At 70.5% G+C, this 226,159-nt stretch carries 216 protein-coding genes, 1 tRNA gene and 4 pseudogenes (2 of these 221 running past the window's edge); 127 read left to right on the top strand and 94 right to left on the bottom strand.

Annotated elements, in window-relative coordinates; genetic code table 11:
- On the bottom strand, window positions 1-872 hold the 5' end (the start) of the coding sequence (locus ND450_RS15290; RefSeq protein ID WP_253326790.1) for an AAA family ATPase. Its footprint begins 1,684 nt before the window's first position; only the first 872 of its 2,556 coding nucleotides appear in the window; it begins with the start codon at window positions 870-872; the stop codon falls past the left edge of the window.
- A gap of 162 nt (window positions 873-1,034) precedes the next feature.
- Between ND450_RS15290 and ND450_RS15285 the strand changes: the two genes are divergently transcribed.
- The 4 genes from ND450_RS15285 (at window position 1,035) to ND450_RS15270 (ending at window position 8,532) form a co-directional block, all read left to right on the top strand.
- Window positions 1,035-1,116, top strand: a tRNA-Tyr gene (locus tag ND450_RS15285).
- 76 nt (window positions 1,117-1,192) lie between these two features.
- On the top strand, window positions 1,193-1,684 hold the full coding sequence (locus ND450_RS15280) for a LysM peptidoglycan-binding domain-containing protein (protein ID WP_253326789.1): 492 nt from the start codon (window positions 1,193-1,195) through the stop codon (window positions 1,682-1,684).
- A 1-nt stretch (window position 1,685) separates the two neighbouring features.
- Window positions 1,686-2,906 (top strand): MFS transporter, encoded by a 1,221-nt coding sequence (locus tag ND450_RS15275; protein WP_253326788.1) that lies wholly within the window; start codon window positions 1,686-1,688, stop codon window positions 2,904-2,906.
- A gap of 160 nt (window positions 2,907-3,066) precedes the next feature.
- On the top strand, window positions 3,067-8,532 hold the full coding sequence (locus tag ND450_RS15270) for a carboxyl transferase domain-containing protein (protein ID WP_253326787.1): 5,466 nt from the start codon (window positions 3,067-3,069) through the stop codon (window positions 8,530-8,532).
- Between the two features lie 110 nt (window positions 8,533-8,642).
- Here ND450_RS15270 and ND450_RS15265 read toward each other — a convergent pair whose 3' ends face one another.
- On the bottom strand, window positions 8,643-9,206 hold the full coding sequence (locus tag ND450_RS15265; RefSeq protein WP_253326786.1) for a GNAT family N-acetyltransferase: 564 nt from the start codon (window positions 9,204-9,206) through the stop codon (window positions 8,643-8,645).
- A gap of 17 nt (window positions 9,207-9,223) precedes the next feature.
- Complete coding sequence (locus ND450_RS15260; protein WP_253326785.1) at window positions 9,224-10,096, bottom strand: 5'-nucleotidase; 873 nt, start codon at window positions 10,094-10,096, stop codon at window positions 9,224-9,226.
- A 40-nt stretch (window positions 10,097-10,136) separates the two neighbouring features.
- On the opposite strand from ND450_RS15260, the gene ND450_RS15255 reads away from it, so the two are divergent.
- The gene (locus tag ND450_RS15255) at window positions 10,137-10,451 is read left to right on the top strand and encodes a multidrug efflux SMR transporter (protein ID WP_253326784.1); all 315 of its coding nucleotides are present in this window, start codon (window positions 10,137-10,139) and stop codon (window positions 10,449-10,451) included.
- Entirely contained in the window at window positions 10,451-10,849 is a 399-nt protein-coding gene (locus tag ND450_RS15250; protein WP_371927709.1) for a multidrug efflux SMR transporter, read from the top strand. Before ND450_RS15255 ends, ND450_RS15250 begins: the two co-directional genes overlap by 1 nt.
- On the opposite strand, the gene ND450_RS15245 is transcribed toward ND450_RS15250, so the two are convergent.
- The 3 genes from ND450_RS15245 to ND450_RS15235 all read right to left on the bottom strand — a co-directional run bounded on the left by ND450_RS15245 (window position 10,742) and on the right by ND450_RS15235 (window position 14,728).
- On the bottom strand, window positions 10,742-12,007 hold the full coding sequence (locus tag ND450_RS15245; RefSeq protein ID WP_253326783.1) for a glycosyl hydrolase family 18 protein: 1,266 nt from the start codon (window positions 12,005-12,007) through the stop codon (window positions 10,742-10,744). The two genes, ND450_RS15250 and ND450_RS15245, sit on opposite strands and share 108 nt — an antisense overlap.
- A 185-nt stretch (window positions 12,008-12,192) precedes the next feature.
- Window positions 12,193-12,930, bottom strand: coding sequence for an SDR family NAD(P)-dependent oxidoreductase (locus ND450_RS15240; protein WP_253326782.1), 738 nt, complete (start codon window positions 12,928-12,930; stop codon window positions 12,193-12,195).
- 7 nt (window positions 12,931-12,937) lie between these two features.
- The gene (locus ND450_RS15235; RefSeq protein ID WP_253326781.1) at window positions 12,938-14,728 is read right to left on the bottom strand and encodes a serine/threonine-protein kinase; all 1,791 of its coding nucleotides are present in this window, start codon (window positions 14,726-14,728) and stop codon (window positions 12,938-12,940) included.
- A gap of 147 nt (window positions 14,729-14,875) precedes the next feature.
- On the opposite strand from ND450_RS15235, the gene ND450_RS15230 reads away from it, so the two are divergent.
- Window positions 14,876-15,481, top strand: coding sequence for a Clp protease N-terminal domain-containing protein (locus ND450_RS15230; protein WP_253326780.1), 606 nt, complete (start codon window positions 14,876-14,878; stop codon window positions 15,479-15,481).
- Here the strand turns inward: ND450_RS15230 and ND450_RS15225 are convergent.
- A complete protein-coding gene (locus ND450_RS15225) occupies window positions 15,435-16,400 on the bottom strand; it encodes a YafY family protein (RefSeq protein ID WP_253326779.1) in 966 nt (321 codons plus the stop codon). The two genes, ND450_RS15230 and ND450_RS15225, sit on opposite strands and share 47 nt — an antisense overlap.
- Window positions 16,401-16,503: 103 nt before the next feature.
- On the opposite strand from ND450_RS15225, the gene ND450_RS15220 reads away from it, so the two are divergent.
- A complete protein-coding gene (locus ND450_RS15220; RefSeq protein WP_253326778.1) occupies window positions 16,504-16,917 on the top strand; it encodes a VOC family protein in 414 nt (137 codons plus the stop codon).
- Between the two features lie 145 nt (window positions 16,918-17,062).
- On the opposite strand, the gene ND450_RS15215 is transcribed toward ND450_RS15220, so the two are convergent.
- Window positions 17,063-18,052 (bottom strand): helix-turn-helix transcriptional regulator, encoded by a 990-nt coding sequence (locus tag ND450_RS15215; protein ID WP_253326777.1) that lies wholly within the window; start codon window positions 18,050-18,052, stop codon window positions 17,063-17,065.
- A gap of 88 nt (window positions 18,053-18,140) precedes the next feature.
- Between ND450_RS15215 and ND450_RS15210 the strand changes: the two genes are divergently transcribed.
- Genes ND450_RS15210 through ND450_RS15200 form a run of 3 tightly spaced genes read left to right on the top strand, consistent with a single transcriptional unit; the run spans window position 18,141 to window position 19,336 of the window.
- On the top strand, window positions 18,141-18,530 hold the full coding sequence (locus ND450_RS15210) for a cupin domain-containing protein (protein WP_253326776.1): 390 nt from the start codon (window positions 18,141-18,143) through the stop codon (window positions 18,528-18,530).
- Window positions 18,527-18,916 carry a DUF1304 family protein gene (locus ND450_RS15205; RefSeq protein ID WP_253326775.1) on the top strand — a complete coding sequence of 130 codons (390 nt, stop codon included), beginning with the start codon at window positions 18,527-18,529 and terminating at the stop codon, window positions 18,914-18,916. The genes ND450_RS15210 and ND450_RS15205 overlap by 4 nt, the downstream gene beginning before the upstream one ends.
- A gap of 15 nt (window positions 18,917-18,931) precedes the next feature.
- Complete coding sequence (locus ND450_RS15200; protein WP_253326774.1) at window positions 18,932-19,336, top strand: protein-tyrosine phosphatase family protein; 405 nt, start codon at window positions 18,932-18,934, stop codon at window positions 19,334-19,336.
- On the opposite strand, the gene ND450_RS15195 is transcribed toward ND450_RS15200, so the two are convergent.
- Window positions 19,333-20,001 (bottom strand): MOSC domain-containing protein, encoded by a 669-nt coding sequence (locus ND450_RS15195; protein WP_253326773.1) that lies wholly within the window; start codon window positions 19,999-20,001, stop codon window positions 19,333-19,335. The genes ND450_RS15200 and ND450_RS15195 overlap by 4 nt on opposite strands.
- Before the next feature lie 10 nt (window positions 20,002-20,011).
- Window positions 20,012-20,401: a MerR family transcriptional regulator gene (locus ND450_RS15190; protein WP_218159544.1), complete on the bottom strand. Its 390-nt coding sequence runs from the start codon at window positions 20,399-20,401 to the stop codon at window positions 20,012-20,014.
- 60 nt (window positions 20,402-20,461) lie between these two features.
- Here ND450_RS15190 and ND450_RS15185 point away from each other — a divergent pair, with 60 nt between their 5' ends.
- A complete protein-coding gene (locus ND450_RS15185) occupies window positions 20,462-21,496 on the top strand; it encodes an aldo/keto reductase (RefSeq protein WP_253327925.1) in 1,035 nt (344 codons plus the stop codon).
- A gap of 15 nt (window positions 21,497-21,511) precedes the next feature.
- Here the strand turns inward: ND450_RS15185 and ND450_RS15180 are convergent, their stop codons facing one another.
- The 3 genes from ND450_RS15180 to ND450_RS15170 are packed head-to-tail and all read right to left on the bottom strand — an operon-like array spanning window position 21,512 to window position 24,674.
- The gene (locus ND450_RS15180; protein WP_253326772.1) at window positions 21,512-22,633 is read right to left on the bottom strand and encodes a hypothetical protein; all 1,122 of its coding nucleotides are present in this window, start codon (window positions 22,631-22,633) and stop codon (window positions 21,512-21,514) included.
- Entirely contained in the window at window positions 22,630-24,144 is a 1,515-nt protein-coding gene (locus ND450_RS15175; protein WP_253326771.1) for an alkaline phosphatase, read from the bottom strand. The genes ND450_RS15180 and ND450_RS15175 overlap by 4 nt, the downstream gene beginning before the upstream one ends.
- Window positions 24,145-24,155: 11 nt before the next feature.
- Complete coding sequence (locus tag ND450_RS15170) at window positions 24,156-24,674, bottom strand: FAD-dependent oxidoreductase (protein WP_253326770.1); 519 nt, start codon at window positions 24,672-24,674, stop codon at window positions 24,156-24,158.
- 65 nt (window positions 24,675-24,739) lie between these two features.
- Here ND450_RS15170 and ND450_RS15165 point away from each other — a divergent pair, with 65 nt between their 5' ends.
- Window positions 24,740-25,207, top strand: coding sequence for a GbsR/MarR family transcriptional regulator (locus ND450_RS15165; RefSeq protein ID WP_253326769.1), 468 nt, complete (start codon window positions 24,740-24,742; stop codon window positions 25,205-25,207).
- Here ND450_RS15165 and ND450_RS15160 read toward each other — a convergent pair.
- Window positions 25,164-25,694 (bottom strand): TetR/AcrR family transcriptional regulator, encoded by a 531-nt coding sequence (locus tag ND450_RS15160; RefSeq protein ID WP_253326768.1) that lies wholly within the window; start codon window positions 25,692-25,694, stop codon window positions 25,164-25,166. The two genes, ND450_RS15165 and ND450_RS15160, sit on opposite strands and share 44 nt — an antisense overlap.
- Window positions 25,695-25,807: 113 nt before the next feature.
- On the opposite strand from ND450_RS15160, the gene ND450_RS15155 reads away from it, so the two are divergent.
- The 3 genes from ND450_RS15155 to ND450_RS15145 all read left to right on the top strand — a co-directional run bounded on the left by ND450_RS15155 (window position 25,808) and on the right by ND450_RS15145 (window position 29,322).
- Window positions 25,808-26,752: an SDR family NAD(P)-dependent oxidoreductase gene (locus ND450_RS15155; protein ID WP_253326767.1), complete on the top strand. Its 945-nt coding sequence runs from the start codon at window positions 25,808-25,810 to the stop codon at window positions 26,750-26,752.
- Entirely contained in the window at window positions 26,749-27,690 is a 942-nt protein-coding gene (locus ND450_RS15150; RefSeq protein ID WP_253326766.1) for an SDR family NAD(P)-dependent oxidoreductase, read from the top strand. The genes ND450_RS15155 and ND450_RS15150 overlap by 4 nt, the downstream gene beginning before the upstream one ends.
- A gap of 618 nt (window positions 27,691-28,308) precedes the next feature.
- Complete coding sequence (locus ND450_RS15145) at window positions 28,309-29,322, top strand: chitinase (RefSeq protein ID WP_253326765.1); 1,014 nt, start codon at window positions 28,309-28,311, stop codon at window positions 29,320-29,322.
- Here the strand turns inward: ND450_RS15145 and ND450_RS15140 are convergent.
- From ND450_RS15140 to ND450_RS15115, 6 genes are all read right to left on the bottom strand, one after another.
- Window positions 29,319-29,705, bottom strand: coding sequence for an SgcJ/EcaC family oxidoreductase (locus ND450_RS15140; protein ID WP_253326764.1), 387 nt, complete (start codon window positions 29,703-29,705; stop codon window positions 29,319-29,321). The genes ND450_RS15145 and ND450_RS15140 overlap by 4 nt on opposite strands.
- Before the next feature lie 69 nt (window positions 29,706-29,774).
- The gene (locus ND450_RS15135) at window positions 29,775-31,046 is read right to left on the bottom strand and encodes a S9 family peptidase (RefSeq protein ID WP_253326763.1); all 1,272 of its coding nucleotides are present in this window, start codon (window positions 31,044-31,046) and stop codon (window positions 29,775-29,777) included.
- Between the two features lie 69 nt (window positions 31,047-31,115).
- Window positions 31,116-31,967: a DUF2199 domain-containing protein gene (locus ND450_RS15130; RefSeq protein WP_253326762.1), complete on the bottom strand. Its 852-nt coding sequence runs from the start codon at window positions 31,965-31,967 to the stop codon at window positions 31,116-31,118.
- The gene (locus ND450_RS15125) at window positions 31,964-32,818 is read right to left on the bottom strand and encodes a hypothetical protein (RefSeq protein ID WP_253326761.1); all 855 of its coding nucleotides are present in this window, start codon (window positions 32,816-32,818) and stop codon (window positions 31,964-31,966) included. The genes ND450_RS15130 and ND450_RS15125 overlap by 4 nt, the downstream gene beginning before the upstream one ends.
- A 9-nt stretch (window positions 32,819-32,827) precedes the next feature.
- Window positions 32,828-33,178, bottom strand: coding sequence for a DUF779 domain-containing protein (locus ND450_RS15120; protein ID WP_177229609.1), 351 nt, complete (start codon window positions 33,176-33,178; stop codon window positions 32,828-32,830).
- Window positions 33,178-34,701 (bottom strand): aldehyde dehydrogenase family protein, encoded by a 1,524-nt coding sequence (locus ND450_RS15115; RefSeq protein ID WP_253326760.1) that lies wholly within the window; start codon window positions 34,699-34,701, stop codon window positions 33,178-33,180. Before ND450_RS15115 ends, ND450_RS15120 begins: the two co-directional genes overlap by 1 nt.
- A gap of 127 nt (window positions 34,702-34,828) precedes the next feature.
- On the opposite strand from ND450_RS15115, the gene ND450_RS15110 reads away from it, so the two are divergent.
- The 5 genes from ND450_RS15110 to ND450_RS15090 are packed head-to-tail and all read left to right on the top strand — an operon-like array spanning window position 34,829 to window position 38,923.
- Entirely contained in the window at window positions 34,829-35,953 is a 1,125-nt protein-coding gene (locus ND450_RS15110; RefSeq protein WP_253326759.1) for a GAF domain-containing protein, read from the top strand.
- Window positions 35,954-35,978: 25 nt separating this feature from the next.
- Entirely contained in the window at window positions 35,979-36,728 is a 750-nt protein-coding gene (locus ND450_RS15105) for a hypothetical protein (RefSeq protein ID WP_253326758.1), read from the top strand.
- Window positions 36,729-36,756: 28 nt separating this feature from the next.
- On the top strand, window positions 36,757-37,614 hold the full coding sequence (locus tag ND450_RS15100; RefSeq protein WP_253326757.1) for a PfkB family carbohydrate kinase: 858 nt from the start codon (window positions 36,757-36,759) through the stop codon (window positions 37,612-37,614).
- Window positions 37,615-37,661: 47 nt separating this feature from the next.
- A complete protein-coding gene (locus ND450_RS15095) occupies window positions 37,662-38,399 on the top strand; it encodes a DUF4397 domain-containing protein (RefSeq protein WP_253326756.1) in 738 nt (245 codons plus the stop codon).
- On the top strand, window positions 38,399-38,923 hold the full coding sequence (locus tag ND450_RS15090) for a class F sortase (protein WP_245785946.1): 525 nt from the start codon (window positions 38,399-38,401) through the stop codon (window positions 38,921-38,923). Before ND450_RS15095 ends, ND450_RS15090 begins: the two co-directional genes overlap by 1 nt.
- On the opposite strand, the gene ND450_RS15085 is transcribed toward ND450_RS15090, so the two are convergent.
- The 6 genes from ND450_RS15085 to ND450_RS15060 form a co-directional block, all read right to left on the bottom strand.
- Window positions 38,913-39,521, bottom strand: coding sequence for an ABC transporter ATP-binding protein (locus ND450_RS15085; RefSeq protein WP_253326755.1), 609 nt, complete (start codon window positions 39,519-39,521; stop codon window positions 38,913-38,915). The two genes, ND450_RS15090 and ND450_RS15085, sit on opposite strands and share 11 nt — an antisense overlap.
- Window positions 39,515-40,417, bottom strand: coding sequence for an ABC transporter ATP-binding protein (locus tag ND450_RS15080; RefSeq protein WP_253326754.1), 903 nt, complete (start codon window positions 40,415-40,417; stop codon window positions 39,515-39,517). Before ND450_RS15080 ends, ND450_RS15085 begins: the two co-directional genes overlap by 7 nt.
- Window positions 40,411-41,295, bottom strand: a complete 885-nt coding sequence (locus tag ND450_RS15075) for an ABC transporter permease (protein WP_253326753.1) — start codon at window positions 41,293-41,295, stop codon at window positions 40,411-40,413. The genes ND450_RS15080 and ND450_RS15075 overlap by 7 nt, the downstream gene beginning before the upstream one ends.
- Window positions 41,288-42,268 carry an ABC transporter permease gene (locus ND450_RS15070; protein WP_253326752.1) on the bottom strand — a complete coding sequence of 327 codons (981 nt, stop codon included), beginning with the start codon at window positions 42,266-42,268 and terminating at the stop codon, window positions 41,288-41,290. The genes ND450_RS15075 and ND450_RS15070 overlap by 8 nt, the downstream gene beginning before the upstream one ends.
- Window positions 42,265-43,830, bottom strand: coding sequence for an ABC transporter substrate-binding protein (locus tag ND450_RS15065; RefSeq protein WP_253326751.1), 1,566 nt, complete (start codon window positions 43,828-43,830; stop codon window positions 42,265-42,267). Before ND450_RS15065 ends, ND450_RS15070 begins: the two co-directional genes overlap by 4 nt.
- Window positions 43,831-44,121: 291 nt before the next feature.
- Window positions 44,122-45,855, bottom strand: a complete 1,734-nt coding sequence (locus ND450_RS15060; RefSeq protein WP_371927708.1) for a dihydroxy-acid dehydratase — start codon at window positions 45,853-45,855, stop codon at window positions 44,122-44,124.
- 157 nt (window positions 45,856-46,012) lie between these two features.
- On the opposite strand from ND450_RS15060, the gene ND450_RS15055 reads away from it, so the two are divergent.
- Entirely contained in the window at window positions 46,013-46,759 is a 747-nt protein-coding gene (locus ND450_RS15055) for a TerC family protein (RefSeq protein ID WP_089911265.1), read from the top strand.
- On the opposite strand, the gene ND450_RS15050 is transcribed toward ND450_RS15055, so the two are convergent.
- Genes ND450_RS15050 through ND450_RS15040 form a run of 3 tightly spaced genes read right to left on the bottom strand, consistent with a single transcriptional unit; the run spans window position 46,756 to window position 50,176 of the window.
- Complete coding sequence (locus ND450_RS15050) at window positions 46,756-47,418, bottom strand: hypothetical protein (RefSeq protein WP_253326749.1); 663 nt, start codon at window positions 47,416-47,418, stop codon at window positions 46,756-46,758. The genes ND450_RS15055 and ND450_RS15050 overlap by 4 nt on opposite strands.
- A gap of 44 nt (window positions 47,419-47,462) precedes the next feature.
- Window positions 47,463-49,619, bottom strand: a complete 2,157-nt coding sequence (locus ND450_RS15045) for an MMPL family transporter (RefSeq protein ID WP_253326748.1) — start codon at window positions 49,617-49,619, stop codon at window positions 47,463-47,465.
- A gap of 5 nt (window positions 49,620-49,624) precedes the next feature.
- Window positions 49,625-50,176, bottom strand: coding sequence for a TetR/AcrR family transcriptional regulator (locus ND450_RS15040; RefSeq protein WP_253326747.1), 552 nt, complete (start codon window positions 50,174-50,176; stop codon window positions 49,625-49,627).
- A gap of 357 nt (window positions 50,177-50,533) precedes the next feature.
- On the opposite strand from ND450_RS15040, the gene ND450_RS15035 reads away from it, so the two are divergent.
- Window positions 50,534-50,824, top strand: a complete 291-nt coding sequence (locus ND450_RS15035; RefSeq protein ID WP_253326746.1) for a DUF1905 domain-containing protein — start codon at window positions 50,534-50,536, stop codon at window positions 50,822-50,824.
- Here ND450_RS15035 and ND450_RS15030 read toward each other — a convergent pair.
- Window positions 50,821-51,954 carry an endonuclease/exonuclease/phosphatase family protein gene (locus ND450_RS15030; RefSeq protein ID WP_253326745.1) on the bottom strand — a complete coding sequence of 378 codons (1,134 nt, stop codon included), beginning with the start codon at window positions 51,952-51,954 and terminating at the stop codon, window positions 50,821-50,823. The two genes, ND450_RS15035 and ND450_RS15030, sit on opposite strands and share 4 nt — an antisense overlap.
- 188 nt (window positions 51,955-52,142) lie before the next feature.
- On the opposite strand from ND450_RS15030, the gene ND450_RS15025 reads away from it, so the two are divergent.
- From ND450_RS15025 to ND450_RS15010, 4 genes are all read left to right on the top strand, one after another.
- Window positions 52,143-54,755: a BTAD domain-containing putative transcriptional regulator gene (locus ND450_RS15025; protein ID WP_371927707.1), complete on the top strand. Its 2,613-nt coding sequence runs from the start codon at window positions 52,143-52,145 to the stop codon at window positions 54,753-54,755.
- 518 nt (window positions 54,756-55,273) lie between these two features.
- Window positions 55,274-55,612: a hypothetical protein gene (locus ND450_RS15020; RefSeq protein WP_253326743.1), complete on the top strand. Its 339-nt coding sequence runs from the start codon at window positions 55,274-55,276 to the stop codon at window positions 55,610-55,612.
- A complete protein-coding gene (locus ND450_RS15015; protein WP_253326742.1) occupies window positions 55,609-55,875 on the top strand; it encodes a hypothetical protein in 267 nt (88 codons plus the stop codon). The genes ND450_RS15020 and ND450_RS15015 overlap by 4 nt, the downstream gene beginning before the upstream one ends.
- The gene (locus ND450_RS15010) at window positions 55,836-58,802 is read left to right on the top strand and encodes a tetratricopeptide repeat protein (protein WP_253326741.1); all 2,967 of its coding nucleotides are present in this window, start codon (window positions 55,836-55,838) and stop codon (window positions 58,800-58,802) included. Before ND450_RS15015 ends, ND450_RS15010 begins: the two co-directional genes overlap by 40 nt.
- A gap of 331 nt (window positions 58,803-59,133) precedes the next feature.
- On the opposite strand, the gene ND450_RS15005 is transcribed toward ND450_RS15010, so the two are convergent.
- The gene (locus tag ND450_RS15005) at window positions 59,134-61,098 is read right to left on the bottom strand and encodes an MDR family MFS transporter (protein WP_253327924.1); all 1,965 of its coding nucleotides are present in this window, start codon (window positions 61,096-61,098) and stop codon (window positions 59,134-59,136) included.
- A 184-nt stretch (window positions 61,099-61,282) separates the two neighbouring features.
- Between ND450_RS15005 and ND450_RS15000 the strand changes: the two genes are divergently transcribed.
- The 4 genes from ND450_RS15000 (at window position 61,283) to ND450_RS14985 (ending at window position 64,055) form a co-directional block, all read left to right on the top strand.
- A complete protein-coding gene (locus ND450_RS15000) occupies window positions 61,283-61,615 on the top strand; it encodes a putative quinol monooxygenase (protein WP_089911242.1) in 333 nt (110 codons plus the stop codon).
- Between the two features lie 52 nt (window positions 61,616-61,667).
- Window positions 61,668-61,946, top strand: a complete 279-nt coding sequence (locus ND450_RS14995; protein WP_253326740.1) for a hypothetical protein — start codon at window positions 61,668-61,670, stop codon at window positions 61,944-61,946.
- Entirely contained in the window at window positions 61,943-63,586 is a 1,644-nt protein-coding gene (locus ND450_RS14990) for a GMC family oxidoreductase (RefSeq protein ID WP_253326739.1), read from the top strand. Before ND450_RS14995 ends, ND450_RS14990 begins: the two co-directional genes overlap by 4 nt.
- Window positions 63,587-63,677: 91 nt before the next feature.
- A complete protein-coding gene (locus tag ND450_RS14985) occupies window positions 63,678-64,055 on the top strand; it encodes a YciI family protein (RefSeq protein WP_253326738.1) in 378 nt (125 codons plus the stop codon).
- Here the strand turns inward: ND450_RS14985 and ND450_RS14980 are convergent.
- Together ND450_RS14980 and ND450_RS14975 are read right to left on the bottom strand one after the other, a co-directional pair.
- Window positions 64,040-64,570 (bottom strand): hypothetical protein, encoded by a 531-nt coding sequence (locus tag ND450_RS14980; protein ID WP_253326737.1) that lies wholly within the window; start codon window positions 64,568-64,570, stop codon window positions 64,040-64,042. The two genes, ND450_RS14985 and ND450_RS14980, sit on opposite strands and share 16 nt — an antisense overlap.
- Entirely contained in the window at window positions 64,560-66,071 is a 1,512-nt protein-coding gene (locus ND450_RS14975; protein WP_253326736.1) for an FAD-dependent monooxygenase, read from the bottom strand. The genes ND450_RS14980 and ND450_RS14975 overlap by 11 nt, the downstream gene beginning before the upstream one ends.
- A gap of 54 nt (window positions 66,072-66,125) precedes the next feature.
- Between ND450_RS14975 and ND450_RS14970 the strand changes: the two genes are divergently transcribed.
- The 3 genes from ND450_RS14970 to ND450_RS14960 are packed head-to-tail and all read left to right on the top strand — an operon-like array spanning window position 66,126 to window position 68,574.
- The gene (locus ND450_RS14970; protein WP_253326735.1) at window positions 66,126-67,109 is read left to right on the top strand and encodes an ABC transporter substrate-binding protein; all 984 of its coding nucleotides are present in this window, start codon (window positions 66,126-66,128) and stop codon (window positions 67,107-67,109) included.
- Window positions 67,106-67,828 (top strand): ABC transporter ATP-binding protein, encoded by a 723-nt coding sequence (locus ND450_RS14965; RefSeq protein WP_253326734.1) that lies wholly within the window; start codon window positions 67,106-67,108, stop codon window positions 67,826-67,828. The genes ND450_RS14970 and ND450_RS14965 overlap by 4 nt, the downstream gene beginning before the upstream one ends.
- A complete protein-coding gene (locus tag ND450_RS14960) occupies window positions 67,825-68,574 on the top strand; it encodes an ABC transporter permease (RefSeq protein WP_253326733.1) in 750 nt (249 codons plus the stop codon). Before ND450_RS14965 ends, ND450_RS14960 begins: the two co-directional genes overlap by 4 nt.
- Here ND450_RS14960 and ND450_RS14955 read toward each other — a convergent pair.
- Window positions 68,571-69,227 carry a TetR/AcrR family transcriptional regulator gene (locus ND450_RS14955; protein WP_253326732.1) on the bottom strand — a complete coding sequence of 219 codons (657 nt, stop codon included), beginning with the start codon at window positions 69,225-69,227 and terminating at the stop codon, window positions 68,571-68,573. The two genes, ND450_RS14960 and ND450_RS14955, sit on opposite strands and share 4 nt — an antisense overlap.
- Before the next feature lie 79 nt (window positions 69,228-69,306).
- Here ND450_RS14955 and ND450_RS14950 point away from each other — a divergent pair, with 79 nt between their 5' ends.
- On the top strand, window positions 69,307-70,137 hold the full coding sequence (locus tag ND450_RS14950) for an SDR family NAD(P)-dependent oxidoreductase (RefSeq protein ID WP_253326731.1): 831 nt from the start codon (window positions 69,307-69,309) through the stop codon (window positions 70,135-70,137).
- On the opposite strand, the gene ND450_RS14945 is transcribed toward ND450_RS14950, so the two are convergent.
- Genes ND450_RS14945 through ND450_RS14935 form a run of 3 tightly spaced genes read right to left on the bottom strand, consistent with a single transcriptional unit; the run spans window position 70,134 to window position 72,378 of the window.
- Window positions 70,134-70,802: a CE1759 family FMN reductase gene (locus ND450_RS14945; protein WP_253326730.1), complete on the bottom strand. Its 669-nt coding sequence runs from the start codon at window positions 70,800-70,802 to the stop codon at window positions 70,134-70,136. The two genes, ND450_RS14950 and ND450_RS14945, sit on opposite strands and share 4 nt — an antisense overlap.
- A complete protein-coding gene (locus ND450_RS14940) occupies window positions 70,799-71,224 on the bottom strand; it encodes a MarR family winged helix-turn-helix transcriptional regulator (protein WP_253326729.1) in 426 nt (141 codons plus the stop codon). The genes ND450_RS14945 and ND450_RS14940 overlap by 4 nt, the downstream gene beginning before the upstream one ends.
- Window positions 71,221-72,378 (bottom strand): LLM class flavin-dependent oxidoreductase, encoded by a 1,158-nt coding sequence (locus ND450_RS14935; RefSeq protein WP_253326728.1) that lies wholly within the window; start codon window positions 72,376-72,378, stop codon window positions 71,221-71,223. Before ND450_RS14935 ends, ND450_RS14940 begins: the two co-directional genes overlap by 4 nt.
- Before the next feature lie 89 nt (window positions 72,379-72,467).
- On the opposite strand from ND450_RS14935, the pseudogene ND450_RS46035 reads away from it, so the two are divergent.
- From ND450_RS46035 to ND450_RS14920, 4 genes and pseudogenes are all read left to right on the top strand, one after another.
- Window positions 72,468-72,761: pseudogene (locus ND450_RS46035) on the top strand (ATP-binding cassette domain-containing protein); the annotation flags it as partial.
- 22 nt (window positions 72,762-72,783) lie between these two features.
- A complete protein-coding gene (locus ND450_RS14930) occupies window positions 72,784-73,074 on the top strand; it encodes an ATP-binding cassette domain-containing protein (RefSeq protein WP_253326727.1) in 291 nt (96 codons plus the stop codon).
- A gap of 200 nt (window positions 73,075-73,274) precedes the next feature.
- Window positions 73,275-74,051 (top strand): annotated as a pseudogene (locus ND450_RS46030) (DUF6297 family protein); the annotation flags it as partial.
- Between the two features lie 61 nt (window positions 74,052-74,112).
- A complete protein-coding gene (locus tag ND450_RS14920) occupies window positions 74,113-74,424 on the top strand; it encodes a DUF6297 family protein (protein WP_253326725.1) in 312 nt (103 codons plus the stop codon).
- Here the strand turns inward: ND450_RS14920 and ND450_RS14915 are convergent.
- On the bottom strand, window positions 74,421-75,080 hold the full coding sequence (locus ND450_RS14915) for a type 1 glutamine amidotransferase domain-containing protein (protein ID WP_253326724.1): 660 nt from the start codon (window positions 75,078-75,080) through the stop codon (window positions 74,421-74,423). The two genes, ND450_RS14920 and ND450_RS14915, sit on opposite strands and share 4 nt — an antisense overlap.
- A gap of 56 nt (window positions 75,081-75,136) precedes the next feature.
- Between ND450_RS14915 and ND450_RS14910 the strand changes: the two genes are divergently transcribed.
- On the top strand, window positions 75,137-76,030 hold the full coding sequence (locus tag ND450_RS14910) for a LysR family transcriptional regulator (protein WP_253326723.1): 894 nt from the start codon (window positions 75,137-75,139) through the stop codon (window positions 76,028-76,030).
- Here ND450_RS14910 and lexA read toward each other — a convergent pair.
- Window positions 76,027-76,686 carry a transcriptional repressor LexA gene (lexA, locus tag ND450_RS14905; protein WP_253326722.1) on the bottom strand — a complete coding sequence of 220 codons (660 nt, stop codon included), beginning with the start codon at window positions 76,684-76,686 and terminating at the stop codon, window positions 76,027-76,029. The genes ND450_RS14910 and lexA overlap by 4 nt on opposite strands.
- Before the next feature lie 127 nt (window positions 76,687-76,813).
- Between lexA and ND450_RS14900 the strand changes: the two are divergent.
- From ND450_RS14900 to ND450_RS14885, 4 genes and pseudogenes are all read left to right on the top strand, one after another.
- Window positions 76,814-77,077: pseudogene (locus ND450_RS14900) on the top strand (GNAT family N-acetyltransferase); the annotation flags it as partial.
- Window positions 77,078-77,147: 70 nt separating this feature from the next.
- Window positions 77,148-77,738 carry an RNA polymerase sigma factor gene (locus ND450_RS14895; protein WP_177229606.1) on the top strand — a complete coding sequence of 197 codons (591 nt, stop codon included), beginning with the start codon at window positions 77,148-77,150 and terminating at the stop codon, window positions 77,736-77,738.
- Window positions 77,731-78,768 carry a CU044_5270 family protein gene (locus ND450_RS14890; protein ID WP_253326720.1) on the top strand — a complete coding sequence of 346 codons (1,038 nt, stop codon included), beginning with the start codon at window positions 77,731-77,733 and terminating at the stop codon, window positions 78,766-78,768. The genes ND450_RS14895 and ND450_RS14890 overlap by 8 nt, the downstream gene beginning before the upstream one ends.
- A 43-nt stretch (window positions 78,769-78,811) precedes the next feature.
- The gene (locus tag ND450_RS14885; protein ID WP_253326719.1) at window positions 78,812-79,369 is read left to right on the top strand and encodes a TetR/AcrR family transcriptional regulator; all 558 of its coding nucleotides are present in this window, start codon (window positions 78,812-78,814) and stop codon (window positions 79,367-79,369) included.
- Here the strand turns inward: ND450_RS14885 and ND450_RS14880 are convergent.
- Window positions 79,316-79,804, bottom strand: a complete 489-nt coding sequence (locus tag ND450_RS14880; RefSeq protein ID WP_253326718.1) for a MarR family winged helix-turn-helix transcriptional regulator — start codon at window positions 79,802-79,804, stop codon at window positions 79,316-79,318. The genes ND450_RS14885 and ND450_RS14880 overlap by 54 nt on opposite strands.
- 96 nt (window positions 79,805-79,900) lie before the next feature.
- Here ND450_RS14880 and ND450_RS14875 point away from each other — a divergent pair, with 96 nt between their 5' ends.
- Together ND450_RS14875 and ND450_RS14870 are read left to right on the top strand one after the other, a co-directional pair.
- A complete protein-coding gene (locus ND450_RS14875) occupies window positions 79,901-80,671 on the top strand; it encodes a DUF4142 domain-containing protein (protein WP_253326717.1) in 771 nt (256 codons plus the stop codon).
- 15 nt (window positions 80,672-80,686) lie between these two features.
- Window positions 80,687-81,838 (top strand): FAD-dependent oxidoreductase, encoded by a 1,152-nt coding sequence (locus ND450_RS14870; protein WP_253326716.1) that lies wholly within the window; start codon window positions 80,687-80,689, stop codon window positions 81,836-81,838.
- A gap of 40 nt (window positions 81,839-81,878) precedes the next feature.
- Here the strand turns inward: ND450_RS14870 and ND450_RS14865 are convergent, their stop codons facing one another.
- Window positions 81,879-82,247: a helix-turn-helix domain-containing protein gene (locus ND450_RS14865; RefSeq protein ID WP_253326715.1), complete on the bottom strand. Its 369-nt coding sequence runs from the start codon at window positions 82,245-82,247 to the stop codon at window positions 81,879-81,881.
- An 84-nt stretch (window positions 82,248-82,331) separates the two neighbouring features.
- Here ND450_RS14865 and ND450_RS14860 point away from each other — a divergent pair, with 84 nt between their 5' ends.
- The 5 genes from ND450_RS14860 to ND450_RS14840 are packed head-to-tail and all read left to right on the top strand — an operon-like array spanning window position 82,332 to window position 85,635.
- Window positions 82,332-82,727, top strand: a complete 396-nt coding sequence (locus tag ND450_RS14860) for a nuclear transport factor 2 family protein (RefSeq protein WP_253326714.1) — start codon at window positions 82,332-82,334, stop codon at window positions 82,725-82,727.
- A 52-nt stretch (window positions 82,728-82,779) separates the two neighbouring features.
- Window positions 82,780-83,919, top strand: a complete 1,140-nt coding sequence (locus tag ND450_RS14855) for an AI-2E family transporter (RefSeq protein ID WP_253326713.1) — start codon at window positions 82,780-82,782, stop codon at window positions 83,917-83,919.
- A 23-nt stretch (window positions 83,920-83,942) separates the two neighbouring features.
- Entirely contained in the window at window positions 83,943-84,440 is a 498-nt protein-coding gene (gene msrA / locus ND450_RS14850) for a peptide-methionine (S)-S-oxide reductase MsrA (RefSeq protein ID WP_089912529.1), read from the top strand.
- Entirely contained in the window at window positions 84,419-84,919 is a 501-nt protein-coding gene (locus ND450_RS14845) for an MOSC domain-containing protein (RefSeq protein WP_253326712.1), read from the top strand. Before msrA ends, ND450_RS14845 begins: the two co-directional genes overlap by 22 nt.
- The gene (locus ND450_RS14840) at window positions 84,916-85,635 is read left to right on the top strand and encodes a polysaccharide deacetylase family protein (protein ID WP_253326711.1); all 720 of its coding nucleotides are present in this window, start codon (window positions 84,916-84,918) and stop codon (window positions 85,633-85,635) included. Before ND450_RS14845 ends, ND450_RS14840 begins: the two co-directional genes overlap by 4 nt.
- On the opposite strand, the gene ND450_RS14835 is transcribed toward ND450_RS14840, so the two are convergent.
- Window positions 85,632-86,504: an SDR family NAD(P)-dependent oxidoreductase gene (locus tag ND450_RS14835; protein WP_253326710.1), complete on the bottom strand. Its 873-nt coding sequence runs from the start codon at window positions 86,502-86,504 to the stop codon at window positions 85,632-85,634. The genes ND450_RS14840 and ND450_RS14835 overlap by 4 nt on opposite strands.
- Window positions 86,504-87,229 carry an SDR family oxidoreductase gene (locus ND450_RS14830; RefSeq protein WP_253326709.1) on the bottom strand — a complete coding sequence of 242 codons (726 nt, stop codon included), beginning with the start codon at window positions 87,227-87,229 and terminating at the stop codon, window positions 86,504-86,506. The genes ND450_RS14835 and ND450_RS14830 overlap by 1 nt, the downstream gene beginning before the upstream one ends.
- Before the next feature lie 93 nt (window positions 87,230-87,322).
- Between ND450_RS14830 and ND450_RS14825 the strand changes: the two genes are divergently transcribed.
- Window positions 87,323-87,994: a TetR/AcrR family transcriptional regulator gene (locus tag ND450_RS14825; RefSeq protein ID WP_253326708.1), complete on the top strand. Its 672-nt coding sequence runs from the start codon at window positions 87,323-87,325 to the stop codon at window positions 87,992-87,994.
- Here the strand turns inward: ND450_RS14825 and ND450_RS14820 are convergent, their stop codons facing one another.
- Together ND450_RS14820 and ND450_RS14815 are read right to left on the bottom strand one after the other, a co-directional pair.
- The gene (locus tag ND450_RS14820; protein WP_253326707.1) at window positions 87,995-88,744 is read right to left on the bottom strand and encodes an NPP1 family protein; all 750 of its coding nucleotides are present in this window, start codon (window positions 88,742-88,744) and stop codon (window positions 87,995-87,997) included.
- 130 nt (window positions 88,745-88,874) lie between these two features.
- Window positions 88,875-89,567 (bottom strand): siderophore-interacting protein, encoded by a 693-nt coding sequence (locus tag ND450_RS14815; RefSeq protein WP_253326706.1) that lies wholly within the window; start codon window positions 89,565-89,567, stop codon window positions 88,875-88,877.
- A gap of 76 nt (window positions 89,568-89,643) precedes the next feature.
- Here ND450_RS14815 and ND450_RS14810 point away from each other — a divergent pair, with 76 nt between their 5' ends.
- Window positions 89,644-90,123 carry a hypothetical protein gene (locus ND450_RS14810; protein WP_089911171.1) on the top strand — a complete coding sequence of 160 codons (480 nt, stop codon included), beginning with the start codon at window positions 89,644-89,646 and terminating at the stop codon, window positions 90,121-90,123.
- A gap of 83 nt (window positions 90,124-90,206) precedes the next feature.
- On the top strand, window positions 90,207-91,652 hold the full coding sequence (argG, locus tag ND450_RS14805) for an argininosuccinate synthase (RefSeq protein WP_253326705.1): 1,446 nt from the start codon (window positions 90,207-90,209) through the stop codon (window positions 91,650-91,652).
- 54 nt (window positions 91,653-91,706) lie between these two features.
- Here argG and ND450_RS14800 read toward each other — a convergent pair whose 3' ends face one another.
- On the bottom strand, window positions 91,707-92,177 hold the full coding sequence (locus ND450_RS14800; protein ID WP_253326704.1) for a hypothetical protein: 471 nt from the start codon (window positions 92,175-92,177) through the stop codon (window positions 91,707-91,709).
- A 31-nt stretch (window positions 92,178-92,208) separates the two neighbouring features.
- Window positions 92,209-93,423 carry an MFS transporter gene (locus ND450_RS14795; protein WP_253326703.1) on the bottom strand — a complete coding sequence of 405 codons (1,215 nt, stop codon included), beginning with the start codon at window positions 93,421-93,423 and terminating at the stop codon, window positions 92,209-92,211.
- Window positions 93,424-93,505: 82 nt separating this feature from the next.
- Here ND450_RS14795 and ND450_RS14790 point away from each other — a divergent pair, with 82 nt between their 5' ends.
- Complete coding sequence (locus tag ND450_RS14790) at window positions 93,506-94,393, top strand: LysR family transcriptional regulator (RefSeq protein WP_253326702.1); 888 nt, start codon at window positions 93,506-93,508, stop codon at window positions 94,391-94,393.
- Here the strand turns inward: ND450_RS14790 and ND450_RS14785 are convergent.
- Window positions 94,383-95,999, bottom strand: coding sequence for a tannase/feruloyl esterase family alpha/beta hydrolase (locus ND450_RS14785; protein WP_253326701.1), 1,617 nt, complete (start codon window positions 95,997-95,999; stop codon window positions 94,383-94,385). The genes ND450_RS14790 and ND450_RS14785 overlap by 11 nt on opposite strands.
- 12 nt (window positions 96,000-96,011) lie before the next feature.
- Complete coding sequence (locus tag ND450_RS14780) at window positions 96,012-97,388, bottom strand: MFS transporter (RefSeq protein ID WP_253326700.1); 1,377 nt, start codon at window positions 97,386-97,388, stop codon at window positions 96,012-96,014.
- Window positions 97,389-97,532: 144 nt separating this feature from the next.
- Here ND450_RS14780 and ND450_RS14775 point away from each other — a divergent pair, with 144 nt between their 5' ends.
- The gene (locus ND450_RS14775) at window positions 97,533-99,203 is read left to right on the top strand and encodes a GAF domain-containing protein (RefSeq protein WP_253326699.1); all 1,671 of its coding nucleotides are present in this window, start codon (window positions 97,533-97,535) and stop codon (window positions 99,201-99,203) included.
- Here the strand turns inward: ND450_RS14775 and ND450_RS14770 are convergent.
- Together ND450_RS14770 and ND450_RS14765 are read right to left on the bottom strand one after the other, a co-directional pair.
- Window positions 99,165-100,796 carry a long-chain fatty acid--CoA ligase gene (locus ND450_RS14770; RefSeq protein ID WP_253326698.1) on the bottom strand — a complete coding sequence of 544 codons (1,632 nt, stop codon included), beginning with the start codon at window positions 100,794-100,796 and terminating at the stop codon, window positions 99,165-99,167. The genes ND450_RS14775 and ND450_RS14770 overlap by 39 nt on opposite strands.
- 80 nt (window positions 100,797-100,876) lie before the next feature.
- The gene (locus tag ND450_RS14765; protein WP_089911147.1) at window positions 100,877-101,728 is read right to left on the bottom strand and encodes a LysR family transcriptional regulator; all 852 of its coding nucleotides are present in this window, start codon (window positions 101,726-101,728) and stop codon (window positions 100,877-100,879) included.
- Between the two features lie 83 nt (window positions 101,729-101,811).
- Between ND450_RS14765 and ND450_RS14760 the strand changes: the two genes are divergently transcribed.
- Complete coding sequence (locus tag ND450_RS14760) at window positions 101,812-102,672, top strand: DMT family transporter (protein ID WP_253326697.1); 861 nt, start codon at window positions 101,812-101,814, stop codon at window positions 102,670-102,672.
- Window positions 102,673-102,697: 25 nt separating this feature from the next.
- Window positions 102,698-104,698, top strand: coding sequence for a neutral/alkaline ceramidase (locus tag ND450_RS14755; protein ID WP_253326696.1), 2,001 nt, complete (start codon window positions 102,698-102,700; stop codon window positions 104,696-104,698).
- A gap of 28 nt (window positions 104,699-104,726) precedes the next feature.
- Here ND450_RS14755 and ND450_RS14750 read toward each other — a convergent pair whose 3' ends face one another.
- Window positions 104,727-105,779 carry an NAD(P)H-binding protein gene (locus tag ND450_RS14750; RefSeq protein WP_253326695.1) on the bottom strand — a complete coding sequence of 351 codons (1,053 nt, stop codon included), beginning with the start codon at window positions 105,777-105,779 and terminating at the stop codon, window positions 104,727-104,729.
- 86 nt (window positions 105,780-105,865) lie between these two features.
- Here ND450_RS14750 and ND450_RS14745 point away from each other — a divergent pair, with 86 nt between their 5' ends.
- Window positions 105,866-106,435, top strand: a complete 570-nt coding sequence (locus tag ND450_RS14745) for a TetR/AcrR family transcriptional regulator (protein WP_253326694.1) — start codon at window positions 105,866-105,868, stop codon at window positions 106,433-106,435.
- 63 nt (window positions 106,436-106,498) lie between these two features.
- Window positions 106,499-107,434 carry an alpha/beta hydrolase gene (locus ND450_RS14740; protein WP_253326693.1) on the top strand — a complete coding sequence of 312 codons (936 nt, stop codon included), beginning with the start codon at window positions 106,499-106,501 and terminating at the stop codon, window positions 107,432-107,434.
- Here ND450_RS14740 and ND450_RS14735 read toward each other — a convergent pair.
- The 6 genes from ND450_RS14735 to ND450_RS14710 all read right to left on the bottom strand — a co-directional run bounded on the left by ND450_RS14735 (window position 107,431) and on the right by ND450_RS14710 (window position 120,620).
- A complete protein-coding gene (locus tag ND450_RS14735; RefSeq protein WP_253326692.1) occupies window positions 107,431-107,859 on the bottom strand; it encodes a hypothetical protein in 429 nt (142 codons plus the stop codon). The genes ND450_RS14740 and ND450_RS14735 overlap by 4 nt on opposite strands.
- A gap of 6 nt (window positions 107,860-107,865) precedes the next feature.
- Window positions 107,866-108,717: a universal stress protein gene (locus ND450_RS14730; protein ID WP_253326691.1), complete on the bottom strand. Its 852-nt coding sequence runs from the start codon at window positions 108,715-108,717 to the stop codon at window positions 107,866-107,868.
- Between the two features lie 64 nt (window positions 108,718-108,781).
- The gene (locus ND450_RS14725; RefSeq protein WP_253326690.1) at window positions 108,782-112,111 is read right to left on the bottom strand and encodes a CARDB domain-containing protein; all 3,330 of its coding nucleotides are present in this window, start codon (window positions 112,109-112,111) and stop codon (window positions 108,782-108,784) included.
- A gap of 25 nt (window positions 112,112-112,136) precedes the next feature.
- Window positions 112,137-115,943, bottom strand: coding sequence for a discoidin domain-containing protein (locus ND450_RS14720; protein ID WP_253326689.1), 3,807 nt, complete (start codon window positions 115,941-115,943; stop codon window positions 112,137-112,139).
- Window positions 115,944-116,260: 317 nt separating this feature from the next.
- Window positions 116,261-117,529, bottom strand: a complete 1,269-nt coding sequence (locus ND450_RS14715) for a S9 family peptidase (RefSeq protein WP_253326688.1) — start codon at window positions 117,527-117,529, stop codon at window positions 116,261-116,263.
- A 10-nt stretch (window positions 117,530-117,539) separates the two neighbouring features.
- Entirely contained in the window at window positions 117,540-120,620 is a 3,081-nt protein-coding gene (locus tag ND450_RS14710; RefSeq protein ID WP_253326687.1) for a S8 family peptidase, read from the bottom strand.
- 104 nt (window positions 120,621-120,724) lie between these two features.
- Between ND450_RS14710 and ND450_RS14705 the strand changes: the two genes are divergently transcribed.
- Window positions 120,725-121,315, top strand: coding sequence for a TetR/AcrR family transcriptional regulator (locus ND450_RS14705; protein ID WP_253326686.1), 591 nt, complete (start codon window positions 120,725-120,727; stop codon window positions 121,313-121,315).
- Here the strand turns inward: ND450_RS14705 and ND450_RS14700 are convergent.
- Both ND450_RS14700 and ND450_RS14695 read right to left on the bottom strand, forming a co-directional pair.
- A complete protein-coding gene (locus tag ND450_RS14700; protein ID WP_253326685.1) occupies window positions 121,305-122,549 on the bottom strand; it encodes a cytochrome P450 in 1,245 nt (414 codons plus the stop codon). The two genes, ND450_RS14705 and ND450_RS14700, sit on opposite strands and share 11 nt — an antisense overlap.
- A gap of 504 nt (window positions 122,550-123,053) precedes the next feature.
- Window positions 123,054-123,473 (bottom strand): VOC family protein, encoded by a 420-nt coding sequence (locus tag ND450_RS14695; RefSeq protein ID WP_253326684.1) that lies wholly within the window; start codon window positions 123,471-123,473, stop codon window positions 123,054-123,056.
- A gap of 49 nt (window positions 123,474-123,522) precedes the next feature.
- Here ND450_RS14695 and ND450_RS14690 point away from each other — a divergent pair, with 49 nt between their 5' ends.
- Window positions 123,523-124,194 (top strand): GntR family transcriptional regulator, encoded by a 672-nt coding sequence (locus tag ND450_RS14690; RefSeq protein ID WP_253326683.1) that lies wholly within the window; start codon window positions 123,523-123,525, stop codon window positions 124,192-124,194.
- Between the two features lie 43 nt (window positions 124,195-124,237).
- On the opposite strand, the gene ND450_RS14685 is transcribed toward ND450_RS14690, so the two are convergent.
- The 4 genes from ND450_RS14685 to ND450_RS14670 form a co-directional block, all read right to left on the bottom strand.
- Window positions 124,238-124,843 carry a DNA-binding response regulator gene (locus ND450_RS14685; protein WP_253326682.1) on the bottom strand — a complete coding sequence of 202 codons (606 nt, stop codon included), beginning with the start codon at window positions 124,841-124,843 and terminating at the stop codon, window positions 124,238-124,240.
- Window positions 124,840-125,901, bottom strand: a complete 1,062-nt coding sequence (locus ND450_RS14680) for a sensor histidine kinase (RefSeq protein ID WP_253326681.1) — start codon at window positions 125,899-125,901, stop codon at window positions 124,840-124,842. The genes ND450_RS14685 and ND450_RS14680 overlap by 4 nt, the downstream gene beginning before the upstream one ends.
- Before the next feature lie 10 nt (window positions 125,902-125,911).
- Window positions 125,912-126,652 (bottom strand): hypothetical protein, encoded by a 741-nt coding sequence (locus tag ND450_RS14675; RefSeq protein ID WP_253326680.1) that lies wholly within the window; start codon window positions 126,650-126,652, stop codon window positions 125,912-125,914.
- A gap of 79 nt (window positions 126,653-126,731) precedes the next feature.
- Window positions 126,732-127,127, bottom strand: coding sequence for an ATP-binding protein (locus tag ND450_RS14670; protein ID WP_253326679.1), 396 nt, complete (start codon window positions 127,125-127,127; stop codon window positions 126,732-126,734).
- A 92-nt stretch (window positions 127,128-127,219) separates the two neighbouring features.
- Between ND450_RS14670 and ND450_RS14665 the strand changes: the two genes are divergently transcribed.
- The 3 genes from ND450_RS14665 to ND450_RS14655 all read left to right on the top strand — a co-directional run bounded on the left by ND450_RS14665 (window position 127,220) and on the right by ND450_RS14655 (window position 131,510).
- Window positions 127,220-128,515 (top strand): hemolysin family protein, encoded by a 1,296-nt coding sequence (locus ND450_RS14665; protein ID WP_253326678.1) that lies wholly within the window; start codon window positions 127,220-127,222, stop codon window positions 128,513-128,515.
- 78 nt (window positions 128,516-128,593) lie between these two features.
- Window positions 128,594-129,532, top strand: a complete 939-nt coding sequence (locus tag ND450_RS14660) for an RNA polymerase sigma factor RpoD/SigA (protein ID WP_253326677.1) — start codon at window positions 128,594-128,596, stop codon at window positions 129,530-129,532.
- A 163-nt stretch (window positions 129,533-129,695) separates the two neighbouring features.
- Window positions 129,696-131,510: a S8 family serine peptidase gene (locus ND450_RS14655; protein ID WP_253326676.1), complete on the top strand. Its 1,815-nt coding sequence runs from the start codon at window positions 129,696-129,698 to the stop codon at window positions 131,508-131,510.
- Here the strand turns inward: ND450_RS14655 and ND450_RS14650 are convergent.
- Window positions 131,399-132,340: a phosphotransferase gene (locus ND450_RS14650; RefSeq protein WP_253326675.1), complete on the bottom strand. Its 942-nt coding sequence runs from the start codon at window positions 132,338-132,340 to the stop codon at window positions 131,399-131,401. The two genes, ND450_RS14655 and ND450_RS14650, sit on opposite strands and share 112 nt — an antisense overlap.
- 40 nt (window positions 132,341-132,380) lie before the next feature.
- Between ND450_RS14650 and ND450_RS14645 the strand changes: the two genes are divergently transcribed.
- Window positions 132,381-135,164 (top strand): AAA domain-containing protein, encoded by a 2,784-nt coding sequence (locus ND450_RS14645; protein WP_253326674.1) that lies wholly within the window; start codon window positions 132,381-132,383, stop codon window positions 135,162-135,164.
- 10 nt (window positions 135,165-135,174) lie between these two features.
- On the opposite strand, the gene ND450_RS14640 is transcribed toward ND450_RS14645, so the two are convergent.
- Entirely contained in the window at window positions 135,175-136,665 is a 1,491-nt protein-coding gene (locus ND450_RS14640) for an alpha/beta hydrolase (RefSeq protein ID WP_253326673.1), read from the bottom strand.
- Between the two features lie 550 nt (window positions 136,666-137,215).
- Between ND450_RS14640 and ND450_RS14635 the strand changes: the two genes are divergently transcribed.
- The 7 genes from ND450_RS14635 (at window position 137,216) to ND450_RS14605 (ending at window position 144,001) form a co-directional block, all read left to right on the top strand.
- Complete coding sequence (locus ND450_RS14635; RefSeq protein ID WP_253327923.1) at window positions 137,216-138,199, top strand: ribose-phosphate diphosphokinase; 984 nt, start codon at window positions 137,216-137,218, stop codon at window positions 138,197-138,199.
- 43 nt (window positions 138,200-138,242) lie between these two features.
- A complete protein-coding gene (locus ND450_RS14630) occupies window positions 138,243-138,959 on the top strand; it encodes a DUF427 domain-containing protein (RefSeq protein ID WP_253326672.1) in 717 nt (238 codons plus the stop codon).
- Window positions 138,960-139,031: 72 nt separating this feature from the next.
- Window positions 139,032-139,655, top strand: coding sequence for a TetR/AcrR family transcriptional regulator (locus tag ND450_RS14625; protein ID WP_253326671.1), 624 nt, complete (start codon window positions 139,032-139,034; stop codon window positions 139,653-139,655).
- Window positions 139,652-141,208: an MDR family MFS transporter gene (locus tag ND450_RS14620; protein WP_253326670.1), complete on the top strand. Its 1,557-nt coding sequence runs from the start codon at window positions 139,652-139,654 to the stop codon at window positions 141,206-141,208. The genes ND450_RS14625 and ND450_RS14620 overlap by 4 nt, the downstream gene beginning before the upstream one ends.
- 98 nt (window positions 141,209-141,306) lie before the next feature.
- Entirely contained in the window at window positions 141,307-142,515 is a 1,209-nt protein-coding gene (locus ND450_RS14615) for a serine hydrolase (RefSeq protein ID WP_253326669.1), read from the top strand.
- A 29-nt stretch (window positions 142,516-142,544) separates the two neighbouring features.
- Entirely contained in the window at window positions 142,545-143,375 is an 831-nt protein-coding gene (locus ND450_RS14610; protein WP_253326668.1) for a sensor histidine kinase, read from the top strand.
- A complete protein-coding gene (locus ND450_RS14605; RefSeq protein WP_253326667.1) occupies window positions 143,372-144,001 on the top strand; it encodes a response regulator transcription factor in 630 nt (209 codons plus the stop codon). Before ND450_RS14610 ends, ND450_RS14605 begins: the two co-directional genes overlap by 4 nt.
- On the opposite strand, the gene ND450_RS14600 is transcribed toward ND450_RS14605, so the two are convergent.
- Together ND450_RS14600 and ND450_RS14595 are read right to left on the bottom strand one after the other, a co-directional pair.
- Window positions 143,998-145,443, bottom strand: coding sequence for an aldehyde dehydrogenase family protein (locus ND450_RS14600; protein WP_253326666.1), 1,446 nt, complete (start codon window positions 145,441-145,443; stop codon window positions 143,998-144,000). The two genes, ND450_RS14605 and ND450_RS14600, sit on opposite strands and share 4 nt — an antisense overlap.
- A gap of 28 nt (window positions 145,444-145,471) precedes the next feature.
- Complete coding sequence (locus ND450_RS14595; protein ID WP_371927768.1) at window positions 145,472-146,242, bottom strand: IclR family transcriptional regulator; 771 nt, start codon at window positions 146,240-146,242, stop codon at window positions 145,472-145,474.
- A 23-nt stretch (window positions 146,243-146,265) separates the two neighbouring features.
- On the opposite strand from ND450_RS14595, the gene ND450_RS14590 reads away from it, so the two are divergent.
- From ND450_RS14590 to ND450_RS14575, 4 genes are read left to right on the top strand one after another with little or no spacing between them, the layout of a single operon-like run.
- Window positions 146,266-147,003 (top strand): aminoglycoside phosphotransferase family protein, encoded by a 738-nt coding sequence (locus tag ND450_RS14590; protein ID WP_253326665.1) that lies wholly within the window; start codon window positions 146,266-146,268, stop codon window positions 147,001-147,003.
- A 23-nt stretch (window positions 147,004-147,026) separates the two neighbouring features.
- Entirely contained in the window at window positions 147,027-147,179 is a 153-nt protein-coding gene (locus ND450_RS14585) for a hypothetical protein (RefSeq protein WP_177229603.1), read from the top strand.
- Between the two features lie 16 nt (window positions 147,180-147,195).
- Window positions 147,196-147,387, top strand: a complete 192-nt coding sequence (locus ND450_RS14580) for a hypothetical protein (RefSeq protein WP_253326664.1) — start codon at window positions 147,196-147,198, stop codon at window positions 147,385-147,387.
- Between the two features lie 22 nt (window positions 147,388-147,409).
- Window positions 147,410-148,405 carry a YdcF family protein gene (locus ND450_RS14575; protein ID WP_253326663.1) on the top strand — a complete coding sequence of 332 codons (996 nt, stop codon included), beginning with the start codon at window positions 147,410-147,412 and terminating at the stop codon, window positions 148,403-148,405.
- Here the strand turns inward: ND450_RS14575 and ND450_RS14570 are convergent.
- Window positions 148,402-148,914: a DUF305 domain-containing protein gene (locus ND450_RS14570; RefSeq protein ID WP_371927706.1), complete on the bottom strand. Its 513-nt coding sequence runs from the start codon at window positions 148,912-148,914 to the stop codon at window positions 148,402-148,404. The genes ND450_RS14575 and ND450_RS14570 overlap by 4 nt on opposite strands.
- 52 nt (window positions 148,915-148,966) lie before the next feature.
- A complete protein-coding gene (locus ND450_RS14565; RefSeq protein WP_253326662.1) occupies window positions 148,967-149,293 on the bottom strand; it encodes a hypothetical protein in 327 nt (108 codons plus the stop codon).
- Window positions 149,294-149,372: 79 nt separating this feature from the next.
- Between ND450_RS14565 and ND450_RS14560 the strand changes: the two genes are divergently transcribed.
- Complete coding sequence (locus tag ND450_RS14560; protein ID WP_253326661.1) at window positions 149,373-149,828, top strand: DUF4396 domain-containing protein; 456 nt, start codon at window positions 149,373-149,375, stop codon at window positions 149,826-149,828.
- Between the two features lie 11 nt (window positions 149,829-149,839).
- Here ND450_RS14560 and ND450_RS14555 read toward each other — a convergent pair whose 3' ends face one another.
- On the bottom strand, window positions 149,840-150,286 hold the full coding sequence (locus ND450_RS14555; RefSeq protein WP_253326660.1) for a hypothetical protein: 447 nt from the start codon (window positions 150,284-150,286) through the stop codon (window positions 149,840-149,842).
- 175 nt (window positions 150,287-150,461) lie between these two features.
- Between ND450_RS14555 and ND450_RS14550 the strand changes: the two genes are divergently transcribed.
- The 3 genes from ND450_RS14550 to ND450_RS14540 are packed head-to-tail and all read left to right on the top strand — an operon-like array spanning window position 150,462 to window position 153,674.
- Window positions 150,462-152,762 (top strand): glycosyl hydrolase family 18 protein, encoded by a 2,301-nt coding sequence (locus ND450_RS14550; RefSeq protein WP_371927767.1) that lies wholly within the window; start codon window positions 150,462-150,464, stop codon window positions 152,760-152,762.
- Window positions 152,763-152,806: 44 nt separating this feature from the next.
- A complete protein-coding gene (locus tag ND450_RS14545; protein ID WP_371927705.1) occupies window positions 152,807-153,241 on the top strand; it encodes a helix-turn-helix transcriptional regulator in 435 nt (144 codons plus the stop codon).
- 10 nt (window positions 153,242-153,251) lie between these two features.
- Entirely contained in the window at window positions 153,252-153,674 is a 423-nt protein-coding gene (locus ND450_RS14540) for a VOC family protein (RefSeq protein ID WP_089912485.1), read from the top strand.
- On the opposite strand, the gene ND450_RS14535 is transcribed toward ND450_RS14540, so the two are convergent.
- Window positions 153,661-154,407, bottom strand: coding sequence for an MBL fold metallo-hydrolase (locus tag ND450_RS14535; RefSeq protein ID WP_253326658.1), 747 nt, complete (start codon window positions 154,405-154,407; stop codon window positions 153,661-153,663). The two genes, ND450_RS14540 and ND450_RS14535, sit on opposite strands and share 14 nt — an antisense overlap.
- Before the next feature lie 180 nt (window positions 154,408-154,587).
- On the opposite strand from ND450_RS14535, the gene ND450_RS14530 reads away from it, so the two are divergent.
- From ND450_RS14530 to ND450_RS14520, 3 genes are all read left to right on the top strand, one after another.
- Window positions 154,588-155,850: a sensor histidine kinase gene (locus tag ND450_RS14530; RefSeq protein WP_253326657.1), complete on the top strand. Its 1,263-nt coding sequence runs from the start codon at window positions 154,588-154,590 to the stop codon at window positions 155,848-155,850.
- Window positions 155,847-156,494, top strand: coding sequence for a response regulator transcription factor (locus tag ND450_RS14525; protein WP_253326656.1), 648 nt, complete (start codon window positions 155,847-155,849; stop codon window positions 156,492-156,494). Before ND450_RS14530 ends, ND450_RS14525 begins: the two co-directional genes overlap by 4 nt.
- A 264-nt stretch (window positions 156,495-156,758) precedes the next feature.
- Complete coding sequence (locus ND450_RS14520; RefSeq protein WP_253326655.1) at window positions 156,759-157,325, top strand: hypothetical protein; 567 nt, start codon at window positions 156,759-156,761, stop codon at window positions 157,323-157,325.
- Here ND450_RS14520 and ND450_RS14515 read toward each other — a convergent pair.
- The 4 genes from ND450_RS14515 to ND450_RS14500 form a co-directional block, all read right to left on the bottom strand.
- Window positions 157,269-158,117, bottom strand: a complete 849-nt coding sequence (locus ND450_RS14515) for an alpha/beta fold hydrolase (protein ID WP_253326654.1) — start codon at window positions 158,115-158,117, stop codon at window positions 157,269-157,271. The two genes, ND450_RS14520 and ND450_RS14515, sit on opposite strands and share 57 nt — an antisense overlap.
- The gene (locus ND450_RS14510; RefSeq protein ID WP_253326653.1) at window positions 158,117-158,683 is read right to left on the bottom strand and encodes a GNAT family N-acetyltransferase; all 567 of its coding nucleotides are present in this window, start codon (window positions 158,681-158,683) and stop codon (window positions 158,117-158,119) included. The genes ND450_RS14515 and ND450_RS14510 overlap by 1 nt, the downstream gene beginning before the upstream one ends.
- Window positions 158,684-158,855: 172 nt before the next feature.
- Window positions 158,856-159,209 (bottom strand): VOC family protein, encoded by a 354-nt coding sequence (locus tag ND450_RS14505; protein ID WP_253326652.1) that lies wholly within the window; start codon window positions 159,207-159,209, stop codon window positions 158,856-158,858.
- Window positions 159,210-159,224: 15 nt separating this feature from the next.
- A complete protein-coding gene (locus tag ND450_RS14500; protein ID WP_253326651.1) occupies window positions 159,225-160,163 on the bottom strand; it encodes an RNA polymerase subunit sigma-70 in 939 nt (312 codons plus the stop codon).
- A gap of 56 nt (window positions 160,164-160,219) precedes the next feature.
- On the opposite strand from ND450_RS14500, the gene ND450_RS14495 reads away from it, so the two are divergent.
- The gene (locus ND450_RS14495; RefSeq protein WP_253326650.1) at window positions 160,220-160,810 is read left to right on the top strand and encodes a maleylpyruvate isomerase family mycothiol-dependent enzyme; all 591 of its coding nucleotides are present in this window, start codon (window positions 160,220-160,222) and stop codon (window positions 160,808-160,810) included.
- On the opposite strand, the gene ND450_RS14490 is transcribed toward ND450_RS14495, so the two are convergent.
- The gene (locus tag ND450_RS14490; protein WP_245785932.1) at window positions 160,803-161,246 is read right to left on the bottom strand and encodes a MarR family winged helix-turn-helix transcriptional regulator; all 444 of its coding nucleotides are present in this window, start codon (window positions 161,244-161,246) and stop codon (window positions 160,803-160,805) included. The two genes, ND450_RS14495 and ND450_RS14490, sit on opposite strands and share 8 nt — an antisense overlap.
- A 55-nt stretch (window positions 161,247-161,301) precedes the next feature.
- Here ND450_RS14490 and ND450_RS14485 point away from each other — a divergent pair, with 55 nt between their 5' ends.
- Both ND450_RS14485 and ND450_RS14480 read left to right on the top strand, forming a co-directional pair.
- Window positions 161,302-163,275 (top strand): MMPL family transporter, encoded by a 1,974-nt coding sequence (locus tag ND450_RS14485; RefSeq protein WP_253326649.1) that lies wholly within the window; start codon window positions 161,302-161,304, stop codon window positions 163,273-163,275.
- A gap of 15 nt (window positions 163,276-163,290) precedes the next feature.
- Complete coding sequence (locus ND450_RS14480) at window positions 163,291-164,394, top strand: winged helix DNA-binding domain-containing protein (protein ID WP_253326648.1); 1,104 nt, start codon at window positions 163,291-163,293, stop codon at window positions 164,392-164,394.
- 13 nt (window positions 164,395-164,407) lie between these two features.
- Here the strand turns inward: ND450_RS14480 and ND450_RS14475 are convergent, their stop codons facing one another.
- Window positions 164,408-165,250 (bottom strand): helix-turn-helix transcriptional regulator, encoded by an 843-nt coding sequence (locus ND450_RS14475; RefSeq protein WP_253326647.1) that lies wholly within the window; start codon window positions 165,248-165,250, stop codon window positions 164,408-164,410.
- A gap of 101 nt (window positions 165,251-165,351) precedes the next feature.
- Here ND450_RS14475 and ND450_RS14470 point away from each other — a divergent pair, with 101 nt between their 5' ends.
- A complete protein-coding gene (locus ND450_RS14470) occupies window positions 165,352-166,200 on the top strand; it encodes an alpha/beta hydrolase (protein WP_253326646.1) in 849 nt (282 codons plus the stop codon).
- Here ND450_RS14470 and ND450_RS14465 read toward each other — a convergent pair.
- The gene (locus ND450_RS14465; protein WP_253326645.1) at window positions 166,187-166,801 is read right to left on the bottom strand and encodes a uridine kinase; all 615 of its coding nucleotides are present in this window, start codon (window positions 166,799-166,801) and stop codon (window positions 166,187-166,189) included. The two genes, ND450_RS14470 and ND450_RS14465, sit on opposite strands and share 14 nt — an antisense overlap.
- Before the next feature lie 273 nt (window positions 166,802-167,074).
- On the opposite strand from ND450_RS14465, the gene kdpF reads away from it, so the two are divergent.
- The 10 genes from kdpF to ND450_RS14415 all read left to right on the top strand — a co-directional run bounded on the left by kdpF (window position 167,075) and on the right by ND450_RS14415 (window position 182,240).
- Window positions 167,075-167,173: a K(+)-transporting ATPase subunit F gene (gene kdpF, locus ND450_RS14460; protein WP_089911006.1), complete on the top strand. Its 99-nt coding sequence runs from the start codon at window positions 167,075-167,077 to the stop codon at window positions 167,171-167,173.
- Window positions 167,173-168,795: a potassium-transporting ATPase subunit KdpA gene (kdpA, locus tag ND450_RS14455; protein WP_253326644.1), complete on the top strand. Its 1,623-nt coding sequence runs from the start codon at window positions 167,173-167,175 to the stop codon at window positions 168,793-168,795. Before kdpF ends, kdpA begins: the two co-directional genes overlap by 1 nt.
- Window positions 168,796-168,851: 56 nt before the next feature.
- Window positions 168,852-170,783 carry a potassium-transporting ATPase subunit KdpB gene (gene kdpB / locus ND450_RS14450; RefSeq protein ID WP_371927766.1) on the top strand — a complete coding sequence of 644 codons (1,932 nt, stop codon included), beginning with the start codon at window positions 168,852-168,854 and terminating at the stop codon, window positions 170,781-170,783.
- Window positions 170,784-170,786: 3 nt separating this feature from the next.
- Window positions 170,787-171,314, top strand: a complete 528-nt coding sequence (locus ND450_RS14445) for a potassium-transporting ATPase subunit C (RefSeq protein WP_253326643.1) — start codon at window positions 170,787-170,789, stop codon at window positions 171,312-171,314.
- A complete protein-coding gene (locus tag ND450_RS14440; protein ID WP_253326642.1) occupies window positions 171,292-173,784 on the top strand; it encodes a sensor histidine kinase KdpD in 2,493 nt (830 codons plus the stop codon). The genes ND450_RS14445 and ND450_RS14440 overlap by 23 nt, the downstream gene beginning before the upstream one ends.
- Window positions 173,781-174,458: a response regulator gene (locus ND450_RS14435; protein ID WP_089910991.1), complete on the top strand. Its 678-nt coding sequence runs from the start codon at window positions 173,781-173,783 to the stop codon at window positions 174,456-174,458. Before ND450_RS14440 ends, ND450_RS14435 begins: the two co-directional genes overlap by 4 nt.
- A gap of 201 nt (window positions 174,459-174,659) precedes the next feature.
- Window positions 174,660-175,973, top strand: a complete 1,314-nt coding sequence (gene lysA, locus ND450_RS14430) for a diaminopimelate decarboxylase (protein WP_253326641.1) — start codon at window positions 174,660-174,662, stop codon at window positions 175,971-175,973.
- A gap of 44 nt (window positions 175,974-176,017) precedes the next feature.
- Window positions 176,018-177,298: an SWIM zinc finger family protein gene (locus tag ND450_RS14425; RefSeq protein ID WP_253326640.1), complete on the top strand. Its 1,281-nt coding sequence runs from the start codon at window positions 176,018-176,020 to the stop codon at window positions 177,296-177,298.
- The gene (locus ND450_RS14420) at window positions 177,295-179,775 is read left to right on the top strand and encodes a DUF6493 family protein (protein ID WP_253326639.1); all 2,481 of its coding nucleotides are present in this window, start codon (window positions 177,295-177,297) and stop codon (window positions 179,773-179,775) included. Before ND450_RS14425 ends, ND450_RS14420 begins: the two co-directional genes overlap by 4 nt.
- A complete protein-coding gene (locus ND450_RS14415; RefSeq protein WP_253326638.1) occupies window positions 179,772-182,240 on the top strand; it encodes a hypothetical protein in 2,469 nt (822 codons plus the stop codon). Before ND450_RS14420 ends, ND450_RS14415 begins: the two co-directional genes overlap by 4 nt.
- Here ND450_RS14415 and sph read toward each other — a convergent pair.
- Together sph and ND450_RS14405 are read right to left on the bottom strand one after the other, a co-directional pair.
- A complete protein-coding gene (gene sph / locus ND450_RS14410; RefSeq protein ID WP_253326637.1) occupies window positions 182,233-183,159 on the bottom strand; it encodes a sphingomyelin phosphodiesterase in 927 nt (308 codons plus the stop codon). The two genes, ND450_RS14415 and sph, sit on opposite strands and share 8 nt — an antisense overlap.
- Window positions 183,160-183,236: 77 nt before the next feature.
- Entirely contained in the window at window positions 183,237-183,923 is a 687-nt protein-coding gene (locus ND450_RS14405) for a FadR/GntR family transcriptional regulator (RefSeq protein ID WP_253326636.1), read from the bottom strand.
- Window positions 183,924-184,001: 78 nt separating this feature from the next.
- On the opposite strand from ND450_RS14405, the gene ND450_RS14400 reads away from it, so the two are divergent.
- The 5 genes from ND450_RS14400 to ND450_RS14380 are packed head-to-tail and all read left to right on the top strand — an operon-like array spanning window position 184,002 to window position 189,395.
- Window positions 184,002-185,264, top strand: coding sequence for an ABC transporter substrate-binding protein (locus tag ND450_RS14400; RefSeq protein ID WP_253326635.1), 1,263 nt, complete (start codon window positions 184,002-184,004; stop codon window positions 185,262-185,264).
- A 1-nt stretch (window position 185,265) separates the two neighbouring features.
- Window positions 185,266-186,102, top strand: a complete 837-nt coding sequence (locus ND450_RS14395) for a carbohydrate ABC transporter permease (protein ID WP_253326634.1) — start codon at window positions 185,266-185,268, stop codon at window positions 186,100-186,102.
- Window position 186,103: 1 nt separating this feature from the next.
- Window positions 186,104-186,925: a carbohydrate ABC transporter permease gene (locus ND450_RS14390; RefSeq protein WP_253326633.1), complete on the top strand. Its 822-nt coding sequence runs from the start codon at window positions 186,104-186,106 to the stop codon at window positions 186,923-186,925.
- Window positions 186,922-188,871, top strand: a complete 1,950-nt coding sequence (locus ND450_RS14385; RefSeq protein ID WP_253326632.1) for an alpha-galactosidase — start codon at window positions 186,922-186,924, stop codon at window positions 188,869-188,871. Before ND450_RS14390 ends, ND450_RS14385 begins: the two co-directional genes overlap by 4 nt.
- A complete protein-coding gene (locus ND450_RS14380; RefSeq protein ID WP_253326631.1) occupies window positions 188,868-189,395 on the top strand; it encodes a hypothetical protein in 528 nt (175 codons plus the stop codon). The genes ND450_RS14385 and ND450_RS14380 overlap by 4 nt, the downstream gene beginning before the upstream one ends.
- On the opposite strand, the gene ND450_RS14375 is transcribed toward ND450_RS14380, so the two are convergent.
- Complete coding sequence (locus ND450_RS14375; RefSeq protein WP_253326630.1) at window positions 189,378-189,968, bottom strand: bifunctional 4-hydroxy-2-oxoglutarate aldolase/2-dehydro-3-deoxy-phosphogluconate aldolase; 591 nt, start codon at window positions 189,966-189,968, stop codon at window positions 189,378-189,380. The two genes, ND450_RS14380 and ND450_RS14375, sit on opposite strands and share 18 nt — an antisense overlap.
- A 72-nt stretch (window positions 189,969-190,040) precedes the next feature.
- Here ND450_RS14375 and ND450_RS14370 point away from each other — a divergent pair, with 72 nt between their 5' ends.
- The 7 genes from ND450_RS14370 (at window position 190,041) to ND450_RS14340 (ending at window position 197,815) form a co-directional block, all read left to right on the top strand.
- Complete coding sequence (locus ND450_RS14370; RefSeq protein ID WP_253326629.1) at window positions 190,041-192,053, top strand: glycoside hydrolase family 27 protein; 2,013 nt, start codon at window positions 190,041-190,043, stop codon at window positions 192,051-192,053.
- A gap of 10 nt (window positions 192,054-192,063) precedes the next feature.
- Entirely contained in the window at window positions 192,064-192,744 is a 681-nt protein-coding gene (locus tag ND450_RS14365; protein WP_253326628.1) for an SDR family NAD(P)-dependent oxidoreductase, read from the top strand.
- Window positions 192,741-193,883, top strand: a complete 1,143-nt coding sequence (gene dgoD, locus ND450_RS14360) for a galactonate dehydratase (protein ID WP_253326627.1) — start codon at window positions 192,741-192,743, stop codon at window positions 193,881-193,883. The genes ND450_RS14365 and dgoD overlap by 4 nt, the downstream gene beginning before the upstream one ends.
- Before the next feature lie 106 nt (window positions 193,884-193,989).
- Complete coding sequence (locus ND450_RS14355; protein WP_253326626.1) at window positions 193,990-195,060, top strand: NAD(P)/FAD-dependent oxidoreductase; 1,071 nt, start codon at window positions 193,990-193,992, stop codon at window positions 195,058-195,060.
- Between the two features lie 136 nt (window positions 195,061-195,196).
- On the top strand, window positions 195,197-195,766 hold the full coding sequence (locus ND450_RS14350; RefSeq protein WP_253326625.1) for a helix-turn-helix transcriptional regulator: 570 nt from the start codon (window positions 195,197-195,199) through the stop codon (window positions 195,764-195,766).
- A gap of 91 nt (window positions 195,767-195,857) precedes the next feature.
- A complete protein-coding gene (locus ND450_RS14345; protein WP_253326624.1) occupies window positions 195,858-196,778 on the top strand; it encodes a trans-aconitate 2-methyltransferase in 921 nt (306 codons plus the stop codon).
- Window positions 196,775-197,815, top strand: a complete 1,041-nt coding sequence (locus ND450_RS14340; RefSeq protein ID WP_253326623.1) for a DUF1684 domain-containing protein — start codon at window positions 196,775-196,777, stop codon at window positions 197,813-197,815. Before ND450_RS14345 ends, ND450_RS14340 begins: the two co-directional genes overlap by 4 nt.
- Here ND450_RS14340 and ND450_RS14335 read toward each other — a convergent pair.
- Window positions 197,778-198,866 (bottom strand): ROK family transcriptional regulator, encoded by a 1,089-nt coding sequence (locus ND450_RS14335; protein WP_253326622.1) that lies wholly within the window; start codon window positions 198,864-198,866, stop codon window positions 197,778-197,780. The genes ND450_RS14340 and ND450_RS14335 overlap by 38 nt on opposite strands.
- 88 nt (window positions 198,867-198,954) lie before the next feature.
- Between ND450_RS14335 and ND450_RS14330 the strand changes: the two genes are divergently transcribed.
- Complete coding sequence (locus tag ND450_RS14330) at window positions 198,955-200,271, top strand: YbiU family protein (protein ID WP_253326621.1); 1,317 nt, start codon at window positions 198,955-198,957, stop codon at window positions 200,269-200,271.
- Here ND450_RS14330 and ND450_RS14325 read toward each other — a convergent pair.
- The 6 genes and pseudogenes from ND450_RS14325 to ND450_RS14300 all read right to left on the bottom strand — a co-directional run.
- A pseudogene (locus ND450_RS14325) lies at window positions 200,196-200,951 on the bottom strand (sensor histidine kinase); the annotation flags it as partial. The gene ND450_RS14330 and the pseudogene ND450_RS14325 overlap by 76 nt on opposite strands.
- Before the next feature lie 404 nt (window positions 200,952-201,355).
- On the bottom strand, window positions 201,356-202,027 hold the full coding sequence (locus ND450_RS14320; protein WP_253326620.1) for a response regulator transcription factor: 672 nt from the start codon (window positions 202,025-202,027) through the stop codon (window positions 201,356-201,358).
- Window positions 202,024-202,512, bottom strand: coding sequence for a hypothetical protein (locus ND450_RS14315; protein WP_253326619.1), 489 nt, complete (start codon window positions 202,510-202,512; stop codon window positions 202,024-202,026). The genes ND450_RS14320 and ND450_RS14315 overlap by 4 nt, the downstream gene beginning before the upstream one ends.
- 12 nt (window positions 202,513-202,524) lie before the next feature.
- Window positions 202,525-203,715 (bottom strand): ABC transporter permease, encoded by a 1,191-nt coding sequence (locus ND450_RS14310; RefSeq protein ID WP_253326618.1) that lies wholly within the window; start codon window positions 203,713-203,715, stop codon window positions 202,525-202,527.
- On the bottom strand, window positions 203,712-204,392 hold the full coding sequence (locus ND450_RS14305) for an ABC transporter ATP-binding protein (RefSeq protein WP_253326617.1): 681 nt from the start codon (window positions 204,390-204,392) through the stop codon (window positions 203,712-203,714). The genes ND450_RS14310 and ND450_RS14305 overlap by 4 nt, the downstream gene beginning before the upstream one ends.
- Window positions 204,389-205,498 (bottom strand): efflux RND transporter periplasmic adaptor subunit, encoded by a 1,110-nt coding sequence (locus tag ND450_RS14300; RefSeq protein ID WP_253326616.1) that lies wholly within the window; start codon window positions 205,496-205,498, stop codon window positions 204,389-204,391. Before ND450_RS14300 ends, ND450_RS14305 begins: the two co-directional genes overlap by 4 nt.
- Before the next feature lie 130 nt (window positions 205,499-205,628).
- On the opposite strand from ND450_RS14300, the gene ND450_RS14295 reads away from it, so the two are divergent.
- The 3 genes from ND450_RS14295 to ND450_RS14285 are packed head-to-tail and all read left to right on the top strand — an operon-like array spanning window position 205,629 to window position 208,234.
- Window positions 205,629-206,477, top strand: a complete 849-nt coding sequence (locus ND450_RS14295) for a helix-turn-helix transcriptional regulator (RefSeq protein WP_253326615.1) — start codon at window positions 205,629-205,631, stop codon at window positions 206,475-206,477.
- On the top strand, window positions 206,392-206,625 hold the full coding sequence (locus tag ND450_RS14290; RefSeq protein ID WP_371927704.1) for a DUF397 domain-containing protein: 234 nt from the start codon (window positions 206,392-206,394) through the stop codon (window positions 206,623-206,625). Before ND450_RS14295 ends, ND450_RS14290 begins: the two co-directional genes overlap by 86 nt.
- 31 nt (window positions 206,626-206,656) lie before the next feature.
- Window positions 206,657-208,234 (top strand): hypothetical protein, encoded by a 1,578-nt coding sequence (locus ND450_RS14285; protein WP_253326613.1) that lies wholly within the window; start codon window positions 206,657-206,659, stop codon window positions 208,232-208,234.
- 24 nt (window positions 208,235-208,258) lie between these two features.
- Here the strand turns inward: ND450_RS14285 and ND450_RS14280 are convergent, their stop codons facing one another.
- From ND450_RS14280 to ND450_RS14265, 4 genes are read right to left on the bottom strand one after another with little or no spacing between them, the layout of a single operon-like run.
- Window positions 208,259-209,227: a gamma-glutamylcyclotransferase gene (locus ND450_RS14280; RefSeq protein WP_253326612.1), complete on the bottom strand. Its 969-nt coding sequence runs from the start codon at window positions 209,225-209,227 to the stop codon at window positions 208,259-208,261.
- Window positions 209,228-209,237: 10 nt separating this feature from the next.
- Window positions 209,238-210,821, bottom strand: coding sequence for a Na+/H+ antiporter (locus ND450_RS14275; RefSeq protein ID WP_253326611.1), 1,584 nt, complete (start codon window positions 210,819-210,821; stop codon window positions 209,238-209,240).
- A 19-nt stretch (window positions 210,822-210,840) separates the two neighbouring features.
- Entirely contained in the window at window positions 210,841-211,152 is a 312-nt protein-coding gene (trxA, locus tag ND450_RS14270) for a thioredoxin (protein ID WP_253326610.1), read from the bottom strand.
- Entirely contained in the window at window positions 211,140-211,523 is a 384-nt protein-coding gene (locus ND450_RS14265; protein ID WP_089910892.1) for a MerR family transcriptional regulator, read from the bottom strand. Before ND450_RS14265 ends, trxA begins: the two co-directional genes overlap by 13 nt.
- Window positions 211,524-211,669: 146 nt before the next feature.
- On the opposite strand from ND450_RS14265, the gene ND450_RS14260 reads away from it, so the two are divergent.
- From ND450_RS14260 to ND450_RS14220, 9 genes are all read left to right on the top strand, one after another.
- Window positions 211,670-212,515: an LLM class flavin-dependent oxidoreductase gene (locus tag ND450_RS14260; protein WP_253326609.1), complete on the top strand. Its 846-nt coding sequence runs from the start codon at window positions 211,670-211,672 to the stop codon at window positions 212,513-212,515.
- A gap of 11 nt (window positions 212,516-212,526) precedes the next feature.
- Complete coding sequence (locus tag ND450_RS14255) at window positions 212,527-213,798, top strand: LLM class flavin-dependent oxidoreductase (RefSeq protein ID WP_253326608.1); 1,272 nt, start codon at window positions 212,527-212,529, stop codon at window positions 213,796-213,798.
- A gap of 205 nt (window positions 213,799-214,003) precedes the next feature.
- Window positions 214,004-214,876: an amino acid ABC transporter permease gene (locus ND450_RS14250; protein ID WP_253326607.1), complete on the top strand. Its 873-nt coding sequence runs from the start codon at window positions 214,004-214,006 to the stop codon at window positions 214,874-214,876.
- Complete coding sequence (locus ND450_RS14245) at window positions 214,873-215,595, top strand: amino acid ABC transporter ATP-binding protein (protein WP_253326606.1); 723 nt, start codon at window positions 214,873-214,875, stop codon at window positions 215,593-215,595. The genes ND450_RS14250 and ND450_RS14245 overlap by 4 nt, the downstream gene beginning before the upstream one ends.
- A 12-nt stretch (window positions 215,596-215,607) precedes the next feature.
- Window positions 215,608-216,540 (top strand): ABC transporter substrate-binding protein, encoded by a 933-nt coding sequence (locus ND450_RS14240; RefSeq protein WP_253326605.1) that lies wholly within the window; start codon window positions 215,608-215,610, stop codon window positions 216,538-216,540.
- A gap of 12 nt (window positions 216,541-216,552) precedes the next feature.
- The gene (locus ND450_RS14235) at window positions 216,553-217,008 is read left to right on the top strand and encodes a winged helix-turn-helix domain-containing protein (protein ID WP_253326604.1); all 456 of its coding nucleotides are present in this window, start codon (window positions 216,553-216,555) and stop codon (window positions 217,006-217,008) included.
- Window positions 217,005-217,493 carry a GNAT family N-acetyltransferase gene (locus ND450_RS14230; protein WP_253326603.1) on the top strand — a complete coding sequence of 163 codons (489 nt, stop codon included), beginning with the start codon at window positions 217,005-217,007 and terminating at the stop codon, window positions 217,491-217,493. The genes ND450_RS14235 and ND450_RS14230 overlap by 4 nt, the downstream gene beginning before the upstream one ends.
- A 21-nt stretch (window positions 217,494-217,514) precedes the next feature.
- A complete protein-coding gene (locus ND450_RS14225) occupies window positions 217,515-218,381 on the top strand; it encodes an aminoglycoside phosphotransferase family protein (protein WP_253326602.1) in 867 nt (288 codons plus the stop codon).
- Window positions 218,381-219,238 carry an aminoglycoside phosphotransferase family protein gene (locus tag ND450_RS14220; protein WP_253326601.1) on the top strand — a complete coding sequence of 286 codons (858 nt, stop codon included), beginning with the start codon at window positions 218,381-218,383 and terminating at the stop codon, window positions 219,236-219,238. Before ND450_RS14225 ends, ND450_RS14220 begins: the two co-directional genes overlap by 1 nt.
- Here ND450_RS14220 and ND450_RS14215 read toward each other — a convergent pair.
- Complete coding sequence (locus tag ND450_RS14215; RefSeq protein ID WP_253326600.1) at window positions 219,215-220,024, bottom strand: AraC family transcriptional regulator; 810 nt, start codon at window positions 220,022-220,024, stop codon at window positions 219,215-219,217. The genes ND450_RS14220 and ND450_RS14215 overlap by 24 nt on opposite strands.
- A 55-nt stretch (window positions 220,025-220,079) precedes the next feature.
- Here ND450_RS14215 and ND450_RS14210 point away from each other — a divergent pair, with 55 nt between their 5' ends.
- The 4 genes from ND450_RS14210 to ND450_RS14195 form a co-directional block, all read left to right on the top strand.
- A complete protein-coding gene (locus ND450_RS14210; RefSeq protein ID WP_253326599.1) occupies window positions 220,080-220,832 on the top strand; it encodes a nuclear transport factor 2 family protein in 753 nt (250 codons plus the stop codon).
- 1 nt (window position 220,833) lies between these two features.
- Window positions 220,834-221,622, top strand: coding sequence for a macro domain-containing protein (locus ND450_RS14205; RefSeq protein ID WP_253326598.1), 789 nt, complete (start codon window positions 220,834-220,836; stop codon window positions 221,620-221,622).
- Window positions 221,619-222,413 carry a hypothetical protein gene (locus ND450_RS14200; RefSeq protein WP_253326597.1) on the top strand — a complete coding sequence of 265 codons (795 nt, stop codon included), beginning with the start codon at window positions 221,619-221,621 and terminating at the stop codon, window positions 222,411-222,413. Before ND450_RS14205 ends, ND450_RS14200 begins: the two co-directional genes overlap by 4 nt.
- A 195-nt stretch (window positions 222,414-222,608) precedes the next feature.
- Window positions 222,609-226,159, top strand: the 5' portion of a protein-coding gene (locus ND450_RS14195; RefSeq protein ID WP_253326596.1) for a type I polyketide synthase. The gene runs 2,959 nt beyond the window's last position; only the first 3,551 of its 6,510 coding nucleotides appear in the window; it begins with the start codon at window positions 222,609-222,611; its stop codon lies beyond the right edge, outside the window.

Raw genomic sequence — 226,159 nt, 5'->3', positions numbered from 1 at the left:
CGGCGTTCGGCGGGGGAGAGCGAGGCCTCGACGGCGTCCCTGGTCAGCGCGTGCGTGAACCGGTGCCCGGTCGCGTCGATCAGCGTCGCCGCCTCGTCCAGGGCACTGATCGGCAGGTCCGACGCCCTCGCGGCGAGGTCGAGGTCGAAGTCGCGGCCGATCAGCGCGGCGGTCTTGACCAGCTCGCGGGCGTCGGGGGAGAGCTTCGCGAGACGGGCGGCGACGATGTCGCGCACGCTGCGCGGTGGCCGGTCCGCACGCCAGGAGCCGTCCTCGAGCGCGCGGGCGATCTCCGTGACGAACAAGGGGTTGCCGCCGGTCAGCTCGGTGATCGTGGCCGCGTGCTCCGCTCCGGCGAGCTCCGCGACCTCGTCGGCGGACAGCCCGTGCAGGTCGATTCGGTCGGCCGAGCGCATGAGGTCCGCGACCGCCGGGCACGGATCGCGGAACGTCGCGAACAGCAGCACGGTCCGCAGGTGCGTGGCCAGGTGGGCGAGCACGAGCAACGACGCCTCGTCCGCCCAGTGGACGTCCTCCACGACGACCACCAGCCCGTCGCGGTCCAGCGCCGTCGTGACCGCGTCGAACACCCGGAACCGGTCCTGCGGCACCTCGGCGTCGTGCGCGAGCACGGCGTCGGGATCCGCGCCGGCCGCCTTCAGCACCTGCCGCCACGGCCAGAACGCGGGCGCCCCGGCGGTCTCGACGCAGTGCCCCCACACCACCTCCCGGCCGAGCGCGAGGGCGTGCCCGGCCAGCTCCTGGGCCAGCCGCGTCTTGCCGATGCCCGGCTCACCGCCGCAGAGCACCAGCCGTCCGGTCCCCGCCGCGAGCCACGACCGCGCCGCGGCGAGCTCACGGCCGCGCCCCACGACCCTCACCTCCTGGATGTCGCTCCGGCGTGAAAAGACGTTTCCCGCGATGCCGCAAACAAATGGTTGGCGAGGAGGGCGAAGATCGGGGAAAGTGGTGCATGCCGCTGTAAGGCCAGGTCAGAGCGTTCATTCGCGGGTGAAGAAATGTGTTCGAACAAGGGTGGAGAGGGGGCTGTGGAGCCCCGCCCGTCTGTAAAACGGGAGCTTTTGTGCAGAGTCGGTTCGACTCCGACCTCCACCACCGTTGCGCCACCGGGGTGAACCCCGGCAACGCACCCCCCGCCCCTCACGACTTACGGGTGGAGGAAGGGGGAGACATGACCATCGACGTACAACAGCCCCGCCCGCTCGGCCTCGTCGGCGGCCAGGTGCACATCGCCGGCACCGCGGGCGGAGCGTTCGAGGCGCGGTTCCGGTACCGCGTGCACGAGGGGCACGATGAGGTGACCGGCGGGTTCAGCGCCGGGGACGGCGTCGGCGGCCACGGCCAGTTCCAGGTGCGCGTCGACGTGTCGGGGGCGTCGTTCGCGCTCGACCGGCTCTTCGTCGAGGTCTTCTGGGTGTCACCGAAGGACGGCGCCGAGCTCGACAAGGTGATCGTGCCGGTGGTGTACGGGCCGCGGATCGTGCCCGGCTACCGGGTGTACCAGGAGTACGTGGTCAAGGCCGGCGACACGCTGTGGTCGATCGCCACGCACTTCTACGGCTCCGGCAACCTCTACACGCGGCTGGTGCGGGCCAACCCGCACGTCATCACGGATCCCAACGTGATCAGCCCGGGGACCGTGATCAGGGTTCCGCAGTCCTGATGTGACCCTCTGGCAGGACCGGGAGTTCAGGAGGTTCTGGCTCGCCAGGGCGATCTCGAACGCCGGGTCCGCGCTGTCGGGCGTCGCGCTGCCCGTCCTGATGTACTCGCTCACCGGCAGCGCCGCGCACACGGCGGCGCTCGCGGCGCTGACCGCCGCGCCTTACCTGGTGTTCGGGCTGGTCGCGGGCGCGCTCGCCGACCGGGTGCACCGGCGCGCGGTCATGGTCGTCACGGACCTGGTCAGCGCCGGTCTGCTGGCCAGCGTGCCCGTCGCGTCCGCCTTCGGCGCGCTGACGCCGGTGCACCTGATGCTGGTGGCGGGCGGGGTGGCGAGCGTCGGTGTCTGGTTCGACGCGGCCGCGTTCGGGGCCCTGCCCGCGCTCGTCGGGAGCGAGAACCTCGTGCGCGCCAACAGCGCGGTCTGGAGCACGGCCACCGCTGTGCACATCGCGGCCCCGTCGGTCGCCGGGGTGCTGTTCGCGGTCCACGGGCCCGCCGGGACGTTGGCGCTCGACGCGGTGAGCTTCGCCGTGTCCGCGGCGCTCGTGCGGACGATCCTGCGGCCGATGACCACCTCGCGGCCGCCGCGCGCGGTCCTCGGGGCGGACATCCGCGAAGGACTCGAGTTCCTGTGGAGGGAACCCACAGTCCGGCTCTTCCTCGGCCTGGGTCTCGGTCAGGCGGTCGCGGGCGGCGCCGTGTCCGGGCTCCTCGTCGTCTACGCCTTCCGCGGGTTCGGCGTCCCGCAGGACGACCCGCGCGTCGGTGTGCTGTTCAGCGCGCTGGCCGCCGGGTCGTTCGCCGCCACCGCCCTCATGCCCGCGATCAGCGACGCCTGCGAGCCCCGCCGCGTCGCCGCCACCGGGCTCACCGCCGGCGTGGGCGTGCTGGGCCTGCTGGTGGGGGCGCCGGCGTGGTGGCTCGCCGTGCTCGGCGTCGCCCTGTGGGGCCTGACCTCAACGGTCGTCGTCAACGGCATCACGGTGCGCCAGTTGATCACTCCTGATCATCTTCAGGGGAGGGTCGGCCTGGTCGGGCGCATGATGACGTTCGGGATCGGGCAACCGGCCGGCGCGCTGGCAGGGGGCGTGCTGGCCGACGCGCTGTCGGTCCGTTCCGCTCTGGTGACCGCGGCATTACCGCTCGCTGTCGCCGCTGTGATCGGATGGTCACAGGTGGGCAGCGAGAGCGGTGGTGAGTTGGGACACGGGCTCAAGTGAGGCTGTGCCGAGGACCTGGTGCCTTGTTGGTTTCATACAAAGCACGCTGCTCAACTCGTTCCGATCTAGCGGTTTTGCTACCGGGTAGTAGACGAGAGTGTGTACATCGATTGAGCGGCGTGTGCCGCTGAGGTCGTAATGTCCGCGAGGAGCCAAGTCGTTGTTCAGTCGTGTAGCGATCGTCAACCGCGGGGAAGCCGCAATGCGGCTGATCCACGCCGTCCGTGAGCTCGCCGCCGAGTCAGGGGAACGGATCGAGACCGTTGCCCTGTACACCGATGTCGACAAGTCGGCGCCCTTCGTCAGGGAGGCCGACCTCGCCTACAACCTCGGCCTGGCGGCGGACCGTCCGTACCTGAACCTGCAGGTGCTGGAGACCGCCCTCGTCGAGACGAAAGCCGACGCCGCGTGGGTCGGCTGGGGCTTCGTCGCCGAGATCCCCGAGTTCGCCGAACTGTGCGAGAAGGTCGGCGTCACGTTCGTCGGCCCGTCCGCCGAGGCCATGCGCAAGCTCGGGGACAAGATCGGCTCGAAGCTGATCGCCGAGGAGGTCGGCGTCCCCGTCGCGCCGTGGTCGCGCGGTGCCGTCGAGAACCTCGAGCACGCCCTGAAGGTGGCCGAGGAGGTCACCTACCCGTTGATGCTCAAGGCGACCGCCGGTGGTGGCGGCCGGGGCATCCGCAAGATCACCTCTCCTGCCGAGATGGAGGAGAACTTCGAGCGCACCAGCCTGGAGGCCGCGCGCGCGTTCGGCTCCGGCGTGATGTTCCTGGAGCGCCTCGTCACCGGCGCCCGGCACGTCGAGGTGCAGGTCATCGCCGACGGCCAGGGCACGGCGTGGGCGCTCGGCGTCCGCGACTGCTCGGTGCAGCGGCGCAACCAGAAGATCATCGAGGAGTCGGCCTCCTGCGTGCTGGAGCAGCACCAGGTCGACGAGCTGAAGGCCTCGGCCGAGCGCCTCGCGAACGCGGTGGGCTACCGCGGCGCGTGCACCGTCGAGTTCCTCTACCACCCCGGTGAGAAGCTCTTCGCGTTCCTCGAGGTCAACACCCGCCTGCAGGTCGAGCACCCGATCACCGAGATCACCACGGGCTTCGACCTGGTCAAGGCGCAGCTGCACGTCGCGGGCGGCGGCAGGCTCGAGGGCGAGAAGCCCGTCGAGCAGGGCCACGCCGTCGAGGCGCGCCTGAACGCCGAGGACCCGGACCGCGACTTCGCGCCCTGCCCCGGCACGATCGTTCGTCTGGAACTCCCCGCCGGCCCCGGCATCCGCGTCGACACCGGTGTGGCCGAGGGCTCGCAGATCCCCGCCGACTTCGACTCGATGATCGCGAAGATCATCGCGTACGGCCGCAACCGCGACGAGGCGCTCGGCAAGCTGCGCCGCGCGATGGCCGAGACGACCGTCATCATCGAGGGCGGCACGACCAACAAGAGCTTCGTGCTCGACCTGCTCGACGAGCCCGCCGTGATCGACGGCTCGGCCGACACCTCGTGGATCGACCGCGTCCGCGCCGACGGCGGCCTGATCTCGCACCGCCACTCCGCGATCGCGCTCGCGGCGGCGGCCATCGAGGTCTACGAGGACGAGGAGCAGATCAACCGCGCCGAGCTGCTGGCGTCGTCGCGGGGCGGCCAGCCGCGCACGAACCACGAGGGCGCGGCCAAGCTGGAGTTCGTGCTGCGCGGCCAGCCGTACGTCGTCAACGTCGCCCGAGTCGGTGCCGCGAAGTACCGCGTCGGCGTGGCCGCCGCGGACTCCGAGACCGTGCTGACCGGGGACGTCGACGTCGAGCGGTTCGACCACCACGTCGGCCAGATCACCGTCAACGGCACGCGGTTCCGCGTCGTCACCGGCACGCACGGCCCGGTCCACCAGGTCGAGGTCGACGGCGTCACGCACCGCGTCACCCGGGACGAGGGCGGTGTCCTGCGCTCGCCGATGCCCGCGCTGGTCGTCGCGACGCCGCTCGCGGTCGGTGCCGAGGTCGAGGCCGGCGCGCCGGTGCTCGTGCTCGAGGCGATGAAGATGGAGACGGTGCTGCGCGCGCCGTTCCGCGCCCGGCTCAAGGAACTCAACGTCGTCGTCGGCACCCAGGTGCCCGCTGGTGGCGCGCTGCTCAAGCTGGAGGAGGTCGAGGACGAGACCGGTGCCGCCGAGGTGGCGAAGTCCGAGTCGTCGGTCGAGCTGGAGCTGCCCGAACCGCCCGCGGACGTCCGGCCGGAGGAGCTCGCCGCCCGCGGTCTCGAGGACCTGCGCGCGTTGCTGCTGGGCTTCGACACCACCGCGCTGGAGACCGCGCGCGTGCTGTCGAACTACATGAGCGCGCGGCTCGAGCTGCAGGAGCGCCCGCTGGTCGCGGAGGCCGAGCTGCTCGGCATCTTCGCCGACCTGAGCGACCTCTCGCGCAACCGCCCGGCCGGTGAGGAGACCAAGCCGGAGAACCACATCCACTCCCCGCGCGAGCACTTCCACACCTACCTGAAGACGCTCGACGCGGACCGCGCGGCGCTGCCGGAGAGCTTCCGCGCCCGGCTCGCGAACGTGATCGGCCACTACGGCATCACCGAGCTCGACCGCACGCCGGAGCTGGAGCAGGCCGTCTTCCGGATCTTCGTGGCGCTGCGCCGCGGCGTGTTCGACGCGGCCGTGGCGACGACCCTGCTGCGCCAGTGGGTGCAGGAGGCGCCGCCGGTCGAGTCCGAGCGCGTGCGCGTCGGCCTGGTGCTGGAGCACATCATCGCCGCGACGCAGGTCCGCTACCCGCAGGTGGCCGACCTCGCCCGCAGCGTCGTGTTCACCTGGTTCGCGCAGCCGCTGCTGCGCCGCACCCGCGCCCGCGTGCACACCGAGGTCCGCAGGCACCTGATCCACCTCGACGCGAACCCGCGCGCGGCGGACCGCGAGGAGCGGATCGTCGCGATGGTGGCGTCGGCCGAGCCGCTGGTGCGCCTGCTCGGGCAGCGCATCGGCAAGCCCGGCGCGGACAACACCCCGTTGCTGGAGGTGCTCGCCCGCCGCTACTACACCAAGAAGGCGCTGGAGAACCCGCGCGTGAGCGGCGCGTTCTTCCTCGCGGAGAACGAGCCGGAGCAGACGCGTCTCGTCTCGACCGCGGTGGAGTTCCCGTCACTGACCGACGCGATCGGGGACGTCGTCAAGCACGCCGAGGGCAGCGCCGTCGTCGCGGACCTCTACGTCAACTGGGCCGACGGCCCGACCGACCAGGACGAGATGGCCGCCGGTCTCGGCGCCGCCCTCGCCGCGCACCAGCTGCCGCCGACGATCACCCGCATCACCACCACGGTGGCGGGCCGTCGCGGCGAGTCGATGCACCACCACTTCACGTTCCGCCCGTCGTCCGGCGGGTTCGCGGAGGAGAGGCTGGTGCGCGGGCTCCACCCGCGCATCGCCGAACGCATGCAGCTCGAGCGGCTGCGCGAGTTCGACCTCACGCGTCTGTCCTCTGTGGACGAGGACGTGTACCTGTTCCGCGCCGTGGCCAAGGCGAACAAGTCCGACGAGCGGCTCGTCGCGCTGGGCCAGGTCCGCGACCTGACGCCGTTGCGCGACGACGAGGGCCGGATCGTGGCCCTGCCCGCCGCCGAGGACGTCCTCGCGACCTGCCTCGACGGCATCCGCCGGGCCCGCGCGCAGTCCGGTGGCCGCACCCGTCTCGCGACCAACCGCGTGGTGCTCTACGCGTGGCCGCCGACCGAGCTCGGGTCGAAGGACCTGGACGCGATCGCCCAGCGCGTGCTGCCCACGACCGCCGGCCTGGACCTGGAGGAGGTCCTGTTCCTGGCGCGGCGCCGCGACCCGGTCACCGGCGAGCTGTCCGACATCGGCGTGCGGATCGCGAACGACGCGGGCTCGGGCGTGCGGTTCTCGTTCGTACAGCCGCCGACCGAGCCGATCCAGCCGCTCGACGACTACCGCCAGAACGTCCTGCGCGCGCAGTCCCGCGGCACGATCTACCCGTACGAGCTGGTCGACATGCTCGTCGGCAACGGCGGTTCGTTCGTGGAGCACGACCTCGTCGACGGCTCCCTGGTGCCGGTCGACCGCCCGCGCGGCGGCAACAAGGCGGGCATCGTCGTCGGTGTGGTGACCACCCCGACCCCGGCGTACCCCGAGGGCATGAAGCGCGTGGTGCTGCTGGGCGACCCGACCAAGTCGCTGGGCGCCCTGGCCGAGCCCGAGTGCTCGCGGGTGATCCACGCGATCGACCTGGCCGAGTCGTTGTCCGTGCCGCTGGAGTGGTTCTCGCTCTCGTCCGGCGCGAAGATCTCGATGAGTTCCGGTGTCGAGAACATGGACTGGGTCGCGGCCGCTCTGAAGCGGATCGTCGAGTTCACGCAGGACGGTGGCGAGATCAACGTCGTCGTCAACGGCATCAACGTCGGCGCCCAGCCGTACTGGAACGCCGAGGCCACGATGCTCATGCACACCAAGGGCATCCTGGTCATGACGCCGGACTCGGCGATGGTGCTCACCGGCAAGCAGGCCCTGGACTTCTCCGGCGGCGTGTCGGCCGAGGACAACTACGGCATCGGCGGCTACGACCGCGTCATGGGCCCGAACGGCCAGGCGCAGTACTGGGCCCCGGACCTGCGCTCGGCGTTCGACGTCCTGCTGGCGCACTACGAGCACAGCTACATCGCGCCAGGTGAGTCCGGCCCGCGTCGAGTTGCTTCGAGCGACCCGGTTTCCCGTGACGTGTCGGTCTTCCCGCACGTGGTCGGCGACAGCCCGTTCACCACGGTCGGCGAGATCTTCTCCGTCGAGGCGAACCCGGACCGCAAGAAGCCGTTCGACATCCGCACGGTGATGCGGGCGCTGTCCGACCAGGACCACGAGGTCCTGGAGCGCTGGGCGGGCATGGCCGACGCCGACACGGCCGTCGTCCAGGACGTCCATCTCGGCGGCATCCCGGTGACCCTGCTGGGCATCGAGTCGCGCGGCGTCGCCCGCACCGGCTTCCCGCCCACCGACGGCCCGGACACCTACACCGCCGGCACGCTGTTCCCGAAGTCGTCGAAGAAGGCGGCCCGCGCCATCAACGCGGCCTCGGGCAACAGGCCTCTCGTGGTGCTGGCGAACCTGTCCGGGTTCGACGGCTCGCCGGAGTCGATGCGGGAGCTGCAGCTCGAGTACGGCGCCGAGATCGGGCGGGCGATCGTCAACTTCCGCGGGCCGATCGTGTTCACGGTGATCTCCCGGTACCACGGCGGCGCGTTCGTGGTGTTCTCGAAGGCGCTGAACCCGTCGATGACGGTGCTCGCGGTTGAGGGGTCGTTCGCCTCGGTCATCGGTGGGGCGCCTGCCGCGGCCGTGGTGTTCGCTCGTGAGGTCGACGGGCGTACGGCCAACGACCCGCGGGTGAAGAAGCTGGAGTCCGCGGTGGCGGAGGCTTCCGGGGCTGAGCGGGCGGCGTTGACCGCTGAGCTGGCTTCCACGCGTCAGTCGGTGCGGACGGAGAAGCTGAACGAGATGGCGGCCGAGTTCGACCGGGTGCACAGCGTGCAGCGTGCGGTGGAGGTCGGGGCGGTCGACGCGATCATCTCGGCGGCGGAGCTGCGGCCGGCGATCATCCGGGCTATCGAGGCGGGTTTGAAGAAGTAGGTTGTTGGGGTCTGGCCCGGTCGTCCCGTTGGGGTGGCCGGGCTTTTCCTTTGTGGCGGGTCGAGCCGGGCTGTTTCATCGCCGCTTCGCGAAGACCGCGATTGGGGCTCTCAGCCGTCAGTGCGCATCCGGGCGTGCACGTGCATGTCATGCCATCCGTCCGCGTGCCGCGCGGCCCCGCGCAACGTCCCCTCGACGGCGAACCCGAGCTTGGCGGCCACTCGGCAGGACGCCGTGTTGGCCGTCGAGTGCTCCAGCGCGAGCCGGTGCAGACCGAAGTCGAAGGCCCACCGCGTCAACGCCCGCGTCGCGCGCACAGCGACCCCGGCGCCCCGTGCGTCGGGCAGCACCCAGTACGACAGGCCTGCGGTGGCTTCGAACAGCGAGATGCCGCGCAGTCCCACCTGGCCGATCGGCCTGTCGTCGGCGACGACCGCCCAGCTGGCGTCCGTCTCGTCGTGCCAGCGCGTGGCCCAGGTCGCGATCCACTCGCGTGCCTCGTCGAGCGTCTCCATGTGCCGCACGTGCCACCGCTGGATGGCGGGGCAGGCGAAGGCCGCTCGCACGGTCTCGGCGTCTTCCTCCCGCCACGGCCGCAACGCCAGGTGGTCGTCGACGACGACGTGCGGTTGGTCGGCTGCGCGCAACGAGCCTGCGGGGAGGGCTGGACTCACGAGGTGAGGCACGTGGATCACTCGTTCGACACGCCGAACGGCACGTGCACGCACGGCACCGTCGGGACCAGGTGCCCCCGCTGGTCGTCGAAGAAGATGTGCGGCCGCAGCACGTCCAGGATCGGCGCCTTCTTCAACCCTCCCAGGAAGAACGCGTCGTTCACCGTCAGCCCCCACGCCTTCAGGCTGTTGATCGCCCGCTCGTGGGCGGGCGCCGAGCGGGCCGTCACCACCGACACCCGCACCCGGTCCTCGGCGACCCGCTGGATCCGGTTGACGCCCGCGAGGAAGTTCCGCAGCGGACCGGGGTCCAGAGGTGTGACGACGTTCGTGGCCTCGTGTTGCTGGAAGCGGTCGAGGCCGCCGGTCTGGTAGATCCGCTCGGACGCGTCGTCGGCGAGTACGCCGTCGAAGTCGAACGCGATGCGCAGTGCCGGGTCGTCGTCGTCCTGGAACGACGACTGGAGCACCTGGCCCGCGGGCATGCCGGCCTGGGTGGCCTTGCGGATGTCCTCCTCGTTGGCGGACAGGAAGAGCGACATGTTGAGGGCCGGCATGAACTCGTGCGGGGCGCGGCCCTCGGTGAAGATCGCGCGGGTGATCGTCAGGCCGTGGTGGGCCGCCGACCGCAGGATGCGCAGGCCCGTGTCGGGCGAGTTGCGCGAGAGGACGATGACCTCGACCAGCGGGCCCAGTGAGTTGAGCCGCAACAGGCGGCGGAGGAACGGGAACGCGACGCCCGGTGCGAACGGCTCGGCCAGGTGTGCTTCCTGGTAGGCGCGGTAGGCGGCCTCGCCCTCGGTGCAGAAGACGGCGTCGGACGCGCTCAGGTCGAACAGAGCGCTTGACGCGACGCCTACGACCAGCAGGTTCTCCAGGCTGGGAGCCACGTCGGTGATCGTAGCCGCCGGTTCTGGTACGGTCGTACCAATGTACTGGTTCGTGCTGGTGGCCTCCGGTGTGCTGGAGGCCGTGTGGGCCACGGCGCTCGCGGCCTCGAAGGGGTTCCGCCGGCCGTGGCCGGTGGTGGTGTTCGCCGTGTCGATGACGCTGAGCGTCGTCGGGCTCGCGTGGGCGATGCGGGGGATCCCGGTCGGCACGGCGTACGCGGTGTGGGTCGGCGTGGGCGCCGTGCTCACGGTGCTCGTCGCGGTGCTGCGCGGTGAGGAGAAGCTCGGGGTGGCGCGCGCGTTGCTGCTGGTCGCGTTGATCGGCTGCGTCGCGGGCCTGAAGGTGGTGAGCTGATGTACTGGGCCGTGTTGCTGGCGAGTGCCGTGCTCGAGGCGGTCTGGGCGACGGCGCTGTCACATGGGGCCTACGTGCTCTTCGTGGTCGCCGCCGCGCTGAGCATGGCCGGGCTTTCCTTCGGCATGAAGAGGATTCCGGTCGGGACCGCGTACGCCGTGTGGGTCGGCATCGGCGCGGCCCTGACGGTGACGTGGGCGATGATCACCGGCGAGGAACCGGTCTCCGCGTGGAAGATCGTGTTCCTCACCGGGATCATCGCCTGCGTCATCGGCCTGAAGTTCCTGAAATCAGGCGTTGATGGTCCACCGCTGGTTGGCGGTTCCGGCGCAGTCCCAGAGCTGGAGCCTGGTCCCGTCGGCGGAGCTGTTGCCGGTGGCGTCGAGACACCTTCCTGACGCCGCGTTGCGCAGCTGACCGTTCGATTCGAGCGTCCACTGCTGGTTGCCCGCACCCGTGCAGTCCCACAGCTGCGTCACGGCGCCGTTGGCGGTGCCGGACGCGTCGAGGCACTTGCCCAAGGCGCGCAACGTGCTGCCGTTGCGGGTCCACTGCTGCGCGTTGGTGCCGTTGCAGGTGTAGAGCTGCACCGCGCTGCCGTTGGCGGAGTTCGCCGCGGCCACGTCCACGCACTTGCCGCCGAAACCGGTGATGGTGCCGCCGGTGGGAGGCTGGGGGTTGCCGCCGGAGGCGGTCTCCCAGATGGCGTTGAGCAGGCTGGTGCTGCCGGTCGTGTCCTGGGAGAGCTCCCAGTTCATGATGCCGCCCGCGTTGGCGAGCGCCCACTGGGTCTTGCGGCGGATCGTCGGCAGACCGTTGTACTGGTTGCCGTTGTAGCTGTCGCGGTTGGCGTTGGCCGGGTCCTGCGCGACTAGGTCGCGGTAGGAGATGTAGGTCGGGCGGCTGTAGAACGGCACGCCCAGCACGGCCTTGCTCGCCGGAAGACCGCGGCCCTTCCAGAAGTTGACCGACGCGATCGACCAGTCGTAGTTCGCGTGCGGGCTGCCACCGTCGTAGGCCATGATGTTCAGCCAGTCGACGATGCCGAACACCGCGGGCTGCACGCCGTTCGCCGTGCCGCCCTCGCTCACGACCGCGGCCGTGAGCAGCTTGCCGCGACTGTGCAGCTCGTTGCCGAGCTGCTGCATCATCGCGGTGTAGTTGTTCGCCGAGGTACCCGGATCCGGGTACTCCCAGTCCATGTCGACGCCGTCGAGGTTGTACTGGTTGACGAGGTTGACCAGGCTGTTGACGAACGTGGTCCGCGAGCTCGCGTTGCCCGCCAGCTGTTCGAACGCCGAGTCGTTGCCGTCGTTCCAGCCGCCGACCGCGATCGAGACCTTGACGCCCGCCGCGTGACCGCGGCTCACCAGCGTCTGCAGCTTGCCCGGGTCCGGCACGCCCTGGAGCGTGCCGTTGCCGTTCGGCAGCACGAACGAGTAGTTGATGTGCGTGAGCTTGGTGTAGGGGAGGGAGTTCACGTCGCCGGACCACGACGGCATGTAGCCGACGCTCTTGAACCCGGCGGGGTAGGCGGCCTGCGCGGCAGGCGCCATGACTGTCAGTGTCGCCGCGGCGGCGGCCAGCGCGAGGCCGGCGGCACCGAGGCGTGAGCGGAATGAACGCATTGCAGGGGAGGCCTTCCACTTCGTCGAGCGCCCACGGCGACGTTAGTGGTCTAGACCGGTTGCGGCCAGATCGACCCGGTACCGGAACTGGTTCCGGTCTACCTGCGGAAACGTCACCGCAGGTAGGAGGCTCCGTTCACATCCATGACCGTGCCACTGGCCCAGAGAGCGCTTTCCGAGGCGAGCCAGGCGACCGCCGCGGCCACCTCCCGCGGCTCGCCGACGCGCCCGAACGGGCTCTGCGCCCGGATCGCCTCACCGGCCGGGCTCGCCAGGAGCCCGGTGACCATGTCGGTCCGCACGAACCCCGGCGCGACGGCCGCGACCGCGATGCCCTGCGGCGCCAGCGACTGCGCGAGCGACTGCGTCATCGCGTGCAGGCCCGCCTTGGCCGCGCCGTACGCGGGGGCGTCCGGCTCACCCCGGAAGGCGCCCCGCGAGCCGACGTTGATGACGCGGCCGCCCTCGCCCATGTGCCGGACCGCGTGCCACGTGAGGTCGGCCGGTCCGTACAGGTTGAGCTCGATCGTGCGGCGCCACGCCTGCTGCCACTCCTCGAACCCGGTCGTGGAGATGTTGTGGTGGAAGTAGATGCCCGCGTTGTTCACCAGCACGTCGAGACCGCCGAGCTTCTCGACGGTCTCGCTCACGACCTGCTCGGCCTGGTTCGCACCCAGGTCGCCCTCGACGGTCACGTGGCCCTCGCCGGGGAGGTTCCCGGCCACCTGCCGCGCCTCGTCCGCGCCGGAGCGGTAGTGGACGGCGACCTGGTGGCCGCCCTCCGCGAGTGCGTGGGCGATGGCGGCGCCGATGCCGCGGGAGGCTCCGGTGACGAGTGCGCGTCGAGTCATACGACGATCATGCCTGGCTGTCGATCAACCACTTGCCGTTCTGCTGCACGAACGTGAAGGTGAGCGTCTCGGTCTCGACGACGGCCGAGCCCTGCATGTACTGCAGCGTCACGGTCACGACGTTGTCGCCCTGCGGCACGAAGTTCGAGAGCTGCACCGCGCTGTACTTGCTCCAGAACGACTGGTAGTTCGCGAAACTCGACGCGCGCACGGACTTGAAGCGGTCGGTCAGCGAGGCGTAACCGGCCTCCAGGTTGCCGGGGATCAGCGCGTAGTAGGCGGTGATCGCCTCCTGGGCGTTCTTCGGACCCGCGGGAGGCTCCGGCGCCTGGCTGGGTGTGCTCGCGGGCGGCGTCGTCTCGGAGTTCGGCGGGGGTGTGGTCTGGCTGTCCGTCGGCTGCTGCGGCTGGGACTGGCTCGTCGTCGGCTGGCTGGACGAGGTGCCCGGGCTGGACGAACCACCGGGCGGCGTCTGGGCGTTCTTCTGGTCGCCCTTGGGCCACAACAGGAACGAGCCGACGCCCACGGCGATCACGAGCAGCACGATCGCGATGGGGACGAGCGGGAACCTGCGGCGGTTCTCGCCGGGCTCCGCCGCAGGCGGGGGTGGGGTGTCGGCCGGGGGTGCGGGGAGCGGGAGGACCGGGGTGGGGTTCACGACCGGTGCCTGCTCGACCGGTGCGGCCGGCTCCTGCTCCGCCGTCGGTGTCTCTGTCAAGACCGGCACGGGCTCGGGTTCCGCGACGGGCTCCGCCACCGGTTCCGCGACGGGCTCCGGCGTCTCCTCGGGCGTGGCCTCCGGCTCGGCCTCGGGCTTCGCGGGCGGCGCGGTCAGTCCGGCGGCCTCGGCTGCCGCCGCGCCCGCGACCAGGCCTGCCGCGGCGGCCGCGGCCTCCTGCTTCGCCTTCTCCTGCGGCTGCGCCTCGACCGGGAGCTGCACGGTCGCCGGGATGACGACCGTCGCCTCGGACGCCTGCGGCGTCTCGTTGACGACGGCGGCCAGCAGGTGCACGGCCTCCTGCATGCTCGGGCGGCGCTCGGGATCGGTCGCGAGCAGCCGGAACAGCACGGGGGACAGCAGGGGACCGGCGTTGGCCGGAGGCATGATCGAACCGCCGGCGACGCGGTGCAGCATCGCGAGGTGGTTGTCCGCGGTGCCGAACGGCGGGCCGCCCTCGACGGCGTTGTAGAGCGTGGCGCCGAGCGAGAAGACGTCGGAGGGCAGACCGGCGTCCTCGCCGCGGGCGACCTCGGGCGAGAAGAAGGCGGGGGTGCCGACCGTGCCGGTCGCGGTGGCGGTGCCGTCGTCGGTGGCGCGGGAGATGCCGAAGTCGGTGATCTTGACTTCCTGGTCCCCGATCAGGACGTTGCCGGGCTTCACGTCGCGGTGCTGGATGCCGTGGCGGTGCGCGGCGGCCAGAGCGGCTGCGGTGTAGCACCCGATGCGGGCCACCTCGCGCGGCGGCAGCGTGCCCTGCTCGGCGATGACGGCGGCGAGGCTGCGGGACGGCAGGTACTCCATGATCAGCCAGGGGCGGCCGTCCTCCTCCACCACGTCGTAGACGCGGATGGCGTTGGGGTGCTCCAGGCGGGCGGCGAGACGGGCCTCGCGCATGGCCCTGACCTTCGCGCGGTCCACCCTGGCGTCGTCGAGGCCGTCGAGCGCGAGCAGTTCCTTGGCGGCGACCACGCGGTGTAGTTGCTCGTCATAGGCCTGCCAGACGACTCCCATCGCCCCTTGGCCGACCTTCTGCTTCAACTGGTAGCGGCTGCCGATGAGCCTGCTGCTCTCCTCCACGCGGGTGCTCCCGTCCCCTCTGATCACTCACAAGTGTGACGGTTGCCGCGTTCGTCGTTGACTGTAACCCCTGCTGGGGGTACATATGGGGTTATGCCGAAAATCAATGTATATCTGCCCGATGAACTCTCGGAGACCGTGAAGGACATGAACATCCCCGTCTCGGCGATCTGCCAGCGCGCGCTCGAAGGGTCGGTGAAGCGGATCGCCGCGATCCGGGCACTCACAGTCGAAGACCTCGAACGCGACGCACTGCCGCAGTTCACCGCCCGCGCGTGGAACGCACTCCAGCTCGCCGCCGAACTCTCCCGGGGGGCCGGGCTCGGCACCGCGCACCTCCTGGCCGGCATCGTGGGGGAGGGGGGAAACCTGGCGCTGGACGTCCTGCGCGCGCTGGACGTCGACCCGCGCGGCCTGGCCGCCTCCGTCCCGGACCTCGCCGGCCAGGGGTTCTCCGACGACGGAGCCGCCGCGCTGGAGCTCGCGGTCGTCGAAGCCATCGCGCTGGGACACAACTACGTCGGCTGCGAGCACCTGCTGCTCGGCATCGTCGCCGAACCGGACGGACCCGGCGGCGCGGAACTGCGGGAGCTGGGCGTGGAGATCAAGGGCGCGCGCAGGGCGGTCCAGACGGCGCTCGCGGGCATCGTCCACTTCCAGAAGCAGCAGAAGGCCGCTCCCGACGCGGCGAAGGTGCTGGAGACGATCATGGCTCGGCTGGCCCGCCTGGAGCGGCACGCGGGTATCGGCTGACGAGCTCCGCGCCGATCCGGGCCAGGTGCTCCTCGACCTCCGGCGACTCGACGGTGATCGAGCCGCCCCAGCCGGCGACGTTGCGGGCGATGTCGAGCGGCCGCGGCGCCGTCAGCTCCACCCTCGTGTGCTCGCCGTGCTCCCCGAGGACCGTGCAGTGGCGTCCGTGCTGGTGCCGGAAGACCTCGAGGAACCTGGTGGGCACGAGCACGGTCGCCGACGTCTCCGAGCGCTTCGCCTCGACGGCCGTGACGACCTCGTCCCAGGCGCCGGCGAGCTCGAAGCCGGCGGGCCGGGAGGCGGGCGTGCCGGTGAGGGAGACACCGGCGATGCGGTCGAGCCGGAAGGTGCGCTGCCCGTCCGCGGTCCCGGCGACGAAGTACCAGGTGCCGTCCTTGTCGACGAGCCCCCACGGGTCGACCTCGCGCCCCTTCGGCGCCTCACCGCGCTTCTGGTAGGTCAGCCGCACCCGCACCTGCTCGACCACGGCCCGTTGCAGCTGCGCCACGAGAGAGGGCCTGTCCTTGGTGTCCTCACCCCACGCGGCGGTGTCGACGACCGTGGCGTCCGCGGCGGCCTGCGCGTCCGCGCGAAAGGTCCTCGGCAGCGCTCGCACGAGCTTGCGCAGCGCCGACTTGATCTCCGGGGCGACCGCGGCCGCCGGTCCCGCGACCAGGAACAACGCCTGCGCCTCCGCCGAGGTGAGCCCGCTGAGGTCGGTGCGGGCGCCGCCGACGAGTGCCCACCCGCCGCCCCTGCCCGGCTGGGCGTACACGGGGACCCCCGCCGCGGACAGCGCCTCGAGGTCGCGGCGGGCGGTCGCGGTGGAGACCTCGAGTTCCCCGGCCAGTTCCTTCGCGGTCACCCGGCCGCGGGCCTGCATCAGCAGAAGGGTGGCGACGAGCCGGTCAGCGCGCATGTACCCAAGTCTCCGCTAAAAGTGCTCACTGGATGAGCACTTTGCGGCCGAAGCTCAACTCACACCGACCCGAACTTTTCTGGAGGCAGTGATGTTGCGAGGCATGTCGACCGTGTCCTACTTCGCCGACGACCTGGCCGAGGCCCGCGCCTGGTACACGCGATTCCTCGGCGTCGAGGCGTACTTCGAGCGGAGCACCCCGGACGGCGTGCTCGCCTACGTGGAGTTCCGGCTCGGCGACTACCAGGCCGAACTGGGCATCGTGCAGCGCCGGTTCGAGGTGACCCCGTCCGACGGGCCGGCCGGGCAGATCCTCTACTGGGCCGTGGACGACCTCGACGCGACGCTGGCGAGGCTGCTGGAGCTGGGCGCCAAGACCCACGACGAGCCGCGGGTGCGGGGCGAGGGGTTCGTGACCGCGTCGGTGGTGGACCCGTTCGGCAACATCCTCGGCGTCATGACGAACGTCCACTACCTGGCCGTCGTGGAGCGGAACCGCCCTGTCCTGCCGGAATGACGAGGCTCGCGATCACCGGTCATCGAGGGCTGCCCGCCTCCGAGTACCGCGAGGCGTTGCCCGAGGACTTCCGCCCCGTCTGCGACCGAATGGGTTTCGGGTCACGGTCCTGTGGCCGGAGGGCACCGTCCGCTGACCGCCCGGATCACCACGACAGCTTCGCGACCAGCTCCGCTCGGCTGCGCACGCCGAACTTGGCGAAGAGCGACTTGAGGTGGTCCTGCACGGTGTAGGGCGAGATGTCGAGCCGGGCCGCGATCCCGGACGTCGGCCGGCCGGCGAGCACCTCGTGGCAGACGTCCTGCTCGCGGCTGCTCGCGCCGTGTGCCTCCAGCAGTAGTCCCAGCAGGTCCGCGGCGGAGGCCCGGCTGATCGTCACGGCCGCCTCGCCGTCGCCGTCGCCGAGGAGTTCGCTCGCCTCGAACAGGATCCAGCCACCGCGGGCGTCGCGGACCCTCGCCCGGAACGTGCCCGTGCGTGCTCCCGCCGCAGCGGCACGCAGCATCACCGCGAACCGGCCCGGCGCGACGTCCTCCAGTTCGTCGCGCCACCGGGCGGCGGAGGCCGTCGACGCGCGGACCGTGCCGTCACGGGCGACCACGACGATGGCGGGCGCACCCGTCCCGCGGGCGGCGGTGCGCGACGCGAGGCGGGTCGCGGCGCCGAGAGCCGGGGCCACCGAGGTCATGAACTCCACCTCGCGCTCGCTGAACTCGCCGGTGCGCACCATTCCCGCGCCACCCCAGCAGGTGGCGCCGGCGCGGAAGAGCGACCGCAGCTCGTGACGCAGGCCGAGCGGCCGCCAGACCTCGTTGAGCCTCGTGGACCGCTTGTCCTCCAGCCGCGCCACGGTGTCGCCACGCCGGGCCAGCGATGCGAACGTGTGCGGTTCGCCGGGGGTGTACTCGCAGCTCGCGAGCACCGGTTCGTACTGCTGCGGGATGCGGTTGACGCCGCTGGTCATGGTGGCGAACACGCCGGAGCCGGGGTCCATAGAGGCCCAGCAGGTGAGCTCGCACGGGACCACCTGGTCGATGAGGGCGATGGCCGCCTGGTGCAGTTCGACGACGTCGAGCCCCGCGCTCGCCAGTGCCGTGACGTCGCGTCGCACGCCGAGCGCCCGACCCTCCCACATGGTTGGCAGTGTGCGCCTGTGCGGGACGGTGCGGGATCCCAGTTTTCCGGGATGGAGCAGGCCGTCCGGGCCGTCGAGGCTTTCTCGCATGCTGACCACCGCAGGCGAGGGCACCGTGCTGACCGTGCCCGACGCGACCATCACCGTCCGGATCCCGGGGAGCTCCACGGGCGGTGCCTACGAGCTGTTCGAGGTGGACGCGCCGCGGGGCGAGGCCGCGCCCCCGCACCGCACGCCGTGGCCCAAGGCCTACTACGTGGTGCACGGGCGCATGGCGGTGTTCCTCGACGGCGAGCTGTACGACCTGTCACCGGGTGACGCCATCACGATCCCGCCCGGCGCCGCGCACACGTTCACCGTGCACACGCCGTCGGTGCAGTTCCTGGCGTTCGCCGTCGGCGAGGCCATGGGGGCGTTCTTCCGGGACCTGTCCGCCGACGGCCTGGAAGCGCTGGCCCGGCACGGGGTGACGCAATGAGTGTCGTCGCGCAGGTGGCCGTCGTCGTCGCCGCGCTGGTGCACGTGGTGGTGTGGATCTGCGAGGCGTTCCTGATCGGGCGGGTGCACCTGTCGATGTTCGGGCAGCCGGCCGACCACGTCCCCGCGATCCGCCTGTGGGCGTTCGGGGTGGGGTTCTACAACCTGTTCCTGGCGTGCGGCCTGGTCGCCGGGTTGGTCGCACTGCACGGCGGGCACGAACTGGTCGGCCGTACGCTGGTCTTCTACGTGTGCTGGTTCATGCTGGGAGGCAGCGTGGTGCTGGCCGTCGCCGACCAGCTGGCGCTGAGCCGCCCGCGCAACCAGGCGTGGGGAGGCGTTGTGGCGGAAGGGCTTCCGCCGCTCGTCGTGCTGGTGTTCGCTTGAGTTTTGGGGGAGTCGTTGAAGACGGTCGAACTGCCCGACGGAGCCGTGATCACGGGGCGTGGCCTCCGCGACGGCACGCTCGTGGACCCGCGGCCCGACTACGGGGTGTACCTGCAGCCCAGGCCCGTGGACGTGCCGTGGCCGCACGACCGGATCGACTGGCCGGACTTCCGCCTGCCGCGCGACCACGGCGCCGCCATCGCCCTGATCCGCTCGCTGCACGCCCGCGCGCTGTCCGGCGAGAAGGTCGAGGTGGCGTGCAGCGGCGGTGTCGGCAGGACCGGCACCGTGATCTCGTGCCTGGCCGTGCTGGCGGGCGTGCCGGCGGCCGAGGCCGTGGCGTGGACGCGCGCGCACTACCACCGCCGCGCCGTCGAGACGCCGTGGCAGAAGCGCTGGGTGCGGAACTTCCCGGTCTAGGAGTCGAGCTCGACGACGGTGCGCTTGTGCACCAGCTCGACGACGTCCGGCGGCATCGCGTCGCCGGCCGCGAGCAGCCGGGGCAGCAGCGCGGCGTCGGTGGTGATGGCGCGGAAGACCAGCTCGACGGTGACGTCGTGGCCGGGCCGGTGCACGACGGTGATCTCGTCACCCGGCCCGACCAGACCCGCTTCGAGCACGCGGAAGTAGGCGCCGGGCCGGGCTTCCCGGGTGAACCGCTTGACCCAGCCGCGCTGCCCGAGGAACTCGGCGAACGTGCGGCACGGGATGCGCGGCCCGGTGACCTCCAGCAGCGCCGTGCCGATCCGCCACTGCTCGCCGACGAGGGCGTTCGTGTGGTCGACGCCCTGCGTGGTGAGGTTCTCGCCGAACTGCCCGTTGTCCAGCGCCACGCCGAGCTCGGACTGCCACCGGTCGAGGTCCTCGCGGGCGTAGCCGTACACGGCCTGGTGCTCGCCGCCGTGCACGGTCCAGTCGGCGATCGAGTCGCCCTCCACGCCGCTGCCCGCCGACCCCTCGACGCCGACCGGGCTGATCCGCAGCGGTCCGTCCACCGGCCGTTTGTCGATGCCGGTGGCACCCGCGCGGGCGTAGCCGACCGGGACCGTCCTGCGGGCGACGTTCAGCGAGAGCACGACAGGCATGCGACCGAGACTATTGGCCGACCGCGCGGGCGTCGATCGAATTGACGTAGTCCTGGTAGACGCTGACCTTGTGCGTGATCAGGTCCATGCACTCCTGCAACTGCGCCATCTGCTCGCGGACGCGTTCCTGGTGCTCCTTCAGGATGTCCAGGCGCTGCAGCTCGTTGCCGTCGCCCTGGCGGACCAGGTCGGTGTAGCGGCGGATCTCCGGCACCGGCATCCCGGACATGCGCAGCATGATGCACATCTTCAGCCAGGCGAGGTCCTGGTCCGTGTACACGCGGCGGCCGCCCGGTCCTCTGTGGACCTGGTGCGCGAGGATGCCCTCCTTCTCGTAGAAGCGCAGCGCGTGCACGCTCAGTCCGGTGCGTTCGGCCACCTGTCCGATGCTCAGCCCCATGTGGTCGAGCATAGGCTTGACCTAGAGTCGGCTCTACTTCGTAGGTTCGGCCGCATGAACATGCGCTATCGCGTTCTCGGGGGAACCGGCATCGAGGTCAGCCACCACTGCCTCGGCGCCATGATGTTCGGCTCCGTCGCCAACAACGACCACGAAGAGGGAGTGCGGATCATCCACCGCGCCCTCGACGCGGGCATCAACTTCGTCGACACCGCCGACATGTACTCGGCGGGCGACTCCGAACAGATCGTCGGCAAGGCGTTGAAGGGCCGGCGCGACGACGTCGTGCTGGCCACGAAGGTGCACTTCCCGCTGGGGGAGGGGCGCAACCGCAGCGGCAACTCGCGCCGCTACGTCACCCGTGCCGTCGAGGACAGCCTGCGCCGCCTGGACACCGACTGGATCGACCTCTACCAGGTGCACCGGCCGGACTACACGACGGACGTCGAGGAGACGCTGTCGGTCCTCACGGACCTGGTGCGGCAGGGCAAGATCAGGGCGTTCGGCTGCTCGACGTTCCCGGCGGAGGAGATCGTCGAGGCCTACCACGTGTCGCTGAACCGCGGGCTGATGCGGTTCCGGTCCGAGCAGCCGCCGTACTCGTTGCTGGCGCGCGGGATCGAACGCTCCGTGCTGCCGACCGCGCACCGGCTCGGCATGGGTGTGCTGGTGTGGAGCCCCCTGGCCAGTGGGTTCCTGTCGGGCAGGCACCGCAGGGGCGCGTCGGCCGAGGCGTTCCGGGCGACGCTGACGCCCGACCGGTTCGACGAGTCCTTGGCGCGCAACGCGGCGAAGTTCGACGCCGTGGAGGAGTTCGCGAAGCTCGCCGACGAGATCGGGGTGTCGCTGCCGGCGCTGGCGATCGCGTTCACGACGACGCACCCGGCGGTGACGTCGGCGATCATCGGGCCGCGCACGATGGAGCAGCTGGAGTCGTTGCTGGAAGGCGCTTCGCTGGTGCTGACCGACGACGTGCTGGACCGCATCGACGAGATCGTGCCGCCCGGCACCGACACCTACGACGTGTCCGGTGGCTGGAAGCCCGCGTCGCTGCTGGAGGTCCACCAGCGACGCAGGCCCCTCGACCGGCGTTAGCGCCACACCGCTAGGTCACCACTGCTGGGTGCTCAGGCCGGTGCCCAGGTAGATCTGGTCGAACCCGTTGCCGTCGTTGTCGTCGGTGTAGACGACGGTGACGCGGCCCCACGGGTCGACGCCCACGGCCGGTTCGTCCTGCCTGCCGGTGGCGTTCGAGACCGTGAGCTGCCGTTCGGGACGGCCCGTGGTGGTGCCGTCGGGGTTGTAGGCGCTCGTGTGGACGTCCTGCGCCTCGGTCGTGGTCACCGCGACCCCGAGCTGGTCGTCGATGCCGACCTGCGGGTCGGCGCCCGTCGTCGCCGCCACCGCGCCCCGTGAGGAGCCGGCGGCGGTGAACGACTGGACGCGGACCCCCGACTGCTGCCAGGCCACCGCGAAGTCGCCGTTGAAGTTGGCCGCCACGGCGGGACGGGTGCCCTGTCCCGTCGTGGTCTGCGCCAGCTTCACGCCGCCGGACGGGGTGACGATCTTGCGGGCGACGTTCGCGTCCGCCTCCCACACGATCACCGCGTTGCCCGCGGCGCCCATCGCCACCTGCGGCTTGGCGTGGGTGCCGCCCGCGTTGTTGACCTGGGCCTCGTAGGACTTGGAGCCGATGGACGCGAACATGCTCACCCGCGTGGTGGACGGGTTCGTGCCCTGCTTGTCCTCCCACACCACGGCGAAGCCGCCGCTGTCGGGATCGGCCGCGACGCTCGGGAAGTACTGCTGGCCGTCGGCGCTCGCGTTGGCCGTGCCGGACCCCGACACGGTGCCGCTCGCGCTGACCGAGCGGACCGCGATGTTGTAGTAGCCGTTGCCGTCCGGGTCCTCGGACCACACGACGACGGCACTGCCGTCCTCGCGCACCGAGACGTCGGGCTGCCAGTGGCGCCACGTGCCCGTGCCGCCGGTGGAGAGCTTCTTCTCGTAGACCGGCGTCCCCTCCTTGAAGAGGCGGATCCAGACGTCGGAGTGGACCGGGTCCTCGGGGGCCGCGGTGTCGCGGTCGTCCTCCCAGACGACGGCCGTGTAGCCGTTGCGGGAGGCCGAGACGGACGCGTTGTCCTGGTCGCCGGTCGAGTCGCTGTTGACCGTGGACCACGTCATCGGGGCGGGTGCCAGCAGGAGGCTCGCGATCAGGAGTGTCTTCACGGCGCCTGCAATCCGGGGTTGGCGGCCTCGACGACGTAGCTGCCGACGGTCTTGACCGGGTAGTCGCGGACGGTGACCTTGTCGACGGCACGGAAGTCGACGTTCATCTGCGTCGAGGTCGTGCGGGTCTTCACGTAGCCGCGCAGGTTCTTGAAGTACTTCACGTGCGGGTTCAGCGTCGGGTTGAGGCTGTTGTCGGCGGCGTTGCCGTCACCGCCGGACGTGATCGACGTGGTGACGAGCTCGGTGCCGATGATCCGGTTCTGCGTGCCGTAGTTCTGCATGAGGTTCGCGCCCCAGCTGCGGTGCACGTCGCCGGTGAGCACGACCGTGCCCTTGTTGCCGTTGGTGTCCCATGCGTTCTGGATGCGCGCGCGGTTGGCGGTGTAGCCGTCCCACGAGTCCATGCTCTTCGACCCGTCCGCGGCGGCGAGGCGTTGCGCGAAGAACACCTGCTGGCCAAGGAAGTCCCACGTGCCGAGTTTCTGCCGCAGGCCGTCGATCAGCCACGTCTCCTGCGAGGTGCCGGTGAGCGTGCGTGCCGACGCGTCGGCCTCGGGACAGACCTTCGTCCCGTCACCGCACGCCTGGTCGTCGCGGTACTGGCGGGTGTCGAGCATGTGGAACGTGGCGAGGCTGCCCCAGCGGACCCTGCGGTGCAGCAACATGTTCTGCGCCGTCGGCGCCTGGGCGCTCCGCAGCGGCATGTGCTCGTAGTAGGCCTTGTAGGCGGCGGCGCGGCGGGCCGTGAAGTCACCGGCCGGGCTGCTGTCGTTGCGGACGAGGTTCGCGTAGTTGTTCTCGACCTCGTGGTCGTCCCAGACGACGAGCCAGGGCGCGGTGGCGTGCGCGGCCTGCAGGTCCGGGTCGGTCTTGTACTGGGCGTGCCGGACGCGGTAGTTCGCGAGCGTGCTGATCTCGGTGGAGGGCGCGAACTGGCGGACCTTCGTGGTGGTGGCGCCGCCTTCGTAGATGTAGTCGCCGAGGTGCAGGATCAGGTCGGGGTGCTCCTCGGCCATCCGGCGGTAGGCCGTGAAGTAGCCCTCCTCGTAGTGCGAGCACGAGGCGAAGAGCATGGTGAGCTCGGGCTGGGTGCCGACGGCCGGCGCGGTGAGGGCGCGGCCGGCGGGGGAGATGTGGCCGCCGGTGCGGAAGCGGTACCAGTACTCGCGTCCCGGTTCGAGGCCGGTGAGGGTGACGTGCACGGAGTGGGCGCTCGCCTGGGCGGTGGCGAACGTACCGGTGCGGGCGAGGTTGGTGAAGCGTTCGTCGGTGGCGACCTGCCATTCGACGGCGGTGGCGGTGTTCGGCATGCCGCCGAGGCCGTCGGCGTTCAGGGGGCTGGGGGCGAGGCGGGTCCAGATCACGAACCCGTCCGCGGCTGGTTCGCCGGACGCGACACCCAGGGTGAAGGGGTACCCGATCGCGTTGGCCAGTGCGGGGAGTAGAACTCCGGCGCTCGCTCCCGCGAGGCCGCCCACGATGAAGGTACGTCTCCGTAACGTGGTCATGGGACGCACAGTTACCGGACGCGGGTAAAGGCCCGCCTAATTGCGTGTGGCTTCAAAGTGGTTTCCCACCAGGCGAAAGCGGCGCAGTCGCCGGTGTGGATGTCGAAGGCGTCGGCGAGCAGTTCGGCGGCGCTGAGCGGCAGGCCGGTGTCGCGGACGGCGCGGTAGAGCAGGGCGACGTGGTCGCGTGACCAGGTTTCGAGGCGCAGACCGGGTAATCGCTCCGCCTCGCAGCAGGGCTGGGCGCACACGACGACGTCGAACCACTCGTCCTCGTGGTCGTCGAACGCGACCGTGACGCCGAACCGGTCGGGGTGCAGTGCGGTGACCTTGCTGCGGCGAGTTTCGTAGTGCAGGTCGTGGGGCAGCGCGGCGAGGCGCCGGGCGGCGTGGCGGTCGGGGCCGGTGATCAGCACGGGGGCGTGGTGGGCGCCGCTGTCGAGCACGACGACGTCCCACGTGCTGCGGGTGAGTCTCAGCGCGGTGGCGAGGCCCGAGATGCCCGCTCCGACGACGAGTGCTGTGGCCATGACCTGCCCCTTCCCCTAGGATCGAGATTAGCGAACGTTCAGAAATTTCTGAAGACAGGGTGACTGTGACGGGCGAGACAGACCGCAGGGAGGCCGCCGAGCACCTGGCGCTGACGCTGGTCGGGGCCGGGATGCAGCGGATGGCCGCGCGGGTGCTCGCGGCGTTCCTGTTCACCGACGAGGACTCGCTGACGGCGGGCGACCTGAGCGCGCAGCTCGGGGCGAGCGCGGGGTCGGTGTCGGGTGCGATCAAGATGGTCGTGCAGATGGGGCTGGTGGAGCGGGCGCCGGCGCCGGGCAGCCGTCGTGAGCACTACCGGATGCGCGACCGCGCGTGGACGACGTTGTACGGCAGGCAGCACGCCCCGATCGACGACATCCTGGCGGCCGTGGCGCGCGGGGTGGAGACCGTTGAGCCGGGGCCCGCCCGGGAGCGGCTGGCCTACATGCGCGACTTCTACGAGTTCCTGCTCGGCGAGGTGCCCGCGCTCATCGAGCGGTTCGACCGGCGCCGTGGAGGATCCCGGCCATGACCAGGTCGAGCAGCCGCTTCGCCTGGGTCTCGTCGCCGTTCTGGGCTACGGCGACCAGCATCGTCATCACGTCCAGCGGCTCCGTGGTGGCGTCCAGCGGGGCCAGCAGCAGGGAGATGGCCTCGATCAGCTTGGCCCTGCTGTGCTCGAACGGGTTGACGCCCAGGGCGATGACGGCCTGAAGCGCGTCCTTGAGGTCGTGCTTCGTCGTGATGTAGGCGATGAAGCGGTTCATCCACTCGCGCAGCGCCGCCTCGGGCTCGTGGGTCTCGAGCAGCTCGGGCGCCGCGTCGCAGAGCTTCTCGAGCTCCGTGCGGTAGACGGCCTCGATCAGGGCCTCGCGGGTGGGGAAGTGCCGGTACAGCGTGCCGATCCCCACGCCCGCCTTCTTGGCGATCGCGCCGAGCGTCACGTCCTTCTCGTGGGTGAACGCGTCGAGCGCCACCTCGATCAGCAGTCCCCGGTTCCGGACCGCGTCTGCACGCACTTCATCACTCCTATGGGGTACGCCACTTGCTAAACGGAGGGCCCTCCGCTTACTGTGGAACTCGAACCGGAGGCACCTCCGTTTCAGTGTACGACAGAGGTTGGGGAAATCTGATGAGTGAGCGCATCACCACCCCGTTCGGGTTCGAGAGCACTGCTCTCGAGGTCGTCGAGGGCGTCGACCTGTCCGGCCGTCGCGCCGTGGTCACCGGTGGGGCGTCGGGCATCGGCGTGGAGACCGTGCGGGCGCTGGCCGCCGCCGGAGCCGAGGTCACCATCGCGGCGCGCGACGTGGAGGCGGGCCGCGGGGTCGCCGCCGACGTGTCCGCGTCGACGGGCAACAACGCCGTCCTGGTCGCTCCGCTGGAGCTGACCTCGCAGGAGTCGGTCAAGGCCTTCGCCGCGGCGTGGGACGGCCCGCTGCACCTGCTGATCAACAACGCGGGTGTCATGGCCCCGCCGCTGACCCGCACGCCGGAGGGCTGGGAGCTCCAGTTCGCCACGAACCACTTCGGCCACTTCACGCTGACGCTGGGCCTGTTCGCTGCGCTGCGCGCCGAGGGCGCCCGCGTCGTCAACGTCAGCTCCGCCGGTCACCTGAGCAGCCCGGTGGTGTTCGACGACATCCACTACGAGCGCCGCGAGTACGACCGCTGGCAGGCGTACGGCCAGTCGAAGACGGCGAACGTCCTGTTCGGCGTCGAGGCGGGCCGCCGCTGGTCCGGCGAGGGCATCACGATGAACGCGCTGATGCCGGGCGGCATCCTGACGGCGCTGCAGCGCCACATCACCCCGGAGGAGCTGGAGGAGCGGCGCCGCCTGCGCGGCGGCTCGAACCCGTTGCGCCTCAAGACCCCGGAACAGGGCGCGGCCACCACCCTGGTGCTCGCCGTGTCCCCCTTGGTGGAGGGCCGTTCGGGCCTCTACTTCGAAGACTGCGACGAGGCGCTCCCACACGCTCCGGGCATGAGCAACGGCCTGGCCGCCTACGCGGCCGACCCCGAAGCCGCCGCCCAGCTGTGGGAGGTCTCCGAGGAAACGCTGAAGGTGCAGGCATGATCACGACAGGATTCGGTTTCGAGACAACGGCCCTGCAGGTCGTCGAGGGCGTGGACCTCACCGGCCGCCGCGCCGTCGTCACCGGCGGAGCCTCGGGCATCGGCGTGGAAACGGTCCGAGCCCTGGCCACGGCGGGCGCCGAGGTCACCATCGCGGCCCGCGACATCGACGCGGGCGAACGAGTGGCCACCGCCCTCGCCAAGTCCACCGGCGCGCACATCTCGGTGGCACACCTGGACCTCTCCTCCCAGGCGTCGGTGAAGGCCTTCGCCCGCAACTGGGACGGCCCGCTCCACCTCCTGGTCAACAACGCGGGCGTCATGGCCACCCCGCTGACCCGCACCCCGGAGGGCTGGGAACTCCAGTTCGCCACCAACCACCTGGGCCACTTCGCCCTGACCCTGGGCCTCTTCAACTCACTCCGAGCCGAAGGCGCCCGCGTCGTCAACGTCAGCTCGTCCGCCCACCTCATGAGCGACGTCGTCTTCGACGACATCCACTACGCCCACCGCGAGTACGACCGCTGGGAGGCCTACGGCCAGTCCAAGACCGCCAACATCCTCTTCGGCGTGGAGGCGGGCCACCGCTGGGCAGGCGAGGGCATCACCATGAACGCCCTCATGCCGGGCAGCATCGCCACCAACCTCCAACGCCACCTGACCCAGCAGGAACTGCAGGACCGCATCCGCCAAAGCGGCGCCACCGCCACCCGCCGCGTCAAGACCACGGAGCAGGGCGCCGCCACCACCCTGGTGGCAGCCACCTCGCCCCTCCTGGAGGGCGTGTCCGGCAAGTACCTCGAAGACTGCAACGAGGCCACGCCGGCGGAGCCCGGCAACCACCTCCGCGGCCTGGCGGCCTACGCCCAGTCCGAGGAGTCGGCAGCCCATCTGTGGAAGGTGTCGGAGGAAACCCTCTGGTCCCTGAAGGCGGCCTAACCACCCCGTCGGGGTGGTGGCAATGGGTGCGGCTGGGGCCGGGAGCGCGGCTCCCGGCCCCAGCCAGCCATGGGCTGGTAGGGGCGAACGGCGACGGACAACGGCACCGCCGCCACCGCTGATCTCCCGTCCGCACCGAGGGCGGCCGCTGGCGGCTGCCGCCGCGACAGCCACACAACATCCCTCGCACCAGCACCCGCCGACCGGCTTCGCCTCTAACGGCTCCGTCAGCCTTCGCCTGTTTCGCCGCGCTGCCACCGCTCGCTGCCATCGTGACTGCGGCAGCCTTCATCGGCGCTGCGCCATTCATGGCTGCGCCACCCAAGGTGGCGCGCCACCCACGCGCCTCTCACCGCTGGCGCCACACCGCCGCTACACCCCGCCTGTCGTGGCACGTCCGTCCCACCCGCCACTGCCGCCGTCACCCACCCGCCGCCGCCACCCACACGCCACTCACTGCCGCCACCCGCCCCGCCTACCGCGGCACACCCGCCCCCACCAATCTAGAGGTCTGGACCATTTCGTGCCACAATGACTGTGGGTCGCCGCCTGTAAGCGAAAGGTGAGCGAATGTCCGCCCGCATCCTGCCAAGGGCACTGACAGCCCTGCTTCTGCTCATGAGCACCCTCCTGGTCCCGTCCACCGCACAAGCCACCAAAGCCGCCCAGGCCGCCGACACGTGCGCCCTCAAACCCCGCCCGGCCGGCAAAGTCCTGCACGGCTACTGGGAGAACTGGGACGGAGCCTCGAACGGCGTCCACCCGCCGTTCGGCTGGACACCGATCACCGACAGCCGCATCAAGCAGCACGGCTACAACGTGATCAACGCGGCGTTCCCCGTGATCCGCTCCGACGGCACCGTGCTGTGGGAGGACGGCATGGACGCCGGCGTGAAGGTCGCGACGCCTGCCGAGATGTGTGCGGCGAAGACCGCCGGGGCGACGATCCTGCTGTCGATCGGTGGTGCCGCGGCGGGCATCGACCTGAGTTCGGCCGCCGTGGCCGACCGGTTCGTCGCGACCGTGGTGCCGATCCTCAAGAAGTTCAACTTCGACGGCATCGACATCGACATCGAGACCGGGCTCGTCGGCAGTGGCAACATCGGCCAGCTGTCTGCCTCGCAGGCCAACCTGATCCGGATCATCGACGGCGTGCTCGCGGCGATGCCGGCCGGGTTCGGGCTCACGATGGCGCCGGAGACCGCGTACGTGACGGGTGGCAGTGTCGTGTACGGGTCGATCTGGGGTGCTTACCTGCCGATCATCAAGAAGTACGCGGACAACGGGCACCTGTGGTGGCTGAACATGCAGTACTACAACGGGTCCATGTACGGCTGCTCCGGCGACAGCTACTCGGCCGGGACCGTGCAGGGCTTTGTGGCGCAGACGCAGTGCCTGAACAAGGGGCTCGTCGTGCAGGGCACCACGATCAGGGTGCCTTACGACAAGCAGGTTCCCGGGCTGCCCGCGCAGCCCGGTGCCGGCGGCGGTTACATGAATCCCACGCTGGTGGGGCAGGCGTGGAACAGCTTCGGCGGCCAGCTCAAGGGCCTGATGACCTGGTCGATCAACTGGGACGGCTCGAAGGGCTGGACGTTCGGCGACAAGGTGAAGTCGTTGCAGGGGCGTTAGAGCACGATGGTGTTCTGCCCGGCGGCGATCCGCCAGCCTTCGTCCTCTTTGGACAGGATGTAGAGCGGTGAACCCTCGTTCTGGTCGGGCAGGGGAGTGCCGTCGGGGCGGACCGGGCGCTGGCGGATCTTCACGGCCGCCACGTCGGGCCTGATGAACAACACGTGCGCGACCTCGTACGTGGCGGTCGCCTCCTTCGCCGCGCCGGGCAGGACCTGGCGGGTGAAGGAGGCGATCTCGTCGCGTCCGTTGAGTCTCCTGCCGTGCGCGGTGGTCCAGATCGCGTCCTCGCGGAAGAGCGCGATGAACTCCTCGGGGAGCTCGTTCTGCTGGGAGTGCTGGACGGTGGCGACGAGCGCTTCGATGTCTGCGAGATCGGTCATGTCGAAGATCGTCGTACCTCGACCGAGCTGGAGGTCAAGCACTGCCGAGCACCCCACCCGCCGAGCACCTCACTCGCGGGGCGCGACCCTGGACTCGTAGGACGCCGGCTTGTACCAGGGGTTGAAGTAGCAGCCGGTGCCGTACTTGCGGTCGTGGCCCGGGCAGGACGCCGCGATCAGGAACGCGTTGGAGCGGATGCCCCACTTCTCCCAGGTCTCCAGCGACTGCATGGCCGCGGCGTACTCGGAGTCGCTGAACGCGCTGTGCGTGGCCTCGGTCGTGAAGGTCTGCACGAGGTTGTACCAGCGGCCCGCCTTCTGCACGGTGTCGCGGTAGGCCGACTCGTGCTCGACGAACGCCGTGGGGTCGCCGATCGCGTGCACCGACAGCACCGGGATGTCGATCTTGCCGGTCAGGTCGCTGTCGTAGGCCAGCTGCGCGCGGGCCTCGGGGTCCGCGGCGAAGCGGGCGACACCGGCGTTCAGCGCGGCGTCGTCGTGCGAGCCCTTGTACACCACGCCGGTGTTGCTGAACGGGTTCTTGCCGCCCAGCCGGTTGTGCACGATGTCGCGGAACGTGAACGTCGCGAAGTTCAGGTGCGAGTTCAGGGTTTCCTCGGGGATCTTCGTGACGGTCAGGATGTCGGTGAGCTTCTGCTGCTGTTCGGGCGTGCGACTTCCTGCCACGCCGAGACATTCCTCGATCCTGCCGCGCAGCCCGGCGGTCGTCATCGTCGAGTCGGCGCGCAGGCCCTGCCACAGCGGGTACTGCACCTCGGACGGCCGCGGGTGGTTGCCGCAGTAGTACTGGTAGACCGCGCGCAGGTCGACGCGGTAGTCGTAGCCGCGCGACCCGCCCGCCATCACGCCGCTCGTGAGCAGCGCCGCGTCATAACCCTTGTACAGCTCGATGGTCTTCGCCGCGACGTTGCCGCCCCACGACTGCCCGTGGATGAACACCTTGTGCGGCTTGAGCATCGCGCTGACCATCTTGCGCAGGTTGTCGGTGTCCTCGGCGGCCATCCGCGTGCCGTACCCGCCCCGCCGGTACGAGGTGCCCGCCCACGCGTAGCCCTCCTTCACCATGACGGACCACCGGTTGAGGTCGTCACGGGTGCGCTCCGGCGTCGGCGCGCCCAGGTCAGGTCCGCCGTGCGAGTGCACGACCAGAGTCTTGTTCCACTTCTTCGGCACGGCGATTGTGTAGTACGCGCCGTTGGCGTCCTGTCCCTCGTAGCAGGTGGTGCCGGCGGGGACGTTCTCCGGGCACGGCGCGGTCGGGGGCAGGTGCACCGGAGACGTGAGACTCGCGGTGAGTGCGAAGGCCAGCAGGACGTTCATGGCGGGAATCGTGGGTCCAGCCGGAGTAGTGGTCCAGGTCACCAACCCAAACTTGGGATTTCCCTGACGTTACGAGCGCGTCACGCGCCGGAACCGCACGCTGTTCAGCACGTGGCGCGCCCACGCGTGGTCCGCCGGGTCGTCGTGCACGCACGTCACGACGAGCATCTCGCCGAACCGCGCGACGTGGCCGTGGAACTCGTGCCGCGTCACTCCGTCCGAAGTGGTCGTGAGCCACAACGCGTGCCGCAGCTCGACGCCGTCGCGCACGAGGAACTGCTGCTCGGCCGGCACGTCCGGTGCGCCCTCCAGCGCCATCTCCAGGAACTGCTCCGCAGGCGTGCCCATGGCGCGGCGGACGTCCACGAACACCGCGCGGCCGGGGCCCGCGAAGCGCAGGCCCTCCTCCAGCACGTGCGGGGTGAGACCCGCGGTGCGTTCGATGCTCCACGTGCCGGGCAGCTTCTGCCGGATCGAGATCGGCAGCTCGACCAGGTACCCGCTGAGCACCTCGTCGCGGTCCCACACCCTGCCGAGCACCGGGTGCTGGACGTATTCGGGCAGGTCGTCGGGCTCGCGGACCTCGGCCACGACCGGGACGCCGCGCAGGTCGTCCCACGGCTTGAGGTCGTGCGCGAACGTGCCGGTGAACCGCAGCGTGGCGTAGCCGGGGCCGTCCCAGACCTCGGCCGCGTGCCGGGCGGCCTCGGGGTCCACGCGCATCCAGGCGCCGAACCACAGTTCCAGGTCGCAGGTCAGCTCGACGGGCAGCACGCACCGGACGTAGGCGGCGTCGTCGGCCAGCAGGACGTTGCCGCCCGCCCTCAGCGACGGGGTCCGCACGCCGGGAGGCAGGCCCAGGTCGAGGTCGATCGCGCCCGAGTCGTCGACCTCGGCACCGCAGCAGTCGCAGGCCGTCACCCGATGAACCGGACGCTGTTGAGCACGTGCTGCGCCCACGAGCGGTCCGCCGGGTAGCGGTGCACGCAGCGCACGGAGATCATCGTGCCGGGCCGGACGACGTGCCCGTGGAACACCTGCTCCTCGTGGCCGTCGATCACCTCGCTCAGCCAGAACGCGTGGCGCAGTTCGGGGCCGTCGTGCGTGACGGAGTGCTCGGCGCTCGCGGGGAAGCCGTCGAGGACCGCGCCCAGGAAGTCGCTCACGCTGCCGCCGGTGAGGTCGGCGTAGACGTCGAGCGCCACCCGGCGGTCGGGGCTCGTGAACCTGACCGTGCGGCCGTCGACGGTGCACCGCATGCCCTCGGTGCGTTCGACGGTCCAGACCTCGCCGAGCGTCTCGCGGACGGGCACGGGCAACGGGTGCCGGATGCGGCACAGCACCTCGTCGCGGTCCCATTCCCGGTCCAGCAACGGGTGCGAGGTGAAGTAGGGCAGCTCGTCGGTGTTGAGCACGGCCGCCTCGACCGGCACGCCCAGCAGGTCCCACGGCTTGATGACGTTCGCGAACCGGCCGGAGATCCGCAGGTTCGCGTACTGCTCGTCGTTGTCCCACACGGCGTGCGCGTACATGGCGTCGACCTTGGAGATCTGCGTCCACGCGCCGAACACGATCTCGGTTCCGCCGGTCAGCCGAACCGGGAGCAGACAACGGATGTAGGAGTCGCCGTCCGGTCCGACGAGCAGCCCGCCCGTCGGCGCGCCCAGCCGCTCACCGGGCACGCCGAGCAGTTGCTCCGGACGGTTCAACCTGTAGTCGATGCGGTCCGTAGAGGTGATCTCGGCTCCGCAGCATCCGCAGTGGACGGTCATGCGGAGAGATTAGAGCTCCTCGTCGGTGAGCAGTCGAGAGCGCACCAGAAAACGCACTCCCAGTGGTGCTTCCAGCGAGAAACCGCTCCCACGACCGGGCACGACGTCGATCGTCAGGTGGGTGTGGCTCCAGTACTCGAACTGAGACGCGGACATCCACACCGGCACCACGAACGAGTCGACGGCGAGATCACCCAGGTGCACGTCGGACGCGCCCGTGCGGAACTCCCCGAGGGGATAGCACATCGGCGCCGAGCCGTCGCAGCAGCCGCCGGACTGGTGGAACATCAGGTCGCCGTGGTCGGCCCTGAGGCCGCGGAGCACGTCCGCGGCCTCAGGGGTCAGTGCGACGCGGGGCATCAGAAGAAGCCCTGGGCGTTCTGCGAGTAGCTGATGAGCAGGTTCTTGGTCTGCTGGTAGTGGTCGAGCATCATGCGGTGGTTCTCGCGGCCGATGCCGGACTGCTTGTAGCCGCCGAACGCCGCGTGCGCCGGGTAGGCGTGGTAGTTGTTCACCCACACGCGGCCCGCCTGGATGTCGCGGCCGGCGCGGTAGGCGGTGCCGCCGTCCCGGGACCACACGCCCGCGCCGAGGCCGTAAAGGGTGTCGTTGGCGGTCTTGATCGCGTCGTCGTAGTCGGCGAAGCGGGCCACGGAGACGACCGGGCCGAAGATCTCCTCCTGGAAGATCCGCATCTTGTTGTCGCCCTCGAACACCGTGGGCGTCACGTAGTAGCCGCCGGACAGCTCGCCGCCGAGGTCCGCGCGCTCGCCGCCGGTGAGGACTCGGGCGCCCTCCTGCTTGCCGATGTCGATGTACGAAAGGATCTTCTCGAGCTGGTCGTTGGACGCCTGCGCGCCGATCATCGTCTCGGTGTCGAGCGGGTGGCCCTGCTTGACGGCCTTCGTGCGCTCGACGGCGTCGGCCATGAACTGGTCGTAGATGTCGCTCTGCACCAGCGCGCGCGACGGGCAGGTGCAGACCTCGCCCTGGTTCAGCGCGAACATCGTGAAGCCTTCGAGCGCCTTGTCGTAGAAGGCGTCCTTCTGCGCGGCCACGTCGTTGAAGAAGACGTTCGGCGACTTGCCGCCGAGCTCCAGCGTGACGGGGATGATGTTCTCGCTGGCGTACTGCATGATCAACCGGCCGGTGGTCGTCTCGCCGGTGAACGCCACCTTCGCGACCCGGCGCGAGGACGCGAGCGGCTTGCCCGCCTCGACGCCGAAGCCGTTGACGATGTTCACGACGCCCGGCGGCAGCAGGTCGGCGATGAGCTCCATCAGCACGTGGATCGACGCCGGTGTCTGCTCGGCGGGCTTGAGCACCACGGCGTTGCCGGCCGCGAGGGCGGGCGCGAGCTTCCAGACCGCCATCAGGATCGGGAAGTTCCACGGGATGATCTGCGCGACGACGCCGAGCGGCTCGTGGAAGTGGTACGCGACGAGGTCCTCGTCGATCTGCGAGATGCCGCCCTCCTGGGCGCGGATCGCGCCCGCGAAGTAGCGGAAGTGGTCGATCGCGAGCGGCAGGTCGGCGGCGAGCGTCTCGCGCACGGCCTTGCCGTTCTCCCACGTCTCCGCGACCGCGAGCTTCTCGAGGTTCGCCTCCATGCGGTCGGCGATCTTGTGCAGGACGTTGGCCCGCTCGGCCACCGAGGTCCTGCCCCACGCGCGGGCGGCGCCGTGGGCCGCGTCCAGCGCGCGTTCGACGTCCTCGGCGGTGCCGCGGGCGATCTCGGTGAAGTCCTCACCGGTGACCGGGGAGGGGTTGGAGAAGTACTGGCCCTTGGCGGGCGGCACGTACTCGCCTCCGATGAAGTGGTCGTACCGGTCGCGGAACGTGACCACGCTGTCCGGCTGTCCTGGAGCCGCGTACTTCGCCATCTCTGGGCCTCCCGCATCGTTGCGAACAGGCGGCGAACGTAGAACCGGCAACGTTTCACCCACGTTGCATCCGATCGGAGTACTCGCAGGCTTGCTCCTGCGGTGGTACGGACTGCATCCTGGACCGATGGACCCAGTGGAGCTGGGTGCCGCGCGTCCGGTGATCTTCGAGTCGTGGCGGCGCTCCCTCGCCGCGCGCGTCGACCCGGACCGGCACGAGGCGCCGGTCGTCTACGCGCGCGACGAGGTCGCCGACCTGCGCGGCACGCACCCGCTGGCCGCCACCGTGCCGCTGCTGAAGACCACGCTGTCGATGGACGACACGATCATGATCGTCACCGACACCCGCGGCCACATCCTCTGGTGCGAGGGCGACAACCAGGTCCGGCACAAGGCGGAGCGCGTCCACCTCACCGAGGGCTCGCGCTGGAGCGAGGACGTGATCGGCACGAACGCGATGGGCACCGCGCTCGCGACCGGCAGGCCCGTCACCGTCCACTCCCGCGAACACCTCGTGCGCACCTACCACGGCTGGACGTGTGCGGCGAGCCCGATCCACGATCCCCACACCGGGGTGCTGCTGGGAGTCGTCGACGTCAGCGGGCCGCTCAAGACCATGCACCCGGCCGTCGCGCAGCTCGTGTCCGCCGCCGCCCAGCTCGCCACGCACCACCTGCAGCGGTTCGCGCCGCGGCAGCACGTGCTGACGCTGAACTTCCTCGGCGGGCCGCACGCCGACCTCGACGGACGGCCGCTGGCGCTGACGTTGCGCAACGCGGAGGTGCTGACGGCGCTGGCCCTGCACCCCAAGGGCCTGACGGCCGAACAGCTCGCGTTGCTGCTCTACGGTGAGCGCGGGAACCCGACGACGGTCCGCGCGGAGTTGCACAGGCTGCGCGCGCAGCTCGGTGGTGTCCTGCTGACGAGGCCGTACCGGCTGGACGCGGTGGTGCGCGGCGACTTCCTGGACGTGCGGACGGCTCTGCGGTCCGGCGACGCGGGCAGGGCCACCCGGCACTACAGCGGTGACCTGCTGCCCCGGTCGGACGCGCCGGTGGTCCGCGAGGAGCGGGTCGACCTCGCCGCCGCCGTCCGCAAGGGCGTGCTGGAGCGGGGAGATCTCGACGCGCTGCTGTCGTTCGCGGACAGCGGTGACGACGCCGAGGTGCTCGAACGCCTCCAGGTGCTCCTCCCGGTCACCGACCCCCGTCACGCTCTTGTCTCCTCGCGCCTGAGAAGGGCGCTGGAATAGGCTTTCCCGCAAGGGGAGGGCAACAGTGAAGCAGTGCATCAACTGCACGACCCGGTTGTCGCGCAAGGACGTCACCGAGGTCGCGTGGTGTGCTTTGTGCGAGCCGTGTCTGCTGCTCGTGGCGGACCAGATGAAGCTCGTCCACGACCGGCCCGGTGGCGCGGAGGTGCAGATCCGGCAGTGCGGCTGGTGCGGTACCGCGCGCTCGTGCGGCACCGGCTGGCGCACGAGGTGCCTGGTGTGCCTGGACGAGCGGTCCGTGCCGGACCCGGCGGTGCAGGAGAACGCGCACCGGCTCGAACTCGGCGGGACGTGGCGGGAGAACTCGGAGTTCCTCGCCGCGACGACAGTGAAGCTCCGGCTGGCCAAGTACTTCCGGCCCGGATGGACCGTGCTCGCGACGGACGTGCACGGGTTGCCGTGGACCGGATACCGGTGGCTGACGAAGTCGCACGGCACGTGGGGCCGCAACGACGAGACGGGAGAAGTCGAACGGCTCAAGCGCGTACGCGGCGATGCGACCCTGCTCTACCTCGTCCGCTACGGCAAGGTGCTCGCGTTCGGGCGCGGCACCGAGGACAGGGTGGGCGCCCACGTCGCCCAGGGCGCGGTGCCGGTCCTCGTGCTGTCCGCGCCGGGCGAGCGGGTCGCGGTCGCGCGGGACGAGCTCAAGCGCGCCCACCGCGGCGAGATGGTGTCGCAGCGGACGCCGGTCGACCTCTTCCGGGTGCTGCCGGACGGCCTCGACGTCACCGATCGGTTTCTGCCGAGTTGATCGGGCCGCCGCCGGGTAGTCCAGGACCGTGGACGACGTCGTGGTGGTGGGACAGATCGCGCGGGACCTGGTCCTCGTCGTGGACGAGGTGCCGGGTCCCGGTGGCACGGCACCCGTGCGGGAGCGCCGGGAGATGCTCGGCGGCAAGGGCGCGAACATCGCCGTCGGCCTGGCCCAGCTGGGCGCGCCGGTCGCGCTCGTCGGTGTGGTCGGCGACGACGAGATGGGCACCCGGCTGCTCGCGCGCGCCGGCGCGGACGGCATCGCGACCGGCGGCGTGGTCGTGCGGCCGGACTGCCGGACCGGGCTGATCGTGGACGTCGTCGCCGACGGCTGGCGTTACCTCGAAGACCTGCCGGACGGCGTGCTGCTGCGCGAGGACGACCTGCCGATGGACCTCATCGCGCGTGCGGGGGCCGTGGTGGTGCAGCTCCAGCAACGGCCCGAGGTCGCGCTCAAGGCCGCACGGGCGGCCTCCGGGCATGTGGTGCTCGATGGCGCCCCCGAACGGCTGCGAGACGAACTGCTGGCGTGCGCCCACGTCGTGCGCGCCGACCACCAGGAGGCCGAGCTGCTGACCGGCCGGACGATCACGAGCGCGGACGACGCGCTGGAGGCGGCGCGCGAGCTGAAGGGCCTCGAACTCGTCGCGTTCGCCGTGAACGACGTGGGCAACGTGTTCGTCTGGGACTCGGGTGAACTGGTGTTGCCCCTGGGAGACGCCGAGGTGGTCGACACGACCGGCGGTGGTGACGCGTTCGTCGCGGCGCTGACGTTCGCCCTCACGCGGGGAGACGGCCCCGAGGCGGCGGCCAGGCTCGCGGTGGAGGCCTCCGGGGCGACCGTCGGCCATCCGGGAGGCCGGCCGAACCTCACCGGACGGTGATCAGCCGAGTTATCGTTACTGCACGTCCGGTGAGGGGAGGGGTCCGCGTGCGAGTGATCGCCGTCGTGCTGTTGCTGCTGCTGTCCGCCACGCCCGCGCACGCCGCGACCGGCACGTACCTGCGCTTCGGGCACTTCTCGAAGGACCAGGCGCGGGTCGACGCGGTGCTCGACGGGGTCAAGCTCGGCACCCTCGACTACGCCGACCTCGACACCTACCGCCGGGTCGAGCCGGGGGAGCACGTCGTCGAGTTCCGCATGTCCGAGCCCGGCAGCCCGCTGCTGCGCTCGCTCACGGTGCAGGCGGGCTCCGGCAAGGCGTACACGGTCGTCGACCTGGCCTCCACGATGAAGGTCCTGGAGGACGACGTCAGCCTGCCCGCGAACGGGCAGGCCCGGCTGCGCGTGATCAACGGCGGCGACGCCGAGATGGACCTGGTGCGGGCCGGTGTGTCCGTGCACCGCGCCGTGCAGGCGAACTCGTCGACCGGCTACCTAGAACTGGCACCCGGCTCCGAGGCGCTGGAGATCCTGCAACGCGGCAAGGACTCGACGCGGCTCGAAGCGACCATCGAACCGGGTGGCGTCTACTCGCTGCTGGTCAGCGCCCGGCGGATCGAGCTGCGCACGGACGCGAAGAGCGCCGAGGTCGTGCCCGGCGGTGGCCAGGAGACCGGGTTCGGCGGCATGGCGGGCGGCTGGGACTGGCTCACCGCGCTGGTGATCACGCTCATCGTGGGCGTCGCCATGTACTCGGTGCGCGGCCGGCTGTTCCGGTTCGGCTGATGGCCAAGGCCAAGCTCCTGATGGGAGCGGCGATCGTGGTCACGCTGATCTACGTGGTCAAGGGACCCGGTGGGGACGAGGCGCCGGAACCGGTGACGGTGCTGATCCCGTCGATCGGCGTCGAGACGAAGCTCGAGTCGCTGGACGTGGACTCCTCGGGGGCGCTGGAACCGCCGACCCGCGCCGACAAGGCCGGGTGGTTCGCCAAGGGCGTCGCGCCGGGGGACCGCGGGCCCGCGGTGATCGCGGGACACGTCGACTCGAAGACCGGGCCCGGGGTGTTCTTCCGGCTGCCGGAGCTGCAGCCCGGCGCCGAGGTGCTGGTCGAGCGCGAGGACGGCAGCAGGCTCACGTTCGTCGTGAGCGGCACGCACACGACCGAGAAGACCCTGTTCCCGACCGCCGCCGTGTACGGGCCGACGCCGTTGTCGGAGCTGCGGCTCGTGACGTGCGGCGGCGAGTTCGACCGGGTCGCGGGCAGCTACCGCGACAACATCATCGTGGACGCGGTCCTCAAAGCCTGACGGTCTCGTCCGCCCATCGGTTCAGCAGCGTGGCGTCGTGCGAGATCGCGAGCACGCCCGCGCCGGTCCGCTCCTGGTAGGCGCGGATCACGCCGACCAGCGCCGCGGTCGTGGAGGCGTCGAGCATCGTCGTCATCTCGTCGCAGATCAGGTAGCGCGGGTCCCGCGCGAGCGCGCGGGCGAGGCAGGCTCGTTGCAACTGGCCGTCGCTCACCTCGTGCGGGCGGCGGCCCAGCAGGTCGTCGGTGAGCATCACCAGGTCGGCCAGCTCGCCGACGCGGTCCTGGTCCTTCAGCGGCTCGGCGATCGCCTGGCGCAGGGTGAAGCGCGGGTCGACCGACAGCCTCGGCTGCTGGAACAGCACGCCGATCTTCGTGCGCTGGCGAGCCTGGAACCGGAACCCGGTGACCGTCTCGCCGTCGATCTCCACCGTTCCGGCGAACGGCTTGTGCAGCAACGCGAGCACGCGGGCCACAGTGGACTTGCCGGAGCCGCTCGGCCCGGCGAGGCCGACGGTCTGTCCCGGTGCGACGGTGAGGCTGACGTCGGTGATCACCGGGGCGCTGTACCCGGCGGTGACGTCCTTCGCGGTCAGCACGGGCGGTGGCACGCGACGGCGTGCGAGTCGTCGGTCAGCACGGGGCGGTCCTCGCAGATCGCGGTGGCCTGGTCGCAGCGCGGGGCGAACGCGCAGCCCGCGGGCAGGTCGGTGAGCAGGGGCGGCTGGCCGGGGATCGGCAGGAACTCGCGTTCCGGCAGGGCATTGGCGAGGCCTCGGGCGTAGGGGTGTTTCGCGCGGTCGAGCACCTCGTGCGCCGGGCCGACCTCGACGATCCGGCCCGCGTACATCACCGCGATCCGGTCGGCGACCTTGTGCGCCGCCGCGAGGTCGTGCGTGATCAGCAGGACGGCGTGCCCGTCGTCGACCAGCCGGCGGAACTCGTCGAGCAGCCCGTCCACGAGATCGCGGTCGAGGCCGGTGGTCGGTTCGTCGGCGATCAGCAGGGGAGGGTTGCCGACGAGCGCCAGCGCGTTCGCGACGCGTTGCGCCATGCCGCCGGACAGCTCGTGCGGGTAGCGGTCGAGGTGCTCGGGCAGGAGCCCCGCTCGTTCGGCGGCCTTCCCCGCGTCTCCGCCCAGGACCTTCGCGGCCTCTTCGAGCTGCGACCGCGCCGTGCGGACGGGCGTGAGGTGGCTGGCCGGGCTCTGCGGGATGAGGCCGATCTTCCGGCCGCGCACGGTCGTCGCGAGCTCGTGGTCGGTCGCCGCGAGCAGGTCGACGTCCCCGAGTCGCGCGCTGCCGCTGGTCTCGGCGTTGCCGGGCAGGAACCCGAGCAACGCGCTCGCCAGCACCGTCTTGCCGCAGCCGCTCTCGCCGACCAGCGCCACGCACTCGCCGGGCCGGATGCGCAGAGACACGTCGTTCACGGCCTGCACGGTCGCGCCCTTGAGCGCGAACCGCACCGACACCCGGTCGATCTCCAGGTTCACCACGTCAACTCCGTGCGCCGCTTGGGGTTCAGCCGGTCCCGCCACACACCGCTCACGCCGGACACGGCGAGCGTCGTGACGATCAGCAGCAGCCCGGGCGCCAGCGACATCCACCAGCCGCCGATCAGCAACGAGCGCTGGGCATCGTTGATCATGTTGCCGATGCTGGCCGCGTGCGGGGGAAGGCCGAGGCCCAGGAACGACAGCGCCGTCTCGTGCCACACCGCGTGCGGGACCATCAGCGTGGTGGCGAGCAGGACCTGCGGGGCGACGTTCGGCAGCAGGTGCCGGGTCATCACCTGGAGCCGGGAGGCACCGCCGACGATGGCCGCGTCGATGAACGGCCTGGTGCGCAAGGACAACACCTCCGACCGCACGATCCGGGCGGCGGTGAGCCAGTGCGTCAGGGCGATCGAGATGATCACGGCGGACAGGCTCGGCCGCAGGATCGCGACGATCACGATGCCCAGCAACAGGTGCGGCACCGACGCGATCGCGTCGACCACGCGCATCACGATCCGGTCGAACCAGCCGCCGATCGACCCGGCCAGCGCGCCGACGGCCGTGCCCGCGATCGCCGAGATCACCGCGGCGACCACACCGACCGTGAGCGACACCCGCAGCGCGTAGACGCAGCGCAGCAGCACGTCGCGGCCCAGTTCGTCGGTGCCGAACAGGTGCGCGGCGGACGGCGGCCGGTTGGCGATCGCGAGATCGACGTACTGCTCGTTCAGCTCCACGAACAGCGGTACGACCAGCACCGTCACCGCGACGACGCCGAGGACGACCGCGGACGGCAGCAGGCGCCACTTCGGCGAGCGCGGGGGACTGGCCGCGGTGAGGCGGCTGCGCGGGGCGGGACGCCAGGTCAGGTCAGCCATCGAGCGCCACCCTCGGGTCGGCCAGCGCGTACAGGACGTCGGCCAGCAGGTTGCCCAGCAGCACGACGCCCGTCGCCATCACGGTCAGCGCGCCGAGCAGCGCGAAGTCGACGTTCAGCGCGGCCTCCACGGTCGCCCGCGCGATGCCCGGCCACGAGAACACCGTCTCCACCAGCAACGCGCCGGTGATCAGCTCCGGCAGCCGGGCGCCGAGCAGCGTGAGGAACGGCAGCAGCGAGGTGCGCAGCGCGTGCCCCGACACCACCAGGTGGTCCGGAAGCCCGCGGGAGCGCGCACCGATCACGTGGTCCTGCGTGAACGACTCCAGCAGGTTCTGCCGGACGAACAGCACGAACCACGGCGCCTGCGAGATCGCCAGCACGGTCACCGGCAGCACCATGTGCAGCGCGACCCCGCCGACGGACGGCGGTTCGGACCCCGTGGTCACGCCACCGCCGGGCAACCACCGCAGCTGCAACGCGAAGACGTACAGCACGGCGAGACCGAGCCAGAAGACCGGCGCGGCCTCCAGCGCGTAGCAGCTGCCGGTGATCGATCGGTCGAGCCACGACCCCTGCCGCCACGCGGCGAGCGTGCCCAGCAGCAGTCCGAGCACCAGCGCCAGCGCGAAGCCGACCGACACCAGCAGCACCGTCCACCCGAGACGGTCGCCGATCACCGCGGACACGGGCTGCTGCAACGACAGCGAGTCGCCGAGGTCGCCGGTGACCGCGTGCGTCAGCCAGGCCCAGTACTGGGCGACGACCGGTTCGTCGACGCCCCAGTTCTCGCGCAGCTGGGCGACGCGTTCCGGGGAGGCGCCGATGATCCGGACGCCGAAGTAGCGCTCGACCGGGTCGAACGGCGATGCCTTGGCCAGCACGAACAGGGCGAAGCTGACCACGAGCAGCACCGGGACCGCGAAGGCCAGGCGTCGCAGCGCGAGCCGGCCGATCGCCTTGCCCCGCGTCACGACTTCGGTGTCCAGCGCTCGAGGTTCCACCACACGGCGTGCACGAGGCCGTGGTCGTGCGGCTCGACCTGCGTCTCCTGGCCGTTCCACCTGTCGCGCAGCACGTAGGTGTGGTCGAGGAAGACGAGGAACGCCCAGCCGGGATCGGCCGAGTACGCCTTCTGGAACTCGTCGTAGGCCTTCTTGCGGGCCGCCGGGTCGAGGCTGCGGCGCGCGGTGTCGAGCGCCGTGTCCACAGTGGAGTTCTTGTACAGCGTCATGTTCACGTAGCCGTCCTGGCCCGCGTACCTGCTGTGCAGCAACGTGTAGGCGGCCGTGTCCGGGTCGTACGGGTCGCCGCCGCCCCACACCGCCGCGGCCTCCTTGCGGCGCTGCAGCATGATGTCGAACGTCGTGGCCTCGACGGGCGCGTCGACGCCGAGCTTCGCGATGTCGGACGCCGTGGCGAGGGCCAGTTCCTTGCGCAGCACGTCCGGAGCCGGGTAGAGCACGGGCAGCTTCGCGATCTGGCCGTCCTTGGCGCGCTTGCCGTCCGCGCCCTTGCGCCAGCCGGCCGCGTCGAGCAGCCGCTCGGCCTCGGCGACGTCGTAGCGGAACGCGGAACCCTCGTCGTACCAGTCCTTGAGGTACGGCGAGATCGGCGTGGACGCGGGCTTGCCGGAGCCCGCCAGCACGGCGTCGATCATGGCCTGGCGGTTGATGCCGAGGTTGATCGCGCGGCGCACCTCCGGCGTCGAGGTGAACGGCAGTTCCGACGGGATGCCGAGACCGCGGTAGTCGGCGGACGGGTTCTGCACGATCTTGTAGCCGGACCTGTCCCGGTACGTCTGCGCGAGCTTGGGCGGCAGCACCGTGCCGTCGAACTCGCCGGCGGCCATGCGGGTCGCGCGGGCGTTGTCGTCGGGCACGAACACCACGGTCACGGACTTGATCGCGGGCGCGCCGCCCCAGTACTTCTCGTTGGCCTTCAACACCATCCGGTCGCCCTTGCGCCACGTCTCGACCGTGTACGGGCCGGTGCCGACGGGCGCGGTGTTGAACGGCGCGGTGTTGATGTCCGCGTCCTTCAGCTTCGCGGCGGGCACGATGCCGAGCGCGAGCTGCTGCGCGAAAGGCGCGTAGGGGTAGGAGAGAGTGAACTCGACGGTGGCCGGGTCCTTCGCCTTGACGTCACTCAGCGCGTCGAACCGGGAGGCGATCGTGGAGTTCACCTTCTTGTCCAGCACGGACCTGTAGGTGAACACGACGTCGTCCGCGGTGAGCGGGGTGCCGTCGGAGAACGTGATGTCCTTGCGCAGCTTGGCCGTCCACGTCAGGCCGTCCGCGGACGCCGTCGGCAGCTCGGTGGCCAGCGCGGGCTTGAGCGCCAGCGAGGCATCGCGTGCGACCAGGCCGTCGAAGATCTTGGCCGCGCCGTCGGGGGCGTAGCCGAGCACGGGGTTGAGGTTCTCGGGTTCGCTGCCCGCGCCGATGACGATCGACGTCGCCGGTGCGGTGGTCTCGCCGTCGGGTGACGTGCACCCCGCCAGCAGAACGAGGGCCAGCAGAGCAGCGCGCCGCATCCAGTTCCTCCCCAGGTGTCCGTGTTGCCTGGTGCAGCTAACAGCAAAGATCTTGCAATAGGCAAGACCTTGCATCAGCGCGCTCAAGCCGGACTCATGCCACCATCAGGGCATGACCAACGGAGTGCACACTCACGAGCACAGCCACGGTGACACGACTCATACGCACCCTCATGGGGCGCATTCGCACGAGCACGTCGAGCACGAGCACACCCACACGCACGACGGTGAGACGCACTCACACACGCACGTGCACGACGCGGGCCACGTCGAAGAGCACTCCCACTCCCACTAGTGCGATTCGCGGGTGACCTCACTGCCGCTGGAGCCGACCAGGAAGTCCAGGTCGGCTCCGGTGTCGGCACCGAGCACGTGGTCGACGTAGAGCCGCTCCCAGCCGCGTTTCGGTGACGCGAAGGCCCGGGACATCGCCTCGCTCGGGGTGCGCTGCAGGAAGTCCGGCGCCTCCACGTCGATGCGCCGGTTCTCCACGTCGAGCACGACGACGTCGCCCGTGCGGACCAGTCCGAGCGGCCCGCCCGCCGCCGCTTCCGGCGCCACGTGCAGGACGACGGTGCCGTAGGCGGTGCCGCTCATGCGCCCGTCGCAGATGCGGACCATGTCGCGGACGCCCTGTTCCAGCAGCTTCTTCGGCAGCGGCATGTTCGACACCTCGGGCATGCCCGGATAGCCGCGCGGGCCGCAGCCGCGCAGCACCAGCACGGAGTCCGCGTCCACGTCCAGATCGGGATCGTCGACGCGGGCGTGGAAGTCCTCGATGCTGTCGAACACGACGGCCTTCCCGCGGTGCCGCAGCAGGTGCGCCGACGCGGCCGCCGGTTTGATCAAAGCTCCTGATGGCGCCAAGTTGCCCCTCAGCACCGCGATGCCGCCCTCGGCGATGATCGGCTCGGTCCGCGCGCGGATCACCTCGGGGTCCCAGATCGGCGCGTCGTCGAGGTGGTCGACGAGCGGCCGGCCGGTGACCGTGAGCCCGTCGGGGTCGAGCAGGTCCCGCACCTCCCGCAGCACGGCGAGGAGCCCGCCCGCGCGGTGGAAGTCCTCCATCAGGAACCGGCCCGCCGGTTGCAGGTCGACCAGCAGCGGCACGCCGGAGCCGACGCGATCGAAGTCGTCGAGCGTCAGGTCGACGCCGAGCCGCCCGGCGATCGCGAGCAGGTGCACCACGGCGTTCGTGGAACCGCCGATCGCCGCCAGCGCCACGATGGCGTTGTGGAAGCTCGCCTTGGTGAGGAACGTGCTGGGCCGGCGGTCCTTCTCGATCAACTCGACGATGAGCCGTCCGGTGCCGTGCGAGGCCTCCAGGAGCCTGCTGTCGGGCGCCGGTGTGCCCGCCACGCCGGGAACTGTCGTGCCCAGCGCCTCCGCGACCAGCGCCATCGTCGAGGCGGTGCCCATGGTGTTGCAGTGGCCGCGGCTGCGGATCATCGCGGACTCGCTGCGCAGGAACTGCTCCTGCGACAACGTGCCCGCGCGCACCTCCTCGGACAGCCGCCACACGTCCGTCCCGCAGCCCAGCGGCACCCCGCGGAACGTGCCGGTCAGCATCGGCCCGCCCGGCACCACGACCGCCGGGATGTCGACGGAGGCGGCGGCCATCAGCAGCGCCGGGATCGTCTTGTCGCACCCGCCGAGCAGCACCACGCCGTCCACGGGGTTGGCGCGCAGCATCTCCTCGGCGGCCATCGCGGCCATGTTGCGCCACAACATGGCGGTGGGGCGCACGTTCGTCTCGCCGAGTGACACCACGGGCAGGTTGAGCGGGATGCCACCGGCCTCGTACACGCCGTTGGAGACGGACTTCGCCACGTCGTCGAGGTGCGCGTTGCACGGCGTGAGGTCGGAGGCGGAGTTGGCGATGGCGATCTGCGGCCGGCGGAAGGCGTCGTCCGGGGTGCCGCGCCGCATCCAGGCGCGGTGGATGTAGGCGTTCCGGTCGTCTCCGGCGTACCACTGCTCGCTGCGTAGCCCCACTGCGCGCCTCCTAGCGGTCCTCCCGAGCATATGGGGATCCACGCGACATCCAGTCAGGTCTATTGCTTCAGTGTTGACCGAAAAAATCATTCCGCCCGCGATCGCCGGGTCTGCCTCGGCGCGATCGGACCTTCTGCAATGATTCGGTCAAATCGGTCAATCTGGTGCGGGTGGAAGGAAACTGTTGATGGAGTGGATGACGAGCCCTGAGCTGTGGGTCGCGTTCGCCACCTTGCTCCTGCTGGAGATCGTGCTCGGCATCGACAACGTCATCTTCATCTCGATCCTGGCCGGGCGCCTGCCGGAGGAGCAGAGACGGCGGGCCCAGGTCGTGGGCCTCTCGCTGGCCCTGATCACGCGCCTGCTGCTGCTCGCCTCGCTGGCGTGGGTGATCGGGCTGACGGCGCCGTTGTTCACGGTGTGGGGCCAGGAGATATCGGGCCGGGACCTGATCCTGGTGCTGGGCGGCCTCTTCCTGCTCGGCAAGGCGACGTTCGAGATCCACGAGCAGCTGGAGGGCGCCGACCATGCCAAGGAGCGCAAGGCGGTCTCGTTCGCGAGCGTGATCGCCCAGATCCTGGTGCTCGACGTCGTGTTCTCGCTCGACTCGGTCATCACCGCGGTCGGCATGGTCGACGAGCTGGGCATCATGATCGCGGCCGTGGTCGTCGCGATGGTCGTGATGCTGTTCTCCGCCAAGGCGATCTCGGAGTTCGTGAACCGCCACCCGACGGTGAAGATGCTCGCGCTGTCGTTCCTGCTGCTGATCGGCGCCAGCCTGATCGCCGAAGGCTTCGACCAGCACATCCCGAAGGGGTACGTGTACGGGCCGATCGCGTTCTCGGTGTTCGTGGAGTTCCTGAACCTGCGGATGCGGGCGAAGCGCTCCCAGCCCGTGGCGCTGCACGGCACGTACGTGAAGAACGGTGACTAGAGCAGTTCCTCTGACACCGTGAACTCGGTGTCGCACGCCGGGCAGGTCGCCTGGCCGAAGAAGAACCGGAAGGCGCGCACGGCCTTCGACTGGCCGTGCGCGTCCGCCGTGTCACAGACCCGCTTGCCCACGCCGTCGAGCGTCGCGGGATCGGCGGGCTTCAGCGGTCGTTCCTCGTCTTCGTCGGTGCGGCTGACGCCTTCGTCGAGGACGAGGAACATCGGCGTCTCGCACTCGGGGCACTCGACCTCGTACTCGTCGTTCTCCACGCCCCACGACAGGACGTCCGCCGCGTCGAGGACGCCTTCGAACACCAGAAGGCCTTCCAGCAGGTAGGGGTAGGCGCCTTCGTCGGCGCCGGGCAGCAACGCGTTCGCGGTGGCCGTCAGCGCGGTGATGGAGGCCGCGTGTTCGGCGCGGACCTCGTCGTCACCGCCGTCGGCGACGATGCCCGCCGCGAGCAGGACCGCGTCGGCGTTGTTCATCGCCGCGAGGTGGGGGAGCGCCGCGTAACTGGCGGGGTAGCTGGTGCCCTGGTGGCACAGGCGGCTCCAGAGCTCCGACCACGCCTCCTGGTCGCCGGCGGCCGCCCGGTCGAGGAGGGCGGGGACGTCCTCGGCGGTGCCGTAGGCGTGGTGCAGAACAGAAAAGTCCGTCATACCCGTGATCAGATCACGGGCATGACGGACCGTTGAGCGGAGGATCAGCCGACCGCGACCGGCTCCTTCTCGCCCTTCTGCTCGATCTCGTCGAGCGCGGTGCCCTCGACGTCGAGCTCCGGCAGCCAGCGCAGGAACTTCGGCAGCCACCAGGCGCGCTCACCGAGCAGGGCGAGCGCCGCGGGCACGAGCACCATGCGGACCACGAACGCGTCCACGAAGATGCCGACGGCCAGGGCGAACGCGATCGACTTCACGGTCGGCTCGCCGGCCGGGACGAAGCCCGCGAACACCGAGAACATGATCAGCGCCGCGGCGATGACGACCGGGGCCGCCTGGCGGAAGCCCGTGGTGATCGCCTCGATCGGCTTGGCGCCGCGGTGGTGCGCCTCGTGCATCCGGGACACCAGGAAGATCTGGTAGTCCATGGCGAGGCCGAACAGGATGCCGATCACCAGGATCGGGGTGAGGCTGATCAGCGGGCCGGTGCCGTCGAGGTTGACCGCGTCGGCGAGCCAGCCCCACTGGAACACCGCGACCGTGGCGCCGAGCGACGAGCCGATGGTCAGCAGGAAGCCGAGGACACCGACGAGCGGCACGAGCAGCGAGCGGAACACCAGGACCAGCAGCACGAGCGCGAGGCCGACGACGACCGCGAGGTAGATCGGCAGGGCCCTGTCGAGGGACGTGGCCACGTCGACGCTCACCGCGGTGGCGCCGGTGACGTACGCCTTGCCGCCCTGCACGTCGGACAGTTCGGCCCGCAGGTCGGCGACGAGCTTCTCGGTCTCGACGGTGTCGGGACCGGACTTCGGGATCACGGTGACGAGCGCGGACTTGCCGTCCTGGCTCGGCTGGGCCGGGGCGACCAGGGCGACGTCGGACAGCTTCGCGAGCGGCTCGGACTCCCTGGTGGCCGTGGCCGCGGCGCCGTCGCCCTCGAACAGGACGATGATCGGGCCGTTGAAGCCCTCGCCGAAGCCCTTCGCGAGGATCTGGTCGGCGCGCTCCTGGGTGGAGTTCGCCGGCGGCTTCTGGATGAGCGTGGTGTCCATGGACGCCACCGGGATCGACACGATGCCGAGCGCCACGACCGAGAGCAGCAGCGCGGCGACGCGGTTGCGGGTGACGGCGCCCGCCCAGCCGCGGACGACACCGCGGTCCTTCGGCTCGGAGGCCTCGGCGGCGCGTTCCTTGCGGGTCAGCACGCGGCGGCCGAGCATGCTCAGCACCGCGGGCACCAGCGTGACGGCGATCAGGACCGCGACGACGATCGTGGCGGCAGCCGAGACGCCCATCTGCGTGAGGAACGGGATGCCGGCGATCGCGAGGCCCACCAGGGCGATCACGACGGTCAGACCGGCGGTGACGACGGCCGAACCGGCGGTGCCGACCGCGGTCGCGACGGCGTGGCCGACGTCCGAACCGCGGCGCAGTTCCTGGCGGTAGCGGTTGATGATGAACAACGCGTAGTCGATGCCGACCGCGAGACCCAGCATCGAGGCGAGGATCGGCGTGGTCGACTGCAGGTCCATGAACCCGGTGGCGATCGTGATGCCGAGCGCGCCGATGCCCACGCCGATGCCGGCGCTGAGCAGGTTCATGCCGGCCGTCACGAGCGAGCCGTAGGTCAGCGCGAGCACGACCAGGGCCAGCACGACACCGATGGCCTCGGTGGCACCGCCGATGTGCGGGATCTCCTGCATCGCGGTGCCGCTGACCTCGACGGTCAGCCCGGCCGCGCGGGCCTTGTCGACGGCCTTGATCAGGTCGGCGCGCTGCTCGGCGGTGACCTCGCCGGGCTTCACGTCGTAGGTGACGGTGCTGTAGCCGACGTTGACGTCCTGGTTGACGCTCGGCGCGGCCGGGTCGAGCGGGTTCGTCGCCGACCGCACGCCCTGCAGCGCCGACTCGTCCGCCACCAGGTCGGTGATGGTCTTGATGTGCTGCGGCAGCTTCTGGCCGTCCGGCGCCTGCAGGACGACCCGCGCCTGCGCGGTCTCGCCGGAACCGAACGTGTCCTGGATGCGCTCCAGCGCCGTTGTCGACTCCTGCCCGGGGATGGACATCGAGTTCGACGTCTCACCGCCGAGCGTGAACGCGCCGGCACCGGCGCCGATCAGCACGAGCAGCCAGATCAGGACGACGGGGAGGCGGCGCCTGTGAGCGCCCATTCCCAGTTTGTAGAGCAGTTTCGCCATGATGGTCAGGCCTCCTGGTGCCCGAGTGCGTCGTAACAGGTAGCGAGGATCAGGGGACGCCACAGCGTCTTGTCACCCTCCTGGTTGGCCAGAAGGGTGAGCACCGCCATGGCACTCAGCGCGCCGACGATCCGGATGGCGCGCGGCAGTTCCGCGGCGGGGTCGATCACGAACATCTCGTTGAGCAACAGCTCGTCCTGCGCCTGCTGCGGGTCCTCGCCGGGTGCGGTCATCGACCGGAACAGCAGCGCGACCATGCCCGGCCGGTCGAGCGCGTAGTCGGTGAGCAGCTCCAGCGACCGCCGGTCCCTCTCGGGGCCGGCCGGAAGGTCTTTGACCAGGTCGAGGACGTGCTGGGTGATGATCCGGCTCTGGGCCCACGCCGCTTCGAAGAGAGCGTCCTTGCTCGGGAAGTGGTGCAGCAGGCCCGCCTTGGACAGGCCGACGGCGTCCGCGAGGGACTTCAACGAGGTCTGCTCGAGGCCGTGCCGCGCGAAGAGCGCGGCGGCGGCGTCGAGGATCTTCTCGTCGACCCCGGTCCTGGGCTGTCGTGGCATGGGATCGACTTTACGGCGTTCACCAACCGATTCGGTAGGTTTACCGACCGAAATGGTCGGTGGCCTTCGTCACTCCATCGGGCGAGCGGCGCAGGTGGGTCGCGGGCTTCGGATACCCGGAGTGACGGCGTGAAACCTGGCCTCGGGGCGAGCAGGACATCGCGACTGGCGGTTGCGGGTCTCGGACACCTCATGCCGGCGTGTGGCTCGCATCCGGTTGCTGCTTCGGCTCCAACACTGACGTGACTGCTCGGCGGTGAGCAGCCGTGGCTCGGCCACGAGCGGCTCACGGCGGCGTTCGACCGCCACTTCCACGTCAGCGCACCCCTCTGAGCCCGCTGCTGGGAGAATGACGCGATGTTCGTCTTCGACGCGGAACTGTGGCTCTGGGACGCCCGCCGCCTGGACACCTGGACCTTCGTCACCCTGCCCGAGGACGTCTCGGACCAGATCCGCGACGTCGCCACCCCCGGCACCGGCTTCGGCGCGGTCAAGGTGCGGGCCGGGGTGGGCGCCAGCACGTGGTCGACGTCGGTGTTCCCCGACAAGCAGTCCGGCTGCTACGTGCTGCCGGTCAAAGCCGCCGTGCGCAAGAAGAACGACGTCGGCCCCGGCGACGTCATCGAGGTAACGGTCGAGCTGATCTAGCGCGTCCAGTCGATGTCGGCGTAGATGGCGGCGTGGTCGCTGGCCGCGTGCACCTCGTCGGTCATGGTTTCGTAGACGTCCCAACGGTTGCGGGTGCGTGGGCCGCGCCACACGCCCTTGCGGAAGACGCCGCCGCCGGTGGCCTTGGCGAACAGCGGTGGGGTGAGCAGGACGTAGTCGATCTTGCCCTTCTCGTTGACACCGCGGTACGTGCCGAGGCGGTGGTTCCAGTCGAAGTTCTCGTGCTCGCTGATGTCCCGCAGGCCCGTGCGCTGGAACAGGGGGCGGAGGCACTCGCTGTCCGCCGTGTCGTTGAGGTCGCCGACCACGGCGATGTGGTCGTGGCCCTCGTCGCGCAGGCGGTTGACGATGCGGGCGATGCGGACGGCCTGGCGGAAGCGGCGGCGGGCGCCCAGCGGGTCGCCGGGGGTGCTGTAGCCCTTGGACTTCAGGTGGTTCACGAGCACGACGACCTCGGGGCCCGCCGGGGTGCGGACGTGGTACTCGGCGCAGTCGCGGGAGAAGATGAAGCCCGACTTGTCCTGCGCGTAGACGTGCGTGCGCATCATGATGACCTGGTGGGCGTCGCGGGTCAGCAGGCCCACGTTGATGCCGCGCTCGTCGTTGCCGTCGACGAGGTGGACCTCCTCGTACGGGGTCCAGCCGACGTGTTTGAGCATCGACGCGGAGAACATGCGCAGCAGTTCGCGTGATTCCGCCTCGACGACGCCGAGGACGTGCGCGCCCACGTCGCGCATCACCTGGGCGGTGTGGCGGGTGGCCAGTTCGCTGATGGGTTCGGTGGTGAGCTCGACCCAGCCGACCCAGGACTCGCGACCGCTCGCCACGACTGAGGTCTCGCCGGTGCGGTGGCGGGCGAGGAAACGGCCGCGGATGCGCCGCAGGACCGCGTACCTGCTCCGGTCACTCCTGAGCAACTCGAGCGTCGTCAGGTGTTCTTTGAGCTCTTCCTTGACTTCCGGCGTGTAGGTCTCGCAGGCGATGAGTTCGTTGAAACGGGCGTGGGCGGCCAGGACCGGGGCCGCGTGCTTGGTGGCGTTGCGGCCCATCACTTTGGGGCGCTCGAACATGTTCTCCACGTTGAACGACCCGATCCGGGTGGTGCTCACGGTTTCAGGGTCGCATGTGGAGGAACGGATCAGCCCTGGTCCGCTCGGGTGATCTTTCGCTGCGCCGGTGGTGGAGGGAAGACCCCTGGCTGGGCTGCCGGGTCCGGTCGGACGCGGGGCCTTCCCACGGTGACGACCCTGCCCGGTGAACCTAGGATGAACCTTGAACCCGCTGCTGAGGAGTGATCTTGGAGTTCGGGCTGCTCGGCGCCGTGGAGGTGCGCGACGAGGGCGCGCTGGTCGACGTCGGCCACGTCCGGCAACGGTCCGTGCTGGCCGCGCTGCTGGTGGAGGAGGGCAGGCCGCTGCCCGTCGACCGGCTGCTCGACCGCGTCTGGGGTGAGCGGGCGCCGCTGCGGGCCCGCGAGACCCTCTACGGCTACGTCTCGCGGCTGCGCAAGCTGCTCGGGCTGGACATCGAACGTTCCCCCGCGGGCTACCGGCTCGCGGTGGCCCCGTCACAGGTGGACCTGTTCCGCTTCAGGGCCTTCGTGCGTGATCGTGACTTCGACGCGGCGCTCCAGTTGTGGCGCGGGCGGGCGGTGGACGGGCTCGAGTCGCCGTGGTTCGACGCGTTGCGCGAAAGCCTGCACGCCGAACGCCTTGCCGCCGAACTGGACCGCAACGACGCGGCGCTCGCGGACGGCCGGCACGCCGCGCTGCTGCCTTCGTTGCGCGCGCTCGCCGGCGAACACCCGCACGACGAACGCCTTGCCGCGCAACTGATGCTGGCGTTGCACCGCTCGGGCAACGACGCGGAGGCGTTGCGGCACTACGAGTTCGTGCGGCGCGGCCTCGCGGACGAGCTCGGCGTCGACCCGAGCAGGCCGTTGCAGGACGTGCACCAGCGGATCCTCGTGGGAAGCGGGGAGGAGAGGCCTGCCGGACCACGTCAGTTGCCCGCGCCGCACCCGTGGTTCACCGGCCGCGCGGACGAGCTCGCGGCGCTCGACCGGCCGGGCACCGTCGTGATCACCGCGCTCGGCGGCACGGGCGGCATCGGCAAGACCGCCCTGGCGCTGCACTGGGCCCACCGGCACCTGGCCGACTTCCCGGACGGCCAGCTCTACGTCAACCTGCGCGGCTTCGACCCGTCCGCTGGGCCGACGCCGCCGGAGGCAGTGCTGCGCGAGTTCCTGGAGGCGTTGGGGGAGGAGACGATTCCGGCTGGTCTGGACGCACGGGCGGCCCGTTACCGGAGCCTCGTCGCGGGTCGGCGGCTGCTGGTGCTGCTCGACAACGCCCGCTCCACCGAGCAGGTCGTGCCGCTGCTGCCCGGCCCGGACGCGACGGTGCTGGTCACCAGCAGGCTCAAGCTCGCGGGCCTCGTCGCCGCGCACGGCGCCCGCTCCGTGTCGCTCGACGTGCTCGACCCGGCCGACGCGCGCGAGTTCCTCGTGGCGAGGCTCGGCCCCGGACGCGTGGCGGCCGAACCCGAGGTAGTCGCGGACCTGGTGAGCTGGTGCGGAGGCCTGCCGCTGGCGTTGTCGATCGTCGCCGCGCGCGCCGCGATGGAACCGGGTTTCCCGCTGGCCGCGTTCGCCGCGGAACTGCGCGACCAACCCCTCGACGCCCTCGACACGGGCGAGATCGGCACGAACCTGCGCGCCGTGTTCTCGTGGTCCGTGGCCGCGCTGTCCGACGAGGCGGCGAGGGCGTTCGGCCTGCTCGGCACCGTCGGCACGGCGGACATCAGCTTGACGGCGGCCGCCGCGGTGGTGGACCGGCCGGCCGCGAAGACCCGGATGGTGTTGCGGGAACTGGAGAACGCGCACCTCGTTCAGCAGCACGTGCCCGGCCGTTACCGCATGCACGACCTCGTCGGGCTGTACGCGGCCGACCTCGCCGCCGACGCGGGCACCCGGCTGGCCGACTTCTACGCCGCGACGGCACGCGCGGCCGCGCTCACGCTGGAACCGCACAAACCGTTGCCAGAGCACGAAAGCAGCCACGCGCTGACCTTCGACACGAACGCCGCGGCGATGGCGTGGTTCGACGCGGAGCACGCCTGCCTCCTGACCGAACAGCGCCAGGCCCTGGCGCGCAACGGGTTCGACGTCGTCTGGCTGATCGGCCGCGCGCTGAACAACTACCACCTCCGGCGAGGCCGCACGACCGACGACATCGAGGCCTGGCTGATGGCGTTGCGCGCCGCGCAGGCGTGGGACGACCGGCTCAAGCAGTCCGCCGCGCACCGCTGCCTCGGCGCCGACTACATCGAGCTGGGCCAGTCGGCGTTGGGGCACGAGCACCTGGGACGCGGCCTGGAGCTGTGCGAGGGCGACCACGAGGCGCAGGGCGGCGCCCACCGGGCGATCGCGTGGGCGGCGGAGTTCGAGGGCGACCTGGAGAAGGCGCTGGAGCACTCGCTCGCCGGGCTGGAGCAGTTCCGCGCGGCCGGGCACCAGATCCGCGAGGCGGAGGCGCTGAACGAGGTCGGCTGGCGGTACGCGTGCCTGGGCCGCTACGCCGAAGCACGCACGTTCTGCGAGGAAGCCATGCTGCTCAACACCAGGCTCGGTCACGCGGAGGGCTCCGCGGCCACGCTGGACAGCCTCGCGCACATCGCCCACCACGACGGCCGCCACGCCGACGCCGTCGCGCACTACGGCGAGGCGCTGGCGCTCTACCGCGAGCTGGACAACTCCGCCGAGGAGGCGACCGTGCTCGAACACCTCGGGGACGTCCACGCGGCGGCGGGGGAGGACGAGCCGGCGCGCGAGCGGTGGGAGAGGGCGCTGAAGCTGTACCGGGAGCAGGGCCGCGACGCGGAGGCCGCGGCCCTGGAGGCGAGGACTTAGGGCCTGCCCGCCGAACTGTCGGCCGGCGTGGTGTGCACGGCCAGGGTGATCAACCCGATCCTGTGGGGCTGCGGATCAGGACGGGCCTGGGCACGCTTGTTGCAGGGCCGGACCCACCACCGCCGGCTTCGCGCCCTGGCTTTGACGACCTGCAGGGCACGTAGTAGCCGAGCGTCTGACGTGACCTGAATTCCACTGCAGAGTGAATCCTCGGTCCTGCTGAGACCTGCGGACAACTTATAGCTGCAGCTCATGGCGTGTGAAGATGGAGCAATAGATGCACTACTACATTCATTCGACCCGCCAGTCGCCGCAGGGCGAGCACAGTGACTCCAGCCGATTGCAGACATCGGAAAGTCCTATGTCTGACCGGTTTTTTGGATCTCAGCCGCAGGAACGGGCCACACATTGGTCCGTATGTGGACACTTTGTCGATCGAGCGACTTCCGGAGGTCCACCGACTAGGGCACTCTATGGGCCAGCGTCGAACCGGGGTCCAGCCCGACCGGCGCCGACCAGTGCTCACCGCGATCATCATCAAGCTCCTGGGGGTGACCTCGGGCGCGGAAAGGCCGCACGTGCCTGACCGGACAAAGCCCGCGCTCGCGCGCAGGAACACGACCTGGGCGAGTGCCCGCACCACCTTGCCCGAGGCCCTTCTGGTGACCGCCGGCCTGGTCTCCTTCAACCTCCAATGGCTCAACGGCATCGACGTCGACACGGCCATTGTGAAAAGTGGTACCGCGGTTGCCGTGCTCACTTTCGCGATCACCACCCCTCATCGTCTGCTGGATCTCATGAGGCTCCGGATCGTGCGCGACATCGCCGAGCTTCCCAATGCGGAGAAGTTCTTGTGACCGAGCCGACCGACGCGGAGTTCTACCGACTTCTCCGTCTGATCTGGGAAAGCTCGAACCTCAGTTTTGGTCAGGCGCACTGCAAAACCGGAATAGCGCGAAGCCAGATCCACGCGCTGATGAGGAAGAAGCTGAAGCGAATACCGCGCAGCCGGTCTCAGGTCCAGGCTCTCGTCGAGGCGTGTGATCCTCCGGATGACCAGGCGGTGGCCGTCCTCGACCTGTGGGACCGCTTGCGCAACCGATCACATCGCGGCGAGTGACCGTGGAATTCCGTCTCTTGGGTCCGCTCGAGGCGTGGCACGACCACGCTGTCGTTCCGCTGGGTGATCAGCAGCAAAGATTCATCCTCGTAGTCCTGCTGTTGAACGCGAACAAACCCGTGCCGCCCGATCGGATCGCCGAGATCGTGTGGCCCGAGCAGCAGGAGCGCAAAGCTCTCGTGCGCGGGTACGTCAACAAACTGCGCAAGGCTTTTGACGGCACCGGTGTGGAAATCGAGCGCATGGCCACCGGCTACGTGCTGCGCGTCGACGAGGACCGGATCGACGCAGTCCGGTTCGACAGGCTGCGCACCCAGGCGGCACTGGCTCTGCAGGACAACGAGCAGCGCCTCGCCATCGACCTGCTGCGCAGGGCGGTGTCGTTGTGGCGTGGGCGGTTCCTGGAGGACATCGACATCGACCGCGTCGGCGGCTCGGAGGTCATCCCGCCGGACGAGGCGTACCTCGACGCGCTCGGCGACCTGGCCGAACTCGAACTGCTCGCAGGTGATCACCGCTCGGCCCGTGACCGGATGCGTCGCGCCATCCGCATCAACCCGGACAACCAGAAGTACGCCGAACTGCTGATCCGTGCCCTGATCGTCGACGGCGACCGGGTCGGCGCACTCAAGGCGTTCGACGCTGTCTCGGAGACTCTGGCCGATCTGGGACTCGAACGGGGAACGGCGCTGCGCAAGCTCGCGGAGCGCGCCCGTCGAGGGGAACCGGCCAGTTCACTTCCGTCACGCCCAGGTGGGTTCACCGGGCGCTCGAACGAACTGAGCACGATCGAAGCGGCAGCACGCGCCGCGGCCGGAGTGGACGAACGGCGCGCGGTGTGGATCAGCGGCGCTCCCGGTGTCGGCAAGACGAGCTTGGCCATCGAGGCCGCGCATTGCCTGCGACACCGGTTCCCGGACGGCCAAGTGATGGTGCGCCTCAACGGGTTCACACCCGGCGTGACACCGTTGTCGCTGTCCGAGGCGCTGACCCAACTTCTCATCGAGCTGGGTGTTCCGGGTGAGCAGATCCCGAGCACCGTCGGGCGCAAGGCAACGCTGTACCAGTCTCAGCTCCACGGCACGAAAACGCTGGTGGTGCTGGACAACGCGGCCTCTCCGGAGCAGATCCGGCCACTGCTGCCCCAAGCACCCGACTGCTTCGCCGTCATCACCAGCCGCAGGATGGGTGAGCCGGACATCAGTGAACACATCCGACTGGCTCCCATGCCGTTGGACGACGCCGAGGCACTGTTCCTGACGTTGACCGACCCGGATCGCAGGCGTAGCAAGCCGGAAGACGTCGCACGCCTGGTGAAGCGCTGCGGTTTCCTGCCGGTGTCCATCACCGTCGCGGCCGCAATGCTGCGCAAGCACGACAGGTGGTCGCTCGACCACCTGCTCGACCTGCTGGACGACAGCGAGTCGTTGTGGGAGAGCGCGGCTGCCATCCGCGCCTCCTATGAACAGCTCGACGACGAGCAGCAGCAGGTCTTCCGCTTGTTCGGGCACTTGCCGGGTCCCGACGTCGACATCCTCGGTGCAGCTGCTCTGGTCGGTCTCGACATCGCGCTCACTCGTCTGCTCCTCCACGACCTGCACGAGGTTTGCCTGATCGAGGAGATCTCACCGGACCGCTACCAGATGCTGGACTCCGTGAAGGAGTTCGCCGCCGTCATCGTCGAACCCTCTGCTGACGCATTGACGCGCTTGCTCGACTTCTACCTCACGACACTCGCGGGCGCGATGAGCGTCGCGTATCCGTTCGACCGCTCGGTCTCCCCGTCGGAGGACCAGGTGAGCTCACTCGCGCTGCGGTTCTCAGAGGAGAGTCAAGCGCTGGCATGGATCACCGCCGAACGCGACAACCTAAAAGCCGCGATCCGTTACGCGGCGACGAACGGGCTGCCGGAGCACAGCTGGCGGCTCTCGGTTCTGATCTGGCGGCATCTCAACGCGATGGGCCGGGCAGAGGACTGCCTCGAAGGCCTGAAACTCGCATGGGAAGCCGCGATCAGTTCGGGAGACGACCACAGCCAAGCACAGCTGTCGCTCCTCGTCGCGGTGACACTTGCCCAGCAGGGGAAGCTCTCGACGTCTTTGCGCATCGCGACTCGATCTCGCACGTTGTGGGCGGAGCTGGGGGACACGAGGGGAGAAGCTGATGCCCTGAGCGTGCTTGCGATCCCCGCGATGGAACAGGCCAGGAACACCGAAGCGATCGCACACCTCGATCTGGCTCTGGCGCAGTACGAGCAGCTCGACGACTCGCGCGGCCAAGCTCGCGCACTGGGTCTGCTCGGCTTCCTCAACGGTTCGCAGGGCAACCTCGACGTCGCACGCCGGAACTTCCGATCCGCACTCCAGATGGCACACACGACCGGAGATGTGCGAGCAGAAGCTCACATTTTGAACGGCCTCGGCTCGGTGCAGCAGCTACTGGGACAGCTTGATGACGCTCTCAACAGTCACAGGCTCGCGTACCGGTACGCGACCGAGGTCGGTGACCAATGTGCGGCCGCGTACGCGCTGAACGACATCGGCAACGTGTACTTGCGGTCCGGTCAGGCATCCGAGGCGGCCCATCACCACGAAAGTGCTGAGAAACAACTAACTACCAGCTTTCAAGTTCGACTGCGCACACGGCTCCATCTCGACTGCGGCAGAACGGCGTTGTCCCAAGGGGCGCACGCCGAGGCGCACGACCACTACCAGGCAGCGTTGGACCTGTCAGTCGCCGCGGAGAATCGCGACCACGAGATCCGTGCCCACCAGGGTCTCGCGAAATGCTTGCGAGAGCTCGGGCGTTTCGGTCACGCGACGCTCCACCGGGACGCGGCCCAGGCCGGCCTCGCGGAACTGGGGCTGCCCGAAGCCGAACAGGTCTTCAACGAACGTGCGGCGTTCACCGCCACCTGGGGCCTGTGACTGCGTCGGACGTGGCCGCGGCCTGGAACAGAAGACGACAAGTGCCCCCGAACACCATCTGTTCGGGGGCACTATCTCGCTCAGGGCAGACATCGTGTCCAGCGATGTCTGCCGCACCCGTGCTCACCGCGATCAACAGTCAAGCTCAGGCTTGCCGCCGATGATTGCACGCCGGTGTGGACGAAATGTGGACACGATGTGGATCCGAGGAGATGAGCTCGTTCGAAGCGTGGGGCTCAACTCGATCCAGGATCGCCACAACAAGTGTTTCAGCCACGCATCATTCATCGTACGTCGAAAGAGGGCTTTCACGTCGAGTTGAAGCCAGGATCTAGACCCGGCTGAGCTGCCGGCCGCTCTCGATCAGCTCGTCGGCGAACGAGTCGAGCGCGTGGGCGAAGTCGCGCTGGTCCGGCTCGTGCCAGTCCTGCAGCTGGTCGAGCAGCCAGCGCCGCCAGGCCACCACGAGCTGGGCGAACACGTCCGAGCCCAGGTCGGTGAACCGGTAGCCGTCGTCACCGAACGCCAGGTGCCCGGACCGCACGAGGGCCTGCGCGGTCGGTTCGAAGATGCCGCCGGGCACCTTCGTCATCTCGCCGATCTCGGCCAGCGTCGCCACGCCGTCGTCGGTCGACGCCCGGTACACGCGGCCGAGCATCCAGGCCTGTTCCAGCGGCAGGTCGACGCCGGAACGCCGCAGCACCGCCATTCCGGGGTCCTCCGACGACCTGGAGACGACCGTGGAGACCAGCTTGCGCAGCTCGTCGTAGGAGTTCGACGGCGGCGCGGCGAAGCTCTCGCCCACACCGCTGTTGCCCGCCGCGGCCGCCCGGGACGTGTCCCGCAGCTGCACCTGCGGCAGGAAGACCGCGACCAGCAACGCCACCAGGCCGATCGGGGCGGCGATGAAGAACATCATCTGCACGGTCTCCGCGTACCCGGCGACGATCGGCGCCCGCACCGCTTCCGGCAGCGCGTGGACGGCGGCGGGGCTCGCGATGGCGCGCGGGTCGACGCCCGGCGGCACCACGAGGTGCTTCGGCAGCTGGTTCGCGTAGATCGTGCCGAAGATCGCGACGCCGAACGAGCTGCCCATCGTGCGCAGGAAGCTGATGCCGGACGTCGCCACGCCGAGGTCGGTGTAGTTCGTGGTGCTCTGCACGACGATCACCGGCACCTGCATCACCAGGCCGATGCCCGCGCCCAGCACCACCATGAACGCACCCATCTCCCAGTAGCTGGTCGAGGCGTCCAGCAGCGACAGCAGGAACAGGCCGACGGTGAGCACGACCGAGCCGACGATCGGGAACGGCCGGTAGAGGCCGGTGCGGCTGATCGTGTTGCCGGTGAGCAGGGCCGTGGACATCAGGCCCGCGATCAGCGGCAGCATCCACAGCCCGGACGCCGTGGCCGACTCGCCGCGCACGTACTGCAGGTAGATCGGCAGGTACGTGATGCCGCCGAGCATCGCGAACCCGACGACGAAGCTCAGGATGCCCGACACCGTGAACACCCTGCTGCGGAACAACCTCATGGGCAGCATCGGCTCGGCCGCGCGCTGCTCCACGAACACGAACGCGACGAGCAGCACCACCGACCCGGCCGCCATCCACAGGATCGTCGGCGACGTCCACGCGTACTCCGTGCCACCCCAGCTCGTGACGAGCGTCAGCCCGGTCGCCGCCAGGGCGATCAGCGCGATGCCCGCGTAGTCGATCCTCGGGCGGCCCTCGGTCCTGATCGCCGGCAGCGCCGCGACCGCCACCAGCACCACCGCGATGCCGAGCGGGATGTTCACGTAGAACGCCCACCGCCAGCTCAGGTGGTCGACGAACAGCCCGCCGAGCAACGGCCCGGCGACCGTCGCGACACCGAACACCGCGCCCGCCAGGCCCTGGAACTTGCCGCGTTCCTTCAACGGCACGACGTCCGCGATGATCGCCGTCGAGGTGACCATCAACCCGCCCGCGCCGAGCCCCTGCACCGCGCGAAACGCGATCAGCGTGCCCATCGACTCCGACCAGCCCGCGAAGAACGACCCGACCAGGAACAGCGCGACGCTGACGAGGAATGTCTTCTTGCGCCCGTAGAGGTCGCCGAACTTGCCGATCAGCACCGTCATGATCGTCTCGGCGAGCAGGTACGACGTCACCACCCACGACAGGTGCGCACCGCCACCCAGGTCGGCCACCATCGTGGGCAGCGCGGTGGACACGATCGTCTGGTCGAGCGCGGCCAGCAGCATGGCGAGCAGGACGGCCGCGACGACCAGGTTCCGCCTGCGGGTGTCGATCATCTCGGGCACTCGGGGATGATCGCGCAGGTTGGACGACCTCGCAGGGGGAGGAACCCGATGGGGTCGCGGGCCGGCGCCGGGGGACGTGCGGGCGTTGGGATGCCGAGTGATGCGGGGCGGCCGCCGGTCGTTGACCGCGCAAACAGACTAGGGTCGAGTGCGTTCAGCCGAAGGAGGGGTCGTCTTGATCTTCATCACCGCCAAGTTCCTCGTCCTGCCCGAGCACGCCGAGGCGTGGCCCGAGATCAGCAGGAGCTTCACCGAGGCCACCCGCGCCGAGGCCGGCTGCCTGTGGTTCGACTGGTCGCGCAGCCTCGACGACCCGAACGAGTACGTGCTGGTCGAGGCGTTCCGCGACGGTGACGCGGGTGGTGTGCACGTGAACTCCGAGCACTTCAAGAACGCCCAGAAGGAACTGCCGCGGTACCTCGCGGAGACGCCCCGGATCGTCAGCCAGAACGTGGACCAGGACGACTGGTCGCGGCTCGGCGAGATGGAGGTTGCGCCACGCGGGTGAGCCTCACCCGGATCGTTTGGTGCACGCGGTTCCTCCGCCAGAGGATGGCCCGATGGACGCCTTCGTGGAGTTGTCCGCCGAGCTGACCGGGTTCTCGGCGGAGGAGCTGAGGTCGACCGGACTGGTCGAGCAGTACCGCGCGCTGGCCGACGGCGCGTCCGAGGCCGAGATCATCCAGCTCTGGTACACCGGGGTCTGGCGCGGCGCCATCCCGACCGAGCGCGCCTACGCCGAGGGCCTGGCGTGGAAGGCCGTGGGGGTCGCCGCGCCGGGCACGGCGGCGCCCGGGTTCGGCAGCTGGGAGCGCGGACCGCGAAGAAGCGCCCGGTGAGGGCAGTGGTCGTCGGCGCGGGGTTCGCCGGCTCGCTCGTCGCGAAGGTGCTGGGGGACAACGGGTTCCGCGTGCTCGTGCTGGAGGCGGGTGCCGAGCCGAACGAGGACGCGGTCAGCAGGTACCGCACGGCCCTGGTGAAGTCGCCGCTCGTGCCGTTCCGCCAGACCGCCGCGGCGCCGTCGAGCGACTACGTGGTCAACACCGGGCCGCACTCCCTCGCGAGCCCCTACCTGCGCATGAACGGCGGTACCGGCACCGCCTGGACCGGCATCACGCCCCGGATGCGGCCCGACGACTTCCGCACCGGTGACCTCGGCCGCGGCCGCAACTGGCCGTTGTCCTACGACGACCTGGAGCCCTCCTACCGCGCGGCGGAGTGGGAGATCGGGATCGCGGCCGACGCCGACGAGCAACGCCGGCACGTTCCCATCCCCGAGGGCTACCGCTACCCGATGCACGCGCTGCCGCGCACGTTCCTCGACGACGCCATCGCGTCCGTTGTGGACGGTCAGCGCATCGACGGCCGCGAGCTTCTGGTCGTCGGCACACCCCAGGCGCGCAACGGTGTCCCGGTCGACGGCTACCACCCGGACGGACGGCTGTGTGCGGGGTTCGCGAGCTGTGTGCCGGTCTGCCCGGAGGGCGCCAAGTACACGCCGCACCGGACGCAGAGGCGGTGGTCGTCCACTGTGGAGCTGCGCACTCGTTGTGCGGTGAACCGGGTGCACGCCGACGAGTCCGGCCGCATCACGAAGGTCGACTACCAGCGCTACGAGGACGACACGTCCGGCCGGCACACCCGGCACTCGGTGGAGGCGGACGTGGTCGTCCTCGCCGCGCACGCGATCGAGAACGCCAAGCTGTTGCTCCTGTCCGGTCTCGCGAACAGCAGCGACCAGGTCGGCCGCAACCTCATGGGCCACCCCGTGCTGCTGACGTGGGGCCTGATGCCGCACCCGATCGGCCCGTTCCGCGGTCCCGGCTCGACGACCGGCATCGAGACCTTCCGGTCGGGCCCCGAGCGCCGGGAGCGGGCGCCGTTCCGGATCGAGATCGGCAACTGGGGCTGGGGCTGGTCGGCGGGCAGTCCCGGTTCGGACACCGCCGAACTCGTCGCGGCCGGCCTGCGCGGCACCGCGCTGAGGCAGGCCGTGGCGGAGCGGGTCGGCAGGCAGTTCACGCTGCAGATCGAGGTCGAGCAGGAGGCCGACCCGGCCAACCGCGTCACGCTCGCCGCGCAACGCGACGCGCTCGGCACCCCGCGGCCGTCCGTCCACTACGCGCTGTCCGAGTACGCCAAGGACGGCCTGCTGGCCTCGAAACGGGTCTCGGACCGCCTCTTCGAGATGCTCGGCGCCGAGGACCACACCGCCTACAAGCCGGACGACGGCCACTACTTCGAGCACAACGGCGAACCGCTGCGCTACTGGGGCGCCGGGCACAGCGGCGGCACGCACGTGATGGGCTCCTCGCCCCGCGACTCCGTGGTGGACCAGTGGCAGCGCTGCTGGGACCACCCCAACCTGTACGCCGTGGGGTGCGGCAGCATGCCGTCGCTCGGCACGTCGAACCCGTCGCTCACGATGGCGGCCCTGGCACTGCGGACCGCGGAACACCTGGTGTCACGCGCCCGCTGAAGAAGTTCCGCGCAGAATGTCGAAAGCTCCGTGACGTCGATCGACGCAGGGGTGGCGGCCGACGGCCGTCAGTCGACAACGAGGAGACACCATGCGTTTCATGCTCATGCACCGCGTCCCGGAGGACGACCCGGCCTCGTGGGAGCCGACCCCCGAGCTCATCGAGCGGATGAACGCCTTCGTGGAGAAGCTGAGCGCGAACGGCGTCATGCTCGGCGCCGAGGGCGTTCACCAGCGCGGTGCGGTGGTGCGCAGGCGCGGCACGGCGATCAGGTCGGTCGACGGGCCGTTCGCCGAGGCCAAGGAGGTCGTCGGCGGGTTCCTGCTGATCAACGCCAAGGACCTCGCCGAGGCCACGGCGGTGGCCGAGGAGTACGTCACCTGCTTCGCTGGCGTCGAGGAGATCTCGATCGAGGTCCGTCCGGTCGTCGTCGAGGCCGAGGACATCGAGCCCTACCTCGACAGGTAGGCCAGCTCGACGACGAACCACTCGCCGTCGAACCGGAACGGCCCACCGGGGTGCAGCCGCACGTCCTCGGCGTCCAGCGCGACGAGGACGTGCGGCCCCTCCAGGTCCGGGGACCGGTCGACGACGGTGCGCACGCTGACGTCGTCGTGCCGGACGTCGAGCGGTTCTGGCAGGTTCTCGCCGAGGTCCTTCAGCTCGACCAGCCGGTTGCGGTAGGAGGTCGTGCCGATGTTCGTGAGCCGGTGCACGGGCGACACGGGCCGGTAGACGTGACCGCCGCGGTGTTCGGAGATCCACCGCGGCTCGCTGCCGTCGAGCCAGTCCATGCGGCCTTCCGAGCCCTCGACGCTGAGGACCACGTACGGGTTGTGGTGCAGGTGCCACGCGTGCGTCTCGCCCGGTTCGAGCGCCACCTCCCACACCCTGACCACGGGGTCGTCGTGCAGCACGCGCTGACCGACGTCGACGAGCACGACCTCCTCACCCGACGGCGAGAGCACGACGTCACCCTTCAAGGCGCACCTCCTGCAGGTAGCGGGCTCGGACGGACTGCCACGACGTGGCGGTCCACGGTTCGACGTGGGCGATGTGCGCGTCCGGCCGCAGCAGCACGACGACCTCGCCGAAGCGCTCGCGCACCGAGTCGCCGGGGTCGAAGTAGGCACGCGGCGCGTCCCACCGGCTCACGACGACCTGCCTCAGCCCGGCGGGGTCGTCGTCGGGCAGGAACGGCCGGCGGCGCGCGTCCGTGAGGTGCAGGGCCAGGAACGTGTCGCGGCACATCTCGTGCAGGTGCACGGGACCGCGCGGACCGAAGACCCGCAGGTCCGGGGCGCGGTCGCCGGCCTGCGGCGGGCCGGTGCGCGTCATCGACCAGTCCGCGCCCAGCCGCACGCCGAGCAACGTCCGCGTCATCGCGTCCCGCCAGCCCGCCACGGAGTCCGAACGCCGCGACATCACCGCACGGGCCGCCTCCGCCATCGCGCCCGAACCGTGCACGGCCACCGGCCTCTGCTCGGCCTCGTAGCCCTCCAGCAGCTCGGCGGCGGCCCACCCGCGCAGCACCCACGCCAGCCGCCACGGCAGGTTGGACGCGTCGAGCACGCCGGTGTTCAGGCCCAGCGCCCACATCGGCGTGATCAGGTGCGCCGCGTCGCCCAGCAGGAACACCCGGCGGTCGCGCCACGACGACGCCACCCGGTGGTGCACGGTGTAGACGTTTTTGCCCAGCACCTCCACCGAGTCGACCTCGCCGACGAAGTGCCGGGCCCTGTCGCGCAACTCGTCCGCGGACGGCTCGGGACGGCCGGGCGCCAGCGGGAACACGAACCGCCAGCAGTGCGGCTGCCGCACCAGGACCATCCACTCCTCGCGGTCGCCGAAGTAGGCGAGGTACGGATAGTCGCGCGGGTTCCCGACGTCGAGGTCGCACACCAGGTCGACCAGCACGTACCGCTGCTCCAGCGTGTGCCCGTCCATGCGCGCGCCCAGACGTTCACGCACGGTCGACCGCCCGCCGTCGCACCCCAGCACGTACGCCGCTTCGAACGAGACGATTTCATCCGAAGTGGACAGTTGCAGCGTCACGCCGTCGTCGTGCTGCACGAAGTCCACGAGCCGGTGGCCCATCCGCAACGCTCCGGGCGCGCGCTCGCGCAGCACACCGGCCAGCGCGGGCTCCAATTCGTGCTGCGGAACGTTGACGACGAACGGGAACCGCGTCTCGTCCGCCAGCGCGGACAGCAGGACGCTCCCGGTCGACGTCCCGGTCGCCCGGTCCACCTCGCCGATCTCGTCGAGCCGCAGCGACACCTCCAGCACCGGCCCCAGCGCGCCGTACCGGTCGAGCACCTCCAGCGTGCGCGTCAGGACGGTGCCCGCCCTGGTGTCGGCGGACAGGTCGTCACCCGCCTCGAAGACGACGACCGGGACACCGTGCGCGACCAGGCCCAGCGCGGTGATCAGCCCCACCGGGCCCGCGCCGATCACGGCCACCGGACGATCGGACGTGTTCATGAACCCTCCCCGCCCCCTATGTTCGAGCACGAGGGTGCCTTCGGGGGAGGGAACATGCGGAAAGCGTTTTCAACCGTGCTCGTCCTGCTGGCTGTCGCGGCCTGTTCGTCACCGGCTGAGGTGCAGCTCCAGCAGAAGATCAACTATCTGACGTCCTTCGGCACGTTCGGACGGGACGCCTACGCCTACGTGGCGAAGGAGAAGGGGTTCTTCGACCGGGCGGGGCTCGACGTCACGATCACGCCGGGCACCGGCAGCGTCGACGTGCTGAAGCTGGTCTCGGCCGGGCGGGCGGACTTCGGCGTCGCCGACTTCACCGCCACCGCGATCACGACGGCCAAGGAGAAGCTGCCGGTCACCGTCGTGGCGGCGGTCCAGCAGCGGTCACTGGCCGCGATCGTCGCACTCGAGGGCGGCGCCATCAGCAAGCCCGCCGACCTGGAGGGCAAGAGGATCGGGGACCAGCCGGGGTCCACCAACCAGGTGATGTTCCCCGTCTACGCCAAGGCCGCGGGCATCGATCCCGTGAAGGTCCAGTTCGTCCCGTCCGCCCCGCCCGCGCTGCCGCAGCTGCTGGCGGCCGGGCAGGTCGACGGCATCGGCCAGTTCGTCGTCGGCAAGCCGCTGATCGAGGCCGCCGCCCAGGGCAAGAAGGCCGTCGTGCTGCCGTACGGCGACCTGGTGCCCGACCTCTACGGCAACGCGCTCGTCACCTCCAAGGAGGTGCTCGGCAGGGGCGAGACGGCGACCAGGTTCATCGGGGCGCTGCTCCAGGGACTCGAGTACTCGATCGAGCACCCGGACGAGGTCGGGCCGATCCTCAAGAAGTACCAGCCGACGCAGGACGCGGCGGTCGCGAGCGCCGAGGTCGGGCTGATGGCGCCGTACGTGCGGCCGTCCGGCTACAGCGGACCTGTCGGCGGCATCACCGAGGACCGGGTCGCCAAGGTGGTCAGCACGCTCGTCGAGGCCGGTGCGATCGCCGAAGGGTCTTTGCAGCCCAACGACTTCGTGTCCTTCGCGAGCTCGCCCAAGTGATCACCCTGAACGGGGTCTCGCACTCCTTCGACGGCGTGCACGCGCTCGACGGCATCGACCTGGAAGTGGGCGAGGACGAGTTCGTGGCGGTGATCGGGCGGTCGGGCTGCGGCAAGTCGACGCTGCTGCGGCTCGTCGCCGGCCTGCTCACCCCGTCCGCCGGCGAGATCTCCGTGGCGGGCGAGCGGGTCGTACGGCCGCGGCGGGACGTCTCGGTCATGTTCCAGCGGCCCGCGCTGCTGCCGTGGCGGACGGTGCTCGCCAACGTCCTGCTGCCGGTGGAGGTCTTCGGCCTCGCGGATCACCGCGACCGCGCGCACGAGCTGCTGGAGCTGACCGGGCTCGGCGGGTTCGAGAAGCGCCGGCCGCACGAGCTGTCCGGCGGCATGCAGCAGCGGGTGTCGCTGTGCCGCTCGCTGATCCAGAGCCCGCGGGTGATGCTGATGGATGAGCCGTTCTCCGCGCTGGACGCGATCACCCGCACCGAGCTTTCCCAGGAGCTGCAACGGGTCCAGCTCGCCCGGCCGCGCGCCGTCGTGTTCGTGACGCACTCGATCGACGAGGCCGTGCTGCTGGCCGACCGGATCGTGGTGCTCAGCCCGCGGCCCGGCCGGATCCACTCGGTGGTCGACGTCGGCCTGCCCCGGCCGCGTGCGCTCGGACAGGTCGAGCTCGACGCGGTGAGCCGGGAGCTGCGCGGACTGCTGGTGACGGTGTGAAGGCCGTGCTGCCGGTCCTGGGGCTGCTGGCGATCGTCGGGGGCTGGTGGCTCGCGACGATCGTGTTCGGGATCCAGCCGCTGCTCGTGCCGTCACCCGCGGACGTGGTCGAGTCGTTCCTGGAGCTGCCCGGCTACCTGCTCGAACAGGCGCTGGTCACGGTGTGGGAGGCCGTGTCCGGCTTCGGGCTGTCCGTGGTGGCCGGTGTGCCGCTCGCGCTGCTGATCGTGGGGTCGAGCGTCCTGGAGCGGATGTTCTACCCGCTGCTGGTCGCCCTGAACGCCGTGCCGAAGGTCGCCATCGCGCCGATCGTGGTGGTGTGGTTCGGGTTCGGCCTCACCTCGAAGGTGCTCATGGTCGTGCTCGTGTGCGTCTTCCCGATCGTCATCTCCACGGCGTCCGGGATGAGGTCGACGCCGGCCGAACTGGTCGAGCTGTTCCGGTCGCTCGACGCCACCCGGACGCACGAGTTCTTCAAGCTGCGCCTGTGGCACGCGCTGCCGCAGGTCTTCGTCGGCCTGAAGGTGTCGATCACGCTCGCCGTCATCGGGGCGGTGATCGCTGAGTTCGTCGGGGCCGATGCCGGACTGGGTTACGTGATCCTGCAGTCCGGCGCCAGCGCCGACACCGCGCTGGCGTTCGCGGCGATGGCACTGCTGGCGATCATCAGCGTGGCGCTCTTCTACCTACTGACCTGGGCCGAGCGGAAGCTCGTGCCCTGGTCCGAGGAGCATCGGGTCCTCTAGCGGGCCAAGCGGTCGAGCAGTTCGCCGAGCAGCGCGCGTTCGCCCGGCGTGAGGTCACCGGGGTCGTCCGAGACCAGGGCCCGCAGGGTGAGCGCGGTGCTCGCGCGCGTCGCCGGGGCGTCGGCCGACGGCGTGTGCAGCACACCGGCGAGCGCGGCCTCGCGAACGCGTTCGGACAGCCCGAAGTCCGGCTCCGGCTGGGTGATCAGGGTCAGCGTGATGCCCACGTTGGCGGCGAACACCTGTTCGGCGGCGTCGTCCGCGGGCACCTTCAGCATGCCCAGCGCGGCGGCCTCGGTGAACCGCTCGCGCAACGCGGCGTGCGCGGGAGCCGTGACAGCACAGGGCTTTCCCGGCAGGGCGCGGCCGTAGAGCAGGGCGTAGAACGACGGGTGCTCCAGCCCGAACCGCACGTGCCGGTCCCAGCCCTCGCGCAGGTCACCGAGCGGGTCGCCGGAGCTCTCCACGGCCGTGTACTGCGTGAAGCCGTGGTTCGCGACGGCGTCGATCAGGCCCTGCTTGCTGCCGAAGTGGTGGTACAGCGTCGGCGCCTGCACCCCGGCGCGTTCGCACACCGCCCTCGTGGACACCGTGCCGCCGCCCTCCAGCAACTCCGCCGCGGCGAGCAGGAGCCGATCCCGTGCGTTCTGCATGCTTGCTACATTAGCGCATGTAGCGCTACATTGCTTTCTATAGCGCTACATGGGGCGCTGTAGCGATGGGAGAAGTCAGATGAGGACCTGGTTCATCACCGGTGGGACGCCCGGAGGGTTCGGCCTGGTCTACGCCGAGGCCGCCCTGGAACAGGGCGATCAGGTGGTCGTGACCGCACGGCGGCCCGCTGAACTGCAGGAATGGGCTGAGCCTTGCGGTGACCGCGTGCTGGTTCTCGAGCTCGACGTCACCGATGCCGAGCAGGTGCGCGCGGTGGTCAAGGCGGCGGAGGAGCGGTTCGGCGGGATCGACGTGCTCGTCAACAACGCGGGTCGCGGCTGGTACGGGTCGGTCGAGGGAGCCCCTGAGGAGACGATCCGCCGCACGTTCGACCTCAACCTGTTCGCGGTGGTCGACGTGATCCGCGCGGTCCTGCCGGGCATGCGGGCCCGCGGCGACGGCTGGATCGTGAACATGTCGTCGGTGGCGGGTCTGGTCGGCGCGCAGGGGTTCGGCTACTACGCGGCGGCGAAGTTCGCGCTCGAAGGCCTGTCGGAGTCGCTGCGCCCCGAGGTCGAGCCGTTCGGCGTCCGGGTGCTCGTCGTGGAGCCGGGCGCGTTCCGCACCAAGGCCTACGCGGGCTTCCAGGACGAGCCCGTCAACGAGGTGGTCGACGCCTACGTGCCGATGGTCGAGAGCGTCAAGGCGGCGTTCGTGGACTACAACGGCAAGCAGGAGGGCGACCCGGAACGCGGGGTGCGCGCGGTGATCAGCGCGATGAACGCACCCGTTCCGCCGCAACGGATCGTGCTCGGCAACTCCGGCTACGACGTCGTCGTCGCGATGCACGAGAAGGCGCTCGCGGAGCTGCGCGAGAACGAGAAGCTCTCACGCAGCGCCGACTTCTAGCTGGCCGCTCCACCGGCGGCGAGACGCATCAGGTCGGAGTCGAGGTCGATCGTCAGCTCCGTGCCGCCCGCGCTGCCGAACTCGTGCTGGTAGCTGCCCCACGACTCGTCGCGCACGGTCTTCTCGAAGCCCGACGTCATGAGCGCCACCAGTTCGAGCGCCGCCCGATCGATGCGCTTGTTCAGGCCGTTGTCCTGCCAGTCCTCGGTCGCGGCGAACAGCGACGTCGGCACGACCACGGTCCGCAGGTAGGCGAACAGACCGCGCATCTGGTCGTCGACCACGAGGGCGTGCCTCGCGGTGCCGGCGGTCGCGGCGAGCACGACGGGCTTCGCGATCAGCAGGTCGTTGTCGAGGACCTGGAAGAACGACGTGAACAGGCCGCTCGCGCCCGCCTTGTAGACGGGGGTGCTCGCGATGATCGCGTCCGCGTGCTGCAGGGTCGTGATCGCCTTCTGCAGCTTGGACCCGATGTGGTTCGACACCAGCGCGTTCGCGATCTCGGAGGCGAGCTCGCGCAGCTCGATGACACTCGTGCCGACGGTCTGCGACCGCTTGCCGGCGAGCGTCGTGACGCGTCCGGCGACGCGGTCGGCGAGCAGGCGGGTGGACGACGGGTCGCTGGTTCCCGCCGACACGACCACCAGCTGGAAGTTCTGGCTCATCGCTCCTCGTTCTGGCTGAGCTTGCCGGTGATCGCGGCGAGCTGGTCGAGTTCCTCCGGCGTCAGCACGCTCAGGGCGCGCGTGACGCTGCGTGCGTGCGGGCTGCCGATCCGCCGCTGGGTCTCGCGGCCCGCGGGGGTGAGCGACAGGCGCACACCCCTGCGGTCGCCGAGGTCGGGGCACCGTTGCACGTAACCCCGGTCGACGAGGCGTTCGACCATGCGGGACAGGGCCGGCTGGCTCAGCAGCACGTGCCGGTTCAGCTCACTCATCCTGAGTGGACTGTCGCACTTGGACAGCTGGTACAGCACGTCGTACTCCCGCATGGTCAGGTCGCCCCAGATGTCCTCCGCGTTGAACTGCTTCATCAACACGGAGTACGCCTTCATGAGCGACTCCCACGCTTCGTTGGCTCCGGTCACTTCTCGTCCTGGTAGGGCGAGCCACCCGTGACGTTGTCACCCCGGTTGGCGTTCGGCCGCGGCTGACGGGCGGGCTTGTCGCCGTACTTGTCCTTGACGCGCCCGGCGTGCGTCGGCGGCTTGGCGGTCTCCGGGTCCTGCCGCGACTCGATCTCCTTGCGCAGCACCGGGACGACCTCCTCGCCCAGCAGGTCGAGCTGGTTCAGCACCGTCTTGAGCGGCAGGCCGGCGTGGTCCATCAGGAACATCTGGCGCTGGTAGTCGCCGAAGTGCTCGCGGAAGGTCAGCGTCTTGTCGATGACCTCCTGCGGGCTGCCGACCGACAGCGGCGTCTGCTCCATGAAGTCCTCCATCCGCGGCCCGTGGCCGTAGACGGGGGCCTCGTTGAAGTACGGGCGGAACTCGTTCAGCGCGTCCTGCGACCGCTTCGCGATGTACGCCTGGCCGCCGAGGCCGACGATGGCCTGCTTCTCCGTGCCGTGGCCGTAGTGCGCGTACCGCTGGCGGTAGAACTTGATCAGCCGGATGTAGTGCTCCTTCGGCCAGAAGATGTTGTTGGCGAAGAAGCCGTCACCGTAGAACGCGGCCTGCTCGGCGATCTCCGGCGTGCGGATCGACCCGTGCCACACGAACGGCGGCAGGTCGTCCAACGGACGCGGCGTGGAGGTGAAGCCCTGCAACGGCGTGCGGAACTTGCCCTCCCAGTCGACGACGTCCTCGCGCCACAACCGGTGCAGCAGGTTGTAGTTCTCGAGCGCCAGCGGCAGGCTCTGCCGGATGTCCTGCCCGAACCACGGGTAGACCGGCGCGGTGTTGCCGCGGCCCAGCATCAGGTCCATGCGACCCTTCGCCAGGTGCTGCAGCATCGCGTACTCCTCGGCGATGCGCACCGGGTCGTTCGTCGTGATCAGCGTCGTCGCGGTGCTGACGATGAGCTTCCTGGTCTTCGCCGCGATGTGGCTGAGCAGCGTCGTCGGCGCGGACGAGAAGAACGGCGGGTTGTGGTGCTCGCCGATCGCGAACACGTCGAGCCCGACCTCCTCGGCCTTCTCCGCGATCTGCACGATCGCGTCGATCCGCTCGGCCTCGCTCGGGGTCTCGCCGCTCACCGGGTCCCTGGTGATGTCGCTCACCGAGAAGATTCCGAACTGCACGGCACCCGCCTCCTTCAAACTTAGTGACTAATGCGTTTGCATCTACTCTAACGTCTGGGCGCCCGATCCATTCCCATTACCCTGGTCACATGTCGCTGGGCGTGGGGGACGCCGGCTTCGCCTACGGCGGTGTCCCCGTTTTCGCAGGTCTGTCGTTCGTCGTGGAGCCCGGCGAGGCCGTGGCCGTCGTGGGGGCGAACGGCTCGGGCAAGTCGACGCTGCTGCGCTGCCTCGTCGGCGCCGAGGTGCTCGACACCGGAACCGTGCTGGTCGGGGGCTACCCCCTGGACGAGTCGTCATGCGCCTTCCGCGCGGCCGTCGCGTCGCTGCTGGACGACGCCGACTACTTCCCGGACGTGTCCGTCGTGGAGCACCTGCGGCTGCTCGCGTGGCTGCACGGGTCCGGTGAGGACGTTGCGCGCGTGGTGGCGGAGGTCGGGGTTGTCGGCGGTGGCGGACCAGCTGCCGCCCACGCTGTCGTCGGGCCAGCGCCACCGGCTCGGGCTCGCGTCGTGCTTCGTGCGGTCGCGCTCGGTGCTCGTGCTGGACGAACCGGAGCAGCGCCTGGACGAGGCCGGGCGCGCGTGGCTCCGCGCGCGGCTGCTGGCCGAGAAGGCCGCCGGGGTCGCCGTGGTGTTCGCGTCGCACGACGCTGAGCTCGTGGAGGCGGTGGCGTGCCGGACCGTCACGCTGTGACCGCGTGGGCGGTGCGCCGCCGGTTGCGGACTCCGGTGCCGTGGCGGTCGCTGGTCGCGCGACTGCACTCGCGGCTGGTCGTCTTCGGGATCGTCGCGCTGGTCGCGAACGGGTGGGCGTACGCCGGGCTGACCAAGGCGCCCGCGGCCGGCAGCGCGTGGAGCGCGCTCTGGCTGTCGGTGCTGGGTGCCGCGGTGCTGATGAAGGCGGCGCTGGCGTTCGGCCCGGTGTTCGCCGGTGCCGAGCGGATGTTCTGGGTGCTGAGCTCGCCGGCTCGGCGTGGGGCGTTGCTGTGGCCGCGGTTCTCCGGACTGCTGGTGGTCGGGGCCGGGCTGGGGGTCGCCTGGACGGCTGCCGTGTTCGGGCTCGTCGGGGCGGTGGTACCGGCGCTGGAAGCCGTGGGGATCGGGGCCGCGGTGGGGGTGGCGGTGGTGGCGTTCGCCGTGGTGGTGCAGCGGGGGCGGTGGCGGCTGCAGGGGTGGCTGAGCGGGGTGGTGGGGCTGGCGGTGGTGGCGCTGCTGGTGCCGCTGGAGCTGAGCGTGGAGCCGGGCGCCGCCGGCACACTGCTGGTGGCCGCCTGGGTCGTCGCGATCGGCCTGGCCGTGGCGGCGGGCGTGTCACTGCCGAAGCTGCGGCGGTCCGACCTCGCGGCCGGAGGTGCGCTGGCGGGCGCGGCGAAGGTGTCGGTGAGCTGGTTCGACCTCGCGCTGCTCGGGGCGATCCTCGCCGAGCGCCGGGCGCGCGCCCTGGGACGGGTGAGGTCAGCCCGGCTGGGAGCGGCCGGACGCGGTGCGAGGTCCGCCGGATCCGCCCCACCCTCCCGGCTCTCGCACGTCGCCGCCCTCGCCTGGACCGACGTCCTCCGCCTGCGCCGCACCCCCAACGCCGGCCTGGTCTGGGCCGCCCTGCTCCCCGCCCCCGCACTCGTGGCCCTCGGCGGCGAGCCCGAGTTCACCGCCGCCGTGCACGTGATCGCCGCCTTCCTGGCCACCGACCGCCTCGCCGCGGGGCTCAGGTTCGTCTGCCGGTCCCCCGGCCGTGCGGAGGGCACTCGGCCTGCCCGACCGGACGTTGCGGCGGGCGCACCTCGTGGTCCCGGCGGCCGGTGCGGTGCTGTGGTGTGCGCTCACCACGGCGTTCACCCCGCACGTGTCCGTGCTCAACGGGCTCGTGTCGGCGGTGGGTGCCGTGGCGGTCGTGTACCGGATCGCGACGCGGCCGCCGGTCGACCACGGGGCCGCGATCGTCGACTTCGGGCTGTTCGGGCCGACGCCGCTCGGGCTGATCGTGCAGCTCAGCCGCGGGCCGGCGTCGCTGACCGTGCTGGCCCTGGTGCAGACGGCGCTCTAGGCGAGCAGCGACGCCACGCGGGTGGCGGTGGCGGCGGTCGACTGCGGGTTCTGGCCCGTCACGAGGGTGCCGTCCACGACCACCGTGCTCGACCACGGCTCCCCGGCGACGACCCGCGCGCCCAGCGCGGCCAGCCGTCCGGCCACCGAGTAGGGGACGTCCAGGCCGCCCTGGCGCTCCTCCTCGTCGCTGAACACCGCCATCTCCCTGCCGGCGAACACGAACGTGCCGTCGGCGCGGACGGCGCTGAGCAGTCCGGCCGGACCGTGGCAGAGCGCCGCGACGACCTTGCCGTTGTCGTGGAAGTCCGCGAGCAGTGCGCCCAGGCCGGCGTCGAAGGCGAGGTCCGCCATCGGGCCGTGGCCGCCGGGCAGGTACACGGCGTCGAAGCCCACACCGTCCACATCGGACAGCGAGACCGGCGAGCGCAGGTCCGCGAGGGAGGCGACGGCCTCGTCGAACGTGCCGTCGAGGCTCGCCTTGTCGACCGTCGGCACGGCGCCGCCCGGCGTCGCCAGGGTGACCTCGACGCCGGCCTCGCGCAGCACGCGCACGGACTCGACGACCTCCTCCGCCCAGAACCCCGTGGGGTGGATAGACCCGTCCGCCAGCGTCAGCGAGTCGGCGGCGGACACGACCATCAGTAGCTTCTTCATGCCCACAGGACATCACAGATCCGGTGGACGCCGAGTCCTGAGCTATAAGCTGACTTATGGCTTCGACCTTGACGGACCTGGACCTGCTGGTGACGTTCCTGGAGATCTACCGGGGCGGCTCGCTGACCAGCGCGGCGTCGCGGCGCGGCCTCACCCAGCCGGCGGTGAGCGGGCAGCTCGCCAAGCTGGAGAAGCAGCTCGGGACGACGTTGTTCGTGCGCACCAGCCGCGGGGTCACGCCCACACCCCGTGCCGACGACCTGGCCCGCAGGGTCGGCCCGCACCTCGACCAGCTCACCAGCGCGCTCGACCCCGAACCGGCGCTCGACGGCGTCGTCAGGATCGGGGGAGCGGCGGAGTTCATGACCGTCAGGGGCCTGCCCGCGCTCGCGCCCCTCACGCGCAGGGGCCTGCGGCTCGAGGTCGCGTTCGGCCTGGCCGACGACCTGCTCGCCGACCTCAGGGGCGCGAAGCTCGACGTGGTCCTGTCCTCGGTCCGCCCGGCCGCCGGGTTCACCGCGACGCCGCTGACGGACGAGGAGTTCCTGCTGGTCGGCGCGCCGCTGCTGGCCAGGACCGTGGACCGGGACCTGCTGGAGAACGACCCCGCGCGCGCCCTCGAACACCTGCCGCTCGTCGCCTACTCCGGTGACCTGCCGATCGTTCGCCGCTACTGGCGCAGCGAGTTCGGCAGACGTCCGCGGAACGCTCCCACGATCACCGTGCCGGACCTGCGCGCGGTGCTGGCGGCCGTGATCGCCGGGGCGGGCGTCTCGGCTCTGCCGCGCTACCTCGCCGAACCCGCGCTCGCGGCGGGGTCCGTCGAGCAGCTGCACCACCCGGAGGTCCCGCCGCTCAACACCCTCTACGTCGTCACCCGGGGCACGACCACGGCGGCGACCGACGCCGTCGTGGAGCACCTCGGGTCACGCGACTGGGGTGTGCTCTAAACGCTGCGCAGCACCGACACGACGATGCCGAGGATCACGGCCTTGTCACCGTCGATCACGGGGTACGCCGCGTTGCGCGGCTCCAGGTACACGTGGCCGCCCTTGCGCTGGTACACCTTGACGGTCGCCTCCTCCTCGATCATGGCGGCGACGATCTGCCCGTTGTACGCCTCGTGCGTCTGCCGGACGACGACCGTGTCGCCGTCGCAGATCGCGGCGTCGATCATCGAGTCACCGCGCACGCGCAGCGCGAACACGTTGCTGCCGCGGCCGACCAGCCCGCGCGGCAGGTGCAGCACCTCGTCCACGTGCTCGATGGCGGAGATCGGGGCGCCGGCGGCGATGTCACCGACGACGGGCACCGAGATCGAGTCCTCCGAAGCCTGACCCGGCACGACGGGCGCGCCGCTCAGGAACACCCGCACGTCCATCGGACGCGTCACCGAGCCGCCGCGCTTGAGGAAACCCCTGTCCTCCAACGCGGCCAGGTGCTTCGAGACGCTCGACGACGACTTCAGGCCGACCGCCTCGCCGATCTCGCGGGTGCTGGGGGAGTAGCCGTGCTCGACGACCCAGTCGCGGATGGCGACGAGGATCCTCTGCTGGCGTTCCGGCAGCACCGTCGTGTCGAGCTCGAGATCGTCGTAGGCGGTCATCCGGCGATAGTAGTAATCCGCTTGCCGAACACGATCGGGTGGTCGTTCGATCATGAGACGACCTCTGCCCGGGTAGGAGAACTCGTCCGGCTGCGCGGCGTCGAACCGGAGGACTGTCCACCCTCCGCGATCCGCTGCCGCGCAACGGGAATGGGCGCAGAGGACGGCGTTGAAGGGGCAGGACGAGAGGGTGTTCCCCGCCGTCGGGTCACTGGCGGACAACGCGGTCGCAAGCATGATGACGACCAGCGAGACCGACCACCGCGCGGGCCGGTTCTCCCACGGGATCGCGATCGGCACCGGCCACAAAGGACGCGGCTACGCGACCGAAGCGGTGCGGTTGCTGACGTGCATGTTCGCCGCCCGCCACCCGTTCCCGCGCGAGATCTGACCGGCTGACCCACGATGTGGCCGTGAGCACACGCCGGGAACGCTCCTGGGGGCTGCGACCAGGTAGGTCCGTGCGAACCCGAGAGGCGCCCGTGGCGCTGACACCAGAGGAGGCGCCGGCCGTGCTGGACGAGGCCGCGTTGCTCGACCTCTACGAATCGACGGCCGAGCGGCTGCACCGCTACGTGGCTCGGCGGGTCGGTGCCGACACCGCGCAGGACGTGGTCTCCGAGGCGTTCCTCGTGCTCTGGGACCAGCGGGCGGGCCAGGCCTACGACGCCGACGCCGTCCGCGCCTGGCTCTACGGCGTGGCGACGAACCTGTTGCGCGGCCACGTCCGCGCCGAGGAGCGCAAGCTGCGGGCGTGGAGCAAGGAACACGCGGCCCGCACCGACGAGGCCGACATCGGTGACCGGGCCAGCGCCGCGGCGGACGCCGGCACGCTCGCCGGGCCGCTCACCGCCTGGCTCGCCGAACTGCGCGTCGAGGAACGCGAGGTCCTGCTGCTGCACGCGTGGGCCGACTTCACACCCGCCGAGATCGCCGTGGCGCTCGACGTCCCGGTGGCCACCGTGCGCACCCGGTTGCACCGCGGCCGGGCACGGCTGCGCACCCGCCTCGCGGCGACCGACCACGACTTCAAGGAGGACAGCCATGCCTGAGTCCCAGTCCGAGACCCTCGACCGCGTGCTCGACGCCGCGCTGTCGCGCGCCGGTGACGAGCGCGTCGAGTTCGACGTGGCCGCCGGCAGGGCAGCCCTGGCCGCCGCGCTGGAGGACCGCACCGCGCGACCGGCGGAGCGCAAGCCCCGTCGCACCCGCTGGCTCGCCGCCGCGGCCGCCGTCACCGTCCTGACGGGAGCGGCCCTCGCCGCCTCGACCGCCGACTTCGGCGGCACCTCCGCGACCGCCGCCGAGCAGCTCGTCAGGGCCGCCGACCTGGCCGCCCGCGTCGTCGAACGCCCGCTCGCGCCCGGCCAGTTCCGCTACGTGCGCAGCCGGTACGAGGGCATCACCGTGGAGGGCGACGGCGGCAAGGCCAGTGCCACCGACCTGACCCAGGAGGAGTGGGTTCCCGCCGACCGGCGCGACGAGTGGATGTTCCGCAACCAGATCAACTCGGTGAGGTGGCTGGAGGGCCACGAGGGGCAGGGGCGGCCCGACGCCGGCACGTCGTTCAAGGACGGCCAGGAGTTCCGCGGCAAGTGCGGCAAGTACTCCTACTACGCCGAGGGGCAGCCGGACCGCTGCACCAACGGCTCGTTCCACAACCCGACACCGGAGTTCGTCGCGGCGCTGCCGAAGGACCCGGCCGCGGTGCTGGCCAGGCTGCGGGAGGCGGGGCAGGCCGGGGACGCGGGCGCGCTGGTGCAGGCGGGTGCCGCGTTGAACTCGGGGCAGTACCCGGCCGAGGTGCGGGCGAGGATCTTCCGCGCGCTCGCGCTGCTGCCCGGCCTGGTCGTCACCGACAAGAGGGCCAACCTCGACGGCAAGGAAGGCGTCGCGCTCGGCCTGAAGCACTTCGACGACTTCACCGAGATCATCGTCGACCCGGACAACGGCGACTACATCGGCAGCCGGGCGACCGTCGCCGAAGACCTCCCGCCGGAGAAGGGCGGCCTGGAGAAGGGCACCGTCCGCAGTTCGTCGGCGGTGACCACGAAGATCGTGGACGCGCTGGGCGCCCGCTGACCGCCCGAGGTGCTCGACGAGGGCCGCGAGCTAGGTTGAGCGGGTGCCCAACTCAGCCGACCGCGGCCGCCGCACCCGTGAACAACTAATCGACGCCGCCGCCGCGCTCGTGGGCGAGGTCGGCTGGGGCGCCGTGACCACGCGGCTGGTCGCGGAACGGGCGGGCGTCAACGCGGCCCTCGTGCACTACCACTTCTCGTCGGTGTCCGAGCTGCTGGCGACGGCCGCGCTGCAGCACGCGACCCGGATCCTGGCCGAGTCGGCGGACGCGCTGCGGGAGACGCCGCCGGCGGAGGGCGTCGAGCGGGTCTTCGCGGACCTGTCCCGCTTCACCGGCACGGATCCGGAGTCGTTGCTGCTGACCGAGGCCTTCCTCGCCGCGCACCGGCTGCCGGAGCTGCGGGAAGGCCTCTCGGCGCTGGTCACGGACTTCCGGGCGCGGGTCGCCGACTGGCTGCGGGCATCGGGCGTCCAGGACGCCGACGCGGTGGCGTTGCTGCTGAGCGCCGCCCTCGACGGGCTGGTGCTGCACCGCGCGCTGGACCCGTCAGTCGACCCCCGCGCGGTCGCGGGCCCGTTCCGGCGTCTCGTCACGGGCTGACCAGCGGGGTTCGCCCCCGGCCTCGGCGAACGCGGTCAGCGCCTCGACCAGGCCGTGCCGCAGGTGCTCCGGCATGCGCGCGACGATCCTGCCGATCTCGGCGCGGCGCCGGGTCATCACCTCGGTGACCACCCGGCTGCCCTCGGCGCTCGCCACGACCACGACCTCGCGCCTCGTGACGGGATTCGGCGCGCGGTCGACCATGCCGGACGTGATCAGGCGGTCGATCATGCGCTTCGCCGTGGACGGGTTGACCTCCAGGAGGTCGGCGAGCGCGGTGAGGCTCATCGGCCCGCGGCTGTCGAGCAGCACGACCATGCGGAGCTGCGGCAGCGTGAGCGTCTCCTCGACGGCGGCGAGCGACCGCGCCGACACGGCTACCAGCAGGCGGGACGCGGTGAGGACCGCGTCGGTCAGGTCGTCGACATCGCTCACTCCCGTAGTTGTACAGGGGCCCGCCGGCGGTAACGAAACGATAAACATTGCACTGTGCAACGGTCAGCGGGTCGTCGCTCGTCCGTACCTCCCGGCATGCGGATACTCCTCGTGGCGATGCTCGCGTTGGTGGCCGGAGCGCAACCCGCGTTCGCGCAGCCGGACCTGGGACCCGACTACGTGCAGACGCAGTTCGGGCCGATGGGTCCGGCGGGACGTGACCTCCTGCAGAAGGTGGCGCTCGCGGGGCTGTGGGAGGGGCCCGCCGGGCGGATGGGGCTCGAGAAGTCGGCCGACCCGAAGGTGCGGGAGGCGGGCCGGCACCTGATCGACGGGCACGCCGACCTGGACAGGCGCACCGCCGAGCTCGCGCGGACGTTCGGCGTGCAGCTGCCCACGCGGCCCAACGAGTCGCAGCAGGGCTGGCTGGACGAGATGCAGGCCGCGCCCGCGCGCAGTGCCGAGTTCGACCGCGTGTTCGCGAACCGGCTCCGCGCGGCGCACGGCGTCGTCTACAAGTTCCTCGCCTCCGTGCGCACGGGCACGCGCAACACGGCGATCCGCGACTACGCCAAGGTCTGCATGGACACCGTGCTCGACCACATGACGGTGCTGGAGGCCACCGGGATGGTCGACTTCGGCGACACCGAGGCGATCCCGCTGGCCCTGGTCGCGCAGCCTTCCTCCGTGGCGCCGTCCGCGTCGGTGCCGCCGGCGCAGTACTCCCAGCCCCAGGTCCAGTCCCAGTCCGAGTCCCAGTCCGACGGCCTGCCCGACGGTGCGATCGGGCTGGGCGTGCTGGCGCTGGTGGTGGCGGGTCTGTGGTTCTGGACGAGCGGGCGGAGCAGTCGACGGATGCACCCGTAGTGCTAGATTGGGCACATGCCCAAGTCGAACGCCCAACAGAGAGCGCTGATCGTCGGAGCGGGGATCGCCGGGCTCACCACCGCCTGGTGGCTGGAGCGCGCCGGCTGGGACGTCCGCGTCGTGGAGAAGGCGCCGTCGTTCCGCGAGGGCGGCTACATGATCGACTTTTTCGGCCCGGGTCACGAGGTGGCGCGGCGGATGGGCCTGCTGCCCGCGCTGGAGCGGTGGCGGGCGCCGATCTCGTCGGTGACGAGCGTGGACTCGCGCGGGCGTCGGCGAAGTGAGATCTCCACGGCCGCGTACGAGGCGGTCGCGGACGGGGTGATCAGCCTGCTGCGCGGTGACCTGGCCTCGGTGATCCGTGACGACGTGCGCGCCCCTGTCCGTTATGGCACAACGGTTTCGGCCGTGGACGACGGACTGGTGACGTTCTCGGACGGGACTTCCGGCGAGTTCGACCTCGTGGTGGGCGCGGACGGCGTGCACTCGCGGGTGCGGGAGCTGGTGTTCGGGCCGTCGTTCGTGCGGTACCTCGGCCACCACGTGGCGGCGTTCTCCGTGCGGGACGCCGCTCTGAGCGAGCGGATCGGGTACCGGTACCAGATGCTGACGGTGCCGCACCGGATGATCGGCTGCTACGCCGTGCGGGACGGCGCGACGGCCGCGCTGATGCTGTGCCGGGCACCGTCGGCGGAGGTACCCGCCGATCCGGCGGCGGCGCTGCGGACGCGGTTCGGCGACCTCGGCTGGGTCACGCCGTCCCTGCTCTCGGTCGTGCCGCAGGACGTCTACTACGACGAGGTGTCCCAAGTGGACATGCCGGTGTGGCATCGCGGCAAGGTCGTGCTCGTCGGTGACGCGTGCGGGGCCGTCTCGCTGTTCGCCGGCCACGGGGCGTCGCTCGCGATGGCCGGCGCCTGCGTGCTGGCGGAGGAACTGTCCTCGGGCTTCGACGGCGCTTTCGTGCGCTACCAGGCGCGGATGAAGCCCGCCGTGGAGCGCACGCAGGAGTTCGGGCGGCGGTTCATCGGCTGGATGGCGCCCTCGTCGGCGTGGCGGATCTCCGTGCGCGACCTGGTGTTCCGGCTCTCCGGGCTGCCCGTCGTGCGGAGGCTCGTCCGGGGCTCGCTGGTGCCGGACGTCGACGGCGTGCTCACGCCAGCCTGAACACCTCGCGCAGCTCGTCGTCGCTCGCCGAGAGCCTGCGCTAACGGGCGTCGTAGCTCTCGCGGTTCACGAGCACCTCGGCGATGTGCTCCTCCGCCCACCGGCACAGCGCGAGCAACGGCTCGTGCAACGTGAGCCCGAGCTCCGTCAGCTCGTACTCGACCCGCGGCGGCACCTCGGCGAACACGTGCCGCGTGACGAGCCCGTCGCGCTCGAGGTCGCGGAGGGTCTCGGTCAGCACCTTCCCGCTGATCCCGTCGAGCCGTGCTTTCAGGTCACCGAACCGCGTGCGTCCGCCGCCCAGCACCGACACCGCCATCGCCGTCCACTTGTTCGCGATGCGCGCGAGGCTGGTGCGGGAGGGACAGGTGGCCGCGAGCACGCTCCAGTCCGGCATGGTCTGTGACATGGCGTACATCCCTCCAATGGTTACGTTGAGGTAATTGGTTACTTTTCGTGAGCATAGGTCAACCGCAACAAAAAGGAGAGACCTATGACCACCCCGCTCGCCGTCGCCACCGCCTACTTCGAGGCGCTGGAAGCCAGCGACTTCGCGACCGTCGCCACCTACTTCGCCGACGACGTGGTGTGGCACCAGCCGGGAGAGAACCAGTTCTCGGGCGTGCACCGCGGCAGCGACGCCGTCGGGGCGATGATCGGCGGGATGATGGCCGTGTCCGAGGGCACCTTCTCGTTGCGGCGCAACGCCCCGTTGATGGTGAACGGCGAGGTCGTGGCGGCGCCGGTGCACTGGACCGGCAAGCGGTCCGGGGCCGGGATGGACGGCGTGGGCGTCGACCTGATGCGCGTGGTGGACGGCAGGGTCGTCGAGGTGTGGCTGTTCACGGCCGACCCGGCGGAGGAGGACGCGTTCTGGGGCCGCGGCTAACGAAACGGCATGTCTGCCACCCCTCAGGCCGGGGTAACGACAGACTGTGGGCGTGGAACGGGATCGCAGGTGGGCGGACAAGGGTGAGGCCATCGGGCACGGCGTGAGCTGGCTCGCGCGGTGGAGTCTGCGGGCGGCGCTGGCCGCGCTGGGCTTCTGGATGGTGTTCTGGCTGGTCGGCAAGCTGTGGGTGGTCGTGATGCCCGTGCTGCTGGGTCTGCTGATCACGACGGTGCTGTGGCCGCCGGCGCGGTGGATGATGTCGAAGGGCCTGAACGCGGCGCTGTCGGCCACGATCGTGCTGCTCGTCGGGCTCGGTGTGCTGGGCGGTGTCATCGCGGCGATCTCGTCGTCGATCGCGTCCGGTGTGCCCGAGATCGCCCAGAGCGCGCAGAAGGCGATCACGCAGCTGCAGGACTGGGCGTCGGGCCCGCCGTTCAACCTGCGCGGCAGCGACCTCGACCGGCTCATCTCGCAGGGCGTCGAGCAGCTCAAGTCCAGCATCGGGTCGATCGCGGGCGGGCTGCTGACCGGGGCGGGCGCGGTGACGTCCGGGCTGGTCACCGGCGTGGTGGCGTTGCTGCTGGCGTTCTTCTTCGTCAAGGACGGCATGCGCTTCACGCCGTGGGTGCGCGGCGTGATCGGCGAGCGGGCCGGCGCCCACGTCACGACGGTGCTGGAGCGGATCTGGGTCACGCTCGGCAGCTTCATCCGCAGCCAGGCGATCGTGTCGCTGATCGACGCGGTGTTCATCGGGCTCGGGCTGATCATCCTGGGCGTCCCGCTCGCGGTCCCGCTGGCCGCGCTCACGTTCCTCGGCGGGTTCGTCCCGATCGTCGGCGCGTTCATCGCCGGTGCGCTGGCCGTGCTGGTCGCCCTGGTCAGCAACGGCCTGACCACGGCCATCATCATGCTCGCGATCGTCATCGTCGTGCAGCAGGTCGAGGGCAACGTGCTGCAGCCCATCCTGCAGTCGCGCAGCCTGCGCCTGCACGCGGCGGTCGTCCTGCTCGTCGTCACCGCCGGCACCTCGCTCTACGGCATCGCGGGGGCGTTCTTCTCCGTGCCGGTCGCCGCGGCCGTGGCGGTCGTCATCCGCTACCTGGGCGAAGTCATCGAGGCCCGGTCCGTAAGGGTTCCGTCACATCCCGACGGGGATGATTCGGGCGAGACCGAGCGTTCTCCTGAGTGAACACCGAGAAGAGGAGCGTCACAGTGACGGAGAAGGCAGTTCTCGCGGGCGGCTGTTTCTGGGGCATGCAGGACCTGTTCCGCCGCCACCCCGGCGTCGTCTCCACCCGCGTCGGGTACACCGGCGACCCGAGCACGCCGAACGCCACGTACCGCCGCCACGGCAACCACGCCGAGGCCATCGAGATCACGTTCGACCCGGAGAAGCTCAGCTACCGGCAGATCCTCGAGTTCTTCTTCCAGATCCACGACCCGTCGACCCGCAACCGCCAGGGCAACGACATCGGCGCCAGCTACCGCTCGGCGATCTTCTACACCGACGACGTGCAGAAGAAGGTCGCGGAGGAGACGATCGCCGCGGTCGACGCCTCGGGCAAGTGGCCGGGCAAGGTCGTCACCGAGGTCACGCAGGAGTCGGACTTCTGGCTGGCCGAGCCGGAGCACCAGGACTACCTGGAGCGCTACCCCAACGGCTACACGTGCCACTACGTGCGGCCGGAGTGGCAGCTCGGCGAGCGTTGATCGAGATCGTCGCGCTGCACGTCTCACCCGTGCACGCCTTCGAGGGCCGTCCGTCGGACGGCCCTCGTCCCGATCCCGGACCTGTTTCGCGTGACCACGTCGTCGTCCGCGCCGGGCTCGGCATCGTCGGCGACCGCTACTTCAACCACCCCGCGCACCGCAACGCGGCGGTCACCTTCATCTCGGCCGAGTCGCTGCGGGAGTGGTCCGCGGACCCGTTGCTGGCACGCCGCAACGTCGTGGTGCGCGGGTTCGACGTGGACGCGCTGCCGCGGGGGACCGTGTTCAGCCTGGACAGCGGCGACGGGCCGGTGCGGTTCGAGGTCCACCGGCCGGCGCACCCGTGCGCGTGGATGGACCAGGTGATCGGGCCTGGCGCCTTCAAGGGATTGCGGGGCAGGGGTGGCGTCCGCTGCGTGCCGCTGGACGACGGGGTGCTGCGCACCGGAAAATCCGCCGTGGCCATGATGGACGCATGAAGTGGTTGCGCCGCAAGCCGACGATCATCACGGCGGTGGGCCTCACGCTGACGCTGACCGTCGCGGTCTCCCTCTGGAACGTCGCCAGTGCCCGTACCTTCCAGTTCTTCGGTGACCTGGTCGACCGCGTCGAGACCGACGAGAAGCTGGTCGCACTCACCTTCGACGACGGCCCCGACCCGGCCGGCACCCGGCAGGTCCTGGACCTGCTGAGTGCCGAGCAGGTTCCGGCCACCTTCTTCCTCATGGGCCGCGACCTCGAGAAGCACCCGGACCTCGGCAGGCAGATCGCCGAGGCCGGGCACGAGATCGGCAACCACACCTACAACCACCCGCGCATGATCGGCGTGCTGCCCGGCACAGTGGCCAAGGAGGTCGAGGACACCGACGCCCAGATCCGCCGCACGGGCTACACCGGTGACATCCACTTCCGCCCGCCCAACGGCAAGAAGCTCTTCGCCCTGCCGCGTTACCTGCAGCAGCACAACCGCACCACCGTGATGTGGGACGTCGAACCGGACTCCGAGGGCACGCCCACCGCCCAGGAGATCGCCCAGCGGACCCTGGCCGAGACCACGCCGGGCTCGATCATCCTGCTCCACCCCATGTACGCGGGCCGGACCGAGACCCGCCAGGCGCTCAAGCCGATCATCACCGGCCTCAAGGAGCGCGGGTACCGGTTCCTCACCGCGTCCGCGCTCCTGGCCGGACGCTAGATCAGGTCGGCCAGCTCCACCCGGCGCAGGAACTCGCCGCGCACCCGGTCCGCCACCGCGTTGACGACCTCGGCGCCGTCGGACGACGGGTCGACGTGCACGCGGAACGGCGGCTTGGCCGCACCCACGACGTCCACGATCGCGTCCGCCACGGCACCGACGTCCGCCCACGACGGCTCCAGGTCGGCCAGCCGTTCGCCGACCTGGTCCATCAGGCCGGGGTAGAGCTCCTCGTACTCCGCGGCGCGGGCCGTGTCGGCGGGGGTGCCGCTGTGCGCGAAGTGGTTGGTGCCGTGGGTGAACGCGCCCGGCACGACGATCGTGGTCTCGATGCCGAACCGCAGCAGTTCGGCGCGGTAGGAGACCGCGAGGGCGTCCATCGCCGCCTTGGCCGCGAAGTACGGCGCGAGGTATGGGGGAGTGCCGCCGCGCGTCGAGCTGGAGCCGACCCACACGACGTGGCCGGAGCGCTGCCCGCGCAGGTGCGGCAGGGCGGCGCGGTTCACGCGCTGGGTGCCCAGGACGTTGACGTCGTAGAGAGCCGCGTACTGCTCCGGCGTGAACGCCTCGGCGGGGCCGGTGACCATGTGGCCCGCGTTGTGCACGACCACGTCCAGGCGCCCCTGCGCGGCGATGATCGACGCGATGGCGGCGTCCGCGGACTCCTGGGACTGCACGTCGAGCTCGACGGCGTGCACGTCGGCCTCGTTCTCGGCGCCGAACGACTCCAGCTCCGCGACGGCGGAGGCGTTGCGCCCCAACGTTTCCCGCATGCCCGCGTAGGCCGTGTGGCCGGCGAGGGCCAGCCTGCGGACGGTCAGTGCGCCGAAACCGCTCGACGCGCCCGTGACGACGATGACCTGGCCCATCAGATGATGCCTCCGTTCGCACGAATGGTCTGGCCGTTGATCCACCGGGCGGGACCGGCCAGGAACGAGATGACCTCGGCGATGTCGTCCGTGGAACCGAGGCGCTCCAGGGGCGGCTGCTTCGCGAGGGTGTCGATGGTCGCCTGGTCCTTGCCGTCGAGGAACAGCTCGGTGGCCGTGGGGCCGGGGGCGACGGTGTTCACGGTGATGTCGCGGCCGCGCAGCTCGCGGGCCAGGACCAGCGTCAGCGCCTCGACGCCGCCCTTCGACATCGCGTAGGCGCCGTACTGCGGGAAGCGCAGGCCCACCACGGACGACGAGACGTTGACGATGGCGCCGCCGTCGCGCAGGGTCCGCGCGGCCTGCTGGTTCACGACGAACGTGCCGCGGGCGTTGGTGCGCATGATCTTGTCGAACGTGTCGAGGTCCATGTCCGCGACGGTGCCGAGCGGCATGATGCCGGCGGAGTTCACGACGACGTCGACACCGCCGAACGTCTCCGCGGCCAGCGCGAACGCGGCGGTCACGGCCTTCTCGTCACCGACGTCGGCCTGGGCGGCGACCGCCTGGCCACCGTTCGACCTGATCTTCTCGACGGCCTCGTCGGCCGCGGTCCTGTTGCCGGCGTACACGATCACGACGGCCATTCCGTCGGCGGCGAGACGCTCGGCGGCAGCCCGACCGATACCCCTCGATCCCCCGGTGACGATCGCAACGCGAGTCATGACAAAGCTCCTAGCTGCTGTTTCCGTTGAAACCTCAATTAACGTATCACTGATATCGAATCAGCGCTACCGGTGATGTGTTATCGTCGTTACATGGACACGAGGGAGCGGCTGGTGAAGGCTGCGGCCGACCTGCTCGTCGAGGGCGGCAAGGAAGCGGTCTCCACGCGCGCGGTCGCGACGGCCGCAGGGGTGCAGGCGCCCACGCTGTACCGGTTGTTCGGGGACAAGGACGGGCTGCTCGACGCCGTGGCGGCGCACGGGTTCGCGGGCTACCTCGCCTCGAAGCAGGCGATGGGGGCCACCGGCGACCCCGTGGACGACCTCCGCCGGGGCTGGGACCTGCACATCGGCTTCGGCCTGGCGCGACCCGCGTTCTACCTGCTGATGTACGGCGAGCCGCGCAAGCGCGAGGCGCGGCTGGAGGCGGACGCGATGCTCCGCGAGATCATCGGCCGCATCGCGTCGGCGGGCCGTCTGACGGTCCCGGTCGAGCAGGCGGCGCAGTTCGTGCACGCGACCGGCCTGGGCGTGGTGTTGGCGCTGATCGCGACGCCGGAGCAGGACCGCGACCTGGACCTGATCACGTTCACGCGCGAGAACGTGATCAGGGCGATCACGAAGGACGCCTCACCGGACGAGCCGACCGACGTCCCGACCCGCGCGATCGCGTTGAAGGCGGCACTGGAAGAGGACCCGCCCCAGATGCTGTCGCACGCGGAACGGGTCCTCCTGGCCGAGTGGCTCGACCGTGTCGCGAAGTGATCAGGCGTTCGGGTCGAACGGGATCCCGGCGGGCTTCGCGCTGCTCAGGTTGTAGTTGAACGCGCTGTCCTTGATCGCCAGGGACGCGCTGCCGAAGTTCGCGTTCACGAGCTTGTCCCGCACCCCGGCCGGGAAGCGGTTCCAGCTGACCAGGTCCGGGTACTGGTAGACCCCGTAGTGGTTCTCGGCCTGCTCGCCGTTGCCCGCCAGCCGGAAGCAGTGCGTGCTGGCGCCGTCCTTGTGGTAGATGATCTTCGGGTGGGTTGCCTCCCACTGCACGTTGGCGCGCGGGTGGGTCTTGTACTTGCCGTGCTCCGACGTCGAGACGTACTGGGCCACGTCGTTCTGCACCCAGACGACCACGTGCTCGATGTCGTGGCGGTGGCCGCAGCAGTCGATCAGCGGCACCGCCTGGTCCTTCTCGAAGTACAGGTCGTACAGGTAGGCGCACCAGCCGTTGTTGCACTTGGAGCGGCTGTAGGAGTTGGTGTTGTCCAGGTCGGACTGGTCGTGGCAGTTGCCGTTCAGCGCGCCCGAGTTCTTCAGGCCGGGCGCGATGTCACCGGTCGGCGAGATCGCCGGGGTGGGGTAGCAGCCGTCGCCGTCGTAGTCGAAGGCCGGCTGCCACTTGCCGTCGGCCTCCTCGTAGTTCGCGGGGATGGCCCTGGGCGGATCGGCGAGCGCGACGCCGGGCACGAGCACGGTGATCAGCAGGGCGCCGGCGAGCGCGGACAGGAGCTTCTTCCTCAACTTCAGCCTCCGGTGTGCAGGGGAGCGGAAGGCCTTGCGAGGCAGAAGGTGGTACATGAACGGCGTTCACGTCTAGTGACTTCGCCAAAACTTTGCCGAACCGGGAAATTAACAACCCGGTCGCGGTGCGTCACTCGCGGGCCGAACCGGCCTTCCAGTACCCGCTGAACATGATCGCCTTCCGGTCCACCCCGCGGTCCTTCGTCAGGTGCCGGCGCACCCCGGTCGCGAGCGCCGACTCACCACACGCCCACGCGTAGTCCACAGTGGACAGCGCCTTCCCCCGGATGACCTTCAGCACGGCGGATCCCGGCTCGGCATCGCCGCGGTACACCCACTCCACGTCGAGGTCGAGCCGGTAGGACTCGTCCGGCACCTCGGCGAACACGTGCAGGGGGCGCGTCTCCACCTCGAGGATCGCGGCCAGCGCGGGGAGGGCGGTCTCGTCGGCCACGAGCAGCACCGAGCCTTCGGCCGGTGGGCGGTAGGCCGAGCCGCCGGCGCGGAAACCCGCCGTGTCGCCCGCGATGGCGCGGCGGGCCCAGCGGGTGCCGGGGCCCGCGTCGCCGTGCACGACGAAGTCGACGTCGATCTCGGCCGCGTGCGGGCGGTGTGCGCGGACCGTGTACCAGCGGAGGGCCGGCCTCGTGTCCTCGGGCATCTCGCGCAGCGACGTGCGGACGTTGATGCGGTCGTCCGGGCCCGTCGCGGTGCAGGAGGCGAACTCCGGCGCGTGGAAGGTGATGCGGCGCATGTGCTCGCCCAGTTCGGTGACCGCGGTGACGTTCATGACGAACTGCTCGAAGGCGGAGTAGCGCGTCATGGCAGCAACGTACGCCTTTGGTCAACCTTACCTAAACCCTTCGGCGAAAACTCGATCAGTGCCGCACACTGCGGAGATGTTCCCGAGGACCGCGCAACAGCAGTGGTGGTTCGAAGAACCCGCCAGCAAGAACCGCAGCCAGGCCATCGGTCTGAGGCTCGCCATCGCGTACCACCGGCGGGACGCCGAGGCCGTCGGGCGGCTGCTGCCCGACGACCGGGGCGAGGTCTGGCTCGTCATGGGTGCGCTGGAGAACGGACTGCTCGGGCTCAACCAGATCTACCCGCCCGGGCCGCCGGACGAGGTGTGGGAACGGGTCACCCCGATCATCGACGCGTCCGCCCCGAAGGGTGTCGCGGCCCAGATGCGCGCGTTGCTCGCGGCGATGTCGCACGCCATGTACAACGCCACGCTGGGCGAGGTCAACGCACGCAAGGAGGAAGACCCGTACGTGGGCGCGCACCTGTACGCCGCCATCACGGCGATGCGTGCCGACGAGCATGAGGGCAGTGTCCAGCGGATGCAGGCGAAGGCGGACGAGCTCGATCCTGCCTAGCCGACCTGCGGAAACGGGGTTGAGGCGGAAGTAACAGCCACCCGGACGTGCATGCTCATACATTGTCGTGCATAATTCTCAACGTGTCCAAGGTGCTCACTTCACTTCCGGCCGGCGAACGCGTCGGCATCGCCTTCTCCGGTGGTCTCGACACCTCCGTCGCGGTCGCGTGGATGCGTGAGAAGGGCGCTGTGCCCTGCACGTACACCGCGGACATCGGCCAGTACGACGAGCCCGAGATCGAGACGGTCCCCGGCCGCGCCGGCACGTACGGTGCCGAGATCGCCCGGCTCGTGGACTGCCGTGCCGCGCTCGTCGAGGAAGGCCTCGCGGCACTGGCCTGCGGCGCGTTCCACATCCGTTCCGGTGGCCGCGCGTACTTCAACACGACGCCGCTCGGGCGGGCCGTCACGGGCACCATGCTCGTGCGCGCCATGCTCGACGACGACGTGCAGATCTGGGGCGACGGCTCCACCTACAAGGGCAACGACATCGAGCGGTTCTACCGCTACGGCCTGCTCGCGAACCCGTCGCTGCGGATCTACAAGCCGTGGCTCGACGCCGCGTTCGTGACGGAGCTCGGCGGTCGCAAGGAGATGTCCGAGTGGCTGCTGGAGCGTGACCTGCCGTACCGCTCCTCGGTCGAGAAGGCGTACTCCACGGACGCGAACATCTGGGGCGCGACGCACGAGGCCAAGTCGCTCGAGCTGCTCAACGAGGGCATCGAGATCGTCGAGCCGATCATGGGCGTCAAGTTCTGGGACCCGTCGGTCGAGATCGCGACCGAGGACGTCACCATCGGCTTCGACCAGGGCCGCCCGGTCACCATCAACGGCAAGGAGTTCCACGACTCCGTCGACCTGGTGCTGGAGGCGAACGCCATCGGCGGCCGCCACGGTCTCGGCATGTCCGACCAGATCGAGAACCGCATCATCGAGGCCAAGAGCCGCGGCATCTACGAGGCGCCCGGCATGGCGCTGCTCTACATCGCCTACGACCGCCTCGTGAACGCGATCCACAACGAGGACACCGTCGCGGCCTACCACAACGAGGGCCGCAAGCTCGGCCGGCTGCTGTACGAGGGCCGCTGGCTCGACCCGCAGTCGCTGATGCTGCGCGAGTCGCTGCAGCGCTGGGTCGGCGCCGCGGTCACCGGCGAGGTCACGCTGCGGCTGCGCCGGGGCGACGACTACTCGATCCTCGACACGTCCGGCCCGGCGTTCAGCTACCACCCGGACAAGCTGTCGATGGAGCGCACCGAGGACTCGGCGTTCGGCCCGGTCGACCGCATCGGCCAGCTGACCATGCGCAACCTCGACATCGCGGACTCGCGCGCCAAGCTGGAGCTCTTCGCGGGCCTCGGCATGGTCGGCACGCGGCAGTCGGCGCTCATCTCGGCGCAGCCCGAGCCGACCCAGCTGATCGGCGACGTGCCGGACGGCGGCGCGGAGGCCATCGCCTCGCGCGGTGAGGTCTCGGCGGCCGACGAGCTGCTCGACGCGGCGGCCATGGAGTTCGGCACGGACTGACGTTCCGCACGTGACGGGGCAGGTGGGGTCATCCCGCCTGCCCCGTTCGCGTCGTCAGGTCTGCGGCCACATCGAGTAGATGACGTTGTCCTCGTCGGCGCACACGACCTGCGGCATGATCCCCTCGGGGACCTGGTTGCACGACATCGGCCCGACCTCGATCGGCGGCAGGCCCGTGTTCGGCTGGGAGCGCTCGGCGTAGTAGTCGAACAGCACGGCGCTCGCCTGGTCGCAGTTCAGCCGCCCCGACGGCGTCTCGACCACGACGGCGAGCATCGGCTTGCCCAGGGCGCCGGTGAAGGGCTTGTCGCAGTACTGCGACGGCATGCCCTCGTACTCCTCCGGCGACACCCCGTTCAGCGCGGTGGTCCTGCTCGCCGACGTGGTGGTCGCCGGCGCCTGGGTGGTCTCCTGCGACCGGGTCGTCGTCTCGGGCGTGCCGGTCGACGACCCCGACCCGGTCACCGGCGAGGAGCAACCGGCCGCGAGCACGGCGACGAGCACTGGGGTGATCAAGGACCTCATGCCCGCCAGGTCGTCGCCGGAGCCGCCGGTGTTACCTCTTCCGGGTGAGTGCGGCCACCGCGGCCAGCAGCACGAGCACGATCGCGGCGAACCACGTCATGACCGCGGTCGGTGCGAGGATGCGCGTCGCGAGGCCGATCGACAGCGACGGCACGCTCAAGCCCAGGTAGGCGATGAAGAACAGGCCCGCCAGCGCCTCACCGCGCTTCTCCGGCGCCGCCATCGCCGTCACGGCCCCGATCGACGCCTTGAACTGCACGCCCGCTCCGATGCCGGCGACCGCGCCGCCGACGAGGAACACCGGGAAGCTCGTCACCTGCATCCCGGCGACGACCAGCAGCACGCCGAGCGCCTGACCACCCAGGCCGAGCGCGCGGCGGACACCTGGGGCGAGGCCTCCCGTCACGGTCTGGGCGAGCGCCGCTCCACCGAAGACGAGGAAGACCACGAGCCCGGCCAGCAGGCGCGACGGGTGGTGCAGTTCGCCCGCCACGAAGCCGGGCGAGACGGACGTGAACACGCCGAACACCGCGAACGCCGTGAACGCCCCGGTGGCCGCGGCGACGTAGCCCGCGCGGTCGCCGTGGTCGGCGCTGATCCGCTGCGGGCGGTAGGAGAACCGGGACCGCACCACGGTTTCCGGCGTGAGCGCGACCGCGGCGACGCTCACCGCGAGCAGCACCGCCAGCACGACGTACGGGGTGCTCAACGGCGACGACACGTACTGCGCGAGCACACCCGACACCAGCGCGCCGACGCCGAGGCCGCCGATGTTCGCGGCGGTCGACACGATCTCGAACCGGCGGGACGACGCTCCCGGACGGTGCCGCGTGTGCAGGTCGAAGAGGTAGGCGGTGGCGGTCGCGGTGATCATGCCGACGCCGAGGCCGTTGACGACGCGCGCCACGACGAGGACCGGCAGCGAGGTGCTGGTGAGGAAGAGCAGCGCGGAGACGATCTCGAGTCCCAGCGCCGGGATGAGCACGGTCTTGCGGCCCACCCGGTCGGACACGTGACCGGCCAGGACGAGGCTGACCACGACACCGACCGCGAACGCCGCGAACACGACGGTGATCGCGAACGTCGAGAGGCCCTCGCGGGCCACGTAGAGCGGGAAGAGCGGGGCGGGCACGGTCGAGTAGGCCATCGCGACCAGGAAGGTGGCGGCCACGGCCCAGAAACCGCGGCCGTGGTGCCTGCCGGCGCGGGGCTGGTCGGTGACCGGTGAGTCGAGGAGCACGGACATGGCTCCACCCTGCGCGCCCGGATATATCACGTCCAACGAAAGTTCGAGCTGAGGATCATCACTTTCTGAGATACTCGCAGGTGTGGACGTTCGTCAGCTGGAGTACTTCGTCGCGGTCGCGGAGGAGAGCAGCTTCACGCGTGCCGCCGCCCGCGTGCACGTCGTCCAGTCCGCCGTCTCGGCCGCGATCAAGACGCTCGAACGCGAGCTCGGCGCCACCCTGCTCGACCGCAACTCCCAGCGGGTGGTCCTCACCGACGCGGGGGAGGCGCTGCTGCCGAAGGCCCGGGCCGTCCTGGACGCCGTGACCGAGGCGAAGGACGCCGTGGCGCAGGTGAGGGGAGGACTCACGGGGACGGTCCGGCTCGGCACGCTGAACGCGATGACCCTGGTCGACCTTCCAGCGCTGCTCGGTGAGTTCCACCGCCGTCACCCCGGCGTGCTGGTGCGCACCAACGCGGCCACCACGGGCTCCATCGGGCTCGTCGAACAGCTGCTGGACCGCAGGCTCGACGTGTCGTTCGTGTCGCTGCCGGGCGAGGTGCCGGCCGGGATCGTGCTCGACGAGCTCACCCACTCGGTCATGGACCTGGTCGTACCGCACGATCACCCGCTGGCGGCGAGGACCGAGGTGTCCCTCGGAGAGCTCGCCGGCCTGGACTTCATCGACTCACCGCTGGGCTACGGCAACCGCGCCGTGGCCGACCGCGCGTTCGCGGCCGGTGCGATCCCCCGGCGCGTGACCCTGGAGATGTCGGACCTCTTCACCGGGGTCGACTACGTGCGCCACGGTCTCGGCATCGCGTTGCTGCCGGGCTACGTCCTGCGCGACACCCGGGACGTCGTCACGCTCCGGGTCACCGGCGCGGACCTGCGGTGGCCGATCGGGCTGGCCCGACCGGCCGACCGCGCTCCGAGCGCCGCGACCAGGGCGTTGATCGCGGTGGTGCACGAGTTCCTCAGGCGGTGACGCAGGTGAAGCTCGCTGCGCTGTCCGGGTCCCCCGAGCGGTACCGGGGCCAGGCCGGGTACTCGCACAGCGGACGGGTGCGGTTGTGCGCCAGGTCGGTCACCACGGGGTTTCGCGGCGACTGTCCACTCGCGACCCACTGTTCGAGCGCGGTGAGCGAGTCCCACCCCGCGGTGAACGCGGGCGTGCCGAAGTTCGCGTGGTTCGCGCCCGGTACCAGGTAGTAGCGCAGGAAGTCGCGCGTCTTCTCCGGTCCCAGCAGGTCGCGCACGCGTTCGTAGTAGTCGTTGGTCGAACGGTGCGAGACCAGCTCGTCGGCGTTGCCGTGCACCAGGACCAGCTTGCCGCCGGCACGGGCGAACGGGCGGAGGTCGGCGTTGTTGCGGTCCTGGATCGTGGACAGCTCGCTGATCCGGCCCAGCCACTTCCCCGGACGGGCCGGGTCGAGGTCGAGGGAGTTGAACGCGGGGTCGCGGGTCAGGAAGTGCTTCACCCACTGGTCCCAGTACTGCATGCCGTAGCCGCTGGTGGCCGGCATGGGATTCGCCGGCGCGGTCGTGCCGAACCCGAGGAACGGGGTCCGCATGTCCGCTCCCGACAGGAACGGGAAGCCGGGGTACTGCTTCTCGCCGCTCGCGACCCGGTAGGGCCACCGGAACGGTGTCGACATCGCTGTCACGGCACCGATCTGGGCGTCCGACAGGCACGTGGGACCCGTGTCCGCGCCGTCGGGGCAACGCAGGACACGGGGGTCGAAGTGGCAGCCGCGCTGGTTCGAGACGACCCGGTCGGTGACGCCGTCCAGCCCGTCGCACGCGGTGATCACGCTGTCGTACACCAAGGTCTGCTTCTCGGGGCCGGGGAACGCGCCGGGCCGGGCGAGGACCTGCGTGAGGTGGCCCAGGTACAGGACCTCGGCGAGGTTGTTCCACGCGGGATAGCCCGAGATCACGCCGTCGAACGCCCGCGGCCAGCGCTGCGCGACGATCAGCGCCTCGCGCCCGCCGGTCGAGCCGCCGGCGAAGAACGATCCGGCGGGCCCGCGCCCGTAGGCCCGCCGGATCAGGAACAGGCCGGCGTCGTGCGTCTTCTTCAGCGCGTCACCGGCCGCGAAGTTCCGCAGCGCCTCGTCGTTCACGCCGAACGAGCCGTCCAGCGACGGCACGGTGCCCGGCTTCTGCTGGTGCCCGGAGTCGCTGGCGAACACCGCGTACCCCCGCGCCAGGGGCGCCACCGCGGTGGAGAACGGCACGTTGCCGGTGAGGGCCGGGATCGTGCCGCTGTAACCACCACCGCCGAACATCATCGCCTTGTGGTTCCACGTGTGCGGCAGCGAGATCCGCATCTTGATCGCGGGAGCCGACCGGTCGACGGGGTACAGGTCCGCGTCGACCTGGCAGTGCTCGACGGTCTGTCCACTCACGACACTGGTCGTCGGGACGGCCGCCGTGACGCGGCCGCCCGTGGTCGGGAGGCTGAGGGCGGCCGCAGGGATCCTCAGCTGGTCCAGCGACGCGCAGTCCGGCACACCGGTCCCCGCGGTCGCGACCGCGGGGCCGGCACCGAGCAGCAGGACCGAGGTCGCCAGTACGACGGAAGTCTTCACGCCCGATCCCTTTCAGCGGTAGAGGTGCGTGCCGGGAACGGCCTGCGGGTCCTCGCGGACCTCGGCCGGGTTCGTCTCGGGCAGGAACCACGCGCTGACGAACGTGATCATCCCCATCAGGGTGATGTAGGCGGCGACGGGGATCGTGCTGCCGGTCTCGGCGATGAGCGCCGTCATGAGGAACGGCGTGCCACCGCTGATGATGATCGCGGAGAGCTGGTAGGACAGCGACGCGCCGGAGTACCGGACGTTGGGCGCGAACAGCTCGCCGAGGAAGCTCGCGATCGGGCCGTAGGTGAGGCACTGGAAGGTGAACCCCACGACCACGGCGACGAAGATGAGCGGCAGTGACGCGGTGTTGACGAGCCCGAAGTACGGGAAGCCCCACAACGCCACGCCGAGACCGCCGACGAGGATGAGCGGCCGGCGCCCGATCCGGTCGGAGACGTGTCCCGCCCACGGCAGCACGGCGAGCATCGCCACGGACCCGAGCAGCACGACGGCGAGCAGCCCGTCGCGGTCGAGCTTCAGCGACGTCGTGCCGTAGTTGAGCAGCCCGGCGATGCTGACGTAGAAGAGGCTGTTGGTGGCCGAGAGGATGCCGCAGGCGAGCAGGATCGTGGCCCACTTGGACCGGATCACCTGCGCGAGCGGGGCGCGGACGACGGCGCGCTCCGGGCGGGCGACCTCGTTCTGCAGCGCGCGGAACTCCGGCGTGTCCTCCACTTTGGACTGGATGTACAGCACGACGGCGAACATCACGACGCTGACGAGGAACGGGATCCGCCAGCCCCAGCTCAGGAACGCGTCGTCCGGCATCAGCCCGCTGGCCGCCACGAAGATCAGGTTCGAGATGATCACCGCGACGAAGACGCTGGTCTGGCCGAACGTCCCGGCGAACCCGCGCCGCTTGGGACTCGCCGACTCGGTGAGCAGCAACATGATCCCGCCCCACTGGCCGCCCGCCGCGAGTCCCTGCAGGAACCGCAGCGTCACCAGCAGGACCGGGGCGAGCGCGCCCACCGACGACGCGCTGGGCAGGCAGCCGATCAGGAACGTCGCCGCGCCCATCAGCGCGAGACACGTGACCACGACCGGCTTGCGGCCGTACTTGTCACCGAAGTGCCCGGCGAGCACCCCGCCGACCGGCCGCGCCACGAAACCCGCCCAGAACGTGCTGAACGCGAGCAGCGTGCCGGTCAGCGCCGAGGACTGCGGGAAGAACACCTTGGGGAACACCAGCGCGGCCGCGGTGCCGTAGAGGAAGAAGTCGTACCACTCGATCGAACTGCCGATCAGGCCCACGGTCAGCAGCTTGCGGAAGCCGCGGCGGCGGGTCGCGTCGGTCTGCGCGGACTGCTCTTCGGGCTGGGCCAGAGGGGTTGCCATACATGCCGCCTTCGTCGATGAACCGGCAGGTGATGGCGGCCAACTCTAGGGCGGCGGCACCGTCTGGTTGAGGTCCGGATCACACACCGCTGGGCCAAATTCGGTGGGCCTTTCCTCCACCGGCTGATGGGTGAGAATGGCCGGGTGAGCATCGACCCGAACGAGTCGCACGAGCTCGTGCGACGGCAGCGCGAACTGGCGTCGTTGTACGCCACGGCCAAGTCGCTGACCGCCCTCGGCGAGCTCGACGCCGTGCTGCAGTCGATCGTCCGCCACGCCCACGACCTGATGGGCACGGACTTCACGTACCTGTCGCTGGTCTCGGACGGCAGGCTGTCGGCCAAGGCGGCGGAGGGGACGATCTCGGCGGCGTTCCTGAGCGCGACCATCCCGGCCGGCGTCGGGCTCGGCGGCAAGGTGCTCGCGACCCGGCGCCCGCAGTGGGTGCCGAACTACGCCGCCTCGACCCTCATCGACCACGACGCCGGCTTCGATCGCCTGGTCGGCACGGAGGACCTGGTCGCGCTCCTCGGGGTGCCGCTGGTGATCCGCGACGAGGTGGTGGGCGCGCTGTTCGCCGCGTACCGCTCCGAACGGTCGTTCCACGCGGGCGAGATCGCGTTGCTCAGCGCGTTCGCCGACCACGCGGCGGTGGCCCTGGACAACGCCCGCCTCTACGAGAAGAGCCGCACGGCGTTGCGGGAACTGCGCAAGCACGTGGCCGTCGTCGAACGGGCACAGGCGATCCACGAGACGCTGACGGGCGTGGTGCTGGAGGGCGGCACGCCGGACGACGTGGCGCAGCTCCTCGCCGGGCAGCTGGGCGGCAGCGTCGTCGTGCTCGACAGGGCCGCCGGAACGCGCTCGGGCCGCGTCACGACGACGGTCGACGCCGACGGCACCGCGCACAGCGTGGCCCCGATCCGCGCGGGCGACAGCCACCTCGGCGCGTTGTCCTGGAGCCGGAAAGCGGTGCCGGAGCACGGGGTCTCGGACGACATGGACCTGCGCACCCTGGAGCGCGCGACGCACATCCTCGGGTTGCTGATCCTGAAGGAACGCGCGGTCGCGGACGCCAGCGAGCGGCTCAGCGGCGAGCTGCTGACCGAGCTGATGGTCGGCAGCCCCGGCATCAGCCCGTCCCAGCGCGCACGGGCCCAGGCCCGCCACATCAACGCCGACCGGCTGAACCTGGTCCTCGTGGCGGACTCGCCCGCGCTGACCTCGACCGAGCTCGCGCGGCACCTGCACGACATCGCGAGGGACCGCGCGGGACTGGCGGGCGAACACCTCGGCAAGGCCACGGTGATCGTGCCCAGCACCGACGACGACAGGGCCGCGGACGAGGTCCACCGGCGCCTCCGGCGTGCGCTGGGCGGCCCCGTCGCCGTCGTGGGGGAGCGGGTGGCGGGCCACGACTGGGCGCGCGCGTTCTCCCTGGCGAGCCGGTGCGGCGCGGTCATGAAGGCGCTCGGGCACACCGACCGGGGCGTCACGACGAACCGGTACGCCCTCTACGCGATGATCTTCGACGCCGACCGCGTCCGCGAGCTCGACCGGTTCCTCGACACCTCCGTGGGGCCGCTCGTCGAGTACGACCGGCGCCGCGGCACCGATCTCGTCGGCACGCTCGGCACCTACTACGACCACCGCGCGAACGTGGCGGCGACCGCACGCGCGTTGCACGTGCACGTCAACACGTTGCTCAAACGGCTGGACCGGGTCAGCGACGTCCTCGGTGCGGACTGGCGCACCGAGAACGACCTGGAGTTGCAGCTAGGTCTGCAGCTGTTCCGCCTGCGAGACCTGGGTTAGGTCGCGCAGCGAGCTCTTGGAGAGCTTGCCCGTGCCGGTCTTGGGCAACGCGCTGCGGAAGACGACCTCGTCGGGCAGCCACCACTTCGCGACCGCCGGCGTGATGTGCGCGAGCAGGTCGTCCCCGGTGGTGGCGCTGCCGTCGCGCAGGACGACGTAGGCGACGGGGCGTTCGCCCCACTTCGGGTCCGGGCGCGCGATCACGGCCACCTCGACGACGTCCGGATGCGAGGTGATCGCGCTCTCCAACTCGACCGAGGAGATCCACTCGCCACCGGACTTGATCAGGTCCTTCATCCGGTCGACCAGCCGGATGTAGCCGTCGGGGGCGATCGTGGCGAGGTCGCCGGTGCGCAGCCAGCCGTCGTCGGTGAAGCTGTCCACCGCGTCCACCTGGTAGTAGCCGCCCGCCACCCAGGGGCCCGCCACCTGCAGCTCGCCGATCGCCGAGCCGTCGCGCGGGAGCTCCTGGCCCGTCTCGACGTCGGCGATCCGCAGGGTCACCAGCGGCAGCGGCTGGCCCTGGGCCGCGCGCACCGCCGTCTGCTCGGCCGCGGTCGTGCCGTGGTGCTGGGTGCGGGTGCCGCCGATCGTCCCGACCGGACTGATCTCCGTCATGCCCCAGGAGTGCGTGATGGGGACGCCGATCGCGGCGCGGTAGGTCTCGGACAGCGCCGGGGCGATCACCGACCCGCCGCCGAGCAGGAACCGCGTGGCGCCCAGGTCGTGGAAGGCCAGTTGCGGCACCAGGCTCGTCCACACCGTCGGCACCGCACCGGCGACGGTGACCCGTTCGGTCTCCATCAGCGTCAGCAGGTGCGTCGGATCCGAGGACGGGCCGGGCAGGACGAGCGACGCGCCCGTCATCATCGCGCCGTAGGGGAGACCCCACGCGTTGGCGTGGAACATCGGCACGATCGGCATCACGACGTCGCTCTCGCACAGGCCGATGAACCCGGCGGCGAGCGTGCCCAGGCAGTGCAGGATCGTCGACCTGTGGCTGTACAGCACGCCTTTCGGGGGCCCGGTCGTGCCCGAGGTGTAGCAGAGCCCGGAGGCCAGGTTCTCGTCCGCGAGCGTGAACGAGTCCTCGAACGAGCCCGCGAACGGCTCGGCCGCCGCGACCAGGTCGTCGTAGTGCAGGACACGCGGGTCGTCGGGGATCGGCTCACCGCTGTCGTCGGGAAGGACCACCCAGTGCCGGACCTCCGGCATCCGGCCCGCGCTCGGCCAGATCCGCGGCAGCAGCGCGCGGTCGACGAACACGACGTCGTCCTCGGCGTGGTTCACGATGTACTCGAGGTGCTCCGCCGAGAGCCGGATGTTGATGGAGTGCAGCACCCGCTTGGTGATCGGCACCGCGAGGTACAGCTCCAGGTGCCGCCGGGTGTTGGTCGCGAACGTGGCGACCCGCGCGCCGGCCGGGACGCCGAGGGTGTCGAGCGCGGTGGCGAGGCGCCGCGTCTGCTCGGCGACCTCGGCGTAGGTGACCCGCTCGCCGACCGTCACGACCTGCTTGTGCGCGTACAGCCGCTCGGCCCGCTCCAGCACGTGCGCGAGGGTGAGCGGCCGGGGTTGCATCAGCCCGTCCATGACAGGTGACACTAAGTGAGCTGCGAGGCGGGCATGAGGGGAGAAACTTCCACTCATGTCCCTGTTGTGGCAGCGACTTCTCACACCGCGCGATAGGCGTCGCACGCCAGCGTGATGAGGTCGGTCAGGTGCTGGGGCGGCTGGTCCTTCCACCACGCGAGCCACACCGCGATCGGCGGCGCGTCCACCACGGCCCGGTAGGCCACGCCGGGGCGCGGGTTGAGGCTCGCGGTGGCCTCGGACGTCATGCCGACGGCCTGCCCCGCGGCGATCAGCGTCAGCCACTCGTCGACGCTGCCGGTGTTGCGGACGACGGCCGGTGCCTTGCCCGGCTGCCACAGGTCCAGGGTGGTGGTGCCGGTGCGGTCGTCCACGGCGAGGGAGTACCGGGCCAGGTCGGCGAGCTTGAGCGAACGCTTGCGCGCCAACGGGTTGTCCGTCGCGACGACGCCGTAGCGGCGTTCGGTGCCCAGCAGGGCGGTCTCGAACCGCGAGTCGTCGAGGGCTTTGCGCACCACGGCGACGTCGGCGGTGCCCTCGGCGAGACCGGCGGTCAGCGAGTTCGACTGGACGAACACCAGCGGCAGGCCGGGGTGCCGGGCGGCCCAGGCCTTCTGCACGCGCCGCGTGTGCTTGCCGAGCGCCGCCCAGGCGTAGCCGATGCGCAGTTCGGTCTGCGACTCGGACGCGATCCGGTGCAGGTGTGCCACCTCGTCCAGCACCCGCCGCGCGCCTTCGAGGAGCTGGGCGCCGGTCGTGGTGAGGGAGACGTGCCGCGGCGAGCGCTGGAGCAGGCGCACGCCCAGGGTGGCTTCGAGGGCGGCGACCGAACGGGACACGGACGCCTGGGTGAGCCCGAGCGCGGTGGCGGCGTCGGTGAAGGTGCCGGCGTCCACCACGGCGACGAAAGCCCTCAGGTGCCGCAGATCCATGGCTCCGAATCTATACGCCGGACGTATCGTCGGCGCGGCCGATGCATTTCCCGTATCGCCTTCGCGACCGCAGGCTGGACGGCATGAAGAGCCTCGGTGGGTTCGCCACGATGACCGCCAGCGCCGCCAGCAACCAGCTCGGCGCCGCGATGGGAGCGCACGCGTTCGCCACGATCGGCCCGGCCGGGGTCGTGGCCGTCCGCCAGTTCGTGGCCGCCGCCGTGTTGCTGCCGGTCGCCCGCCCGAACCCGCGGAGGTTCACGTGGGCGCAGTGGTGGCCGACGATCGCGCTCGGCGTGGTGTTCGCGACCATGAACCTCAGCCTCTACACCGCCGTCGACCGGATCGGACTCGGCCTCGCGGTCACCCTGGAGGTCCTCGGGCCGCTGTGCGTCGCGCTGGCCGCGTCGCGGACGAGGCTCGACTTCCTGTTCGTGCTGATCGCGGCCGCCGGTATCCACGTGCTGGTGCTGCCGGGGCCGTCGAGCGACTGGCTCGGCATCGGCGCCGGACTGCTGGCCGCCGCCAGCTGGGCCGCGTACATCCTGCTCAACCGCCTGGTCGGGCAGCGGCTGCCCGGCCTGCAGGCGCCCGCGGCGGCGACCAGCGTGTCCGCGCTGCTCTACGTGCCGGTCGCGGTGTTCCTGATCGTCCAGGGGCACTTCAGCGGCATGGCCGTGCTCTACGCGGTGGCGGCCGGCATCTTCTGCAGCGTGGTGCCCTACGCGGCCGACGTGATCGTGCTGCGCAAGGTGCCCGCGCGGCTGTTCGGACTGGCGTGCAGCGCGCACCCGGTGCTCGCCGCCCTGGCCGGTCTCGTCCTGCTGGGGGAGACCTTGGAACTCCATCATTGGGCTGGAATCTTGCTCGTCGTCACCGCCAACGCACTCGCGGTGACTTGCTCTCAGTGGTCTGGATCACCTACCGTCGACCCTGAAATGTGAATCCAATTCACTTAGCGGGGTGCTCATGCGGGCGAAAGTCTTGACGGTGGTCGCCGCACTCGTCGGTGCGGCGCTGGTCAGCGGACCGTTCGCCTGGGCGGAACCCGAGCCGTACCTCGTGGGCCGGGGCATCTCGGACGTCACCGGCCCGGCCGCCGAGAACGGCATGATGGGCTACTCGAAGTTCGACCAGAAGACGACGGGCATCCACCAACGGCTGCGGTCGCGGGCCTACGTCGTGGTCGACCGCGCCACGAACAAGCGCGTGGCGTACGTCAACGCCGACCTCGCGATGATCTTCCGCGCGGTGCAGGAGGGCGTGCTCGCCAAGCTCCAGGCCAGGTACGGCACCACCTACACGCGCGACAACCTGCTGCTGTCCGCCACGCACACGCACAGCGGCCCCGGCGGCCAGTCGCACAACCTCGCCTACAACCTGTCGATCCTGGGCCTCCAGCCGCAGGCCCTCGCGGCCGTGGTCGACGGCATCACCGAGTCGGTCGTCGAGGCGCACGAGGACGTGAAGCCCGGCTCGATCAGCCTCGGCGTCGGCGAGCTCACGAACGCGTCGGTCAACCGCTCGCGCGTGGCGTTCGACCGCAACCCGGACAAGGGCTTCTTCCCCGCGGGCATCGACCCGCAGATGACCGTGCTGAAGTTCCGGCAGTCGGGTGAGGACGTCGGCGCCATCAGCTGGTTCGCCACGCACAACACGTCGATCACCAACGCCAACACGCTGATCAGCCCCGACAACAAGGGCTACGCGGCCTACCAGTGGGAGCACGACGACGAGGGCGTGCGCTACCTCGACAACACCGCGGGCTTCGTGGCGGCGTTCCCGAACACCAACGCGGGCGACATGTCGCCGAACCTCAACCTGAAGCCCGGCTCCGGCCCCACCGAGAACGAGTTCGAGAACGCCCGCATCATCGGCGAGCGCCAGAACCGCAAGGCGCAGGAGATCTACCACGGCCCGCAGGCGGCCGTCTCCGGTGGCGTCGACTCGCGGATGCGGTTCGTGGACATGTCGGCCGTGCAGGTCGAGGGCCGCTTCACCGACACCGGCCAGCCCGGCACCACCTGCTCGGGCGTCGTCGGCGCGTCGACCATCGCGGGCAGCGTCGAGGACGGCCCGGCGATCCCCGGCTTCTCCGAGGGCATGCAGTCGCCGTGGAAGAAGCTCTTCGAGCCGCTGCAGATGGAGGTCCCGCAGTGGCTGCGGGACTGCCAGTTCCCCAAGGCCTCCCTGGTGCCGACGGGCCTGATCGGCGCGACCCCGAACGTCGTGCCGCTGCAGATCGTCCGCATCGGACAGCTGCACCTCGTCGCCGTGCCCGGTGAGGTCACGATCACCGCGGGCCTGCGCATCCGCAGGGCGGTCGCGGCCGAGGCCGGTGTGCCCGTGCAGAACGTGCTGATCCAGGGCTACGCCAACGACTACAGCCAGTACGTCACCACGCCGGAGGAGTACGACTCGCAGCAGTACGAGGGCGGCTCGACGCTGTTCGGCCGCAACACCACGCCCGCGTACCAGCAGGAGTTCGGCAAGCTGGCCGCGTCGATGAAGGCGGGCACGACGGTGCCCGCGGGTCCCGTCCCCGGCAAGCCGCCGTTCACCGAGATCAACCTGCAGACCGGCGTCGTGCTCGACGACAAGCCCGCGGACAAGAAGTACGGCGATGTTCTGACGGCACCGAAGGCTTCCTATGCGCGCGGTGAGACCGTCACGTCCGTGTTCGTCACCGGGCACCCGAAGAACAACCTGCACCGCAACCACACGTTCCTGGAGGTGCAGCGGCAGGTGAACGGCCAGTGGGTGCGCGTGGCGGACGACGGCGACTGGTCGACGCGCTACAGGTGGGAACGGGTCGGGATCGCCTTCTCCAACGCCACGATCACGTGGCAGATCCCGGCGGACACTCCGGCCGGCACCTACCGGATCGTGCACCACGGTGACGAGAAGAGCGGGTGGACCGGGAAGATCTCCGGTTTCACGGGGGCGACGGCGGGCTTCACGGTCGGCTGAGGAACTCGTTCCACGCCGCGTGCGGCGGTCAGCTGACGAGGAACTCGCCACCCGCCGCGGTGGCGAGTCCAGGGCCGAAGGCGGCTGCGGGCGTGTACGCGCCGGGCTTGCCTTCGCCCCTCGCGAGGCGTGCCGCGACCTCCGCGGACACGGCAGCCGTGAAGTCCATGCCGTCACCGGCTTTCAACCACCCCTCCCGGGTCGTCCCGTCGGCCCAGGTGACCTCCGCGTGGCCCCAGGAGTGCGTGCGGGGCCTCGGTGCCGCCTTGCCCCTGACCCCGGCCAGCCGCCCGACGGCGAAGCGGCGCACCGGTTCCAGAGCGAGCAGTCGTCCCGCCAGCGGCAGCACGGCCCTCGCCGCGGGCGAGGCCGGCATCATCGCGGTGGCGGCGATGACGTTCGGCGCGCCGCTCGCGAGCTGCGCCGCGAGCAGTTCCGCGGACGGCGCCTCCGAGACCGCGACCTGTTCGCCGTCCGGCAGCGCCAGGCGCGCTGAGCCCGCGCCGATCCTCGACCTCGTCATGGCGCCGTGGCGGAAGCGGCGGCCGCCGGTCACGAGCACGTCGAGGATCGAGGCGGCCAGGGCGGCGCCCAGGAGTCCGTCCTCGACGGCCACGGAGGCCAGTGCGTCGACCCGCACCTGAGCCGGGACGGGCCTGTCCTCGCACAGCTTCGCCACGACGGCCTCCGTGGCGAGGACGCCGAAACCGGCGCCGGTGACGAGCGTGCTGCTCGCCGCCGCGGCCTCGTCGTGCAGTGCGAGCAGCCGGGAGACGGCGGTGAGGTCCGCGGCCTGGTCGAGGTAGTGCCCGCCGGGCAGGCATGCGCGGGCGACGGTGATCGCGGACTCGGCGTAACCACCGGTGGTGTTCACCACGACGGCCGGCCGCTGCTCCCCGATGGCGGACGCGATGGCCTCCGCGCCGTCGGCGATCACGACCGGCAGACCGGTGGTCGCCGCCAGCTCTCGCAGGCGCTCGATCTCCCTGCCCACCAGCACGACGCTCTCGCCGCGGTCGAGCAGGGCGGTGGTGACGGCGCGGCCGACGCGTCCCGCGGCGCCCAGGACCCAGATGCCCATGGTTCCTCCGAGTGATGTCTCAGTGTGTCATCGCAACCGTAGCACGGGTGACGACACACTGAGACATCACTCGGTAGGATGTGGTCGTGGCCAGGTGGGATCCGGGAACCGAAGATCGTCTGCGACGGGCGGCGCTGGAGTTGTTCGTCGAGCACGGGTACGACAACGTGACCGTCACGCAGATCGCCGAGCGCGCCGGCATCACGCGCCGCTCGTACTTCCGCTACTTCCCGGACAAGCGCGAGGTGCTGTTCGCGGGATCGGAGCAACTGCCGCCGACGATCATGGAGGCGGTGCGGAACTCGGAGGAGGATTCGGCACCGGCCATCGCGCTCGACGCGGCTCGGCGGGTCGGCATCCTGCTCGTGGATCGCGCCGGTCGCGGTGTCGAGCGCCGCGCGGTGATCGCGTCCAGCCCGGAACTGCAGGAACGCGAACGCACCAAGGGTGCTGCCATCACGGCGGCGCTGGCGGACGCGCTGGCCGAGCGGGGTGTCGCGGAGCCGGGGCTCGTCGCCCGCCTCGTCTCCGTCTGCCTGCAAGAGGCGTTCGAGCGCTACCTGGACACGGGCGAGGACTTCGGAGCCTGCTTCGACGCGGCGGTGGCTTCGGTGCGTTCGGCGGCGGATCTATTCCCGGCTCCGCTGAGGCCGTGATTACGTTGTGCACGATTTAATCGCGTACTAGCTTTATGGCATCCGATCCACGAAGGAGCAGCCATGAAGCGCCCAGTCCTCGAGCCCGCCGCCGCCGAGTTCGCCGCCGCCACCGCCCAGCCGCCGTTCCTGTTCGACCTCGCCCCCGAGGAGGGCCGCAAGGCCGTCGACGAGGTGCAGTCGGGTGAGATCGCGAAGCCCGAGGTCGACGAGCAGTGGGTGGAGCTCGACGGCTTCAAGGTCCGCGTGGTCAAGCCCCTCGGCACGACCGGCGACCTCCCGGTGATCCTCTACATCCACGGCGCCGGCTGGGTCTTCGGCAACGCCCACACCCACGACCGCCTGGTCCGCGAACTGGCCGTCGGCGCCGGCGCGGCCGTCGTCTTCCCCGACTACTCGCTCTCGCCCGAGGCCCGCTACCCGGTCGCCATCAACCAGAACTACGCCACCGCGCAGTGGATCCAGACCGACGGCGCCTCCTACGGCCTGGACGCGTCGCGCGTGGCGGTGGCCGGTGACTCGGTCGGCGGCAACATGGCCGCGGCGCTCACGTTGCAGGCCAAGGAACGCGGCGACATCGCGTTGAAGGCCCAGGTGCTCTTCTACCCGGTCACCGACGCGTCCTTCGACACCGACTCGTACCTGCAGTTCGCCGAGGGCTACTTCCTGCGCCGCGACGGCATGCAGTGGTTCTGGGACCAGTACACGACGAACCCCGCCGAGCGCGCCGAGATCACCGCGTCCCCGCTGCGCGCCACGCTCGACCAGCTCGCCGGCCTGCCCCAGGCGCTCGTGATCACCGCCGAGGCCGACGTGCTGCGCGACGAGGGCGAGGCCTACGCCGACAAGCTGCGCTCCGCCGGGGTGCCCGTCACGGCCGTGCGGTACGCGGGCGCGATCCACGACTTCGTGATGCTCAACGCGTTGCGCGGCACGCACGCCGCCGAGGGCACTATCAGCCAGGCGATCGCGTTCCTGCGCAAGGCGCTGAACAGCTAAACGCGAGAAGTCCTGACGACGTGGAACGGCGTGCCCTGCTGGCACGTGGTCATCGCACCGGGATCAGGACGCCCGCTCACCTCCACCACGGCGCCGGCCACCGCGATCGCGGGGTCGGCGCCGAGCAGCAGGTACTGCTCACCGGGCGTGGACAGGAGGGTGCAGCCGGACTCGACCCCACCGGACACCGTGCCCCGCACCGTCGTCAGCGACGGGTCGAGCGCACGCGAGGGAGTGGGCAGCGTGGGCGGCGGTGGTGCCGACGTCGGTACCGGCACGACCGACGGCACCGAGCTCGGTGGCGACGCCACGGCCGTGGACGTCACCACGCTCGAAGGCGGCGCCGAAGCAGGCACCTGCGGTGGCGGAACCTGGCCGCACGAAGCCAAGACCAGGCACAGCAGCACGGCCGCTAACCCGCGCATCCGACGTCACCTCCGATGGACCACCGCGACCGGGCACGGCGCGTGGTGGAGCACAGCGTGGCTCACCGAACCCAGGATTGCACGTGTCACGGCTCCACGGCCGTGACTTCCCACCGCGACGAGAGCAGCGCCGTCGGCTGCTTGGAGCAACGCGCGGGCGGGAGCGTCGAAGACGACCTCGTGCGACACGTGCACATCGGGCCACCGAGCGGCGTGGGGAGCCAGTTGTTCGTCCAGCAGCTTGGAGAGGTCCGCGCGGACGTGGTCGACGTCCGGCTCGGGCAGTTCGGCCCAGCCGGCGTCGTTGAAGGCGTAGAGGGCGTGCAGTTCGCGGCCGTGGCGGGCGGCGTGCTCGAAGGCGAACGCGATCGCGTCCGTCGAGGTGTCGGAGCCGTCGACGCCGACGACCACGCGGCCGTCGACCGGGCCGGAGCGCGTCACGATCACGGGGCGGCCCGCCGTCGACACGAGCTCGACGGCGGTGGAACCGAGGAACATCTCGGCGATGCCGGTGCGGCCGGACGAGCCGAGCACGAGCAGGTCGCCGGGTTCCTCCGCGAGGACGTCGACCGGGCGGCCGATGCGCACGTGGGTGGCCACCTCGAGCGAAGGCCAGTCGCGCCTGATCTCCTCGGCCAGTTCGGCGAGGTGGTCCTCGGCGGCCTTGGACATCGTCTCCTCGGTGACGAACTCCGGCACCGGGACGGACATCGGCGTGAAGACCGGTTCGGGCAGGGGAGCGCGGACGGCGTGCACGACCTGAAGCGCGGCACCGCGGCGGGATGCTTCCTCGGCACCGAATCGCACCGCGCGCCTGGCCAGGTCGGAACCGTCGAACCCGACAACGACCGTGGACATTGAAACCACCTCCGACCGGGAGATACCCGATCGGAGGTGGTTCCAAAAGTGATCTAGCTCCGGACTAGCCGATGACGAACTGCGATCCCGGCTCGATCGTGATGTCGCCGTCGCGCGAGTTGGTGATCGTGACGTTCGTCAGGCGCGCCGACCCGCGGGCCTGGGCCATCGCGAGGATGCCCGAGCCGTTGGTGGACCGGTCGATCCGGACGTTGCTGATCTGCACGTCCGGCATGCCGCTGCCGCCGCCCTTGAACTGGATCCCGTCGTAGGTCGAGTCGAGGATCTCGGTGTCGCGGATGACGACGCCGGGGATCGGCAGGTTCTGCGAGAACAGCGTGATGGCGCCGAACTCCTGCGCCTCACCCCAGAACGCGCCGCCCGTGCGGTACAGGGCGTTGTTGGCGAGCAACGTCGTCCCGCCGAACGGCAGCGGGTCGTGGTCGGTCGCCAGCATGATGCCCGGGTAGTTGGCGGTGTCGGAGATGATGTTGTTCTCCGCGCGGTTGTTCGACCCGCCGTAGATCGCGATCCCGTTGGCGCGCCAGGGGAGTGCGATCGTGTTGTTGAGGAACGCGTTGCCGCTGCCGGCGTCCAGGTTCTGGTCCCTCACGTACTTCGACGCCCACACGGCCAGCGCGTCGTCGCCCGTGGTGCGGAACGACGAGTTGAACACCGTGGAGTTGCGGGTGCCGTTGGTGAAGTTGATGCCGTCGGCGTAGGTGTCGCGGATGCGCATGCCGCTGAACTGCAGGCCGTCGCCGGGGTTCCAGCGGTCCGGCAGGTTGGTGTAGTCGCGGCCGACCCAGACACCGACGTTCGCGTGCTCGATCCACACGTTGGTGACCTTGGTGTTCTTGCCGAACCGGCCGTTGAGGCCGACGCCGCCCTCGGCACCGCCGTCACCGCCGCGGATCCGGCCGGACCCGAAGATCGCGATGTCGGAGATCTGCGTGTTGTCGTCGATGTCGAACCCGAAGTTGCCCTCGTGCGGGTGGTTGATCGTGCCGGCGTCCTGCGGCTGGATCAGCGAGAACAGCTGCGAGCGCCACATGCCGGCGCCGCGGATCGTGACGTTGCGGATGCCGACCTGGTTGTCACCACCGCTGTTGAACACGGTGAGGATCTTCTTCTCCTGGCGGAACTTGCCCTCCGGGATCCAGACGCAGGGGATCTCGCCGTTCTGGTCGGCCGTCACGGCGCGCTGCAACGCGTCGGTGTCGTCCGTCTGGTCGTTCGCGGTGGCGCCGTACTGCGTGATCGAGACGCACTCGGACGGCTTCGCCGCGGCCGGGGCGACCTGCTCCAGGTCGATGAGGTCGATGACGTAGAACTGGGCGTTGTCACCGGAGTCGCGCTGGAGCTTGAACTTCGTGCCCGCCGGGTAGGAGTTCGCCAGCAACTGCGAGGTCTCGTCGAACAGCCTGCGGGCGTCGCCACCCGGACGGTTCGTGAGGCCCTCGGGGTCGTCGGTGGTGCCGTAGAGCCAGCTGTGGCGCGACGAGAACGTCAGCTTCTGCACGAACTGGTCGTTCGCGTAGAGGCTGATCGTCGCCTCCTGGCCACCGCCCGCGGCGGCGTCCGGGATCGAGTTGCGCACGACGATCGAGTTGGTGCTGACCGTCGAGGTGATCTCCACGAACTGGCCCTGCGCGTCAAGTCGCACCGACTTGCGGCCCGAGGACTCCGAGCCGAAGTTGGTGTGCCCGAACGTGCGCTTCGCGTCGGCCTGCAGCAGCGTGCCGTTGTGGCGGCCCGCTTCTGCCTCGTACGAGGTGAACGGCACCGAGGCACCCCGTCCGACCACAACGGACTGGGTCGCGGTGTTGTTGTTCTCGTTGGTCTCCGCCACGACGTTCGTCGCGTCGGCCGTCGCGGTGGCCGTGGCGCCGCCGTTGGTGGCGGTCCAGGTACCGACGTTGACCGTCACGGTCTGACCGGCGTTGATCGCTCCGGTGTTGGCGTTCAAGGTGCTGCCGCCGACCGAGACGCGGGTCACCGAGGCGCCCGCAGCCGAGGTGCCGCGGTTGTTGACCGACACCGCGAACGTCACCTGCTGACCTGCCGCCGGGGACGACGGGTTCGGCGTGACACCGGTGATCTGCAGGTCCGGTCCCGGTGCCTGGCCGACGACCAGGGGGGAGCCGGAGGTGAAGGTGTTGTTGCCCTCGTTGGTCTCCGCGACCTGGTTGGCCGGGTCCACGGTGGCCGCGGCCGCGTAGGAACCGGCACCCCGGCGACCCGCGTCGACCGTGACGGTGGCCGTGGCCCCGGCGGCGAGCGCGCCGACGGAGGCGGTGCCCGCGACGGTGCCGCCGAGCGCGGCGTTCAGCGTCGTCGCGCCGGACGCGACGGTGCCGCCGTTGCGCACGGTGGCGGTGAGCCTGATCGTGTCGGCCTCGGACGGGCTCGCCGGCGTCCACGTCAGGTTCGTGACGGTCAGGTCGGGCGCGGGAGCCGAGGCCCCGAACACCTGGAACTCGGCGACCTGGCCGCCGGGGGCGCCGGTGTTCGAGTAGAAGTGCAGCCGCACGTCGGACGCGCGACCGGTCAGCGGGACGGTGACGGTGTTGCCGGTGGCCGGGTCGAACCGGTAGTCGGCACGCGCCTTCAGGGTCGCGAACGCGGACGCGCTCGCCTCACGTCCGAGCACCTCGAAGTTCTGCGTGCGAGCGCCCCACGCGGAGTCGGGGTTGAGCTTCACGACGACCGACGTGATGTCGGCGTTCGAGCCCAGCTTCGCGGTCAGGTGACCGGGCAGCCCGCTCGACTCCCAGTACGTGCCCACGTTGCCGTCCACGGCGTTGGCGGGCACGAAGTTGTGCACGTGCCCGGACTCCTCCACCGGCTTGCCGGCCGCCAGGTCGTCCCCGGCGGGCGGCGGGTCGACCGGCCCGGACTCGCCGTGCACCTCGAACTCGCTGAGCTGGCCCGCGGCCCAGCCGGAGTTCGCGGTGATCGTGACGCGCACGTACCGCGCACTGGTGGCGGTGAAGTCCAGCGTCACCGTGTTGTTCGAGCCGGGGGAGAAGACCCGCGCACCCGAACCGACGAGGTCGCTGAACTGCGAGCCGTTCGCACTCCCTTGCACGGCAAGCGTTTGCGAGCGCTGCTCCCAGGTCGAGGGCAGGCGCAGCACGACCTTGCTGACGCTCCTCGACGAACCGAGGTCGGCCTGGAGCCACTGCGGGAACACGCCGTTCGCGCTCTCCCAGTAGCTGCCCTGGTTGCCGTCACCGGCGTTCCCGGCCCCGTACGGGCCGTTGCTGCTCGACGCGGTCAGGTTCGCGGACAGCCGGGCGACCGCTGCTCCTGCCGTGGGTGTCAATCCGAACAGTGCGAGAGCGCTGACCACGGCAGCACCCACCGCACGCTTCATGAGCGTGGATTTCATGTACTTGTCCTTCGCGGCAGGGAAATCAGTTGATGTTGATCTTGAAGGTGGACGTCGTGTTCCTGATGTCCTGGAAGTTGTTGCTGAACCTCAGGCCGTTGAACGTGACCTCGCCGACGGCGGGACCCTGACCGGGCTCCGGCATCTCGTTGGCCCACAGGCCGAAACCGGACTTGGCGTCGAACGCGTCACCGGACTTGCGCGCACCCGAGATGCTCACGTTGGACAGCACCGTGTCCTGGAAGACGTTCTCGGCGGCACCGTTGTACTTGGTCTGGAACATGATCCCGCTGTACGTCGGATCGATGATCTCGACGTCGTTCACCCGGATCCCCGTGTACTTCTTGGACGCGGAGAACATCCAGATCGCGCCGAACGTCTGCGCGCCCCAGAAGTGACCGCCGGAGCGGACCAGGGTGAGGCCGCTGAACGTCGTCGGCTCGGGCCCGAAGTCCTCCATCGGGTAACCGAAGTCGAGCGAGCTGATCGTCACGGCGGAGTACGTGAGCGTGTCCGCGATGTAGATGTTGCGGAAGACGTTGTTCTTGCCGCCGTAGACCGCGAGGCCGGCCGCGCGCCACGGGGTCGTCACGCTCAGGTTCTCGAAGACGTTGTTCTGCTGGCCGCTGCCGCCGTTGTCGGTGGCGGCGAACAGCGCGAACGCGTCGTCACCGGTCGAGCGGGCCTCGATGTTGGCGATCCGGTTGCCCGACGACCCGTTCGTCATGTTCAGGCCGTCCGCGTACATGTTGCGGATGCGGCTGTCCCTGATGACGTTGTTGTCGACGTTGTTGCCCCAGAACAGGCACATCATGTGCTCGACCCAGATGTTCTCGATGGTCATGTTCTGGACGCCGGCGAAGTCGAACACCTTGCCGGGGCCGTCGTTGCGCTGCGTGTAGTTGCCGAACACGGCGAACCCGCTGAACGTCGAGCCGCTCGCGGACGACTGGGCGGAGAAGCCGAGGTCGGTGTTCTCCTGCGTCTGCGGAGCCTGGAACCGGGTGAACCACGGTCCGGCGCCGATCACCTTGATCGCCTTGCCGTAGACGTTGAACTTCTGCTGCGTCTGGTACGTGCCCGCGGGCAGGTAGACGCCGACGAGGTTGCCGGTCGTGTCCATCCGGACGCGGTCGAGCGCGTTCTGCACGTCCTGGTGGGTGAACCCGGCGGGCACGGCATAACGCGCCGCGTCGGGGTTTCCGGCGGCCTGCACCTGTTCGAAGTTCACGAAGTCGATCGCGTAGTTCGTGGTGTTGGCCGCGTCCTTCTGCAGCTTGATCTTCGTGCCCGCCGGGAACGTCGAGTTGAGCATCACGTTCGCCTCGTCGTAGATGTGGCGCGGCCCGCCCGCTCCCGGAGAGTTGCCCGGGGACGCCTCGTTGCCGTAGAGCCACATGTACTTCGACGTCAGGTCGATGGCCTTGTGGAACTGGCCGTTGACGTAGACGTTGAGATTCGAGGTGATGCCGCCGCCACCGGAGCTGTCCGGGATGGAGAACCGGGTGACGAGGGTGTTGGTCGGGCCGGACGTGGTGAACTCGACCGACTGACCGGTGCCGTTCAGCGTGACGGCACGGCGGCCGGACGCCTCACCGGCGAGGTCGCCGATCGTCCTGTTCGGACTGAGGACCTGCGCGCCGCCGCCGACGGTCGCGTCCTCGGCCTCGACGTGCTGCCACGGGACGCTGGCGCCGCGGCCGATGAACAGCGACTGCTCACTGGTGTTGTTGCCCTGCTTGGCGGGAATCTCGTTGCCGTCGTTCGCGACCACCGTGCGGACGGTGTAGCGGCCGTCGGCGGCGGTCCACGTGCCGAGGTTCACCGCGGCGGTCGTCGCGCCCGCGTTGATCGTGCCGTTGTGGCTGCCGGTCAGCGTGCGGACGGTCTGGCCGCTGCTGTTCAGGATCGTGACCGTGATGCCGTGGGCGCCGGACGCGGAGGCGGTGGTGCCCTGGTTCTTGAGCGCGACGCTGAACGTGGTGGTCTGGCCGTTGCCCGGGTTGCTGGGCGACCAGGACGGCACGGCGACCAGGTCGGAGCTCGGGACCGGCGTCACGACGAGCCGGTCGGGGTGGACGCGGGCGTTGTTGGACTCGTTCTGCTCCGCCACCTTCTTGGTCTCGTCGACCTTGGCGGTGTACTCGTACGAGCCCTCCGGGCGGGCGGAGATCGTCGTGCTGACGTTCGCCTGCGCACCGGCCGCGAGGGCGCCGACGTTCGCGGTGCCGACGGCCGTGGTGCCGAGGAAGAACGTCACGTCGGTCGCGGTGCTCGCCGCCGTGCCCGCGTTGCGGACGGTGGCGTTCAGCGTGATCTGGTCGGTCTCGACCGGGCTCGCCGGCGTGAACGACGTCGCGGTGACGGTGAGGTCGGGGTTCGGGGCAGGGGTGCCGAACACCTGGATCTCCGCCACCTGGGTGCCGGGCGCACCGGTGTTGGACGTGCCGCGCAACTGGAGGTCGGCGACCCGTCCCGAGGCGTTGATGGTGATGGTGTTGCCGGTCGCCGGGTCGAAGCGGTAGTCGCGGCCCGCGACGAGGCTCGTGAACCCGGTCGCGTTCTGCTCGCGGCCGAGGACCTCGATGTTCTGGGTGCGGGCGCCCCACGCGGAGTCGGGGTTGAGCTTCACCGCGACCGAGCCGACGTCCGCGTTCGATCCCAGTTGGACGGTCAGCGTGCCGGGGAACCCGTTGGACTCCCAGTAGGTCTGCACGTTGCCGTCGTTGGCGTTGGCGGCGACGAAGTCGTGCACGTTGTTGTTCGCCGTGACGGGCTTGCCCTGGGCCAGGTTCGTGCCGGTGGCGCCCTCGCGCGTCACGGTGTTGCTGGCGGGAGACTGGTTACCGGCCGCGTCCTTGGCGATCACGTGGTAGCTCACGCGCAGGCCGTCGGGCTGGCTGTCGGTGTAGGTGGTGCCGGTGACCGTGGTGCGCAGGACGCCGTTGGCGTAGACGTCGTACGCGGTGACGCCGACGTTGTCGGTGCCGGCGTTCCAGGTCAGCCGGATCTGCCCGGACTGCGGCTGGGTGAAGGCGAGGTTCGACGGCGCCGACGGGGCCTGGGTGTCACCGCCCGTGGGGCCCTGCACCTCGAACTCGCTGATCTGGCCCGCCGGCCAGCCCGTGTTCGCGGTGATCCGCAGCCGGACGTACCGCGTGGTGGCCGCGGTGAAGTCGATGGTGACGGTGCTGCCGCTCGCCGGGTTGAACTCGTAGCCCCTGCTCGCCACCAGGTCCGTGAAGTTCTGGCCGTCCGTGCTGCCCTGGACCGAGAGCGTCTGGGTGCGCGTGCCCCAGCCTGCCGTCGGGAGCTTCAGCACGACCCGGTCGGCCTTCACCGCCGAGCCGAGATCGGCCTGGATCCACTGCGGGAACGCGTTGTTCGCGCTCTCCCAGTAGGTGCCCTGGTTGCCGTCGCCCGCGTTGCCGGGGCCGTAGTTCTGGCTGACGCTGCTCGCGCTGTAGGTGGCCTGGAGCTGGGCGCTGACCGCCGCCTCGTGGACTTCGAGCTTGGCGGTGGTCTTCGTGGCGCGGACGTGCTTCACCAGCGTCGGGTCGACCTGGAAGGTCACCTTGCCGTTCTTGAACTCGTGTGGTCGTTCCGCGACCAGCGTCGACCAGCCTCTGCCGTCGAGGCTCGTCTGCACGGCGAAGGTCTCGGTGCTGTTGCGGGACGACGTGAGCGTGACCTGGTCGATCCGGGTCTGCTTCGCGAGGTCGAGGCTGACCGGTGCCGCCTGGGCCGCGGGGGAGATCGTCAGGGTCGCGGCGACGGTGACCAGTGCCGTTATCGGGGCTAGCAGGGAGCGAGCGCGTGTCTTCGGTGACATGGCGGGCTTGGCCCTTCTCGGTGGGGACGCGAGGGGGTGTGGCGCGCCTCACCGTAGAAGTGACCAGCAGATTACCGCAATATCTCGACGTGATTGCGCAAATTTGCGACATAGCCCTCTGAACAGGAAAGACGGGGGCTGCGACGAGTATCCGGCTGGTGTCCCAGGGTGCACAAGGGCGACCACCAGCGGCTGGACGGACCGGGTCGCCGTAGGTTCGGGTCCGAACTTGCCGGGAAAATTGTTTTGGTGGTGATGCGACTGCTTGCGCTGGTTTGCCGGGGGCTTGCGGGTGTTGCGTAAGGCTTGCGCAAGAGTCAGAGGGTGGCGAACAACCTTCTGGTTCGGTTCAGCAGATCCAGCCTGTGCTCACGCCGCCGCAGCGAGTGCCCCTCGCCGGGGTAGACGACCAGTTCGGAGTGCCGGACGGCCCGGTGCAGGAGTTCGGCTTGCTCCACCGGCACGTTGGTGTCGTCCGCACCGTGCACGATCAACATCGGAGTGCTGATCCTGGACGCGTAGGTGAGCGGGCTGTGCTCCGCGCTGTCGCCGAGCGCCGCCTCGAACGCGCCCCACTCGCCCGTGGCGATCAGCCGCGGCCAGTCGGAGATGCCCGCGCCGACCAGCGCCGCCCTGAACCTGTCCGTGCGGGTCGTCGCCCACGCGGCCATGAACCCGCCGTGGCTCCAGCCGGCGATGCCCAGCCTGTCCCCGTCCGCGACGCCCTGGCCGACGAGCAGGTCGATGCCCGTCTCGATGTCGTGCCACTCCTCCTGGCCGACCCTCTTCGCCACCGCCGCGGCGAACTCGTGGCCGTGGCCCTGTCCGCCTCTCGGGTTCGGCAGGAAGGTCGCGATGCCCTGGTGGGCGAACCACTGCGCGGACGGCACCCAGTGCAGCTGAAGGCTGTCCGTCCAGCGGTCGTAGGGGCCGCCGTGGACCACCGTGACGAGCGGGAACGGCCCGTCCTCCCTGGTCGTGCCGACGGGGAGCACGAGGAGGCCGTCGAGGTCCAGGCCGTCGTGGGCCCGGTAGTGGAGGCGTTCCTGCGTGCCCCAGGGGATGCCGTCGAGGTCGTCGTAGCGGGGTGGGAGGTGGGAACCCGTGATCCGGGCGAGCAGACCGCGTCCGAGCCGGTGGAACTCCGTGTCCAGGCCCGCCGCGACCACCACGACGGGCGCGTCGCCGTCGTCCTGCACGAGGTCGATCGGGCACGCCGGCATGCCCTCGGTCAGGTTGCGGTGCCGCTGGTCGAACACGGCGTTGCCGCCCTGCAGGTGCGGCGGCGTGAGCGCGAGGTAGCAGACCTCGTCGCCCCACCACACCGGCGAACCGGCGTCCGCGGGCGTCGCGCCCAGGTCGGTGATCCGGCCTTGGTCGACGACGTGCAGCGCGGGGTTCAGCAGGCCGGGGTCGATCTCCGGCGATGACCAGGTGATCACGGCCAGCCTGCCGTCGGGGTGCCGCGCGACTTCGGCGACGTGACGGCCGGGGACCCGCACGCCGGCGGACGGAGTGCGGGCGGGCGGCGGTGGATGGTGGCCGACGACGATCTCGTCGGTCAGCTGTCGCACCGCCGCCCCCATGGCCCTCAGGCTAGCGGAGCAGGTACGCGTCGATGATGGTCTGCTCCGCGGTCTGGCCGCTGCCGGACGCCTTGGCGCGCAGGGACACCGACTTCGCGTCCCTCGGGTGCGCGAGCAGGACCCGGTTGGCCGTGATCGGCGTGTGCTTCCACGTCGTGCCGCCGTCGTAGGAGACCTCGACGGACGTGACGCGGACCGAGTCCACCTGGGACTGCGTGGAGATCGGCACCGACAGCAGCTGGCCCGCGCGGCCGAAGCCCTCGTCGTCCAGTTGCGGCGTGAAGCGGATGACGGACAGCGGCAGCGCGGTCCGCTCCCGCGTGGTGCCGCTGCGGAAGGTCCAGACCCCGGACACCTTGCTGCTCAACGCGTTCGCGCGGCTCGCGGACGTCTCGACGCGGTAGTTGGCGGTACCGGGCTGGACGTCGAGCGCCGCCCAGCCCGCCTCGGCCGTCTCGACCGCCTTCACGCCGTCGCGGTACACCGTCGTCTTCGCCTCGGTCACGGGGCTGTAGCCCTCGTTGCCCGCGCTGTCGCCGTACAGCGGCACGGTGACGCGGACGAAGTCACCGGTGCGGAACGAGTGCGGCACGTCCCGCGCCGGAGGGAGCGCCGGGCCGAACACCGCGCGGTTGAACGGTTCCACGTAGGAGCGGCCCGGCTTGTAGTGCCGCAGCGGGGTGACGAGCGCGCCGACGTTGCCGGTCTCGTCGAAGAGGTTGAACCGGCGCGACCAGTCGCCGCCCTCGCCGCCGTAGTACTCGGTGCGCTGGCCCGCGACGAAGTTGTCGAGCGAGCCGTAGGTCCAGTCGGCACGGCCCTCGGGTGAGGAGGTGTGGCCGATGGAAGCGCTCTGGCCCGGCTCGAGGGCGGGCATGTCGACCTTGACCGCGGCCAGGTCCCGCTTCAGGACCGTCTTCGTCAGGCCGTTCGGTGCGGATCCCTTCTGGTACCACGCGAGTCCGTAGAAGTCGGTGCCCGCGGTCCAGAAGGTCGCGATCTTGCCGGTGACCTCCTCCGACTCGGGACCGATGCTCGCGACGCCCAGGTGGCCGATCGAGCCGCCGACGGAGAAGTTGCCGATGGTGTAGCTCGTGCCGTTGACGACGCGTTCGAAACCGGTCTGCAGCAACGAGAGCTGCGCGCTCACCGGCAGCGTCACCTGGACCGGCTTGGCCTGGCGGGCGTCGAGGGTGATCGTCGCCGGGCCCGAGACGGTCAGGTTCGGGTAGTTGATGACGTCGTGGGTGTAAGCGCCGCTGCCGGACGACATGACGCTGCCGGTCAGGATGTAGCGGCCCTTGGCCACGCGGGCCTGTCCGGTCGTGCTGTTCGGCCAGACGCGGGCGCCGGTGTCCACGTTGGTCAGGCTGGCGAACGTCGACGTCGTCGTCGCTCCGGATCGCTGGACGCCGGTGACCGTGACGTCGTAGCTCTCCACCTCCAGGTCGGCCACGACGGCCGTGCGCAGGCCGCTCGCGACGACCGAACCGCCGAACACGCCCCCCGCGGGCTGCTGGGCGAGGTCCGCGGTGACGATCGCCTTCGCGGTGCCGCCCGCCGGGACCGTGAGCGTGGTGGGGGAGACGCTGAACAGCGTGCCGGTGGTGTCCGTCGACAGGTCGAGCGTGACCGGCTCGGAACCCGCGTTGGAGTAGGTGATCTCCTTCGTCAGCGGGGTTTCGCCGGTGTGCGGCCACTGGTGCGAGCCGAAGCTGAGGTTCGTCGGGCTCGACGTCACGTTCTGCCTGATCAGCTTGGCGACGTCGACGCGGCCGGAACCCTGCTCGAACGGCGTGAGGTTCGCGGTGGGCGTGGTGGTGCCGGTGAGCCGAGCCTTGAGGGCGGCGCCGTCCAGGTCGGGGTGCTGCTGGCGCAGCAGGGCCGCCGCGCCCGCGACGTGCGGCGTGGCCATCGAGGTGCCGTCGAGCGAGGTGTAGCCCTCGGCGACCGGCGGGCCGATGCGCCCGGCGGAGTGCAGCGCGGCGACGATGCCGACGCCGGGCGCGGTGAGGTCGGGCTTGAGCGTGCCCGCCTGGGTCGGGCCGCGGCTCGAGAACTCGGCGATCTTGTCGTCGTGGTCGACGGCGCCGACGGTCAGCGCCGCGTCCGCCGAGCCGGGCGAACCGACCGTGCGCGCGTTCGGACCGCTGTTGCCGGCCGCGACGACGAACAACGTGCCCTTCTCGGCGCTGAGGCGGTTCACTGCCTCTTCGAGGGGCTCGACGGCGGGGGTGTCGTACCCGCCGAGGCTCATGTTGATGATCTGGGCGCCCTGCTCGACCGCCCACTCCATGCCGGCGATGATGCCGCTGTCCTGGCCCGAACCGTTGTCGCCCAGCACCTTCACGTCGAGGATCTGCGCGTCGGGTGCCACACCGCGGTACTTGCCACCGCTCTTCGCGCCCGTGCCCGCGACGATCGACGCCACGTGCGTGCCGTGGCCGTAGCGGTCGACGTTGTCCGGCGAGGACGTGAAGTTGCGCTCGCCGATCTCGCGGTCCCGCAGGTCCGGGTGGGTGTTGTCGACGCCGGTGTCGAGGACGGCGACCGTGACGCCCTTGCCGGTGAAGCCCGCCTCGTAGGCGGCCGGGGCGTTGATCTGGGCGACGCTGCGGTCGAGGTTCGCCTTGCGCTTCGCGTCGAGCCAGATCTTCTTCGCGCTGGTCGTGGAGAGGGTGCCCACGAGTGGCGTCTTGGCCGCGTCGAACGCCACGCCGTTGATGCTGCGCAGCTGGAGGCCGGACTGCGCGCTGAGGGTGCCCTCGGGGTAGGTGGCGATCACCGGCAGCGCGCCGTCGTAGGTGGCGAGCTCGGTGACGTCGAAGAGGCGCTCGTCGAGGCGGCCGTCGGCGATCAGCGGGATGGCGTCGTGCGGCACCACGTACTCGTGGCCCTGCGCGGTGTAGGTGGAGAACAGGACCCCCTCGCGGCCGGGGGCAGGCTTGACCGCGCGCTGCCCGGTGAGCACCTGGTCACCGGTGATCAGCGTGACGGTCGGCGCCTGCGCCGCCGGTCTCGGGGGAGAGGCTTGGGCCTGGCCGGCGGTGAGCAGGGCGCCCGCCAGGACGACGACTCCGAGTAAGCGCACCCGGTCCTCCGTGGGTTCGTGAGAGCGTTCTCACGGACCGTAGTGAGGGGCTCACCCGGGTGACAAGGTCTACACCAATTTTCGGTACGCTTTACTCTTCGTCCGTGACGGGCCTGCGTGAACGCAAGAAGGCGGCGACCAGGGAAGCGCTGGGCGACGCCGCCTGGAGTCTGTGCGTGGAGCACGGCCTCGACCGGGTGACGGTGGAGCAGATCGCGCGGGCGGCCGGCGTGTCGCTGCGGACGTTCTTCAACTACTACTCGTCGAAGGAAGAGGCGGTCGTCGCCGGGGACACGGCCACGGCGCTGGCGTTCGTGGAGGAGTTCGCCGCGCGGCCGCCGGACGAACCGGTGCTGGTCGCGCTGCGCGAGGCGCTGCACTCGATCTACCCGCGGCACGTCGACCTGGATCGCCTCCGCCAGCTGCGCGAACTGCGCCGCCACCCGGCACTGCTGCCCCACGTCTTCGCCGCCTACTCCGCCCGTGAGCAGGCCCTGACGGCGGCGATCGCGGTGCGCTGCGGCGTCGACCCCCTCGCCGACCCCTATCCGGCGGTGACGGCGTCGACGATTCTCGCGTCGATGCGCGCGGTGATGCAGTGGTGGCTCGACACCCCGCAGGCCACCGAGCGGTACACGGCCGCCGAGCTGGTCGGCAGGATGATCGACCAGCTCGGCGCCGGGTTCACCAGGTGACCGGGAGCGAGTGCACGCCGTAGATCGACATGTCGGTCCGCAGCGGCACCTCGTCCGCGGGCACGGCGAGCTTCAGCGTCGGCAGGCGCCGCAGCAGCTCGGTGAAGCCGACCGCCATCTCGACGCGCGCGAGCTGCTGGCCGAGGCACTGGTGGATGCCGTGCCCGAATGCCACGTGGTGCCCGCGCGGCCGGTCGACCCGCAGCTCGTGCGGGTCGTCGTACTGGCTGTCGTCGCGGTTGACCGCCGGCACCGACACCACGACCGTCTCACCGGCCCGGATCGTGACGCCGCCGATCTCGACGTCCTCCTTCGCGTGCCGCGAGACGCCCGAGCTGATGATGGACAGGTAGCGCAGCAGCTCCTCGACCGCGTTGTCGATCAACTCCGGGTCGTCGTGCAGCCTCGCCCACTGGTCGGGGTGCTCCAGCAGCGCGAACGTGCCGAGCGCCAGCATGTTCGCCGTCGTCTCGTGCCCCGCGATCAGCAGCAGGTTCGCGATGCCGACGAGCTCGTCCTCGTTGAGGTCGGTGTCCCGCACCAGCCCCGAGAGGAGGTCGTCGCCGGGGGTCTCCTGCTTGGCGCGCACCAGCTTCTGCATGAACTGGCGCATCGCGAGGTTGTTCTTGATCTGCTCGTCCACCGTGGTGTGGAGGCTCAGCAGCTTGGCCGTGCGCTGCTGGAACTCGTCCCGGTCCCCGTAGTCGACGCCCAGCAGCTCGCAGATGACCAGCGACGGCACCGGCAACGCGAAGTCGTGCACCAGATCCGCGGGCGCGCCCTTCGCGATCATCGCGTCGAGGGCCTCGGTGACGATCTCGTGGATGCGCGGCGTGAGATCCCGCATCCGCCGCACGGTGAACTGCCCGGTCAGCAGCCGGCGGAAGCGCGTGTGCCGGGGCGCGTCCATGAAGATGAACGACCCGGCCTGCCGCTCCGGCGGGAACATCTCCGCGTGCAGCTCGGGGGAGATCAGCGCCCTGGCGCGGGGGCTGTTGATCCGGTCCGAGCTCATCTGCGGCGCCGCCAGCACCGCCCGGGCCTCGTCGTGCCCGGTGACGAGCCAGACGGTGTCGCCGTTGTGCTCGATCCGGTGGATCCGCCCCTGCCCGCTCAGCTCGGTCAGCCCGGCGGCCGGGTCGAACGGGCAGCCGGCGCGCTTTTCGATGAGTTCGGCGGGCAGCTGGGGACGGATGAGCTCCGCCGCGTTGCGCTGGCGCTCGGCCGTGGTCATGGCCTTCTCCCTGTCTGACCCGGTGTGACCGGGTCGTGGCTCGGCGTCACCTCCACGCTACTCAAACTTGCGCGTTGTGCAAGATTTTTTAGGGCGTCTTTAGGGATGGGTGGGTTGCCGGGCTGTGGGTGGCGGGGAGTTGGGAGGGGCGGGCGCTGAGGAGGGGTGGGAGTCGGGAGGGTGGACGGCGGGAGCCGGGGGAGGCGAGCGTGCGTGAGGGTGCCGAGCGCGGGTGGTGCGGGTGCGGTGAGCGTCGGGGTGGTACAGGCGACGTGCGGCGTTGGCGGGTCTGGGGGCGGGCGGGGCGGGCCGTGTGGCGGCGCGCCGGAGTGGGTGGGGCCAAGGCCGCTCCGCGACGGCGGACCTTGAGGGGCGGCGGCTGCGGCAGGCCTGCCGGGCCTGCTGCTTCGGGCCCGCCACCTCAGACCTGCCGCCGCAGAGCCCTCGCCGCCGCGGGCCTCTTGAGCGGCCCCTGAGGCGGCGCCTCCGGGAGGCGCCGCCGCGTCAGACCGCGAACACCTGCGCGTCGTCCGCGAAAGCCTTGAACTCCAGTGCGTTGCCCGCCGGGTCCAGCAGGAACATCGTCCACTGCTCGCCCGGCTCGCCCTTGAACCGCACGTACGGCTCGATGACGAACTTCGTGCCGGCGGCCTTCAGCTTGTCGGCGAGCACCTGGAACTCGTCGACGGTCAGCACCAGGCCGAAGTGGGGTACGGGCACGTCGTGGCCGTCGACCGGGTTGCTGACGCGCTCGGCCTTCGACGGGGCGAGGTGGGTGACGAACTGGTGGCCGTGCAGGTTCCAGTCGATCCACGTGTCGGAGCTGCGGCCCTGTTCCAGGCCGAGGGTTTCGCCGTAGAACTGGCGGGCGGCGGCGAGGTCGTCGACGGGCATGGCGAGGTGGAAGCGTGGGATGTTCGGCATGTAGGAATGTTAACATTCAGACAAGATGTCACTTGTTAACATCGCTCACATGACGGTGGGGCCGGCACGGCGGCGTGGCTTGGGCAGCGAGGTCGCGGACATGATCCGCGAGGCGATCTTCGACGGCCGTTACCCGCCGGGCAGTGCGTTGCGCGAGGTGGAGCTGGCCGAGGCGCTCGAGGTGTCGCGCGGGCCGGTTCGGGACGCGCTGCGGTCGCTGGCGGGCGAAGGGCTGGTGCGCGCCGAGTGGCACCGTGGGGCCACGGTGGCCGTCCTGTCGTTGCAGGACGTCGCCGAGCTGGACAGCCTGCGCGGGGCGCTCGAGGTGCTCGCCGTGCAGCGCGTCGTGGCGACTGGGGCCTCGACGGACGACATCGCGGCGGCCGCGGCGGCGATGGAGCGTGCTGCGACGCCGCACGAGATGGTGCGGTGCGACATCGCTTTCCACGACGCCGTGTACGCCGCCGCCGGGCATTCGCGGCTGGTGCAGGCGTGGGAGGCGATCCGGTCGCAGGTGCACCTGTTCCTGATCACGCGGGTCGGGGTGAGCACGGACGGCTACCTGGAGCAGATCCGCGACGAGCACCGGGACCTGGTGGCGGCACTGCGGCTGGGCAACGTGGAGGGTGCGCTGAAGCTGTTCGCGGAGCACCGCGCGCACGCCTTCGAGCTCCTCACGTCCGGGCGGTCACCGCACGAACCCGCTGACCCGGACCGGTGACGGCGGCCGCGCGAGACAGTCCACAAGCGACACCGCGGGGAGCTCAGAGCCAGCCGTGCTCGTGCGCCGAGGAGAACGCCTCCGCGCGGCTTCCCGCCCCTAGTTTCGCGACCGCGGCCGCCAGGTGGTTGCGCACGGTCCCTGGGGACAACGACGTGCGCGCCGCGATCTCGGCGACCGGCGTGCCGAACTCGCTGAGCCGCAACACCTCCAGCTCCCGCTGCGTCAGCGGGCACGGGGGAGCGGCCAGCGCGTCGGCGGCCAGTGCCGGGTCGACCCAGCGGGAGCCGGCGTGCACGCGGCGGATCACGTCGGCCAGCGTGCCGCCGGGCGATCCCTTGGGCAGGAAGCCCTTCGCGCCCGCGTGCAGCGCCTGTTGCAGGTGGGGCGGGCGGCCGCGTCCCGTCAGGATCACCACGGCGCACGAGGGCAGCACGCGCGCCAGCTCCGCCGTCACCTCCAGGCCGTCCAGCGACGGCATCTGCAGGTCGACCACGGCCACGTCCGGGCGGTGCGCCCGCGCCGCCTCCACGGCGGCCCGGCCGTCCCCCGCGCGGGCCACCACCTCCAGGTCCGGCTCCAGGTCGAGCAGCGCCGCGAGGGCGTCGCGGATCAGCTCCTCGTCGTCGGCCAGCAGCACCCTGATCACGCCGGCACCACGACCTGCAGCGTGAACACGTCGCCCGACTTCTCCACCGACACCTGACCGCCCACGGCGGCGAGCCGCTCGCGCAGGCCCCGCAACCCGTTGCCCTCCTTGGAAGGCTTCTCGGCGCCGTCGTTCGTGACGGTCATCCGCACCTCCTCGTCAGCGACAACGACGTCGATCATGCACCACGTCGCGTGGCTGTGCCGCAACACGTTGGTGCACGCCTCGCGCAACGCCAAAGCCAGCTGCGTCGCACGTTCACCCTCCACGGGAACCGAGGACACGCTGCACCGGATACCGGCCTCCTGAAGCACATTTCGCACGGCCTCAAGCTGCTCGGGCAGGTTCACGGCGCGATAGCCGTGCACGGCGTCACGCACCTCCTCCAGCGCCGAGGACGCCAGCCGTTGCGCCTCGAACGCCTCCGCGGCCGACCGCTCCGGGTCCGACGAGGCCAGCCGTCCGGCCAGTTCGGACTTCAGCGCGATCACCGTCAGCCGGTGTCCCAGCAGGTCGTGCACGTCGCGGGCGAACCGCAGCCGTTCCTCGCTCACCGCGAGCTCGGCCTGCGCCTCACGCCCGGCCCGCGCCTGCCCGAGCAACCCCGCGAACCACATCGGCAGCCCGGCCATCGCGATGATCGTCAGCCCGACCGAGGCCGCGATCATCTGGTAGCCGGAGTAGTGGTGGTCGACGACCTGCCCGACGACGCCGGACACCACCACGGCGCCGATGGCGGCCAGCCACCTCCACGGCCCGGTCAGCAGCAACGGGGCGAACCCGGCGGCCGCACCGCCGATCCACGCCCACGTGAAGAGCTCGTCCGGCCCGGCGGGGGCCACCAGCGGCATCGACAGCAGGATCGCCGCGCCCAGCACCCACAGCGGTCCGCCCCGCAACGTCGTCGCGAACGCCACGGCCAGCACCAGCAGGCCCAGCACGCCGAGCCAGCGCAGGGCGGACGGCTCGCGCAGCACCGCGACCAGCGGCACGACGAGCGAGCTGACCCACAGCAGGTGCAGGGCACCGCGCAGCGCGGTGTGCGGGAGGTCGTTCATCGCCATCAGACTAGAACCACGCGATCAGGATCGTGACCGCGATGACCAGGTCGAACACCCCGCAGAACTCCGACCACCAGCGCGGCACGACGGCGTCGCGCACGTGGTGCACGAGGTCCCAGACGGCGTGCGCACCCCAGCCGAGGGCGATCAGCAGCACGCCCGCCGACGCCGACACCACGATCACGACGACCGCCAGCGCCGCGTAGAGGCTGAACACCGCGAGCTGAACCCGCGGCGCCCGCCGTCCCCAGAACAGGTACGCCGCCTGGCACAGCAGCAACGTCCACACCGGGGGCACCAGGGCCGACTGCCAGAAGTCGAACGTGACCGCCAGCGCGATCACGGCCGGCCAGCGGTCACCGACCGCCCGGACGACCGGGTTGGTGGTCGGCACCCCGTGCTCGTGCCGGAGCAGGACCACCACCAGCGCCATCGCGGGCAGCATCAGCAGATGCCCGCCCATCAGCACGGCGTCGGCGTCCAGCCATCCGACCCAGTGCGGCACGAGCAGCACGGCGTACGGCACGACCATCGCCGCGCACATCTCGAGGATCCGGCCGTGCCCGCGGTAGCGCATCCACCACGCCATCGGCACGGACATCGACACCGCCATCCACAGGGCGGCGAACTCGACGCGCTCAGGCGTCCACAGGGGCCCCAGCAGGGCCATCCCGACCAGCATCGCCACGAGCATCTCGGCCCCGTGGCGCACCAGCGGCCGAACCGCCGGAGAAACCGTTGTCGTCATGGTCCGAGAATCGAAGAACTACAACGCAAGGCCTATCCGTGCGATGTCATGTGTTGTCCGTGCGAAACGCACAGACGGCCTATGCGTCCACCTCGGCCCAAATGGTCTTGCCACCGCTGAACTCGCGCATGCCCCAGCACCGGGCGAGCTGTGAGATGAGCAACAGCCCGCGACCGCGCGAGTCGCCGAGCCGGGACTGACCCAGCTGCGGCAGTTCGGCGGGTGTGTGGTCGTCGACCTCCACCCGTACGAAGTCAGTGTGTCGTTGCACCCGCACGGCACGTGGCCCTTCGGCGTGCTCGTACGCGTTGCTGGCGAGTTCCGTGCACACGAGCAGGACGTCGAGCCTGACGTCCTCGGACATGTCCCTCAGCAGGGACCCCACCCACGCCCGCATGGCGGCGAGGTCGGGTTCGTCCTCCGGCAGGGTGTGCAAGGTCCTCACGGAGGCGTCCAGCACCTCAGGGGTGTCCATTTCCATCCCACCTCAGTTCGGCTGAGGCCCTCCTGGCTGCTCAAGACGGCCGTCAGGGTGCGAAATACCACCGTGCGTGCTACCCCAAACGTGTGGACGGCTATGGCTTCAACCTCGCGCTGGTCGCGGTACTGGTTCTGCTGAACGCGGCATTCGCGGGCAGCGAAATGGCGTTCGTGTCCCTGCGGGAGGGCCAGCTGCGCTCCCTGGAAAGGGAAGGGCACCGCCGGCTGGTGCGGCTCGCCCGCGATCCGAACAGGTACTTCGCGACGATTCAAATCGGCATCACGCTCTCCGGGTTCCTCGCCTCGGCGACGGCGGCGGTCTCCCTCGCCGAACCGATCGTGCCGCTGCTGAGCTTCCTCGGAGGAGCCGCGAGCGGTGTCGCGATCGCACTCGTGACCGTGGTGCTGACGTTCGTCACGCTCGTCTTCGGAGAGCTGGCGCCCAAGCGCCTCGCGATGCAGTACGCCGTGCGCTGGGCGAAGATCGTCGCGAGCACGCTCGACCTGCTCTCGACGATCTCCCGCCCGGCGGTGTGGTTGCTCAGCAAGTCGACGGACCTCGTGGTGCGGGTCCTGGGTGGCGACCCGAACGCGGACGAAGAGCAGATGTCGGCGGAGGAACTGCGCGATCTCGTTGAGGTGCAACAACATCTCAACCAGGAACAACGCACGATCATGACCGGCGCGCTGGAGATCCACGAACGGCGGCTGCGCGAGGTCCTGGTGCCCCGCCGTCAGGTGACCGTCCTCGAAGCAGGTTTGGACACCGCCACCGCACGGGAAATCTTGGCGGGATCGGGACATTCGAGGGCCCCGGTGACCAAGGACGGTCACCTGGACGACGTGGTCGGCGTCGTGCACCTGCGCGACCTGCTGGACGACTCGGTGGCCGTCCTGGACGTGGCACGCGCCCCGATGGTGCTGCCGGACTCCGTGCGCGTCACCGACGCGTTGCGGCGCATGAAGGCCGAACACGAGCAGCTGGCCCTGGTCGTGGACGAGCACGGCGCCGTCGACGGGATCGTGACGCTCGAAGACCTGCTGGAGGAGATCGTCGGTGAGATCTACGACGAGACCGACTCCGACGTGGTGGCGGTGAAGACCGAACCGGACGGTTCGATCGAGCTGCCGGGCACGTTCCCGGTGCACGACCTGGTGGACGTCGGCGTCGAACTGCGCGACGCGCCGCAGGGTCCGTATTCGACGGTCGCCGGACTGGTGCTGTTGCTGCTGGGGCGCATCCCGGAGGAACCGGGCGACGTGGTGCACGTCTCCGGGTGGTCGATCGAGGTGCTGGAGGTCGAGCACCACGCCATCACGCAGGTGCGGTTGAAGCGTCAGCAAAAGGATGAGGGCGAGGTCACAGCCGAAACCGCGGAATGACCAAGGCCTCTGAACCGTTACACACCAGTGCAGCTACTTCGAGCTGTCACTCCTGCCAACGGACAAGGGGGATTTGTCATGCCCGCAGATCTGAAGAACCGCGCGTCCGGACAGCAGGACGGGGACTCGGTCGGCCAGTACCTGCGCGAGGTGGGCCGCACGCCGCTGCTCACCGCGTCGGAGGAGGTCGACCTGTCCCGGCGCATCGAGGCCGGCGTCTACGCCGCGCACCTGCTGGAGACCGGTGAGACGAAGCACGACCGCCGCCTGCTCCGCAGGCTCGTGCTGGACGGCGAGCGCGCCAAGGACCACATGATCCGCGCGAACCTGCGCCTGGTCGTGTCGGTCGCGAAGAAGCACTCGTTCCGCGGCCTGCCGTTCGGCGACGTGGTCCAGGAGGGCAACCTCGGCCTGATCCGCGCGGTCGAGAAGTTCGACTACGCCAAGGGCTACAAGTTCTCCACCTACGCCATGTGGTGGATCCGCCAGGCGATCGAGCGCGGCCTGGCCGAGCAGACCCGCACCGTGCGCCTGCCGGTGCACGTGGTCGAAGAGGTCAACAAGCTCAAGAAGATCGGCCAGAAGCTGTCCGCCGCGCTCGGGCGCGAGGCGACGGTCGAGGAGATCGCCGCGGAAGCCAAGTGTTCGCCGCAGCGCGTGCAGGACCTGCGTGACGCGGCGCGCACGTGCGTGTCGCTGGAGACGCCGGTCGGCGACGAGGGTGACTCGGTCCTGGGCGACCTGATCCAGGACACCGACGGCATGTCGGCGCCGGATCTGGTGGAGCAGCAGGAGTTCACCGAGGGCGTCCGGTCGCTGCTGGACGTCCTGCCCGAGCGGCAGGGCCGCATCATGCGCCTGCGCTACGGCCTGGAGGACGGGCGTGCCCGCACCCTGCAGGAGGTCGCGGAGGAGCTCGGCCTGACCCGCGAGCGGATCCGTCAGCTCGAGAAGCAGTCGCTCGCCCAGCTGAAGCAGTCGGGCGACCGGGACGACCTCTTCGCGCTCGCCGGCTGAGACCGTACGAAAGTCGCTTGTCCAACCTGTTGTCGCAACTAAAGACTCATCACGTCCGATAACGGACTAACGCTGTTTCGCAACCGCGTGTGACCGCAACGCAGTAGGGCCGTCGAGGGCCGGCCCGCGGTCGCACGCGGTTCCCTGCGAATGAGGAGCAGTGATGAGACAACGCACCCTGCGCACGCTCGGGGTGGCGGCCATCGCCGTCGCCGGAACCGTGCTCGCGCTTCCCCAAGCCGTGGCCGCACAGCCCGAGGGCCCGATCGTCGCGGAGAACGCGCCGAACGCGGTCCAGGACAGCTACATCGTGGTGCTGAAGAGCTCCACGGCGGCGTCGGAGGTCAGCGGCCGCGTCGGTGACCTCTCGTCCCGGTACGGCGCGAAGCCCGGGTTCACCTACAAGGCCGCGTTCAAGGGCTTCTCGGCCACGCTGTCGAAGCAGCAGGCCAAGCGCCTCGCCGCCGACCCGGCCGTCGCCTACGTGGAGCAGGACCGGACCGTGCAGGTCCTGACCGACCAGCTCAACCCGCCGTCGTGGGGTCTCGACCGCGTCGACCAGGCGAGCCTGCCGCTGGACAGCAAGTACAGCTACAGCACGGGCGCCTCCAACGTCACCGCGTACGTGATCGACACCGGCATCAACTACGACCACGCCGACTTCGGCGGGCGCGCGTCGTTCGGCTTCGACGCGTTCACCGACGGCCGCAACGGCAAGGACTGCCAGGGCCACGGCACGCACGTCTCCGGCACCGTCGGCGGCGCGACCTACGGCGTGGCGAAGAACGTCAAGCTCAAGGCCGTCCGCGTGCTCAACTGCTCCGGTGGCGGTTCCGTCGCGACCGAGGCGGCGGGCGTCGACTGGGTCACCGCGAACGCCGTCCTGCCGGCCGTCGCGAACATGAGCCTCTACACCGGCACCGCGAACGAGCCGAGCCGTGTGCTCGACGACGCCGTGCGCGCGTCCATCGGCCGTGGCGTCACGTACGTCGTGGCGGCGGGCAACTTCAACGACGACAGCTGCAAGTACTCGCCGCAGCGCGTCACCGAGACGATCAACGTCATGGCGTCGGCCCGCACCGACGCGCGTGCGTCGTTCTCGTCCTACGGCACGTGCAGCGACCTGTTCGCGCCCGGCGAGAACATCGTCTCCGCCTCCTACAGCAACAACACCGGCACGGCCACGATGAGCGGCACGTCGATGGCGTCCCCGCACGTCGCGGGCGCGGCGGCGCTGTACCTCGCGGACAACCCGGCCAAGACCCCGGCCGAGGTGCACGCGGCGATCCTCGCCCAGGCCACCCCCGGCAAGATCACCAACCCCGGCTCGGGCTCGGCGAACCTGTTGCTGCGCACCAACACCGGCGGCGTTCCCGGCGTCTCGGTCACCAACCCGGGCAACCAGAGCACCGCGCTGAACGGCTCGGCGAACCTGCAGCTGTCCGCGTCCGGCGGCACCGCGCCGTACACGTGGTCCGCGACCGGTCTGCCGACCGGCCTGTCGATCGGTTCCTCGAACGGTCTCGTCACCGGCACGGCGACCACCGCCGGCACGTACAACGTGACCGTCACGGCCACCGCGTCCGCGGGCGGTTCGGGCAGCACGTCCTTCACGTGGACGGTCGGCTCGGCCACCTGCGCCCCGCAGACCAACGGCACGGACGTCGCGATCCGCGACAACGCGACCGTGACGTCGACGGTCGTGTTCAGCGGCTGCACCGGCACGGCGTCGGCGAGCAGCACGGTCGAGGTGCACATCAAGCACACCTACAAGGGTGACCTCGTGGTCGACCTGGTCGCGCCGGACGGCTCCGCCTACAACCTGCACAACCGTGCCGGTGGCAGCGCCGACAACATCGACCAGACCTACACGGTCGACCTGTCGTCGGAGACCCGCAACGGCACCTGGACGCTCCGGGTCCGTGACGCGGCCACCGCCGACGTCGGCACCATCGACACCTGGACGCTCTCGCTCTGAAGGCCTTTGAGCGTCTCGGTGAAGTAGCGCAACGCGAGCTCCGCGTCCCGCGACCGTTCGTGCGGGGCGCGGAGCTTCTCGGTGAAGCCGACGACGTCGTCCATCGCCCAGCGCAGCGCGTAGAACGGGCTGTCGCCGTCGACCAGCCAGTGGTCGCGCTCCGGCGGGGCCAGCCCGACCGTGTCCCAGTCGACCAGGCACAGGCCGCGCGGGCTGTTGATCACGTTGCCCGCGTGCGGTTCCCCGTGCGTGACGACCAGCACGTCCGTGAGCCCGGCGGCGAGCTCGTCCAGTTCGGCCAGCTTGGCGCGGACCGTGTCGGCGTGCGCCACGAACACCTCGCGCGCCGCGGTGGAGAACCACTCGCCGGGCTCGTCGAGCAACGCCGTCAGCTCCGCCCTGCCCGGCACGCCGATCGGCACGACCGGGCAGTCCTCCGGTGGCTCGCACGCGTGCAGCGCGGCCAGCAGCTCGCTCACGCCGGGGTGCACCGGATCGCCGAACGAGCCGGACCTCCCCGTGACGTAGGGGAAGACGCTCAACGCGTACCGCTCGTTGAGCGGCACCACGACCTCGCCGTCCTCCGAGCGCACCGGAGCGACCACGAAGGGCAGCTGCTCGGCGAGGCCCGCCGCCGTCTCCATCGCCCGCCGCAGGTCCGCCAGCGGCTTGGTGATGAGGTCGGAGACGGACGTGAACCACCGGTCGTAGACGGTCCAGTGGTAGTCGCCGAAGCCCACGGGGGCGTAGACCGGTCTCCCGGTGATGCCGTACCGGGCCAGCCCGGCTCGCAGCTCGTGGTCGGGCAGTCCGGCGGGGAGATCTTCCACGGTCCACGAAGCTACCGCCTCGAATGGCACGATGTCCCGCGTGAACGTTTCGGCCGTGTTGCGCACCCTGGCCCGGCTGAGTGCCGCCGAGCAGCCCCAGAAGCTCCAGCTCGACCTCACCAAGGCGGCCGGTCTGCTGTGGCAGGGCGACCACGAGCCGTCGTGGCGGGCGATCACGCTGGAGCAGGAGGGTCCGCAGTGGACGCCGGTGTGGTGGACGGCGCTCAAGCAGGCCCGCGCCGAGGTCGAGCACCTGGCCGCGTACGACGCGCTGCACCAGGAGGACAGGGTGCTGCGGCTGGGCTGGGCGTTCCTCACCGGGCCCGCGCAGATCGGCGGGCAACGGCGCCGGGTCTGCCTCCCGCTGGTGTCCCGGCCGGTCCGGCTGCACCACTCCAGCGGGCTGAACTACGCCTACCACGTCGCCGGTGACGCCGGGGTGTTCCCGCTGATCGACGACTGGGCGCGGACCGCGGAACGGGAGGCCGCGCTCGCCCCGACCGAGGAGTGGATCACCGAGACCCTCCGGGCGGCCGGGTTCGAGGGCGTGCCGATCGTGCGCGACGACCCCAGGAGGCTGATCTCCGGCGACGAGCTCGTCGTGGCGATGGGTGCCGGGCTGCACGCCGGTGAGCCGGTCGTGAAGACCGAGCAGGGCACGGCCCTGTTCGACTGGTCGGCCAAGAAGGGGCTCGACGGCACGGCGTTCGCGGCGCTGTACGGTGCCGTGTCCGAACCGGACGCGCACGACGAGCCGATCAGTTCCGCGTTGCCGTTGAGCCACAGCCAGATGCGGGCCGTCGAGCATGCCCGCCGTGCGCGGATCACGGTCGTGGGAGGGCCTCCCGGCGCGGGCAAGACGCACACTCTCGCGGCGTTGGCCCTCGACGCGGTGGCGGCGGGGAAGTCCGTGCTCCTCGCGAGCCGCACCCGCAACGCCGCCGACGTGCTCGGCGGGGCGCTGCGCAAGGCGGGCGGGCCGGTGCCGGTGCTGTTCGGCGACTCCGAGCTGCGGCAGGAGATGGCGCGCGAACTCAGCGACGGGCTGACCGCGACGAGCAACCCCGACCAGGTGCGGGAGCTCGACCGCGTGCGCCGTGCGGCCGCGGCGGCCGTGCAGCGAGTCGAACGCACGGCCGGTGGCTCGCTCTCCGACGAACAACTGGCCGCCGAGGCGCGCAAGCACCAGGCGTTGATGCCGGCGCATCGGGCCGTGGCGCCGAAAGCGTTCGAGGCGGGCGTGGATCTGGTTGCGCTGCGCGGACTTCTCACACCTCGCACCGGACTCCTCAGTGGACTGCGGACGTCGTGGGCGCTGAGGAAGGCACGCGGACTGGCCGGCGCGGACGACGTCTCCGTCGAGGACCTCGGCGCCGCCGTCGAGGCGGCCTCGCAGACCGCGGCCGCCGTCCGGATCGGCACGAACGGCGGCACCACGTTCGGTGAGCTGCGGCCGTTGCTGAGCGAGCAGGACGGAGCGAGCCGCACCGCGACGGCCGCGTGGCTGCGCGAGTACGCGGTCAGCCGCCGGGGAGCGGGCGCGCGACGGGCCGTGGCGGCGCTGGCGAAGGCGTTGCGGTCCGGCAGGGCGGCGCGGCGGCGCGGACTGGCCGAGATCGACAGCGCGGACCTGGTGGCGGCACTGCCGCTGTGGGTGGGCACGCTGTCCGACGTCGAGGACATCCTGCCGCCCGTGCCCGGCATGTTCGACCTGGTGGTCATCGACGAGGCGAGCCACGTCGACCAGCCGCTCGCCGCACCGGCGCTGCTGCGCGGCCGTTCCGCGGTGATCGGCGGCGACCCCCGGCAACTGCGGCACGTGTCGTTCGTGAGCGACCAGGCGGTGCAGGCGGCGGTCGACGCGGAAGGCACCCAGGACCTGCGCGACCGGCTGGACGTGCCGAAGGTGAGCCTGTTCGACGCGGGCGCGGCGACGGCGGGCGTGCACTGGCTCGACGAGCACCACCGCTGCGCGCCGCACCTGATCGGCTTCGCGGCGCAGCGCTTCTACGACGGCAAGATCGCGCTGCTGACCACCCACCCGTCGATCGCGGACGTCGACTGCATCGACACCGAACGCGTCGAAGGCGACCGCACCGCGAAGGGCGTCAACCAGGCCGAGGTCGCCGCCGTGCTCGCCCACGTCCGCAAGCGGGTCGCCGCGGGCGTGCGGTCGATCGGCGTCGTGACCCCGTTCCGCGCCCAGGCCGACGCGCTCGAAGAGGCGCTGCTCGCAGAGCTGACGCTGGACGAGATCACCACCGGCGGCGTGCGCGTCGGCACCGTGCACGGCGTGCAGGGCAGCGAGTTCGACGAGGTCGTGATCAGCCTCGCCGCGGACGCGAAGCCCGGCGCGTGGCGCTTCGTGAACGACCGCAACCTCCTCGCCGTGCTCACCACCCGCGCGCGCAGGCAGGTGCACGTCATCACGTCGGCGCCCGAGCCGCCCGGCCTGATCGGTGAGTACCTGCGGCACGCCGACGTGGCGCCCGTGGAGACCGCCGGCGTCGAGCCCGAGGACGCCTGGACCGCGAACCTGGCCGCGGAACTGCGGGCGGCGGGGCTGACCGTGCGGACGGGGTACCCGGTGGGGCGGTGGCGGGTGGACCTCGTGGTGGGGGAGAAGGAGTCCGCCGTGGCGGTGGAGACGCGCCCGCACCCGTCCGGCGTGGACGCGCACCTCGCGCGGTGGCGGGCGCTCACCCATGCCGGGTGGAGGGTGCACGACGCGTTCGGGAGCCGGTTCGGGGACGACCCGGCGCGGGCGGCGGTGGAACTGGCCCAGGAGCTGACGGGACGGGACCTCCCGTCCCGTCGGTCCTGAACCCGGTCGGCTACCTGCGCGCCGGCTTGAACAGCGGCTCCGCGGCCGCCGCCGTCGGCAGGAACGGGTTCGGGTTCGCCGGGCACACCGTCCCGACCGGCGGCAACGTGCCCTCCAACAGGTACGCGTTCGTGTGCTCGGTGGCGCACTGGCTCACCCCGTACGCCGTGTGCCCCCAACCCGCGTAGGCCAGCAACCGGCTGCCCACGAGCTGGCGGTTGGCCGCCTGCGCGCCGCGGAAGTCCGTGACGCCGTCGAAGTGGTTGCCCACCACCAGCACAGGTGCGGAGGTGCGGGTGCGCCACGGTCCGGTGTAGCGGTCGGGGTTGGTCGGCCAGTCCGCGCACGCCGCGTTGCCCCACCACCAGTACGGGCCGAACTCGGAACCCGCTGCGGCGTAACGGGAAGTCGCCCTGTACGCCTCGAACGGGCGCGGGAACTCGATGTCCGCGCACACGTTGCCGTTGTAGGCGTCGAAGCCGTTGGGGTAGTCCGGTTCCGCTGCCGCGGAGAGCGTGCCGGCGGCCGCGTCGGACAGCTGGTCGAAGAGCTCGGCCGCGGCCGGCCAGTCGCTCGGCGAGTACATCGCGCCGACCGCCGCGCCGATCACGGCGTCGTAGGTGAAGGTCTCGTCACCGAGCTGGATCGGCTTGGCGCGCACCGACTTCAGCAACGCGTCCCAGCGCTTGCCCGACTGCGGGCCGAACGCGCAGGCGGCCTCGTCGCAGGTGCGCAGGAACTCGCCGAACTCCTCCTCGGTCGCGATCCGGTCCGACTGGATCTGCCGGCCGCTCGACCACAGCTCGGGGTCGAGGACGCCGTCGATGACGAGCGCGCGGATGTTGTCCGGGAACAGGTTCGCGTACGTCGTGCCGAGGAACGAGCCGTACGAGAAGCCGAGGTAGCTGATCTTGCGGTCGCCCACCGCGCGGCGCAGCAGGTCCATGTCCCGTGCGACGTCGGCGGTGCTCATGTGCCGGGCGATCTTCTGGTCGTCGCGGCACTCCGGGCCGAGCGAGCGGTAGCGCTCGAAGTACGGCCGTTCCTGCGAGGCCTGGTAGGGGAAGCCGGGGATTCCCTCGAAGAACGCGTCGAGCTCGGCCTCGCTCGAGAAGCAGTGCAACGGGTCGGACCTGCCGATGCCACGCGGGTCGAACCCGACGATGTCGAACCGGCCCCGCAGGTTCTCCGACAGGGTGTCGCCCGCCCCCAGCGCGAAGTCCACGCCGGACCCACCGGGACCGCCGGGGTTGAGGAACAGCGAGCCGATCCGGCGCGCCTTGTCCGTCGCGGGCTTGCGCGCCAGCGCGATGGTGGTCGTGGCGCCGCGCGGGTCGTCGTAGTCGAGCGGCACCTTCACGGAGGCGCACTCGAAGCCGGGGTGTTCGGCGCCGCAGGCGGTCCAGGCGATCTTCGGGATGGCGGGACCGCCCGAGGCCTGCACCGCGGGCGTGCCGGTGATCATGAGCACGGCCGCGGCGGCCAGCACGGTGATGCGCATCGGCAAGCTCCCCCTCTTGTCCGCAGGAGGGCTCTTCCTACCTGCTCCCGGCAGGCCCCGTCGACCGCCGAAAGTCGTGATCGGCCAACTGGGACGCGCGGGGTCCGAGAGCGACGAGCCGACGCGTGAGGTCTTTCCCGCGGGCGGTCAGTCCGGGCGTCGGTGCTTCTGGCGAACTCCGAGGCTGTCGGCGATCTGGTCGTGGATGGGAGTGCTCATCACGACCGGGGTCGTCGGAGGGGCTTGGGTCGTTGTGCCAGGTGTGTCCTGGTTTTCCGGCATGTGAGGAGCGTAGGGATGGTCATTGAGCCCTCAAGCACGCTGATCAAGAAATCACACCGGCTCTACCCCAAGAGGTGAATCCCGTTCCCCCGATCTATACCCAGCGTGGGAACTCGCACCTGCTACCGGACCCCCTGTGGGTGCCCCCGATGGGGTTAACTCGAAATGCTCAGCAACGTGGAATCTCATCGGACGGACACGTCGTTTGCGTGATCTCGCGCGCGTGCTGAACGATCGGGCCGGGGCCGGACGAGCGTGGAGCGTGACGATGGTCAGCGGCAAGCAGGGCATCGCCAAGCGGCAGCTCATCCTGCTCACCGGCAGGGCGCACCCGGAGCTCGCGGAGGCCGTGGCCGGCGAGCTGGGCGTGGCGATCACCCCGCAGGCCGCCTACGACTTCGCGAACGGCGAGATCTTCGTCCGCTTCGAGGAGTCGGTGCGCGGCGCGGACGCGTTCGTCCTGCAGAGCCACTGCGCGCCGGTCAACGACAGGCTGGTGGAGCAGCTGCTCGTGGTCGACGCCCTCAAGCGCGCCTCGGCCAAGCGCATCACCGCCGTCGTGCCCTCATACCCGTACGCACGCCAGGACCGCAAGTACGCCGGTCGCGAACCGGTGTCGGCCCGCCTGGTCGCGGACATGTTCTCCACCGCGGGCGCCGACCGGATCGTGACGGTCGACCTGCACACCGCCCAGGCCCAGGGCTTCTTCGACGGCCCGGTCGACCACCTGCACGCCATGTGGCTGCTCAGCGACCACGTCGGGGCCCGCTACCGCGGCGAGGACCTGACGATCGTCTCCCCGGACGCCGGCCGCACGAGGCTCGCCGAGAAGTGGGCCGACCTGCTCGGCGGCTGCCCGATCGCGTTCATCCACAAGACGCGCGACCCGTTGCGCCCCAACGAGGTCACGTCCAACCGGGTCGTCGGCGACGTCGAGGGCCGCACCTGCGTCGTGGTGGACGACATGATCGACACGGCGCTGACGAGCACCACGGCCGCGCGGCAGCTGCTGGAGCAGGGCGCGAAGGACGTCGTCCTGGTGGCGACGCACGGCGTGCTGTCCGGCGACGCCTACGACCGGCTGAAGGCGAGCAAGGCGCGCGAGGTGATCCTCACCGACACCCTGCCGATCCCGCACGAGAAGCGGTTCCCCGGCATGACGGTGCTCGGCATCGCGCCGCTGCTGGCGCGGGCGATCCAGGAGGTGTTCGAGGACGGCTCGGTGACGAGCCTGTTCGACGGCGACGCCTAGCCGTCCGGGAAGCCTTCCGGCTCGTCCCGTGTTGCCATGGGGCATGGGCGACTTGCGAGTGGAGACCTCGGCGAAGCGGGTCCGTGCGTACTTCGGTGGCGAACTGGTCGCGGACGCGACCGCGCCGCGGCTGGTCTGGGAGGTGCCGCACTACCCGGCCTACTACCTGCCCCTGTCCTCGGTGCGCGTCGAGCTGAAGCCGACGGGTGAGACGAAGGACGACGCCGTGGTGCACGACGTCGTCACGCGGGGCGGCACGGCGGAGGGTGCGGCGTTGACCTATCCCGACTCCCCGGAGCTGCGCGACCTCGTGCGGTTCGACTTCGCCGCCATGGACGAGTGGCTCGAGGAGGACGAGCCGATCTACGTCCACCCGCGCGACCCGTACAAGCGGGTCGACGTCCTGAACAGCTCGCGGCACGTGCGGATCGCGCTGGACGGGGTGACGCTGGCGGCGTCGGCCCAGCCGCGGATCCTGTTCGAGACGAGCCTTCCACCGCGGTTCTACCTCCCCTTGAGCGACGTCCGATTCGATCTCCTGAGGCCTTCGGCCACGCAGACGCGGTGCCCCTACAAGGGGACGGCCGACTACTGGTCCGTCGAGGTGAACGGCGTGCTGCACGAGGACCTCGTGTGGATCTACCGCTCGCCGCTGCCGGAGAGCCAGAAAGTCGCTGGAATGGCGTGCTTCTTCAGTGAGAAGGTCGACCTGTTCGTCGACGGCGAGCTCCAGGAGAGGCCGAAGAGCCCCTGGTCGTAGCCGTCGGGGACGAGGTCTACTTCACACTCTGCAAACTTGCAGTGACTGCAAAAAAGTTCGTACGCTGGTCCGGTGAACCAGCCGGGGGAGAGCCTGCGCGACCGCAAGAAGCGACGGACGCGTGCCGCGCTCGAGCGGGCGACCGTGCGTCTCGCCGCCGTGAAGGGCTACGACCACGTCACCGTGGAGGAGATCGCGGCCGAGGCCGACGTCTCGGTGCGCACGTTCTTCAACTACTTCGCCAGCAAGGACGAGGCGCTGATCGGCGCGGACCCCGAGGTGGGCCCCCGCATGGCCGAGCGCGTGCTCGCCTTCCCCGACACCGTGACGCCGTTCGAGGCGTACCGGCGGTCGGTGCTCGCGGAGATCACCGAGGAGCTGGACAGCGCCCGTGAGCTGTGGCTGCTGCGCAAGGAGGTCCTGATGCAGCGCCCGGACCTGCTGGTCAGGGCGTTCGCCAGCGGCGCGGAGTCCGAGCAGTTGCTCGCGAGCGCGGTGGCCAGGCGGGCGGCGCTGCCCGAGGACCACCTGTACCCGCGGCTGCTGGTCTCCGCCGGGAGCGTCGCGTTCCGGTGCGCGGTGACGCGCTGGGCGCTCGACGACAACCTCGCGCTCGGCGACCTCGTCACGGAGGCGTTCGACCTGTTCGGCGCCGGGCTGGCTCACGCGCCACACCATCACGAAGGGGGATCATGACCACCACCGACGCAGAAGTGACGCCGGTCCACAGCAGACGCGACGTCGTCCAGGCCATGTGGGGCCTGATGATGGGCATGTTCGTGTCGATCCTGGCCAGCACGATCGTGTCCAACGCGCTGCCGCGCATCGTCGCCGAGCTCAAGGGCTCGCAGTCGATCTTCGCGTGGATCGTCACGGCCGAACTGCTCGCGATGACCGCGACCGTGCCGTTGTGGGGCAAGCTCGCCGACCTCTACAGCCGCAAGCTGCTGATCCAGGCGTCGCTGAGCCTCTTCGTGGTCGGCTCGCTGATCGCGGGCTTCTCGCAGAACGTCGAGATGCTCATCGTCAGCCGCGTCGTGCAGGGCCTCGGCGCCGGTGGCGTCACGGCGCTCGCGACGATCGTGATGGCCGCGATGATCCCGCCGCGCGAGCTCGGCAGGTACTCCGGCATGTTCGGCGCGGTGTTCGGCGTCGGCACCGTCGCGGGCCCGCTGATCGGCGGCCTCCTGGTCGACACGTCGTGGCTCGGCTGGCGCTGGTGCTTCTTCATCGGCATCCCGTTCACCCTCGCCGCGATCTACATGCTGCAGCGCACCCTGAACCTGCCGGTCGTGCGCAACGAGAAGACGAAGATCGACTACCTGGGCGCGTTCCTGATCGTGTCCGGCGTCTCGACGCTGCTGATCTGGTCGTCGCTCGCCGGTCAGAAGTTCGAGTGGGCGTCCACCTGGACCGCCGGCCTGGTCACGCTCGGCGTGCTGCTGCTCGTGGCCGCCGTCCGCGTCGAGGCCAAGGCGCACGACCCGATCGTGCCGCTGTCGATCTTCCGCAACCGCACCGTCTCCCTCGCGACCGTCGCCAGCGCCCTGGTCGGCATCGCGATGTTCGGCGGCACGGTGTTCCTGTCGCAGTACTTCCAGCTCTCGCTGGGCAAGACGCCGACCCAGGCCGGCCTGCTCGGCCTGCCGCTGATCTTCGGCCTGCTGGTCTCGTCCACCGTGGCCGGTCAGCTGATCACGAAGTACGGCAAGTGGAAGGCCTTCCTGGTCTCCGGCGGCGTGTTCATGATCGGCGGCATGCTGCTGCTGTCCACGATCACCGCGCAGACGTCGGTGTTCATGGTGTCCGTGCACATGTTCGTGCTCGGCGTCGGCGTGGGCCTCATGATGCAGAACCTGGTCCTGGCCGCCCAGAACGACGTGCCCGCCAAGGACCTCGGCGCCACCACCTCGACGCTGACGTTCTTCCGCTCCCTGGGCGGCGCGATCGGCGTCTCGGCCCTGGGTGCCGTGCTCGCCAACAAGGTCACGTCGCTGAGCGAGGAGAAGTTCGGCGCGATGCCCGGCGGTGAGGCGTCCGGCCACGCCGTGCCGGACCTCTCGGTGCTGCCGCCCGAGATCAAGGCCGTGATCGCCGAGATCTACGCGACGGCGACCGCGGAGATCTTCCTGGTGGGTGTGCCGTTCGCGGTGCTCGCGCTGCTGGCGGTGCTGTTCATCAAGGAGAAGCCGCTCAAGGAGACGAGCGGTGACGACAGGCTGGCGGCGGAGATGGCCGCGGGTCACTGATCCGCTGGTGTGCCGGAGCGGACCCCTGACTTTCGTCGGGGGTCCGCTCTGTCTTCCAGGTCGGGTCTCCCGACGCGCTGATCCCTACGTTGCATCCCATGAACATCTGGGGTGCGGCACTCACGCTGCTGGTGTCCACGTACATGGGCGAGGCGTCCTACCCGGGCGTGGCCATCGCGATCACCAAGGGCGACCAGGTGGTCGCGGTCAGGGCCTTCGGCCACGACTCCTCCGGCGCGCCGCTCACCGGGAACTCGAAGATGGCGATCGCCTCGGTCAGCAAGTCCTTCACGGCACTTGCCGTGAGACAGCTCGCCGACGCGGGGAAGCTGGACCTCGACCGCCCGGTCTTCGACTCCCGCGTCACGCCGCGCCAGCTCCTCGCGCACAAGTCCGGCATCAGCGACACCACGCTGCCGGAGAAGAGCCTGCCGCAGCCCGACACCCCGGCCCAGGCCGTGGAACGGGCGGAGGAGGCCCTCGGCAAGGCCGTCCCCGACGGCAGGTTCCGCTACACCAACACCAACTACCACCTCCTCGCGAGACTGGTCGAGCAGGTTTCGGGCGAGAACTTCAACGCTTACCTGAAAACCCACGTCTTCGAGCCGCTGCAGATGAACGACACCATTGCGATCGACGTGACGCCACGAGATCTGCCGCCGGACTACCGCAGGGGCCACGGGTACGCGTACGGACTGTCCGTGCCGCTGACCGAGCCCCACCGGTTCGTCACGGGCTCGGACGGGGTGATCACGACCGCGACGGACATGGCCAAGTGGCTGGCCGCGCAACAGGGACTGCGTCCGCAGGACGGGATGGGCTGGGAGGCGGACCCGCAGGGGCGGTTGCGGCACAGCGGGATCTGGTTCACGAGCACGGCCGGGCAACTGCTCACGTCGTCCGGGTACGGGATCGCGGTCATGTCCAACAGCGGGGTCACGCTCGGCAACGAGGGCACCTACCTGCTCGAGAACGGGATCGCCGACGTGCTGGACGGCGGGACGCCGGAGCCGGCCTCCTACCGGTTGCCGATCGACCTCGTCCTGGCGACGCTCACGCTGCTCTCCGTCGGACTCAACGTCCGTGCGTTGCGCAGGCCGCGGCGGTTCCACAAGTCGTGGCAGGTGCTCCGGGGAGCGCCGCTCGGCGTGCTGCTGGCGTTGCCCACTCTGCTGAGCCTGCTGTACGGCGGCGGGCGTGACATCACGTTCTTCCAGTTGGCGCACTATTCGCTGCCGCTTGTGGTGTGGTTGGGCGTGTCGAGCGTGATGAACCTGAGCGTGGCGGTGGTGCGGTGGAGGCGGTGAGGACGGCCGCGCTCGCAGGGTGTGTTGCGGTGGCGGCCGGGGTGTCGTTCACGATGGACAGGGGTGTTCCGCCGTGGACCGCCGTGGTGTGGATCCCGTTGTTCGTGGTCTCGTTCCTGCTCGGGCGGCGCACGGTGTCTTACCGGCCTGCCCTGGTGTTCGCGGGTGGGGCGGCCGGCGGCGTGACGGGGCTCGTGCTCGTCGGGGTGGCCGTCGCGGTGCCGTGGTTCCTCGGACGCGCCGGGCACCAGCAGGCCGCGTTGGCCGCGGCCGGTGTCGAGGCCGCTCACCTGCGAGAACGGACTCGGATCGCGCACGAGGTCCACGACAAGCTCGGCCACGAGCTCAGCCTGCTGGCGTTGCAGGCCGGGGCGTTGGAGATGACGCTGCCCGCCGAACAGCAGAAAGCCGCCGCACAGCTGCGGGAGACGGCGGCCCAGGCCGCGGAACGCCTGTCGGAGCTGGTGTTCCTGTTGCGCGACGGTGATCCGCCCCCGGCGGTGGACCTCCAGGACCTCGTCGGCCGCGCGACCGGGGCGGGGATGCTCGTCGAGTTCGAAGTGGACGGTCTGGTGCCCTCCACAGTGGAACGCACGGTCCACCGGGTGGTGCAGGAGGCGCTGACGAACGCCGCCAAGCACGCGCCGAAGTCGGTGCTGGAGTTGAAGGTCGCGACGGCGGACGGGGTGACGGTGGTGGAGGCGGGCAACGAGGCGGGGAGGCGCCGGGGCGCGGGCAGCCGGACCGGGCTCGTCGCGTTGCGCGAACGGGTGCGGCTCGCCGGCGGTACCCTGCGGGTGAGCCGTCACGGCGGCAGGTTCGAGCTGGTCGCCGTGCTACCGCACTCGGGGGACTCGTGATTCGCGTACTGCTCGCCGACGACGAGACGATGGTGCGCGCCGGGGTGAGGGCGATCCTCGGCGCGGACCGGGAGATCGAGGTCGTCGCGGAGGCGTCGGACGGGCGCGAGGCCATCGACCTCGCGTTGCGGCACCGGCCCGACGTGGTGCTGCTGGACATCCGGATGCCGCGCCTCGACGGGCTGGAGGCGGCGGGTGAGCTGGCGCGGCTCGGGTTCGGCGTGGCGATGCTGACGACGTTCAACGACGACGGCTACCTGGAACGCGCACTGGACGGTGGCGCGCGCGGGTTCCTGGTGAAGTCGGGTGATCCGCGCGAGCTGATCGCGGGCGTGCACGCGCTCGCGTCCGGCGGCGCGTACCTGGCGCCGAAGGTGGCCGCCCGGATGATCAGCAGGTTCCGCGGCGGGCGGACCGGGCGGGCACGGACGCAGGTCGAGTCGCTGACCGCCCGCGAACGCGACGTGCTCGGCCTGCTGGGCGAGGGCCTCTCCAACGCGCAGATCGCGCGCCGCCTCGACCTCGTCGAGGGCACGGTGAAAGGCCACGTGAGTGCGATCCTGAGCCGCCTGGGCGCGGAGAACCGGGTCCAGGCGGCGATCGTCGCCCACGAGGCGGGGCTCTAGAACGGGAAGTGGCCGTGCCGGCTCGCGACCGTCACCCAGCGGGTCGCGGAGAACGCCTCGATGCCCCAGCGGCCACCGAACCGGCCGTAGCCGCTGGACTTCACGCCACCGAACGGCGCCTGCGGTTCGTCGTCCACGGTCTGGTTGCCGACGTGCACGATGCCGGTGCGGATGCGCTGTGCGAGGCCGAGTCCGCGCCGCGAGTCCTCGGTGAGGATGCCCGCGGTGAGGCCGTGCTCGGTGTCGTTCGCGATGGCCACGGCCTCGTCGTCGTCCGCGACGGGCACGACGACCACCGCCGGGCCGAAGATCTCCTCCTGGAACACGCGCATCTGCGGTGTGACCTCGTCCAGCACGGTCGCGCCGCCGTCGCCGCCTGCCCGGACCCTGGCGCCCGCCTCGACGGCCTCGGCCACCAGCGCGGCGACGCGGGAGGCGGCGCGCGGGTTGATCACCGGGCCGATCACGGTGCCGGGGTCGGCCGGGTCGCCGTGCGGCAGCGAGCCCACCTTGGCGGCGAGCTTCGCGGTGAACTCCTCGGCCACCGAGCGGTGCACCAGGACGCGGTCCGTCGACATGCAGATCTGGCCCGCGTTGTGGAAGGCGCCGAACGTGGCCGCGTCCACGGCGTGGTCGAGGTCCGCGTCGTCCAGCACCAGCAACGAGTTCTTGCCGCCGAGTTCCAGCACGGCGGGCTTGAGATGGTGCGCGGCAAGGGTTCCGACGATCCGGCCGACCTCGGTGGACCCGGTGAAGTTCACTGCGCGCACGCGGGGGTCGGTGATCAGCGCCTCGGCGACGGCGGCGGCGTCCTCGGGCGCGTTCGTCACGACGTTCAGCACGCCCGCGGGCAGTCCGGCCTCGTGCAGCACCTCGGCGATCAGCAGCCCGGCCGCGATCGGCGCGTCCTCGCTCGGCTTGAGCACCACGGTGTTCCCGGCGGCGAGCGGCGCGGCGACGGCCCGCGTGCTCAGGATGACCGGCGCGTTCCACGGCGCGAAGGCCGCGACCACGCCGAGCGGTTCGCGGACCGCGAGCGACAGCTGGCCCGGCACCTCCGTGGTCAGCACCTCGCCGACGGGCTGGGTGACCGCGGCGGCGGCCTCGCGCAGGACGTTCGCCGCCAGCGTGACGTTGAACCCGGCCCAGCCGCCGACACCACCGACCTCGGCCGCCATCAGCGCGACGACCTCCGGCGTCCTCGCCTCCAACGCGTCCGCGGCGCGCAGCAGGATCCCGCGCTTCACCGACGGCGGCGTGGCCGCCCACTCGGGGAAGGCCCGCTCGGCCGCGTCGACGGCCCGCGTGACGTCGGCGGGGGAGGCCGCCGCGACGACGGCGTGGACCTCACCGGTGAAGGGGTTGAGGTCGTCGGTGGTGCGGCCGTCCAGCGCCGGAACGCTGTCGCCGCCGATCAGGAGTGCACGAGTGTCGCTGGCCACGTCCGAGATTCAAGCGGTGGGTGAAAGTTCATCCAAGCCCGGCTTCCGGTGGGTGGAAACTCGGCTCCAGCATTCGCGCGATGCCCCTGGACGCCACCTGCAGCGCCGCCACCAGCCGCGCCCGCACGTTGCGCAGGTCCGGCACGACGATCCCGAGCGCCGCGACGACGTGCCCCTCCACCTCGACCGGCACGGCCACGCTGCACGCCCCGAGCGTCATCTCCTCGAACGTCTGCGCGTACCCGTCCCGCCGGATCCGGTGCAGCTGCGCGCGCATCCGCCCCGGCTCGGTGACCGTGAACGCCGTCATCCGCGTCAGCCCGTGCGCGAGCACCTCCTCCTGCACCTCCGCGGGAGCGTGCGCGAGCAACACCTTCCCCACGCCGGTCGAGTGCAACGGCAACCTGCTGCCGGTCGTGCTCACGATCGGCACCGACGCGTGCCCGGACACCCGGTCGAGGTACAGCACCTCGGTCCCCTCGCGCACGGCCAGGTGCACCACCGCCCGCGTGGCCGCGTGGATGTCGTGCAGGAACGGCTCCGCGACCCGGCTGAGGTCGACCTCGCCGACCGCCAGCAGCCCGAGCCGCCAGATCCGCCGCCCGATCACGTACTCGCCGGACTCCAGCCTGCGCACCGCGCCCCACTCGGTGAGCTCGGCCAGCAGCCGGTGCGTGGTGCTGACCGGGAGCCCGCAGCGCCGCGCGATGCCGCTCAGGGTCTGGCGGCGGTGCCCGCTGTCGAACGTGCCGAGCAGTGACAGCAGCTTGGAGGAGACGGTGGCGGCCACACCGAGGATTCTGCACGGTCCACACTGGTCGCGTGACGTACCTCGGTGAGGGCTGGGACAGCACGGCCGTCCTGGTCGGCGGGCGCTGGGTGGAACGGCGGCCGCGCCGCCCCGAGATCGGGCCGCAGCTCGTGCGCGAGTCGGTGGTGATGCCGTGGCTCGCGCCCCGGCTGCCGCTGCCCGTCCCGGTGCCGGTGGTCGTGTCCCGCGATCCCGTGGTGGTGCGGCACGAGCTCGTGCCGGGAGCCGAACTGGAGTCGCTCAACGCCGTGCAGGGGCGCCAGCTGGGGGAGTTCCTGCTCGCCCTGCACGCCTGCCCGGTCTCCGAGGCGGTCGCGCTCGGCGTCGGCCCGAGGGCGTTGCCCGTGGAGCGGTTCCGGACCGAGGTGCGGGTGCCCGGCGGGGAGGAGCTGCTGGCGAAGGTCGAGGGACTGCCGGCGGACACGCTCGTCCACGGCGACCTCGGGCCCGAACACGTGCTGGGCCGCGACGGCGTGCTCACCGGCGTGATCGACTTCGGCGACCTGCACGTCGGCGACGCGGCGATCGACCTCGCGTGGGCACTGCACTGCACCCCGCCGGAGTTCGCGGGCGCCGTGGCCGAGACGTACGGGGTCACGGACGAGCTGCGCGCGCGGGCGTTGATCTGGCACCAGCTGGGGCCGTGGCACGAAGTCCTGTACGGCAACGACATCGGTGATCCAGACGTGACCGAAATTGGTCTGGCTGGAGTACAGGAGCGGCTCGGAACCGGGGTAACCCCGCGCTAACAGCCACTCGTCAGGAGGATGAGATGCCCTGGGTTCGCGAACACCGCCGCAGCGCCCCGTACAGCTGGTTCCGCACGCAGCGGGTCCGCAGGCACTACCGCAGGCCGCAGGGTGCGATGTGGATCCCGATCGTCATCGCGATCGCCCTGATCGTGCTGCTCATCGCCATCTTCTGAGGGTAGGGTCGGGGCCATGGGACAGTTGGGTGAGTTGTTCCCGGGCCCCAAGGTCCGGCGTGAGGCGACGGACGCGGGCACCGGCGAGGACTACGAGGAGACCGGTCCGCTCGACCTCACCAAGGGCGCGGTCACGTTGAGGCCCCGGCCGAAGCCCGCTCCGAAGCCGGAGAACACCGAACCGGAGAACACCGACAGCGCCAGGTGATCACCGGCACTATCCTGGGCCGGTGCTCGCCGGCCTGCTGTTCCTGATCCCCGCCGCCTTCTTCGTCTACGGGGTGGCGCGCGACCGCCGCCGCCTGAGCAACGCCGTGTGGCTCGGCATCACGCTGGTGATGCTGCTGCTCCTGCTGGCGGAGGCCGGGCAGGACAACCCGCTGGTCAGCCTGCCGCTGCTGCTCGCGTTCGTGGTGGCGGTGCTGGGTCTGCTGCTGCTCCCGCTGGCGTTGCTCGCCAACGGCGTGGTGATGGTCCGCCGCGAGGGCCGCTCGCTGGGCAACCTGCTGTCGTTGCTCGCGGGCCTGGCCCTGCTGGCGGAGATGGTCTACTTCGCGTGGGGCATCACCCAGCCCAACGACTGGGTCCGGGGCTCCGCCATCGGCCTGTTCCTGGTGTCTGCCTACATCGCGTTCCTGTTCGTGAGCCTGCTGCTCTACTCGGTGATCTACGGCCGCACCGGCCGCCGCCACGGGTTCGACGGCATCGTGGTGCTCGGCGCCGGCCTGATCGGCGACCGCGTGCCGAAGCTCCTCGCGAACCGCCTCGACCGCGCGATGCGGCTGTACCGGCGCGACCGCGAGGCGGGCCGGACGCCGGTGATCGTCGTGTCCGGCGGCCAGGGCTCGGACGAGCAGGTGTCCGAGGCGTACGCGATGCGCCGGTACCTCCTCGAGCGCGGCGTGCCGGACGAGGACGTCGTGATGGAGGACCAGGCGACCACGACCGAGGAGAACCTCCGCTACAGCAAGGCGTTGCTCGCCGAGCGGGGTCTCCACGGCCGGGTCGTCGCGGTCACGAACAACTACCACGTGTTCCGCACCGCCGTGCTCTCCCGCAAGCAGGGCCTGCGGCTGCAGGTCATCGGCGCGCCCACGGCCTGGTACTTCGTGCCGAGCGCGTTCCTGCGGGAGTTCGTGGCGCTCCTGGTGCGCAATCCCGTCGTGCACGGCCTGGCGTGCGCCGTGCTGATGGCAGGCGGGCTCGCGCTGACCCAGATCGGTTAGCCCCTCAGGAGATCCTTCATCTCAGCGATCTCCTTCTGCTGACCGTCCACGATGGCCTGGGCGAGCTTCTTGGCGCCCTCGTCCTCGCCCCCGGCGAGCTCGGTCCTCGCCATCTCGACGGCACCCTCGTGGTGCTTGACCATCATGTCGAGCCAGAGCCGGTCGAACTCCTGACCGGTCGCCTTCTCCAGCCGTGCCATGTCGTCGTCGCTCATCATCCCGGCCATGTCGTGACCTTCGTGGCTCTGGTGCTGCTCGGCACCCCACTGCTGGAGCCACTCGTTCATCTGGGCGATCTCCGGGCCCTGGGCCTTCTCGATGCGCGCGGCCAGGTCGCGCACCTTCTCGTCGCCGCTGCGGGACGGCACGAGCTTCGCCATGTCCAGCGCCTGTTCGTGGTGCGGGACCATGCTCTGCGCGAACGTGACGTCGGCGGCGTTGTTCGCGGGACCACCACAGGCGCTCAGAACGAGCATGCCGATGACAGCCCCGATGAGGGACTTCTTCACAGGATTCTTCTTCTCTCTGCGTTCGTGGACAGTGCTGAGTGGACTGACGAACTCAGTTCCGCAGCACGCAGAGAGTCGTGAGGAGCCGTCTTCCGCCCGGCGGCGGACGTTGCGGGGTGCTCAGCGGCGCTTCGGACCGGGTGACCGCGAGCAGGGGGAGCGCCGTGCGCACCAGGAACCAGCCGAGCAGCACGACGGCCGCGGCGACCAGGACCGCGAGGCACAGGTGCAGCAGGTCGTGCTCGTGCGGTTGTTCCTGCTGGTGGGAGACCGTGTGCGCGGCGTGCGGGGTTTCCGCCGCCGCGACGTGGTGCATCCCGACGACAGCGAAGACGAGCGCGCACAGCAACACCCACTGGGTGAGCCGTCGCCTCGTCATGCGCTCCACCCTACGACGGCATCGCTTGATACGGGTACCCCCTAGGGGTATTGTTCGGCTCGACTTCGAGGAGGACGACATGGACCACCACGCTCCCGCGAGCCTGACCAGGCAGGCGATCTCCGCGACGCTGCACTGCCTCACCGGCTGTGCGATCGGCGAGGTGCTCGGCATGGTCATCGGCACGGCGCTCGGCTGGGGAAACCTCGCCACGATCGTGCTCGCCGTGGTGCTCGCGTTCGTGTTCGGCTACTCGCTGACGATCCGCCCGGTGCTGCGCTCCGGCCTCGCGTTCAAGGCGGCGCTCGGGGTGGCTCTGGCGGCGGACACGGTGTCGATCGCCGTGATGGAGGTCGTCGACAACGCTGTCATGCTGCTCGTGCCCGGCGCGATGGACGCGGGCCTCGGCAACTGGGTGTTCTGGGCGGCGCTCGTGTTCTCGCTGGCCGTCGCGTTCGTGGTGACGGTGCCGGTGAACCGCTGGATGATCTCGCGCGGCAAGGGCCACGCGGTCGTCCACCAGCACCACCACTGACGGCTGGTGACTCAGGCGCGGGTGAAGCGCATGACCCAGTTCGTCTCCCAGGTCTCGCCGCCGTCGTAGGAGAACTGCTGCTCCCAGACGGGCTCGGCGCCTGCGGTCCAGTCGAACCGGAGCTTCACCTCGTGCCCGCCGACCACGTCGTCGCCGAGGAACACGCCGTGCCCGTCGGTGAACCTGCCCTCCAGCGGCGGGTCGAGCCTGCCCGGAGCGCGGGTGGAGGCCCACCAGATGCGCCAGACGTCGTCGGCCGGGTCGTACTGCCGCAGCGTCAGGCCCTCCCAGTCGGCGGCCCGGATCGTGTCGACGTTCGCCGCGCCGCCCAGGACGGGTCTGGCCTCGCCGTCGGTCTCGAACTCGACCCACTCCGTGCCGCGGCCGGGAATGTCGGCGATCTTGCGGTGGGCCACGCGCCACCGTCCGTGGAGGAAGTCGAAATCGTTCTCGCTCATGGAACGGGACGCTAAACCGATTCACTGACACCTTTCGTCAGTGATCGAGTATTGACGCAAAGGTCTGGACCATTTTACGGTTCCCGGCAGTGGCCGCCGCCCTAGCCAGGAGGTCCTTCCCTTGCGACTGCTCGCCAGAGTGGTCCCGGTGTTAGCTCTGCTAGCCGGGACCGTCATCGCTGTGACCAACGCGCCGACCGCAGCCGCAGCCCACGAGGACTGCCGGCCGGACGGCCTCTACAAGACGCCGGGTGTCGAGGTGCCGTACTGCACCGTCTACGACACCGCCGGGCGCGAGACCATGGGGGACAAGTCCAGACGTGTCATCGGGTACTTCACCAGCTGGCGGACCGGCAAGAACGGTCAGCCCGGGTACCTCGCCAAGGACATCCCCTGGAACAAGGTCACCCACCTGAACTACGCGTTCGCGCACATCGGCGCGGACAACAAGATCTCGGTCGGTGACAACAACGCGAACAACTCGTCCATCGGCATGGAGTGGCCCGGTGTCGCCGGCGCCGAGATGGACCCGTCGCTGTCCTACAAGGGGCACTTCAACCAGCTCACCAAGTTCAAGAAGCAGTACCCGAACGTCAAGACGCTGATCTCGGTCGGCGGCTGGGCGGAGACCGGCGGCTTCTTCAACGCCGACGGCACGCGCAACGCGTCGGGCGGCTTCTACAAGCTCGGCCAGAACCAGGCGGCGATCGACACGTTCGCCGACAGCACCGTCGAGTTCCTGCGCAAGTACGGCTTCAACGGCGCCGACATCGACTACGAGTACGCGACGTCGAACAACCACGCCGGCAACCCCGACGACTTCTGGATCTCCAACGCCAACCGCGGCACGCTGTGGGCCGGCTACCAGGCGATCATGAAGACGCTGCGCGAGAAGCTCGACCGCGCCGGTGCCGCCGACGGCAAGCACTACATGCTGACCGCCGCCGTGCCCGCCTCGGGCTGGCTGCTGCGCGGCCAGGAGGCCTACCAGGTCGTCAAGTACCTCGACTACCTGAACGTCATGAGCTACGACCTGCACGGCTCGTGGAACCAGTTCGTCGGCCCGAACGCCGCGCTCTACGACGACGGAAAGGACGGCGAGCTCGCGGCCGGTGGCGTGTACACGGCCCCGCAGTACGAGGGCATGGGCTACCTGAACACCGACTGGTCGTACCACTACTACCGCGGCGCCATGCAGGCCGGACGCATCAACATCGGCGTGCCGTTCTACTCGCGCGGCTGGCAGGGCGTCACCGGGGGCACGAACGGCCTGTGGGGCAAGGCGCCCCTGCCGAACCAGTCCCAGTGCCCGCCCGGCACCGGGTCGTCGGTCGGCTCGACCACCCCGTGCGGCAACGGCGCGTCGGGCATCGACAACCTGTGGCACGACGTCACCGCGGGTGGCGCCGAGGTCCCGTCCGGCGTGAACCCGTTGTGGCACACGAAGAACCTGGAAGCCAAGATCACCGGCTCCTACGGCTCGCAGTACGGCCTCGACCCGGTCAACGACCCGACCGACCGCCTCACCGGCACCTACGCGCCGTACTACGACTCGACCCTGAAGTCGCCGTGGCTGTGGAACAACGACAAGAAGGTGTTCCTCTCCACCGAGACCGAGCAGTCGATCGCGGAGAAGGCCAAGTACGTCAAGGACAAGGGCCTCGGCGGCATCATGATCTGGGAGCTCGCCGGCGACTACGGGTTCGACTCCGCGAAGAACGAGTACTTCATCGGTGACACGCTGCTGTCGACCATCAACACCGGTCTCAACGGCGCCGCCCCGTACGGCAACCTGAAGGCCTCCGCGCAGCAGACGCAGTCGCTGGCCGTGGACGTCGACGTGTACGGCTTCGCGCTGGGGGACAACAACTACCCGATCACGCCGAAGATCAAGTTCACGAACCGCTCGACGGTCACCATCCCGGGTGGCACGAAGATCGCGTTCGACTACGGCACCAGCGCTCCCGGCAGCATGGGAGACCAGTCGGGCTTCGGGCTGAAGATCGTGTCGAAGGGACACAGCGGCCCGAACGTCGGCGGTCTGAAGGGCGACTTCCAGAAGGCGGAGCTCACGCTGCCGTCGTGGCAGTCGCTCGCACCGGGCGCGTCGATCGAGGTGACCGTCAGCTACCAGCTGCCGATCTCGACGCCGTCGAACTTCGTGTTCACCTTCGGCGGCCAGTCGTACGCGATCTCGGCCGACCACCCGCGGATCGGGGGCGGCACCACGCCGACCTCCACGACCACTTCCACCACTACTTCGACGACCACCACCACTACGACCACGACGACCACCACCACCACCACGACGCCGCAGACCTGTTCGCTGCCCGCCTGGGACCGCGGCAAGGTGTACACCGGAGGCAACGAGGTGTCGCACAAGGGCCGCAAGTGGCGGGCCCAGTGGTGGACGCAGGGCGAGGAGCCCGGCACCACCGGTGAGTGGGGCGTCTGGCGCGACCAGGGCGCCTGCTGATTTCTGTCAGTGATCTGTCAGGCGCGGGCCTTAGGCTGTCCCTCGTGACCGCCCAAGACCCGCGCCTGCAGGAACTGGTCCTGCTCCGCAAGGTGCGCGACAGGATCGACCGCGAGTACCGGCAGCCGCTCGACGTGGCGGCGCTGGCCCGCGGCGTCCACCTGTCCGCGGGCCACCTCTCCCGCGCGTTCCGCGCGGCCTTCGGCGAGTCGCCGTACAGCTACCTCATGACCCGCCGCATCGAGCGGGCCATGACCCTGCTCCGCCGGGGCGACATGTCGGTCACCGACGTCTGCTTCGAGGTCGGCTGCACCTCGCTCGGCACGTTCAGCACCCGCTTCTCCGAACTGGTCGGCATGTCCCCGAGCCAGTACCGCAGGGTCGCCGCCTCAGATGGTCAGGGCATCCCGAACTGCCAGGCCAAGGCCGTGATGCGGCCGATCAGGAATCGAGAAGCGGCCACCGGCCCGTCGGATTAGGTTGACCGCCATGTCAGTCATCATCGCCGCGGCCTTCCTCCCCGCAGACGACCCCGAGAAGTCACTGGGCTTCTTCCGCGACGCGCTCGGCTTCGAGGTCCGCCAGGACGTCGGCCAGGGCACCATGCGCTGGATCACCGTAGGCCCGCCCGACCAGCCCGAGACGGGCATCGTCCTGCACCCGCCCGCCGCGGACCCCGGCGTGAGCGACGAGGAACGCCGCACCATCGCGGTCCTGATGGCCAAGGGCGTCTACACGGCGTTGTCACTCGCCACCAAGGACCTGCAGGGCACGTTCGACCGCGCACGGGCGTGGGTCGAGTCCTCCGGCGCGGGCGAGGTGCTGCAGGAGCCCGAGGACCAGCCGTGGGGCGTGCGCGACTGCTCGTTCCGCGACCCGGCCGGCAACCTGGTGCGCATCAACCAGCTGTGAACGTCGCCCCCGGCACCGCGTGGTCGATCGGCCCCGCGTACCGCGCGGACGCACGAACGGCCGCTTCCTCCGGCGTCAGGGAGCGGCCCACGTGCGTGACGACCAACCGCTTCGCCTCGGCCGCGGCAGCCGTCTCACCCGCGTCCTCAGGCGTGTGGTGCACGGCGTTGGGTGTCGTGCTCTCGGCCTCGCACACCAGCACGTCGGTCCGTTCGGCCAGCGCCGTGAGCCTCGGGCACGGCGCGGTGTCGCCGGAGTAGGTCAGCGACCGCCCGCCGGCCTCGACCCGCACCCCGAACGCGGGCATCCCGTGCTCGACCGCCGCGGTGGTCAGCACCATCGAACCGACGGCAGCCTCGTGCCCGTCCCGCAGCTCGGTGATGGCGAACGCGTCCTCGACCGGGCTGCGCACGGGTCCGTTGGTGAGGAACCCAGCGAGGCGTTCGGCGATGCCGGGCGGGCCGTAGAGCGGCACCGGCGGACGCGAGACGTCCGCGAACAGCAGCGCGTAGTAGGTCGTGAGCAGGTCGGCGCTGTGGTCGGCGTGCAGGTGCGAGATCCAGATGGCGTCCAGGTCCTCCAGCCGCGTGTGACGCTGGAGGGGGCCCAGGGTGCCGGTGCCGGCGTCCATCCACACGCGAGTGTCGCCGTGCGTCAGGAGGTAGCCGGAGCACGGGATGTCCGCCGTGGGGTAGGGGGTGGCGCAGCCGAGGACGGTGAGGCTGAGGTCCATCGGGTCACCGTAGGTGAGGGGGTGGGCGGGCGTCTCCCGGTTCGGTGCGCGGTGGGTGTCGGCTGTGGCGGGGGTTGGGCCGCGGCGGGCCTCTGCCGCTCGCCACGAGCAACTCCGCAACCCACCCCACACCCGCACGATCCGCCCGTGCCCCACCTCCCCGGCAGGTACCTTGACCGCGTGGAAGAGCCCGTGTGGAACGAGTGGCGGCGGCCAGGCCCGACGCCCGCCCAGCGGCGGCGCGACATCGGCATCGCCGTGATCGTGCTGCTGTGCGCGGTCGAGGTGACGGCGCTGGTCAACAGCATGGGCGCCTACGTCTTCCGGGACCCGCCCGGTCTGGCCGTGCAGCTCGCGTGGGTGGTCGCGCTGTCGGTGCCGCTGGTCGTGCGGCGGCGGTATCCGCTGGCCGTGATGCTGGTGGTGTCGGCGCTGTTCATCGCCGCGCAGGCGAACAAGTCGGGCGACACGCTGGTGCCGTCCGCGATCCTGTTCCTCGCGATCTTCACCGTCGGTGCGTGGGAGCAGAACCGGCTTGTCGCGCGGTGGTCGCGCATCGGCGTGATCGCCGCCATGTTCCTGTGGCTCGGGTTCAGCCTCGTGCGCGCGTTGCTCGGGCCGAAGGGCGAGTTCGAGAACGCGGCCGGGCCCATCGATCCGGTGCTCGCGTCCGTCCTCTACGGACTGGAGTTCAACCTCTTCTTCTTCCTCTTCGCCTACGTGGTGGGGGAGATGGCGTGGTCCGGCGCTCGGCGGCGCGCTCAGCTCGAGTTCCAGGCCGAGGAGCTCAGGCTGTCGCAGGAGCAGAACACGCGGGGCGCCATCGCGGCTGAGCGCATGCGTATCGCGCGCGACCTGCATGACGTCGTGGCGCACCATGTGTCCGTCATGGGGATTCAGGCCGGTGCCGCGCGCCGGGTCCTCGACTCCGACCCCGCGTTGGCCCGTGACGCCCTGCAGACCGTGGAGCAGACGGCGCGCACCGCGATCAACGAGCTGCGCGGGTTGCTCGGTGTGCTCAGGGCCGACGCGGACACGGACCTGAAGGCGTCTCCGAACCTGGACGACCTCACGGAGTTGTTCGACAACGCACGGGCGGCGGGGCTCGAGGTGTCGCACGGCGTGTACGGCGACGTGCGCGAGGTGCCGTCCGGTGTCGCGTTGTCGGCCTATCGGGTCGTGCAGGAGGCACTCACGAACGTGGTGAAGCACGCCGACGCGCAACACGTTGACGTGCGAATGCGTTATCTCGACAGCGCGCTGGAACTGGAGATCGCCGATGACGGCCGCGGTCGTGTGGCGACCACGAACTCGGGTTTCGGCCTTGTCGGCATGCGAGAGAGGTTGGCCGTGCACGGCGGTTCGCTGGAGGTGGGGCCACGGCGCGAGGCGGGCTATCTGGTCCGTGCGTCGCTGCCTACGGCAACGGAGGAGAAGGCGTGAGTTTGCGAGTGGTGCTGGCCGACGACCAGGACCTGGTCCGCGCCGGCTTCCGGGTCATCCTCGGCACCGAGCCCGGCATCGAGGTGGTCGGAGAGGCCGGTGACGGTGCCGAGGCCGTCGACCTCGTCGCCGAACTACGCCCCGACGTCGTGCTGATGGACGTCCAGATGCCGCGCATGGACGGCCTCGAAGCCACCCGTCACATCCTTTCCGCGGGGCACGGCACTCGGGTGGTCATCCTGACCACGTTCGACCGCGAGGACTACCTCTTCGAGGCGCTGCAGGCGGGAGCCAGCGGGTTCCTCCTCAAGAACGCCTCGCCTGAAGACCTCGTGGAGTCCGTGCGCGTCGTGGCGCGCGGGGACGCGTTGCTCTCGCCCGAGGTGACTCGACGTGTGATCGCGCGCTTCAGCACGGCGACAAGGGAACGCACGAGGCCACCGGAGCTCACGGACCGTGAGTTCGAAGTACTGGTCGAGCTCGCCAAGGGCGCGTCGAACGCGGAGATCGCGGCGGCGCTGTTCCTGGGCGAGACGACGGTGAAGACGCACGTCTCGAGGGTGCTCACGAAGCTCAACCTGCGCGACCGCACGCACGCCGTGGTGTTCGCCTACGAGAGAGGGATCGTCACACCGGGTGGTTAGCTTGGGCGAGGTGGCCCGCAGGACTGGTCCCGGTCGTGATCACCCGGCGACTGCCGCACGGGGACTGGCGGTCGTTGGTCCTCGGCGTGCTGAACTTCGCTGCCTTCACACCTACCTGGCGATCTTCCGGGGGAGCGGTCGCGTACGTCGTGCGTTCAACGCGTACGCAATCTGACGTACGCGAGATCAGAACGTGAGCGGATGATGCCGCCTCTCCCCGAGGCAAGAGTAGGAGCCACCACGGGAGAAGGAGAGTGCATCGCGATGGCCACCACCCGCAAGCTCAGCGGCCGCAAGCTCAGCGGCCGCACCCGCAAGGCCGTGCTGCTCGTGCACGTCCTGTCCGCGGCCGCGTGGCTCGGCATCGACCTCGCGCTGGGCATCCTCGTCGTCGTCGCGCTGTCCACGGACGACACGACTACCGCGGGCATCGCGATCCAGGCCGTCGATCTCTTCGCGATCTGGCCGATGTTCGGCGCCAGCGTCGTCTGCCTGGTCTCCGGCGCCGTGCTCGGTCTCGGCAGCAAGTACGGCCTGGTGCGGTACTGGTGGGTGGCCGTCAAGCTGGTCCTGAACGTCGGCATGTCGCTGCTGATCGCGTTCGCGCTCCGGCCGGGCGTGCGGGAGGCCGCCGGGATCGGCGAGCGGATGCTCGCGGGCGACCCGGCAGCGGTGATCCCCTCCGGGATCCTGCACCCGGTCGTGGTCGCGCCGACGTTGCTGCTGCTGGCCTACGTGCTGTCCGTGTTCAAGCCGTGGGGGCGGATCCGCCGGTCAGCGGAACCAGTCGAGCGCCAGCGCCGCGACCTCGTCGGGGCGGTCCAGCTGTAGGAAGTGCCCGCCGCCCGCCACGACCTCGACCCGCGAACCGGGGGCGAGGGCCGTGGCGGCACCGGCGTAGTTCTCGGGCGTGACGCACCCGTCGTCCGCCCCGGCGAGCACCAGCATCGGGATCTCCGCGGGCTTCTCGGAGACCTGGGCGAGGTGGGCCAGTGACGGGTCGTGCAGCGACCGGTCGAAGTTCGCCCGGTACAGCTTCAGGGCGTTGGTCCTGACCGCCGGGTCCGCGTACATCTCCCCGACGTGGCCGGGCACCGCGAGCCCGGGTGACCACGTGCGCCACAGGTACTCGATCAACGTGTCGTTCAGCAGCGCCTCGGCCACGCCGGGCACCTGGAACATGAAGAGGTAGAAGAAGCGTTGCTGCTGCGCGGGATCGGCGAAGATCCGGCTCAGCGCCGCGGGTGGCGGCACCGACATCGTGACCACCCGGCGGACCAGGTCGGGCCGGATCGCGGCGAGCCGTCCGGCCATCCCGGCGCCGATGTCGTGCCCGATCACGTCCAGCGGCTCGGAGGACAGCGCCGCGTTCACGGCGGCGGCGTCCGCGGCCAGCGTCAGCCCGTCACCGAACGGCAGCTGGTCCACAGTGGACGGGTGGTGCCCGCGCAGGAACGGCGCGACCACCCGCCTGCCCGCGGCGACCAGCCTCTCGGCGAGAGGTCCGAACGACGCCGGGTGGTCGGGGAAGCCGTGCCAGCACACGACGACCGGCCCGTCGCCCGCGGCCAGCGCGGGGAAGTCGAGCCGGTCGGTCCGGATGACGATCTCGTCGAACCGCATCAGAAGTCCACCCTCATCACGAACCGCCGCTTGGTCGGATGCGCCACCTGCACGAACCCGGCCTCCTCGAACACCTGCCGCGCACCGACGTGCATCTCACCCCACGTCACGTTCTGCCCCGCGGGGGCGAACATCGGATACGCCTCGACGGCACGCGCCCCGTGCGACCGCGCGTGCTCGACGGTCGCCGCCGCCAGCTCATAGGTGAGCCCTTGCCGGCGAAACCCCTTGCGCACCACGAAACACGTCACGGCCCACACGCCGTCGTCGTCCTTGTCCTCGGCACGGCCCTTCCACGGGACGGGCATGCCGAGCAGCTTCGGGTAGTCGCACCGCGGCTCGACGGCCACCCAGCCGGCGGGCTGGTCGTCCACGTAGGCGACCAGCCCGCTGCCGCGCGCCGACTGCTCCTCGTGGGCGGCGACGCGGTCGCCGAGCGTCGAGTCGCGCCAGATCCAGCCCTTCACCTTGTAGCGCTGGCAATGGCACTTGCCGGGCTCGGAGCCGTCGAAGATCGCGTCGACGTCCTCCCACGGCACCTCGTCCGACGGCACGATCCGGATCATGGAGCCAGACTAGTGGCGCGTCCCAGGAGGTTGGCGAGGTGATCCACGCTCAGCAGGGCGCCTCGCGGCACCGCCCCCACGCCCCCGTACCACCAGTACGAGGACGTGGGGGCGGCACCACGATGCACCCGTCTGACCGCGAATTTCCCCGGCAACCTCCTGCGCCACACCACTAGATCTGCTGGGTGAGGTTGACCGGGTTTCCGTCCGGATCGAACACGTGCGCCACGCGCTGCCCCCACGGCATGTCGTTCGCCGGCCCTCGCACCGTGCCGCCGGCCGGCTCCACCAGCGGCAGCAGCGCGTCCACGTCCTCGACGTCGAAGCTGAGCGTGATCCGCGGCGGCGCGGACACGTCCACCTCCTCGGCCACGAGCCCCAGCTCCGCGTCCCCGACGCGCAGGGTCTTGTAGAAGACCGGGCCGTCGGCGGGCTGCCGGAACACCTCGGCAGCGCCGAACACCCGCGCGTAGAACTCCTGCACCCGGTCGAGATCGGGCGTCACGATGATCGGCTGGATCGCCATGCACTTCCTCCAGAACTAGTCGTCGGAGGGGGTACGGGACGGGACGCCGGAACTCATCGGCGACCCGAAGACCGGCACCAGCTCGTCGACGTTGAGGTAGGTCGTGGTGCCCGTGACCAGCCCGTCCCGCACGTCGAGGAACACCAGCCCGAACGGCCGGTCGAGACCGGGCCGCATCTGCCAGAACGCCGGCGACGCGTTGGCGCGCACCGGGACCAGCCACGCACCGGCACAGGCGGCGCCGGGGTCGTGCAGGGCCAGGGAGATCTGCTCGCGCCCGCGCAGCCACCAGCGCAACGGCGGCATCGACATGGTCGCGTCCTCGTGCAGCAACGCGACCAGCGTCTGGACGTCGTGCCGGTCGAACGCCTCGCAGTAGCGCTCCAGGAGCGACTTCTGGACCGGATCGGCCACGTCCAGCGGGGTGCCGACGTCCACGACCTCCAGCGTCGCCCGCGCCCGTTGCAGAGCGCTGTTCACCGACGCGACCGACGCCGACAGCAGCGCGGCCACCTCGGACGCCTGCCACGCGAGCACGTCCCGCAGGATCAGCACGGCCCGCTGGCGCGCCGGCAGGTGCTGGAGGGCCGCGACGAACGCCAGCCGCACGGTCTCGCGCCGGATCGCCTGGTCCTCCGGCAGCACCCGCTCGTCGGGCACCGGCTGCACGAAGGCGTTCTCCAGCAGGGGAGCGCCGAGCTCCCCACCGGACGGTCCCAGGTCGACTGCCAACGCGCGCCGCTGGGCGCTGCGCTGCATGTCGATGCAGATGTTCGTGGCGATGCGGTAGAGCCACGTCCGCAGCGACGCGCGTGAGGAGTCGTAGCTGTCGTATGCCTTCCACGCGCGCACGAGTGTCTCCTGCACGGCGTCCTCGGCCTCGAAACCGGAGCCGAGCATGCGGTAGCAGTAGCCGGTCAGCTCGACCCGGAACGGCTCCAGCGTCTCGATCACGCCTGGGACCCTACGCGGACCGATGAGTTCCCGTCGGCCGATCCGTACACCGGGACATGACCGAAGACATCCGCGCCGCGATCAGGGCGGAACGACGTGACCAGGCGGAACTGCTCGAGGGCCTCACCGGGGAGCAGTGGGACGCGCCCAGCCTGTGCGCGGGCTGGACCACCCGCCACGTCGTCGCCCACACGACCCTGCCGTTCCGCTCCGGGGCCACGAGGGTCCTCCTGGAGGTCCTCAGGTCGGGCGGCCGCTTCAACCACGCCTCCGACCGGATGGCCCGCAAGGACGCACGACTCCCGGCGGAAGACCTGCTCAACGCCCTGAAGACCAACATCGACCACCCGTGGACGCCACCCGGCGGCGGACCGGCCGGCGCGTTGAGCCACGAGGTCATCCACGGCCTCGACATCACGGTCGCACTCGGCCTGGACCGGGTGGTGCCGCACGACCGGCTGAGGCTCGTCCTCGACGGCATGACCCCGGCGAGCGTCCGGTACTTCGGGGCCGACCTGGTGGGCAAGCGCCTGGAGGCCACCGATCTCGACTGGACGTTCGGTGACGGCGTGCCGGTCCGCGGGCAGGCCCAGGACCTGCTGCTCCTCGTCTGCGGACGGACGCTGCCGCCGGGAAGGCTCAGCTGACCGACTCGCGCACCCGCGAGGTCGCCGCGGTCGTCGCCGCCAGGAACCGGGCGACGACCTGGCGGTCCTGCGGGCTCAGCCGCTCCCACGCCGAGGCGTACTCGCGGGCCAGCGGCTGGAAGAACGTCGAGGCCAGCGCCGTCGCCGCGTCGAGCACCCGCAGTTCGACGCGGCGACGGTCCTGCGGGTCGCGTTCGCGCGTCACGTGCCCCGCCCTCTCCAGGCGGTCGAGCACGGACGTCGTCGCCGACGCGCTGAGGTTCAGGGCCTTCGCCAGCGTGCCGGGTGTCATGGGTGTCGTCATGATGAGGTTCAGCGCTGTCATGTCCGTGGGATGCAACTCGTGGGCGGCGCTGAAGATCTCGAGGAACCGGTTCGACTCCATCACCAGCGCCCGCAGCAGCATGCTCAGTTCGTAGTCGGTTGCATCGCTCACGATCACAGCTTACTGTTTCGGCCATCGAAACGTTCGACAATCGAAGGAATACCTGATGCGTGTCCTGGCCGGAGTACTGCTCGTCGTCTGGCTGGCCCTGGGCGGCTTCACCGGGCCGTACGCGGGCAAGCTGTCCGAGGTCTCCGAGAACGACAACAGCGCGTTCCTGCCGAACTCAGCGGAGTCCACGCAGGTCGCCGAGTTGCAGAAGAAGTTCCAGCAGGAGACCGCCATCCCGGCCATCGTCGTGGTCGAGCGCAAGGGCGGTTTGACCGAAGAGGACCGGCGCTACCTCGCCGACCAGACCAAGGGCTTCCAGGCCTCGCCGGTGATCCCCGCGCCGGACGGCAACGAGGCCGCGCAGGTCGTCCTGCTGCTCGACCCGGCCAAGGACGTCAAGGACTCGGTCTTCCAGATCCGCGACGGCACCCGCGGCGCGCCGGAGGGGTTGACGGTGCTGGTCACCGGCCCGGCGGCCCAGGTCGCGGACCTGGTCGAGGCGTTCGGCGGGATCGACGGCCTGCTGCTGATCGTCGCGGGCGCCGTCGTCGCGCTGATCCTGCTCGTCGTCTACCGCAGTCCGCTGCTGCCCCTCGTCGTGCTGGTGTCCGCCGTGTTCGCGCTCGGTCTGGCCAGCTTCGTCGTGTACGTGCTGGCCGAGAACGACGTGCTGGCGTTGAACGGCCAGAGCCAGGGCATCCTGTCGATCCTGGTCTTCGGCGCGGCGACGGACTACGCGTTGCTGCTGGTCTCCAGGTTCCGTGAGGAACTGCGCGACACGCAGGACAAGGTGGCGGCGGTCAAGGCGGCGTGGCGCGGCACCATCGAACCCATCGCCGCCTCCGCCGGCACGGTGATCCTCGGCGTCCTGTGCCTGCTGTTCAGCGACCTCGACTCCAACAAGGGCCTCGGCCCGGTCGCGGCCATCGGCATCGCCGCCGCGCTGCTGACCACCATGACGTTCCTGCCCGCCGCGCTGGCACTGCTCGGCCGCGGCGCCTTCTGGCCGTTCGCACCGAAGTTCGGCTCCGAGCACCCCGAGACGAGCGGGCTCTGGGGCCGCACGGCGACGTTCGTGCGCCGCAAGCCGCGCGCCATCTGGATCGTCACGACGCTCGTGCTGCTCGCCGGTGCCGCGTTCCTGCCGCAGCTCAAGGCGTCCGGCACCGCGCAGTCCGACGTGTTCCTGACCGAGGTCGAGTCGGTCGCGGGCCAGGAGGTGCTGTCGCGGCACTTCCCCGGCGGCACCGGCTCGCCGACCGTGATCATCGCGCCCGAGGCCAAGACCGCCGAGGTGGTGCAGAAGTCCCAGGTGGACGGTGTCGCGACCGTGCGGCCGACCGGCACCGCCGACGGGCTCGTGCGCATCGAGGCCGTGCTGGAGGACGCGCCGGACTCCGACGCCGCCGTGGTGACCGTCGAACGCATCCGCGAGGCCGTGCACGGCAGTGACGCGAAGGTCGGCGGGCCGACGGCGACGTTGCTCGACACCCGGAAGACCTCCGAGCACGACCGGACGCTGATCATCCCGATCGTGCTGGCCGTGATCTTCCTGATCCTCGCGTTGTTGCTGCGGTCGTTGCTCGCGCCGTTGCTGCTGATCGGCACGGTGGTGCTGTCGTTCGCGGCCACGATGGGCGTGTCGGCGCTGGTGTTCAACCACGTCTTCGACTTCCCGGGGGCCGATCCCGTGGTGCCGCTGTTCGGGTTCGTGTTCCTGGTGGCGCTGGGCATCGACTACAACATCTTCCTGATGACCCGCGTCCGCGAGGAGACCCAGCGGCTCGGCACGATCGAGGGGACGATCCGGGGCCTCAGCCTGACCGGTGGCGTGATCACGTCCGCGGGTGTGGTGCTGGCGGCGACGTTCGCGGCGCTCGCCGTGCTGCCGATCCTGTTCCTGACGCAGATCGCGTTCATCGTGGCGTTCGGCGTCCTGCTGGACACGTTGCTGGTGCGGTCGTTGCTCGTGCCGGCGCTGTCGGTGGACATCGGCGGCCGGATCTGGTGGCCCTCGAAGCTGCGGTGAGCGAGGATCACCGGCATGACCTTCACGGCTCGTCAGCTCAACCGCGCCACGCTGGACCGGCAGATGCTGCTGCGGCGGGAACCGGTGGACGTGCTGACGGCCGTGGAGCGGGTCGTGGCGATCCAGGCGCAGGAACCCGCGTCGCCGTACATCGCGCTGTGGAACCGGGTCGAGGGCTTCGACCCGGCCGGCCTGGACGAGGCGTTCGCGACCGGGGTGGTCCGCAAGGCGTCGCTGATGCGGATCACCCTGCACGCCGTCGCGGCCGCGGACCACGAGGTGTTCCACCACGCGATGCTGCCCGCGTTGCGCGCCTCCCGGTTGTACGACAAGCGGTTCAAGGCGATGGACGTGACGATCGAGCAGGCGGACGCCCTGCTGGAGCACCTGCTGGAGTTCGCGGCGACGCCCCGGCAGAAGGCGGAGATCGAGGAACTGCTGCACTCGCACGTCGGTGACGTCGGCGAGCCCGGTGTCTGGTGGGCGTTGCGAACCTACGGCGGACTCGTGCACGCGCCCACGGGCGGGCCGTGGTCGTTCGGACTGCGACCGTCCTACCAGGCCGTGGCGACCGAGCCGCGCGAACGGACGGCAGCGGTCGCCGAGCTGCTGCGCCGCTACCTCAGCGGTTTCGGGCCCGCGACCGTGCTCGACATGAACCAGTTCACCATGCTGCCGCGCACGACGATCCGGGAAGCGCTGGCACTGCTGGACGTCACCGAGTCCGGTGGCCTCTACGACCTTCCCGGCCGGACGGTGCCGGACGAGGACGTTCCCGCGCCGCCGCGGCTGATGGCCATGTGGGACAGCACGTTGCTCGCGTACGCCGACCGCAGCCGGATCATCCCCGAGCAGTACCGGAAGGTCGTCATCCGCAACAACGGCGACACGTTGCCCACCCTCCTCGTGGACGGGCACGTGGCCGGGGTGTGGCGTCCCACCGAGGACGGGGGGATCGAGGCGACGGCGTTCCACGCGCTTCGGGACGAGGAGTGGGCCGGTCTCGCCGAGGAGGCGACGGCGTTGCGGAAGTTGTTGGGGGACAGGGAGCCGCAGGTGTACCGGCGGTACGCGCGGTGGTGGAACGGGCTTCCTGCACACGAGGTTCGCACCCTGTGAGCACGTCGCCGGCCTACCGCGCCGGCAGGTGGTCCGACGGGAGGGCTTGCGCCGACAGCAGCAGGAAGCGCAGTCCCTCCCGTGCCGCCTCGTCCGCCGCGGTGTAGGCGACGAGCAGCTGGTCCGGGTGGGTGTCCACGGTGAACTGCTGCACGTCGAGCGTGAGCGACCCGGCCACCGGGTGGTGGTAGGTCTTCACGAGCTGGCGCGGGCCGCGCACCTGGTGCGCCGCCCACCACGTGCGGAAGTCGGCGTCCCGCAGGCTCAGCTCGCCGACGAGCGACGTCAGCGCGGGGTCGTGCGGCGTGCGCCCGGCCTCCATCCGGAGAACCGCGACGCATTCCCGGGCCGAGCGCTCCCAGTCGCCGTAGAGCGCGCGGAACACCGGGTCGAGGAACGTCAGCCGGATCAGGTTGCGCTCCGGCGCGGGAAGGGCCGCGAAGTCGGTCAGCAGGGCTGACGCCCCGCGGTTCCACGCCAGCACGTCCATGCGGCGGTGCAACACCATCGCCGGGATGTCCGGCATGCCGTCGAGCAGCAGCTGGAGCCGTGGCGCGACTTCCGGCGCGGCCTCCTGCCGTGCGGGGGCGACGTCCGCCAGCGTGAACAGGTACTCGCGCTCGTCCGGCGCCAACTGGAGCGCGTCGGCCAGCGCGTCGAGGACGGCGCGCGACACCCGTCTGGTGCGGCCCTGTTCCAGCCGCACGACGTAGTCGATGCTCACGTGGGCGAGCTGGGCCAGCTCCTCGCGGCGCAGGCCCGGCACGCGGCGGTGGCGGCCGTCGTCGGGCAGGCCCGCGCGGTGCGGGTCGAGCGCGGCGCGGCGGGTGCGGAGGAACTCGCCCAGGTCGGTCATGCCCCCAGTCTCGGCGTTCTCCCGGTCATGTGCCTGGTACTGGCGTGCATAGGCTGAGCTCTCCCTGGTCGCCCGGTCCCCGTGCGACGAGTGTCGTGGTCATGGACAACGTGACCTTCCCCAGCAACGGGATCGACATCGCCGGCCACCTGTACCGCCCAGCGGGCACCCCGCGCGGCGCGGTCGTCGTCGGACACCCCGGTACGGGCGTGAAGGAGCAGACGGCGGGCCTGTACGCACGCCATCTCGCCGACCAGGGCTTCCTCGCGCTCGCGTTCGACGCCGCCCACCAGGGCGAGAGCGGCGGCCTGCCGCGTGGTCTCGAGGACCCGTTCCAGCGCGTCGAGGACATCCGCGCGGCCGTGACGTTCCTCGACACCGATAAGGTAGGTGTGCTCGGCATCTGCGCCTCCGGCGGCTACGGCCTCGCCGCGGCCGGCACCGACCACCGCGTCAAGGCGGTCGCCGCGGTCAGCCTGGCCGACATCGCGCGCCAGTTCCGGTTCGGCGCCGACGGCACCCAGGACCCCGCCGTGCTGCGGGGACTGCTGGACCAGGGACAGCAGGGGAGCTTCCCGCTGTTCCCGGAGACGGGGGAACAGGCCCTCGCGGGCGGACGGCACGCCTACGAGGGCTGGGAGTACTACCGCACGCCACGAGGTGAGCACCCGCGCTCGGCGACGACGCTGACGTGGAGCAGCGTGGGGCGGATCGCCGCGTTCGACGCGTTCCGCGCGGTCGACCTGATCGCGCCGCGGCCGTTGCTGCTCGTGGCCGGACGCGACGCCGTCACAGCGTGGATGACCGTGGAGGCCTACCAGAAGGCCGGTGGCCCCAAGGAGATCCACTGGGTCGACGGCGCGAGCCACGTCGACCTGTACGACAAGCGCGTGCCCGAGGTGGCCGGCCGGGTCTCGGAGTTCTTCGGCCGCACGCTCACGGCGAGCTGAGCGGGGACCGGTGCGCGTTGTGGTCGATCACGAGATCGGCCCGCGCGGCCGGGTCGCACCGCGCCAGGTAGAGGCGCTGGCCCTCGACGTAGCGGCGGTTGCGCGGGTCGTCCGGGTCGGGCGGGCTGCCGTCGCGCTTGGCCATGCGCGCCACCGACACCGCGAACTCGACGTGCAGGAACACCGAGAAGTCCCAGTGCCCCACCAGTTCGTCGCGGTGCAGGAAGATGCCGTCCACCAGCAGGAGCGCGGACGGTGGGGCGACCTCGGCGGGCGCGTCCACGTACTCGTCGGTCGCCAGGTCGTGGCTCGCGCGCCGGAACGGCTTCCCGGCGGCGAACGGCACCAGCAGGTGCGAGACGAACCGCTCGTAGTCGTAGCTGTCCAGGAAGAAGCCCTCGGGGGACGTCTTGCCGCGTGCCCAGCGGATCGCGCGCGGGTGGTGGAAGTCGTCCACGGACGCGCGCACCACCTCACGCCCCCGTGCCCGCAGCACCCGCGCCAGGTCGTCGCAGAACGTCGTCTTGCCCGCGCCGTCCACGCCGTCGACCGCCACGAGGCCGCGGGCGGGGAGCCGGTCGGCCACCTCGTCGAGCGTCATGACGCCGACGATTTCACACATCGTGACCGCCGCAGGCCCTAACGGATGAGACCTGGGTCTCCCCGGCCTCAAGAACGCGTAAAAGCCGGACCCACCCCCGTAAGGACGTTGTCAGGCACCCCCTGATCAGGCATTTCGTGATGCACGCTTCCGGGCGTCAACAAGAAACCTTGTCGTTGAAGGGAGCGGCGTCATGGCCGACCTGGCCTACGCGTTGCTGCTGATCGGGAGTTTCGTCGTGCTGGGCCTGACGGTCCGCGGACTGGAGAAGTTGTGAGCACGGGACTCGTCGCGAACGCCGTCGCCGGTGTGATCGCGCTCGCGCTGATCGTCTACCTGTTCGTCGCACTCGTCAGGCCGGAGAAGTTCTGATGTCACCTCTCGCCGCCGGCCTCCTGCAGGTCGGCATCCTCGTCGCGGCCCTCGCGGTCGTGTACCGGCCCCTCGGCGACTACATGGCCCGCGTGTTCACCGCGAAGGGCCACTTAAAGGCCGAGCGGGTCATCTACCGGATCGGGCGGATCAACCCCGACGCCGAGCAGAAGTGGAGCACCTACGCCTATGGCGTGCTGGGCTTCTCGTTCGTCGGCATCGTGTTCCTGTACGTGATCCAGCGCGCGCAGTCGTTGCTGCCGTTCGACTTCGGCCGCGGGAACGTGCCCGAGGGCATGGCGTTCAACACCGCGATCAGCTTCGTGGCCAACACGAACTGGCAGTCGTACGTGCCCGAGGTCGTGATGGGCCACGCGGTCCAGATGATCGGCCTGACCGTGCAGAACTTCGTGTCGGCCGCGGTCGGCCTGGCCGTGGCGATCGCCCTGGTCCGCGGCTTCGTCCGGCACCAGACCGACCGGCTCGGCAACTTCTGGGTCGACCTCGTCCGCGGCGTCACGAGGATCCTGCTGCCCATCGCGTTCCTCGGTGCGATCGTGCTGATCGCGTTCGGTGTCACGATGTCGCTCAAGTCCGGTGTGGACGTCGACGGCCAGACCGTGGCGAACGCGCCTGTCGCGAGCCAGGAGGTCATCAAGGAGCTCGGCACCAACGGTGGCGGTGTCCTCAACGCCAACTCGGCCCACCCGTTCGAGAACCCGAACGAGTGGACCAACCTGATCGAGATCTTCCTGATCCTGGTGATCCCGGTCGCGCTCACCCGCACGTTCGGTCAGCTCGTCGGCAACAAGAAGCAGGGGTACGTCCTGCTGGGCGTCATGGGCGTCATCTGGACGGCGATGCTCGGCGTGATCTGGGCCGCCGAGGCGAACGGCATCAGGCCGTTGGAGGGCAAGGAGCTCCGGTTCGGCATCCCCGGCAGCGCGATCTTCGCCGACGCCACCACCGGCACGTCCACCGGCGCGATCAACTCGCTGCACGACAGCTACACCGGGCTCGGCGGCGGCGCGACGTTGCTGAACATGCTCTTCGGCGAGATGACGCCGGGCGGTGTCGGCACGGGTCTCTACAGCATCCTCGTGATGGCGATCATCGCGATGTTCCTGGCAGGTCTCATGGTCGGTCGCACGCCCGAGTACCTCGGCAAGAAGCTGGGGCGCAGGGAGGTCACGGCCGCGGCGGTCTCGATCCTCGCCATGCCGACCGTGCTGCTGATCGGCGCGGGCATCGCGGCGATCCTGCCGAGCACGCAGGCCGCGCTGAACAACCCCGGCGAGCACGGCCTGTCGGAGATCCTCTACGCCTACGCGTCGGCCTCCAACAACAACGGAAGCGCCTTCGCCGGCATCACGGTGACGAGCGACTGGTTCCAGTCGTCGCTGGGGCTGTGCATGCTGTTCGGCCGGTTCATCCCGATCATCGCGGTGCTGGCGCTCGCCGGATCCCTGGCGGCGCAGAAGAAGGTGCCGGTCACGGCGGGCACGCTGCCCACCACCGGCCCGCTGTTCGCGACGCTGCTCACCGGCTCGATCGTCCTGGTCGCCGCGCTCACGTTCGTTCCCGCTCTCGCCCTCGGTCCCATCGCGGAGGCACTGCTGTGACCAGCACCTTGCAGAAACCGGCTGCCGCACAGGCGAAGGCGCGGGCCAAGCCGGGCATCGTCGCGGCGATCCCCGAGGCGCTGCGCAAGCTCCACCCGCGCCACCAGCTGCGCAGCCCCGTCATGTTCGTCGTCTGGGTCGGATCGTTGCTGGTCACCGTGTTCGCGGTGATCGAGCCGAGCGTGTTCACCGTCGCGGTGGCGCTGTGGCTGTGGTTCACCGTGCTGTTCGCGAACCTCGCCGAGGCCGTCGCGGAAGGCCGTGGCAAGGCGCAGGCGGACTCGCTGCGCAAGACCAAGAAGGACGCCGTCGCCCGGCTCGTCAACGGCGACGTCGTACCCGGCACCGAGCTCAAGATCGGCGACCTGGTGGTCGTCGAGGCGGGTGAGGTGATCCCCGGCGACGGCGACGTCGTCGAGGGCATCGCGACCGTCGACGAGTCGGCCATCACCGGGGAGTCGGCGCCCGTCATCCGCGAGTCCGGTGGCGATCGTTGTGCCGTCACCGGTGGCACGACCGTGCTGTCCGACCGGATCGTCGTCCGGATCACGACCAGGCCCGGCGAGTCCTTCGTGGACCGCATGATCGCGCTGGTCGAGGGCGCGGAACGGCAGAAGACGCCGAACGAGATCGCGCTGACGATCCTGCTGTCGACGCTGACGATCATCTTCCTGCTCGCGGTCGTGGCGCTGCAGCCGTTCGCGATCTACTCCGGCGGCGAGCAGTCGGTGGTCGTGCTGACCGCGCTGCTGGTCTGCCTGATCCCCACGACGATCGGCGCGCTGCTGTCCGCGATCGGCATCGCCGGCATGGACCGGCTGGTGCAGCGCAACGTCCTCGCGACCTCCGGCAAGGCGGTCGAGGCCGCGGGCGACATCGACACGCTGCTGCTCGACAAGACCGGCACGATCACCTGGGGCAACCGGCGCGCGACCGAGTTCATCCCCGTCGGCCCGACGTCGGAAGAGGAACTGGTGGCCGCCGCGCGGCTCGCGAGCCTCGCCGACGACACCCCCGAGGGCCGCAGCATCCTGGAACTCGCGGGTGGCCGGCCCGCCACCGAGCAGGAGAAGACCGGCGAGTTCGTACCGTTCACCGCGCAGACCCGCATGTCCGGCATCGACCTCGGGGAGCGGGTGATCCGCAAGGGCGCCGCGTCCGCGTTCGAGCTGACCGACACGGCCCGCGAGGTCGTCGACGAGATCAGCGCGCAGGGCGGGACCCCGCTCGTCGTCGCCGAGAACGGCCGCGTGCTCGGGATCATCCGGCTCTCGGACGTCGTGAAGCCCGGCATGAAGGAACGCTTCGCCGAGCTGCGGTCCATGGGCATCCGGACGGTCATGGTCACGGGCGACAACCCGTTGACCGCCAAGGCGATCGCGGACGAGGCCGGGGTCGACGACTTCCTCGCCGAGGCCAAGCCCGAGGACAAGATGGCCCTGATCCGCAAGGAGCAGGAGGGCGGCCGCCTCGTCGCGATGACCGGTGACGGCACGAACGACGCGCCCGCGCTGGCCCAGGCGGACGTCGGCGTCGCGATGAACACCGGCACGTCGGCCGCGAAGGAGGCCGGCAACATGGTCGACCTCGACTCGGACCCGACGAAGCTCATCGAGATCGTGGAGATCGGCAAGCAGTTGCTGATCACCCGCGGCGCGCTGACGACGTTCTCCGTGGCCAACGACCTCGCGAAGTACTTCGCGATCCTGCCCGCCATGTTCGCGGCGATCTACCCGGCGCTCGGCCAGCTCAACATCATGCGCCTGGCCACGCCGCAGTCCGCGATCCTGTCGGCGGTGATCTTCAACGCCCTGGTGATCGTGGCGCTGATCCCGCTGGCCCTCAAGGGCGTGCGGTACCGGCCGTCCAGCGCCTCGGCGTTGTTGCGGCGCAACCTGCTGATCTACGGACTGGGCGGCGTCGTGACGCCCTTCGCCGGGATCTGGCTGATCGACCTGCTCGTGCGACTCGTCCCCGGGATCGGCTGAACCATGAACAACTTCCTCAAGCAGTCGTGGGCGGGTCTGCGGATCCTGCTCGCCCTCACGGTGCTCCTCGGCGTGCTCTACCCGCTGTCGGTGTGGGGCATCTCGCGGATCCCCGGCCTGCACGCCAACGCCGAGGCTGTCGACACCACGCTGGTCGCGGTGCCGCGGGAGGGCGACCGGTACTTCGTGCCCCGCCCGTCCGCCGCCACGCTGCCCGCGTCCGGCGGCTCCAACAAGAGCGAGATCAACGAGGACTACACGAAGGTGATCGACGAGCGCCGGACGGCTGTGGCGCAACGCGAAGGCGTTCCCGAGAGCCAGGTCCCGCAGGACGCCGTGACGGCGTCCGCGTCCGGCCTCGACCCGCACATCAGCCCGGAGTACGCGGCGTTGCAGGTGCCCCGCGTGGCGCGCGCGTCCGGGCTGCCGGTGGAGAGGGTGCGCGAGCTGGTCGCCGCCGCGACCTCGGGCACCTTCACCACCACCGTCAACGTGACCGCGCTGAACCGTGCCGTCGACAGCGCCCGTTGACGGTCGCCGGGGTGAGCTGAGGATCTACCTCGGCGCCGCTCCCGGCGTCGGCAAGACCTTCGCCGTGCTCGGCGAGGCCCACCGGCGCCGGGAGCGCGGCACGGAGGTGGTCGTCGGACTCGTGGAGACCCACGGCCGCGACAAGACCACCTCCCTGCTCGACGGCCTCGAAGTGGTGCCGCGCAGGGTGGTGCGGCACCGCGACCTCGAAGTGTCCGAAATGGACGTCGACGCGGTGCTCGCCCGCAGGCCCGAGGTCGCCGTGGTCGACGAGCTCGCGCACACCAACGCGCCGGGCTCGCGCAACGAGAAGCGCTGGCAGGACGTCGAGGAACTGCTCGAGGCGGGCATCGACGTCCTGTCGACGGTGAACGTCCAGCACCTGGAGTCGCTGAACGACGTCGTGGAGCGGATCACCGGGGTGCGGCAGCGGGAGACCGTGCCGGACGAGGTGGTCCGCCGCGCCGAACAGGTCGAGCTGATCGACATCACGCCCGAGGCGTTGCGGCGGCGCCTGGCGCACGGCAACGTCTACCCCGCGCACCGGATAGACGCCGCGCTGGGCAACTACTTCCGGCTCGGCAACCTGACGGCGTTGCGCGAGCTCGCGTTGCTGTGGGTGGCGGACCAGGTGGACGTCGCGTTGCAGCGCTACCGCAGCGAGAAGGAGATCACCGACACCTGGGAGACCAGGGAACGGGTCGTCGTCTCGATCACCGGCGGACCGGAGAGCGAGACGCTGATCCGCCGGGCTCGCCGGATCGCGACCCGGGCCGGCGCGGAACTCCTGGTGGTGCACGTGATGCGCGGGGACGGGCTGTCCGGCGTGACGCCCGAGCACGTCGCCCGGTCCCGCAAGATCACCGAGGACGTCGGCGCGACGTTCCACACCGTGGTGGGCGACGACGTGCCGACGGCGTTGCTGGAGTTCGCCCGCGGGGTCAACGCGACCCAGCTCGTGCTCGGCACCTCGCGCCGGTCCCGCGTGGCGCGGGCGTTCGACGAGGGCATCGGCGCGGCCGTCGTGCAGGAGTCCGGCGCGATCGACGTGCACATGGTCACGCACGACGAGTCGCGGCGCGGTCTGCGGTGGAAGACCGGCGTGGACCCGCTGTCGTGGAAACGGCGTGCGGCCGGCTGGGCCCTGTCGCTGCTGCTGCCCGCCGCCGTCACGGCGCTGGGCATGCTGTGGCGCGACGAGCTGGACTTCTCGACGGACCTGGTGGCGTTCCTGCTGGTCACCTGCGTGGTGGCGATCGCAGGCGGGCTGGGACCGGCGTTGTTCTGCGCGGTTCTCGGCGCAGGAATGCTCAACTACTTCTTCACCGAGCCCTACTACAGCCTCGCCGTGCAGACGCCGGAGAACGTGATCACGCTCGTGGCCATGGTGATCGTCGCGACCGTGGTGGCGCTGACCGTCGACCGAGCGGCGCGGCTGGCAGAGCAGGGCGCGCGGGCGCGGACCGAGGCCGCGCTGCTCGCCTCCTACTCGCGGACCGTGCTCACGTCGCCCTACCCGTTGACGCGCCTGCTGGAGAAGATCCGGGAGAACTTCGGCCTGGAGTCGGTCGAGCTGGTCGAGCGCCAGGACGGGGCGTGGACGTGCGCCGAGCACGCGGGACGGGACTCCGGTCCGGTGACCGAGGTGACGGTCACCGGCGACGTGCGGCTGAGGCTGAGCGGGCGCGTGCTGCCCGCGAGCGACCAGCGCGTGCTGGAAGCGGCGGCGGGACAGGCGTTCGTCGCACTGCGCCAGCAGCGCATGGCCGCGGATGCCCTGAAGGCGCAACGGAAAGCGGAGACGTCGGAACTGCGCACGGCGTTGCTCTCGGCGGTGGGACACGACCTGCGCACCCCGCTGACGTCGATCAAGGCGGCGATCGGGAGTCTGCGGGACGACTCACTCCCACTGTCCGAAGAGGACGTCTCGGAGCTGATGGCGACCGTGGAGGAGTCGGCGGACCGGCTGACCGGCCTGGTGGACAACCTGCTGGACTCGTCCCGGCTCGCCACCGGGTCGGTCGAGCCGGTGCTGCGGCCGGTCGGGTACTACGAGGTCGTCGCGCGGGCGCTCACCGGGGTCGGGGGAGAGGTGTCGGTGGTGGTGGCCGAGGACCTGCCGCCCGTGCTCGCCGACCTGGGGCTGCTGGAGCGCGTGATCGCGAACGTGGTCGACAACGCCGTGCGGCACGGGAGCCCGTCACCGGTCGTGATCCGCGCCAGCCGCCACGGCCCGTCCGTCGAACTGCGGATCGTGGACCACGGGCCCGGTCTGCCGAAGAAGGCGGCGCACAAGGTGTTCGCGCCGTTCCAGCGGCTCGGCGACCGCACGGGTCCGGGCATCGGCCTGGGGCTGAGCGTCGCGAAGGGCTTCATCGCCGCCATGGGCGGTGAGATCAGCGCCGAGGACACACCGGGAGGCGGGCTGACCGTGGTCATCTCGCTGCCCGCCTACGAGGAGAGCACATGACCTCCGTACTGGTGGTTGACGACGAACCGCAGATCGTGCGCGCGCTGAGGATCAACCTCAGCGCGCGGGGCTACGACGTGATGACGGCCTACGACGGCAAATCCGCGCTGGGCGTGGCCGTCGAGGGCAAACCCGACGTGGTCGTGCTCGACCTCGGCCTGCCCGACATCGACGGCGTGGACGTGATCGCCGGCCTGCGCGGCTGGTCCACGATCCCGATCATCGTGCTGTCGGCGCGCACCGACTCGTCGGCCAAGGTCGAGGCCCTGGACGCGGGCGCCGACGACTACGTCACCAAGCCGTTCGGCATGGACGAACTGCTGGCCAGGCTGCGCGCGGCCGTGCGCCGCAACGTCGCGCGCGAGGCGGGCGACCCGGTGGTCGAGACGGCGTCGTTCGTGGTCGACCTGGCGGCGAAGAAGGTGCGGCGCGACGGCCACGAGGTGCACCTGACGCCCACCGAGTGGGGCCTGGTCGAGATCCTCGCGCGCAACCCGGGCCGGCTCGTGTCGCAGAAGCAGCTGCTGCAGGAGGTGTGGGGGCCGATGCACGTGAACGAGTCGCAGTACCTGCGCGTCTACTTCGCCCAGCTGCGCCGCAAGCTGGAGGACGACCCCGCGCACCCGCGGCACCTGATCACCGAACCGGGGATGGGGTACCGCTTCGAGGTGTGACCGACGCCGGGGAGCGCGAGCTCCTCGCCGGGGTCGCGCAGGCAGCGGCCGGGAACCCGCAGTGGCCCCGCCGACCGGGGTGCGCTGTGCTGTGGCCCCCGCCACCCCGCCCGTCAGAATCCCGTCAAGGTCACCACCACGCGTGTCAGGGTCTCGTCCGGGGCCTGTCCAGCACACACCCGCCGGGCGTGTGCTGGACGCATGACACTCGCGGAGTTGTTGCCCAGCATCGGATGTTCCACCGAACCGGTGCTGGAAGCGGGTCTCTGGCCGGACGGCACCCGCCTCGCCGGACAGGACCTGGTCCTCGGTGGAGTCCCCGCCACGGAACTGGCTGCCCGCTTCGGCACCCCGTGCCAGGTCCTGGACGAGCGGACGGTCCGTGCCAGGGCGCAGGCCTTCCGCGCGGCACTTCCCGGCGCGGAGGTGGTGTTCGCGGGCAAGTCGTTGCCCTGCCCCGAGGTCTACCGGTGGATGGCGCAGGAGGGCCTGTCCCTCGACGTCTCGTCGGCCGGGGAACTCGCGCTGGCCAGGGCCGCGGGCTTCCCCGCGGAGCGGATCGTCCTGCACGGCAACGTGAAAACGGCCGAGGACCTCAAGGCCGCGTTGGAGCACGGCGTCTCCCGGATCGTCGTCGACTCGCTCGACGAGATCGCCCAGCTCGGCGCACTGGCCACGCGCGGCCAGCAGGTCATGATCCGCGTGACGCCCGGCGTCGATGCCCGCACGCACGCCAAGATCGCGACCGGGGTCGAGGACCAGAAGTTCGGCTTCTCGCTGGCCTCCGGCGCCGCGCTCGAAGCGGTCCTGCGCGTCGTCGACCAGCCGTCGCTCGAGCTCGTGGGCCTGCACTGCCACATCGGGTCGCAGGTCCGGCACGTCGCGAGCTACGAGGAGGCGGTGCGGCGCATGGTCGGCCTGATCGCCTCCTGCGGCACCAGGATCGGGCAGCTCGACCTCGGCGGCGGCTTCCAGGCCCCCTACCTAGCCGGGGACACGGCCTTCGACCTCGCCGGGTTCGCGCACCGCGTCACCGGCACGCTGAACTACGAGTGCGGTGTCCACCGCGTGCCGCCGCCGCGGCTGCTCGTCGAGCCCGGGCGGTCGATCGTCGCGAACGCCGGCGTCACGCTGTACCGGGTGTGCGCGGTCAAGCACGGCCTCACGCGCACGTTCGTCGCCGTCGACGGCGGCATGAGCGACAACCCGCGCCCCGCGCTCTACGGCGCGAAGTACTCCGTTCGGTTGGTCGGGCGGGGCGGGAGAACGAAGCCGGTGACGGTGGTCGGAAGGCATTGCGAGGCAGGCGATGTGCTGGCTGAAGACGTGTTGCTGCCGCACGACGTGCATGCCGGCGACTTGCTCGCCGTACCTGTCACGGGCGCCTACCACCACGCCCTGGCCTCGAACTACAACCAGGTGTGCCGCCCGCCCGTCGTCGCCGTGAAGGACGGGGTGGCGCGGCCGGTCGTGCGCCGGGAGACCGAGGAGGACCTGCTGCACCGGTACGTTTGATCAAACACCTGCCGAGTCGAACGTGTGTTCCTTAAAGTGGCGCGATGCACTCGTACGCCTACGTGGCGGACTCGCGGCTCGACGAGACGCGGCGCGCCCTGGGACTCCAGACCTCCGGCGGCAGGGCGCCGAACCCGCGTTTCTTCACCGGGTTCCTCGGCGACTCGCAGCAGGTCGCCACGGCGTTGCTGGCGATCGCGAAGATCGCGGGTACCCGGTACTTCCAGCCCACCAGCGAACGCCTCCGCGACCCGGTCGTCACCTGCAACGGCGACCGGCTGCGCTTCGAGTCGTTCTCGGGCTGCTGCGGCGTTTACGCGCGCCTGGACGTGCTGGGGGACGCGCTCGACGGCGAGGTGCACGACCGAGGCACCACGAACGTCGACGTCAACGAACCGCTGCGGCGCGCGCTCGCCCGCGTCACCAAGGGCGATCCGTTGCACCTCACGGTCGGGCCGGACCAGGTCGAGGTCGGCACGCTCGACGGCGCGGTCGTCGAGAAGAAGGTCCCGCTGCCCCCGCGCTGGTTGCGCGGGTTCGCCGAGACCCAGGTCCTCACCTCGCAGTTCGACCTCAGGGCCGAACTGTCGCCGATGGACGCCCGGCGGTTCCTCAAGACACTGCCCAAGGGCCGTGCGGCGGTGTGGGCGGTGCCGTCCGGGAATTCGTTGCGGCTCAGCGGAACGGCCTCCGCGAACGCCGTGTGCCTCGCCGGTCCGAACCGCCTCGAGGCTCTGCTCCCGTTGCTGCGCTTCGCGAAGGCCGTCCGCCTCTACGGCCCGCCCACCGACGGCGAACCCGTCGCGAGCGGCTGGGAGGTCGACCTCGGTTCGCAGCGCCTGACGCTCGTCCTCTCCCCCGAGGTGACGCGCGGCCTGTCCGGTGAGGGCGCCGTCCTCGACGGACTCGCGGCCGGGGACGCCGACACCGACGCCGAACTCGTCGGCGCGCTGCTCGACTTCGAGCCCCGCGTGGACGTCGCCGACCTGGCCGACCGCTCCGGCCTCACCACCGACAGGGTCAGGGACGCCCTGGCGCAGCTCGGCACGGCGGGACGGGTGGGCTACGACCTCGCCGAAGCCTCGTACTTCCACCGCGAACTGCCCTACGGCGGCATCGACGTCGAGGCCATGAACCCCCGGCTGCGCAACGCGAAGGCACTCGTCGCGCAGAACGCGGTGAGCTGGGACGGCGACACCGCCGTGATCGGCTCCTACCGCGTGAACGGCGAGGCCTGCACCTGCCAGTGGTGGGCCGAGTACCGCGGCGGGCGCGGCAAGTGCAAGCACGTGCTGGCGGCGGACATGGTCAGGAGCAGGGCGTGAGCTTCGCGGAGATCCAGGCGCTGATCGAGGCCGACGACTGCGCCCCGCTCGGCACAGCGCTGAAGGCGCTCACTCCCGAGCAGCGGAAGGTGCTGGCCAAGGAGCTGATCGGGTACGAGAAGGCGCACCGGGCAGGGGACGATCCCTGGCGGCACGGGTCGACCTTCGCGCTCGCGGGTGCCGGTCTGCTGCCCAACGCCTCGGCGCTCACGCCGTGGCTCGTCCGCTACCGGACGTCGGCGTTCTACGACACCGACGAGGTCGCTGCGCTGATCGAGGTCCTGCGGGAACGAGACCTCCCCTGGATGCCCGATCTCGTCACGAGGCTCGCCGCCAGGATGCCGTCGCGGGAGCGCTGGCGCCGGGACCTCCTGCGGGTGGTGCTGGAGTTCTGCGGGGACGAGCCCCCGGACTCCGACGGGTTCCTGTTGCACTTCCTGGACTTCCGCGACCAGGCGCGGTGGAGGCCCGCGTTCGACGCGCTCATTCCCCGGATGCTGGACGCGGTCGGTTCCGGGGCGATCCTCGCCGGCAGTCCTCCCTGGCAGTCCTTCCTGCGCGACCGCGCCGAGCGGAAGGTGCTGCTCGACGGTTGCCTCACCCGCCTCCAGCAGGGTGGTGCGGCGAAGGAGATGGAAGGTTTCCTCGCACTGCACGACGTCCTCCAGGTGACGGTGGACGAAGCGGTCGAGCACGCGCGGGACTACGTGGCGATGCTGCCGTACTCGCGGTCGACGGTCGCGAACCTCGCGCAGCACCAGCTGAAGCGCTGTGACGACACCGGAAGGCTCGACTTCGAGCTGTTGTGCGACGCGAGCCGGTGGGTGTTCGGCCGCACCGAGAAGAAGCTCGTCCGCTCCCAGCTCACGTGGCTCGGCAAGCACGCCGGGGCCCATCCGGACGAGGTGGTGCTGACCGTCGCGGAGCTGTTCGCGCACGAGTCGGACGACCTGCGCGGCCAGGCGGTCAAGCTGATCGTGAAGCACCTCGGGGACGTCGGCGAGGCGACCAGAGCCGAGATCCGCGCGCTGGCCGAACGGCTTCCGGGTGACCTCGCCGACCAGCTGGGAGGCACCGCGGTCCAGGGCGAGGCGGTGGAACTGGCGGCGTTCGCACCGGCCCCGTTCCCCGAGCCGATCGCGACGCTCGACGAACTGACCGCCGAGCTGATGGGGTCGTTCGCGCGCAGCTCCGGCCACCTCGTGCCGTCCACCGCGGAACGGATCATCGAGGCTCTCGTCCGGTTCGCCTGGCAGGACCGGGAAGCGCTCTCGAAGGCGATCCAGCCGCTCTACGACAAGCACCCGTGGTTCGAGTACCGCGAGCAGCACCCCGACGACGACCACGACCCGCGGTCGGAGTTCATCAACGTGATCATCGCCGCACGCCGCAAGCCGAAGCCTCTGCGGCAGCAGGTGAGTTCGGAGCTGGACTTCGCCCGCAACCGGAAGGCGGAACACCCCCAGCCGGCGCCGGCGGACGACCTGGCGAAGCGGCTGTACGAGATCGCCCGGGGACTCGTGCACCTGCCGAAGCCGGCACTGGTCTCCACACCCACCGAGATGTCCGGCCTGATCGAGCCCGCCACCCTCGTCGAACGGTTGTCCCGTGCCCAGACCGAGGGCTGGGAACCGTGGCGGCGGGACCTGCGGCAGGCCGTCGCGCGCCTGCCCCGCGACACCGATCCCGCCCTGTTCTCGGCTCTCCCGAGCGAGGCGGCGGTGAAGGTCCGCGAGTGGCTCGCGGCCAGGACCGACCCCGAGATCACCATCACCGAGCGGACCTACACCTACGACTACAGCTGGCAGTCACCACCGCCCACCGACACCGGCCTGTACGCCGTGGTCGTCCCCGGCCTGGAAGAGCCGGAACTGAGCCTGCGCCACCACGACGAGTGGGGTCTGCAGCTCGAGTGGTGGCCGTCGCTGCTGCCGGACCGGCGCGAGATCACCGCCGCCCACCTGATCCCGCACTTCCGTGCGCGCACGGCGTCGAAGGGCAGCGACGGCCCGCTCCTGCCGATGCTCGCGGAGGCGCACGGCCCGGCGGGTCCCGCCCTGCACCTCGCCCTGGTCCACGGGCTCGGCGCCGAGCTGACCGTCAACCGGGCGTACGCGGTCGACGCGATGCTGGTCCTCGCCGCACGCGGCCAGCTCGACGGCAGCACGCTCGGCGACCTCGTGGGACGGGTGCTCGACCGGGGCGACGTCTCGCTGAACCGCGTCGTGCCCGGCCTGCGCGACGCGGCGCGTTCCGGTGCGGCACAGCAGGTCTGGGACGCGCTGACGGTCCTGTTGCCGCGCCTTTGGTCCCACAACAGGGCTTCCGAGGTCGTCGAGCTCGCCGTCGAACTGGCCCAGCTGCTCCAGCCGGGCGGGGACGTGGCGGGGCTCGCGGAAGTGGCCGCCCGCAAGGGTTCCAGCAAGACCGTGGTGCAGGCGAAGAGGCTGGCGAGCACGCTCGGGAGCACGGCATGAGCTTCGACCGGATCCGGGCGCTGATCGAGTCCCGCCAGGTGCTCGCGCTCGGCGAGGTGCTCAAGAGCCTCACGCCGCAGGAACGCGCCGAACGCGCGAAGGACCTGGTGGCGTACGAGAAGCAGCTCCGCGCGGCAGGCCGGAACTGGGAGCACCCGACCGCGATGGCGATCACCGGCGCCGGGCTGCTGCCCGGTGCCGCCACGCTCACGCCGTGGCTCGTCCGGTACCGCATCTGGTACCACCGCCTGGTCCCGGACGACGGCATCGGCGTGCTGCTGGACGTGCTGCGCCACCGAGACGTCCCCTGGAAGGCGGACCTCGTCACGAGGCTCGCGTCCAGGATGCCGGTGCGGGACCTCGACCGGCACGACCTGTACAGCGTGATCGTGGAGCTCTGCGGGGAGAACCCGCCGGACTCGGACGGGTTCCTGCTGCACCTGCTGGCCTTCGACGGGCACGAGCGGTGGCGTCCGGGATTCGACGTGCTGCTGCCGCGCCTGCTGGAGGTTCCGGGCGCGGGTGCGCACTTCGGGCGGTCGGTGCGGGAGTTCCTGTGCGCCCGGACGGACCGGAGGATGCTCCTCGACGGCTGTCTCGCGCGCCTGCAGCAGGGCGGTGCACAGGCGGACGTGAAGGGGTTCCTGGACCTGCACGCGGCCATAGGGGTCACGCCCGAGGAGGCCACCGAGCACGTCCGGGACTACGTTGCGATGCTGCCGGACTCGCGATCGACCGTGGTGGCACTCGCCCAGGAGCGGCTGAGGTCCGTGGACGAGGCGGGAGAACTCGACTTCGACCTGGTCGCGGAAGCGAGCCGGTCGGTGTTCGGCCGCACGGAGAAGAAGCTCATCCGCGCGCAGCTGGCGTGGCTCGCCCGGCACGCGCAGGAGAAGCCGGACGAGGTGGTGCTGACCGTCGCGGAGCTGTTCGCGCACGAGTCGGACGACCTGCGGGGCCAGGCCGTCGAGCTGATCGCTGTGCACCAGGCGGGGATCGGCGCGGACACGAGGTCCGAGCTGCGGGCGCTGGCCGCGCAGCTCCCGGCCGACCTCGCCGCCCGGCTCGGCGTCGAGACCACCGCCGCGGACATCCCAGGGCTCGCAGGCTTCACGCCCAGTCCGTGGCCGGACCCGATCGCCACGCTCGACGAGCTGACCGCGGAGGTGGGCGGCCTGCTCACCCGCACCGCGAGCCACATCGAGCCCGTGGCCGCGGAACGCGTCCTCGAAGCCCTCGTCCGGTTCGCCTGGCAGGACAGGGAAGCGCTCGTGCGGGCGTTCGCGCCGCTGAGGGAGAAGAACCCGTGGATCCGCACCCGTGTGGACGCCGAGGCCTTCCTCGAACGCTCCTGGCCCAACTGCCGCTCGGTGTTCACCACGGTCGTGACCGCCGCTGCCGACGTCGTGCAGCCGGTCGGCCACCCGGAACCGGTGCTGGACGCCGAGAATCTGGGCAGGAACGAACCGGGGTGTCCCGGCCAGCGGCTCGCCGGCCGGTTGCGCGAGATCGCCAGGGACCTGCTGAGAGCACCGCGCCCGGCCCTGGTGTCCACGCCCACCGAGACGTCCGGCCTGCTCGACGCGGCAACGCTGCTCGAACGGCTCGCGAAGGCCGAGGCGGGGGACTGGGACCCGGGACCGCGTGACCTCAGGCAGGCCTACCACCGCCTGCCGCGCGACACCCGGCCGGAGGACTTCGCCTCGCTCACGAGCACCGCCGGGCAGGTGCTGCGCGCGTGGCTGGCGGAGCCCACCGAGCCGGTCGTGGAGCTGGTCGAACGCCGGCGCACCGACCCGTACGTCCTGCCGCGCAAGGAAGAGGTCCGGCTGCTGGTCACGGTCGAACCGGGTCTTCCCGAGCCGGAGGAGGAGTGGTTCGGCCACAGCGACTGGGAGTCCCTGCTGGACTGGTGGCCGCTCGTCCTGCCCGCCCGGCGGGAGGTCGTCGCCGCGCACCTCGTCCCGCACCTCGCACACCGGCGCGGGTCGTCGGGCAACGACGGCGCGGTGCTGCCGGGCATCGCGCGGGCCCACGGCCCGATCGGCGTCGCCACCACCCTGGCGCTCGCGTACGGCCTCGGCACCGAGTCGGTGGTCGGCCGCGCCCAGGCCGTCGACGCGGTGCTCGTCCTCGCCGCCCGCGGGCAGTTCGACGGCAGGGCGCTGGGCGAGGTCGTCGGCCGGCTGCTGGAGCACGGCGGACTGGCACCGAACCGGATCGTGCCGTGCCTGCGCGACATCGCCCGGTCCGGTGCGGCGGCCCAGGTCTGGGACGTCGTGGCGGCCGTGCTGCCGAAGGCGTGGTCGCACACCAGGGTCGCGGACCTGGTCGAGCTCGCCGTCGAACTGGCCCAGCAGCTCCGGCCGGGCGGCACCGTCGAGGGACTCGGGGAGGTGGCCGCCCGCAAGGGTGCGAGCAAGGCCGTGGTGCAGGCGAAGCGGCTCCTGTCCGCGCTCAGCTAGCGAAGACCGGGTAGTGGTCGGACAGGTCGTTGTAGGTGTACTTGCGCCCCCACGACCAGATCGACCACTCCGGACTCTTCACGCGCCGCGTCTCGTTGCGCAGCAACGGTCCCTGGACCGTCAGCACGTAGTCGAGCTGCTCGGACGCGTACTGCGGCCCGTACTGGTCGCGGCAGACGCTGTTGTCCGCGCAGTCCCACGAGAACGGGTGCCCGCCGATCTCCGGCGTCCGCGCGCCGAGATCGGTGATCATCTGCTGGAACTCGGCGCTCGCCCCGATCACGTTCATGTCGCCGGCCACGTAGACGGGCTCGGCGGCCGGGATGTTCCGCGCGGCCAGGAACGCCCTGATCTCCGCGCGCTGCCGGGCCCGGTAGCCGCCGGGCGCACTCGTGCACGTCGAGTCCTCGGCCTGCATGTGCGTGCCGACCACGTGCAGCGGCCCGGTCGGCGCGTCGATCCGCACGTACGCGAACCCCTTGTTGGAGAACCAGTCCGCGCCGCACCCGTCCCGGTAGACGTGCTGGACGCGCGTGGTGATCGGCCACCGGCTCAGCACCGCGACACCGCCGTCCTCCGGCGTCGAGTCGCTGTAGCGCCCGCTCGTCACGTCCCACCCGGCCTTGCTGCGACCGAGCACCGGCGTCTGGTGCGGGTAGGTGTCGCGCAGGTTCGCGAGCAGCCGGTCGGAGGCGGTGTTGTCGAACGCCTCCTGCAGCACCACGACGTCCTGGCCGTTCAGCACCCCGGTGCTGTCGACCAGGTCGGCGCGGGCGACCTGACCCCAGTTCGGGTACAGGTTCCGCGACAGCATGAACACGTTGTAGGTGGCGATCTTCGGCGCGGCGGGGGCCGCGACGGCGACGGGCGCTGCCGAGATCGTCAGGGCCACGGCGGCGGCGAGCGTGATCAGGCGCATGAGGCCCGATGCTGACGGACGTGAATGTCTTTCACAACCGTCTTACCGGTACCCGATGGTGTCGTATCGATTAAGACTCAGCGCAGCCGGTCGAGGTCCGCGCCGGACTTGTCGACCAGTGCCCGCATCGCCTCGTAGGCCGCCTCGGGGTCGCGGGCCTTGATGGCGTCCAGCACTTCGCGGTGCGACGGCACCGGGTCGTCGTCCACGGTCCCGTGCACCAGCTTGTCCCGCTCCGCCAGGCCGATCGCGATGATCCGCTCGACCTGGGTGAGGAACGTGTTGTGCGTGGCGGCCATCAGCAGCCGGTGGAAGTCGAGGTCCGCGCGGACGGTCGCCGCGAGGTCCCTGGCGGACGCCATGCGGTCCAGGGCAGCCGAAAGGGCCTCGATGTCGGCGTCGGAGGCGCGTTCGGCGGCCAGGCGGGCGGCGGCGGGTTCGACGATCACCCGCATCTCGGTCAGTTCGCCGAAAAGTCCCTGGTCCGGGCCGGCCTGGGTCTGCCAGCGCATCACGTCGGTGTCGAGCAGGTTCCAGGACGAGCGCGGCTGGACGAACGTGCCGCGCTTCTGGCGCGCGTCGATCATGCCCTTGGCCGACAGCACCTTCAGGGCCTCGCGCAGCGCCGTCAGTGAGACGTCGAGCTCCTCGCGCAGTGCGGGCAGGTCGAGCGTGTCGCCCTCGCCGATCTCGCCGGCCAGGATCCGGCCCGCCAGTGCCTCGACGGTCTGGCCGTGCACGCCGCGCAGCCGCTTCTCGTTCATGGGGTCAGAGCATACGGCACATCATAAATTATGAATTATTCTTGACATGATCATGACGTGGGCGCAACCTAAACCGCCATGGACAGGCGTCACTTCCTCCGCGTCACCGCCGCCGCGGGTGCCGGGCTGCTGGTCAGCGGCACGGCTTCCTGCGCCACCTCGGCGTCCTCCGGCCCGGTCGCCCAGACCGCGGGCACGGCCACGATCCAGTCGAACCTGTCGGCGCCCGCGGCGAAGGCGGCGATCGACGCACTGGTGAAGGCGTTCAACGACAAGAAGGGCGCGCAGGCCTCGGTCAACACCGTGGCCTCCGAGACCTTCCGCACCCAGCTGCCGAGCTACCTCACCTCGGCGAACCCGCCCGACCTCTTCACCTGGTACCCCGGTGCGCTGCTCAAGGGGTACGAGGAGAAGGGGCTGCTGCTCGACATCAGCGACGTCTGGCAGACGATGGGCGACTACCCCCAGTCGTTCAAGACGTTGAGCGGCAGGGTGTTCGTGCCGACGACTTACTACTGGTGGGGCTTCTTCTACCGCAAGTCCCACTTCGCGAAGTGGGGCGTCACCCCGCCGAAGACGTGGACCGAGTTCGTCGACCTCTGCAAGGCGTTGCAGGGCAAGGGCGTCATCCCGCTCGGCATGGGCGCGGGCTCGGACTCGCCGTGGACGGCCGCCGCCTGGTTCGACTACTTCAACATCCGCGTCAACGGCGCGCCGTTCCACCGCGAACTGCTGGCGGGCAGGCAGAAGTTCGACGACCCGAAGGTCAAGGCGATCTTCACGCCGTGGCGCGAGGTACTCCCGTACACCGACCCCAACGGCACCGCGATCGGCTTCCAGGAGGCCACGACCGCGATGCTGCAGGGCCGCACGGGCATGCTGCTCACCGGCGCGTTCTTCGCCGACGCGGCGCCGAAGGACGCGATCGACGACATCGACTTCTTCCGGTTCCCGATCATCGACCCGAACGTCCCGCTGGCCGAGGAGGGCCCGACCGACGGGTTCTTCGCGAGCGCCAAGTCACCGCACGTGAAGGAGCTCAAGGAGTTCCTGACCTACGCGGCGACCGCCGAGGGGCAGGAGGTCTACATCAAGGCCTCGTCCGGCACGGTCCTGCCGACGCACCCCGGCGCGAAGGACTCCGGCACACCGCTGGTCCAAAAGGGACGCGCACACCTCAAGGAGGCCGCGGAGATCACCCAGTTCTTCAACCGCGACTCCAGTGACGCGTTGCAGCCCACCGCCGACGCCGCGCTGATCAGGTTCCTCCAGCAGCCCGACCGGCTGGACGCGATCCTCGCGGACTGGCAGAAGGCCGCGCAGCAGGTGTGGTCGAGCTGACATGACCAGGAGCTCCACCAGGGTCCCTCCGATCCTGCTGCTGTTCGTGCTCGTCCCCCTGGCGGTGGAGGGTTTCTGGGTCTTCTGGCCCGCTCTGCAGGGTTTCTGGCTCGCGCTGACGAACTGGGACGGCGTCTCGCCGCCCCGGTTCGTCGGGCTCGGCAACTACGCCAGGATGCTCGACGACCCGGTCTTCCACACCGCCGTCACCAACACCGCGATCTGGCTCGTGCTCTTCGGCGGCCTGTCCGCGGTAGGCGGCCTCGGCTTGGCCGTGCTGCTGCAGAAGGAACGGCGTGGCGTCGGCGTCTACCGCGCCGCGCTGTTCGTGCCCGTCGTGTTCTCGCTGGTCGCGACCTCGCTGATCTGGCAGGTGCTCTACCAGCCGGGCGGGATCTTCGACAGCAGCCCGCTGGCCGACCCGGACACCGCGATCTACGCGGTGCTGGTGCCGGCGCTGTGGCGGCAGGTCGGGTACGTGATGGTGCTCTACCTGGCCGGGCTGAAGGGCATCGACCCCGGTCTGTACGAAGCGGCCACTTTGGACGGTGCGACCGCCTGGCAGAGGTTCCGGCACATCACGTGGCCGCAGCTCGGCTCGGTCAACTCGGTGGTGCTGTCGGTGATCGTGATCGACTCGCTGCGGTCGTTCGACGTGGTGTGGTCGATGACGCGCGGCGGGCCCTACCACTCGTCCGAGCTGCTCAGCACGTACATGTACTCGACCGCCTTCCAGTCGCTGAAGCTCGGCTACGCGTCCGCGCTGGCCGTCGTCATCTTCGTGCTGGCGTTCGGCGTGATCGTGACCTACCTCGTCCGCGCGTTCCGGGAGAACTGAGATGTCCAGCCGCACTTCTGGCCGCGTCTTCCACGCCGTGGCGGGCACGATCTCCGTGCTCTGGCTGCTGCCGATCGCGGCCGTGCTCGTCACCGCGGTGCGCGGCTTCGACGACATCGCCGCCAACGGGCTCGCGTCGTTCCCGCGGTCGTTCACCCTCGCCGGGTTCGCCGACGCGTGGACCAACGGCGGCTCGGGCGCGATGTGGAACAGCGTGCTGGTCACCGTGCCGACGGTGTTCCTCTCGCTCGCACTGAGCTCGGCGGCCGCGTACGCGTTGAGCCGCTTCGCGATCCCGGGCCGGCGCACGATCATCCTGCTGATGCTCGCGGGCAACCTGTTGCCCCCGCAGATCCTGCTGGTGCCGGTGTCGAGGCTGACCGAGGTGCTCGGCATCTACGACACGCTGTTCGCGCTGGTGGTGGTGCAGGTCGGCTTCGGGCTGGGCTTCTACACGTTCGTGCTGCAGGGCTTCATGCGCGCGATGCCGAACGAGGTGCAGGAGGCCGCCACCATCGACGGTGCCGGGCCGGTGCAGATCTTCTGGCGGATCGTGCTGCCGATGACGAGGCCCGCCCTGGCGGCGCTCGCGGCCCTGGCGTTCACGTGGATCTTCAACGACCTGCTGTGGGCGATCACCGTGCTGCGGTCTTCGTCCGTGATGCCGGTGACCCCGGCGCTGCTGGCGTTGCAGGGCCAGTACGTGTCGAACTGGAACGTGATCGCGGCGGGGTCGGTGATCGCGGCGATCCCGACCGTGGCGGTGTTCCTGCGCTTCCAGCGGCACTTCATCTCCGGACTCGCGGTGGGAGCGGTGAAATGAACCAGTGGACGCTGCGGATGGCCACGACCTCGTACACGGTGGCCGTCGAACCGGGCGGCCGCTGGGCCGAGCTCGTGGCCTGGGGCCCGCACGGCGTCGAGCAGGGCCCGTCCGCCTACGCGAACCTCGGCGACATCCACTTCATCACCGAGGCCGACGCGGCCCCCGTCGAGTACGCCCCGCGCGGCCGGCGCCCGTTCACCGGCGCGGACCTGGAGGTGGACGGCGACTCGTGGCCCACCTTCGAGGAAGCTTCGGAAGCCGATGGCGTGCTGAGGCTGGCGTTCACGGACGAGGTCGCGGGCCTGCGAACCGTCCTCTGCTACCGCCCCGAGCCGGGCGTCGACGTGCTGGCCCGCTGGGCCGAGGTGACGAACACGCGGGGCGAACCCGTCCGGCTCACCAGGATCGGCTCGGCCGGCGTGTGCCTGCCGGTGCGGCGGCCGACGCTGTCGTTCCTGCACGGGGAGTGGTCGCGCGAGTTCCAGCTGGACCACGTCACCCTCCCGGCCGGCGGGTTCCGCATCGGCAGTTCCTACGGCGTTCCCGGGCACAACTACGCGCCCTGGCTGTCCGTGGACGACACGTGGGGCGTGTCCCTGGCGTGGAGCGGTTCCTGGGAGATCACGGCCGAGGTGGAACCGTCCGGCCTCACCCGCGTGCGCGCAGGGGTGCTCGGCCCGGTCGACCTGGCACCGGGGGAGACCTTCACGACGCCTGAACTGGCGCTCGCCTGCTCGGACGACCTGCCCCGCGTCTGGCACGCCTACGACCGCTCGCGTTCCCGGCCGGCCCGCAAGCCCGTGCTCTACAACTCCTGGGAGGCCACCGGTTTCGAGGTCGACCTGGAAGAGCAGCGCGATCTCGCCCGCATCGCCGCCGACCTGGGCGCGGAGCTGTTCGTGGTGGACGACGGCTGGTTCACCGGCCGCCACGACGACACAGGTGGCCTCGGTGACTGGTACCCGGAGTCACCGGACTTCGGCGCGTTCGTCGACGACGTGCGCGCGCTGGGCCTCGAGTTCGGCCTGTGGGTCGAACCCGAGGCCGTCAGCCCGAAGTCGCAGCTCTACGCCGACCACCCGGACTGGGTGTACCGGCTTCCCGGCCGCGAGCCCACGCTGATCCGCAACCAGATGCTGCTCAACCTGGGTCTGCCGGAGGTGTACGAGTTCGTCGTCTCCACTTTGGACAGACTGCTGACCGAGTGCGGGATCAGCTACCTGAAGTGGGACATGAACCGCCCCGCCACCGAACGCGCCCCTGAGTTGGACAACGCCCACGTCCGCAACTACTGGCGCGTGCTCGACCACCTGCGCTCGAAGCACCCGCACGTGCTGGTCGAGGGCTGTGCGGGCGGCGGCGGCCGCACGGACCTCGCCACCACCGGTCGCGTGGACGTCGTGTGGCCGAGCGACAACACGGCACCTTTGGACCGCCTGAAGATCCAGCACGGCTTCCTGCACATGCACGCACCGCACCTGATGTCGTCGTGGGTGACGGACGCGCCGGGCGTGTTCGACACACGGCCGCGTTCGCTGAAGTTCCGGTTCGTGCTCGCGATGGCCGGTGTGCTGGGCATCGGTGCGGACGTGCGGGAGTGGTCGCCGGAGGAACGTGCCGAGGCCGCCGGGCTGATCGCCCGGTACAAGGAGATCCGGGACGTCGTCCACGGCGGTGAGGCGCACCTGCTCGGGGAGGGCGCCATCCAGTACTGCGGTGAAGATCGGGTTGTCGTGCTGGCCTGGCACACCGGTTCGCTGACCGGTGTGCCTCTCGTGCCCGGGCAGTCGTCCCGGGTGAGGCTGCGCGGGTTGACCGCGTTGTCCTATGCGGACGACGACGGTCAGGTGTACTCGGCGGCGCACCTGACCCACGTCGGGCTGCCGTTCGGGTGGACCGCCACGAACGACGCCGACGTGGTGGTTCTGACACCGGTACGGTGAACCCACTGGACTGGGGGGTTCACATGGAGAAACAGCACTTCGTCATCGTCGAGGAAGACGACGGGCGGGAGCCCGCCTTCTGGCGCGAGTGGGTCGATGAGGTCGGGGAAGAAAAGGGCGAACTTTACTTTTTCGGGGAAGCCTGGCGGTCGTCATCCAGGTACTACCGGGCGACCAGACCGCGCGGGTTCTACTCGGTGCGCGCGGTCACGGCTGAGGAGGTGGTGCGGCTCCAGGGTGAGCAGCTCAGGCGCATGGCCGCCTGCGATCCGGCTTACCTGGGATACCGCTACTACGCGTTGCTGGACCGCCGACCCTTGGACAACCCGAACGGGCTGGTGCGGCTGTGGACGACCCGGTACAGCGGCATGGGCGAGCAGCGGTTCCTGATCGGGCAGGGGTGGCGCGACAGCTGGATGTACCGCGAGGACTGGCAACGTGACCGGGTGGACGGCGACTTCGTGCTGATCAGTCCGGACATGGCCAAGCAGATCATCGAACGCTGGTCAGCGCCTCAGCAGTGACCTGATCTCCTCGATCGGCGTGCGGGCGAGAGCCGACCCGACCCCGCACGCCACCGCCCCGGCCTCCAGCCAGGCCGGAACATCAGCCGGAGCAACGCCACCAGTGGGCACCAGGGGCGCGTACGGCAGCACCGCGAGCACATCCTTCACCCACTGCGGCGTCGGTGCGGGGAACACCTTCACCGCGTCGGCCCCGGCCTCCAGCGCCTGCACGACCTCGGACACCGACCCGGCCCCGGGCAGCACCGCGGCCCCGTACCGGTGCCCGGCCCGGATCACCGACTCCTGAAGGTTCGGCGCCACCAGGAACTGCGCTCCGGCCCGCACCGCGGCCACCGCAGACGCCTCGTCCAGCACGGACCCGGCGCCGATCGTGGCGGCGGGGTAGTGCGCGCGCAGGTGCCGGATCGCCTCCAGGGCGCCGGGGTTCGTCAGAGGCAGTTCGAGGGACGTGATGCCCGCGTCCAGCAACGGAACGGCGGCCTGGACAGCGGAGTCGGCGGACGCGGTGCGCACGATCGCGATGATGCCCTGCCGCACGACTGCCTGGGTGATCTCGTACCGGTAGCTCACGCCCGCCAGCCTACTACACATAAATTAGGAATTATTCTTGACACTGCCAACGAGCACGGGGAGGCTCACGGCATGTCCGTTCGCAGAGTCGCGTTGGTCATCGCCTTGATGTCCTTGGTGGCGACACCCGCATACGCAGGTGACGACCAGGGAGCGCCCACCTACTACGACAGTGGTGTTGCCAAGACCCCGTACATGGGCTGGAACACGTATTACGGGCTCGGTGCGCCGAGTGAGAAGGAGATCCGGAGCATCGCCGACTTCCTGGTGAGCAGCGGGATGCGCGACGCCGGGTACCGGTTGCTGTGGATCGACGGCGGCTGGACCGCCCCGGCGCCGCGCAATGCGCAGGGCGACCTCCAGGAGGACCCCGCGAAGTTCCCCAGCGGCATCAAGAAGCTCGTCGGCGACCTGCACGCTCAGGGCTTCAAGGCGGGCATCTACACCGACGCGGGTCCTTCCGACGGCAAGAACTGCGCGGCCGGCAGCGGTGGCGGCTACTACGAGAAGGACACGAAGCGGTTCGCCGAGTGGAAGTTCGACGCGGTCAAGGTCGACTTCCTGTGCGGCATCGCGGCGAACCTCAAGCCCGCGCAGGCGTACGCGGACTTCAGCAAGGCGGTGAAGAAGGCCGGGCGGCCGATGATCCTCAACATCTGCAACCCGGTCACCAGCGAGTGGGGCGTCCCGCACACGCCGGACCAGACCGCGGACATCTCCTACACGTTCGGGCCGCTGCACGGCGACTCGTGGCGCACCACCACGGACATCGCGTTCGGCACGCCGTACGAGGGCATCTGGCGCGACGTGCTGCGCAACATGGACCGCAACGCCGCACACCCCGAGGCGAACGGACCCGGCCACTACAACGACCCCGACTACCTGATCCCCCTGCGCAAGACGCAACAGGGCACCTACGAGCTCAACGAGGAGGAGTCGACCTCGCAGTTCGTGATGTGGGCGCAGATGTCCTCGCCGCTGATCATCGGCTCGGACCCGCGCACGCTGCCGCCGTCGATGGTCAGCACGCTCAAGAACCCGGAGATCCTCGCGGTCGACCAGGACCCGCTGGCGATCCAGGGCGTCCGGGTCGCCACGACCGGTGACACCGACGTCTACAGCAAGGTGTTGTCCCGCCGGGGAGAGCGCTCGGTCGTGCTGCTCAACCGCCGCGACGTCCCCGCCGAGATGACGGTGGACTTCTCCGCGGCGGGCTTGAAGGGCACGGTCTTCGTGCGCGACCTGCGCGCTCGTGCCGATCGTGGCACGGCCACGGGCAGGTACACCGTGACGGTTCCTCCGCACGGCACCGCGATGCTCAAGTTGCGCGGCACCGACCTCGTGCCCGGTGAGGCGGTCGGTTCCGACGCCACCGCGTCGCCCGCGATCGCCCGGCTCGGCGACGAGGCCCTGGTGTTCAGCCGCGGCACGGGTGGCGAGCTCCGCATGCTCCGTGACGGCAGGTGGTCGGGTCTCGGCAAGACGATCCAGGGCCAGCCCGCGGTCCGCGCCGCCGGCACGGACGTCGAGGTGACCGTGCGCGGCAACGACGACCGCGCCTGGCAGCGAACACTCCACAACGGACGCTGGGGCGCGTGGAAGTCGTTGGGCGGCAAGCTCACCGACGCGCCCTCGGTCGCAGCGGACGGCACGGTCGTCGCCCGGGGCGAGGACGGGAGGGTCTGGTCCTACAACGGCACCTGGACCTCGCTCGGCGCACCGGGTGACGACCCGATCTACGGCAGGCCCGGCGTCGCCGGTGGCCAGGTGGCCGTGCGGACCGCCGCCGACGTCGTGTGGGTGCGCCCCGTCGCGGGCGGCGAGTGGACGTCACTCGGAGGCGTGATCTCCGGCAGCCCGACGCTGGTCGAGTTCCAGGACCGGATCTACCTGTTCGCCCGGGCAGGCGACTACACGCTGTGGCAGATCAACGCGTCCGGCGGGGTCTGGGGCGGCTGGTTCAACCGGCCGGAGTTCCCGAGCAACTCGCTCGTCGGCGCCGTCGGTGCCACTGCTGGTCCGGACGGCTCCGCGTGGACGGTCGTGCGCGGGCCCGACAACAAGGTCTACCGGCAGAAGCTCTAGGAGAACGTGCATGAAGTGCGCGGTGGTGTCGGGTGCGGGTGCCGGAATCGGTGCCGCGACGGCGAAGCACCTGGCGGACGACGGGTACCGGGTCGTCGGCGTCGACCTGCGCGGTGACGTGGCCGTGCGGGGGGACGTCAGCGACCCGGAGACCTGGCGGCGGGCGCTCGACCTGTGCGACGGTGCCGTGGACGCGTTGGTGAGCAACGCTTTCACGGTCGCGGTCAAGCCGTTGGACGAGACGACACCGGACGAGTGGGAACGCCAGCTCGCGGTCAACCTCGGCGGCGCGTTCCACGGCCTGCGAACCCTCTTGCCGTCGTTGCGCGCACGTCGTGGCTCGGTCGTGCTGGTCTCGTCCGTGCACGCGCACTTCGGCATCCCCGGCCACGGCGCCTACGCGGCCTCGAAGGGCGGGCTGGTGGCGCTGACCCGCCAGCTCGCCGTCGAGTACGCGCCCGACGTCCGGGTCAACGCGGTGCTGCCCGGTCCCGTGCTGACGGCGGCGTGGGACCGGGTCTCTCCCGAGGACCGGGAACGCAGTGCCCGAGCCACCCCGGCCGGACGCCTCGGCGACCCGGCCGAGGTGGCCTCGGTGATCGGTTTCCTCCTGTCTCCGGCGGCGTCGTTCGTGACGGGCGCGGAGCTTCTGGTCGACGGCGGCTGGTCCGCGGCGAAGGACTCCTCATGAAGGTGACGGCGGTCGAGACGTTCCTGGTCGAGCCCCGCTGGCTGTTCCTCAAGGTGAGCACCGACGAGGGGGTGAGCGGCTGGGGCGAGCCGGTCGTGGAGGGCAGGGCCGAGACGGTCCGCGCGGCCGTCCACGAGCTGTCCGAGTTGGTGATCGGCCAGGACCCGCTGCGCGTCGAGGACCTGTGGCAGGTCCTGCGGCGCGGCGGTTTCTACCGCGGCGGCCCGGTGCTGTCGTCCGCCTTGTCGGGCTACGACCACGCGTTGTGGGACATCGCGGGCAAAGCACGCGGGCTGCCGGTCCACGAACTGCTCGGCGGCCCGGTCCGCGACCGCGTGCGCGCGTACTCGTGGGTGGGGGGCGACCGCCCCGACGGCGTGTTCGAGGCGGTGTCGCGGCAGGTCGCGACCGGCTTCAGCGCCGTGAAGATGAACGCCACGGCGGAGATGCGCCCGATCGCCTCGCCCGCCGACGCCGGCGCGGTGCTCGCTCGTGCCCGTGAGGCGCGGGAAGCCCTTGGACCGCAGGGAGATCTCGCGATCGACTTCCACGGCCGGGTCTCGCCCGCCATGGCGCGCAGGCTCGTGCGGATGCTCGAAGAAGTGCAGCCGATGTTCGTCGAGGAACCGGTGTTGCCCGAACTCCCGCCCGACGTGCTGGCGTCGGTCGTGCAGGCGTCGACCGTGCCGATCGCGACGGGGGAGCGGCTCTTCTCACGCTGGGAGTTCAAACCGGTGCTGGACGCCGGCGTCGCCGTCGTGCAGCCCGACCCGTCGCACGCCGGCGGCATCTCGGAACTGCGCCGGATCGGGTCGCTGGCCGAGGTGTACGGGGCGTCGATCGCGCCGCACTGCCCACTCGGGCCGCTCTCGCTGGCGGCGTCGCTGCAGGTCGCGTTCACCACGCCGAACTTCCTGATCCAGGAGCAGAGCGCGGGCATGCACTACAACGGCACCGACCCGGCGTACTTGGTGGACATGGCACCGGTGCGGGTCGTGGACGGCTGGATCGCGCGCCCGACCGGCCCCGGGCTGGGCGTCGAGGTCGACGAGGCGGCGGTGCGGCGCGCGGCCGAGACCGGGCACGCGTGGCGCTCGCCGATCTGGCGGCACGACGACGGGTCGTTCGCCGAGTGGTGACAGCGGCTGCCAGCCCCTGTCAGTGACGTGTGCGGGCCGTACCAGCGGGCTGGGTGAACCTGGTCGTGCCGTCAGGGAGGCGGCTCGATCTCCAGGGGAGCACTTCATGCACGTCACGATCATCGGCGCCGGACTCGGCGGTCTCACGCTCGCCCGCGTGCTGCACGTCCACGGCATCCCGTCCACCGTCTACGAGGCGGAGGAGTCGCCGACGGCGCGCTCGCAGGGCGGCATGCTGGACATCCACGACTACAACGGGCAGATCGCCGTCGAGGCCGCCGGCCTGATGGACGAGTTCCGCGCGCTGGTGCTGCCGGGCCGGGAGGCCATGCGGGTGCTGGACTCGGGCGGCGCCGTCCTGTTCGAGAAGGGCGACGACGGCACGGGCGGCCGTCCCGAGGTCCAGCGCGCCGACCTGCGCCAGATGCTGCTCGACTCGGTGCCCGCCGGCACCGTTCGCTGGGGGTGCAAGGTGACCGGCGTCCTCGGCAGGACGGTCACGTTCGCGGACGGGGCCACTGTGGACGCGGAACTGCTCGTCGGCGCGGACGGCGCCTGGTCCCGCGTCCGACCGCTGCTCTCCGACGCGAAGCCCGAGTACGCCGGTGTCTCGTTCGTCGAGACGTACCTCCACGACGCCGACACCCGGCACCCCGAGGTGGCGAAGGCGGTCGGCGGCGGCTCGATGTTCGCACCCGGCCAAGGCAAGGGGATCTTCGCGCACCGGGAGGCGGGCGGCGTCCTGCACGCGTACGTGGAGTTCACCCGCCCGGTCGAGTGGTTCGGCGACCTGAGCCACATCACCGCGGAGTTCGAGGGCTGGGCGCCCGAGCTGACCGCGTTGCTCACCGAGTCCGACACCACCCCGGTGTTCCGGCCCCACTTCACGCTGCCTTCCGGGCACCGCTGGGAACGCGTGCCGGGCGTGACGCTGATCGGCGATGCCGCGCACCTCATGCCGCCCAACGGCGAAGGTGCCAACCTGGCCATGCTCGACGGTGCCGAGCTGGCCCGGGCCCTCGCCTCGCACGACGACGTCGAGACCGCGCTGGCGACGTTCGAGGAGGCGATGTTCGTGCGCGCGGTCGAGACCGCCGAGGAGTCCGAGGAGATGCTGCAGAGCCTGTTCGGCGACGAGCCGCCGCAGAAGCTGCTCGACCTGCTCATCGACGCCTGACGACGAAGGCCAGCAGGACCGCCATGAGGGCCGCGCCGGTCCACGTGGCGGTCCGCCATCCCTCCACGAAGGACCCTCCGGAGTCCACGGCCGCCACGCCAAGCACGATTTGTCTCTGAGGCATACGATCATGCGCATGACGCAAGAAGACGGCGACCTGGACGGCCTCGTGCGCAAACGGATCCGCGCCCTGCGTGTCGCCCAGGGCTGGTCGCTGGACGAACTGGCGACCCGCGCCCGCCTCAGCCCGTCGTCCCTCAGCCGCATCGAGAACGGTCAGCGCCGCCTGGCCCTGGATCAGCTGGTGACGCTGGCACGAGCCCTCGACACCTCGCTGGACCAGCTGGTCGAGACCGACACCGACGACGTCATCGTCAGCCCGATGCTCGACGGCGCACACGGCACGATGCGCTGGCCGATCAAGGCCGAGCCGGGCATGACAGTCATGCGCCAGCGGATGACGAGCCCACCACCGGACAACCCGGCCATGCTGCGCGCGCACTCGGGCCGCGAATGGCTGGTCGTGCTGTCGGGGGTGGCCGTGCTGTTGCTGGGCAACCGCCGGTTCCGCGTGGAGACGAACCAGGCGGCCGAGTTCCCCACGATGCTGCCGCACGCCATCGGCACCGCGGGTGGGCCGTGCGAGATCCTCGGGATCTTCGACCGGGAGGCGCGGCGCGGCCACAACGCGGACCGCAAGGCCTGATCTTGCGTGGTTGGCATGCGGTGGGATGAGCGTCTTGCTGATCGCGCAAGTTGCCGTGCACCTGGCGCATGGCGGACCTACGTTGGGTGCCATGAGCGACCAAGGATTTGGGCATGGTGGTGGCCGTGCTGACGGGCATGGCGGCGGTGGCGGTCACGCGCACGGCGGAGGCCTCGCGCACGGTGGTGCCCACACGCACGGGCACGGCCACGTGCACGGCGGCCCTCACGCACACGGCGGCCCTCACGCACACGGCGGTACCCACACACACGACAGCGAACCCGGCCACGGACATGGCCACGGCCACCTGTCTCCGGCCGACCTGGCCGACCAAGCCGAGGTCCTCGACCTCGACGCCGAACTCCTCGCCACCCACACCGCCGAAGTCATCGCCTGGCTCCCCGCCGGCAACCCCCGCCACATCGTCGACCTGGGCGCCGGCACCGGCGCGGGCACCTTCGCCCTCCTCGCCCAGTTCCCCGAAGCGCACATCACGGCGGTCGACTCCTCCCTCGACCACCTTCAGCGCCTCCGCACCAAGGCGGGCGAACGAGGCGTCGCCGACCGCGTCCACACCGTGCTGGCCGACCTCGACACCGAGTGGCCCGACCTCGGCTCGCCGGACCTGATCTGGGCCTCGGCGTCCCTGCACCACATGGCCGACCCGGGCCACACCCTCGCCCAGCTCCACAAGACCCTTGCCCCGAACGGGTTGCTGGCCGTGGTCGAGCTCGCCGGCATGCCGCAGTTCTTCCCCGAGCAGGCGCCCGACGGGCACGACGAACGCCTGCCCCACCGGGGTGCGGACTGGGGGCCGAAGCTCACGCAGGCCGGGTTCACGGTCGAGGCGGAGCGCGCCGTCACCGTTCACATCGAACGGTCGCCCGCCGTGGAACGCTACGCGCGCATCGTTCTGCGCAGGCAGCTCGAGGCCGAGGCGGTCGAAACCGCACTGCGACGCGACGATCTGGCGCTGCGCACCGAGCGCACGGTCTGGGCGGCGCGGAAATGACCTACGAACAGTGGCGTGAGGCCAGGCTGAACGAGATCGCCGACAAGGCGAAGGTCGTCGCGAAGGGCACGGTGACCGGCACCGCGCGCCTGCCGGGAGTGGCGGGGGAGTGGCGCGTCACCGGGGAAGGCGCACTGACCTATGACGGAGCGGAAGTCGTTGGCACCGTTGAGCTTCCCGGCGGGCGGACGGCGATGGCGGGCGGTGCCGACGGGTTCTTCGGGGTGGTCGTCACGGACCCGAAGGCGTGGGAGCGGTCTGGCCTGCGAGGGATCGACACCTACCCCTACGACCCGGGCTGGGTGTTCGAGGGCGAGTTTCGCGCGACACCGGAGCGCCACGTCGAAGTGGACCACCTGACGGCTCTGCGGACCACGCAAGCCGTCCACGCGCCCGTCGATCTCGCCGTCACGATCAACGGCACCGAATACGTGCTCACGGTGCTGGAGACCATGCCGGGCCAACGTCTCGTCGTCTTCACCGACGAGACCAACGGCGCCGGGACGCCGGACATCGGCCGGTGGCTCGTGTTGTCGCCGCGCGAGCCCGGCACGAGGTTCACCGTCGACTTCAACCAGGCGACGCTGTCGCACCACCACATCGCCCCGGCGATCTTCACATGTCCGGCGGCCCCGTCCGGCAACCACCTCCCGATGCGGGTCGAAGCAGGAGAACGCGCTCTCGTGCACGACCTCAAGGTCAAGGCCACCACCTACCTCCGCCACCTGGAGAACCGCGAGTGGACCGAGGCCAGGGCCATGTGTTCGGCCGAGGCCACGGTCTGGCACAACGACGGCAAGGGTGACTCCACGATCGGCGAGAACATCGCCGGCATGGAGGCACAGATCGAGCCCATCGCGTCGATGCGCTACGACGTCACGCGGCAGTTCGAACAGCCGGGTGAGGTGCTGCAGCAGCACGTCGTGAACGTCGAGTCCAAGGACGGCGGGATCTTCAAGGTCGACGCGGCCGTGTACTTCCGCTTCGAGAACGGCCTGATCACCCGGATCGAGGAGTACGCGGGCCTGCCCGGCTGACGAGGTCGGTCCGCAGCAGGTCCAGTGCGGCGGCACGGGCCCCGGTCAGCGACGGGTTCGCCACCGAGGCGGCCCTGATCGGCACCGGACGCGGCGAGCGCGCGCACTCGGCCGTGATCGCGTCCAGCAGCGAGGGGCCCCACGAGCCACCGATCACGACGACCTCCGGATCGGCCAGCGTCACCAGTGCCGTGACGACCCCGCTGATCGCCCGCGCGAGCACGGCGGGGTCGGCGTCGAGCAGTCGTGTCACGTCGATCGCCGTGGTGCCGTCCTGCCGCAACCCCAGTTCGCCGAACACCTCGATGAACGGCGTCGCGCCCGTCGGCCCTGCCGTGATCAGGTGGGAGATCTCGCCGGCGAGTCCCGAGTGTCCGCGCCGCACCTCGCCGTCGGAGACGACGGCACAACCCAGGCCCTCGCCCAGGAACAGGTAGGCGAAGTCCGCGACGCCCAGCGCCTCGTGCTCGGCCTGCGCGGCCCAGTTCACGTCGTTGTCCACCACGACCGGTCCGTGCAGCAACGGTCCCAGCACCGCGACCGGGTCGAGGTCTCCCACCAGGAACGGTGAGTCCGGCAACTGCACGAGCCGGCCGGTGCGGCGGTCCACGGGGTCGGCGGCGCTCACCGTGCAGAGCCGGACGTTGTGCGCCGCAACGGTTTCCGCGGCCACCGCCGGCAACACGCCGGCGACCTCGGCCGGGCCGGTGATCGGGCGGTGGGTGCGCCTGATGACGTCCCCGTAGGCGTCGACGCACTCGGCCGTCACGCCGTCCGGCGCGATCGTGACGACCAGGGCGACGCCGCTGTCCTCGGCCAGGCCGTAGAACGAGCCGACCCGGCCCTTGCCGCGTCCACCTGGGGTGCGTTCGCCGGTGTCCGCGACCAGGCCCTGCTCCACGAGGCGACGAACGCTCTCGCTCACCGTCGGCTTCGACAGGCCCGTCTCGATCGCGAGTTCGGCGCGCGTCAGCTTGCGCGCGGTCATCAACGAGCGCAGCACGTGCTCGTCCGAGATCGAGCGCAGCAGCTCCTGCGACGGCTTGGTCACGAGCGCGAATTCTAGTTAGAGGCCTTGCCTACAACCGCGCGACACGCTTATGGTTCCAAGTTAGGAGGCCTTACTGGAAGGAGTCGCCGTGCTGCCGAACTGGGAGACCACGCCCACTGACCTGCCGAAAGCCGTCCGCGAGATCAAGAAGGCGATCCGCGCGAACATCGAGGCGTCGGGCCGTAGCGTCGAGGAGGTGTTCGCGGTCGTCGAGGAGCGGATCCGCCGCGAGGTCGACGACGTCAAGTTGGGCCAGGCCTGGCCGGTGATCGACTACGCCGACATCGAGGCCGGCACCGCGGACACCGACCTCGTCCGCCGCCGCGGCTGCCTGGTGGTGTGCGGCCACTTCGCCCGCGAACAGGCCCTGGCCTGGGACAGGTCCATCGTCGACTACGTCGAGAGCAACGACTTCTTCGAGAACTACCGCGGCCCCGGCGACGACTTCTTCGGCAGCGTCGGCTCCAAGCCCGAGATCTACCCGATCTACTGGTCGCCCGCGCAGATCGAGGCCAGGCGCCACGAACGCATGGCGACCGTCCAGCAGTTCCTGAACGGCCTGTGGCACCACGACGGCTGGTTCGACCCGGCCAGGGACGTCGGCTACCCGGACCGCATCCGCCGCCGCCCGCCCGGCACCGACTCGAACGGCCTCGGCACCCACCTCGACCCCGGCACGCTCGACCTGTGGATGACCCGCGAGTACCAGCAGGCGTTCCGGCACCTCTTCAACGGCACGCCCGAGCAGTACGACCCGTGGGACGCCGCTCACCGCACGACCGGCCCGCAGTACCCGGGCACCACGATGTGCTCGGTCTTCCGCACCTTCCAGGGCTGGACCGCCCTCTCCGACATGGCCCACGACCAGGGCGTGCTGCACACCGTCCCGATCCCCGGCGCCATGGCCTACCTGATGCTGCGCCCACTCCTCGACGACGTCGCCGACGACGACATGTGCGGCGTCACCGTCAACCAGGTGTTTCCCATCAACAGTAAGTACCACTCACTGTTGCTAGAGGCTCTAACGGGAATTCCAGACGTTCACGCGGGTGACTCGGTCTGGTGGCACTGCGACATGATCCACAGCGTCGCGCCCGTCCAGAACCAGCAGGGATGGGGCAACGTCATGTACATCCCGGCCGCGCCGTGGTGTGCGCGGAACGAGCGGTACGCCGTGGAGATCGAACGCGCGCACGCGACGGGGTCGAGCCCGAGTGACTTCCCGGAGGAGCACTACGAGCGCGCCTGGCCGAACCGCGGTCAGGCGAACAACACGCGGAACACCGCGCCCTCGCCCGGCGTGGTGTCCAGCTCGACCCGCCACCCGTGCGCCGCCACCAGCGCCGCCACGATCGCGAGCCCCAGCCCGGTCCCACCGGGCCCCCGAGCCGGATCCGCCCGGTAGAACCGCTCGAACGCCCGCGCGGCCTGCGAGGCGGTCATCCCGGGCCCGCGATCGGCGACTTCGACCGCGTCCGGCGTCAGCCGGACCGTGATCGGGGATCCGGCCGGGGTGTGGACCACGGCGTTCTCCAGCAGGTTCGTCAGGATCTGCCGGACCCGCGCCTCGTCCGCCTCCACCGGCACGGGCCCGGCCGGCAGTTCCAGCGAGACGGGGCGCGTGATCTCGTGCACCGCGTCGGTCACCAGCACGACCATGTCCACAGAGGACAAGGTCAGCGGCTGCTCGGAGTCGAGGCGGGCCAGTTGCAGCAGGTCGTCGACCAGCACGCCCATCCGCTGGGAGTGGTCCTCGACGCGCTTCAGCACCTCCGCGGCATCCGGGGCCGCGCCCTGCCGGTACAGCTCGGCGTAGCCCCGGATCGACGTCAGCGGGGTGCGCAGCTCGTGTGACGCGTCGGCCACGAACTGGCGCATCCGGCTCTCCGAACGGACTCGCGCCGCGAACGACGCCTCGATCTGGCCGAGCATCGTGTTCAACGCCGACGCCAGGCGTCCCACCTCGGAGCCCGGGCGGTGCACGGGGACCCGGCGCGACAGGTCGCCCGCCGCGATCTCCCCGGCGACCCGCTCGACCTCCTCCAGGGCGCGCGTCGAGGCTCTGACCAGCGCGTAGCCGGCCATGCCCACCAACACCAGCGCGCCCAGGCTGATCAGCAGGAACGCGAGCCGCAGGTCGTCGACCGCGCGGTCCACCTCCGACTGGTCGAGCGCGGCGACCAGCTCGGAGCCGTCCAGCTCCCGCATCACCACCCGCGTCGACTCCACGGTGATGTGCTCGCCGGGGGTCATGACGCCGAACGGCGGCAGCCCCTCCAAGGGCGTGCCCGCGACGACTCCGTCCCGAGAACGCAGGAGCATGTTGTCCCGCAACGGAAGTGAGCGGGGCAGCGACACCGCGCGGTCGAGGCGGGCGTCCAGTTGGTGCAGGAGGTAGTTCTCCATCACCTTCGAGCCGATCAGCCACGTGCCGACCAGGCCCGCGGCCGCCAGGGCGACGAGCACGACCACCAGCCGCACGCGCAACGTCATGGGCGGATCATGTACCCGATGCCGCGCACCGTGTGGATCAGCCGGGGCTCCGAGGCGTCCACCTTGCGCCGCAGGTACGAGATGTACGACTCGACCACGCCGACGTCGCCGTCGAAATCGTGCGACCACACCTGGTCCAGGATCTGCGCCTTCGACAGCACGCGCCCGCTGTTGCGCAGCAGGCAGTGGAGGAGGCGGAACTCCGTTGGCGACAGCTCGATGACTCGCGCACCACGCCTCACCACGTGGCTCTCCACGTCCAGGGAGAGGTCACCGCACGTCAGCTGCTCGGACTCGCCGGGGCGGGTGCGGCGCAGCACGGCCGTCACCCGCGCGATGACCTCCTCCAGGCTGAACGGCTTGGTGATGTACCCGTCGCCGCCGATCGTCAGGCCGGTGACGCGGTCGTCCGCGCCGTCCCGCGCGGTCAGGTACAGCACCGGCACGCGCACGCCCGAGGAACGCAGGCGGCGCACCACCTCGAACCCGTCGCGGTCGGGCAGCATCACGTCGAGCAGCACCAGGTCCGGAGCGCCGGTCCGGGCGGCCTCCAGCGCCTCGGAGCCGGTCGCCGCGCTGGACACGGCGAACCCCGCGAACCGCAGGCTCGCGCACAGCAGTTCGCGGATGCTCGGCTCGTCCTCCACGACGAGCAGCCGTCCCCTCACCCCGTCGCCGGTCGCTGGGTGATCGTCTGACCGGTCACGGTGCCGTCGGACCCGGCCTGGCCCTGCACCACGACCTGCTGGCCCGCCTTGAGATCGGCCAGCTTGCCCTCCGAGCTGATCTCCACCTTCGTGGCGTCCGAAGTGGACACCTTGACGACCTGACCGTTCTGCGTCTTCACGTACACGGTGGTGCCGTCGACGTGGTCGATCGTGCCGACGGTGCCCCGTCCGAACTGACCTCCGCCCTGCCGGTTGACGCCCGACGGGGGAGTGCCGCCGCCGGGGAACTGGCGGCCGGAGGCGGTCTGGCGCGTGGGCGTTTCGCCGGCACCGAAGGACTTCTGCACGAACACCCCGCCCACGAACGCCACGATGGCGAGCACCGCGACACCGAGGACGACCGTGGTCTTGCCGACGCCCGTCTTGCGCTCCTGCAGCTCGGCCGAGAGGTCGTTCTCGAGCGGCTGGTCGAGTGGGTTGGACACGTCCAAGACTCCTTATTCGTGCCGGAGGGCTTCGATGGGACGGAGCTTCGCGGCGCGGGAGGCCGGGTAGCTGCCGAAGAACAGGCCGATCAACGCCGACACCGCGAACGCGAGCAGCACCGACGACGGCACGAGCACGGGCTGGATGCCCGCGATGGTGAACTGGCTGCCGATCATCCCCGCCGCCACGCCCAGGGCGCCGCCGAACAGGCTCAGCAGCGTCGCCTCGATCAGGAACTGCCCGAGGATCGAGGAACGGGGCGCCCCCACGGCCTTGCGGATGCCGATCTCCCGGATCCGCTCGGTGACCGTCACCAGCATGATGTTCGTGATGCCGATCCCGCCCACCAGCAACGAGATCGCCGCCACGGACGCCAGCAGCACCGTGAACGTCTCCGTCGTCGCCGTCCGCGCGGTCAGGAGCTGGTCCTGGCTCAGGATCCGGTAGTCCGGGGTAGTGGTGACCTTGTGGCGCCCGTTGAGGATCGTCGTCACCTGGGCCTGCGCGTTCGGCAGCGCGTCGGCGGACCGGGCCTGCACGACGATCTGAGTCAGGCTGCCGTAGCCGGTCAACGCGTTCTGCGTCGTCGTCAACGGCGCCACCGCGAGGTCGTCGGCGTCCTGCAACCCGCTGGAACCCTTGGCGGCCAGCACCCCCACGACGGTGAACGGGATGTTGTTGACCAGCATGGACTTCCCGACCGGATCGCTGCCGGGGAACAGCTCCGCCGCCACGGTCGAGCCGATCACCACGACCTTGCGCGCCTGCTGGACGTCGTTGTCGGAGAACAGGTTCCCCTGCGCGACCGCGCTGTTCGTCGTGTCGAAGTAGCGCGGGTCGGAGCCGATGAACTGCCCGATGTCGTGCGTCGTGTCGCCGTAGCCCGCGGTCGCCTGGGCCGAGACCACCGGCGACGCGTACTTGACGTCGGGGGAGTCGGCGCCCACCAGCGCGGCCGCGTCCGCCGTGGTCAGGGGCTTGGCGGTGGTGCCGGGCTGGGCGCGCTGCGGGCTGATCGTCAGGATGTTCGTGCCGAGCCCGGCGATGCTCTGCTGCACCGCGCTCGACGCGCCGTTGCCGACCGCGATCAGCAGGATCACCGACGCGACACCGATCAGGATGCCGAGGGTGGTGAGCCCGGACCGCATCTTGTTGGCGGTCAGGCCCCTCACGGCGAACGCGGCGATCTCGAAGATCCTCACACCAGCACCCCCGCGACTCTGCCGTCCACGACCCGGACGGTCCGCATGGCGTGCGCGGCGACCTCGTCCTCGTGCGTGATCAGCACGACCGTGCGGCCGCTCGCGTTGAGCCGGTCGAGGATGCCGAGCACCTCACGGCTGGAGTCCGTGTCCAGGTTGCCGGTCGGCTCGTCGGCCAGCACGATCGCGGGCGACGTCACCAGGGCCCGGGCGATGGCGACGCGTTGCTGCTGACCACCCGACAACTCGTTGGGCCGGTGGTGAGTGCGGTCCTTGAGGCCGACGAGGTCGAGCGCCGCCAGCGCCCGTTCGCGTCGTTGGGCACGTCGAACTCCCGCGTACACCAGCGGGAGTTCGACGTTCGCGAGTGCCGTCGTCCGCGGCACCAGGTTGAAGGACTGGAAGACGAACCCGATCTTCCTGTTGCGCAGCAACGAGAGCTGCTCCTCGTCGAAGTCGCCCGTGTCGATCCCGTCGAGCAGGTACTTGCCGCCGGACGGCACGTCGAGGCACCCGAGGATGTTGAGCAGCGTCGACTTGCCCGACCCCGACGCGCCCATGATCGCGATGTACTCGCCCTTCTCGACGGTCAGGTCGAGGCCCCGCAACGCGTGCACGGCCGTGTCGCCGCTGCCGTAGGTCTTGCGGAGGTCGCGGACCTCGATGACCGGGCTCATCGACCGGTCCCGGTGAAGCCGCCGCCGTTGCGCTGGCCGCCGGTGCCGGGGAACTGACCGGCCGGCTGCTGCCTGTTCTGGTTCGTGGACGTCGTGACCTGCGGCAGCACGACCTCCTCGCCCGCCGACAGCCCGGACTTGATCTCCACGTACTGGTCGCCCCGCACGCCGACCTCGACGGTCTTGCGCGTCTCGGCGCCGTTCTCCAGCACCTGCACGGAACTCTCGCCGTTGACCGTCTGCACGGCCGCGGCGGGCACCGCGAGCACTCCGGTGGCTCCCGCTACCGTGATCTCGACGCTCGCCGACTGACCGGGCCGCAGGCCCTCCGGCGGCGAGGTCAACGTGAGCGTGACGCCGTACTGCACGACGTTGTTCGCCGTCGTCGGCGTGAGATCGACCTGCGTGACCTTGGCCTGGACCGGCTGCGACTGCATCGCGTTGACCGTGACGGTCGCCGCCTGGTCGGCCTTGAGCTTGCTGACGTCGGACTCCGAGACGTTCGCGTGCAGCACCAGGTTCTTGAGGTCCGTGACGACCACGAACCCGGACGTCGTCGTGGTGGTGGAGGTCGTGCTGCTGGACGTGGTGTTCGAACTGCCGACCTTCTGGCCGACCGAGCCGGTCACCGACGTGATCGTGCCGTCTCCCGGCGCGGTGAGCGTGGTGGCAGCGAGCGTGTCCTTCGCTTGCTGGAGCGAGAGCTGCGCCTGCCGGTACGCCGTGAGCAACGCCGTGGTGCCCGTTCCCTTGTCCAGCGCGGCGTTCAGGTTGCCCTGCGCGATGTCGACCTGCAGCTGCGCCTGCGTGGGGTCGAGCTTCGCGAGCTGCTGGCCCTTGGTGACGACGTCGCCGACCTTGACGTTGATCTCGGTGACCGTGCCGCTCGCCCCGAACGACGCGGCGGCGCTGAACGAGCTCTGCACCGTCCCCGAGGCCGTGACCACCTCGCTCACGTCGCGGTTCGCGGCGGCGGCCGTGCGGGCCGCGGTGGGCTGGGCACTGCCGGAGGAACCGAAGAACACCAGGTAGCCGGCCACACCGGCGCCGAGGAGCACCACCACCAGCAGTCCGTTGATCACCAAGGATCTGCGACGTCGAGTCATGGCGTGGGATGCTCGTCCGGCAAGCTGTGGCGGGGCTGCGAGTTTCCTGGGAGCGAGCTGAAGATCATCCCGTCCGTTTTCACCCGAATGAGCCCCTTGTTGCTCTTCGAGCAAGCCCTACGGTCGGGGAATGGCCACCAGCACTCCCTCCACTGTGTACAGCCGAGACCTCGGTGAAGAGCTCCGCAAAGTTCGCGAATCCTCCACTGGTCTCACTGGCGCCGCCTTCGCGCTGCGCCTGGGCTGGGATCCGAGCAAGGTCTCCACCCTGGAGCGCGGCAAGTACTGCCCCAGCGAGATCGACCTGCTCCAGTACCTCTCGATGCTGGGCAAGGACATCGACTTCTTCGAAGACTTCAAGCGCCGCTTCAAGAACGCCTTCGAGGAGTACATCGTCCAGGTCTCGGACAACATGCGCACCCTCGTGATGGCGGAGTCGAACGCGAGGACGATCCTTCGTTACGACCCGCAGTCGGTGTCGGGCCTGATCCAGACGCCGGAGTACGCCTACGGTGTGTACCAGCTCAGCGGGTTCGTGGCCGAGGACCGGATTCCCGCGCTGGTGCAGGCACGGATCGATCGTCAGTCGATCCTGAAACGCCACAACCGGCCGAGTTGCCTGTTCTACATCCACGAGCACGCGTTGCAGTTGCGGGTCGGTGATGACCGGGTCATGGAGGAGCAGTACCTCCGGTTGCTCTTCAACGTGCATCTCGTGCGGATCATCCCTGCGGAGGCACCTGTGATCGCCTCCAGTTGCACGCTGTGGGAGTTCGACAAGGCGATGCCGGTGGCGTTCATCGACACCGACCTGGCGAAGGTGTTCGTGCAGGACCCCGCCGCAACGGTCAGAGCCCGTCTGCTGTTCGACCGTTTGGCTGAGGTCGCCTTGGATGAGGAACAATCGCGGAGCAAGCTGGCGGAGTACGTCGGCGGACCGCGAGAGGACCTCAGGGATGCAGGAACGCGTTTGGCGTAAGAGCAGCTACAGCGGGGGCACTGAGGACAGCGACTGTGTCGAGGTGTCGGTGGCCGCCGACACGCTCGTCCGGGACTCGAAGAACCCGGCCGGAGGGGTCCTGACCTTCAGTTTCGCCGCCTGGGAAAAATTCCTCGAGAACCGTTGAACCGTCCCGGGCCGCCCCACGTGTGGTGGCCATGGATGAGAAGACGGTGCTGGTGGGCAGGATTGCCCCGACGGTGATGCTGCCCAAGCAGGGCAGCCGGGTCGTGCCGCTGCGCCAGACCGCCCCTCTGCGGGTGGACGTGGCGGGCGGCGGGCCGGTTGGTCTGGCGTTCGCCTGCACCGTGAAGTCGCTCCTCGGCGACGGCGTGATGATCCGCGTGCACGACCGCCGCTGGATGCGCCAGGGCGACCGCGTCGTGTGGAAGGGCGCTGCCGAGGGCAACAACCGCCGCGAGCAGGTCGTGACGTTGCAGAGCAACGTCTGGGCGTCGCTCCCGCTCGCCGTGCAGCAGCGCCTGTTCGCGCCCGGCAAGTTCTCGGAGATGTGGCCGCTCGGCCCGGACTCCCCGGCGTCCAAGGGCAGGCCGCGCAACATCAAGATCCGCTGGATCGAGGACTGCCTGCTCGACATGGCGCAGGACGTCTACGGCATCGAGCTCGTCGCGGACGCCTACGCGCCGCCGGCGAAGTTCGACGGCCTGCACGTCCTCGCCATCGCCGACGGCGCCCGTTCCGCGACCCGCGAGGCGTTCTCGGCGCAGTTCGGCACCCCGAGCCGTGAACTGTTCTCAGTGGACGGTTCGCCGCTCGACGAGCGCGTCCTGGGCATCCGCGTCACCGCGAAGTCGCCCGACGAGCACACCGTTCCGCTGACCGTGGCGCAGAACAGGTTCCTGTTCAACTCGCTCGGCGGCGGCTTCATCAACATGCGCCTGACCGCCGAGGAGGCGTCCGAGATCGTCGCGCTCGGCGAGAGCGGCCCGGTCTCGTGCATCGGCAGGTTCGGCTGCACCATGCGCCCCTCCGGTAACGGCCGCTTCGTCTGCGACCGGCACCGCTCGGTCTTCAAGCCGTCCGTCGACAAGCTCTCGTACCTGTGGCCCCGGATCCTCGACGGCCTGCGCTTCTTCGGCGTCGGCGTGGCGGACGTCGTCGGCATCAACTCGTTCACGCTGGGCATGCAGCAGATGTCGAAGTTCACCGCGCAACTCGCCCCGTCGACGTTCGGCTTCCTGCTGGGCGACGCCGCGAACTCACTGCACTTCTGGCCGGGCCGAGGCCTCAACACGGGCCTCAAGAGCGCGCTCTCGCTGGCCGTGAACCTCCAGAAGCGCTGGCGCGGCAACGCCTTCCGCGCCGCCGACTTCGCGCAGCACGAGGGCATCATGCAGCAGCTGCAGTACCGCGAGAAGTCGCGCGCCTGGACCACCATGCTCATGCCGGACTCCGAGGGCACCCCGCGGGGCATCGAGGACCGCATCCGCGAGGGCCTCCAGGGCCCCGCCGACCGCGCCGCCCTCGTCAAGGCGCTGTACGAGCGCGTGCTCGAGATCAAGAAGCGCATGGGCGACCGGATGGGGCCGCTGGCGACCGACGAGTGGTACTACGGCCGCGTCAACGCCATGGACACCCGCACGCTCAAGGTGATGGTGGAGTCCGGGGCGTGGATCACGCGGGAGATCGGCGGCGAGGAGGTCGAGGTGCCGTCGGCGGCGCCGGCCGTCGCGCCCGAGCAGCCCTCGAACCGGGGCCTGTCGCTGGTCAGCTAGGCCGGGTGGGCGGCGACGTCGTAGTCACGCCCGCAGGTACACCCACGCTTCCGCACCGGACCCGAGCCTCACCAGCGTGCGCCGATACTCGTCCACCTCGTGGACGTCGGCCGCGGCCAGGTCCGCGGTCGTCACCTCCAGCACCGTCCCGGCGACCGACTCGGCCGGGTCGCCGGTGAACGAGACGATCGGGTGCCGGTCCGTCGTCACCCGGTCCTGCCGGTAGCCGGGAAGCACGTCCTCCTTGCCCACGAGCGTGCGCCCGAAGTGCTCGATCTGCACCGGCGCCGTCTGCAAGATCCCGTACGAGAACAGGTTCACGACGGCCCCGGCAGGACCACCGATCCGTCGCAACACGGGCCGGGTGACGTCCGAGTTGCCGACCACGACCGAAGCGCGGTCCGCCGGTCCGACCTCCTCCAGGTACCGGCGGCCGGCCGCGTGGTACCGCTGCTCGAAGGCCAGTGAGGCCTGCTCCAGTCCGCCGAGCAGCTCCGCGTCACGTCGCGTCCCGCGGTCGAAGGCGACCTCGAAGGGCGTGTCCACGAAGACGACCTCGTCCCACTCCAGGTCCCGTTGCAGGAAGCTGCCGTCGACCACGAGCACGAGGTCGTCCGGGGCGAGAACGGGTGGCTCGTCGACCACCGCGTCCGAGTGCAGGTCGATGATCCGCGACCGGTACCGGCGATTCCCGCCGGGACCGAGCGGCTCCAGCACCAGCCGCGCGAACGAGGCGAAGTCGTAGGCGTCCAGGTAGTACCCGTCGGCCGAGGAGCGTCCGAGCCGGTGCCGGATCGCACGCGGGTTGTGGAACCCGTCCATCGACAGGTGCGCCGCCGAACGCCCGCGAGCCGCCACCAGGGCGGTCAGCTCGCGGGCCAGTGTCGTCTTGCCCGAGGCGGTGATGCCGTCGACCGCGACCCGCAGGGGGCGGTCGAGACCGACGAGGTGGTCGGCGATCCTGCCCAGCACGTGCTCTCGCGAAGTGATCACGGAACCGAAGTTAGTCCTCCTCCACCTCGCGCCGGGAGAGCCGGACCTCCTCGACGTCGAGCTTGCGCTGCACGGTCCGCAGCACGATGTCGTCGATGGCCTGCTCGTCGCGCAGTCGCACGACGGTCGCCCGCTTGTGCGCGATCAGCTCCAGCCGCAACGCCGTGTACTCGACCTCGGACTGCGCCACCTCCTCGTCACCGGCCTCCTTCGCCCGCACGACCTCGAGGTGGTGCTCGTACTCGGCGAGCACGCGCTTGTAGACGACGTCCGAGACGCCCACCTTGTCCGCGAGCCGGGGCAGCGCCTCGTAGGCCTCCTCGGACGCGGTCGACTGGGCGAGGCGGAGCTCCTCGTCCAGCGCGGTGTCCTCGGGCAGCCGGGAGAAGCGGATGATCGACGGGAGCATGACGGCCTGCACGATCAGCGTCAGCACCACGACACCGGACGTGATGAGGATGATCTCGTCGCGGAACGGGAACGGGCCGCCGTCCACCACCGTCACGGGCACGGCCAGCGCGGCGGCGAGCGACACGGCGCCGCGGAAGCCTGCGGCCGACGACACGAGTCGCTGGCGTGCGCCGACGCGGCGCAAGCGTTGTTGCGGGCGACGGTCGAGGGCGCGGATCACGTACGGGGTCGTGTAGCTCCACAGCATGCGGGTGCCGACCACTGTCAGCGACACCAGGCCGATGGCGCCGAGCGTGGCGAGGGCCTCCGAGCCGTTCAACGACCGCAGCGCGCTGTGAGCCTGGAGTCCGATCAGGACGAACAGGGCGCCGTTCAGCACGAAGGTCGCGATGCCCCAGAACGCGTAGCTGACCTGGCGGGTGTCGGCGCGCACGATGCGCGGGCCGACCTGGGCCAGCACCAGGCCGCACGTGACCACGGCGATCACGCCCGAGCCGTGCACCGTCTCGGCCAGCAGGAACGCGGCGAACGGGGTCAGGATGCTGACCACGCTCTCGTGCAACGGGCTGTCGAGGCGCTTGCGGACCTGCACGGCGAGCCAGGCGACGAGCAACCCGGCCGCGGCGCCGCCCGCGTAGGACAACACCAGCTGCAGGCCGACGCGGCCGGTGCTGAACTGCTGCTCGCCGACGGTGATCGACACCGCGATGGCGTAGATCACGAGCGCCGTGCCGTCGTTGATCAGGGACTCGGCGCGCAGGATGGTCGTCGTGCGGCGCGGCATGCCGCGGGCGATCGCCGAGACCGCCGTCGCGTCGGTGGGGGCCAGTGCCGCGCCGAGCACCCACGCCGGGCCCCAGTCGAGGCCCAGGGCGTGGGCGACGGAGGCCACCGCGGCGGCCGTCGCGAGCACGAGCAGCGTGCTGAGCAGCACGATCGGGCGCAGGTTGCTGCGGATCTCCCGCAACGAGGTGTTGAGGCTCTCCCAGTACAGCAACGCCGGCAGGAAGATCAGCAGCATCGCCTCGGGCGGCAGGCTGACCTCTTCCAGGGCGGGCACGAAGCCGAGCACCGCGCCGCACGCGACCAGCAGGACCGGGGCGGCGACGCGGAGCCGTCCGGACACGACGCTGCTCGCGAGGATGCACACACCCAGCACCACTACGAGTTCGAGACCGAGCATGCGCTAGAAGATAGGCCGATCAGGGCCGCAGCGCGTCATCCAGTTCGGCCAGCAGCCGGGCCTTGGGGCGCGCTCCCACGATCTGGCGGATCGGCTCGCCGTCGCGGAACAGCAGCAGCGTGGGCAGTGACATGACCTGGTGGTCGCGGGCGGTGGCGGTGTTCTCGTCGGCGTTGATCTTGACGACGGTCAGGTCGTCGCGTTCGCGGTCGATCTCCTCCAGCACGGGCGTGAGCATGTGGCACGGCCCGCACCACTGCGCCCAGAACTCGACGAGCACGGTGCCCGTCCTCGTGCTGTCCGCGAACGTGGCATCGGTCAACTGGTGCACTGGATCTCCTCGGGTACGACGCACGGGTCCTGGAAGGCGAGCCTGGCCAGCAGGAACTCCCGGACGGTGGTGAGCCGCTCCAGGCAGGCGTCCACCTCGGCGAGCCTGCGCCGGTAGACCTCGCGCGAGTCCGGGCAGGAGTCGCCGGACTCGTGGCCCGCGCGCAGGCAGGCGACGAACGGCCGGGTGTCCTGCAACGACAGGCCGACCGACTGGAGCGCCTGGATCTCGCGCACCAGTCGCAGGTCGTGCTCGTCGTACTCGCGGTAGCCGTTCGACGTGCGCTGCGCTTCGAGGAGCCCTTCCGACTCGTAGAACCGCAGCGCACGGGTGGTGGTGCCGGCTCGCTTGGCCAGTTCGCCGATCCTCATGGACCCCAACGCTAAACCTTCACGCGCACGTCAAGGCAAGCCCGCGAGATATTCCCGTTCCGGCCGGGATTCCCACCCAGTGGCCGCCCCAGCACGAGGCCCGTCACCGCGAACAGAATGCGAGGAAAACGACGAGAGGGGGACCGGTGGGCGCATCATTGCACCTGGCCGCGGCACTCCAGGCGACCGGCGACGAGGCGTACAGCGCGCGGCACTGGGCCGAGCTCGTGCGCGCGGCGGAGGACGCCAAGCTCGACTTCGTCACGTTCGACGACTCGCTCGACGGCCGGCCGGGGCTCGACGCCGTGCTCACGGCGGCGCGGATCGCCCCGCTCACCACGCGGATCGGACTGGTGCCGACGGCGGTGGTCACGCACACCGAGCCGTTCCACCTGTCCAAGGCGATCGCCACGCTGGACTACGTGAGCAAGGGCCGCGGCGGGGTGCGGCTGGCTGTGGCGGCGGAACCCGCTGTGGCCCGGCATTTCGGGCGTCGTGACGACCTCGATGATCTGTGGGAGGAGGCTGCGGACTACGCGGAGGTCCTGCGCCGGTTGTGGGACAGCTGGGAGGACGACGCGGAGATCCGCGACGAGGCCACGGGGCGGTTCATCGACCGGGAAAAGCTGCATTACATCGACTTCGAGGGCCGCTGGTTCTCCGTCCGCGGGCCGTCGATCACGCCACGCCCGCCGCAGGGCCACCCGGTGATCGCCGCGACCGAACCGGTGGGCGACATCGTGTTCTCCGACGACGTCCCGGCGACCGGCGGGCTCGTCTTCCGGGACGTGGACGCGTCCACCCCGGTGGAGCAGCTGATCGCGTGGCACGCCGAGGGCTTCGCCGGGTTCCGGCTGCACGGCGACCTCCGCCAGATCACCCGCGAGGTGGTGCCGGAGCTGAGGAAGAGCGGCGTGTTCCGCACCGAGTACGAGCACTCGACGTTGCGCGGCCACCTCGGCCTCGCCCGGCCCGCCAACCAGTTCGCCTGAAGGAGCGCGAGATGACCAAGCAGATCCACCTCGCCGCGCACTTCCCCGGCGTGAACAACACGACCGTCTGGAGCGACCCGCAGGCGGGCAGCCACATCGAGTTCGACTCGTTCGTCCACTTGGCACGGACGGCCGAACGGGCGAAGTTCGACTTCTTCTTCCTCGCCGAGGGGCTGCGGCTGCGCGAGCAGGGCGGCAAGATCTACGACCTGGACGTCGTCGGCAGGCCCGACACGTTCACGGTGCTCGCCGCGCTGGCCGCCGTCACCGAACGGCTGGGGCTCGCCGGCACGATCAACTCCACGTTCAACGAGCCGTACGAGGTGGCGCGGCAGTTCGCGTCCCTCGACCACCTCTCGGACGGGCGCGCGGCCTGGAACGTCGTCACCTCGTGGGACGCGTTCACCGGCGAGAACTTCCGGCGCGGCGGGTTCCTGGCGAACGAGGACCGCTACACCCGCGCGGAGTCGTTCCTGCGCACCGCGTGGAAGCTGTTCGACACCGGAGTGGGGCAGTTCGAGCACCAGGACCGGCACTTCGACATCAGCGGGACGTTCGGCGTCCCGCGCTCGCCGCAGGGCCGTCCGGTGATCCTGCAGGCGGGGGACTCCGACGAGGGCAGGGAGTTCGCCGCCGCCACCGCCGACGCGATCTTCTCGCGGCACGGCACGCTGGAGGCCGGGCAGAGGTTCTACAGCGACGTGAAGGGCAGGCTCGCCAAGTACGGCCGCACGCACGACCAGCTCGTGGTGCTGCCCGCGGCCACGTTCGTCCTCGGCGACACCGACGCGGACGCCCAGGAGAAGGCTGCGGTCGTAAGGCGGCAGCAGGTCAGCGGGGCGACCGCGATCCGGTTCCTCGAACAGGTCTGGAACCGCGACCTCAGCGCGTACGACCCGGACGGCCCGCTGCCCGAGGTCGAGCCGGTGATCGGTGAGAACACGATCGCGAAGGGCCGCGCGAGCGTGCGCATGTTCAAGGACCCGGCCGCGACCGTGAAACAGTGGCGGGAGAAGGCCGCGGCGAAGAACCTGTCCATCCGCGACCTCGTGATCGACGTCAGCGCCCGGCAGAACTTCATCGGGTCGGCGGACAGCATCGCCACGCAGATCAACGACCTGGTGCAGCAGGACGCGGCCGACGGCTTCATCCTCGTGCCGCACGTGACGCCGGGCGGGCTCGACGAGTTCGCGGACACCGTCGTGCCGTTGCTGCAGGAACGCGGCGTGTTCCGGTCCGAGTACTCGGGTCCGACGTTGAGGGATCATCTCGGTATCCGATAGTTGTTCAGCACGTGGACGTCCTTGCCCACGCCGTTGGTCGGTACATAACGTGAACGTCGTTGAGTGAGTGCTCTCCTCAAGAGCGCAGGGAAGGGAGGACGGGATGAACGCCGCGTTGGTCCCGTCCTCCCGCTGTCACATCGACTGTACGAGCTGACTTTCCACCTCGCTCGTCTCACGTTCCCCGCCGCAGCAAGGACTCGCCATGACCTCTGGCACGCTGACGCCTACGTCCACAAAGGACGATGATCTTTCCGCTTTGCCCGTCGTGCCGGCCCGCCACCCGTGGCGCTGGGTCGGGGTGGCGTTCGTGCTGGTGCTCGCCGCGCAGTTCGTGCACGGCCTGGTCACGAACCCGGCCTGGGACTGGCCGACGTTCGCGCGGTACTTCACCGCCCAGTCGATCCTCACCGCCGTCGGCACGACGATCTTCCTGACGGTGTTCGGCACCGTCCTGGGCTTCGCGCTCGGCATCGTGGTCGCGGTCCTGAGGATGTCGAAGAGCCCGTTCCTGAGCGCGGTGGGCTGGACCTACATCTGGGCGTTCCGGTCGATCCCGCTGATCGTGCAGCTGCTGTTCTGGTTCAACATCTCCTACCTGTACCAACGGCTTTCGCTCGGCATCCCGTTCGGGCCGGAGTTCGTGAGCTTCGAGACGATCTCGCTGATCAGCCCGATGGGCGCGGCCGTCCTCGGTCTTGCGCTGCACCAGGCGGCCTACGCGGCGGAGATCGTCCGGTCCGGCGTGATCTCCGTCGACCGCGGGCAGCTGGAGGCGGCGGCCGCGCTCGGCATCCCCAGGTTCCGCCAGTTCCGCAGGATCGTTCTGCCGCAGGCGATGCGATCGATCCTGCCCAACGCGGCCAACGAGGTGATCAGCCTCTTCAAGGGCACCTCGGTCGTCTCGGTGATGGCGATCGGCGAGCTGTTCTACCAGGTGCAGGTCATCTACGGCCGCAACGCCCGGGTCGTCGCGCTGCTGATGGTCGCGACCATCTGGTACATCGTCCTGACCACCCTGCTCTCGATCGGCCAGCACTACGTCGAGCGCTACTTCGCGCGAGGAGACCACCGGTGATCGAGGTCCTGAACGTGCACAAGAGCTTCGGCGCGCTGGAAGTGCTGCGCGGGGTGTCGCTGAACGTCGCCGCCGGCGAGGTCGTGGTGGTGCTCGGACCGTCCGGGTCGGGCAAGTCGACGTTGCTGCGCACGATCAACCACCTGGAGAAGGTCAACCGCGGGTACATCACGATCGACGGCGACCTGATCGGCTACCGGCGGCGCGGCGGGAAGCTCCACGAGCTCAAGGAACCCGAGATCCTCAAGCAGCGCAAGGACATCGGGTTCGTGTTCCAGAACTTCAACCTGTTCCCGCACCTGACCGCGCTGGAGAACGTCGCGGAGGTCGCGGAACTCGCCGACGCCCGGCACTTCCTGGAGCGGGTCGGCCTGGCGGACAAGGCGTCCGCGTATCCACGGCAGCTCTCCGGCGGCCAGCAGCAACGGGTCGCGATCGCGCGAGCCCTGGCCACGCGGCCGAAGGTCGTGCTGTTCGACGAACCGACGTCGGCGCTCGACCCCGAACTGGTCGGCGAGGTGCTGGACGTGCTCCGCGACCTCGCCCGGTCCGGCACCACGATGGTCGTCGTCACGCACGAGATCGGCTTCGCCCGCGAGGTGGCCGACCGGATCGTGTTCATGGACGAGGGCGTGATCGTCGAAGAGGGACCGCCTGACCAGTTGCTCGACCACCCCGTCCACGAGCGCACCCGCGCTTTCCTGTCCAAGGTCCTGTAGAAGGAGTTCGTTGTGCGCAAAGTACTTCTCGCCGTGCTGGCGTTCGGTCTGGCTGCCTGCGGCACCGCCGGTGGTGAGGAGCCCACCGAGGTCGCCGGCCTCAGTGTGAACCTCGGTCCCGACCAGAACCGGGTCACCGCCACCAAGGACGACAAGATCGCCGCCAAGGTGCCGGAGAAGTTCAGAGCCAAGGGTGAGCCGACGATCGGCGGATCCGCCGGCACAGCACCACCACTGCGGTTCTACGCCACCGACGACAAGACCGTGATCGGCGTCGAGACCGACATCGCCACGCTGGTCGCCGACGTGCTGGGCCTGAAGCCCAAGCTCGAGGTCTCGTCGTGGGAGAACCTGTTCGTGGGCCTCGACAGCGGCGCCTACGACCTCGGTCTGTCGAACATCACCGTGACGGAGGCGCGCAAGGAGAAGTACGACTTCGCCACCTACCGCCTCGACACCCTGGCGTTCGAGGCGAAGAAGGGCGGCACCTGGAAGGTCAAGGAGCCCAAAGACGTGGCGGGCAAGGTGATCGCCGTGTCGTCGGGCACGAACCAGGAGAAGATCCTGGTCGACTGGAGCACCAAGAACGTCGCCGCGGGCCTGAAGGCCACGGACATCAAGTACTTCCAGAACTCGTCGGACTACTACCTCGCGCTGCAGTCCGGCCGCATCGACGCCTACCTCGGCCCGAACCCCACCTCGGCCTACCACGCGGCGACGTCCGGGCAGACCGAGGTGATCGGCAACTTCTCCGGTGGCGCCACCGTCCAGGGCAAGATCGCGGTGACCACCAAGAAGGACAGCGGTCTCGTGGGACCGGTCCAGGAGGCGCTGAACCAGCTGATCGCCAACGGCAAGTACGCCGAGGTCCTGAAGCGCTGGGGGCTGGAGGACGAGGCCGTGCCGACGTCGGAGGTCAACCCGCAGGGTCTGCCGAAGAGCTGAGGGGTGGGGGACATGAGGTTCAGCATCACCATCGACACCGAGGACGAGGACACCGCGCTGCGGCTGCTCGGCGCGCTGCGGGACGTGGGGCTGATCCCCGCGGTCGAGGCGGCGGAGGTCGAGGACGTGGACGTCCGGATCCTGCCGGACACCCGCCAGGTCCTGCTCCACGAGTCCGCGGTCGAGCTGACGAGGCTGGAGTTCGAGCTGCTGTTGCACCTGTGCGAGAACACCGACCGGGTGCACCGCCGCCGTGAACTGCTGGCCGCGGTGTGGGGCGTGAACGACGACTACAGCGGCGCCCGCACGGTCGACGTGCACGTCCGGCGGGTGCGGCAGAAGCTCGGCGACGCGGCGGACGTGATCCAGACCGTGCGCGGCGTCGGCTACCTCGTCGCGTCGAGCAGCCGGTTCCGGGTGGAACGCCCACCCAACGTGGTGCGGCTGGCGGACCGGCGCGCCGGATGACCCTCTCCGTCCACTGGACGAGGCCGGACGCTCCCGAGGTCGCCGAGATGATGGCCGAACTGCTGCACGAGTACGTGAGCAGGTACGGCCCGGCGGCCCGGGAGCGGATGGAACGCTTCCCGGACTCGTCGCTGACACCTCCCGACGGACGGCTGCTCGTGTTGCTGCGGGACGGCGTCGCCGTGGCGGGCGGAGCGTTCCGGCGGCACGACGAGCGCACCGCGGAGTTCAAGCGGATCTGGACGCACTCGGCGCACCGCCGCCAGGGCCTCGCCCGGCGCGTGCTGGAGGTGCTGGAGGCGGAGGCGTTCCGGCTCGGCTACCGGCGCGTCTACCTGACCACCGGACCGCGCCAGCCCGAGGCACGCGGCCTGTACCTGGCGGCGGGCTACACGCCGTTGTTCGACGTGACGGTCCCGCCTTCCGGACCGCTGCCGTTCGAGAAACGAGTTGCCGAGCCCGTGGGGACGGTGTTGCATGCGTAGCTGACCCGGGGGAGTTGATCGATGCCCGAGATCGCCACGGACGTGGCTCTGGTGCGGGACCTGATACGCACGCAGTTCCCGCGCTGGCGGGGTTTGCCGGTGCGGGAGGTCGCGCACGGCGGCACCAGCAACGCGCTCTACCGGCTGGGCGACTCGCTGGCGGTGCGGCTCCCGCGCCGCGAGTGGTCCGCCGACGACGCCGCCGAGGAAGCGCTGATCGTGCCGCTGGTCGCGCCTTCTCTGCCGGTCGCGGTGCCGGAGCCGCTGGAACTGGGCGCGCCGACCGACCGGTACCCGTACCAGTGGTCGGTGGTGCGGTGGATCGACGGCGTGACGGCTCCCGTCGAAGCAGTCGACGAGGACGTTCCTTTCCGGCTGGCGGAGTTCGTCCGGGCGTTGCAGTCGGTGGACGCTCAGGGCAGGCCGTGGAAGTCGAGTCGTGGCCGGGTGAGCGGGATCGAGGACGACTCGGCCGTCCGCTCGTGCATCGCCCAGATCGGGGGCGGTCCCCGGCTCGTCGCGATCTGGGAGGAGTCGCTGGCCGCGCCCCGGTGGGAGCGGCCGGGCCGTTGGCTGCACGCCGACCTGCACGAGGGCAACCTGCTGTTCACCGGCGGCGCGCTGACCGGCGTGATCGACTGGGGGAGCGCCGGGGTCGGTGATCCCGCCGCCGACCTCATGACGGCGTGGCTGTACCTCGATTCGCGCGGGCGCAAGGCGTTCCAGCGCGAGCTCGCCGAGTTCGACGACGCGGACTGGGCGCGGGCGCAGGGCTGGGCGCTGCACCTCGCCGTGCTGGCGCTGCCGTACTACCGCGAGACCAACAGGTTCCTGGCGGGGATCGCGCGCCGCACGCTGGACGGGTTGTGCCCGGGGTGGGACGACTGATGCGGATCGACCTGTCCCTTGTGGAGGGTTTGGTCCGGTCGCAGTTCCCGCGGTGGAAGGGGTTGGCGCTGACCGAGGTCCGGCACGGTGGGACCGATCACGCCATCTTCCGGCTCGGTGACGAGCTCGCGGTCCGGTTGCCGCGGATCAAGGAGGCGTGGGACCAGGCCGAGCGCGACTTCGAGGTGGTGCCGCGGCTCGCGCCGCACCTGCCGGTCGCGCTGCCGGAACCCCTGGAACTCGGTGAGGCCACCGACGACTACCCGTACCGGTGGTCGGTCGTCCGGTGGCTGGAGGGCGACATCTCCACGATCGACGCCGTCGGCCCGCGCACCGGCGCTCGTCTGGCCGAGGTCCTCCAGGCGTTGCAGGGAATCAGCACGGACGGCGAGCCGTGGACCACCTACCGGGGACGTCGTGACATCGCCGTGAGCGACCTGGGTGTCCGGGCGGCCATCGCGAAGCTGGGCGGTGACCCGGGGCTCACGGCGATCTGGGAGGACGCGATCAGCGCTCCCGCCTGGGATCGGCCGCTGACCTGGCTGCACGCCGATCTCCACCGCGGCAACCTGCTGTTCACGGACGGCGAGCTGTCCGGCGTGATCGACTGGGGCTGCGCGGCCGCCGGTGATCCGGCCGGGGACCTCATGACGGCGTGGCTGTTCCTCGACCAGCGGGGCCGGGCGCAGTTCCGGCGCGAGCTGGGCGGGGTCGACGACGCCACGTGGGCGCGTGCGCGGGGCTGGGCGCTGGAACTGTCCGTACTCGCTCTCGCGCGGCACGGTGACAGCATCCCGTCCGTCGCCGAGATCGCCCGCCACGCCCTCGGCCAGTTACTCGCGGAACGCCCCCGGTGACATCCCCGTCTCCCGCGCGAAGAACTTCGTGAAGTTCGTCGGCTCGCTGAACCCCAGCCGGTGGCCGATCGCCGCCGAAGACAGGTCGGTGTGCACCAGCAGGCGCTTGGCCTCCAGCGTCACGCGGGCGTCGATCAACGCCTTCGCGGACTGCCCGGTGGCGGCCAGGCAGATGCGGTTGAGGCTGCGCGTCGAGTAGCCGATCCGGGCCGCGTAGTCGGCGGCACTGCGGGTCGAGGCGAACGAGCGCTCGAGCTCCTGCTGGAAGCGTTCGAAGCGCGGGTCCCGGCCCGGGGTGGCGCCGGGCAGGCGGGCGATCCGCAGCAGCAGCGCGTTCAGCAGGGTGCGGAGCAGGTCGACCGGCTCGCCGGTCAGCAGGTTGCGGCGGTACTCCTGGCGGAGGTCCTGCATCGCGCGGGTGAAGACGGCTCGTTCCGCCCGCGGCACCTCGTGGAGCACCGGGCCGAACGGGCTCAGGACCGGGAAGGCCGGGGTGAAGAGCACCATCGACGCGTCGAGCCGGGCCGTGGGCAGGCGGAGCACGCGGCCGGGGCTGACGTGCAGCAGCGTGCCGGGGGCGCACGGGTGGTCCACGAAATCGACCATGGTGGTGCCGGTGCCCGCGGTGAACAGGAACAGCTGGTGGAAGTCGGTGCGGTGCACCTTGGTGAGCGTGTCCTCGGTGAGCCTGCGGCGGAGCACGCCGAGGTCGAGGGCTTCGAGGCCCAGCTGCCCGCGGTCGGGGTTGCTGAAGCCGAAGTGTGCGACCTGTCCACTTTTGACCATGGTGAGGCGTGATCCTACCTCGTCTCGGAGGCGTCGGCGGGGCATCGTCTACGCCATGGGAAACAAGGAGATCGTGCTCAAGGCCGCAGGGGAACTGTTCGGCGACAGGGACCCGTCCGCTGTGGACCGCTGGGTCGCGCCGGGGTACCGGCAGCACAGCTCGCTCGTCGCGGACGGGCCCGAGGCGTTGCGAGGACTCGTCGCGAGTCTGCCCGAGGGGTTCCGGTACGAACTGGCGCGGGTGATCGCCGACGGTGATCTCGTTGCGCTGCACGGTGTCTACCACGGGTTCGGGCCCGAGCCGCTCGTCGCGTTCGACCTGTTCCGGGTGGAGGACGGCAAGCTCGCCGAGCACTGGGACGCGCTCACGCCCGTGGTCGGGGACACCGCGAGTGGACGGTCCCAGACCGACGGTGCGGCGCAGCCGGCCGGGGACGGCACCGAGGCCAGTCGTGCGCTGGTCACGGAGTTCGCGCAGCGGATCCTGCAGGACGCCGACTACTCGGTGCTGACCGACTACATCTCCACCGAGACCTACCTGCAGCACAACCCGGAGGCGGCCGACGGGCTCGACGGGTTCGGTGCCGCGGCGGCGCAGTGGGCGCAGCAGGGCAAGAACCTCGTCTACAAGACCGTGCACCGGGTCGTGGCCGAAGGCGATCTCGTGCTGCTGCAGTCGGAAGGTGAGTTCGGGGAGCCGGTCGCGTACTGGGACCTGTTCCGCGTCCAGGACGGCAGGATCGTCGAGCACTGGGACGTGATCGCGCCGATCCCGGCCGCGCTGCCGCACTCCAACGGGCTGTTCTGACGTGCTCGGCTACCGGTCCGCGGTCGCGCTGGACGAGCCGTTCCGGCCGCTCGGCGCGCCCGCGTCCGCCGAGGAGTTCGAGGAGTTGACGAGCCGCGCCCTGCGCATGCTCGGAGGCCGCGGCGATCGCCGGAGCCTGCGCGCGGCGCTGACCGTGCGGGAGCCCGCGCCGATCGATCCCGAGCTGATGGCGGTGCTGGACGCGTTGCTCGGCGGCGAACGGCGGGTGGACGCCGACGCGCCGGCGTTGCCCGGGCCGGTCGCGGTGTGGCGCGGTGACATCACGCGGCTCAGGGCCGACGCGATCGTCAACGCCGCCAACGACGCCCTGCTCGGGTGCTTCCAACCCATGCACGGCTGCGTCGACAACGCGATCCACAACGCCGCCGGGCCGCGGCTGCGGGCCGACTGCCGGCGGATCGTGGACCTGCACGGCACGCCGGAACCGACCGGCACCGCGAAGATCACCCGCGGGTACCACCTGCCCGCGTCGTTCGTGCTGCACACCGTGGGACCGGTCGTGCACGGCGAGCTGGAGCCCGAGCACGTCGCCGCGCTCGCCGACTCCTACCGGGCTTGCCTCGACCTCGCCGCCGAGGTCCCGGCAATCCGCACGATCGCGTTCTGCGGCATCAGCACGGGGATCTTCGGGTTCCCGAAACGACCGGCCGCCCGCGTCGCCGTGGGCGCGGTCGAGGACTGGCTCGCCCTGCGCCCCTGCCGGTTCGACCGGGTGGTGTTCGTGGTCTTCGGTGACGAGGACGAGGCTGCGTACCGGGAGTTGCTGTGACGCTGCGGCGGTGGCTGGACGAGGCCGAACACGTGCTGATCGCGGCGGGCGCGGGGCTGTCGGCGGCGGCCGGGTACGACTACTCGGACACTGCGCGGTTCGCGGAGCTGTTCCCGGTCCTGCACGCCCGGGGGCTGCGGGCGCGGTACCAGCTGATCGGGCTGCCGCTCCCGCCCCGGTTGCTGTGGGGTTACTGGTCCGTGCACGTCGACGACATCAGGTTCGGTGCGGGGCCGAACCCGGTGTACCAGGGGCTGCGGGACCTGGTCGGTGACCGCGACCACTTCGTCGTGACGTCCAATGTGGACGGGCTGTTCGCGCGCAACGGGTTCGTCGAAGACCGGATCTGGACGCCTCAGGGCGACTACGGCCGCTACCAGTGCGAAACACCGTGCACGCGGGAGACGTGGCCGAGCAGGCCGGTCGTCGAGGCGGCGCTGGCCACCTACGACGCGGCGACGGGCGAGGTCACCGCCGTGCCGTCGTGCCCGCGGTGCGGGGGAGCGGTGTTCCTCAACGTGCACAAGGGGCCCGAGTACGTCCCCGACCACTACGTTCCCGCCGGAAGGAGGATGCGCGACTGGGTGCGCGACGGTGTGCTCGTGCTCGAGATCGGTGCCGGGTACAGCACTCCGGGGGTCATCCGCTCACCGGTCGAGTCGCTCGTGCGCACCCTGCCAAGCGCTCGGTTGGTGCGGATCAACCGGGACCACGCGGAGGTCCCCGCCGATCTCGGTGAACGGGCGATGTCTGTCCGGGCGGACGTCCTGGAGGTGCTCGCCCGGCCATAGCACATCGCGCTAGCCGCGATCCGGAGTAAGGCGCCCCGCCATCCGGGTCCATTCGTCAGGTTACGTACGTGAGAAAGTTTCATCACCCTCTCGACGACACCTCGGGTTTGTGCGTACGGTGAGCGCATCGTAACCGTACCGACCAGTAGGAACCCTAGCTGAATTCCTTTCTCCCCACCCCTGCAGGGTGAGGAAGTGAGCGCAGTGAAGATGCTGTCGGATCGAGAACGGGTGCTGTGCCTGAGTCCGTTCAGCGCCCCCAACCCGGCCCTCGTGGTCGCCGCCGAACGGGCGGGCGGGCTCGGCGTGCTCGACCTCGGGCCCGCTGCCGCCGCCGACCTCGCGCGGGTCGCCGCGCGTCACCCGCGCGCGTTCGGGGTGAGACTGCACGGGCCGCTGGCGGTGCCTCTGCCGCAGGCCGTCGACACCGTCGTGGTGGATCTCGCCCGGTACACGCCGAACCGCGCTGAGCTGGGTGAACGCCGCGTCCTCGTGATCGTCACCTCGGTGGCGGAAGCGACTGCGGCGATCGAGTTCGGGGCGACGGGGCTGATCGCGAAGGGTGCCGAGTCGGGCGGCCGAGTGGGTGGCTCGCCCGCGTTCGTGCTGCTCCAGCAGGTGCTCGCGCTGACCGATCTGCCGGTCTGGGTGGCCGGTTCGATCGGGCCCGACACGGCCGCCGCCGCCATCGCCGGCGGTGCTCGCGGTGTGGTGCTGGAGGGCCAGCTCGCGCTCGTCGCGGAGGCCCGAAAACATATTTCCGGCGAATTTGTCAACGCGGTCCGGTTGATGGACGGCGCCGACACCGTCGTGAACGACGGGTTACGCGTGCATGTTCGTCAAAACGCGCTCGAAATTGGTCAAGAAGGTTCCTTGGCTGATTCTTACCGTACCTCGTTCGGGACCGTCGGCGGTGTGGTCGGCGCGATTGCGCGGGGCATTCGGGACAATCTCACCCTCGTGGGTGAGCACCGGTCGGTCCGGCCGGCCGGACCGTTCTGCGACCGCGTGCCCGGTCTGCGCTACCCGATCGCGCAGGGGCCGATGACCCGTGTCAGCGACCAACCGGCGTTCGCCGCTGCCGTCGCCGCGGGTGGCGCGCTGCCGTTCCTCGCGCTCGCGTTGATGGAGGGTCCGGCGGTCCGCGAACTGCTGGAGACCACCGCCGGCAAGCTCGGCGACCGGCCGTGGGGCGTCGGGCTGCTCGGGTTCGCGCCGGCGGAGCTGCGGGCGCGGCAGATGGAGGCCGTGCTGGCCGTCCGTCCGAAGTACGCGATCGTCGCCGGTGGCACGCCCGCGCAGGCCCGCGAGCTGGAGGACGCCGGGATCGAGGCGTTCCTGCACGTGCCGTCGCCCGCGTTGCTGCGCCGGTTCCTCGACGAGGGCGCGCGCAAGTTCGTCTTCGAGGGCTCCGAGTGCGGCGGCCACACCGGCCCGCGCACCAGCTTCACGTTGTGGCAGCAACAGATCGACGTGCTGCGCGGCCGTGAGAAGGACGTTGTCGCGTTGTTCGCGGGCGGCATCCACGACGCCCGTTCCGCGGCGATGATCTCCGCCATGACCGCGTCGATCGCGGCACGGGGTGTGGCCGTGGGCGTTCTCGTCGGCACGGCCTACCTGTTCACCGAGGAAGCCGTGACGCACGGCGCGATCCAGCCGGTGTTCCAGCAGGTCGCGCTGGAGTGCGAGGACACCGCGCTGCTGGAGACCTCGCCCGGCCACGCGGTCCGCTGCGCGCAGACGTCCTATGTGGACACGTTCGAGCAGGCGCGTGCGGAGCTGACCGGCCTGTCGAAGCAGGAGAGCTGGGAGAGGCTCGAACAGCTCAACCTCGGACGGCTCCGGCTCGCGAGCCGCGGCCTCGTGCGCGAGGAGGGCGTGCTCAAGGAGGTCGGCGAGGACGAGCAGCGCCGCGAAGGCATGTTCATGATCGGCCAGGTCGCGACGCTGCGGTCCGAACGCACCACGATCGCCGCGCTGCACGAGGACATCGTCTCCGGTGTGGTCGCGGGGGTCGACGAGGACACCGTCGAACCGGAGCCGCTGGACGTCGCCATCGTCGGCATGGCGGCGATCATGCCGGGCGCGCGGGACGTCGCCGAGTTCTGGGCGAACGTCCTGGCGGGCACCGACTCCGTCACCGAGGTCCCGCCGGACCGCTGGTCGCCGGAGCGCTACGGCAGCCCGTTCCGCTGGGGCGGCTTCCTCCCGCGCACGGCCTTCGACCCGCTCGCGTACGGCATCCCGCCCGCCTCGCTGACGTCGATCGAACCGGCTCAGCTGCTGGCGCTGGAGGTATCGGCGAAGGCCTTGGCCGACGCGGGCTACGCGACGCGGGTGTTCGACCGCGAGCGCACGTCGGTGATCTTCGGTGCCGAGGCCGGAGCCGACCTCGCGAACGCCTACACGGTCCGCACGGCGTTGCCCGCGCTGGGAATCCGCGGCCTGGACGACCACCTGCCGGCGCTCACCGAGGACTCGTTCCCCGGGGTGCTCGGCAACGTGATCGCCGGACGCGTCGCGAACCGCCTCGACCTCGGTGGCGCGAACTACACGGTCGACGCGGCCTGCGCGTCCAGCCTCGCCGCGCTCGACGTGGCGTGCAAGGAACTCGTCGGCGGCACGAGTGACATGGTGCTGTGCGGCGCGGTCGACCTGCACAACAGCGCGCACGACTACCAGATGTTCGCCTCGGTGAAAGCCCTGTCGGCCCAGGGGCGCTGCGCCACCTTCGACTCGGCGGCGGACGGCATCGCGCTCGGTGAGGGCGTGGCGGCGGTCGTGCTCAAGCGGCTCGCCGACGCCGAACGCGACGGCGACCGGGTCTACGCGGTGATCAAGGGCATCGGCGCGTCGAGCGACGGTCGGTCGAGGGGCCTGACCGCACCCCGTCCGGAAGGTCAGCAACGAGCACTGCGCCGCGCCTACGCGGCGGCCGGGCTGCCGGTCACCGACGTCGGGCTGGTCGAGGCGCACGGCACGGGGACCGTGGTGGGAGACCGGACCGAGCTCGCGTCGCTGACCGAGATGTTCTCCGGCGTCGAACCCGGCACGTGCACGATCGGCTCGGTCAAGTCGCAGATCGGCCACACCAAGTGCGCGGCCGGGCTCGCCGGCCTGATCAAGGCGTCGCTGGCCGTCCACACCGGACTGCGGCCCGGCACGCTGCACGTCCGGCAGCCCAACGCGTTCTGGGACGCCGGCACGAGCCCGTTCACCTTCGGCCACCGCACGTGGGCGAGCAGGAACCGGGTCGCGGGCGTGAGCGCGTTCGGTTTCGGCGGCACGAACTTCCACACCGTGATCGCGGGGTACACCGGCGCCGACGAACCCCGCCACGGCCTGACCGCCTGGCCCGCCGAGCTGTTCCTGATCCGCGGCGACGACTCCGTTGCCGCGCAACGGGAAGCCGCCCGGCTCCGCGCCCTGGCCGACGAACGGACCCCGTTGCGCTCACTGGCAGCGGCCTGTGGTGAGGGCACGGTGCAGGCGGCGTTCGTGGTGAGCGACCACACCACGCTGCTGGCCGCGTTGGCGGACGTCGAAGCCTGGCGCGCTTCCGACGTGGTGTCGCTGCGGACGGGGGAGCGGCCCCAGGTCGGGTTCCTGTACCCCGGCCAGGGCAGCCAGCGGCCGGGCATGCTGCTCGACCTCGTCACGGCCTTCCCGCGCTTGCAGGACTTCCTCGACGAGCGCTACGAGCGCGTGATGTACCCACCGGCCGCGCTGACCGCCGACGACGTGGC

This window comes from Lentzea sp. HUAS12, assembly GCF_024125735.1.
GTDB lineage: Bacteria > Actinomycetota > Actinomycetes > Mycobacteriales > Pseudonocardiaceae > Lentzea > Lentzea albida.
Note: the sequence above shows the minus strand (reverse complement) of the source record. Positions and strands in the feature narration are given on the sequence as shown.

Bases quoted from the DNA above. Each gene is read 5' to 3' on its own strand.
- ND450_RS15280 (WP_253326789.1), top strand. From the start codon at position 1,193: ATGACCATCGACGTACAACAGCCCCGCCCGCTCGGCCTCGTCGGCGGC.
- ND450_RS15255 (WP_253326784.1), top strand. From the start codon at position 10,137: ATGTACTGGTTCGTGCTGGTGGCCTCCGGTGTGCTGGAGGCCGTGTGG.
- ND450_RS15250 (WP_371927709.1), top strand. From the start codon at position 10,451: ATGTACTGGGCCGTGTTGCTGGCGAGTGCCGTGCTCGAGGCGGTCTGG.
- ND450_RS15245 (WP_253326783.1), bottom strand. From the start codon at position 12,007: ATGGCGCCTGCCGCGCAGGCCGCCTACCCCGCCGGGTTCAAGAGCGTC.
- ND450_RS15240 (WP_253326782.1), bottom strand. From the start codon at position 12,930: ATGACTCGACGCGCACTCGTCACCGGAGCCTCCCGCGGCATCGGCGCC.
- ND450_RS15230 (WP_253326780.1), top strand. From the start codon at position 14,876: ATGAACATCCCCGTCTCGGCGATCTGCCAGCGCGCGCTCGAAGGGTCG.
- ND450_RS15225 (WP_253326779.1), bottom strand. From the start codon at position 16,400: ATGCGCGCTGACCGGCTCGTCGCCACCCTTCTGCTGATGCAGGCCCGC.
- ND450_RS15220 (WP_253326778.1), top strand. From the start codon at position 16,504: ATGTCGACCGTGTCCTACTTCGCCGACGACCTGGCCGAGGCCCGCGCC.
- ND450_RS15215 (WP_253326777.1), bottom strand. From the start codon at position 18,052: ATGTGGGAGGGTCGGGCGCTCGGCGTGCGACGCGACGTCACGGCACTG.
- ND450_RS15210 (WP_253326776.1), top strand. From the start codon at position 18,141: ATGCTGACCACCGCAGGCGAGGGCACCGTGCTGACCGTGCCCGACGCG.
- ND450_RS15205 (WP_253326775.1), top strand. From the start codon at position 18,527: ATGAGTGTCGTCGCGCAGGTGGCCGTCGTCGTCGCCGCGCTGGTGCAC.
- ND450_RS15195 (WP_253326773.1), bottom strand. From the start codon at position 20,001: ATGCCTGTCGTGCTCTCGCTGAACGTCGCCCGCAGGACGGTCCCGGTC.
- ND450_RS15190 (WP_218159544.1), bottom strand. From the start codon at position 20,401: ATGGGGCTGAGCATCGGACAGGTGGCCGAACGCACCGGACTGAGCGTG.
- ND450_RS15185 (WP_253327925.1), top strand. From the start codon at position 20,462: ATGCGCTATCGCGTTCTCGGGGGAACCGGCATCGAGGTCAGCCACCAC.
- ND450_RS15175 (WP_253326771.1), bottom strand. From the start codon at position 24,144: ATGACCACGTTACGGAGACGTACCTTCATCGTGGGCGGCCTCGCGGGA.
- ND450_RS15170 (WP_253326770.1), bottom strand. From the start codon at position 24,674: ATGGCCACAGCACTCGTCGTCGGAGCGGGCATCTCGGGCCTCGCCACC.
- ND450_RS15155 (WP_253326767.1), top strand. From the start codon at position 25,808: ATGAGTGAGCGCATCACCACCCCGTTCGGGTTCGAGAGCACTGCTCTC.
- ND450_RS15150 (WP_253326766.1), top strand. From the start codon at position 26,749: ATGATCACGACAGGATTCGGTTTCGAGACAACGGCCCTGCAGGTCGTC.
- ND450_RS15145 (WP_253326765.1), top strand. From the start codon at position 28,309: ATGAGCACCCTCCTGGTCCCGTCCACCGCACAAGCCACCAAAGCCGCC.
- ND450_RS15140 (WP_253326764.1), bottom strand. From the start codon at position 29,705: ATGACCGATCTCGCAGACATCGAAGCGCTCGTCGCCACCGTCCAGCAC.
- ND450_RS15135 (WP_253326763.1), bottom strand. From the start codon at position 31,046: ATGAACGTCCTGCTGGCCTTCGCACTCACCGCGAGTCTCACGTCTCCG.
- ND450_RS15125 (WP_253326761.1), bottom strand. From the start codon at position 32,818: ATGACCGTCCACTGCGGATGCTGCGGAGCCGAGATCACCTCTACGGAC.
- ND450_RS15120 (WP_177229609.1), bottom strand. From the start codon at position 33,178: ATGCCCCGCGTCGCACTGACCCCTGAGGCCGCGGACGTGCTCCGCGGC.
- ND450_RS15115 (WP_253326760.1), bottom strand. From the start codon at position 34,701: ATGGCGAAGTACGCGGCTCCAGGACAGCCGGACAGCGTGGTCACGTTC.
- ND450_RS15110 (WP_253326759.1), top strand. From the start codon at position 34,829: ATGGACCCAGTGGAGCTGGGTGCCGCGCGTCCGGTGATCTTCGAGTCG.
- ND450_RS15090 (WP_245785946.1), top strand. From the start codon at position 38,399: ATGGCCAAGGCCAAGCTCCTGATGGGAGCGGCGATCGTGGTCACGCTG.
- ND450_RS15075 (WP_253326753.1), bottom strand. From the start codon at position 41,295: ATGGCTGACCTGACCTGGCGTCCCGCCCCGCGCAGCCGCCTCACCGCG.
- ND450_RS15065 (WP_253326751.1), bottom strand. From the start codon at position 43,830: ATGCGGCGCGCTGCTCTGCTGGCCCTCGTTCTGCTGGCGGGGTGCACG.
- ND450_RS15060 (WP_371927708.1), bottom strand. From the start codon at position 45,855: ATGCTCGGGAGGACCGCTAGGAGGCGCGCAGTGGGGCTACGCAGCGAG.
- ND450_RS15055 (WP_089911265.1), top strand. From the start codon at position 46,013: ATGGAGTGGATGACGAGCCCTGAGCTGTGGGTCGCGTTCGCCACCTTG.
- ND450_RS15050 (WP_253326749.1), bottom strand. From the start codon at position 47,418: ATGACGGACTTTTCTGTTCTGCACCACGCCTACGGCACCGCCGAGGAC.
- ND450_RS15045 (WP_253326748.1), bottom strand. From the start codon at position 49,619: ATGGCGAAACTGCTCTACAAACTGGGAATGGGCGCTCACAGGCGCCGC.
- ND450_RS15040 (WP_253326747.1), bottom strand. From the start codon at position 50,176: ATGCCACGACAGCCCAGGACCGGGGTCGACGAGAAGATCCTCGACGCC.
- ND450_RS15035 (WP_253326746.1), top strand. From the start codon at position 50,534: ATGTTCGTCTTCGACGCGGAACTGTGGCTCTGGGACGCCCGCCGCCTG.
- ND450_RS15005 (WP_253327924.1), bottom strand. From the start codon at position 61,098: ATGATCGACACCCGCAGGCGGAACCTGGTCGTCGCGGCCGTCCTGCTC.
- ND450_RS14995 (WP_253326740.1), top strand. From the start codon at position 61,668: ATGGACGCCTTCGTGGAGTTGTCCGCCGAGCTGACCGGGTTCTCGGCG.
- ND450_RS14985 (WP_253326738.1), top strand. From the start codon at position 63,678: ATGCGTTTCATGCTCATGCACCGCGTCCCGGAGGACGACCCGGCCTCG.
- ND450_RS14975 (WP_253326736.1), bottom strand. From the start codon at position 66,071: ATGAACACGTCCGATCGTCCGGTGGCCGTGATCGGCGCGGGCCCGGTG.
- ND450_RS14970 (WP_253326735.1), top strand. From the start codon at position 66,126: ATGCGGAAAGCGTTTTCAACCGTGCTCGTCCTGCTGGCTGTCGCGGCC.
- ND450_RS14955 (WP_253326732.1), bottom strand. From the start codon at position 69,227: ATGCAGAACGCACGGGATCGGCTCCTGCTCGCCGCGGCGGAGTTGCTG.
- ND450_RS14950 (WP_253326731.1), top strand. From the start codon at position 69,307: ATGAGGACCTGGTTCATCACCGGTGGGACGCCCGGAGGGTTCGGCCTG.
- ND450_RS14945 (WP_253326730.1), bottom strand. From the start codon at position 70,802: ATGAGCCAGAACTTCCAGCTGGTGGTCGTGTCGGCGGGAACCAGCGAC.
- ND450_RS14915 (WP_253326724.1), bottom strand. From the start codon at position 75,080: ATGAAGAAGCTACTGATGGTCGTGTCCGCCGCCGACTCGCTGACGCTG.
- ND450_RS14910 (WP_253326723.1), top strand. From the start codon at position 75,137: ATGGCTTCGACCTTGACGGACCTGGACCTGCTGGTGACGTTCCTGGAG.
- lexA (WP_253326722.1), bottom strand. From the start codon at position 76,686: ATGACCGCCTACGACGATCTCGAGCTCGACACGACGGTGCTGCCGGAA.
- ND450_RS14890 (WP_253326720.1), top strand. From the start codon at position 77,731: ATGCCTGAGTCCCAGTCCGAGACCCTCGACCGCGTGCTCGACGCCGCG.
- ND450_RS14875 (WP_253326717.1), top strand. From the start codon at position 79,901: ATGCGGATACTCCTCGTGGCGATGCTCGCGTTGGTGGCCGGAGCGCAA.
- ND450_RS14870 (WP_253326716.1), top strand. From the start codon at position 80,687: ATGCCCAAGTCGAACGCCCAACAGAGAGCGCTGATCGTCGGAGCGGGG.
- ND450_RS14865 (WP_253326715.1), bottom strand. From the start codon at position 82,247: ATGTCACAGACCATGCCGGACTGGAGCGTGCTCGCGGCCACCTGTCCC.
- ND450_RS14860 (WP_253326714.1), top strand. From the start codon at position 82,332: ATGACCACCCCGCTCGCCGTCGCCACCGCCTACTTCGAGGCGCTGGAA.
- ND450_RS14840 (WP_253326711.1), top strand. From the start codon at position 84,916: ATGAAGTGGTTGCGCCGCAAGCCGACGATCATCACGGCGGTGGGCCTC.
- ND450_RS14835 (WP_253326710.1), bottom strand. From the start codon at position 86,504: ATGGGCCAGGTCATCGTCGTCACGGGCGCGTCGAGCGGTTTCGGCGCA.
- ND450_RS14830 (WP_253326709.1), bottom strand. From the start codon at position 87,229: ATGACTCGCGTTGCGATCGTCACCGGGGGATCGAGGGGTATCGGTCGG.
- ND450_RS14825 (WP_253326708.1), top strand. From the start codon at position 87,323: ATGGACACGAGGGAGCGGCTGGTGAAGGCTGCGGCCGACCTGCTCGTC.
- ND450_RS14815 (WP_253326706.1), bottom strand. From the start codon at position 89,567: ATGACGCGCTACTCCGCCTTCGAGCAGTTCGTCATGAACGTCACCGCG.
- ND450_RS14810 (WP_089911171.1), top strand. From the start codon at position 89,644: ATGTTCCCGAGGACCGCGCAACAGCAGTGGTGGTTCGAAGAACCCGCC.
- ND450_RS14800 (WP_253326704.1), bottom strand. From the start codon at position 92,177: ATGAGGTCCTTGATCACCCCAGTGCTCGTCGCCGTGCTCGCGGCCGGT.
- ND450_RS14795 (WP_253326703.1), bottom strand. From the start codon at position 93,423: ATGTCCGTGCTCCTCGACTCACCGGTCACCGACCAGCCCCGCGCCGGC.
- ND450_RS14780 (WP_253326700.1), bottom strand. From the start codon at position 97,388: ATGGCAACCCCTCTGGCCCAGCCCGAAGAGCAGTCCGCGCAGACCGAC.
- ND450_RS14770 (WP_253326698.1), bottom strand. From the start codon at position 100,796: ATGGACGGGCTGATGCAACCCCGGCCGCTCACCCTCGCGCACGTGCTG.
- ND450_RS14765 (WP_089911147.1), bottom strand. From the start codon at position 101,728: ATGGATCTGCGGCACCTGAGGGCTTTCGTCGCCGTGGTGGACGCCGGC.
- ND450_RS14760 (WP_253326697.1), top strand. From the start codon at position 101,812: ATGAAGAGCCTCGGTGGGTTCGCCACGATGACCGCCAGCGCCGCCAGC.
- ND450_RS14755 (WP_253326696.1), top strand. From the start codon at position 102,698: ATGCGGGCGAAAGTCTTGACGGTGGTCGCCGCACTCGTCGGTGCGGCG.
- ND450_RS14750 (WP_253326695.1), bottom strand. From the start codon at position 105,779: ATGGGCATCTGGGTCCTGGGCGCCGCGGGACGCGTCGGCCGCGCCGTC.
- ND450_RS14740 (WP_253326693.1), top strand. From the start codon at position 106,499: ATGAAGCGCCCAGTCCTCGAGCCCGCCGCCGCCGAGTTCGCCGCCGCC.
- ND450_RS14735 (WP_253326692.1), bottom strand. From the start codon at position 107,859: ATGCGCGGGTTAGCGGCCGTGCTGCTGTGCCTGGTCTTGGCTTCGTGC.
- ND450_RS14730 (WP_253326691.1), bottom strand. From the start codon at position 108,717: ATGTCCACGGTCGTTGTCGGGTTCGACGGTTCCGACCTGGCCAGGCGC.
- ND450_RS14725 (WP_253326690.1), bottom strand. From the start codon at position 112,111: ATGAAATCCACGCTCATGAAGCGTGCGGTGGGTGCTGCCGTGGTCAGC.
- ND450_RS14720 (WP_253326689.1), bottom strand. From the start codon at position 115,943: ATGTCACCGAAGACACGCGCTCGCTCCCTGCTAGCCCCGATAACGGCA.
- ND450_RS14715 (WP_253326688.1), bottom strand. From the start codon at position 117,529: ATGGGGGCGGCGGTGCGACAGCTGACCGACGAGATCGTCGTCGGCCAC.
- ND450_RS14700 (WP_253326685.1), bottom strand. From the start codon at position 122,549: ATGACCACGGCCGAGCGCCAGCGCAACGCGGCGGAGCTCATCCGTCCC.
- ND450_RS14695 (WP_253326684.1), bottom strand. From the start codon at position 123,473: ATGCCGAACATCCCACGCTTCCACCTCGCCATGCCCGTCGACGACCTC.
- ND450_RS14690 (WP_253326683.1), top strand. From the start codon at position 123,523: ATGACGGTGGGGCCGGCACGGCGGCGTGGCTTGGGCAGCGAGGTCGCG.
- ND450_RS14680 (WP_253326681.1), bottom strand. From the start codon at position 125,901: ATGAACGACCTCCCGCACACCGCGCTGCGCGGTGCCCTGCACCTGCTG.
- ND450_RS14675 (WP_253326680.1), bottom strand. From the start codon at position 126,652: ATGACGACAACGGTTTCTCCGGCGGTTCGGCCGCTGGTGCGCCACGGG.
- ND450_RS14670 (WP_253326679.1), bottom strand. From the start codon at position 127,127: ATGGACACCCCTGAGGTGCTGGACGCCTCCGTGAGGACCTTGCACACC.
- ND450_RS14660 (WP_253326677.1), top strand. From the start codon at position 128,594: ATGCCCGCAGATCTGAAGAACCGCGCGTCCGGACAGCAGGACGGGGAC.
- ND450_RS14655 (WP_253326676.1), top strand. From the start codon at position 129,696: ATGAGACAACGCACCCTGCGCACGCTCGGGGTGGCGGCCATCGCCGTC.
- ND450_RS14640 (WP_253326673.1), bottom strand. From the start codon at position 136,665: ATGCGCATCACCGTGCTGGCCGCCGCGGCCGTGCTCATGATCACCGGC.
- ND450_RS14635 (WP_253327923.1), top strand. From the start codon at position 137,216: ATGGTCAGCGGCAAGCAGGGCATCGCCAAGCGGCAGCTCATCCTGCTC.
- ND450_RS14630 (WP_253326672.1), top strand. From the start codon at position 138,243: ATGGGCGACTTGCGAGTGGAGACCTCGGCGAAGCGGGTCCGTGCGTAC.
- ND450_RS14620 (WP_253326670.1), top strand. From the start codon at position 139,652: ATGACCACCACCGACGCAGAAGTGACGCCGGTCCACAGCAGACGCGAC.
- ND450_RS14615 (WP_253326669.1), top strand. From the start codon at position 141,307: ATGAACATCTGGGGTGCGGCACTCACGCTGCTGGTGTCCACGTACATG.
- ND450_RS14585 (WP_177229603.1), top strand. From the start codon at position 147,027: ATGCCCTGGGTTCGCGAACACCGCCGCAGCGCCCCGTACAGCTGGTTC.
- ND450_RS14580 (WP_253326664.1), top strand. From the start codon at position 147,196: ATGGGACAGTTGGGTGAGTTGTTCCCGGGCCCCAAGGTCCGGCGTGAG.
- ND450_RS14565 (WP_253326662.1), bottom strand. From the start codon at position 149,293: ATGACGAGGCGACGGCTCACCCAGTGGGTGTTGCTGTGCGCGCTCGTC.
- ND450_RS14560 (WP_253326661.1), top strand. From the start codon at position 149,373: ATGGACCACCACGCTCCCGCGAGCCTGACCAGGCAGGCGATCTCCGCG.
- ND450_RS14555 (WP_253326660.1), bottom strand. From the start codon at position 150,286: ATGAGCGAGAACGATTTCGACTTCCTCCACGGACGGTGGCGCGTGGCC.
- ND450_RS14540 (WP_089912485.1), top strand. From the start codon at position 153,252: ATGTCAGTCATCATCGCCGCGGCCTTCCTCCCCGCAGACGACCCCGAG.
- ND450_RS14535 (WP_253326658.1), bottom strand. From the start codon at position 154,407: ATGGACCTCAGCCTCACCGTCCTCGGCTGCGCCACCCCCTACCCCACG.
- ND450_RS14520 (WP_253326655.1), top strand. From the start codon at position 156,759: ATGGCCACCACCCGCAAGCTCAGCGGCCGCAAGCTCAGCGGCCGCACC.
- ND450_RS14515 (WP_253326654.1), bottom strand. From the start codon at position 158,117: ATGCGGTTCGACGAGATCGTCATCCGGACCGACCGGCTCGACTTCCCC.
- ND450_RS14510 (WP_253326653.1), bottom strand. From the start codon at position 158,683: ATGATCCGGATCGTGCCGTCGGACGAGGTGCCGTGGGAGGACGTCGAC.
- ND450_RS14505 (WP_253326652.1), bottom strand. From the start codon at position 159,209: ATGGCGATCCAGCCGATCATCGTGACGCCCGATCTCGACCGGGTGCAG.
- ND450_RS14495 (WP_253326650.1), top strand. From the start codon at position 160,220: ATGACCGAAGACATCCGCGCCGCGATCAGGGCGGAACGACGTGACCAG.
- ND450_RS14485 (WP_253326649.1), top strand. From the start codon at position 161,302: ATGCGTGTCCTGGCCGGAGTACTGCTCGTCGTCTGGCTGGCCCTGGGC.
- ND450_RS14480 (WP_253326648.1), top strand. From the start codon at position 163,291: ATGACCTTCACGGCTCGTCAGCTCAACCGCGCCACGCTGGACCGGCAG.
- ND450_RS14475 (WP_253326647.1), bottom strand. From the start codon at position 165,250: ATGACCGACCTGGGCGAGTTCCTCCGCACCCGCCGCGCCGCGCTCGAC.
- ND450_RS14470 (WP_253326646.1), top strand. From the start codon at position 165,352: ATGGACAACGTGACCTTCCCCAGCAACGGGATCGACATCGCCGGCCAC.
- ND450_RS14465 (WP_253326645.1), bottom strand. From the start codon at position 166,801: ATGACGCTCGACGAGGTGGCCGACCGGCTCCCCGCCCGCGGCCTCGTG.
- kdpA (WP_253326644.1), top strand. From the start codon at position 167,173: ATGTCACCTCTCGCCGCCGGCCTCCTGCAGGTCGGCATCCTCGTCGCG.
- ND450_RS14445 (WP_253326643.1), top strand. From the start codon at position 170,787: ATGAACAACTTCCTCAAGCAGTCGTGGGCGGGTCTGCGGATCCTGCTC.
- ND450_RS14435 (WP_089910991.1), top strand. From the start codon at position 173,781: ATGACCTCCGTACTGGTGGTTGACGACGAACCGCAGATCGTGCGCGCG.
- lysA (WP_253326641.1), top strand. From the start codon at position 174,660: ATGACACTCGCGGAGTTGTTGCCCAGCATCGGATGTTCCACCGAACCG.
- ND450_RS14425 (WP_253326640.1), top strand. From the start codon at position 176,018: ATGCACTCGTACGCCTACGTGGCGGACTCGCGGCTCGACGAGACGCGG.
- ND450_RS14415 (WP_253326638.1), top strand. From the start codon at position 179,772: ATGAGCTTCGACCGGATCCGGGCGCTGATCGAGTCCCGCCAGGTGCTC.
- sph (WP_253326637.1), bottom strand. From the start codon at position 183,159: ATGCGCCTGATCACGCTCGCCGCCGCCGTGGCCCTGACGATCTCGGCA.
- ND450_RS14405 (WP_253326636.1), bottom strand. From the start codon at position 183,923: ATGAACGAGAAGCGGCTGCGCGGCGTGCACGGCCAGACCGTCGAGGCA.
- ND450_RS14400 (WP_253326635.1), top strand. From the start codon at position 184,002: ATGGACAGGCGTCACTTCCTCCGCGTCACCGCCGCCGCGGGTGCCGGG.
- ND450_RS14395 (WP_253326634.1), top strand. From the start codon at position 185,266: ATGACCAGGAGCTCCACCAGGGTCCCTCCGATCCTGCTGCTGTTCGTG.
- ND450_RS14390 (WP_253326633.1), top strand. From the start codon at position 186,104: ATGTCCAGCCGCACTTCTGGCCGCGTCTTCCACGCCGTGGCGGGCACG.
- ND450_RS14385 (WP_253326632.1), top strand. From the start codon at position 186,922: ATGAACCAGTGGACGCTGCGGATGGCCACGACCTCGTACACGGTGGCC.
- ND450_RS14370 (WP_253326629.1), top strand. From the start codon at position 190,041: ATGTCCGTTCGCAGAGTCGCGTTGGTCATCGCCTTGATGTCCTTGGTG.
- ND450_RS14365 (WP_253326628.1), top strand. From the start codon at position 192,064: ATGAAGTGCGCGGTGGTGTCGGGTGCGGGTGCCGGAATCGGTGCCGCG.
- dgoD (WP_253326627.1), top strand. From the start codon at position 192,741: ATGAAGGTGACGGCGGTCGAGACGTTCCTGGTCGAGCCCCGCTGGCTG.
- ND450_RS14355 (WP_253326626.1), top strand. From the start codon at position 193,990: ATGCACGTCACGATCATCGGCGCCGGACTCGGCGGTCTCACGCTCGCC.
- ND450_RS14350 (WP_253326625.1), top strand. From the start codon at position 195,197: ATGACGCAAGAAGACGGCGACCTGGACGGCCTCGTGCGCAAACGGATC.
- ND450_RS14345 (WP_253326624.1), top strand. From the start codon at position 195,858: ATGAGCGACCAAGGATTTGGGCATGGTGGTGGCCGTGCTGACGGGCAT.
- ND450_RS14340 (WP_253326623.1), top strand. From the start codon at position 196,775: ATGACCTACGAACAGTGGCGTGAGGCCAGGCTGAACGAGATCGCCGAC.
- ND450_RS14305 (WP_253326617.1), bottom strand. From the start codon at position 204,392: ATGAGCCCGGTCATCGAGGTCCGCGACCTCCGCAAGACCTACGGCAGC.
- ND450_RS14300 (WP_253326616.1), bottom strand. From the start codon at position 205,498: ATGACTCGACGTCGCAGATCCTTGGTGATCAACGGACTGCTGGTGGTG.
- ND450_RS14295 (WP_253326615.1), top strand. From the start codon at position 205,629: ATGGCCACCAGCACTCCCTCCACTGTGTACAGCCGAGACCTCGGTGAA.
- ND450_RS14290 (WP_371927704.1), top strand. From the start codon at position 206,392: ATGAGGAACAATCGCGGAGCAAGCTGGCGGAGTACGTCGGCGGACCGC.
- ND450_RS14285 (WP_253326613.1), top strand. From the start codon at position 206,657: ATGGATGAGAAGACGGTGCTGGTGGGCAGGATTGCCCCGACGGTGATG.
- ND450_RS14275 (WP_253326611.1), bottom strand. From the start codon at position 210,821: ATGCTCGGTCTCGAACTCGTAGTGGTGCTGGGTGTGTGCATCCTCGCG.
- ND450_RS14265 (WP_089910892.1), bottom strand. From the start codon at position 211,523: ATGAGGATCGGCGAACTGGCCAAGCGAGCCGGCACCACCACCCGTGCG.
- ND450_RS14255 (WP_253326608.1), top strand. From the start codon at position 212,527: ATGACCAAGCAGATCCACCTCGCCGCGCACTTCCCCGGCGTGAACAAC.
- ND450_RS14250 (WP_253326607.1), top strand. From the start codon at position 214,004: ATGACCTCTGGCACGCTGACGCCTACGTCCACAAAGGACGATGATCTT.
- ND450_RS14235 (WP_253326604.1), top strand. From the start codon at position 216,553: ATGAGGTTCAGCATCACCATCGACACCGAGGACGAGGACACCGCGCTG.
- ND450_RS14230 (WP_253326603.1), top strand. From the start codon at position 217,005: ATGACCCTCTCCGTCCACTGGACGAGGCCGGACGCTCCCGAGGTCGCC.
- ND450_RS14225 (WP_253326602.1), top strand. From the start codon at position 217,515: ATGCCCGAGATCGCCACGGACGTGGCTCTGGTGCGGGACCTGATACGC.
- ND450_RS14220 (WP_253326601.1), top strand. From the start codon at position 218,381: ATGCGGATCGACCTGTCCCTTGTGGAGGGTTTGGTCCGGTCGCAGTTC.
- ND450_RS14215 (WP_253326600.1), bottom strand. From the start codon at position 220,024: ATGGTCAAAAGTGGACAGGTCGCACACTTCGGCTTCAGCAACCCCGAC.
- ND450_RS14210 (WP_253326599.1), top strand. From the start codon at position 220,080: ATGGGAAACAAGGAGATCGTGCTCAAGGCCGCAGGGGAACTGTTCGGC.